Annotated in this window: 227 protein-coding genes, 1 tRNA gene, 3 rRNA genes, 1 pseudogene and 1 riboswitch (1 of these 233 only partly in view); of the genes and pseudogenes, 175 read left to right on the plus strand and 57 right to left on the minus strand. The window is 73.3% G+C overall.

The genetic code is table 11. The features are described from left to right. Positions 1–132: integrase core domain-containing protein (locus AC1UE5_RS15500; RefSeq protein ID WP_482925746.1), on the plus strand; the 132-nt coding region annotated here is incomplete at its 5' end. Here AC1UE5_RS15500 and AC1UE5_RS15505 read toward each other — a convergent pair. Then, positions 129–2435: a transglycosylase domain-containing protein gene (locus AC1UE5_RS15505; protein ID WP_482925064.1), complete on the minus strand. Its 2307-nt coding sequence runs from the start codon at positions 2433–2435 to the stop codon at positions 129–131. The two genes, AC1UE5_RS15500 and AC1UE5_RS15505, sit on opposite strands and share 4 nt — an antisense overlap. 31 nt (positions 2436–2466) lie before the next feature. Here AC1UE5_RS15505 and tyrS point away from each other — a divergent pair, with 31 nt between their 5' ends. The 5 genes from tyrS to pepT all read left to right on the plus strand — a co-directional run bounded on the left by tyrS (position 2467) and on the right by pepT (position 10855). Continuing rightward, positions 2467–3648, plus strand: a complete 1182-nt coding sequence (gene tyrS / locus AC1UE5_RS15510) for a tyrosine--tRNA ligase (protein WP_482925066.1) — start codon at positions 2467–2469, stop codon at positions 3646–3648. 718 nt (positions 3649–4366) lie between these two features. Beyond that, positions 4367–5899: ribosomal RNA gene (locus AC1UE5_RS15515) — 16S ribosomal RNA — on the plus strand. A gap of 375 nt (positions 5900–6274) precedes the next feature. Beyond that, positions 6275–9260 (plus strand): 23S ribosomal RNA (locus AC1UE5_RS15520). Positions 9261–9329: 69 nt separating this feature from the next. After that, positions 9330–9446, plus strand: a 5S ribosomal RNA gene (gene rrf, locus AC1UE5_RS15525). The 16S, 23S and 5S rRNA genes sit together here, the layout of an rRNA operon. Positions 9447–9571: 125 nt before the next feature. After that, the gene (gene pepT / locus AC1UE5_RS15530) at positions 9572–10855 is read left to right on the plus strand and encodes a peptidase T (protein WP_482925068.1); all 1284 of its coding nucleotides are present in this window, start codon (positions 9572–9574) and stop codon (positions 10853–10855) included. Positions 10856–10925: 70 nt separating this feature from the next. Here pepT and AC1UE5_RS15535 read toward each other — a convergent pair whose 3' ends face one another. Continuing rightward, complete coding sequence (locus AC1UE5_RS15535; protein ID WP_482925070.1) at positions 10926–11249, minus strand: hypothetical protein; 324 nt, start codon at positions 11247–11249, stop codon at positions 10926–10928. A gap of 892 nt (positions 11250–12141) precedes the next feature. Between AC1UE5_RS15535 and AC1UE5_RS15540 the strand changes: the two genes are divergently transcribed. After that, a complete protein-coding gene (locus AC1UE5_RS15540) occupies positions 12142–13119 on the plus strand; it encodes a DUF389 domain-containing protein (protein WP_482925072.1) in 978 nt (325 codons plus the stop codon). On the opposite strand, the gene AC1UE5_RS15545 is transcribed toward AC1UE5_RS15540, so the two are convergent. Next, positions 13116–14225 (minus strand): isocitrate/isopropylmalate family dehydrogenase, encoded by a 1110-nt coding sequence (locus AC1UE5_RS15545; RefSeq protein ID WP_482925074.1) that lies wholly within the window; start codon positions 14223–14225, stop codon positions 13116–13118. The two genes, AC1UE5_RS15540 and AC1UE5_RS15545, sit on opposite strands and share 4 nt — an antisense overlap. Before the next feature lie 47 nt (positions 14226–14272). Here AC1UE5_RS15545 and AC1UE5_RS15550 point away from each other — a divergent pair, with 47 nt between their 5' ends. Beyond that, on the plus strand, positions 14273–14614 hold the full coding sequence (locus AC1UE5_RS15550) for a hypothetical protein (protein ID WP_482925076.1): 342 nt from the start codon (positions 14273–14275) through the stop codon (positions 14612–14614). On the opposite strand, the gene AC1UE5_RS15555 is transcribed toward AC1UE5_RS15550, so the two are convergent. Further along, positions 14611–15258, minus strand: coding sequence for an HDIG domain-containing metalloprotein (locus AC1UE5_RS15555; protein WP_482925079.1), 648 nt, complete (start codon positions 15256–15258; stop codon positions 14611–14613). The two genes, AC1UE5_RS15550 and AC1UE5_RS15555, sit on opposite strands and share 4 nt — an antisense overlap. On the opposite strand from AC1UE5_RS15555, the gene murA reads away from it, so the two are divergent. The 10 genes from murA to AC1UE5_RS15605 are packed head-to-tail and all read left to right on the plus strand — an operon-like array spanning position 15242 to position 24181. Beyond that, positions 15242–16534 (plus strand): UDP-N-acetylglucosamine 1-carboxyvinyltransferase, encoded by a 1293-nt coding sequence (gene murA / locus AC1UE5_RS15560; RefSeq protein ID WP_482925081.1) that lies wholly within the window; start codon positions 15242–15244, stop codon positions 16532–16534. The two genes, AC1UE5_RS15555 and murA, sit on opposite strands and share 17 nt — an antisense overlap. Then, the gene (gene hisZ, locus AC1UE5_RS15565; RefSeq protein ID WP_482925083.1) at positions 16531–17493 is read left to right on the plus strand and encodes an ATP phosphoribosyltransferase regulatory subunit; all 963 of its coding nucleotides are present in this window, start codon (positions 16531–16533) and stop codon (positions 17491–17493) included. Before murA ends, hisZ begins: the two co-directional genes overlap by 4 nt. Continuing rightward, on the plus strand, positions 17490–18125 hold the full coding sequence (gene hisG / locus AC1UE5_RS15570) for an ATP phosphoribosyltransferase (protein WP_482925085.1): 636 nt from the start codon (positions 17490–17492) through the stop codon (positions 18123–18125). The genes hisZ and hisG overlap by 4 nt, the downstream gene beginning before the upstream one ends. Beyond that, the gene (gene hisD / locus AC1UE5_RS15575; RefSeq protein ID WP_482925087.1) at positions 18115–19362 is read left to right on the plus strand and encodes a histidinol dehydrogenase; all 1248 of its coding nucleotides are present in this window, start codon (positions 18115–18117) and stop codon (positions 19360–19362) included. The genes hisG and hisD overlap by 11 nt, the downstream gene beginning before the upstream one ends. After that, a complete protein-coding gene (gene hisB / locus AC1UE5_RS15580; protein WP_482925089.1) occupies positions 19359–19952 on the plus strand; it encodes an imidazoleglycerol-phosphate dehydratase HisB in 594 nt (197 codons plus the stop codon). The genes hisD and hisB overlap by 4 nt, the downstream gene beginning before the upstream one ends. Continuing rightward, positions 19949–20593 (plus strand): imidazole glycerol phosphate synthase subunit HisH, encoded by a 645-nt coding sequence (gene hisH, locus AC1UE5_RS15585; protein WP_482925091.1) that lies wholly within the window; start codon positions 19949–19951, stop codon positions 20591–20593. The genes hisB and hisH overlap by 4 nt, the downstream gene beginning before the upstream one ends. Continuing rightward, positions 20590–21333 (plus strand): 1-(5-phosphoribosyl)-5-[(5-phosphoribosylamino)methylideneamino]imidazole-4-carboxamide isomerase, encoded by a 744-nt coding sequence (hisA, locus tag AC1UE5_RS15590; RefSeq protein WP_482925093.1) that lies wholly within the window; start codon positions 20590–20592, stop codon positions 21331–21333. Before hisH ends, hisA begins: the two co-directional genes overlap by 4 nt. Continuing rightward, entirely contained in the window at positions 21334–22095 is a 762-nt protein-coding gene (gene hisF, locus AC1UE5_RS15595; protein ID WP_482925095.1) for an imidazole glycerol phosphate synthase subunit HisF, read from the plus strand. A gap of 30 nt (positions 22096–22125) precedes the next feature. Next, positions 22126–23001, plus strand: coding sequence for a hypothetical protein (locus AC1UE5_RS15600; protein ID WP_482925097.1), 876 nt, complete (start codon positions 22126–22128; stop codon positions 22999–23001). A 1-nt stretch (position 23002) separates the two neighbouring features. Beyond that, the gene (locus tag AC1UE5_RS15605) at positions 23003–24181 is read left to right on the plus strand and encodes a zinc-dependent alcohol dehydrogenase (RefSeq protein WP_482925099.1); all 1179 of its coding nucleotides are present in this window, start codon (positions 23003–23005) and stop codon (positions 24179–24181) included. A gap of 11 nt (positions 24182–24192) precedes the next feature. On the opposite strand, the gene AC1UE5_RS15610 is transcribed toward AC1UE5_RS15605, so the two are convergent. Next, positions 24193–25479 (minus strand): glycosyltransferase family 4 protein, encoded by a 1287-nt coding sequence (locus AC1UE5_RS15610; protein WP_482925101.1) that lies wholly within the window; start codon positions 25477–25479, stop codon positions 24193–24195. An 83-nt stretch (positions 25480–25562) separates the two neighbouring features. On the opposite strand from AC1UE5_RS15610, the gene AC1UE5_RS15615 reads away from it, so the two are divergent. The 3 genes from AC1UE5_RS15615 (at position 25563) to AC1UE5_RS15625 (ending at position 27550) form a co-directional block, all read left to right on the plus strand. Beyond that, a complete protein-coding gene (locus AC1UE5_RS15615; RefSeq protein ID WP_482925103.1) occupies positions 25563–26243 on the plus strand; it encodes a hypothetical protein in 681 nt (226 codons plus the stop codon). Between the two features lie 102 nt (positions 26244–26345). Continuing rightward, the gene (locus AC1UE5_RS15620; RefSeq protein ID WP_482925105.1) at positions 26346–26879 is read left to right on the plus strand and encodes an RNA polymerase sigma factor; all 534 of its coding nucleotides are present in this window, start codon (positions 26346–26348) and stop codon (positions 26877–26879) included. Further along, positions 26876–27550, plus strand: coding sequence for an anti-sigma factor (locus AC1UE5_RS15625; RefSeq protein WP_482925107.1), 675 nt, complete (start codon positions 26876–26878; stop codon positions 27548–27550). The genes AC1UE5_RS15620 and AC1UE5_RS15625 overlap by 4 nt, the downstream gene beginning before the upstream one ends. Here AC1UE5_RS15625 and AC1UE5_RS15630 read toward each other — a convergent pair. Then, complete coding sequence (locus AC1UE5_RS15630; RefSeq protein WP_482925109.1) at positions 27547–28308, minus strand: phosphodiester glycosidase family protein; 762 nt, start codon at positions 28306–28308, stop codon at positions 27547–27549. The two genes, AC1UE5_RS15625 and AC1UE5_RS15630, sit on opposite strands and share 4 nt — an antisense overlap. Further along, positions 28295–29791 carry an outer membrane protein assembly factor BamB family protein gene (locus AC1UE5_RS15635; RefSeq protein WP_482925111.1) on the minus strand — a complete coding sequence of 499 codons (1497 nt, stop codon included), beginning with the start codon at positions 29789–29791 and terminating at the stop codon, positions 28295–28297. The genes AC1UE5_RS15630 and AC1UE5_RS15635 overlap by 14 nt, the downstream gene beginning before the upstream one ends. Positions 29792–29799: 8 nt before the next feature. On the opposite strand from AC1UE5_RS15635, the gene AC1UE5_RS15640 reads away from it, so the two are divergent. The 18 genes from AC1UE5_RS15640 to AC1UE5_RS15725 all read left to right on the plus strand — a co-directional run bounded on the left by AC1UE5_RS15640 (position 29800) and on the right by AC1UE5_RS15725 (position 45697). Next, positions 29800–31020 carry a tRNA nucleotidyltransferase/poly(A) polymerase family protein gene (locus AC1UE5_RS15640; RefSeq protein ID WP_482925113.1) on the plus strand — a complete coding sequence of 407 codons (1221 nt, stop codon included), beginning with the start codon at positions 29800–29802 and terminating at the stop codon, positions 31018–31020. 112 nt (positions 31021–31132) lie between these two features. Further along, a complete protein-coding gene (locus tag AC1UE5_RS15645) occupies positions 31133–31954 on the plus strand; it encodes a GGDEF domain-containing protein (RefSeq protein WP_482925115.1) in 822 nt (273 codons plus the stop codon). 36 nt (positions 31955–31990) lie between these two features. Then, positions 31991–32725 carry a peptidoglycan editing factor PgeF gene (gene pgeF / locus AC1UE5_RS15650; protein ID WP_482925118.1) on the plus strand — a complete coding sequence of 245 codons (735 nt, stop codon included), beginning with the start codon at positions 31991–31993 and terminating at the stop codon, positions 32723–32725. Next, positions 32707–33393 carry a YggS family pyridoxal phosphate-dependent enzyme gene (locus AC1UE5_RS15655; RefSeq protein WP_482925120.1) on the plus strand — a complete coding sequence of 229 codons (687 nt, stop codon included), beginning with the start codon at positions 32707–32709 and terminating at the stop codon, positions 33391–33393. The genes pgeF and AC1UE5_RS15655 overlap by 19 nt, the downstream gene beginning before the upstream one ends. A gap of 59 nt (positions 33394–33452) precedes the next feature. Continuing rightward, positions 33453–34007 carry a cell division protein SepF gene (locus AC1UE5_RS15660; RefSeq protein WP_482925122.1) on the plus strand — a complete coding sequence of 185 codons (555 nt, stop codon included), beginning with the start codon at positions 33453–33455 and terminating at the stop codon, positions 34005–34007. Between the two features lie 38 nt (positions 34008–34045). Next, complete coding sequence (gene proC, locus AC1UE5_RS15665; RefSeq protein WP_482925124.1) at positions 34046–34804, plus strand: pyrroline-5-carboxylate reductase; 759 nt, start codon at positions 34046–34048, stop codon at positions 34802–34804. Then, the gene (locus AC1UE5_RS15670; protein ID WP_482925126.1) at positions 34801–35112 is read left to right on the plus strand and encodes a YggT family protein; all 312 of its coding nucleotides are present in this window, start codon (positions 34801–34803) and stop codon (positions 35110–35112) included. Before proC ends, AC1UE5_RS15670 begins: the two co-directional genes overlap by 4 nt. Positions 35113–35114: 2 nt before the next feature. Continuing rightward, the gene (gene lspA / locus AC1UE5_RS15675; RefSeq protein ID WP_482925128.1) at positions 35115–35579 is read left to right on the plus strand and encodes a signal peptidase II; all 465 of its coding nucleotides are present in this window, start codon (positions 35115–35117) and stop codon (positions 35577–35579) included. Next, positions 35554–36459, plus strand: coding sequence for an RluA family pseudouridine synthase (locus tag AC1UE5_RS15680; protein WP_482925130.1), 906 nt, complete (start codon positions 35554–35556; stop codon positions 36457–36459). The genes lspA and AC1UE5_RS15680 overlap by 26 nt, the downstream gene beginning before the upstream one ends. 269 nt (positions 36460–36728) lie before the next feature. Then, positions 36729–37901 carry a 30S ribosomal protein S2 gene (gene rpsB, locus AC1UE5_RS15685; protein ID WP_482925132.1) on the plus strand — a complete coding sequence of 391 codons (1173 nt, stop codon included), beginning with the start codon at positions 36729–36731 and terminating at the stop codon, positions 37899–37901. A gap of 65 nt (positions 37902–37966) precedes the next feature. After that, positions 37967–38509 (plus strand): elongation factor Ts, encoded by a 543-nt coding sequence (gene tsf, locus AC1UE5_RS15690; RefSeq protein ID WP_482925748.1) that lies wholly within the window; start codon positions 37967–37969, stop codon positions 38507–38509. A gap of 10 nt (positions 38510–38519) precedes the next feature. Next, positions 38520–39239 carry a UMP kinase gene (gene pyrH, locus AC1UE5_RS15695; protein WP_482925134.1) on the plus strand — a complete coding sequence of 240 codons (720 nt, stop codon included), beginning with the start codon at positions 38520–38522 and terminating at the stop codon, positions 39237–39239. Between the two features lie 5 nt (positions 39240–39244). Continuing rightward, positions 39245–39802 (plus strand): ribosome recycling factor, encoded by a 558-nt coding sequence (frr, locus tag AC1UE5_RS15700; protein WP_482925750.1) that lies wholly within the window; start codon positions 39245–39247, stop codon positions 39800–39802. Continuing rightward, on the plus strand, positions 39799–40461 hold the full coding sequence (uppS, locus tag AC1UE5_RS15705) for a polyprenyl diphosphate synthase (protein WP_482925136.1): 663 nt from the start codon (positions 39799–39801) through the stop codon (positions 40459–40461). Before frr ends, uppS begins: the two co-directional genes overlap by 4 nt. A 3-nt stretch (positions 40462–40464) precedes the next feature. Next, positions 40465–41259 carry a phosphatidate cytidylyltransferase gene (locus tag AC1UE5_RS15710; protein WP_482925138.1) on the plus strand — a complete coding sequence of 265 codons (795 nt, stop codon included), beginning with the start codon at positions 40465–40467 and terminating at the stop codon, positions 41257–41259. A gap of 95 nt (positions 41260–41354) precedes the next feature. Further along, positions 41355–43223, plus strand: coding sequence for an EAL domain-containing protein (locus tag AC1UE5_RS15715; RefSeq protein WP_482925140.1), 1869 nt, complete (start codon positions 41355–41357; stop codon positions 43221–43223). A gap of 231 nt (positions 43224–43454) precedes the next feature. Then, complete coding sequence (gene dxr / locus AC1UE5_RS15720; protein ID WP_482925142.1) at positions 43455–44618, plus strand: 1-deoxy-D-xylulose-5-phosphate reductoisomerase; 1164 nt, start codon at positions 43455–43457, stop codon at positions 44616–44618. Next, a complete protein-coding gene (locus AC1UE5_RS15725; RefSeq protein ID WP_482925144.1) occupies positions 44615–45697 on the plus strand; it encodes a M50 family metallopeptidase in 1083 nt (360 codons plus the stop codon). The genes dxr and AC1UE5_RS15725 overlap by 4 nt, the downstream gene beginning before the upstream one ends. A gap of 7 nt (positions 45698–45704) precedes the next feature. On the opposite strand, the gene AC1UE5_RS15730 is transcribed toward AC1UE5_RS15725, so the two are convergent. Next, positions 45705–46460, minus strand: a complete 756-nt coding sequence (locus AC1UE5_RS15730) for an SDR family oxidoreductase (RefSeq protein ID WP_482925146.1) — start codon at positions 46458–46460, stop codon at positions 45705–45707. Positions 46461–46508: 48 nt separating this feature from the next. Here AC1UE5_RS15730 and AC1UE5_RS15735 point away from each other — a divergent pair, with 48 nt between their 5' ends. From AC1UE5_RS15735 to AC1UE5_RS15745, 3 genes are read left to right on the plus strand one after another with little or no spacing between them, the layout of a single operon-like run. Then, positions 46509–47111 carry a TetR/AcrR family transcriptional regulator gene (locus tag AC1UE5_RS15735; RefSeq protein WP_482925148.1) on the plus strand — a complete coding sequence of 201 codons (603 nt, stop codon included), beginning with the start codon at positions 46509–46511 and terminating at the stop codon, positions 47109–47111. 60 nt (positions 47112–47171) lie between these two features. Continuing rightward, entirely contained in the window at positions 47172–48995 is a 1824-nt protein-coding gene (locus AC1UE5_RS15740; RefSeq protein WP_482925150.1) for an AMP-dependent synthetase/ligase, read from the plus strand. A gap of 39 nt (positions 48996–49034) precedes the next feature. Then, entirely contained in the window at positions 49035–50393 is a 1359-nt protein-coding gene (locus tag AC1UE5_RS15745) for an APC family permease (RefSeq protein ID WP_482925152.1), read from the plus strand. Here AC1UE5_RS15745 and AC1UE5_RS15750 read toward each other — a convergent pair. Next, positions 50377–51465: an alpha-hydroxy acid oxidase gene (locus AC1UE5_RS15750; RefSeq protein WP_482925154.1), complete on the minus strand. Its 1089-nt coding sequence runs from the start codon at positions 51463–51465 to the stop codon at positions 50377–50379. The genes AC1UE5_RS15745 and AC1UE5_RS15750 overlap by 17 nt on opposite strands. A gap of 20 nt (positions 51466–51485) precedes the next feature. Here AC1UE5_RS15750 and AC1UE5_RS15755 point away from each other — a divergent pair, with 20 nt between their 5' ends. Next, entirely contained in the window at positions 51486–52376 is an 891-nt protein-coding gene (locus AC1UE5_RS15755) for an NAD(P)-dependent oxidoreductase (RefSeq protein WP_482925156.1), read from the plus strand. On the opposite strand, the gene AC1UE5_RS15760 is transcribed toward AC1UE5_RS15755, so the two are convergent. Genes AC1UE5_RS15760 through AC1UE5_RS15775 form a run of 4 tightly spaced genes read right to left on the minus strand, consistent with a single transcriptional unit; the run spans position 52348 to position 56109 of the window. Continuing rightward, positions 52348–52962 carry a class I SAM-dependent methyltransferase gene (locus AC1UE5_RS15760; protein WP_482925158.1) on the minus strand — a complete coding sequence of 205 codons (615 nt, stop codon included), beginning with the start codon at positions 52960–52962 and terminating at the stop codon, positions 52348–52350. The genes AC1UE5_RS15755 and AC1UE5_RS15760 overlap by 29 nt on opposite strands. Continuing rightward, a complete protein-coding gene (locus AC1UE5_RS15765; RefSeq protein ID WP_482925160.1) occupies positions 52959–53606 on the minus strand; it encodes a Bax inhibitor-1/YccA family protein in 648 nt (215 codons plus the stop codon). Before AC1UE5_RS15765 ends, AC1UE5_RS15760 begins: the two co-directional genes overlap by 4 nt. 56 nt (positions 53607–53662) lie before the next feature. Beyond that, complete coding sequence (locus tag AC1UE5_RS15770; RefSeq protein WP_482925162.1) at positions 53663–54295, minus strand: response regulator; 633 nt, start codon at positions 54293–54295, stop codon at positions 53663–53665. Further along, a complete protein-coding gene (locus tag AC1UE5_RS15775) occupies positions 54292–56109 on the minus strand; it encodes a PAS domain-containing sensor histidine kinase (protein WP_482925164.1) in 1818 nt (605 codons plus the stop codon). The genes AC1UE5_RS15770 and AC1UE5_RS15775 overlap by 4 nt, the downstream gene beginning before the upstream one ends. A gap of 72 nt (positions 56110–56181) precedes the next feature. On the opposite strand from AC1UE5_RS15775, the pseudogene ispG reads away from it, so the two are divergent. From ispG to AC1UE5_RS15790, 3 genes and pseudogenes are all read left to right on the plus strand, one after another. After that, positions 56182–57237, plus strand: a pseudogene (ispG, locus tag AC1UE5_RS15780) (flavodoxin-dependent (E)-4-hydroxy-3-methylbut-2-enyl-diphosphate synthase); the annotation flags it as partial. 219 nt (positions 57238–57456) lie between these two features. Beyond that, a complete protein-coding gene (locus tag AC1UE5_RS15785; RefSeq protein ID WP_482925166.1) occupies positions 57457–58005 on the plus strand; it encodes an ASCH domain-containing protein in 549 nt (182 codons plus the stop codon). Then, a complete protein-coding gene (locus AC1UE5_RS15790; RefSeq protein WP_482925168.1) occupies positions 58002–59165 on the plus strand; it encodes an epoxide hydrolase family protein in 1164 nt (387 codons plus the stop codon). Before AC1UE5_RS15785 ends, AC1UE5_RS15790 begins: the two co-directional genes overlap by 4 nt. Here the strand turns inward: AC1UE5_RS15790 and AC1UE5_RS15795 are convergent. After that, entirely contained in the window at positions 59162–59536 is a 375-nt protein-coding gene (locus AC1UE5_RS15795; RefSeq protein ID WP_482925170.1) for a CBS domain-containing protein, read from the minus strand. The genes AC1UE5_RS15790 and AC1UE5_RS15795 overlap by 4 nt on opposite strands. A gap of 89 nt (positions 59537–59625) precedes the next feature. On the opposite strand from AC1UE5_RS15795, the gene AC1UE5_RS15800 reads away from it, so the two are divergent. The 7 genes from AC1UE5_RS15800 to AC1UE5_RS15830 are packed head-to-tail and all read left to right on the plus strand — an operon-like array spanning position 59626 to position 64418. Continuing rightward, positions 59626–61284, plus strand: coding sequence for a proline--tRNA ligase (locus tag AC1UE5_RS15800; protein WP_482925172.1), 1659 nt, complete (start codon positions 59626–59628; stop codon positions 61282–61284). Then, positions 61266–61880, plus strand: a complete 615-nt coding sequence (locus AC1UE5_RS15805; RefSeq protein ID WP_482925173.1) for a CDP-alcohol phosphatidyltransferase family protein — start codon at positions 61266–61268, stop codon at positions 61878–61880. Before AC1UE5_RS15800 ends, AC1UE5_RS15805 begins: the two co-directional genes overlap by 19 nt. A gap of 27 nt (positions 61881–61907) precedes the next feature. After that, entirely contained in the window at positions 61908–62168 is a 261-nt protein-coding gene (locus AC1UE5_RS15810; protein WP_482925174.1) for an RsiG family protein, read from the plus strand. A gap of 17 nt (positions 62169–62185) precedes the next feature. After that, positions 62186–62662 (plus strand): double zinc ribbon and FHA domain-containing protein, encoded by a 477-nt coding sequence (locus AC1UE5_RS15815; protein ID WP_482925176.1) that lies wholly within the window; start codon positions 62186–62188, stop codon positions 62660–62662. Between the two features lie 2 nt (positions 62663–62664). Next, positions 62665–63447, plus strand: a complete 783-nt coding sequence (ftsR, locus tag AC1UE5_RS15820) for a transcriptional regulator FtsR (protein WP_482925752.1) — start codon at positions 62665–62667, stop codon at positions 63445–63447. Next, on the plus strand, positions 63444–63974 hold the full coding sequence (locus AC1UE5_RS15825; protein ID WP_482925178.1) for an adenine phosphoribosyltransferase: 531 nt from the start codon (positions 63444–63446) through the stop codon (positions 63972–63974). The genes ftsR and AC1UE5_RS15825 overlap by 4 nt, the downstream gene beginning before the upstream one ends. Next, positions 63975–64418 carry an SRPBCC family protein gene (locus tag AC1UE5_RS15830; protein WP_482925180.1) on the plus strand — a complete coding sequence of 148 codons (444 nt, stop codon included), beginning with the start codon at positions 63975–63977 and terminating at the stop codon, positions 64416–64418. It begins immediately after the preceding gene. 21 nt (positions 64419–64439) lie between these two features. Here the strand turns inward: AC1UE5_RS15830 and AC1UE5_RS15835 are convergent, their stop codons facing one another. Next, a complete protein-coding gene (locus tag AC1UE5_RS15835; protein WP_482925182.1) occupies positions 64440–65426 on the minus strand; it encodes an anti-sigma factor domain-containing protein in 987 nt (328 codons plus the stop codon). Between the two features lie 81 nt (positions 65427–65507). On the opposite strand from AC1UE5_RS15835, the gene AC1UE5_RS15840 reads away from it, so the two are divergent. After that, complete coding sequence (locus AC1UE5_RS15840; RefSeq protein ID WP_482925184.1) at positions 65508–65888, plus strand: PaaI family thioesterase; 381 nt, start codon at positions 65508–65510, stop codon at positions 65886–65888. Here the strand turns inward: AC1UE5_RS15840 and AC1UE5_RS15845 are convergent. Genes AC1UE5_RS15845 through AC1UE5_RS15855 form a run of 3 tightly spaced genes read right to left on the minus strand, consistent with a single transcriptional unit; the run spans position 65885 to position 69145 of the window. Next, positions 65885–67282, minus strand: a complete 1398-nt coding sequence (locus AC1UE5_RS15845; protein ID WP_482925186.1) for a TolB family protein — start codon at positions 67280–67282, stop codon at positions 65885–65887. The genes AC1UE5_RS15840 and AC1UE5_RS15845 overlap by 4 nt on opposite strands. After that, complete coding sequence (locus tag AC1UE5_RS15850; protein WP_482925188.1) at positions 67224–67661, minus strand: DUF3105 domain-containing protein; 438 nt, start codon at positions 67659–67661, stop codon at positions 67224–67226. The genes AC1UE5_RS15845 and AC1UE5_RS15850 overlap by 59 nt, the downstream gene beginning before the upstream one ends. Continuing rightward, positions 67658–69145 (minus strand): WS/DGAT/MGAT family O-acyltransferase, encoded by a 1488-nt coding sequence (locus AC1UE5_RS15855; RefSeq protein ID WP_482925190.1) that lies wholly within the window; start codon positions 69143–69145, stop codon positions 67658–67660. The genes AC1UE5_RS15850 and AC1UE5_RS15855 overlap by 4 nt, the downstream gene beginning before the upstream one ends. A gap of 136 nt (positions 69146–69281) precedes the next feature. Between AC1UE5_RS15855 and AC1UE5_RS15860 the strand changes: the two genes are divergently transcribed. From AC1UE5_RS15860 to AC1UE5_RS15870, 3 genes are all read left to right on the plus strand, one after another. Further along, positions 69282–69866 (plus strand): sigma-70 family RNA polymerase sigma factor, encoded by a 585-nt coding sequence (locus tag AC1UE5_RS15860; protein WP_482925192.1) that lies wholly within the window; start codon positions 69282–69284, stop codon positions 69864–69866. A gap of 20 nt (positions 69867–69886) precedes the next feature. Beyond that, complete coding sequence (locus AC1UE5_RS15865) at positions 69887–71017, plus strand: amidohydrolase family protein (RefSeq protein ID WP_482925194.1); 1131 nt, start codon at positions 69887–69889, stop codon at positions 71015–71017. 454 nt (positions 71018–71471) lie between these two features. Then, positions 71472–72125, plus strand: coding sequence for a septal ring lytic transglycosylase RlpA family protein (locus AC1UE5_RS15870; RefSeq protein ID WP_482925196.1), 654 nt, complete (start codon positions 71472–71474; stop codon positions 72123–72125). Here the strand turns inward: AC1UE5_RS15870 and AC1UE5_RS15875 are convergent. Then, on the minus strand, positions 72061–72708 hold the full coding sequence (locus tag AC1UE5_RS15875; protein ID WP_482925198.1) for a DedA family protein: 648 nt from the start codon (positions 72706–72708) through the stop codon (positions 72061–72063). The two genes, AC1UE5_RS15870 and AC1UE5_RS15875, sit on opposite strands and share 65 nt — an antisense overlap. Before the next feature lie 86 nt (positions 72709–72794). Between AC1UE5_RS15875 and dinB the strand changes: the two genes are divergently transcribed. Next, entirely contained in the window at positions 72795–73856 is a 1062-nt protein-coding gene (dinB, locus tag AC1UE5_RS15880; protein WP_482925200.1) for a DNA polymerase IV, read from the plus strand. A 30-nt stretch (positions 73857–73886) separates the two neighbouring features. Further along, positions 73887–74699, plus strand: a complete 813-nt coding sequence (locus AC1UE5_RS15885; protein WP_482925202.1) for an alpha/beta fold hydrolase — start codon at positions 73887–73889, stop codon at positions 74697–74699. Between the two features lies 1 nt (position 74700). On the opposite strand, the gene trxA is transcribed toward AC1UE5_RS15885, so the two are convergent. Both trxA and AC1UE5_RS15895 read right to left on the minus strand, forming a co-directional pair. Further along, entirely contained in the window at positions 74701–75441 is a 741-nt protein-coding gene (gene trxA, locus AC1UE5_RS15890) for a thioredoxin (protein ID WP_482925204.1), read from the minus strand. 32 nt (positions 75442–75473) lie between these two features. After that, positions 75474–75848 (minus strand): nuclear transport factor 2 family protein, encoded by a 375-nt coding sequence (locus tag AC1UE5_RS15895; protein WP_482925206.1) that lies wholly within the window; start codon positions 75846–75848, stop codon positions 75474–75476. 67 nt (positions 75849–75915) lie between these two features. Here AC1UE5_RS15895 and AC1UE5_RS15900 point away from each other — a divergent pair, with 67 nt between their 5' ends. Genes AC1UE5_RS15900 through AC1UE5_RS15925 form a run of 6 tightly spaced genes read left to right on the plus strand, consistent with a single transcriptional unit; the run spans position 75916 to position 79767 of the window. Further along, the gene (locus tag AC1UE5_RS15900; RefSeq protein ID WP_482925208.1) at positions 75916–76713 is read left to right on the plus strand and encodes an alpha/beta fold hydrolase; all 798 of its coding nucleotides are present in this window, start codon (positions 75916–75918) and stop codon (positions 76711–76713) included. Between the two features lie 22 nt (positions 76714–76735). Beyond that, entirely contained in the window at positions 76736–77152 is a 417-nt protein-coding gene (locus AC1UE5_RS15905) for a DUF3052 domain-containing protein (RefSeq protein ID WP_482925210.1), read from the plus strand. Beyond that, on the plus strand, positions 77149–77922 hold the full coding sequence (locus AC1UE5_RS15910) for a thioesterase family protein (RefSeq protein ID WP_482925212.1): 774 nt from the start codon (positions 77149–77151) through the stop codon (positions 77920–77922). Before AC1UE5_RS15905 ends, AC1UE5_RS15910 begins: the two co-directional genes overlap by 4 nt. Before the next feature lie 12 nt (positions 77923–77934). Next, the gene (locus AC1UE5_RS15915; RefSeq protein ID WP_482925214.1) at positions 77935–78513 is read left to right on the plus strand and encodes a pyridoxamine 5'-phosphate oxidase family protein; all 579 of its coding nucleotides are present in this window, start codon (positions 77935–77937) and stop codon (positions 78511–78513) included. Continuing rightward, positions 78510–78866 (plus strand): hypothetical protein, encoded by a 357-nt coding sequence (locus AC1UE5_RS15920; protein ID WP_482925216.1) that lies wholly within the window; start codon positions 78510–78512, stop codon positions 78864–78866. Before AC1UE5_RS15915 ends, AC1UE5_RS15920 begins: the two co-directional genes overlap by 4 nt. A gap of 34 nt (positions 78867–78900) precedes the next feature. After that, positions 78901–79767, plus strand: a complete 867-nt coding sequence (locus AC1UE5_RS15925) for a YhjD/YihY/BrkB family envelope integrity protein (protein WP_482925218.1) — start codon at positions 78901–78903, stop codon at positions 79765–79767. Here AC1UE5_RS15925 and AC1UE5_RS15930 read toward each other — a convergent pair. After that, the gene (locus tag AC1UE5_RS15930; protein WP_482925220.1) at positions 79739–81403 is read right to left on the minus strand and encodes a SpoIIE family protein phosphatase; all 1665 of its coding nucleotides are present in this window, start codon (positions 81401–81403) and stop codon (positions 79739–79741) included. The genes AC1UE5_RS15925 and AC1UE5_RS15930 overlap by 29 nt on opposite strands. A gap of 10 nt (positions 81404–81413) precedes the next feature. Continuing rightward, the gene (locus tag AC1UE5_RS15935) at positions 81414–81746 is read right to left on the minus strand and encodes an STAS domain-containing protein (protein ID WP_482925222.1); all 333 of its coding nucleotides are present in this window, start codon (positions 81744–81746) and stop codon (positions 81414–81416) included. 63 nt (positions 81747–81809) lie between these two features. Here AC1UE5_RS15935 and AC1UE5_RS15940 point away from each other — a divergent pair, with 63 nt between their 5' ends. Beyond that, positions 81810–82199: an ATP-binding protein gene (locus tag AC1UE5_RS15940; protein ID WP_482925224.1), complete on the plus strand. Its 390-nt coding sequence runs from the start codon at positions 81810–81812 to the stop codon at positions 82197–82199. Here the strand turns inward: AC1UE5_RS15940 and AC1UE5_RS15945 are convergent. Beyond that, entirely contained in the window at positions 82180–82638 is a 459-nt protein-coding gene (locus AC1UE5_RS15945) for a hypothetical protein (RefSeq protein ID WP_482925226.1), read from the minus strand. The two genes, AC1UE5_RS15940 and AC1UE5_RS15945, sit on opposite strands and share 20 nt — an antisense overlap. 20 nt (positions 82639–82658) lie before the next feature. Between AC1UE5_RS15945 and AC1UE5_RS15950 the strand changes: the two genes are divergently transcribed. The 5 genes from AC1UE5_RS15950 to AC1UE5_RS15970 all read left to right on the plus strand — a co-directional run bounded on the left by AC1UE5_RS15950 (position 82659) and on the right by AC1UE5_RS15970 (position 87187). Next, positions 82659–83279 (plus strand): class I SAM-dependent methyltransferase, encoded by a 621-nt coding sequence (locus AC1UE5_RS15950; protein WP_482925228.1) that lies wholly within the window; start codon positions 82659–82661, stop codon positions 83277–83279. A gap of 58 nt (positions 83280–83337) precedes the next feature. Continuing rightward, the gene (locus AC1UE5_RS15955; RefSeq protein WP_482925230.1) at positions 83338–84231 is read left to right on the plus strand and encodes a DMT family transporter; all 894 of its coding nucleotides are present in this window, start codon (positions 83338–83340) and stop codon (positions 84229–84231) included. After that, positions 84228–84875, plus strand: coding sequence for a GntR family transcriptional regulator (locus tag AC1UE5_RS15960; RefSeq protein WP_482925232.1), 648 nt, complete (start codon positions 84228–84230; stop codon positions 84873–84875). Before AC1UE5_RS15955 ends, AC1UE5_RS15960 begins: the two co-directional genes overlap by 4 nt. 100 nt (positions 84876–84975) lie before the next feature. After that, entirely contained in the window at positions 84976–86361 is a 1386-nt protein-coding gene (locus AC1UE5_RS15965) for an alpha/beta fold hydrolase (protein ID WP_482925234.1), read from the plus strand. 34 nt (positions 86362–86395) lie between these two features. Continuing rightward, on the plus strand, positions 86396–87187 hold the full coding sequence (locus tag AC1UE5_RS15970; protein WP_482925236.1) for an SDR family NAD(P)-dependent oxidoreductase: 792 nt from the start codon (positions 86396–86398) through the stop codon (positions 87185–87187). Here the strand turns inward: AC1UE5_RS15970 and AC1UE5_RS15975 are convergent. Next, on the minus strand, positions 87184–87369 hold the full coding sequence (locus tag AC1UE5_RS15975; RefSeq protein WP_482925238.1) for a hypothetical protein: 186 nt from the start codon (positions 87367–87369) through the stop codon (positions 87184–87186). The genes AC1UE5_RS15970 and AC1UE5_RS15975 overlap by 4 nt on opposite strands. 40 nt (positions 87370–87409) lie before the next feature. On the opposite strand from AC1UE5_RS15975, the gene AC1UE5_RS15980 reads away from it, so the two are divergent. The 7 genes from AC1UE5_RS15980 (at position 87410) to AC1UE5_RS16010 (ending at position 91795) form a co-directional block, all read left to right on the plus strand. After that, positions 87410–87877 (plus strand): cupin domain-containing protein, encoded by a 468-nt coding sequence (locus AC1UE5_RS15980; RefSeq protein WP_482925240.1) that lies wholly within the window; start codon positions 87410–87412, stop codon positions 87875–87877. Then, the gene (locus AC1UE5_RS15985) at positions 87874–88308 is read left to right on the plus strand and encodes a YbaK/EbsC family protein (RefSeq protein ID WP_482925242.1); all 435 of its coding nucleotides are present in this window, start codon (positions 87874–87876) and stop codon (positions 88306–88308) included. The genes AC1UE5_RS15980 and AC1UE5_RS15985 overlap by 4 nt, the downstream gene beginning before the upstream one ends. Before the next feature lie 21 nt (positions 88309–88329). Further along, entirely contained in the window at positions 88330–89235 is a 906-nt protein-coding gene (gene rarD / locus AC1UE5_RS15990) for an EamA family transporter RarD (RefSeq protein WP_482925244.1), read from the plus strand. A gap of 33 nt (positions 89236–89268) precedes the next feature. Continuing rightward, the gene (locus tag AC1UE5_RS15995; RefSeq protein WP_482925246.1) at positions 89269–89583 is read left to right on the plus strand and encodes a co-chaperone GroES; all 315 of its coding nucleotides are present in this window, start codon (positions 89269–89271) and stop codon (positions 89581–89583) included. Position 89584: 1 nt separating this feature from the next. Next, entirely contained in the window at positions 89585–90337 is a 753-nt protein-coding gene (locus AC1UE5_RS16000) for a YaaA family protein (protein ID WP_482925248.1), read from the plus strand. A gap of 82 nt (positions 90338–90419) precedes the next feature. Then, positions 90420–91010, plus strand: coding sequence for an ArsR/SmtB family transcription factor (locus tag AC1UE5_RS16005; protein WP_482925250.1), 591 nt, complete (start codon positions 90420–90422; stop codon positions 91008–91010). Then, positions 91007–91795: an SRPBCC family protein gene (locus tag AC1UE5_RS16010; protein WP_482925252.1), complete on the plus strand. Its 789-nt coding sequence runs from the start codon at positions 91007–91009 to the stop codon at positions 91793–91795. The genes AC1UE5_RS16005 and AC1UE5_RS16010 overlap by 4 nt, the downstream gene beginning before the upstream one ends. Before the next feature lies 1 nt (position 91796). On the opposite strand, the gene AC1UE5_RS16015 is transcribed toward AC1UE5_RS16010, so the two are convergent. Further along, positions 91797–93683, minus strand: coding sequence for an LVIVD repeat-containing protein (locus AC1UE5_RS16015; protein ID WP_482925254.1), 1887 nt, complete (start codon positions 93681–93683; stop codon positions 91797–91799). A 102-nt stretch (positions 93684–93785) separates the two neighbouring features. Between AC1UE5_RS16015 and AC1UE5_RS16020 the strand changes: the two genes are divergently transcribed. Continuing rightward, positions 93786–94343 (plus strand): ribonuclease H family protein, encoded by a 558-nt coding sequence (locus tag AC1UE5_RS16020; protein WP_482925256.1) that lies wholly within the window; start codon positions 93786–93788, stop codon positions 94341–94343. On the opposite strand, the gene AC1UE5_RS16025 is transcribed toward AC1UE5_RS16020, so the two are convergent. After that, the gene (locus tag AC1UE5_RS16025) at positions 94344–95213 is read right to left on the minus strand and encodes a DUF559 domain-containing protein (RefSeq protein WP_482925258.1); all 870 of its coding nucleotides are present in this window, start codon (positions 95211–95213) and stop codon (positions 94344–94346) included. 367 nt (positions 95214–95580) lie between these two features. On the opposite strand from AC1UE5_RS16025, the gene AC1UE5_RS16030 reads away from it, so the two are divergent. The 6 genes from AC1UE5_RS16030 (at position 95581) to AC1UE5_RS16055 (ending at position 101848) form a co-directional block, all read left to right on the plus strand. Continuing rightward, on the plus strand, positions 95581–96144 hold the full coding sequence (locus AC1UE5_RS16030; RefSeq protein WP_482925260.1) for a hypothetical protein: 564 nt from the start codon (positions 95581–95583) through the stop codon (positions 96142–96144). A 96-nt stretch (positions 96145–96240) separates the two neighbouring features. After that, a complete protein-coding gene (locus AC1UE5_RS16035) occupies positions 96241–99090 on the plus strand; it encodes a bifunctional diguanylate cyclase/phosphohydrolase (protein ID WP_482925262.1) in 2850 nt (949 codons plus the stop codon). 52 nt (positions 99091–99142) lie between these two features. Further along, positions 99143–99310, plus strand: a complete 168-nt coding sequence (locus tag AC1UE5_RS16040; protein WP_482925264.1) for a hypothetical protein — start codon at positions 99143–99145, stop codon at positions 99308–99310. A 70-nt stretch (positions 99311–99380) separates the two neighbouring features. Next, a complete protein-coding gene (locus tag AC1UE5_RS16045) occupies positions 99381–99734 on the plus strand; it encodes a hypothetical protein (protein WP_482925266.1) in 354 nt (117 codons plus the stop codon). 134 nt (positions 99735–99868) lie between these two features. Further along, positions 99869–100618 (plus strand): PadR family transcriptional regulator, encoded by a 750-nt coding sequence (locus AC1UE5_RS16050; protein ID WP_482925268.1) that lies wholly within the window; start codon positions 99869–99871, stop codon positions 100616–100618. Positions 100619–100732: 114 nt separating this feature from the next. Further along, positions 100733–101848, plus strand: coding sequence for a GGDEF domain-containing protein (locus AC1UE5_RS16055; protein WP_482925270.1), 1116 nt, complete (start codon positions 100733–100735; stop codon positions 101846–101848). On the opposite strand, the gene AC1UE5_RS16060 is transcribed toward AC1UE5_RS16055, so the two are convergent. The 5 genes from AC1UE5_RS16060 to AC1UE5_RS16080 all read right to left on the minus strand — a co-directional run bounded on the left by AC1UE5_RS16060 (position 101738) and on the right by AC1UE5_RS16080 (position 108964). Next, complete coding sequence (locus AC1UE5_RS16060) at positions 101738–103012, minus strand: alpha/beta fold hydrolase (RefSeq protein WP_482925272.1); 1275 nt, start codon at positions 103010–103012, stop codon at positions 101738–101740. The genes AC1UE5_RS16055 and AC1UE5_RS16060 overlap by 111 nt on opposite strands. A gap of 65 nt (positions 103013–103077) precedes the next feature. Beyond that, the gene (locus tag AC1UE5_RS16065; RefSeq protein ID WP_482925274.1) at positions 103078–103263 is read right to left on the minus strand and encodes a hypothetical protein; all 186 of its coding nucleotides are present in this window, start codon (positions 103261–103263) and stop codon (positions 103078–103080) included. A gap of 265 nt (positions 103264–103528) precedes the next feature. Then, positions 103529–105379: a putative bifunctional diguanylate cyclase/phosphodiesterase gene (locus AC1UE5_RS16070; RefSeq protein ID WP_482925276.1), complete on the minus strand. Its 1851-nt coding sequence runs from the start codon at positions 105377–105379 to the stop codon at positions 103529–103531. Positions 105380–105484: 105 nt separating this feature from the next. Then, positions 105485–108325 carry a M14 family zinc carboxypeptidase gene (locus AC1UE5_RS16075; RefSeq protein ID WP_482925278.1) on the minus strand — a complete coding sequence of 947 codons (2841 nt, stop codon included), beginning with the start codon at positions 108323–108325 and terminating at the stop codon, positions 105485–105487. A gap of 99 nt (positions 108326–108424) precedes the next feature. After that, positions 108425–108964, minus strand: coding sequence for a GNAT family N-acetyltransferase (locus AC1UE5_RS16080; protein WP_482925280.1), 540 nt, complete (start codon positions 108962–108964; stop codon positions 108425–108427). A gap of 89 nt (positions 108965–109053) precedes the next feature. Here AC1UE5_RS16080 and AC1UE5_RS16085 point away from each other — a divergent pair, with 89 nt between their 5' ends. Then, entirely contained in the window at positions 109054–109245 is a 192-nt protein-coding gene (locus AC1UE5_RS16085; RefSeq protein WP_482925282.1) for a hypothetical protein, read from the plus strand. A gap of 12 nt (positions 109246–109257) precedes the next feature. Here AC1UE5_RS16085 and AC1UE5_RS16090 read toward each other — a convergent pair whose 3' ends face one another. Next, complete coding sequence (locus AC1UE5_RS16090; RefSeq protein ID WP_482925284.1) at positions 109258–109668, minus strand: 5'/3'-nucleotidase SurE; 411 nt, start codon at positions 109666–109668, stop codon at positions 109258–109260. A 54-nt stretch (positions 109669–109722) separates the two neighbouring features. Here AC1UE5_RS16090 and AC1UE5_RS16095 point away from each other — a divergent pair, with 54 nt between their 5' ends. Next, positions 109723–109986 (plus strand): hypothetical protein, encoded by a 264-nt coding sequence (locus AC1UE5_RS16095; protein ID WP_482925286.1) that lies wholly within the window; start codon positions 109723–109725, stop codon positions 109984–109986. Positions 109987–110255: 269 nt separating this feature from the next. Then, a complete protein-coding gene (locus AC1UE5_RS16100) occupies positions 110256–111050 on the plus strand; it encodes a hypothetical protein (RefSeq protein ID WP_482925288.1) in 795 nt (264 codons plus the stop codon). On the opposite strand, the gene AC1UE5_RS16105 is transcribed toward AC1UE5_RS16100, so the two are convergent. Next, positions 111047–112378 carry an acetamidase/formamidase family protein gene (locus AC1UE5_RS16105; protein ID WP_482925290.1) on the minus strand — a complete coding sequence of 444 codons (1332 nt, stop codon included), beginning with the start codon at positions 112376–112378 and terminating at the stop codon, positions 111047–111049. The genes AC1UE5_RS16100 and AC1UE5_RS16105 overlap by 4 nt on opposite strands. Positions 112379–112486: 108 nt before the next feature. Between AC1UE5_RS16105 and AC1UE5_RS16110 the strand changes: the two genes are divergently transcribed. From AC1UE5_RS16110 to AC1UE5_RS16125, 4 genes are all read left to right on the plus strand, one after another. After that, positions 112487–113020, plus strand: a complete 534-nt coding sequence (locus AC1UE5_RS16110; RefSeq protein WP_482925292.1) for an RNA polymerase sigma factor — start codon at positions 112487–112489, stop codon at positions 113018–113020. Further along, positions 113013–114242 (plus strand): serine/threonine-protein kinase, encoded by a 1230-nt coding sequence (locus tag AC1UE5_RS16115; RefSeq protein WP_482925294.1) that lies wholly within the window; start codon positions 113013–113015, stop codon positions 114240–114242. Before AC1UE5_RS16110 ends, AC1UE5_RS16115 begins: the two co-directional genes overlap by 8 nt. Further along, a complete protein-coding gene (locus AC1UE5_RS16120) occupies positions 114239–115561 on the plus strand; it encodes a hypothetical protein (RefSeq protein WP_482925296.1) in 1323 nt (440 codons plus the stop codon). The genes AC1UE5_RS16115 and AC1UE5_RS16120 overlap by 4 nt, the downstream gene beginning before the upstream one ends. Positions 115562–115629: 68 nt before the next feature. Beyond that, on the plus strand, positions 115630–116487 hold the full coding sequence (locus AC1UE5_RS16125; protein WP_482925298.1) for a hypothetical protein: 858 nt from the start codon (positions 115630–115632) through the stop codon (positions 116485–116487). Here AC1UE5_RS16125 and AC1UE5_RS16130 read toward each other — a convergent pair. Further along, positions 116484–118256 carry a YhgE/Pip family protein gene (locus AC1UE5_RS16130; protein ID WP_482925300.1) on the minus strand — a complete coding sequence of 591 codons (1773 nt, stop codon included), beginning with the start codon at positions 118254–118256 and terminating at the stop codon, positions 116484–116486. The genes AC1UE5_RS16125 and AC1UE5_RS16130 overlap by 4 nt on opposite strands. Next, positions 118253–118888 carry an ATP-binding cassette domain-containing protein gene (locus AC1UE5_RS16135; protein WP_482925302.1) on the minus strand — a complete coding sequence of 212 codons (636 nt, stop codon included), beginning with the start codon at positions 118886–118888 and terminating at the stop codon, positions 118253–118255. The genes AC1UE5_RS16130 and AC1UE5_RS16135 overlap by 4 nt, the downstream gene beginning before the upstream one ends. A 32-nt stretch (positions 118889–118920) precedes the next feature. Between AC1UE5_RS16135 and AC1UE5_RS16140 the strand changes: the two genes are divergently transcribed. After that, positions 118921–119880, plus strand: coding sequence for a patatin-like phospholipase family protein (locus AC1UE5_RS16140; RefSeq protein ID WP_482925304.1), 960 nt, complete (start codon positions 118921–118923; stop codon positions 119878–119880). Here AC1UE5_RS16140 and AC1UE5_RS16145 read toward each other — a convergent pair. From AC1UE5_RS16145 to AC1UE5_RS16160, 4 genes are read right to left on the minus strand one after another with little or no spacing between them, the layout of a single operon-like run. Next, positions 119855–120166 carry an AzlD domain-containing protein gene (locus AC1UE5_RS16145; protein WP_482925306.1) on the minus strand — a complete coding sequence of 104 codons (312 nt, stop codon included), beginning with the start codon at positions 120164–120166 and terminating at the stop codon, positions 119855–119857. The two genes, AC1UE5_RS16140 and AC1UE5_RS16145, sit on opposite strands and share 26 nt — an antisense overlap. Continuing rightward, positions 120163–120840: an AzlC family ABC transporter permease gene (locus AC1UE5_RS16150; RefSeq protein WP_482925308.1), complete on the minus strand. Its 678-nt coding sequence runs from the start codon at positions 120838–120840 to the stop codon at positions 120163–120165. The genes AC1UE5_RS16145 and AC1UE5_RS16150 overlap by 4 nt, the downstream gene beginning before the upstream one ends. Before the next feature lie 21 nt (positions 120841–120861). Next, positions 120862–121839: an adenylate/guanylate cyclase domain-containing protein gene (locus AC1UE5_RS16155; protein WP_482925310.1), complete on the minus strand. Its 978-nt coding sequence runs from the start codon at positions 121837–121839 to the stop codon at positions 120862–120864. Next, positions 121836–122147 (minus strand): DUF3817 domain-containing protein, encoded by a 312-nt coding sequence (locus AC1UE5_RS16160; protein ID WP_482925312.1) that lies wholly within the window; start codon positions 122145–122147, stop codon positions 121836–121838. Before AC1UE5_RS16160 ends, AC1UE5_RS16155 begins: the two co-directional genes overlap by 4 nt. 57 nt (positions 122148–122204) lie before the next feature. Here AC1UE5_RS16160 and ruvC point away from each other — a divergent pair, with 57 nt between their 5' ends. The 9 genes from ruvC (at position 122205) to AC1UE5_RS16205 (ending at position 133709) form a co-directional block, all read left to right on the plus strand. Continuing rightward, positions 122205–122696: a crossover junction endodeoxyribonuclease RuvC gene (gene ruvC, locus AC1UE5_RS16165; RefSeq protein ID WP_482925314.1), complete on the plus strand. Its 492-nt coding sequence runs from the start codon at positions 122205–122207 to the stop codon at positions 122694–122696. Then, entirely contained in the window at positions 122693–123268 is a 576-nt protein-coding gene (ruvA, locus tag AC1UE5_RS16170; protein WP_482925316.1) for a Holliday junction branch migration protein RuvA, read from the plus strand. Before ruvC ends, ruvA begins: the two co-directional genes overlap by 4 nt. Then, positions 123265–124272: a Holliday junction branch migration DNA helicase RuvB gene (gene ruvB / locus AC1UE5_RS16175; RefSeq protein ID WP_482925318.1), complete on the plus strand. Its 1008-nt coding sequence runs from the start codon at positions 123265–123267 to the stop codon at positions 124270–124272. The genes ruvA and ruvB overlap by 4 nt, the downstream gene beginning before the upstream one ends. 34 nt (positions 124273–124306) lie before the next feature. After that, on the plus strand, positions 124307–124756 hold the full coding sequence (locus AC1UE5_RS16180; protein WP_482925320.1) for a hypothetical protein: 450 nt from the start codon (positions 124307–124309) through the stop codon (positions 124754–124756). 58 nt (positions 124757–124814) lie between these two features. Next, positions 124815–127703: a protein translocase subunit SecD gene (gene secD / locus AC1UE5_RS16185; protein WP_482925322.1), complete on the plus strand. Its 2889-nt coding sequence runs from the start codon at positions 124815–124817 to the stop codon at positions 127701–127703. A 2-nt stretch (positions 127704–127705) separates the two neighbouring features. Beyond that, positions 127706–127984: a hypothetical protein gene (locus tag AC1UE5_RS16190; protein WP_482925324.1), complete on the plus strand. Its 279-nt coding sequence runs from the start codon at positions 127706–127708 to the stop codon at positions 127982–127984. Between the two features lie 138 nt (positions 127985–128122). Continuing rightward, positions 128123–130834 (plus strand): single-stranded-DNA-specific exonuclease RecJ, encoded by a 2712-nt coding sequence (gene recJ, locus AC1UE5_RS16195; protein WP_482925326.1) that lies wholly within the window; start codon positions 128123–128125, stop codon positions 130832–130834. Then, positions 130753–133140: a RelA/SpoT family protein gene (locus tag AC1UE5_RS16200; RefSeq protein WP_482925328.1), complete on the plus strand. Its 2388-nt coding sequence runs from the start codon at positions 130753–130755 to the stop codon at positions 133138–133140. The genes recJ and AC1UE5_RS16200 overlap by 82 nt, the downstream gene beginning before the upstream one ends. A 50-nt stretch (positions 133141–133190) precedes the next feature. Beyond that, on the plus strand, positions 133191–133709 hold the full coding sequence (locus tag AC1UE5_RS16205) for a phosphatase PAP2 family protein (RefSeq protein WP_482925330.1): 519 nt from the start codon (positions 133191–133193) through the stop codon (positions 133707–133709). Here AC1UE5_RS16205 and AC1UE5_RS16210 read toward each other — a convergent pair. Continuing rightward, entirely contained in the window at positions 133672–134661 is a 990-nt protein-coding gene (locus tag AC1UE5_RS16210) for a diacylglycerol/lipid kinase family protein (RefSeq protein WP_482925332.1), read from the minus strand. The two genes, AC1UE5_RS16205 and AC1UE5_RS16210, sit on opposite strands and share 38 nt — an antisense overlap. Positions 134662–134717: 56 nt before the next feature. Between AC1UE5_RS16210 and AC1UE5_RS16215 the strand changes: the two genes are divergently transcribed. Continuing rightward, on the plus strand, positions 134718–135452 hold the full coding sequence (locus AC1UE5_RS16215) for a class I SAM-dependent methyltransferase (RefSeq protein WP_482925334.1): 735 nt from the start codon (positions 134718–134720) through the stop codon (positions 135450–135452). On the opposite strand, the gene AC1UE5_RS16220 is transcribed toward AC1UE5_RS16215, so the two are convergent. Beyond that, entirely contained in the window at positions 135453–136400 is a 948-nt protein-coding gene (locus AC1UE5_RS16220; protein WP_482925336.1) for a magnesium transporter CorA family protein, read from the minus strand. Between the two features lie 234 nt (positions 136401–136634). Beyond that, a riboswitch (SAM riboswitch) is annotated at positions 136635–136735 on the plus strand. A gap of 52 nt (positions 136736–136787) precedes the next feature. Between AC1UE5_RS16220 and thrC the strand changes: the two genes are divergently transcribed. The 12 genes from thrC to AC1UE5_RS16280 all read left to right on the plus strand — a co-directional run bounded on the left by thrC (position 136788) and on the right by AC1UE5_RS16280 (position 150864). Next, on the plus strand, positions 136788–138038 hold the full coding sequence (gene thrC, locus AC1UE5_RS16225; protein WP_482925338.1) for a threonine synthase: 1251 nt from the start codon (positions 136788–136790) through the stop codon (positions 138036–138038). Positions 138039–138040: 2 nt separating this feature from the next. Continuing rightward, on the plus strand, positions 138041–138319 hold the full coding sequence (locus AC1UE5_RS16230; protein ID WP_482925340.1) for a ubiquitin-like small modifier protein 1: 279 nt from the start codon (positions 138041–138043) through the stop codon (positions 138317–138319). A 30-nt stretch (positions 138320–138349) separates the two neighbouring features. Then, positions 138350–138700, plus strand: a complete 351-nt coding sequence (locus AC1UE5_RS16235) for a response regulator (RefSeq protein ID WP_482925342.1) — start codon at positions 138350–138352, stop codon at positions 138698–138700. Further along, positions 138693–141038 (plus strand): DNA ligase D, encoded by a 2346-nt coding sequence (ligD, locus tag AC1UE5_RS16240; protein ID WP_482925344.1) that lies wholly within the window; start codon positions 138693–138695, stop codon positions 141036–141038. The genes AC1UE5_RS16235 and ligD overlap by 8 nt, the downstream gene beginning before the upstream one ends. Positions 141039–141077: 39 nt before the next feature. Further along, the gene (locus AC1UE5_RS16245; protein WP_482925346.1) at positions 141078–142268 is read left to right on the plus strand and encodes a 1-acyl-sn-glycerol-3-phosphate acyltransferase; all 1191 of its coding nucleotides are present in this window, start codon (positions 141078–141080) and stop codon (positions 142266–142268) included. 390 nt (positions 142269–142658) lie between these two features. Next, positions 142659–143687, plus strand: a complete 1029-nt coding sequence (locus AC1UE5_RS16250; RefSeq protein WP_482925348.1) for a hypothetical protein — start codon at positions 142659–142661, stop codon at positions 143685–143687. A 23-nt stretch (positions 143688–143710) separates the two neighbouring features. After that, the gene (locus tag AC1UE5_RS16255) at positions 143711–144256 is read left to right on the plus strand and encodes a nicotinamidase (RefSeq protein ID WP_482925350.1); all 546 of its coding nucleotides are present in this window, start codon (positions 143711–143713) and stop codon (positions 144254–144256) included. Further along, the gene (locus AC1UE5_RS16260; protein WP_482925352.1) at positions 144253–145113 is read left to right on the plus strand and encodes an LLM class flavin-dependent oxidoreductase; all 861 of its coding nucleotides are present in this window, start codon (positions 144253–144255) and stop codon (positions 145111–145113) included. The genes AC1UE5_RS16255 and AC1UE5_RS16260 overlap by 4 nt, the downstream gene beginning before the upstream one ends. Further along, positions 145110–146069 (plus strand): ring-cleaving dioxygenase, encoded by a 960-nt coding sequence (locus AC1UE5_RS16265; RefSeq protein WP_482925354.1) that lies wholly within the window; start codon positions 145110–145112, stop codon positions 146067–146069. Before AC1UE5_RS16260 ends, AC1UE5_RS16265 begins: the two co-directional genes overlap by 4 nt. A gap of 146 nt (positions 146070–146215) precedes the next feature. Then, positions 146216–147805, plus strand: a complete 1590-nt coding sequence (locus AC1UE5_RS16270) for an alkaline phosphatase D family protein (RefSeq protein ID WP_482925356.1) — start codon at positions 146216–146218, stop codon at positions 147803–147805. Next, complete coding sequence (locus AC1UE5_RS16275; RefSeq protein WP_482925358.1) at positions 147805–149136, plus strand: Ig-like domain-containing protein; 1332 nt, start codon at positions 147805–147807, stop codon at positions 149134–149136. Before AC1UE5_RS16270 ends, AC1UE5_RS16275 begins: the two co-directional genes overlap by 1 nt. Before the next feature lie 30 nt (positions 149137–149166). After that, entirely contained in the window at positions 149167–150864 is a 1698-nt protein-coding gene (locus AC1UE5_RS16280) for an alkaline phosphatase PhoX (protein WP_482925360.1), read from the plus strand. Here AC1UE5_RS16280 and AC1UE5_RS16285 read toward each other — a convergent pair. Next, positions 150806–151510 (minus strand): HAD family hydrolase, encoded by a 705-nt coding sequence (locus AC1UE5_RS16285; protein ID WP_482925362.1) that lies wholly within the window; start codon positions 151508–151510, stop codon positions 150806–150808. The genes AC1UE5_RS16280 and AC1UE5_RS16285 overlap by 59 nt on opposite strands. A gap of 10 nt (positions 151511–151520) precedes the next feature. Continuing rightward, positions 151521–152387, minus strand: coding sequence for a coiled-coil domain-containing protein (locus tag AC1UE5_RS16290; protein WP_482925364.1), 867 nt, complete (start codon positions 152385–152387; stop codon positions 151521–151523). A 90-nt stretch (positions 152388–152477) separates the two neighbouring features. Between AC1UE5_RS16290 and AC1UE5_RS16295 the strand changes: the two genes are divergently transcribed. Genes AC1UE5_RS16295 through AC1UE5_RS16315 form a run of 5 tightly spaced genes read left to right on the plus strand, consistent with a single transcriptional unit; the run spans position 152478 to position 156777 of the window. Beyond that, complete coding sequence (locus AC1UE5_RS16295; RefSeq protein WP_482925366.1) at positions 152478–153560, plus strand: sensor histidine kinase; 1083 nt, start codon at positions 152478–152480, stop codon at positions 153558–153560. Beyond that, positions 153560–154138, plus strand: coding sequence for a response regulator (locus tag AC1UE5_RS16300; protein ID WP_482925368.1), 579 nt, complete (start codon positions 153560–153562; stop codon positions 154136–154138). Before AC1UE5_RS16295 ends, AC1UE5_RS16300 begins: the two co-directional genes overlap by 1 nt. 40 nt (positions 154139–154178) lie before the next feature. Beyond that, a complete protein-coding gene (locus AC1UE5_RS16305) occupies positions 154179–155276 on the plus strand; it encodes a hypothetical protein (RefSeq protein WP_482925370.1) in 1098 nt (365 codons plus the stop codon). Beyond that, positions 155174–156493, plus strand: a complete 1320-nt coding sequence (locus AC1UE5_RS16310) for a cytochrome P450 (RefSeq protein WP_482925372.1) — start codon at positions 155174–155176, stop codon at positions 156491–156493. Before AC1UE5_RS16305 ends, AC1UE5_RS16310 begins: the two co-directional genes overlap by 103 nt. A 47-nt stretch (positions 156494–156540) precedes the next feature. Beyond that, on the plus strand, positions 156541–156777 hold the full coding sequence (locus AC1UE5_RS16315) for a hypothetical protein (RefSeq protein WP_482925374.1): 237 nt from the start codon (positions 156541–156543) through the stop codon (positions 156775–156777). Positions 156778–156821: 44 nt separating this feature from the next. On the opposite strand, the gene AC1UE5_RS16320 is transcribed toward AC1UE5_RS16315, so the two are convergent. Continuing rightward, complete coding sequence (locus AC1UE5_RS16320) at positions 156822–157184, minus strand: hypothetical protein (protein ID WP_482925376.1); 363 nt, start codon at positions 157182–157184, stop codon at positions 156822–156824. Between the two features lie 59 nt (positions 157185–157243). Between AC1UE5_RS16320 and AC1UE5_RS16325 the strand changes: the two genes are divergently transcribed. The 4 genes from AC1UE5_RS16325 (at position 157244) to rnz (ending at position 159668) form a co-directional block, all read left to right on the plus strand. Beyond that, positions 157244–157316: transfer RNA gene (locus AC1UE5_RS16325), tRNA-Arg, on the plus strand. Positions 157317–157400: 84 nt separating this feature from the next. Next, positions 157401–157835, plus strand: coding sequence for a group I intron-associated PD-(D/E)XK endonuclease (locus AC1UE5_RS16330; protein ID WP_482925378.1), 435 nt, complete (start codon positions 157401–157403; stop codon positions 157833–157835). Then, positions 157832–158695: a VOC family protein gene (locus AC1UE5_RS16335; protein WP_482925380.1), complete on the plus strand. Its 864-nt coding sequence runs from the start codon at positions 157832–157834 to the stop codon at positions 158693–158695. Before AC1UE5_RS16330 ends, AC1UE5_RS16335 begins: the two co-directional genes overlap by 4 nt. Positions 158696–158726: 31 nt before the next feature. Then, a complete protein-coding gene (rnz, locus tag AC1UE5_RS16340) occupies positions 158727–159668 on the plus strand; it encodes a ribonuclease Z (protein ID WP_482925382.1) in 942 nt (313 codons plus the stop codon). Here the strand turns inward: rnz and AC1UE5_RS16345 are convergent. Beyond that, a complete protein-coding gene (locus AC1UE5_RS16345; RefSeq protein WP_482925384.1) occupies positions 159665–160663 on the minus strand; it encodes a hypothetical protein in 999 nt (332 codons plus the stop codon). The genes rnz and AC1UE5_RS16345 overlap by 4 nt on opposite strands. A gap of 61 nt (positions 160664–160724) precedes the next feature. Further along, positions 160725–161726, minus strand: coding sequence for a hypothetical protein (locus AC1UE5_RS16350; protein WP_482925386.1), 1002 nt, complete (start codon positions 161724–161726; stop codon positions 160725–160727). Positions 161727–161889: 163 nt separating this feature from the next. On the opposite strand from AC1UE5_RS16350, the gene pyrR reads away from it, so the two are divergent. From pyrR to AC1UE5_RS16430, 16 genes are all read left to right on the plus strand, one after another. Continuing rightward, positions 161890–162441: a bifunctional pyr operon transcriptional regulator/uracil phosphoribosyltransferase PyrR gene (gene pyrR / locus AC1UE5_RS16355; protein WP_482925388.1), complete on the plus strand. Its 552-nt coding sequence runs from the start codon at positions 161890–161892 to the stop codon at positions 162439–162441. Continuing rightward, complete coding sequence (locus AC1UE5_RS16360) at positions 162438–163379, plus strand: aspartate carbamoyltransferase catalytic subunit (protein ID WP_482925390.1); 942 nt, start codon at positions 162438–162440, stop codon at positions 163377–163379. The genes pyrR and AC1UE5_RS16360 overlap by 4 nt, the downstream gene beginning before the upstream one ends. Continuing rightward, positions 163376–164719 carry a dihydroorotase gene (locus AC1UE5_RS16365; RefSeq protein ID WP_482925392.1) on the plus strand — a complete coding sequence of 448 codons (1344 nt, stop codon included), beginning with the start codon at positions 163376–163378 and terminating at the stop codon, positions 164717–164719. The genes AC1UE5_RS16360 and AC1UE5_RS16365 overlap by 4 nt, the downstream gene beginning before the upstream one ends. Further along, a complete protein-coding gene (gene carA, locus AC1UE5_RS16370) occupies positions 164716–165840 on the plus strand; it encodes a glutamine-hydrolyzing carbamoyl-phosphate synthase small subunit (protein WP_482925394.1) in 1125 nt (374 codons plus the stop codon). The genes AC1UE5_RS16365 and carA overlap by 4 nt, the downstream gene beginning before the upstream one ends. Beyond that, positions 165833–168919 (plus strand): carbamoyl-phosphate synthase large subunit, encoded by a 3087-nt coding sequence (carB, locus tag AC1UE5_RS16375; RefSeq protein WP_482925396.1) that lies wholly within the window; start codon positions 165833–165835, stop codon positions 168917–168919. The genes carA and carB overlap by 8 nt, the downstream gene beginning before the upstream one ends. After that, a complete protein-coding gene (locus AC1UE5_RS16380) occupies positions 168916–170016 on the plus strand; it encodes a quinone-dependent dihydroorotate dehydrogenase (RefSeq protein WP_482925398.1) in 1101 nt (366 codons plus the stop codon). The genes carB and AC1UE5_RS16380 overlap by 4 nt, the downstream gene beginning before the upstream one ends. Positions 170017–170216: 200 nt before the next feature. Continuing rightward, positions 170217–170492 carry an integration host factor, actinobacterial type gene (gene mihF / locus AC1UE5_RS16385; RefSeq protein WP_482925400.1) on the plus strand — a complete coding sequence of 92 codons (276 nt, stop codon included), beginning with the start codon at positions 170217–170219 and terminating at the stop codon, positions 170490–170492. A 22-nt stretch (positions 170493–170514) separates the two neighbouring features. Next, positions 170515–171072, plus strand: a complete 558-nt coding sequence (gene gmk, locus AC1UE5_RS16390) for a guanylate kinase (RefSeq protein ID WP_482925402.1) — start codon at positions 170515–170517, stop codon at positions 171070–171072. A 5-nt stretch (positions 171073–171077) separates the two neighbouring features. After that, the gene (gene rpoZ / locus AC1UE5_RS16395) at positions 171078–171305 is read left to right on the plus strand and encodes a DNA-directed RNA polymerase subunit omega (RefSeq protein ID WP_482925404.1); all 228 of its coding nucleotides are present in this window, start codon (positions 171078–171080) and stop codon (positions 171303–171305) included. 15 nt (positions 171306–171320) lie between these two features. Beyond that, entirely contained in the window at positions 171321–172595 is a 1275-nt protein-coding gene (coaBC, locus tag AC1UE5_RS16400) for a bifunctional phosphopantothenoylcysteine decarboxylase/phosphopantothenate--cysteine ligase CoaBC (RefSeq protein WP_482925406.1), read from the plus strand. After that, positions 172592–173560 (plus strand): AAA family ATPase, encoded by a 969-nt coding sequence (locus AC1UE5_RS16405; RefSeq protein ID WP_482925408.1) that lies wholly within the window; start codon positions 172592–172594, stop codon positions 173558–173560. Before coaBC ends, AC1UE5_RS16405 begins: the two co-directional genes overlap by 4 nt. Before the next feature lie 29 nt (positions 173561–173589). Beyond that, positions 173590–174780, plus strand: coding sequence for a DUF58 domain-containing protein (locus tag AC1UE5_RS16410; RefSeq protein ID WP_482925410.1), 1191 nt, complete (start codon positions 173590–173592; stop codon positions 174778–174780). Continuing rightward, complete coding sequence (locus AC1UE5_RS16415; protein WP_482925412.1) at positions 174777–177143, plus strand: transglutaminase TgpA family protein; 2367 nt, start codon at positions 174777–174779, stop codon at positions 177141–177143. Before AC1UE5_RS16410 ends, AC1UE5_RS16415 begins: the two co-directional genes overlap by 4 nt. 295 nt (positions 177144–177438) lie before the next feature. Further along, positions 177439–177822, plus strand: a complete 384-nt coding sequence (locus tag AC1UE5_RS16420) for a helix-turn-helix domain-containing protein (RefSeq protein ID WP_482925414.1) — start codon at positions 177439–177441, stop codon at positions 177820–177822. 63 nt (positions 177823–177885) lie between these two features. Further along, on the plus strand, positions 177886–178335 hold the full coding sequence (locus AC1UE5_RS16425; RefSeq protein ID WP_482925416.1) for a hypothetical protein: 450 nt from the start codon (positions 177886–177888) through the stop codon (positions 178333–178335). After that, positions 178332–179057, plus strand: coding sequence for an Ntn hydrolase family protein (locus tag AC1UE5_RS16430; protein ID WP_482925418.1), 726 nt, complete (start codon positions 178332–178334; stop codon positions 179055–179057). Before AC1UE5_RS16425 ends, AC1UE5_RS16430 begins: the two co-directional genes overlap by 4 nt. Before the next feature lie 45 nt (positions 179058–179102). Here the strand turns inward: AC1UE5_RS16430 and AC1UE5_RS16435 are convergent, their stop codons facing one another. From AC1UE5_RS16435 to AC1UE5_RS16445, 3 genes are all read right to left on the minus strand, one after another. After that, the gene (locus AC1UE5_RS16435; RefSeq protein WP_482925420.1) at positions 179103–179465 is read right to left on the minus strand and encodes a tetratricopeptide repeat protein; all 363 of its coding nucleotides are present in this window, start codon (positions 179463–179465) and stop codon (positions 179103–179105) included. A gap of 72 nt (positions 179466–179537) precedes the next feature. Next, entirely contained in the window at positions 179538–179777 is a 240-nt protein-coding gene (locus tag AC1UE5_RS16440; protein ID WP_482925422.1) for a helix-turn-helix domain-containing protein, read from the minus strand. A 144-nt stretch (positions 179778–179921) separates the two neighbouring features. Then, entirely contained in the window at positions 179922–180293 is a 372-nt protein-coding gene (locus tag AC1UE5_RS16445; RefSeq protein ID WP_482925424.1) for a hypothetical protein, read from the minus strand. A 113-nt stretch (positions 180294–180406) separates the two neighbouring features. On the opposite strand from AC1UE5_RS16445, the gene rimP reads away from it, so the two are divergent. From rimP to AC1UE5_RS16505, 12 genes are read left to right on the plus strand one after another with little or no spacing between them, the layout of a single operon-like run. Beyond that, entirely contained in the window at positions 180407–180826 is a 420-nt protein-coding gene (gene rimP / locus AC1UE5_RS16450; RefSeq protein ID WP_482925426.1) for a ribosome maturation factor RimP, read from the plus strand. Positions 180827–180828: 2 nt separating this feature from the next. After that, positions 180829–182139, plus strand: coding sequence for a transcription termination factor NusA (nusA, locus tag AC1UE5_RS16455; RefSeq protein ID WP_482925429.1), 1311 nt, complete (start codon positions 180829–180831; stop codon positions 182137–182139). Between the two features lie 20 nt (positions 182140–182159). Next, a complete protein-coding gene (locus AC1UE5_RS16460) occupies positions 182160–182360 on the plus strand; it encodes a YlxR family protein (protein WP_482925754.1) in 201 nt (66 codons plus the stop codon). 12 nt (positions 182361–182372) lie between these two features. Continuing rightward, positions 182373–184922, plus strand: coding sequence for a translation initiation factor IF-2 (gene infB, locus AC1UE5_RS16465; protein ID WP_482925430.1), 2550 nt, complete (start codon positions 182373–182375; stop codon positions 184920–184922). A 54-nt stretch (positions 184923–184976) separates the two neighbouring features. Continuing rightward, a complete protein-coding gene (locus tag AC1UE5_RS16470) occupies positions 184977–185258 on the plus strand; it encodes a DUF503 domain-containing protein (protein ID WP_482925432.1) in 282 nt (93 codons plus the stop codon). After that, positions 185255–185593 carry a 30S ribosome-binding factor RbfA gene (gene rbfA, locus AC1UE5_RS16475; protein ID WP_482925434.1) on the plus strand — a complete coding sequence of 113 codons (339 nt, stop codon included), beginning with the start codon at positions 185255–185257 and terminating at the stop codon, positions 185591–185593. The genes AC1UE5_RS16470 and rbfA overlap by 4 nt, the downstream gene beginning before the upstream one ends. Then, positions 185583–186578 (plus strand): DHH family phosphoesterase, encoded by a 996-nt coding sequence (locus tag AC1UE5_RS16480; RefSeq protein WP_482925436.1) that lies wholly within the window; start codon positions 185583–185585, stop codon positions 186576–186578. Before rbfA ends, AC1UE5_RS16480 begins: the two co-directional genes overlap by 11 nt. Positions 186579–186599: 21 nt before the next feature. Beyond that, the gene (gene truB / locus AC1UE5_RS16485; protein ID WP_482925438.1) at positions 186600–187427 is read left to right on the plus strand and encodes a tRNA pseudouridine(55) synthase TruB; all 828 of its coding nucleotides are present in this window, start codon (positions 186600–186602) and stop codon (positions 187425–187427) included. After that, entirely contained in the window at positions 187424–188326 is a 903-nt protein-coding gene (locus AC1UE5_RS16490) for a bifunctional riboflavin kinase/FAD synthetase (protein ID WP_482925440.1), read from the plus strand. The genes truB and AC1UE5_RS16490 overlap by 4 nt, the downstream gene beginning before the upstream one ends. Before the next feature lie 55 nt (positions 188327–188381). After that, positions 188382–188645 (plus strand): 30S ribosomal protein S15, encoded by a 264-nt coding sequence (gene rpsO / locus AC1UE5_RS16495; protein WP_482925756.1) that lies wholly within the window; start codon positions 188382–188384, stop codon positions 188643–188645. Positions 188646–188650: 5 nt separating this feature from the next. Then, positions 188651–189130, plus strand: coding sequence for a redoxin domain-containing protein (locus tag AC1UE5_RS16500; RefSeq protein ID WP_482925442.1), 480 nt, complete (start codon positions 188651–188653; stop codon positions 189128–189130). 10 nt (positions 189131–189140) lie between these two features. Continuing rightward, on the plus strand, positions 189141–189599 hold the full coding sequence (locus tag AC1UE5_RS16505; RefSeq protein ID WP_482925444.1) for a Fur family transcriptional regulator: 459 nt from the start codon (positions 189141–189143) through the stop codon (positions 189597–189599). On the opposite strand, the gene AC1UE5_RS16510 is transcribed toward AC1UE5_RS16505, so the two are convergent. Further along, complete coding sequence (locus AC1UE5_RS16510; protein WP_482925446.1) at positions 189523–190017, minus strand: SRPBCC family protein; 495 nt, start codon at positions 190015–190017, stop codon at positions 189523–189525. The genes AC1UE5_RS16505 and AC1UE5_RS16510 overlap by 77 nt on opposite strands. Before the next feature lie 16 nt (positions 190018–190033). Here AC1UE5_RS16510 and AC1UE5_RS16515 point away from each other — a divergent pair, with 16 nt between their 5' ends. From AC1UE5_RS16515 to AC1UE5_RS16560, 10 genes are read left to right on the plus strand one after another with little or no spacing between them, the layout of a single operon-like run. Continuing rightward, positions 190034–190534, plus strand: coding sequence for a DsbA family protein (locus AC1UE5_RS16515; protein ID WP_482925448.1), 501 nt, complete (start codon positions 190034–190036; stop codon positions 190532–190534). A gap of 60 nt (positions 190535–190594) precedes the next feature. Then, the gene (locus tag AC1UE5_RS16520; RefSeq protein ID WP_482925450.1) at positions 190595–192892 is read left to right on the plus strand and encodes a polyribonucleotide nucleotidyltransferase; all 2298 of its coding nucleotides are present in this window, start codon (positions 190595–190597) and stop codon (positions 192890–192892) included. Between the two features lie 52 nt (positions 192893–192944). Further along, entirely contained in the window at positions 192945–194180 is a 1236-nt protein-coding gene (locus AC1UE5_RS16525; protein ID WP_482925452.1) for a M16 family metallopeptidase, read from the plus strand. Continuing rightward, positions 194177–194824 carry a 4-hydroxy-tetrahydrodipicolinate reductase gene (locus tag AC1UE5_RS16530; RefSeq protein WP_482925454.1) on the plus strand — a complete coding sequence of 216 codons (648 nt, stop codon included), beginning with the start codon at positions 194177–194179 and terminating at the stop codon, positions 194822–194824. The genes AC1UE5_RS16525 and AC1UE5_RS16530 overlap by 4 nt, the downstream gene beginning before the upstream one ends. Then, a complete protein-coding gene (locus AC1UE5_RS16535) occupies positions 194821–195321 on the plus strand; it encodes a GNAT family N-acetyltransferase (protein WP_482925456.1) in 501 nt (166 codons plus the stop codon). Before AC1UE5_RS16530 ends, AC1UE5_RS16535 begins: the two co-directional genes overlap by 4 nt. Further along, positions 195318–195632 (plus strand): hypothetical protein, encoded by a 315-nt coding sequence (locus tag AC1UE5_RS16540; RefSeq protein ID WP_482925458.1) that lies wholly within the window; start codon positions 195318–195320, stop codon positions 195630–195632. The genes AC1UE5_RS16535 and AC1UE5_RS16540 overlap by 4 nt, the downstream gene beginning before the upstream one ends. Before the next feature lie 10 nt (positions 195633–195642). Then, positions 195643–196098 (plus strand): hypothetical protein, encoded by a 456-nt coding sequence (locus tag AC1UE5_RS16545; protein WP_482925460.1) that lies wholly within the window; start codon positions 195643–195645, stop codon positions 196096–196098. Positions 196099–196124: 26 nt separating this feature from the next. After that, positions 196125–196481: a hypothetical protein gene (locus tag AC1UE5_RS16550; RefSeq protein ID WP_482925462.1), complete on the plus strand. Its 357-nt coding sequence runs from the start codon at positions 196125–196127 to the stop codon at positions 196479–196481. A gap of 12 nt (positions 196482–196493) precedes the next feature. Further along, a complete protein-coding gene (gene dapA / locus AC1UE5_RS16555) occupies positions 196494–197354 on the plus strand; it encodes a 4-hydroxy-tetrahydrodipicolinate synthase (protein ID WP_482925464.1) in 861 nt (286 codons plus the stop codon). After that, positions 197351–199027, plus strand: a complete 1677-nt coding sequence (locus AC1UE5_RS16560; RefSeq protein ID WP_482925466.1) for a ribonuclease J — start codon at positions 197351–197353, stop codon at positions 199025–199027. The genes dapA and AC1UE5_RS16560 overlap by 4 nt, the downstream gene beginning before the upstream one ends. Here the strand turns inward: AC1UE5_RS16560 and AC1UE5_RS16565 are convergent. The 3 genes from AC1UE5_RS16565 to AC1UE5_RS16575 form a co-directional block, all read right to left on the minus strand. Next, a complete protein-coding gene (locus AC1UE5_RS16565; protein WP_482925468.1) occupies positions 199024–200079 on the minus strand; it encodes a GGDEF domain-containing protein in 1056 nt (351 codons plus the stop codon). The two genes, AC1UE5_RS16560 and AC1UE5_RS16565, sit on opposite strands and share 4 nt — an antisense overlap. A gap of 89 nt (positions 200080–200168) precedes the next feature. Continuing rightward, entirely contained in the window at positions 200169–201629 is a 1461-nt protein-coding gene (locus AC1UE5_RS16570) for a sensor histidine kinase (RefSeq protein ID WP_482925470.1), read from the minus strand. Beyond that, positions 201574–202260 (minus strand): response regulator transcription factor, encoded by a 687-nt coding sequence (locus tag AC1UE5_RS16575; protein WP_482925472.1) that lies wholly within the window; start codon positions 202258–202260, stop codon positions 201574–201576. The genes AC1UE5_RS16570 and AC1UE5_RS16575 overlap by 56 nt, the downstream gene beginning before the upstream one ends. A 70-nt stretch (positions 202261–202330) precedes the next feature. Between AC1UE5_RS16575 and AC1UE5_RS16580 the strand changes: the two genes are divergently transcribed. From AC1UE5_RS16580 to AC1UE5_RS16600, 5 genes are read left to right on the plus strand one after another with little or no spacing between them, the layout of a single operon-like run. After that, positions 202331–204856 carry an FtsK/SpoIIIE family DNA translocase gene (locus tag AC1UE5_RS16580; protein WP_482925474.1) on the plus strand — a complete coding sequence of 842 codons (2526 nt, stop codon included), beginning with the start codon at positions 202331–202333 and terminating at the stop codon, positions 204854–204856. A 15-nt stretch (positions 204857–204871) separates the two neighbouring features. Beyond that, the gene (locus AC1UE5_RS16585; RefSeq protein WP_482925476.1) at positions 204872–205696 is read left to right on the plus strand and encodes a helix-turn-helix domain-containing protein; all 825 of its coding nucleotides are present in this window, start codon (positions 204872–204874) and stop codon (positions 205694–205696) included. Continuing rightward, positions 205693–206979 (plus strand): competence/damage-inducible protein A, encoded by a 1287-nt coding sequence (locus tag AC1UE5_RS16590; protein ID WP_482925478.1) that lies wholly within the window; start codon positions 205693–205695, stop codon positions 206977–206979. The genes AC1UE5_RS16585 and AC1UE5_RS16590 overlap by 4 nt, the downstream gene beginning before the upstream one ends. Before the next feature lie 21 nt (positions 206980–207000). Continuing rightward, positions 207001–207543: an RNA 2',3'-cyclic phosphodiesterase gene (gene thpR, locus AC1UE5_RS16595; RefSeq protein WP_482925480.1), complete on the plus strand. Its 543-nt coding sequence runs from the start codon at positions 207001–207003 to the stop codon at positions 207541–207543. Between the two features lie 3 nt (positions 207544–207546). After that, positions 207547–209571, plus strand: a complete 2025-nt coding sequence (locus AC1UE5_RS16600) for a M14 family zinc carboxypeptidase (RefSeq protein ID WP_482925482.1) — start codon at positions 207547–207549, stop codon at positions 209569–209571. Here the strand turns inward: AC1UE5_RS16600 and AC1UE5_RS16605 are convergent. Next, the gene (locus tag AC1UE5_RS16605) at positions 209500–211026 is read right to left on the minus strand and encodes a putative bifunctional diguanylate cyclase/phosphodiesterase (RefSeq protein WP_482925484.1); all 1527 of its coding nucleotides are present in this window, start codon (positions 211024–211026) and stop codon (positions 209500–209502) included. The two genes, AC1UE5_RS16600 and AC1UE5_RS16605, sit on opposite strands and share 72 nt — an antisense overlap. Positions 211027–211204: 178 nt before the next feature. On the opposite strand from AC1UE5_RS16605, the gene recA reads away from it, so the two are divergent. The 7 genes from recA (at position 211205) to AC1UE5_RS16640 (ending at position 217777) form a co-directional block, all read left to right on the plus strand. After that, complete coding sequence (gene recA / locus AC1UE5_RS16610) at positions 211205–212293, plus strand: recombinase RecA (protein ID WP_482925486.1); 1089 nt, start codon at positions 211205–211207, stop codon at positions 212291–212293. Between the two features lie 41 nt (positions 212294–212334). Further along, complete coding sequence (locus AC1UE5_RS16615) at positions 212335–212817, plus strand: regulatory protein RecX (protein WP_482925488.1); 483 nt, start codon at positions 212335–212337, stop codon at positions 212815–212817. 443 nt (positions 212818–213260) lie between these two features. Then, complete coding sequence (gene rny, locus AC1UE5_RS16620) at positions 213261–214718, plus strand: ribonuclease Y (RefSeq protein ID WP_482925490.1); 1458 nt, start codon at positions 213261–213263, stop codon at positions 214716–214718. A gap of 82 nt (positions 214719–214800) precedes the next feature. Beyond that, positions 214801–215763, plus strand: a complete 963-nt coding sequence (locus tag AC1UE5_RS16625) for an alkaline phosphatase D family protein (RefSeq protein WP_482925492.1) — start codon at positions 214801–214803, stop codon at positions 215761–215763. Between the two features lie 11 nt (positions 215764–215774). Beyond that, entirely contained in the window at positions 215775–215972 is a 198-nt protein-coding gene (locus AC1UE5_RS16630) for a hypothetical protein (RefSeq protein ID WP_482925494.1), read from the plus strand. 12 nt (positions 215973–215984) lie between these two features. Further along, positions 215985–217307, plus strand: a complete 1323-nt coding sequence (gene miaB, locus AC1UE5_RS16635) for a tRNA (N6-isopentenyl adenosine(37)-C2)-methylthiotransferase MiaB (protein WP_482925496.1) — start codon at positions 215985–215987, stop codon at positions 217305–217307. Next, on the plus strand, positions 217304–217777 hold the full coding sequence (locus AC1UE5_RS16640) for a GNAT family N-acetyltransferase (RefSeq protein ID WP_482925498.1): 474 nt from the start codon (positions 217304–217306) through the stop codon (positions 217775–217777). The genes miaB and AC1UE5_RS16640 overlap by 4 nt, the downstream gene beginning before the upstream one ends. A 107-nt stretch (positions 217778–217884) precedes the next feature. On the opposite strand, the gene AC1UE5_RS16645 is transcribed toward AC1UE5_RS16640, so the two are convergent. Then, positions 217885–218337, minus strand: a complete 453-nt coding sequence (locus AC1UE5_RS16645; RefSeq protein WP_482925500.1) for a GNAT family N-acetyltransferase — start codon at positions 218335–218337, stop codon at positions 217885–217887. Positions 218338–218398: 61 nt separating this feature from the next. Between AC1UE5_RS16645 and AC1UE5_RS16650 the strand changes: the two genes are divergently transcribed. Beyond that, complete coding sequence (locus AC1UE5_RS16650; RefSeq protein WP_482925502.1) at positions 218399–220504, plus strand: intein-containing Rv2578c family radical SAM protein; 2106 nt, start codon at positions 218399–218401, stop codon at positions 220502–220504. Between the two features lie 57 nt (positions 220505–220561). On the opposite strand, the gene AC1UE5_RS16655 is transcribed toward AC1UE5_RS16650, so the two are convergent. Then, positions 220562–222504: the 3' portion of an RCC1 domain-containing protein gene (locus tag AC1UE5_RS16655; RefSeq protein WP_482925504.1), read on the minus strand. The gene runs 1057 nt beyond the window's last position; the window shows 1943 of its 3000 coding nt (coding positions 1058–3000); its start codon lies beyond the right edge, outside the window; the stop codon is at positions 220562–220564.

The following is a 222504-nucleotide window of genomic DNA, read 5'->3' on the forward strand; positions in this document are numbered from 1 at the left end:
CGCTCAAGCGCAGAACGCACCGCAGCCCTTGACGGATGGCTCTGGCACTACAACCATCGCCGCCAACACAGCGCCCTCAGCCGGCAAACCCCGGCCCAGCGACTGAACAACCTGCTCGGGACTTACAGCTAGGGCGCCGGGGCCACGGCCGCGCCGCCCGCCTCGGCGCCACCGGCCCCGGCGTCTGGCGTCGGCTGCACGGGTGTGACGGGCGTCTCGGGCGCGGGGGTCGGCGTGGGCGTCTCGGGCGGAGCCTCGTCCGCGGCGTCCGGCGTCTCCTGCGCGTCCGGCGTCGCCGCCCCGCCGCCGCCCGTGTCGCCCTCGCCGGTCGTCCCGCCGGTGTCGTCGGCGGTCGGCGCGGGCGCCTCGAGCTGCGCGCCGCTGGGATCGCCCGGCGTCGTCGGGGTGCCCGGTGCCGGCGGCTCCTCGCCCTCCTTGTCCTCCTTGGGCGGGAGGCCCTTCTTCTCGCGCTCGTCGTTCGCGTACGCGTCCTGCACCTCGTCGTACGCGTTCATGAAGTCGCGCCAGATCTCGGCCGGGTACGTGCCGCCGGCCACCGGCTCGCCCTTGTACTCGGTCTCCATCGGCTTGAACTGGTTCGGGTAGCCGACCCACACCGCGACGGTCATCCGCTTCGTGAAGCCGACGAACCAGGCGTCGCCGTAGTTCTCGGTCGTGCCGGTCTTGCCGGCGGCGAACTCGTCGAGCCGCGCGCGCACCGCGGTGCCCTTGCCGATGACGGTGGAGAGGATCTCGTTGGTCTGCTTGGCGACGTCGGCGCGCAGGACGCGGTCGACCTTCTTCTTGTTCTTGTCGACCGTCTCGCAGTCGTCGTCGCCCTTCATCCGGCAGACCTCGCGGATCCCGACGGGGCCGCGTGGCGGCGACATCGAGCCGGTCACGAAGAGCCCGCCGGTCGCGAACGTCTGGTAGGCGTGGGCCATGTCGAGCGGCGTCACGCCCTCGCGCAGGCCGCCGAGCGTCATCGCGCAGTTGCGCGAGATCGGCGTCCGGATGCCCATCCGCTTGGCGGTGTTGGCGACCTTCCGCAGCCCGACCTTCAGGCCGACCTGCGCGTAGACCGCGTTGTCGGAGAACGTCGTCGCGCTCGCCAGCGTCGTCTGGCCCGCGTACGCGTCCTCGTAGTTGTTGACCGTGAAGTCGCAGCCGTACGCCTTGCTGCGGATCTCCTGCTTCTTGGAGCTCCACACCGACGATGGCGAGACGCCCTCGCGCAGCGCGGTCGCGAGGATGAACGGCTTGAAGGCCGAGCCCGGCTGGCGCTGACCCTGCGTGGCGAGGTTGAACGGCGCCTCGTCGTAGTTGCGCCCACCGACCATCGCGCGGACCTCGCCGGTGTCGTTGTCGACCGCGACCAGCGAGGCCTGCGGGCCGTCGGGGTTCGGCAGCCACTGGTTGACGATCCGCTCAGCCGCGCGCTGCAGGCGCAGGTCGATCGTCGTCTTGATCCGCAGGCCGCCGGTGAACGCGCGCCGCGCGCCGTAGCGGTCGACGACCTGCTGCTTGACCCAGGTCGTGAAGTAGGGGACCTTCGCGCGCTCGCGCGGCGGCTGGATCGTGTTCGCGCCGGGCAGCGCCTGCTGCACGCCGTCGCGGTACTCGCCGGGCGTGATGTAGCCCTGCTCCATCATGCGCTGCAGCACGAGGTTGCGCCGCTTCTCGGCCGACGCCGGGTGGCTGACCGGATCCCACCGGTAGGGCGACGAGATGATGCCCGCGATCAGCGCGGCCTCGACCGGCTTGAGCTCCTTCGCGCACGGCCGGCCCTTCTGGATGCCGCAGCCCTTGTGCTCGGGCGTGTTGCCGAAGTACGTCCGCGCGGCCGACTCGATCCCGTACGCGCCGTTGCCGAAGTAGATCGCGTTCAGGTACTCGGTGAGGATCTTCTCCTTCGACCACTTGCGGGAGAGGTGGAACGCCAGCGCCGCCTCGCGCAGCTTGTTGAAGACCGTCCGGTCCTCCTGCGCCTGCATCGCGATCTTCACGAACTGCTGCGGGATCGTCGAGGCGCCCTGGACGGCCTTGCGCTCGACCACGTCCTGGACCACGGCGCGGGCGATGCCGCGCGGGTCGACGCCGTCGTGCTCGTAGAAGCGCCGGTCCTCGATCGCGATCACCGCGTGCTTCATCGCCGGCGCGATGTCCTTCGACTCGACGAGGATGCGGTTCTCGTTGGAGGTGAGCACGCCGAGCTCGCGCCCGCGCACGTCGACGAGCACCGAGTTGCGCGCCTCGCGGAACTCCGCGCGGTTCTCCAGGCTCGGCAGGTCGGAGGCGACCGCCATCATCATCCCGAACACGGTGGAGACGCCCGCGAGGAGCGTCAGACCCATCAGCACCAGGATGAGGCGGAGCTTCTTGACCCGGGTCCGCGTGCTGGGGAACGGGTGGATGTCGGCGTCGTGGTCCGCCATGTGACCGACACAGCATTAGCATCCGGACCCCTTGGACTCAGCCGCCTTCCTCACAAGAAACGCCGTCGACGCCCTCCCTGCGGGGCAGCTCGAGAAGAAGCTGGCGCTCGATCGACCGCTCCGCGTCAAGCTCGGCGTCGACCCCACCAGCGCCGACATCCACCTGGGCCACGCGGTGGTCCTGACCAAGCTCCGCGAGTTCCAGGACCTGGGCCACAAGGTCGTCCTGATCATCGGCGACTACACCGCCCGGGTGGGCGATCCGTCGGGCCGCTCGAAGACCCGGCCCGTCGTGTCGGGAGAGCAGATCGACGAGAACGCCCGCACCTACCAGGAGCAGGCGATGTCGATCCTCCGCTCTGACCCGGAGCTGCTCGAGGTGCGCCGCAACTCCGAGTGGCTGGACATGCCCATGGAGGATCTGTTCAGGTTGGCGCGCGTCGCGACGGCCGCGCAGATCCTCGAGCGCGACGACTTCGCCAAGCGCTTTGCCGCGCGGGAGCCGATCTCGATCCTCGAGCTGCTGTACCCGCTGCTGCAGGGCTACGACTCGGTGGCGATCAAGGCCGACGTCGAGCTGGGGGGAACCGACCAGAAGTTCAACCTGCTGCTCGGTCGCGACGTCCAGCGCGCGTACGGGGTGGCGGAGCAGGCGATCCTGACGATGCCGCTCCTGGTCGGGACCGACGGCGTGGAGAAGATGTCGAAGTCGCTGGGCAACTACGTCGGGGTCACCGATGCGCCGGCGGACCAGTACGGCAAGACGCTGTCGATCCCCGACGACGCGATCGAGACGTGGGCCCGGCTGCTGGACTTCGAGGACGACCTCGCGGCGCTCGGCTCTGACGCGGGCCCGCGCGAGCGCAAGCGCGCCCTCGCGCGCGCGATCGTGCGCAGGTTCCACGGCGACGACGCCGCGCGTGCGGCCGAGGAGCACTTCGACACGGTCTTCGTCCGCAAGGACGTCCCGAAGGAGATCGAGGACTTCGTCGTGCCGCCCGACCTCGTGTCCGTGGAGGACCAGGTGCACGTGCCCGCGCTGGTCGCCGCCGCGTTCGGCGGCTCGCGCTCGGAAGCCCGCCGGCTCGTGCAGGGGGGAGGGGTCAAGCTCGACGGCACGGCCCTCGCGGAGATGGACGTCGCCGCCGGCCGGCTCGACGGTGTCGTGCTCCAGGCGGGCAAGCGGCGCTTCCGCCGCCTGCGTCGAGCCTGAGCTGCCGCGGGCGCGCCTCGTGCGCGCCCGCAGCGGGGCCTCCGAACCCGCATTCGCCCCGCGACGACCGCCTCCCGGTTCGATCTCGGACCAGATGTGGTCAGCCGAGGCTTACGTCGTGTGCGCCCGCGCACGCAACGGGCGGGTTCTACGGGGCGTTCGTGGCCCGGCGGTCCTGCCGCAATGGGCCCGATTCGCCCACCTGTCGAGTGGCAACGCGCCAACCGGAGCAGATTCGTCGCGCCGGATCGCCCGTGTTCACGGGGGTTTCACGACTTCTCAAGTCGGATGACAGGGTGTCGATCACCCTGAAGGCTTGTGAGCCCGGGAGGCCCCGCTATATTTCCCGCCGCAAGTGAGTGCCGGCCGACGCCGAGGGACACCGAAAGGGTCCTCAAGGCAGAGGCAGACAGCCTCATCGGTTCGGCGCTATACTGCCCAATCCGCTCTCGGGTCCGCCCGGGGCGCGCCAACAAGAAGGAATCCCCTTCTCAGGAGGCGCGGCGGTCTTTGAAAACTCAACAGCATGCGCACATCGCAGAAGTCTGGCCATCCGGCCGGACGGAACGATGTGCCCAGGTCCGACCTGCTCCATTGGGAGCAGGCTTAATTGAACCTCGTCAAGACGGAGGGTTGCCACTGTGTACGGCGCCCTCCATTGTCATGACAACCTCTTTGTGAAGTGGTTGGGCTTCGGCCCGGCCAACTCATGTAGTTCTTCACGGAGAGTTTGATCCTGGCTCAGGACGAACGCTGGCGGCGTGCTTAACACATGCAAGTGGAGCGACGAATCGGGCTTCGGCCCGAGGCAGAGCCGCGAACGGGTGAGTAACACGTGGGTCATCTGCCCCGTAGACAGGGACAACCCCGGGAAACCGGGGCTAATACCTGATGTGCCCCTTGGGGGAAAGGAAGCTTCGGCCTCCGCTACGGGATGAGCCCGCGGCGCATTAGCTTGTTGGTGGGGTAACGGCCTACCAAGGCGACGATGCGTAGCTGGTCTGAGAGGACGATCAGCCACACTGGGACTGAGACACGGCCCAGACTCCTACGGGAGGCAGCAGTGGGGAATCTTGCGCAATGCGCGAAAGCGTGACGCAGCAACGCCGCGTGAGGGAAGACGGCCTTCGGGTTGTAAACCTCTTTCAGTTGGGACGAAGCTTCACTGGTTAAGAGCTGGTTGGAGTGACGGTACCTTCAGAAGAAGCCCCGGCTAACTACGTGCCAGCAGCCGCGGTAATACGTAGGGGGCAAGCGTTGTCCGGAATCATTGGGCGTAAAGCGCGTGTAGGCGGCTTGGTAAGTCCGTTCTGAAAGCCTGGGGCTCAACCCCAGGAGGCGGATGGATACTGTCAAGCTCGAGTACGGAAGAGGCGAGTGGAATTCCCGGTGTAGCGGTGAAATGCGCAGATATCGGGAGGAACACCAATGGCGAAGGCAGCTCGCTGGGACGTTACTGACGCTGAGACGCGAAAGCGTGGGGAGCAAACAGGATTAGATACCCTGGTAGTCCACGCCGTAAACGATGGATACTAGGTGTGGGAGGTGTCGACTCCTCCCGTGCCGAAGCTAACGCATTAAGTATCCCGCCTGGGGAGTACGGCCGCAAGGCTAAAACTCAAAGGAATTGACGGGGGCCCGCACAAGCAGCGGAGCATGTGGTTTAATTGGACGCAACGCCAAGAACCTTACCTGGGCTTGACATGTTCCTGACCCCCCTGGAAACAGGGGTTCTCTTCGGAGCAGGATCACAGGTGGTGCATGGCTGTCGTCAGCTCGTGTCGTGAGATGTTGGGTTAAGTCCCGCAACGAGCGCAACCCTCGTCGTATGTTGCCAGCATTTAGTTGGGGACTCATGCGAGACTGCCGGTGACAAACCGGAGGAAGGCGGGGATGACGTCAAGTCATCATGCCCCTTATGTCCAGGGCTACACACGTGCTACATTGGCGCGTACAGAGGGCTGCGATACCGCGAGGTGGAGCGAATCCCTTAAAGCGCGTCTCGGTTCGGATTGGAGGCTGAAACTCGCCTCCATGAAGGTGGAGTTGCTAGTAATCGCGGATCAGCATTGCCGCGGTGAATACGTTCCCGGGCCTTGTACACACCGCCCGTCACACCACGGGAGTGAGCAACACCCGAAGCCGGTGGGCTAACCCTTTTGGGAGGCAGCCGTCGAAGGTGGGGCTCGTGACTGGGGTGAAGTCGTAACAAGGTAGCCGTAGCGGAAGCTGCGGCTGGATCACCTCCTTTCTAGGGAAGCTCCTCTTCGAGAGGAGCCGGTACGGAAACGCGTCGGTCGACGCTCGCGAGACTTCGTCTCTCGTGAGTGGGACGGCTGACCACGCCCGTATCGCCTGGAACGTCGACCGGACCTGGCCGGCCACCTCAAACCAAACGGAGCTCGAGTCCTCGCCAGCGGGGACGCGGGATCCGGGCCGGTCGCATGCTGTTGAGTTTTGAGAGACCGTCGTGTGAATCCCACGCGACAGCCTCCTCAGCGTTCTTTGAAAACTGCACAGTAGTCACGACACATCGCCGATCGATAAGCCGGCGGTGTGTTTTCCAACGACATCTCGCGATCGACGCTTTGGCGTCGTGAGCGAACGTGGAAATAGGCGATTTCACCGTCAAGATAGTAAGGGCACATGGTGGATGCCTAGGCACCTAGAGCTGATGAAGGGCGTGAACGGCTGCGATAAGCCGCGGGTAGGCGCTGAATAGCCTGTGATCCGTGGATTCCCGAATGGGGAAACCCAGCGCTGGTAATGCGGCGTTACTCCTCGCTGAACACATAGGCGAGGTAGAAGCAAGCGGGGGAAGTGAAACATCTCAGTACCCCGAGGAAAGTAAATCAACCGAGACTCCCTGAGTAGTGGCGAGCGAAAAGGGATCAGCCCAAACCGAGCATGTGTAAGCGGCCACGCGTTGCATGTTCGGTGTTGTAGGGCGTCTGATCCGGGCTGTGGCTGGCCCGGCAGGAGTTACCAAGCTGCGCTGTTAGCGGAAGCGTGTGGAACCACGCACCATAGAGGGCAATCGTCCCGTACGCGAAAACGGCAGCCTCCTGCAGGCGTTCCTGAGTAGGACCGCACACGTGAAACGCGGTCTGAATCTGGGGGGACCACCCTCCAAGGCTAAGTACTCCTAGGTGACCGATAGCGGACTAGTACCGTGAGGGAAAGGTGAAAAGTACCCCGGAAGGGGAGTGAAATAGTACCTGAAACCGTGTGCCTACAAGCGGTCGGAGCATCTTCGGATGTGACGGCGTGCTTTTTGCATAACGAGCCAGCGAGTTAGTCGTATGCGGCAAGGTTAAGCGATGAGCGGAGCCGAAGCGAAAGCGAGTCCGAACAGGGCGATTCAGTCGTATGCGCTAGACCCGAAACTGAGCGAGCTACCCATGGGCAGGTTGAAGCGGGGGTAAGACCTCGTGGAGGACCGAACCGACCTAGGTTGAAAACTGGGCGGATGACCTGTGGGTCGGAGTGAAAGGCTAATCAAGCTCAGTGATATCTGGTTCTCTCCGAAATATATTTAGGTATAGCGTCTGGTCAATTGCGTGACGGCCGTAGAGCACTGTTTGGACTAGGGGGCCCACCAGCTTACCGAATTCAGGCAAACTCCGAAGACCGTTACGTGTACCCAGGCAGTCAGTTGCTGGGGGATAAACTTCAGCGTCAAGAGGGAAACAGCCCAGACCGCCAGCTAAGGTCCCTAAGTAATAGCTAAGTGGAAAACGATGTCCGAATGCACAGACAACCAGGAGGTTGGCTTAGAGGCAGCCACCCTTGAAAGAGTGCGTAACAGCTCACTGGTCAAGTGTTCGGGCGCGGAAAATTCAACGGGGCTCAAGCTATTCACCGAAGCTGCGGGTGTGCACTTTGTGCACGCGGTAGGAGAGCGTTCCGATGACCAGTGAAGCGGCGGGGGAACCCAGCCGTGGAGGCTTCGGAAGTGAGAATGCTGGCATGAGTAACGAAAGAGGAGTGAGAATCTCCTCCGCCGATTACCTAAGGATTCCTGAGTAAAGTTCGTCTGCTCAGGGTTAGTCGGGACCTAAGGCGAGGCCGAAAGGCGTAGTCGATGGCCAACAGGTTGATATTCCTGTACCACGTTGTTTCCGTTGACCCGAGGGGGGACGAGGAAGGCTACGAGAACCCAGGCGATGGTTGTCCTGGGGTAAGCATGTAGGGGTGGCTCCGTAAATGCGGAGCTGCATAACCTGAGGTGCGATGCCAGCTGGCCATAGGCCGGCGAGTCTCTGACGCCATGCCTCCTAGAAAAGCCTCGCGGCGAGGAGCAGCGTGCCCGTACCAAAACCGACACAGGTGGGTAAGTAGAGAATACTAAGGCGAGCGAGCTAACCATCGTTAAGGAACTCGGCAAAATTGTCCCGTAACTTCGGGAGAAGGGACGCCCTAGTAGGTTGAAGCGCTTGCGCGTGGAGGCCGAGGGGGCCGCAGTGAATAGGTCCAAGCGACTGTTTACCAAAAACACAGGTCTCTGCTAAGTCGAAAGACGACGTATAGGGGCTGACGCCTGCCCGGTGCCGGAAGGTTACGTGGAGGTGTTAGGGGCAACTCGAAGCACCGAAGCTAAGCCCCGGTAAACGGCGGCCGTAACTATAACGGTCCTAAGGTAGCGAAATTCCTTGTCGGGTAAGTTCCGACCTGCACGAATGGCGTAACGACTTGGACGCTGTCTCAACGATGGGCTCGGTGAAATTGCAGTCTCGGTGAAGATGCCGAGTACCCGCGGCTAGACGGAAAGACCCCGTGAACCTTTACTACAACTTGGTATTGGGGTTCGATGCACCTCGTTCAGGATAGGTGGGAGGCTGTGAAGCACCGGCTGCGGCTGGTGTGGAGCCAACCTTGAGATACCACCCTTGGTGTATTGGACTTCTAACACCGCTCCGTGAATCCGGGCGGTGAACAGTGCCAGGCGGGTAGTTTGACTGGGGCGGTCGCCTCCTAAAATGTAACGGAGGCGCGCAAAGGTTCCCTCAGTACGGTTGGAAATCGTACGTAGAGTGTAAAGGCAGCAAGGGAGCTTGACTGCGAGACTGACAGGTCGAGCAGGTACGAAAGTAGGCCTTAGTGATCCGGCGGTTGCAAGTGGAAGTGCCGTCGCTCAACGGATAAAAGGTACTCCGGGGATAACAGGCTTATCGGGCCCAAGAGTCCACATCGACGGCCCGGTTTGGCACCTCGATGTCGGCTCGTCGCATCCTGGGGCTGAAGTAGGTCCCAAGGGTTGGGCTGTTCGCCCATTAAAGCGGTACGCGAGCTGGGTTCAGAACGTCGTGAGACAGTTCGGTCCCTATCTGCCGTGGGCGTTGGAGAATTGAGAGGATTTGCCCCTAGTACGAGAGGACCGGGGTGAACAGACCTCTGGTGTATCTGTTGTCCTGCCAAGGGCACCGCAGGTTAGCTACGTCCGGATCGGATAACCGCTGAAGGCATCTAAGCGGGAAGCCGGCCTCAAGATGAATTCTCCCATCTCTTCGAGAGAGTAAGACCCCTGGTAGACCACCAGGTTGATAGGCCGGATCTGGAAGGGCGGTAACGTCCGAAGGAGACCGGTACTAATGGGTCGAGGGCTTGACGGTTTTTTACCTCGTCTTCGTGACTACGCGTGCAGTTTTCAAAGGGCACTGAGTAGGTGTGCTCTCAAGGTTTCCGGTGGTAATGGCGTGAGGGAAACACCTCTTCCCATTCCGAACAGAGCAGTTAAGCCTCACAGCGCCGATGGTACTTGGCTCGCAAGGGCCCGGGAGAGTAGGACGCCGCCGGTTTAATGTCAGAAGGGCCCGCCTCGTGCGGGCCCTTCGTCGTTCTGCGCCCGGGAGCGTCGCCGCCACGGGCCGTCGCGCCGTCTCGCGTCCGGCCGGCGCGTTGTCGAGCGCGTCATGATGGGGTGATGGCAGGTTCTCCGACCACTGCACCGTTCACTTCCTCGCTCGCCGAGGAGCTCGCTCCCGGCGTCGTCGAGCGTCTGATCCGCTACGCCCGTATCGACACGCAGGCCGTCCGTGACCGGACGCAGTGCCCGAGCTCACCGGGCCAGCTCGAGCTGCAGCGGCTGCTCGAGGCGGAGCTGCGGGAGATCGGGCTGGAGGACGTCACGCTCGACGAGAACGGGTACCTCTTCGCGACCCTGCCGGCGAACGTGGAAGATGCGCCCGTCGTCGGGCTTCTCGCGCACGTCGACGTGTCGCCCGACGCGCCGGCGGCCGGGATCGAACCGCTCGTGCACCGCGGCTACGACGGCGGCGCGATCACCCTGCCCAAGGGTGGGACGGTGCTCGACCCGGCGGTGATGCCAGAGCTGATCAGCGCGGTGGGGCACGATCTCGTCACGTCCAGCGGCGACACGCTCCTCGGCGCCGACGACAAGGCGGGCGTGGCGGAGATCGTCAGCGCGGTCGCCTACCTCGCCGCGCACCCCGAGCTCCCGCGCCCGACGATCCGCGTCGGGTTCCTGCCCGACGAGGAGATCGGTGAGGGGGCGACGTTGTTCGACATCGAGCGGTTCGGCGCGCGGTGCGCGTACACGTTCGACGGCTCCGAGCTCGGCGAGCTGCAGGACGAGACGTTCACCGGGTGGGAGGTCACCATCACCGTGCGCGGGGTTGAGGTGCATCCCGGCTGGGCGAAGGGGCGCATGGTGAACGCCACGCGCCTGGCGGGCCGCATCCTCGCCGAGCTGCCGCCGGCGTTGTCGCCGGAGCAGACCGAGGGGCGGCAGGGCTTCGTGCACCCGACCGACGTCACCGGCACGGCGACCGAGGTCGTGATCAAGGCGATCGTGCGCGACTTCGAGGAGGACCTCATCCAGCAGCACATCGCGGTGGTGCGCGAGGTCGCCGAGCGCGTCGCGGCGAGCGAGCCGCGCGCGACGGTCGAGGTCACCGCGCGTCAGCAGTACCCGAACATGCGCGACCACCTCAAGCCGTTCCCCGAGGTGATCGAGCACGCCGACGCGGCGCTGCGCCGCGAAGGGCTGACGCCGGTGCGCACGCCCATCCGCGGCGGCACCGACGGCTCGCAGCTCAGCGCGAAGGGGCTCCCGACCCCCAACGTCTTCACCGGCGGCCACGAGTACCACTCGGTGCGCGAGTGGGCCTCCGTGCAGGAGATGGCGGCGGCGTCTGCGGTCGCGGTGCGGCTCGCCGGCGTGTGGGCGGAGGCCGCCGGCAGGTAGACGCGACCGCGCCGGCGCGTGGTGCGTGCCCCGGGTTCTGGGGGCGCGCGCCCGCGGGCGCACGCGAACGTCAGTGGTGGTCGTGCTCGTGGTCGCCGGTCGTGTAGACCTGCCACGCGAGCGGCGCGAGGAGGAGCACGACCGCCGCGACGATCAGCGGCGGCGAGCCGGCCGCGAAGACGGCGATCCCCAGGAGCACGAGCACCGGGACGTACCAGAGGACCCAGCCGATGCCGGTGTCGAAGTCGACGCGGAGCTTCGCGCGCTCCGGCGGGTCCTTCACCGCGCCGCAGCCCTCGCACAGCGCCCCGAGCGTGCGCGTGCTCGCGCCGCACTCGCCGCAGCGGGTGAGCCGCTCGTCGATCGGCACCGCGTGCACGTGGCCGTGGGACACGCGATGAGGGTACCCGTCCCGCGCCGCGTCATGACACCTCGCAGGGAGGCGCCGGACTCGCGCACTGGCGTGACGGCGGACGCGGTGGTGGTGGCGCGGGGGAGACGGCGGTGGCGGCGGCGCGCGGTGGCGTGGTGCGCGCTCGGCGGCCCGGCGCCGCGTCGCTTTCGCGACCCGGCGCCGCGCCGTCGGGCGCGCGCGGGTGGTGCGGCCGCGGACCACACGCCGCGGCGTCGGGGCGGCGGGGGGTGGCGCGGACGGCCGGGTGGTCAGACCGCGCGGGTGCGGCGGCGCGGGGGCGCCGGGGTCTCGCGAACGGGCGAGATGCAGATCTGGGGGCGTGACATGGCCGCACCGGGCCGCCGCGACCGGGGCAACGGTCGCAGCGGCTGCCGGTGGGCATGCACGGCGTCGACGGCCGCGCGCGAGAGGCGCACGGGAGCGGGGCGGCCGGGCAAGGCCTCCTCGCGCGCACGCTCCGGACCGCTCGCGTCCGCCGGGGGCACGGCGTCCTCGAGCAGCATGAAGGCGACGGTCAGGTCGACGGCGTGCCGGACCTTGTCGCGCCACGAACGAGCAGGACGCGGGCGACCGGTCGGCTTCCCAGCATCCGGCGCCGGCATCGCGGCGACGGAACGCTCAGTGCGCGGGCCGCCTCCCATCCGCGAAGGCGCCGGGCTGGATGTGGGGTAGGGGGAGAACATGTGTTCGGGAGAGTGACGGATGGGTCGGACAGAACACATGTTCTGCACGAGAACTTGCAGCTCCGCCGCGAAGACGCCGCAAACACGGGGTGTTTCGTCACGCGGTTGGCGCGGTGACGGCGGCGCCCGGCCCCGCCGGCGGCTGCACGGGACGGGTCCGGGGGACCTCGTAGCCTCCCCGAGCGCACATGGTCCACCTCCGCGTGATCGCCCCGCACGACCAGGCCCAGGCCGCGCTCGAGCTGCTCCAGGCGAGCGACGCCGCGTGTCACCTGGTCCACCTGGAAGGCGTCGCCCACAACCCGCGCGGGGACATGCTCCTCGTCGACGTCCCGCGCGAGCAGGCGAGCGTCATCGTCAGCGACCTCAAGCAGCTGGGCATTCAGGAGACCGGCTCGATCTCGATCGAGCCGATCGAGGTGCAGCTGTCGCGGCTGGCCGAGGAGGCCGAGCGGCGCGCGCCGGGCGCGCCCGCGGACGCGGTCGTCTGGGAGGAGGTCGAGGCCCGCACGAGCGACCAGACGCGCCTCTCCGGCGTCTTCCTCACCTTCATGGTGCTCGCCGCGATCATCGCCTCGATCGGCATCTACCTCGATCAGGCGATCCTCATCGTCGGCGCGATGGTCGTCGGCCCGGAGTTCGGCCCGATCGCCGCGTTCTGCGTCGCCGTGGTCGAGCTGCGCGGCCGGCTCGCGCTGCAGTCGCTCGGGGCGCTCGCGCTCGGCTTCCCGCTCGCGATCACCTCCGTCTACCTCGCGAGCCTGCTCTTCCGCGCGACCGGCCTCACCCCCGACACGTTCACGTCGCAGGACCACGGCCTGTCCGAGTCGATCTCCAACCCGGACTGGTTCGCGTTCATCGTCGCGTTCTGCGCCGGCGTCGCCGGGATGCTGAGCCTCAGCACCGCGAAGTCGGGCGCGCTGATCGGCGTCCTGATCAGCGTCACGACGATCCCCGCAGCGGCGAACGTCGCGATCGCGTTCACCTACGAGGAGTGGGCCGACTGGCGCGGCTCGATGTTCCAGCTCCTCCTCAACGTCGGCGGCATCCTGGCCGCCGGCACGCTGACGCTGTGGGTGCAGCGACTGCTCTACCGCTCGCGCCGGATCGCGCACCTCAAGGCGCGGCGGGCGGCGCGAGCGGGAAGGAGAGCGCGACCGAGCTAGCGGGCGGAGCCCAGCGAGGACCAGACCTCGCGCTTGGTGCGCACGCGGCGGATGACGTCGTCGGTGAACTCCGTCGTGCCGGCGTGGCCGCCGAGGTCGGGGGTGCGGACACCGTCCGCGGTGGCCTCCAGGACGCTCTCGTAGATCGCGCGCGAGGCGGAGTCGGCGCCCTCGGCGCCGCGGATCGCCGCGTACTGCAGGACGGCGCCGCAGGCGAGGATCATCGCCATCGGGTTCGCCACGTCCTTGCCCTGGAGCGCGGGCGCGGTGCCGTGCGGCGCCTCGGCCATCGCGACGTCGACGTCGTAGTCCTCGTCGAACGCCAGGAGCACGGACTCGGCGCCCGCGATCGAGCCGAACATCGGCATGACGAGGTCGGAGAGGCAGTCGCCGTCGCGGTTCAGCGCCGGGATCACCAGCGGCATGTCGGCGACGCCGGAGATCAGGCCCGCGTAGGTCGCGTCGATCAGCGTCGGCTGGTACTGGACCTCGGGATGGCGCTCGGCGGCGGCGTCGAGCTCCTCCTTCAGCATCCCCTCGTAGACGGGGGAGACGGTCCACTTCGGCCCGCCGTAGACCTTGGCCTTCATCTGCGCGGCCGTGCGGAACGCGTACTCGGCGGTCGCGTGGCAGACCGACCGGGAGATGCGCTCGGTGCGCAGGGCGATCTCGTCGCCCGTGGACTCCTCGACCTCCCGCCACTGCTTGGCGCCGTAGGCGTCGCCCACGGCCATGCGCACGACCGAGATCGGGTAGCCGACGCCGCCCAGCGGAGGCACGACGCCCGGGATGCGGCGCCCGGTGCGGATGATGACCTTGCCGTCGATGCCCTCGCGCAGCAGGCGGTTGGGCGAGCCGACGTCGTCCTTGCCCTCCGGCGTCACGGTGGCGGCCTTGATGCCGAGGCCGGAGCGGCACATCGCCTGGGCGGCCTCCTCGACGACGCCGTTGCTCGTGGAGCGGCGGTTCTCGAGGGAGAGGTCGAAGCGTTCGAGGTTCAGGGGCAGCCCGACCACGTCGCTGTCGAGGACGCGCAGCGCCTGCTCGAGCAGCTCCTGGCCGGTCTCGTCCCCTTCGAGCACGGTGATCGTGACGGGGTCGGGCATGGTCATCGAATCTACCCCGTCCACCTGCGGAGGTACCTTTCCGGCGCATGAGCGAGGCCTGCAGCTGGTGCGGGGTGGACGTCGACGCGACGGAGGGCTTCCGCGCCGCGGAGCCCGCGGGCGACCGGGTCGCGGTCTTCTGCCGCCTGGAGCACGTCGTCCCGTGGGCGATCCAGGGCCCGCACTGGGACGCCGGGAAGTACCCGGGGCTCGACAAGGACAACGGCCACGGGCTCGGCCGCTGCGCGCACTGCACGGCGGCCCTCGACGAGACGTACGTCCTGCTCGTGCGCCACCGCGGCGACCACCGCATCGCCGACGCCTTCTGCAACAGCGACCACCTGCTGGAGTGGGCGAAGGCGGGCGGGAGGTGGCGCGGCGTCGCTTAGGCGGCGGCCTCGGTGCCGTTGAGCTCCAGCTCGTCGGCCTTCGCCTCGATGGCGGCGATGACCGTGCGCAGGTGCTCGTCGAAGTCCACCCCGAGCGCCTCGGCGTTCGCCGCGATCTCCTCGCGCGACACCGCGGCCGCGAAGGCCGGCGTCTTGAGCTTCTTCTTCACCGACTTGGGGGTGAGGCCGTGCACGCCGGTGGGGCGGATCGCGGCGACCGCGACGACGAAGCCCGACAGCTCGTCGACGGCAGCGAGCGTCTTCTCCATGTCGGAGTCGCGCGACACACCGAGGTAGTCGGCGTGCGAGGCGATGGCCCGGACGAGCGCCGGGTCGGCGTCCATCTCGGTCAGCACGCGCATCGCCGTGCGCGGGTGCCCGGCCTCGGCGTCGTCCATGTCCGGGTGCTTCTCGTAGTCCATGTCGTGCAGCAGACCGGTGACCTCCCACAGCTCGGCCTCGTCCGGCGCCAGCCCGCGCTGCTGCGCGTACGCCGCCATGGACGCCGACACCGACAGGCAGTGACGACGCAGCGAGGCCGACTCGACCCACTCACACAGGAGGTCCCAAGCCTCCGCACGCGAAACCCGACGCGACATGCTCGGTACCCTAGCCGCGCCCTCGCTCATGGAGAAATTCGTCATCGACGGCGGCGTGCCGCTCTCCGGCACCGTCGTGCCCGCCGGAAACAAGAACGGCGCGCTCCCGATCCTCGCCGCTTCGGTGCTCACCGACGAGGAAGTGGTGCTGCGCAACGTCCCCCGCATCAGGGACGTCCAGACCATGCTCGACATCCTCGAGCAGCTCGGCGTGTCCGTGGAGTGGAGGGGGCCGAACGAGGTCGCCCTCTGCGCCAAGGACATGGATCGCGAGAGCGGTGAGGTCGACAAGGACCTCGCCGAGCAGATCCGCGCCTCCTTCCTCCTCGCTGGCCCGCTGCTCGCGCGCACTGGCCGCGCCATCATGCCGCCTCCCGGTGGCGACGTCATCGGACGCCGCCGGTTGGACCCGCACCTCGACGCGCTCCGCGCGCTGGGTGCGCAGCACGAGCTCAACGGCACCATCAAGCTGACCGCCCCGAACGGCCTCAAGGCCGGCGAGGTGTTCATGGACGAGCCCTCGGTCATGGCGACCGAGAACGCGCTCCTGGCCGCCGCGCTCACGCCCGGCACCACGGTCATGGGGAACGTGGCCTGCGAGCCGCACGTCCAGGACCTCGCCCGCATGCTCACCAAGATGGGCGCGCGGATCGACGGCATCGGCTCGAACGTGCTCACCGTCCACGGCGTCGCCGAGCTCGGCGGCTGCACGCACGACATCAGCCCCGACCACATCGAGATCGGCTCCTTCATGGCGCTGGCGGGTGTGACCGGCGGCGAGCTGCGCATCAAGGACACGATCCCCGGCGACCTGCGGATGATCCGCCTGGTCTTCGAGCGGCTCGGCCTGCGGTCGGAGCTCGACGGCAACGACGTGATCGTCCCGGGCGACCAGACGCTGGTCGTGTCCCGTGACCTCGGCGAGTACAAGTCGAAGGTCCAGGACGGCCCGTGGCCCGCGTTCCCCGCCGACCTGACGTCGATCGCGGTCGCCCTGGCGACGCAGTGCGCCGGCTCGATCCTCATCCACGAGTGGATGTTCGAGAACCGCCTGATCTTCACCGACAAGCTCGTCGTGATGGGCGCGGACGTCGTCATGTGCGACCCGCACCGCGCGATCATCACGGGCCCGTCGCGGCTGCGGCCGATCTCGGCGACGTCGCCGGACATCCGCGCCGGCATGGCGATGCTGATCGCCGCGCTGGCCGCCGACGGCCGGTCGGAGATCATGAACATCTGGATGATCGACCGCGGCTACGAGCGGATCGACGAGCGCCTCCGGGACCTGGGTGCCCGCATCGAGCGGGTGTCGGCCGAGTGACGATCCTTCCCACGCCGTCCGGCACGCGCGACGTCCTGCCGGACGAGGCGCGGGAGCTGAACGCGATCACCAACGCCATCCGGGGCGTCTTCGAGGCGCACGGGTACGGCGAGGTGCGCACGCCGGCGCTGGAGTACGAGGACGTGCTCCAGCAGTCCGGCCTGGCGCAGGATCGCGGCGCGTACCGGATGTTCGACGAGCGCGGCCAGGTGCTGACGCTCCGCTGGGACATGACGGTGCCGATCGCCCGCGTCGTCGCGACGCGGTACCCGACGGCCGAGCCGCCGCTGCGGTTCTGCTACTTCGCCCACGCCTACCGCGACGTCCGGCACGGCCGCGCGCAGCCGCGCGAGTTCCTCCAGGCGGGGATCGAGCTGGTCGGCTCGCCCGCGCCGGACGGCACCGCGGAGGCGCTGACGGTGCTGTGCCGCGCGCTCGACGCGGCCGGGCTGCGCGACTACCGCATCGGCCTGGGCGACGCGGCGCTGTACCCGGCGCTGATGGACCAGGCCGGCGTGCCGGAGGCCGCGCGCGACACGCTCATGGGCGAGCTGGTCACGCGCGATCACGTGGGGCTGGAGAACGCGGTCGCCGAGCTCGCCCTGGGCGCTGAGGCGGCCGAGACGCTCGTGCGCGTGCCGCAGCTGCGCGGCGGCGTCGAGGTGCTCGACGACGCGCGCCTGGGCGGCAGCGGCGAGCTGCTGCGCCGCCTGCACGACCTGCTCGAGCCGGACGTGCAGCGGCGCGTGATCTTCGACCTCGGGCTCGTGCGCCAGCTCGGCTACTACACGGGCGCCGTCTTCGAGATCTACGACCCCGCGCTCGGCACGCCGATCGGGCGCGGCGGGCGCTACGACGACCTGCTCGGCCGGTTCGGCCGCCCGCTGCCCGCGGTGGGCTTCGCGCTCGGCATCGAGCGGCTGCACGAGGCGGTCACCGGCGAGGAGCGTGCGCGATGAGCCCGCTCCAGGGCCTGCGGATCGCGGTGCCGCGCGGGGCGCTCATGAAGGGGACGCTCGACGCGCTCGACGGCCTCGGCGTCGACACCTCCGAGGTGCGCGACAACGACCGCAAGCTGCTGTTCGAGGACGTCGGCATCATCACGATGCGGCCGTCCGACGTCCCGACGTACGTCGAGGCCGGCGCCGCGGACATCGGGATCACCGGCAAGGACGTCCTGATGGAGCAGTCCGAGCGCGACGTCTACGAGCTGCTCGACCTCGGCTTCGGCGAGTGCCGGATGGTGCTCGCGAGCGAGGCCGGCGAGGACAAGGGCGCCGAGGCGCTGCGCCGGCTCGGCGTCATGCGCGTGGCGACCAAGTACGTGAAGATCGCCGCCGACTACTTCGAGCGGACCGGCCGCCAGGTGGAGATCATCGAGGTCAAGGGGTCGGTCGAGCTCGCGCCGCTGACGGGGCTATCCGACACGATCGTCGACCTCACCGCGACCGGCACCACGCTGCGCGAGAACGGGCTGATCGTGCGCGAGGAGATCGCCGTCGCGACCGCGCGGCTGATCGCCAACCCGGTCTCGCACAAGCTCAAGGCGGCGGCGATCGACGACGTGGTGGAGCGCCTGCGTGCGCGTTGAGCGGTTCGCGCTGGCGGGCGAGCGCTCGCCGGAGAGCGCGGTCGCGCGCATCCGGGCCCTCGTGCCCGCGGGCCGCGACGTGCGCGCCGGCGTCGAGGAGATCGTCGAGGCCGTCCGCGCCGGCGGCGACGCCGAGCTGCAGGTCCACGCCGAGCGCTTCGACGGCGTCAAGGAGGGCACGCCCGTGCGCGTCCCGACGCAGGAGCTCGACGCCGCCGCCGCGTCCCTGCGCAGCGACCTGCGCTACGGCCTCGAGCTGGCGATGGTGAACATCGCGGCGGTGGCCGGCGCGTCGCTGGGCGACGAGAGCGAGATCCGCCTCAACCAGGGCCAGCGCGTGCTCGTGCGCGAGCTGCCGGTCGAGCGCGCCGCGATCTACGCCCCCGGTGGCCGCAACCCGTACCCGAGCACCGTCCTGATGGGGGTCGTGACCGCGCGCGTCGCGGGCGTCGACGACATCGCCGTCCTGTCGCCCGACGCGCACCCCGTCGTGCTCGCCGCGTGCGCGCTGTGCGGGGTCGACGAGGTCTACCGCGTCGGCGGCGCGCACGGGATCGCGGCGCTCGCCTACGGCACCGAGTCGATCCGGCGCGCGGACGTCATCGCGGGGCCGGGCGGGCTGTACGTGCAGGAGGCCAAGCGGCTCGTGTCCGGGGACGTCGGGATCGACGGGTTCCTCGGGCCGAGCGACGTGTTCGTCGTCGCGGCGCAGGACGCCGACCCGGCGCTCGTGGTCGCCGACCTGCTGGCCCAGGCCGAGCACGGCGCGGGCACGATCGTCGGCCTGGCGACGCCGTCGGAGGCGCTGCTCGACGCGGCCGCCGCCGCGCTCGACGCGCTCGACAGCGAGGCCGTCGGCGGGCTCGTCTCCGTCGCCTCGGTGGAGGAGGGGCTCGCGATCTCCGAGGCGTTCGCACCCGAGCACCTGCAGCTGATGGGCCGCGAGGCCGAGGCGCTGGCGCCGGCGGTCCGCCGTGCGGGCGCGGTGTTCGTCGGCGGCGGGACCGCGTTCGGCGACTACGTCGCGGGTTCGAACCACTCGCTGCCCACCGGCGGGAGCGCCCGGTTCGGCTCCGCGCTGTCGGTCCGCCACTTCCGCCGCCGCATGGCCGAGGTCCACATCGGGGCGGCCGCGGCGGCCAAGCTGGCCAAGGCCGGCGCGCCGCTCGCGCGGGCCGAGGGCTTCGAGCACCACGCGCGCTCGATGGAGGCTCGCCAGAATGGGGGCCAGCCATGACGCGTACCGCCGAGATCGCCCGCGCCACCAAGGAGACCGACATCAAGCTCGCGCTGACCCTGGACGGGTCGGGCGCGGGGAGCCGGGTGACCGGCGTCGGCTTCTTCGACCACATGCTCGACGCGCTCGCGCGGCACGGGCGGCTGGACCTGGACGCGCACGTCACAGGCGACCTGGAGACGGGCGCCCACCACACCGTCGAGGACACCGGGATCGTGCTCGGGCAGGCGCTCGACCGCGCGCTGGGCGACCGCGCCGGCATCGTCCGCTACGGCCACGCCGTGGTGCCGATGGACGAGGCGCGCGCGTCGTGCGCGATCGACGTCTCGGGCCGCCCGTTCCTCGTGTGGGACGGGTCGCTGCTGCCGCGCGGCGGCGTCGTCGGGACGTTCGACATCGACCTCGCCGAGGAGTTCTTCCGCGCGGTGTCGTCGGCCGCCAGGCTCACGCTCCACCTGCAGATCGAGGCGGGCACGAACGCGCACCACATGATCGAGGCGGCGTTCAAGGCGTTCGCGCGGGCGCTGCGGCAGGCGGTCTCGATCGACCCGACCGAGAGCGGCGTGCCGTCGACCAAGGGCGTGCTGTGACCGACGCCGCGACGATCGGCATCGTCGACTACGGGATGGGCAACCGCCGCTCGGTCGAGAAGGCGCTGCAGAAGGTGGGCGCGCGCCCGGTGCTGACGGCCGATCCGGACACGCTCCGCGCGGCCGACGGGCTCGTCGTCCCCGGCGTCGGCGCGTTCCCCGAGGCGATGCGGCGGCTCAGCGCGGCCGGGCTCGACGAGCTCGTGCGCGAGCGCGCCGGCGCGGGCGTGCCGGTGATCGGCCTGTGCCTCGGGATGCAGCTGCTCTTCGAGTCGTCGACCGAGCACGAGGGCGCGCGCGGCCTGGGCCTGCTGCCCGGCACGGTCGACAAGCTCGACGCGCCGGGCCTGAAGATCCCGCACATCGGGTGGAACACGATCTCGTGGAAGCGGTCGTCGCCGCTCACCGAGGGGCTGCCCGAGGGCGCCGCGTTCTACCACGTGCACTCGCTCGCGCCCGTCCTGGCGCCGGCCGACGCCGACGTCGCGCTCGGCCTCGGCGAGTACGGCTCGCCCTTCATCTCCTTCGTCGAGCGCGGCCGGGTCTTCGGGGCGCAGTGCCACCCCGAGAAGTCCTCGACCTACGGCCTGCGCCTGCTCGGCAACTTCGTCCGTGTGTGCAGTGGAGTGACCGCCCAGTGATCCTGTATCCCGCCGTCGACATCCGTGGGGGCAAGGCCGTGCGCCTGGCCCAGGGGAACTTCGACCAGCAGACCACCTACCAGGACGACCCGTTCGAGGCCGCGAAGGCCTGGGTCGAGGCCGGCGCGCGGTTCCTGCACGTCGTCGACCTCGACGGCGCGAAGACGGGCAAGCCGGCGAACCTCCACCACGTGGAGCGCATCGCGGGCGAGCTGGGCGTGCCCGTGCAGGTCGGGGGCGGCCTGCGCTCGCTTCCTGCCGTGCGCGACGCGCTGCGCGCCGGCGCCGCGCGGGTGATCCTCGGCACGGCCGCGTTCACCGACGTGGACTTCCTCGACGAGACCGTCGCCGCGTACGGCGAGCGGGTCGTCGTGTCGGTCGACGCGCGCGACGGGTTCGTGACCACCGCGGGGTGGACGCAGACGACGCAGATGCCGGCCGCGGACGTGATCGAGCGGCTGCGGGCGCGCGGCGTCAAGCAGTTCGTCTACTCCAACGTGGAGCGGGACGGGATGCTCGGCGGCGTCGACCTCGACGAGGTCAAGCGCATCGCGGAGGTCATCCGCGGGCGGTTCATCTACTCGGGCGGCGTGGGCTCGCTCGAGGACCTCGCGGGCATCCGCGACCTGCGCCAGGTCAACCTCGCGGGCGTGATCGTCGGGACGGCGCTGTTCGAGGGCCGCTTCACGATCGCCGACGGGCAGGCCGTGCTCGACGGCAAGCTCGACCCCGTGGCGTAGATGCACCTCAAGCGCGTCATCCCGTGCCTCGACGTCGACGCGGGCCGCGTCGTCAAGGGCACGAACTTCGTCGACATCCGCGACGCTGGCGACCCGGTCGAGCTGGCCGAGCGCTACGACCGCGAGGGCGCCGACGAGCTGATCTTCCTCGACATCACCGCGACGTCGGACAAGCGCGAGACGATGGTGGAGCTCGCGCGGCGCACGGCGGACAACGTCTTCGTGCCGTTCACGATCGGCGGCGGCATCCGCTCCGTGCGCGACGCGCAGGGCGTCCTGGACGCGGGCGCGGACAAGGTGTCGGTGAACAGCGCGGCCGTCGCGCGGCCGGAGCTGATCGACGAGATGGCCGACGTCTTCGGCGTCCAGTGCGTGGTGCTGGCGATCGACGCCAAGCGCGTCGGGGACTCCTGGGAGGTCTTCGTCGCCGGCGGCCGCAAGGGCACCGGCATCGACGCGGTCCAGTGGGCGCGCGAGGCGACCGAGCGCGGCGCGGGGGAGATCATGCTCACCTCGATGGACCGCGACGGCACGAACGCCGGCTACGACCTCGAGCTGACGCGCGCGGTGGCGGGGGCGACGAACGTCCCGATCATCGCGTCCGGCGGCGCGGGGACGCTCGACGACCTGGCCGACGCGCTGGAGGCCGGCGCGGACGCGGCGCTCGTCGCGTCGCTCTTCCACTTCGGCAAGTACACGGTCGGCGAGGCAAAGGCGCACCTGCGCGAGCGCGGCCAGCCGGTCCGCGAAGCACCGGTTTGACGGAGCGAAGGGGCCGGGCAGCCCCTTCGCATGGGAGCTTCGCAGCAGAAGAGCAAGCTGGCGCAGGGGCTCGGGGCGTTCAGCCTCGCCCTCGGCGCGCCGGCGCTGGCGGCGCCAGGGCGGTTCGTCGAGGGAATCGGGCTGAAGGACACGCCGCGGGCGCGGGCGATCGCGCGCGGGGTCGGCGTGCAGGAGCTGCTCGTGGGGGCGGGCATCCTCGCGCGGCCGCGGCCGTACGGGCTGCTGTGGTCGCGCGTCGCGGGCGACGTGCTCCACCTCGGCCTGCTCGGAACCAGCTACGCGCGCGGGCCGAAGGACAAGGCTCGGCTCGGCGCGGCGATCGGCAACGTCGCCGCGATCATGGTGCTCGACGCGATCGCCGCGCGCACGCACGATCCCTCGCCGCCGTCCGCGGCCGAGCAGGGGCGCGGCACCGGCGACACCGGCGAGACCGTGCTCGTGCGCTCGGAGGACAGCGGGCGCGTGCACGCGACCGTCACGATGCGCGGCTCGCGCGACGAGGTCCGCCATCTGTTCCTCGAGGGCGACCACCTGCCCGACGCGCTGCACAGCCTGCAGGTCGAGGAGGCCGGCGACGACCGCTTCTTCTGGCGCGCGGCGAGCGGCGCGAGCGGCACGACGTGGTTCCGCCAGGCGCCGGGCAACCGCGGCACCGAGATCCACGTCGAAGCGGAGATCCCCGGCGGGCTGCCCGGCCGGCTCGGGGGCAAGACCGCGTCCGAGCAGGTGATGGAGAGCCTGCGCCGCATCAAGCAGGTCGTCGAGACGGGCGAGGTCGTCCGCTCGGAGGGCGCCCCCGACGGCGCCTCGCTCAAGCGCTTCAGCAAGCAGCGGCGGGCCCAGCCCGTGACCGCGGCGACGTCGTCTTCGGGAGAGGAGTCCTAGCGTGCGCGCAACCGTCTGGTCGGGCCGCAACACGGTCCAGGTCGAGAACGTCCCCGACCCGCAGATCCTCAACCAGCGGGACGCGATCGTGAAGATCACGTCGACCTCGATCTGCGGCTCGGACCTGCACCTCTACGACGGCTACATGCCGACGATGAAGCGCGGCGACATCCTCGGCCACGAGTTCATGGGCGAGGTCGTCGAGGTCGGCAAGGGCGTCTCGAACCTCGCCGTCGGCGACCGGGTCGTCGTCCCGTTCCCCATCGCCTGCGGCAACTGCGCGCAGTGCGCGGCCGGCAACTTCTCGGTGTGCGAGAACTCGAACCCGAACGCCGACATGGCCGCCGGTGTCTTCGGCCACGCCACCGCGGGCATCTTCGGCTACTCGCACCTGACCGGCGGCTACGCGGGCGGGCAGGCCGAGTACGCGCGGGTGCCGTTCGCCGACGTCGGGCCGCTGAAGATCGAGAACGGCGACCTCACCGACGAGCAGGTCCTGTTCCTGTCCGACGTCTTCCCGACCGGGTGGATGGGCGCGGAGATGTGCGACATCCAGCCGGGCGACACCGTCGCGGTGTGGGGCGCCGGCCCGGTCGGGCAGTTCGCGATCGCGTCCGCGTACCTGCTCGGCGCCGAGCGCGTCATCGCGATCGACCGGTTCCCCTACCGGCTGAAGATGGCCCACGAGAAGGCCGGCGCGGAGACGCTCAACTACGAGGAGCACCCGAACGTCGTCGAGACGCTGAAGGAGCTGACCGGCGGGCGCGGCCCGGACAAGTGCATCGACGCGGTCGGCCTCGAGGCGCACCACGCCCACGGCCACGTGTACGCGTACGACCGGGTCAAGCAGGCGGCGCGGATGGAGACCGAGCGCGGCTACGCGCTGCGCGAGGCGATCCTGGCGTGCCGCAGCGGCGGCGTCGTGTCGATCGTCGGCGTGTACGGCGGGTTCATGGACAAGTTCCCCATCGGCTCGGTGATGAACAGGTCGCTGACGATCCGCGCGGGGCAGTGCCACGTGCAGCGGTACATGCGGCCGCTGCTGGAGCGGATCGAGCGGGGCGAGATCGACCCGTCCTTCATCCACACGCACACGATGTCGCTGGACGAGGCGCCGAACGGCTACGAGACGTTCAAGCACAAGGTCGACAACTGCATGAAGGTCGTCCTCAAGCCGTAGGCCGCGGCGGGTCAGCGCGCGGTCGGTGCGGCGGCGGCGACCTCGTCGAGCGTCTCGGCGAGGCGCCCCGCCAGCGCCGGCCAGGAGTAGCGCGAGCGGGCCTCGCGGCGGGCGGCCTCGCCGCGGCGCGCGCGCTCGCGCGGGTCGGCGAGCGCGGCGGTCAGGGCGCCCGTGAGCGCGGCCCGGTCGTCGGGCGGGACGAGCCAGCCGGTGCGGCCGTCGTCGACGATCTCACCCGGCCCGAAGCGGTCGACCGCGATCGGCGGGACCGCGCAGGCCATCGCCTCGACGAGCACCTGGCCGAACTGCTCGCGCACCGACGCGAGCGCGAAGACGTCCGAGGCGGAGAGGAACGCGGCCAGCTCGTCGTGCTCGCGCCAGCCCGCCAGGTGGACGTTCGCGGCGCCGAGCCGGGCGATCGTGTCGCGCGGGTGCTCGCCCTCGTGCTCGCCGGGATGGCCGCCGACGACCACGAGCGACGCGTCGAGCCGCGCGGCGTGGAACGCCTCGATCAGCAGCGGGATGCGCTTGACCTTCGTGTAGCGGCTGACGCTCAGCGCGACCGGCCGCGTGGCCAGCCGGTGCAGCTCCTCGGGCGTGGCCTGCGGGAGCTGCGCGCGCCAGTGCGCCGCGCGGTCGACGTCGATGCGGTGGAACAGCTCGGGATCGAAGCCGTTGGGGAGCACGGCGCAGCGCGCCGGGTCGATGCCCAGCATCCGCTCGGCGCGGTCGATCTGCGTCGGCGACAGCACGATCAGCCGCGCGCACCCCTGCGCCCACCGCCGCAGCCGCTCGGCCCACGCGTCCGCGTGCCGCCACGACGCCGGCGCGCCCGCCGCGATCCGCTCCAGCATCAGCAGCTCGGTGCCGTGCAGGTGGCCGACGACCGGCACGTTCGGCGCGACGCGCGCGGCCGCCTCGTGCAGCGGCGTCAGGTGGTGGAGGTGGAGCACGTCGGCGTCCGCGGCGCCTGCCCGTCGCAGCGCCCGCTCCCACACCGCGACGTGGCGCTCGAACTGCTCGTCGTCCACGCGCGCGAAGACCGGGTCCGGCGCGCCCGGGCGATCCTCGTACGACGGGTGCATCGGCACGCCGGGCGTCCCGAAGTCGACGACGTGCAGGTCGTCCAGGCCCCGGTAGAACCGCCACGCGTCGCCCGGCCCGTCGCCCGCCGAGCCGGTCAGCAGCGTCACGTCCCAGCCGTGCGACGGCAGCTCCCGCGCGAGCGCCCGCGCGACGTGCGACGACCCCCCGCGGGGGAAGAACATCAGCGCGCTGAGGACCCGGTGCGTCTCCATGACGTGCATCCAGTGTTGCCGGGAAGTGAACGTCTTCAAGCGTGCGATGCATCCGATCGGCGCGAGGCTGCGAAGGACCCGGCATGACCCGCCACAAGACCCCCGCCATCCTCCTGACGTCCGTCGCGCTGGCCCTCGGCGCTGCGGCGTGCGGCGACGACGACGAGCCCGCGGCCGTCGCCGGCTCGGCCGCGTCCAAGCAGGAGCAGCAGGACGTGAAGCCCGTGGCGCAGATCGACGAGCTCACCGGTCAGTCGACGTCGGTGAAGCTCGACGCCGGCTTCGTCGAGGCGCTCGGGACCCTGAAGCTGACGCCCGCGCCGGTCGGCGACGGCCAGATCACCGAGAGCGGCACCGCGAAGTTCCCGATCACCGGCGGCAACGTCACGTACTACGAGCCGGGCACCGTCTCGCCGTTCGTGCAGGGGCGGATCGACCACGACGGCAGCGGGCTGAGCCTGACCGGCGGCGGCAAGACCGTCGAGCTGACGGACTTCGTCGTCGACCCCGGCAAGTCGGTCCTCACGGGCACGGTCACGGTCGACGGCGAGGAGGCCGCGGCGAGCGCCCCGCTGTTCTTCCTCGACGGCCGCACGCTCCAGCCGCTGCGCACCACCGACGACGGGCGCGCGGTGCTCGAGGGCACGACCGTGAAGCTCAAGGCCGAGGCCGCCGACCTGCTCAACCGGACCTTCGCCGTGGACGCGCTGCAGGAGGCGCTGGTGATCGGCGTCGCGAAGATCGTCGTGCCCACCGGCGCGTAGCCGGTCGGCGGGTAAGGTCCGACCGAAACGAAGATGCCGCCGTTCCGCCGGAAGCCACGCCGCAGGCTGGAAGGCCTAGCGGATGAGGAGCTGGTCGAGCTGGTGCGCGACGGCGAGACCGAGCCGTTCAGCGTGATCTACGACCGCCATAGCACCGCCGCCTTCTCGCTCGCCTACCGCGTCGTCGGCCAGCGCGGCGCCGCCGAGCACGTCGTGCAGGAGGCGTTCCTGGACCTGTGGCGCTCGATCGATCGGTTCGACGCGGCGCGCGGTTCGCTGCGGACGTTCCTCTTCGGCATCGTCCGCAACCGGGCGATCGACGGGCTGCGCCGCGCGAGCGTCCACGAGGGGCGCGACACCGCCGACGACGGGCTGGTCGAGCGGCTGGAGGCGCCGGACCGCGTCGAGCGCGACGTCGAGCGGGCCGAGGGCGCCGCGGCGGTGCGGCGCGCGCTGCACGCGCTCCCCGACGACCAGCAGCGCGTGATCCAGCTCGCGTACTTCGGCGGCTTCTCGCAGAGCGAGATCGCGGCGATGCTCGAGGCGCCGCTCGGCACCGTGAAGGGCCGGATGCGGCTCGGCCTGGAGAAGCTGCGCGCGCAGCTGGGCGACGACCCGGTGGAGGCGTGGCGATGAGCAGCCGGCACACGTGGAGCGACGACGTCGCGCCGTACCTGCTGGGCGCGCTGGCGCCGGACGAGCGGGCGCGCTTCGAGACGCACCTGGCCACCTGCACGATCTGCCAGACGGAGGTCGACGAGCTGCGGCCGGTCGTCGAGGCGCTCCCGCAGACCGTCGACGAGGTCGAACCGCCCGCCGCGCTGAAGCGGCGCGTGATGGCCGAGGTCGAACGGAACGTCGCCGCGCGCGCCACCCCGCGCCCGGCGCGCGCCCCGCTCTGGCGTCGCCCGCTCCCCGCGCTGGCGCTCGCCTGCGTGCTGGTCGTGGTCGGCATCGGCGTCGGCGTCGTGGCGACGAGCGAGGAGACCCGGACGTACGCGGGCGCCTGCCCGTCGGGCTGCGAGGCGTCGCTGGAGCTGCGCGGCGGCGACGGCACGCTCCACGTCAGCGGGATGGACACCGCGCCCGACGGCCGCGTCTACCAGGTGTGGATCCTGCGCGAAGGCCAGACCGCGCCCGAGCCGACCGACGCGCTGTTCAACACGAGCAGCCACGGCGGCACGGCGACGGTCGACGTCCCCGGCGACCTGGACGACGTCGTCGAGGTCATGGTGAGCGAGGAGCCGCACGGAGGCTCGGACGCCCCGACGAGCGCGCCCGGCATCGACGTGAAGCTCGCGAGCTAGAAGCGCGGCACGAACGCGATCGCGGTGGGGAGGGGGCGGCCGCCCGGGACGGCCTCCTCCCAATCTGAGCGCGGGATGTTCTGCAGGCGGCCGTCGCAGATGAGCGAGGTGGAGCCGCCGCCGTCGAGGTTGAGCGCCTCCTCCGCGCCGAGGTCGACCAGCGCCGCCGCCAGCTCGGGCAGCGTCAGGCCGGCCTCGTCGTGGGCGCGGCCGTCGCACGCGACCGCCAGCGCGAACCGGTCGCGCGTGACCGCCAGCGCCGCGCGGGGATGCCGGCCGGCGGTGATGTCGGAGTCGAACTGGCGCGCGCCGGCGCTGAAGCCCTCCGGATCCTCCCCGGCGATGGTGGCGACGCGCCCCTCGTGGACGAGCAGCGGCCCGGCCTGCAGCAGGTCGCCGGCGGGGTGGTCGGGGAGGTCGGGCCGGCGGGCGATCCGGACCGTGCCGTTGTCGGCGTGCACACACGCGCGGACGTCGTGCCACGGGTCGTCGAACGGGACCGTCTTGCGCGCGAGCCCGTCGACGCGCAGCTGCCCTAGCGGCCATTCGTCCCGCGGCCCGCCGCGCACGAAGAAGCCGCCGGCGATCGCCTCGGCGATCCCGTTCTCCAGGCACCAGGCCTCGAGCGGCTGCGCGCGGGGCAGGTGGACGACCCGCACGCGCACGTCGGCCAGGGCGTACGCGGCGACGTAGAGGGTCGTCCGGGCGCCGTCCGCCAGCGTCAGGCGGCGGCGCAGCGCGACGTCAGTCGCCGACATGGCTGTGGCAGTGGCTGTGCTCGACCACGACCGTCCGGCCGCCGATCCTGCTGACGTGCTCGTGGCGGTGGCAGTGCCGTCCGACGCGGCCGTTGGAGTGTCTGTGCCCGTGCAGGCCGTAGCGGTTCTGCTCGTACCGCTCGTGCCGGGCGGCGGCGCGGTCGGCCGCGCGCTTGGTCGCACGCTCGCGGCGGGCGCGCACCGAGCTCTCCTTCGGCTTCATCGCGAACAGCGACGCGTAGCCGACGAGGTAGATCCGCTCGCCGTCCGCGATCGCCGCGTTGTACGCGCCCTTGTTCGTCCGCCACAGCGTCCGGCCCGTCCGGGCGCCGAACGCGAACGTGCGCTTCTCCAGGTTCGAGACGAAGACCATGTCGCCGAGGATCACGGGGCCGCCCGAGATCCGCCCGCCAGTGTCGCGGCTCCACCGGACGCGACCGCTCTGCGCATCGAGCGCGTAGAGCTTGCGGTCGTACGAGCCGATGTACACCGTGGAGTACCCGACGGCGGGGGAGGAGTAGACGAAGCCGCCCGTCTTCTTGCGCCAGGCGAGCTTCCCGTTGCGCGCCGCGAACGAGTAGACGTTGCCGTCGGTGTTGCCGATGTAGACGCGGCCGTAGGCGACGGCGGGGGTGGAGTAGAAGTTGCCCGAGCCGAGCCCGAAGCGCGAGCCGGACGTCGAGGCGCTCCACAGCCTGCCGCCGTTGGAGGCGCGGATGGCGTGGAGCTTGCCGTCGTAGTCGCCGAAGAACAGCCGGCCGCGGTCGAGCGCCGGGGCGCCCTTGATCGAGCCGCCCGCCCGGTAGCGCCAGCGGACGAAGCCGTCGCTCGCGCGCAGGGCGTACATCGTCCCGTCCTCGGCGCCGAAGTACAGGCTGCCCTTGTCGTAGAGCGGCGACGACTCGCTGCGGCTGGCGAGCTTGCGGCTCCACTTCGTCCGGCCGGTGGCGGCGGAGACGGCGACGATGCGCCCGCCCCGGATGCCCTTGCCGCGCTGGAGGATCGTCGCGTACACCGTGCCGTCGTGGTAGGCGGGCGACGCGGCCGCGAGGTACCCGAGCTTGCGCTTCCACCGCACCTCGCCGGTCCGGCGGCTGATGCCGTACAGCGCGGCGTTGTTCTTGAGCAGGAAGAGCTGGCGCCCGCCCGCGACCGGCGGGAACTCGAGCAGGATCGAGCCGCGCACCGCCCAGACGAACGTGTACGGCGGCCGGAGCGGCTCGTTCATCTGCAGGAACTTGGTCCGCTGCGGGGTGAGGCCGTAGTCCGGCCACTCGAACTTGGTGTTGGGGCGGCCCGAGCGCGCCTGCGGCGCCGTGGCGGTCCCCGGGGCCTCCTCGGCCTGGAACTCCACGTCCGGGTTCGACACGTCGCCGGGCTGCTCGGTGAGGACGGCGACCGCCGCTCCGGCGACGACGGAGACGATCGCCACGAACGCCAGCGCGAGAAGCAGCCGCCCCCGGCTGCGCAGTCGCGCGAACATGTGTCGCCATGGTACCGGTCGGCTCCGACCCCTCCTCCGTCGTGCTCGAGCGCCTGCGGGCGCTCGACGCCGGCGCGCGGCTGCTGGACGCCCTCGACGGCGTGGACGGCGTCTGGCTCGTCGGCGGCGCCGTGCGCGACCTGCTGGGCGGCCGCACGCCGCACGAGCTGGACCTCGTCACGGTGGCGCCGCCCACGCCGATCGCGCGGCTGCTCGCGGCCCGGCTCGGCGGGGAGGCGCGCCACCACGACGCGTTCGGGACGGCCACCGTCGCCGGCCCGGACGGGCTCAGCCTCGACCTGGCGCAGGCCCGCACGGAGACCTACGCGCGGCCGGGGGCACTGCCGGACGTGGCGCCGGCGGCCTCGGTGGAGGAGGACCTCGTGCGGCGCGACTTCACGGTGAACGCGATCGCGGTGGGGCTCAGCGGCGACGTCGCAGGGCGCGTGGAGACTGCGGAGATGGCGCTAGAGGATCTCTCTCGGGAGGTTCTCCGGGTGCTGCACGCGCGGTCGTTCGAGGACGACCCGACGCGGCTGCTCCGGATGGTCCGGTACGCGGCGCGGCTCGGGTACGCGATCGCGCCGGAGACCGAGGCGCTGGCGCGCGCGGCGTTCGCGTCCGGCGCGCCGGCGACGGCGGGGCCGGCGCGGATGGGGCGGGAGCTGCTCCTGCTCCTGCGCGAGCCCGACCCGGTCGCCGCGCTCGTCCTGCTGCGAGAGCTCGGCGGCGCCGCCGAGCTCGACGTCGACGTGCCGGTGCTGCGCCGCGTGCTCGCCCTCCTGCCTGCCGAGCACGACCCGGTGCCCGCGCTGCTCGCCGCGCTGACGCAGGGCATGGCGCCGCGTACGCGCCGGGCGTGGCTGGAGGCGATCCACGTCCCGGCGCCCGGCCTCGTGCTCGACGCCGCCGCGGACCCCGCCGGCCTTGCCCGCGCGCTCGCCGACGCGTCGCGCTACGACCTGCACCGTCTCCTGCGCCGGCGTCCGGTCGAGGCGCCCGCGCTCGCCGCGGCGGTCGACCCGCGCGCGGAGGCGGCAGCGCGCCGGTGGCTCGACGACGTTCGGCACGTGCAGCTCGCGATCACCGGCGCGGACCTGCTGGCGCGCGGCGTGGCGCCGGGGCCGGAGGTCGGCGCGCGGCTCGACGCGGCGCTGCGCGCGGCGCTGGAGGACGGCGCGGACACCGCGGCGGCGCAGCTCGCCGTCGCGCTCGGCGCGCCCGTCTGACCGCGGTCTGGAGGGTTCGCGGGAGGTTCGCCCTCGTCGATCCGACGTAACCGCGCCGGATTTCCCCAGGGGCGCCCCGGGATGCGTCAGAAGTGCACCAGGTATGGACGCCGTGCGGTCGCTTGTGGGGGCGGATCGGGTCGACGACGCGTTCGAGCACGCGCCGATCGCGACCGGCATCCTGCGCGCCGACGGGCGGGTGGAGCGGGCGAACCTCGCGCTCGTCGCGCTGCTCGCCGGGCCGGCGGGTGCGGGCGTGGCGGAGCTGATCGACCGGCACGCGCCGCGGGTCCTCCAGCGTGGGCGCCGGAGGTGGCACGCCGAGCGGCGCGTGCGCGACGGGGCGGGCGGCTGGGCGTGGTTCCAGCTCCACGTCGCGCGGCTCGGCACGGAGCGGACAGCGGTCGTGCAGGTGATCGACGTGACCGCCGCGCACGAGCGCGTCGCCGAGCTGCAGAAGCTCGCCGACCACGAGCCGCTGACCGGGCTGTGGAACCGGCGGCGCTTCGACCAGGAGCTCGTGCGCCAGCTCTCGCGCTGCCACCGCCACGGCGAATGCGCGGTCCTCGCGATCCTCGACGTGGACGGCCTGAAGGCGGTGAACGACCGGCTCGGCCACAAGGGCGGCGACGCGGTGATCGTCCACGTCGCGCGGGCGCTCGCGGGGCGCCTGCGCGCGAGCGACGGCCTGGCGCGCATCGGCGGCGACGAGTTCGCGGCCCTGCTGGTGAGCGCGCGGGCGTCCGACGCGGAGCCCGCCGTGCGGGCGCTGTGCGCGGCGGTCGCGGCGACCCCGGCGGTGACGGGCGGGGTCGAGGTGCCGGTGCGGGTCAGCGCGGGGTTCGCGGTCCTCGACATGGACACCCCGAGCCCGGACGCCGCGTTCGTCGAAGCCGACGCGTCGCTGTACGCCGCGAAGGAGCGCGGCCGCTGACGTCGCGGCCGGGGCGCGGGCTAGCCTCTGGCGGCGATGGCCGCCGTCGCCGATCCCGTCGCCCTCCCCGCGCCCTTCGCGTGGCGCGACGGCCAGATCCACGTCGACCTCGGCGGGGGTGCGGAGGCGCTCTTCACCACGCGCCGCGGCGGCGTCTCGCGCGCGCCGTTCGCCTCGCTCAACCTCGGGCCGTTCACCGCCGACGACCCCGCGGCAGTCGACGAGAACCGCGCGCGCGTGGCGGCGGCCGCCGGGGTCGAGGAGGTCGCGTGGGCGCGGCAGGTGCACGGCACGCGCGTCGTCCGGGCGGGCGAGGACGGCGACGCCGACGGGCAGGTCACGGACCGGCCCGGCGTCGGCTGCCTCGTGCTGACCGCAGACTGCCTGCCGGTCGCGCTCGCGGCCGATGGGGCGGTCGCGATGGTCCACGCGGGCTGGAAGGGCCTGGCCGGCGGCATCCTCGCGCGCGGCGTCGCGGCGCTCGGCGGGTCGGATGGCATCGTCGCCGCGATCGGGCCGTGCGCCCGCGGCTGCTGCTACGAGGTCCAGGACGACGTGCGCGAGGCGTTCGGGCTCCCGCCGGTCGGTCGCCCGGCGCCGATCGACCTCCCCGCGCTGGCGCGCGAGCAGCTGCGCGCCGCGGGCGTGGAGACCATCCTCGACGTGGGGCTGTGCACGATGTGCACGGATCCGTCGCTCTTCTTCTCGCACCGCCGCGACGGCCCGGTCACCGGGCGCCAGGGAGGGATCGCGTGGCGCCGCCCCCGCTAGTCACCGGGCTCACCGTCGAGCGCGTGCGCTCCAACCTCGCCGAGGTCGCCGACGAGATCGCCGCGGCCGCGCGGGTCTCCGGTCGCACCGCGGACGACGTCGAGCTGCTCGCGGCCGTCAAGTACGTCGCGGTCGAGGAGCTGGCCACGCTGGTCGAGGCCGGCGTCACGCTGCTCGGCGAGAACCGCGCGCAGCAGCTCGAGGAGAAGGTCGCGGCCCTCGGGCCGGACGCGCCGGTCACCTGGGACTTCATCGGCCAGCTGCAGTCGCGCAAGGTCAAGGTCGTCGCGCCGCTCGTCCGCCGCATCCACTCGCTCGCCAGCGAGTCCGCCGCGCGCCAGATCGGCAGGCACGCCCGCGACGGCCTCGAGGTGTACGTCGAGGTGAACATCGCGGGGGAGGAGGGCAAGGCCGGCATCCACCCCGGCGACCTCGCGCGCTTCCGCGAGGAGGTCTGCGCGCCCGAGGGGTTCGACGTGTCCGGCCTCATGACGATGCCGCCGCGCGCGGAGACCCCCGAGGACTCGCGCCGCTGGTTCGCCGCCGCCCGCGAGCTCGCCGCCGAGCACGGCCTCGCCGGCCTGTCGATGGGCACGACGCAGGACTTCGCGGTCGCGGTCGAGGAGGGCGCCACGTGCGTCCGGGTCGGTTCGCGGCTGTTCCGCTAGGCACGAATCGACCCGCGACTTGCAGGAGATTCGCCTCCGAGGGCTAACCTTCGGCTGGAATGGCTTTCAGCGACTCCTGGCACAAGGCGCTCGTCTACTTCGGTCTGGCCGAGGAGCGGCACTACGAGGACGACGAGCCGGAGCCCGAGCGCGACCGGCGTCCTGCGGAGGCCGAGCTCGAGGACCGCTACAGCGAGCGGCCCAACGTCCGGCGCCTGTCCACGCGCCGCCGCCGCGACGACTTCGACGACATCTTCGCCGACGACGACGAGGTCGGCGCGCGGCCGACGACGGTCCTGCGGCCGGTGCCGGGCGGTCGCTCCCGCAACGGAGGTGACGTCCGCGTGCACCTGGTGCTCCCCAAGTCGTTCAACGACGCCCAGCAGGTCGCGGACAAGTTCAAGGACTCGGTCCCGGTGATCCTGAACCTCCAGGGCGTCGACACCGATCTCTCCAAGCGCCTCATCGACTTCGCCAGCGGCCTGACGTACGCGCTGGACGGCGGGATGCAGCGGATCGCCGACAAGGTGTTCATGCTCACCCCGCGCAACGTCCAGATCTCCGCGGAGGAGCGCGCGCGGCTGATCGAGAAGGGCTTCTTCAACCAGTCGTAGACGGGGCCGCCTCGGCGGTCCCTAGACTCCTCGGCCGAATGATCGGCCTCATCGGATCGGGCAACATGGCGCGCGCCATCGCGCGTGGATGGGGCGACCCGATCCTCTGCACGGACGCCTTCCCGGATCGCGCACGCGCGCTGGCGGAGGAGCTTGGCGGCGAGGCGGTGGAGGGCAACGGCGCCCTCGCCGACCGCGCCGAGATCGTGGTGCTCTGCCACAAGCCAGCGCAGCTCGAGGAGGTCGCCGCGCAGGTCGGCGGTCGCGCCAAGGCGATCGTCTCGATCCTCGGCGGCGTGCCGCTCGAGAAGATCCGCGCCGCCTACGCGCCGTACGGCGACGCGCCGATCGTGCGCGTGCTGCCGTCGACGCCGGTCGAGGTGCGCGCGGGCGTGACGGTCCACGCGCTCGACCCCGACGGCGACGCGGAGCTCACCGCGCGCGTGAAGGAGCTGTTCGGCCGGCTCGGGCCGGTCGTCTCGCTCCCCGAGTCGCAGGTCGACACCGCGACCGGTCTGATGTCGTCGGCGCCGGCCTACGTCGCGCTGGTGGCCGAGGCCCAGATCGACGCCGGCGTCCGGTACGGCGTGCCCGCCGACGTGGCGGCGCAGCTCGTGGTCGCGACGCTGGCCGGCACGGCCGCGCTGCTCGAGCACCGCGGCTACGACACGCTCGCGGTGCGCCGCGAGGTCACCAGCCCCGGCGGGATGACCGCGCGCGGGCTCGAGGCGCTGGAAGCCGGTGGCGTGCGCAGCGCGTTCCTGGAGGCGATGACGAAGATGGTGGCTGCACGATGACGTACCTGCTCCCGCTCGCCGCGGCCCGCGACAGCATCGCGGACTTCCTCGCGTCGCTGCTGTGGGTCTACACGATCCTGATCTTCGCCTACATCGTGGTGAACCTGTTCTTCGCGTTCGGGGCGCGCCCCGCCTACTCGCGGACGCTCGACGCGGTCATGACGTTCCTGCGCGACGTGTGCGAGCCGTACCTGAGCATCTTCCGCCGGTTCATCCCCCCGATCGGGCCGCTCGACATCAGCCCCATGGTCGGCATCCTCGTGCTGCAGATCGTCGGCGGGCTCATCGTCGGCGCCGTCCGCGGGTGAACGTGCGGGCCTGGGCCCGCGCCGGCGTCGTGCTGGCGCTGGTCCTGGCCGTCGACCAGATCACGAAGGCGCTCGTCCGCGGCGGCCTCGACTACGGCGAGCAGGACCCGATCCTGCCCGGGCTGAAGCTCGTCCACCACCGCAACGAGGGCGTCGCGTTCGGCATCGACGTCGGCGGCGCGGGGCTGCTGATCGGCGTGATCGCGCTCGCGCTGTGCGGGCTGCTCGTCTACTTCTGGCGGCACCAGTCCGAGCCGTGGCTGTGGCTCCCCGTCGGGCTGCTGCTCGGCGGCGCGCTGGGGAACGTGATCGACCGGATCCACCAGGGCCACGTGACCGACTTCCTCAAGCTGCCGAAGTGGCCGGCGTTCAACGTCGCCGACATGGCGATCACCTGCGGCGTGATCGCGCTCCTGCTGGTCATCGAGCTGGGGGAGCGGCGTGCGCGAGCTGCGCGTTCCGGCTGAGGCCGACGGCGAACGGCTCGACGTGCTGCTGGCCGAGCCGCTCGGCTCTCGCAGCGCGGCCGCGCGGGCGATCGACGCGGGCGAGGTGCTCGTGGACGGCGAGCCGCGGGCGAAGCGCTTCAAGGTCGCGGCCGGCTCGGTCGTCGCGTTCCCCGAGGTCGACGCCGCGCCGCCGCCTGCGCCGGTCGATGCGGACGCGCTCGGCTTCACGGTGCCCTACCAGGACGAGCACCTGCTGGTCGTCGACAAGCCCGCGGGCGTGGTGGTGCATCCGGCCCGGGGTCATGCGTCCGGGACGCTCGCGCAGGCGCTGGAGGCGCACGGCGCGGCGGGCGGCGAGACGGGCCGGGCGGGGATCGTCCACCGGCTCGACCGCGACACGTCCGGTCTGCTCGTGGTCGCGCGCTCCGAGGAGGCGCACCGGCGGCTGAAGGCGGCGCTGCAGGCCCGCGAGATCACGCGCGAGTACATCGCGCTGGTGCACGGCCTGCCGCCCGCGCGGACGGGCACGATCGACGCGCCCATCGGCCGCGACCGCCGCATCCGCACGCGGATGTCGACCGACACCGACGAGCCCCGCGCCGCCCGCACCCACTTCGAGATCGACCGCGCGTGGACCGACCCGCCGGTGACGCTCCTGCGCGTGCGCCTGGAGACCGGCCGCACCCACCAGATCCGCGTCCACCTCGAGGCCATCGGCCACCCCGTCGTCGGCGACCCCGAGTACGACGGCGGTCCACCGCCGAAGCCGACGCTCGGCCTGCAGCGCCAGTTCCTCCACGCGGCCCGCCTCGCGTTCCCGCACCCCTTCACCGGCGCGCCGGTCGAGGTCACCTCGCCGCTCCCGCCCGACCTCACGCGCGCCCTCCCGCCGGGCTGACCGCGCGCGGGCGAGCAACAGGGCGGACATCCGTGGCCGCCCCATCACCTGCTCCGGGTGCGGGCCGGCCACCGGAGGTAGGGGAAAGGGGACCGACCCGCGTTCAGCACCAACGCAGGCGCCGCGCAACACTTGCGTACACTGGGACGCACATCTGTCGTCGACCCCGTTCGGGTGACGCGCCGTGGTCCTGTCTCAGCCCCAAGCGCTGAGATCCCACGACGTCCGGGCGGGCTGCAGCACCAACCACAACCAAAGGACCTCTCACCATGCCCGACGTCGGCATTCGCGAGCTGCTGGAGTCCGGTGTCCACTTCGGTCACCAGACGCGCCGTTGGAACCCGAAGATGCGCCGCTTCATCCACGGCGAGCGCGACGGGATCTACCTGATCGACCTCCTCAAGACGGAGAAGCTCCTGCGGGACGCGCAGAGCTTCGCGTCCGAGGTCGCCGGCCGCGGCGGCACCGTGCTCTTCGTCGGCACGAAGAAGCAGGCGCGCGACGCGATCAAGGAGGCCGCCGAGGCCTCCGGCCAGCCGTACGTGCACAACCGCTGGCTCGGCGGTCTGCTCACGAACTTCCAGACGATCTCGCTGCGGATCAAGCGCCTGCACGACCTCGAGCGCTACGAGCGCGAGGGCCAGCTGGAGCTGCTCCCGACCCGTGAGCGTCTCAACGCGCAGGCGGACCTCGAGAAGCTGCGCAACAACCTCGGCGGCGTCAAGAACATGCAGCGGATCCCGCAGGCGATGTTCGTGGTCGACCTCAAGACCGAGGTCATCGCCGTCCGCGAGGCCCAGCGCCTGCGCATCCCGATCATCGGCCTGGTCGACACGAACTGCGACCCGGACGGCATCGACTACGTCATCCCGGGCAACGACGACGCGATCCGCTCGTGCGCGCTCATCGCCCGCGCGATCGGTGACACGGTCGCCGAGGGCAACCAGCAGTTCCGCCAGGCCGAGGAGGAGCGCAAGGCGCGCGAGGCCGAGGAGCAGGCGCGCCGCGAGGCCGAGGCCCAGGCCGCCCGCGAGGCGGAGGAGCAGGCCAAGCGCGAAGCCGAGGCGCAGGCCGAGGCCGCCCGCCAGGAGAAGCTGACGCAGGCCGAGGGCGGCGGCGACCGCCAGGTCGCCGAGGCCGAGGTCGCCGAGGCCGTCGCCGAGGGTGGCCGCCCGCAGCCGGACCCGGCCGTCAAGCAGTCCGCCAACACCGAGGTCGCGACCCCGGACAAGGCCAACCAGGAGCCGTCGCCGACGCAGGCGACCCCGGCCGAGGCCGACGAGCCGATCACCAACGCCGACATCCCCGCCGCCGAGGCGACGACGCAGGTCCCGGGCTCGGACGCCGAGCCGCAGGAGCCCGTCCCCGCCGGGTCCGACGCCACGAACGACCCGCAGTCCCCCAAGACCAGCGACAACATCGATCAGGAGACCAAGTCGTGAGCACCGACGCCTACAGCCCCAGCGCCGCCGATGTGAAGGCTCTGCGCGAGCGGACCGGCGCGGGCATGATGGACTGCAAGAAGGCCCTCGTCGAGGCTGGCGGCGACGTCGACCAGGCGATCGAGATCCTGCGCAAGAAGCAGGGCAAGCGGATCGAGGACCGCGGTGAGCGCGTCGCGTCCGAGGGCACCATCCAGACCTACATCCACTCCAACGCCAAGGTCGGCGTGCTGGTGGAGGTCGACTGCGAGACCGACTTCGTCGCGCGCAACGAGGACTTCATCGCGTTCGCGAAGGACATCGCGCTGCACATCGCGGCGGCCAACCCGCTCTACGTGAGCGAGGCCGACGTCGACCCGGCCGCCCGCGACAAGGAGGCCAAGGTCTTCGAGGAGCAGGCCGCCGACAAGCCGGAGAACATCCGCCCGAAGATCGTCGAGGGTCAGCTGCGCAAGTGGTACGAGGAGATCGTCCTCCTCAACCAGCAGCACGTGAACCAGGACAAGTACGAGGGCAAGACGATCCAGCAGATCCTGAACGACACCGCCGCGAAGACCGGCGAGAACGTCCAGATCCGCCGGTTCGCCCGCTTCGCGGTCGGTCAGTAGCCCGCCGCGAGTGCCCGCGTTCCAGCGGATCCTGCTGAAGCTGTCGGGGGAGGCCCTCATGGGCTCCCTCGACTACGGCACCGATCCCGACCGCGTGCGCGCCATCGCCACCCAGATCGCCGAGGTCCAGCGCCAGGGCGTCGAGGTGGCGGTGGTCGTCGGGGCCGGGAACATCTACCGCGGCCTCCAGGGCGCCGCCACCGGCATGGACCGGGCGACCGCGGACTACATGGGCATGCTGGCGACGGTGCTGAACGCGCTGCAGCTCCAGGACGCGCTGGAGAAGCAGGACGTCCACACCCGCGTCCAGTCGGCGATCCAGATCCAGGAGGTCGCCGAGTCGTACATCCGGCGCCGCGCGATGCGCCACCTGGAGAAGAAGCGCGTCGTGATCTTCGCGGCCGGCACGGGCAACCCGTTCTTCACCACCGACACCGCCGCGGCGCTGCGCGCGGTCGAGGTGCGGGCCGAGGCGATCCTCATGGCCAAGAACGGCGTCGAGGGCGTCTACTCGGGCGACCCGAAGACCGACCCGGACGCCGAGTTCATCCCGCAGATCTCGCACATGGACGCGCTCCAGCGCGGGCTGCGCGTGATGGACTCCACGGCGCTGACGCTGTGCATGGAGAACCGGCTCCCGATCCACGTGTTCAACATGGACGACGAGCGGAACATCGAGCGGATAGTGTCCGGCGAGCGTGTGGGCACCCTGGTGACGAGCGAGACATGACCGAGATGACCGACGAGCTCCTGGCGGACGCCGGCGAGCGCATGACGAAGGCCGTGGAGTCGACGGCCAACCAGTTCGGGACGGTCCGGACCGGCCGGGCGAACCCGCACCTGCTCGACCGCATCATGGTCGACTACTACGGCGCGGTGACGCCGCTCAAGCAGCTCGCGACGCTGTCCGCGCCCGAGCCGCGCCTGCTCACCGTGACGCCGTACGACAAGACGGCGATGAAGGCGATCGAGAAGGCGATCCGCGACTCGGACCTGGGGCTCAACCCGTCGAACGACGGCAACGTGATGCGCCTGTCGGTGCCGGAGCTGACCGAGGAGCGCCGCAAGGACCTCGTCAAGATGGCCCGCCACATCGCCGAGGAGGGCCGCGTCGGCATCCGCAACGTCCGCCGTGACGTGATGCAGGACCTGCGCGAGCTCAAGAACGAGGGCGAGCTGGGCGCCGACGAGGAGAAGCGCGCGGAGGGCGAGCTGCAGAAGCTCACCGACGAGCGCATCGCCGAGCTCGACGGCCTGCTCAAGACCAAGGAAGCCGAGATCCTCGAGGTTTGAGCCCCCGGTACGTCGCCATCATCACCGATGGCAACGGACGCTGGGCGCAGCAGCGCGGGCTCCCGGTGCTCGAGGGTCATCGCGCGGGAGCCGACGTCGTCAAGGCGCGGCTCCGCGATGCCGTCGAGCTGGGCGTCCGCGAGCTCACCGTCTACTCGTTCTCCACGGAGAACTGGAACCGCTCCCCCGAGGAGGTCTCGGGGCTCATGTCGATGTTCGCGGAGAAGATCGTCGACGAGACCCCGGAGCTGCACGAGGAGGGCGTCCGCATGCGCTTCCTCGGCCGCCGCGAGGGCGTCGAGCCCGAGCTGGTCGAGCAGATGGAGTGGGCCGAGGCGAAGACCGCGGCCAACGACCGCATCACGTTCTTCATCGCGTTCAACTACGGCGGACGCGCGGAGATCGTCGACGCGGCCGCGCGGTACACGGGCGGGGGCGAGGAGGCGTTCGCCAAGCTCCTGTACGCGCCCGAGATGCACGAGCCGGACATCGTGATCCGGACGTCCGGCGAGGAGCGGCTGTCGAACTTCCTGCTGTGGCAGGCGGCGTACTCGGAGCTCGTCTTCGCGCCGGAGCTGTGGCCCGACTTCGACCGCGCGGCGTTCGAGCGCTGCCTGGGCGAGTTCGGCACGCGCCAGCGCCGGTTCGGGGGGCGGTAGGGCGTGGGCGACCTCGGCGGCCGCATCGCCGCGGCGATCCCCGCCGGGGTCTTCGCGATCTTCATCGTCGTGCAGGGCGGCTGGTGGTTCGCCGCCGGCGCCGGCGTGCTCGGGCTGATCTGCCTGCACGAGCTCTACGGGATGCTCGCGCAGGTCAAGCCCGCGCGGATCGCCGGGTTCGCGGCGCTGATCGGGCTCGTCGTCGCGGCGATGCTGGGCGAGCCGTCGACCGTGCTCCTCGTCGCCGTCGCCGCGATCCCCGTCACGTTCGTGCTCACCATCGCCGGGCCGTCGTCGCAGGGCGGCATCTTCGGCATCGCCGCGGTCCTGCTCGGCGTCTTCTGGGTCGGGCTCGCGATCGCGCACGCGATCATGCTGCGCGAGCTGCCGCACGGCGACGGGGTGCTGGCGAGCGTGCTCGTCGGGACGTTCGCCGCCGACACCGGCGCGTACTTCGGCGGGCGGGCGATGGGGCGGCGCAAGCTCGCGCCGTCGATCTCGCCGAACAAGACCGTCGAGGGCCTGGGGTTCGGCATCTTCACCGGTGTCCTGGCCGTGTGGATCGCCGGCTGGTACCAGGACTGGATGTCGGGCACGGACGCGCTGATCCTCGGCGCCGCGGTCGCGGTGATGGCGCCGCTCGGGGACCTGTTCGAGTCGTTCATCAAGCGCGACGTGGGGACCAAGGACACCGGCAAGCTGTTCGGTGCGCACGGCGGTGCGCTGGACCGGCTGGACGCCGTGCTGTTCACGCTCGTCGTCGGCTACTACGTCTGGAAGGCGCTGCTGCCGACATAAGTGACATCGACCGAAGGCCGAGCTTGCGAGGCCGGAGGTGCGAAACACGATGTCACCGAAGGCCGAGCGTTGCGAGGCCGGAGGTGCGAAACACGATGTCACCCGTCCACCGACCACGTACCGGCGCGCTCGAGGCGCTGTCCCGGGAGATCCTCGACACCGCGCACGACGCGTTCGTGTCGGTCGACGCCAGCGCGCGGATCGTGGAGTGGAACGCCGCGGCGGAGCGGATGTTCGGGTGGACGCGCGAGGAGGCGGTCGGCCACGACGGGATCGAGCTGCTCGTCCCCGAACGGCACCGGTCCGCGACCCGCGCGAGGATGTTCGCGCGGCTGTCGGAGGCGGAGGCGTACCGCGGCGGCGGCCGGCAGCTGCGTGCGCTGCGCCGGGACGGCAGCGAGCTCGAGGTGCAGGTCTCGGTCGCTCCGCTGCGCACGCGGACGGCGCTCTACTTCAACGCGTTCGTCCGCGACGTCACCGAGCAGCGCCGCGCCGAGGTGCACCGGCACGAGCTGGAGGCCGTCCGCGCGGTGGCGACGGACGCGATCATCACGCTCGACGGGGCGGGGATCGTCACCGGCTACAACCAGGCCGCCGGGCGCCTCTACCGGCGCGCTGCGGCGGACCTGATCGGGCGCCCGTCGAGCGAGCTGGGCCCGGCGCTGCACAGCGAGGAGCACCGCCAGCTCATCGGCGAGGTGCTCGCCTCCGGCCGCTCGTGGGTCGGCCGCTCGCTGCAGATCCCGCGCGACGACGGGACGACGTTCCTCGCCGACCTGCACATCACGCCGGTGGTCGACGACGAGGGCGTGATGGGCGGCTGCGCGATCGCGGTGCGGGCGCTGAGTGAGGACCACGCCGGCGGCGAGGCCGCGGCGCTGAGCGAGGAGTGGCGGCTGGCGGTCGAGCGCGCGGCGCTGCGGGGCGACGGCATCCAGATCGTCTTCCAGCCGATCGTCGACCTCGCGCGCGGCGTGGTCGCGGGGTACGAGGCGCTGTCGCGGTTCACCGGGCCGCCTACCGCGCCGCCCGACCAGTGGTTCGCAGTCGCCAGCGCGCTGGGGCTCGCGGGGGCGCTGGAGGCGCGGGCGATCGAGGCGGCGCTGGCGCGGCGAGCCGACCTGCCGGCGAACTGCTTCCTGACCGTGAACGTGTCGCCGCACGCGCTGGGGACGCCGGAGGTGCAGGAGGTCCTGGCCGCTGCGCACCCGCTCGGCGGCGTCGTGGTGGAGATCACCGAGCAGAGCCACGTGTCCGACTACGACGAGCTGGGCGTGCGGCTGGACGAGCTGCGCGCGGCGGGCGCGCTGATCGCGGTCGACGACGCCGGCGCGGGGTACGCGTCGCTGCGGCACGTGGTCGCGATCCGCCCCGACCTCGTGAAGCTCGACCGCTCGCTGGCCGACGGGGTGGACCGGGACCCGGCCAAGGCCGCCGCGGTCGAGATGCTCGGCGGGCTCGCAGGTCGGCTCGACGCGTGGCTGCTCGCGGAGGGGATCGAGCGTGAGGCCGAGCTCGACACGCTGATCGCACTGGGCGTGCCGCTGGCGCAGGGCTACTTCCTCGCGCGCCCGGACGAGGCGTTCACGGCGCCGGCGCCCGAGCTGGCCGCCCGGCTCGCCGCGCGGGCGCGGGTGGTCAGCGGCGCGGTCGAGGAGCTGATGGAGGCGGTCACGACCGTCGGGCCGTCGCGCGACGGCGTCTGCGCGCTGTCCGACGGACAGGAGTTCGCCGTGGTGGTCAACGCGGTCGGCCAGGTCCGGGCGGTGCTGCACCGCGACGGCTGCGAGCGGCCGGCGATGGTGGTGCTGCCGCAGACGACGGCGAAGGACGCGGCCCTGCGCGCGCTCGCGCGGCCCGCCGCCACCCGCTTCGACCCGATCGTCGTGCACGACGAGCTGGGCCGCGTCATCGGCGCGATCCGCTTCGAGCGGCTCGTCGCCCGTCTCGCCGCCGACGCCTGATCGGCGAGCGTCTGCGCGCCAACGATCACGTGCGGTTTGCCACGCGCGCGATGGGGTACACGTCGCCACGGCGACATGGGGTGGTCGCCAGGCGCATCCGCCGAACGCCGGCAGGGCGGCCGGCGCACGGCACCGACACGGCGCGGCTGGCTCCGGGGGGACGCCAGCCGCGCTCTCGCGAGCCGTGTGGAGATTCAGCTCGCGTGAAGGTGGCGGCCTACCCTGTCGGACGTGTCTCGCCGCCGTCTTCTGATCCTCGGCTCGACCGGGTCGATCGGCACCCAGGCGCTCGACGTGCTCGAGCGCAGCGAAGCCTTCGAGCTGGTCGGCCTGTCGGCCGAGCGGTCCGCCGAGCAGCTCGTCGAGCAGGCGGTCAAGCACGGCGTCGGGCGCATCGCGCTGGTGGACCCGGAGGCCGCCGCGCGGGCGCAGGAGCTGTGGACCGACGGGGAGGTGCTCGTCGGGGCGGAGGGGCTCGTCCGGCTCGTGCTCGAGTCGCAGGCCGACCTCGTGCTCAACGCGCTGGTCGGCAGCGCGGGGCTCGGGCCGACCGTCGCGACGCTGGGCGAGGGGATCGATCTCGCGCTCGCCAACAAGGAGTCGCTGGTCGTCGGCGGCGAGCTCGTCATGGCCCTCGCCGAGGCGACCGGGGCGCGGGTCATCCCGGTGGACTCCGAGCACTCCGCCCTCCACCAGCTCCTCGACAGCGAGCCGGCCGGCTCCGTCACGAAGCTCGTGCTCACCGCGAGCGGCGGGCCGTTCCGCGGGCGCACCCGCGCCGAGCTCGAGGGCGTGACGGTCCAGGAGGCGCTCAACCACCCCACGTGGGCGATGGGCGGCAAGATCACCATCGACTCCGCCACGCTGATGAACAAGGGCCTGGAGGTCATCGAGGCCCACCACCTCTTCGGCACCCCGTACGACCAGATCGACGTCGTCGTGCACCCGCAGTCGATCGTCCACTCGTACGTCCTGCTGTGCGACGGCGCGTCGCTCGCGCACCTCGGCTACCCCGACATGCGCGTCCCGATCGCGTACGCGCTGCACCACCCCGAGCGTGTCGACCTGCCCCTCAAGCCGCTCGACCTCGCCGAGATCGGACAGCTCACCTTCGAGCCCGTCGACACCGACGCGTTCCCGGCGCTCCGGCTCGCGCGCGAGGCGGCGATCGAGGGCGGCACCGCGCCCTGCATCCTCAACGCCGCCAACGAGGTCGCCGTCCACGCGTTCCTCAACGGCCGGCTGCCCTTCCTCGGCATCGCCGACGTCATCGAGGAGACGCTGAACGAGCTGCCGGCCGAGCCGGTGCGCGCGTTCGAGACGCTCTACGGCGCCGACCGCGAGGCGCGCCAGGTCGCCGCCGACGTCATCACGGAGATCGCCGCACGCGCATGAGCTGGGTCCTCGCCTTCGTCGGCTTCAGCCTGCTGATCGTCTTCCACGAGCTCGGCCACTTCGCCGCCGCGAAGAAGGTCGGGATGCGGGTGGAGCGGTTCAGCCTCTTCTTCGGCCGCCCGCTGTGGTCCGTCCGCCGCGGCGAGACCGAGTACGGCATCGGCTGGATCCCCGCCGGGGGCTTCGTGAAGATCAGCGGGATGAACCCGCACGAGGAGCTGCCCGAGGAGGTGCAGCCGCGGGCCTACTACCGCCAGCCGGTGTGGAAGCGCCTCGTCGTCATCGGCGCCGGCCCGCTGGTCAACCTCGTGCTCGCGTTCCTCATCTTCTTCGTCTTCTACTGGGCCAACGGCGTCGTCGACCGCTCCGACACGACGGTGGCCGAGGTCCAGGCCGGCTCGCCCGCCGCGGGCGTCCTGCAAGAGGGCGACAAGATCGTCGCCGTCGACGGCAAGGAGGGCGACTTCCCCGTCCTCGCCGCGCAGATCGGCACGCACAAGTGCGAGGGCGACCAGGTCGACGGCTGCGTCGCGGAGGAGCCGGCGGAGCTGACGATCGTCCGCGACGGGCAGCGCCGGACCGTCGAGATCTCCCCGCGCTACTCCGAGGAGCAGCGGCGGAGCCTCGTCGGGTTCGCCGCCGGGCCGGGCGAGCAGATCGCCCTCGGGCCGGGCGGCGCGGCGGAGCAGAGCCTGGACACGATGTGGACCGTCACGTCCGAGACGGTGAAGGTGATCGGCCGCCTCTTCTACAGCCCCGAGGCGCGCGACGAGGTCTCCGGCATCGTCGGCTCCTACGAGACGACCCGCCAGTCGTTCGAGGTCGACATCGAGCAGGCCGTGCTCATCCTCGGGCTGATCTCGCTCTCGCTCGCGGTCATCAACCTGCTGCCGCTGCTGCCGCTCGACGGCGGCCACATCTTCTGGGCGCTGGCCGAGAAGGTGCGCGGGCGCGCCATCCCGTTCGGCCTCATGGAGCGCGCCAGCGTCGTCGGGTTCGTGCTCATCCTGCTGCTGTTCTTCATCGGCCTGGAGAACGACGTCGACCGCCTGCGCAACGGCGGGTTCGACGTCCGGTAGCGCGCGGTCAGGCGGGAACCTCGATCGACGCGACCCCGCCGTCGACGTGCAGCTCGGTCCCCGTCGTGAAGGTCGCCTCCAGCGCGAGGAAGATCGCGGCGCGCGCCACCTCGTCCGGCGTCCCGAGCCGCCGCATCGGCGTGGCGGCGACGCCGGCCTCCCGCAGCTCGCGGCGCTCGGCGTCCGCGATGCCGGCGATGCCGAACGTCGGCGTGTCGATGTAGCCCGGCGCAACGGTGTTGACGCGGACGCCGTCGCTGACGAGCTCGGCGGCGAGCGAGCGGGCGAAGGCGCGGACGGCGGCCTTCGACGCGAACGGGACCGCGCCGCCGGGGAACGCCAGCGCGTCCATCAGCGTCGTGAACACGATGCCGCCGCCGGAGCGGACCTGCGGGACGAGGGCCTGCGCAGCGAAGAACGCCCCCTTGGCGTTGACGTCGAACTGGCGGTCCCACGACGCCTCGGTCACGTCGGCCAGCGGCTCGTCGCGTGCGACGCCGACGTTGACGAAGAGCGCGTCGACCTCGCCGACCTGCGACGCCAGCGCGGCACGGTCCTCCGCGCGGGTGACGTCGCTGACGAGCACGGTCGCTGCCGTCCCCAGCGTCGCCTCCGCGGCGCCGGCGTTCGCTGCGCTGCGGCCGGTCACCACGACGTGCGCACCGTCGCGCAGGAGCTGCTCGGCGATCGCGAGGCCGATCCCGTGCGTGCCGCCGACCACGACGGCGCGGCGCTCGGCGTACCGCTGCTGATCCGTTCCCATCGTTCGTACCTACCTTTCGTAACTTACGATGGGTAACCTATAGCACCGATGGCACAGCGACTGACCAAGGAGGCTCGGAGGGCGCAGCTGCTCGACGTCGCCTACGCGATCGTCAAGCGTGAGGGCACCGACGCGCTGACCCTTGCCCACCTGGCCGAGCGCGCCGGCGTCAGCAAGCCGATCGCCTACAACCACTTCGGCACCCGCGCCGGTCTGCTGGCGGCGCTGTTCGAGTGGTTCGACACCCAGCAGATCGCGCGGATGCGGGCGGCGATGGCGAGCGGTGGCGACACGCTGGATGCCGCAGCCGGCATCGCGGCCGCCGGCTACCTGGACTGCCTGGTCGGCGACGGCCCGGAGTTCGAGGAGATGAGCGCGGCGCTGCTGGCCTACGACGAGACGAAGGACGTCCTGCGCGAGTCGCGCGAAGCGTTCGCCGACGCCTACCGCGAGGTCTTCGCGCCGTACGTCGCGCTGGACGACGCCCAGGGGCGCGCGGTGCTCAGCGGACTCGTGGGCGCTGCCGAGGCGCTCGCACGCGACATGCACGACGGCACGGTCGCGCGCGATGTCGCGATCGCGACGCTCGCGGAGATGATGCGCGCGACGCTCGAGCGCCATGCCGCCGCTGCCACGGCGGACCAAACCTGACGGTGCCGTCACTCCTGTAGCTTGCCGCCTCAGGGTTCTGGTTCCTGAGGGGAGAGCTACATGGAGAGCAGCACCGCGGAGCGCGTCACCACCTCGTCGCCGCAGGACGGCGTCGTGGGCGAGACGGTGATCGCCGCGTTCCACAAGACGGTCGAGCGGGCCGGTGACGAGGTCGCCTTCCGCACGGTCGACGACAGCCAGACGGTGACGTGGGCGCAGCTGCGCGCGCGGGTCGACGCGCTCGCCGCCGGGCTGGCGAAGCTGGGGCTGCGGCACGGCGACACCGTGGCGCTGATGTTCCCCAACCGCATCGAGTTCCACCTCGCCGACCTGGCGGTGCTGACGGCGGGGGGCACGCCGGTCTCGCTCTACGCCACGTCGTCGCCGGAGCAGATCGCGTACGTCGTCGGCGACGCCGCGTCGAAGATCGCGATCATCGACGAGCAGTTCGCCGGCCACTTCGCCGCCATCCGCGGCGACCTGCCGGCGCTCGAGCACGTCGTCGTCGTCGGCGGCGAGCCCGCGCCCGACGGCTTCGTGAAGCTGGAGGACGTCGAGGCCGACCCGGACCCGTCGTTCGACGCGCAGGCGTCGGTCGCGCAGATCACGCCCGACGACCTGGTCACGCTGATCTACACGTCCGGCACGACGGGCCCGCCGAAGGGCGTGGAGCTGTCGCACCGCAACGTCGTGCGGTCGGTCGAGGGCCTGCTGGAGGTCATGGACCTGCGCGGCGGCCGCGTCATCTCGTGGCTGCCCAACGCGCACATCGCCGAGCGCCAGGCGCACCACTACGTGCCGGTCTGCCTCGGCATCCAGGTGACGATCTGCCCGGATCCGCGGAAGATCGGCGAGGTGCTCCCGCAGGTGCACCCGACGTGGTTCTTCGCGGTCCCGCGCATCTGGGAGAAGATGAAGGCGGGCCTGGAGGCCAAGCTCGGCGCGGCGCCGCCCGAGCAGGCCGAGGGCGTGCGCAAGGCCCTGGACGCGGCGATCCAGAAGGTGCGGCTCGAGCAGGCGGGCGAGCCCGTCCCGGCCGAGCTGGCAGCGGCGGTCGAGCAGGCCGACGCGAACCTCTTCGTCCACCTCCGCGGCGCGCTCGGGCTCGACCAGCTCGTCGCCTGCAACGTCGGCGCGGCGCCCACGCCGGCGGAGGTGCTCGTGTTCTTCCACGCGATCGGCATCCCGATCGCCGAGCTGTGGGGGATGAGCGAGACCTGCGGCTACGGCACCACCAACCCGCCGAACGGCCGCATCAAGATCGGCACCGTCGGCCCGCCGTCGCCCAACAGCGAGATCAAGCTCGCCGAGGACGGCGAGGTGCTCGTGCGCGGCGCGTTCGTCACGCGCGGCTACCGCAACCTGCCGGACAAGACGGCCGAGGCGCTCGACGCCGACGGCTGGCTGCACACCGGCGACATCGGGCAGCTCGACGAGGACGGCTACCTGAAGATCGTCGACCGCAAGAAGGAGCTGATCATCAACGCGGCCGGCAAGAACATGTCGCCCGCGAACATCGAGGCCGAGGTCAAGTCCGCGGGGCCGCTGATCGGCCAGGCGGTCGTGATCGGCGACGCGCGCCCGTACAACACCGCGCTGATCGTGCTCGACGCCGACGGCGCGCCGGCCTACGCGGCGAAGGCCGGCATCGGCGAGGGCCTGTCGCTGGAGGAGCTCGCCGAGCGCGAGGAGATCCGCGCGGCGGTCGAGGCGGAGATCGAGAAGGCCAACGCCAAGCTCTCGCGGGTCGAGCAGGTCAAGCGGTTCCACATCGTCCCCGGCGACTGGATGCCGGGCGGCGACGAGCTGACGCCGAGCATGAAGCTCAAGCGCAAGCCGATCGGCGAGAAGTACGCGAGCGAGATCGAGGACCTCTACTCGTAGTCGAGGGTGTGAGCGGGCACGGGCGGGTAGTCAGCGTCCGTGCCTGACACCACGACGGAAGGATCCGGCGAGCTCCGCCGCGCGATCAGCGGGCGGATGCTCCTGTTCTTCATCATCGGCGACGTCCTCGGCGCCGGCATCTACGCGCTCGTCGGCGAGGTCGGCGGGCGTGTCGGCGGCGCGATCTGGACGGCGTTCGCGGTCGCGCTCATCCTCGCGATCTTCACCGCGTTCGCGTACGCCGAGCTCGTCACGAAGTACCCGCAGGCGGCCGGCGCCGCGCTGTACGTCAACAAGGCGTTCCGGCGGCCGTTCTTCACGTTCATGGTCGCGTTCGCGGTCATGTGCTCGGGTCTGGCGTCCGCGGCGACGCTGGCGACGGCGTTCGGCGGCGACTACCTGTCGGAGTTCGTGTCGCTGCCGACCGTGCTCGTCGGCCTGGTGTTCATCGCGGTGATGTCGCTCATCAACTTCCGCGGCATCAAGGAGTCGGTCGGGCTCAACGTCGGGCTGACGGTGATCGAGATGGCCGGCCTGCTGCTCGTCGTGCTGATCGGCGCGGCGGCGCTGTTCTCCGGGGACGGCGAGCCGTCGCGCGCGCTGGAGTTCAAGGACGGCGAGTCGGTGCCGCTGGCGATCATGGCCGGCGCCGGGCTCGCGTTCTTCGCGCTGATCGGCTTCGAGGACTCGGTGAACGTCGCCGAGGAGGCCCGGAACCCCCGCCGCGACTACCCGCGCGCGCTGTTCGGCGGCCTGCTCGTGGCGGGCACGATCTACCTGCTCGTGACGGTGATCGCCTCGATGGTCGTCCCGACCGGCACGCTCGCCGACTCCGACGGGCCGCTGCTGGAGGTCGTGCAGGTCGGGCCGCTGGCGATGGACACGAAGGTCTTCAGCGCGATCGCCCTGTTCGCGCTGGCCAACGGCGCGCTGATCAACCTCATCATGGCCTCGCGGCTGGTCTACGGCATGTCGCGCGAGGGCATCCTGCCCGCGGTCTTCGGCCGCGTGCACCCCGGACGCAAGACGCCGTACGCGGCGATCGTCTTCACGGCGGCGATCGCGGCGGCGCTCGTCATCACCGGCAACCTGTCCGACCTGGCGGACACGACGGTGCTGCTGCTCCTGCTCGTGTTCGCGGTGGTGAACGTCAGCGTGCTCGTGCTGCGCCGCGACGAGGTGCGCCGCGACCACTTCCGCGCGCCGACGATCCTGCCGGTGATCGGCGCGATCGTGTCGGTGGCGATGATGACCACCAAGGACGCGGAGATCTTCGCGCGCGCCGGCGTGCTGCTGCTCGTCGGGGCGGCGCTGTGGGTCCTGACCTGGTACGCCCACGGGCGCCACCAGTCGTCGATGGACACCGGCGTGCTGCAGACGGTCAGCCGGCCGGACTGACGTGCGCGCGCGTCACCGCGCCGGGTGACGGGGCGCCGAGGAGCGTGAGCGCGAGGCGCAGCTCGTCCTGGACGAGGCCGAGGACCCGCCGTGCGCCCTCCTCGCCGCCGCACGCCAGGCCCCAGAGGATCGGGCGGCCGAGGAGCACGGCCCTGGCGCCGAGCGCGAGCGCGACCGCCACGTCGGTGCCGCGCCGCACGCCGCCGTCCATGTAGACCTCGACCTCGTCGCCGACCTCCTCGACCACCGGCGGGAGGAGGTCGAGCGAGGCGGGCACGCCGTCCAGCTGGCGGCCGCCGTGGTTGGAGACGATCACCGCGCCGGCGCCGTGGTCGACCGCGCGGCGCGCGTCGTCGGGCGCGTGGACGCCCTTGACGATCACCGGCACCGGCGACTCCTCCACCAGCAGCTCGAGGTCGCGCCACGTGAGGCTGCGGTCGACGAGCCCGAAGAACTCCTGCGGCGTGGGGCAGCGGTTGCCGCCCAGCGCGGCGCGGATGCCGGGCATGTCGATCTCGGGCGGGACGGCGAAGCCGGTCCTGAGGTCGCGCTCGCGCCGGCCCGCGCGGGGCGCGTCGACGGTGAGGACGATCGCCTCGAAGCCGTGCTCCACCGCCTCCTCGACGAGGGAGCGGGACACCGCGCGGTCCTCGAGGATGTAGAGCTGGAACCAGCGGCGGGCCGCGGGATCCGGCGGGATGTCGGCCGGGCGCGAGGTCGCCAGCGTCGAGAGCGTGTAGATCGTCCCCGCGTCCGCGGCGGCGCGCGCGGTCGCCGGCTCGCCGTCTGGGTGCGCGAGGCGGTGCAGCGCGGTCGGGGCGACGAGGACGGGCATGGAGATCTCGCGGCCGAGGACCGTCGTCGCGGTCGTGACGGCGCTGACGTCGACCAGCGCGCGGGGGAGGAGGCGGTGGCGCGCGAACGCGGCGACGTTGTCGCGCAGCGTGCGCTCGTCGCCCGCGCCGCCGGCGAAGTAGCCGAGCACGCCGGGGTCGAGCAGCTCCGCGGCGCGCGCCTCGTAGTCGGCGACGTTGACGAGCTGCTCCAGCTCCGACCGGGACCCGACGGCCATGCGAGGCACACTACGGAGCCGTGACCGCCGCCGCCACCGAGAACGTCTTCCCCGCCGTGCGGGCCGCGCTGCCGGCCGAGATCGAGCTGCGCTCCGTCCCTCGCGACGGCACCGGGCTCGAGGGCGTCGAGCTGCTCGTCGGCGGCTGGATCACGCGCGCGATGATGCAGGCGCTCCCGGACGCGCCGCAGCTGCGCGTCCTGCAGACGATGTCGGCGGGGACCGACCACATCGAGCCGCTCCTGCCGCCGCACGTGACGCTGTGCAACATGCGCGGCGCCCGCGACGTCCCGGTGGCCGAGTGGGTCGTCGGCGCGCTGCTCGGCGCCGCGAGCGGGCTGCTGGAGGCGACGCGCTACGCGGTCTGGCGCGACGGGGTGCGGCCGTACGAGGTCGCGGGCTCCACCGTCGTGATCCTCGGGCACGGATCGATCGGCCGGGCGGTGGAGGAGCGGCTGGCGCCGTTCGGCGCGCGCGTCGTCGGCGTGACGTCGCGCACCGCCGGCGACCTCGACGCGCTGCTCCCGCAGGCCGACGCGCTCGTGATCCTCACCCCGCTGACCGACGCGACGCGCGGGATGGTCGACGCCCGCCGGCTGGCGCTGCTGCGCGACGGCGCGCTGGTGGTCAACGCGGGCCGCGGCGCGGTCGTGGACACCGCCGCGCTGGTCGCGGAGACGTCCGGCGCGTCCGGCCCGCGCCTGCGCGCGGTCCTCGACGTCGTCGACCCCGAGCCGCTCCCGCCCGGCCACCCGCTCTGGTCCGCCCCCGGCGTCCTCGCGCTCACCCCGCACCACGCGGGCGACAGCGAGGCGGCCGAAACCCGTGCCGCGGCGTTCGCGGCGGACCAGATCGTCCGCCACGCCCGCGGCGAGCCGCTCCTCAACGTGGTGCGGGCCGGCGGACGCTGATCCAGGACTTGGTCAGCGGGCCGAGCCGCTCGGGCACGGCGGGGCCGAAGAGCGACTCGAGCTCGCGGCGGCGCAGCAGGGAGATGTCCTCCCAGTCGCCCGCGACGCCGTAGCGCCAGTACGGGCGGCGCACGCGCGGCGGGAGCCAGTGCGCGAACGGGAGGAGCGCGTGCGGCTCGACCGGGAAGGAGAACGCCGGCGTCTGCACCCACCAGCCGCGCGCGACACGGCGCACCTCGGCCGCGAAGGCCGCCCGCTTCGCCGGCGGCACGTGCTCGATCACCGACGACGAGTACGCCAGGTCGAACGCGCCGTCGTCGAACGGCAGGCGCACGGTCGCGTCCGCCTGCACGAACGGCCCCGGGTAGTCGGGCCGGTCGGCGAGGTCGGTGCCGGTGATGTCCAGCTCCGGCTCCAGCGCGCGCAGCCCGAGCGCGCCGCAGCCCACGTCGAGGATGCGGAACGACGCGTCGGCGCCCGTCAGGCGCCGGAACTGCTCGTGGCGCCGCGCCCGCGCCCGGGCAGCCAGCCGCGACCCGAGCGTGCTGCGCAGCCCGGGCCGGGCGGTGCCGTAGACGTCGGTCAATCGCTGAGGAAGAGGTTCAGCAGCGAGATGAAGATGTTGAGGACCGAGACGAAGATCCCCGTCGCCAGCCAGACGACGTCGTCCTCGGTCGCGTGCCGGCGCGTGTAGTTGAAGTCGACCATGATCAGCAGCGCCGACGCGGCGAGGATGATGATCGAGATGAACGGCGAGAGCGTCCCGAGCCCGCCGAAGATCAGCGCGCCGAGCGACACGACGACCGCGCCGAGGACGATGAAGCTCAGCGGCTTCATCCAGCCCGACAGGTCCTTGTCCAGGACGAACCCGATCGCCGCCATGCCCAGCACCGTGAGGGCGGTGATGCCGATGGCGCTCGTCAGCGCGCCCGGCTCGACGTCGGCGGCGTAGCCGATGACCGGGCCGAGCCCGAGGCCGATCAGCAGCGCCAGGCCGCACAGCCAGCCGATCCCCAGCGGGCCGCGCCGGACGGCGTCGACGAACCACGTGACGATCAGCATGCCGAGGCCCGCGAAGGAGCAGATGCGGGCGGTGCCTTCCTCGAGATCCCGGCCGATGACCGAGCCGAGCGCCGCGAAGCCGATCGCGACCGACACCAGGAAGAGGACCTGCCCGAGCACGCGTGACGTGCTCCGTGCAGCGGTTGCCTCGTACGGATACGTGCTCATGGCGCAAGGGTACCTGCGCGGGCGGCGGCCGCGCATCACACGGACGTGCGATTCCGTCAGTGCAGGAGGTCGCGGCGCATCGCCTCGGCGACCGCCGCGGCGCGCTCGGACACGCCGAGCTTGCCGTAGAGCGACTGGAGGTGCGTCTTGACCGTCGCGGGGGAGAGGTGCAGCCGCCCGCCGATGTCGGCCACCGACAGCCCTTCGGCGACCAGCCGCACGACCTGCAGCTCGCGCTCGCTCAGCGGCGGCTCCTCCGCCCGGCTCAGCGCGCGCAGCTGGTCCGACAGCGCCGTCCCCGCCTCCGCGCCGAGCATCAGCTGCCCGCGCGCGACGCCCTCGATCGCGCGGATGATCTCCTCGCCGCCGGCGTCCTTGGAGAGGAACCCGCTCCCGCCGGCGCCGAGCGCCTTGTGCACCAGGTGGCCGTCCGAGTAGGCGGAGATGAACAGCACGCGCGTGTCGGACCCCTCGCGCGCGAGGTGCTTGGCGACCTGCGGCCCGTCGAGCCCGGGCATGCGGATGTCGAGCACCGCGACGTCGGGCGCGCGCTCGAGGATCTCCTGCAGCGCCGTGCGGCCGTCCTGGGCCTGGCCGACCAGCTCCAGGCCGTCGGCGTGGCGGACCGTGTCGGCCAGCGCGGCCCGGAAGAGCGGGTGGTCGTCGGCCACGAAGACCGTGGTGCTCATGCGGCGCGCTCCGTCCGTTCGGGCTCGGCCGGGAGCCAGGCCTCGACGCGCGTCCCGGTGCCGGGCGTCGAGGTGATCGTGCACCAGCCGCCGGCGAGCTCGGCGCGGTAGCGCATCGTCGCGACGCCCAGGTGGCCGTCGGGGAGCCGGTCGAACCGCTCGGCCTCCGCGCCCACGCCGTCGTCCTCGACGCACAGCATCACCCCGCCGCCCGACCAGCGGACGACCGTCGTGACCGTGCTCGCGCGCGCGTGCTTGTACGCGTTCGTCAGCGCCTCCTGCGCAATCCGGTAGACGAGCGTGCGCATCTCGATCGCCGGCTGGGGGACGAGCCGGTCCTCCAGCCGGTGCTCGAACCCGGCCTCCTGCGCGAGCGGCGCGACCGTCCGCTCCAGCGCGGCGCCGACGCCGCTCTCCAGCTCGGGCGGCGCGACGCTGAACAGCAGGCGGCGCAGGCGCGCGGTCGCCTCGCGCACGTCGCGGCGCAGCGCGTCGAGCGCCACCGGCGAGCCCTCGCGGGCCTGCGCCGCCGCGCGCTCCAGCCGCAGCCCGACGGCGCTCATGACCTGCACCGAGTCGTCGTGGATGTCCGCGGCGATGCGCTGGCGCTCGAGCTCCTGCGACTCGACGATGCCGGCGAGCAGCCGGTCGCGGTGGGCGTTCGCCTGCTCGAGCGCGTCGAGGCTCTCGCGCAGCGCCTGCTCGTACTGCTCCTCGCCGGTGCGGTCGACCATCGTCACGACCACGCCGTCGGGGCCCGCCTCGTCGCGCAGCGGCGCGACGGTCATCTCGATCACCAGCCCGTGGCGCAGCTCCAGCCGGTCGACGCGGCGGGTGACGCCGTCCGCCAGCGTCGCGCGCACCGCCTCGGCGCCGCGCGGCGTGGTCAGGGGCGAGCCGGTGAGCGGGTTGCGGCCGAGCAGCTCGTCGATCTCCACACCGACCAGGCGGGCGGCGGACTCGTTGGCCGACGTCACGGTCCCGTCCGCGGCGAGGCTGATGATGCCCTCCTCGATCGACTCCAGGATCAGCTCGGTCTGGCGGAGCACGCGGCGCAGCTCCGCCTCGGCGGTCTGGCGCTCGGTGACGTCGTGGACCGTCCCGACGAGCGTCACCGGCTGGTCCTCCTCGTCGCAGACCACGTGACCGTGCGCCTGGACGACGCGCTGCGCGCCGTCGGAGCGCTCGATGCGGTAGACGGTCGCGAACGGGCGCAGCTCCGCGATCGACCGGCTCAGCTGGCCCCGCACCTCCGCGCGGTCCTCGGGCGGGATGAGCTCGAGCGCCTCGTCGAGCTCGATCCACTCGCGCGCCGGCAGGCCGAAGATGCGGTACATCTCGTCGCTCCAGCGGGCGCGGCCCGAGCGCAGGTCGTACTCGAAGCTGCCGGTCTTGCCGGTGCGCTCGACGGTCGCGAGCCGGTCGTGGAGCGACGGGACGTGCGGGTGGACGCTGTCGCGCTCGCCGGCGCGGCGCACGACGACGCCGAGCCGTCCGTCGGTGTCGAGCGGGACGACCTCGCCCGCCAGCGCGGTGATGCGGCCCTCCAGCGCGTCGGTGATCGTCTCCTGGAACTGGAGCGGCTCTCCGCGCTCGCGCACCAGCGCGTCGCGCGCGGCGCGGCCGGCGGCCGCGAACGGGTCGACCAGCTGCTCGTCGGTCGCGCCCGCGATGGCCGACCTGCCGACCCGGTGCATCGCCGCGAACGCGTCGTTGGCCCAGCGGTATCGGCCCTCTTCGTCCTTCCAGGCGACGCCCGTCGCCACGCGTTCGAGCAGCGCTCGAAGCGGCTCGCTCTCGTTGAGCTCCCCCACAACACCTCCAACGTCGAGGTGCCCCGTTCACTGCGCGTCTACACGCGCCAATGTGCGCTCGTACACTGCCCTCTGATGGCTTCCGAGCGGCAGATCGACGTGGGCGGCGTCAAGATCGGTGGCGGGGCGCCCGTCGCGGTCCAGACGATGACCAAGACCGAGACGGCGAACCTCGACGCCACGATGCGGCAGATCCGCACCGTCGCGGAGGCCGGCGCCGACCTGGTGCGCTGCGCGGTGCCGCGCGAGCAGGACGTCGAGGCGCTGAAGACGATCGTGCGCGAGTCGCCGATCCCGATCATCGCCGACATCCACTTCAACCACACGCTGGCGCTGAAGGCGCTGGACGCGGGCGCGCACTGCATCCGGATCAACCCGGGCAACATCGGCGGGCCCGAGAAGGTCGCCGAGGTCGTCGCGAAGGCCAAGCAGCTCGGCACGCCGATCCGCATCGGCGTCAACTCCGGCTCGCTGCCCAAGCACCTGCGCGACCTGGAGTTCACCGACCCGGTCGAGGCGCTCGTCACCGCCGCGATCGAGACGGTGGAGCTGATGGAGTCGTTCGACTTCGACAACTTCAAGATCTCGATGAAGTCGACGTCGGTGCCGAACACGATCGCGTCGAACCGGCTGCTGTCCCAGCGCATCCCGTACCCGCTGCACCTCGGCGTGACCGAGGCGGGCACGAAGTGGTCGGGCTCGCTGAAGAGCGCGGTCGGCCTCGGGACGCTGCTCGCCGACGGCATCGGCGACACGATCCGCATCTCGCTCTCCACCTTCCATGCGGAGGAGGAGGTCAAGGTCGCCTGGGAGATCCTGAAGGCTTTGAAGCTCCGGGAGAAGGGACCGGTGCTGATCGCCTGCCCGACGTGCGGCCGGCTGCAGTTCGACATGGACTCGGTCGTCAGCGAGGTCGAGCGGCGCCTGGCGCAGTACGAGGACCCGATCGAGGTCTCCGTGCTCGGCTGCGCGGTCAACGGCATCGGCGAGGCGCGCCACGCGGACTTCGGCATCACCGGCGCCAAGGACGCGGGGATGATCTTCTCCAAGGGCGAGCCGCTCAAGAAGGTCCCCACCGAGCACCTGGTCGACGAGCTGTTCGCCGAGATCGACAAGTTCTACGCGCAGGGCAAGAAGCTCGTCGTCGACTCCGCCGCGGCGGCCGAGGCGGTCGAGTGGCTGGCGGAGAACGAGGACATGGACGCGATGACCCCGGAGCGCCTGGCCGCGCTCGAGAAGGAGAAGGCCGCGGCGGAAGCCGAGGCCGCGGCGGCCCGCGAGGCCGCGTCGCCGGTCGCCGGCCGGCGCTTCTCGCGCGCGTAGGCCCGCCCGCGTAGGGTTCGCGGCGTGCTGCTGTCGCGCGCCGTGCTGCAGGGGATCGTCGCGGGGGAGATCGATCTCGCCTTCCGCCGCTGGACGCGTCCGACGGTGAAGGCCGGCGGGCGGCTGCGGACGGCCGTGGGCGAGCTGGCGATCGACGCCGTCGACGTCGTGGATCCCGCGACGCTGACCGAGGACGACGCGCGGCGGGCCGGCGAGCCGTCGCTGGAGGCGCTGCTCGCGCGCCAGCCGAAGAAGCACGACCGGCCGCTCTACCGCGTCGCCGTCCGGTACGCGGGGGAGGACCCGCGCGTGGCGCTGCGCGGCTCCCTCGACGGGGTGCGGGACGAGGCGCGCGCGCTCGGCGAGCGCGACGTCGCGGTGCTGCGCCTGATCGCGGCCCACCCGGCCCGCCTGGCGGCGGAGCTCGCGGAGATCGACGGCCGCGAGCGCCTGACCTTCAAGCGCCACGTCCGCCGTCTGAAGGAGCGCGGCCTGACGGAGTCGCTCGCGGTGGGCTACCGCCTGTCCGCGCGCGGCGAGGCCGTGCTGGCGGCGGTGGACGGCAGCGCGTGACGGACGCCGTCGAGCCGTTCCGCCTCGCGGTGCCCGAGGCCGAGCTGGACGACCTGCGCGCCCGCCTGCGCGCGACCCGCTGGCCGGAGCGCGAGACCGTCGGCGACTGGTCGCAGGGCGTGCCGCTGGCCGAGCTGCAGGAGATCTGCCGGGTGTGGGCGGAGGAGTACGACTGGCGCGTGGTGGAGACGGAGCTGAACGGGCTCGGCCAGGCGCGCACGGTGATCGACGGCCTCGGGATCCACTTCCTGCACGTCCGGTCGCCGGAGCCGGGAGCGCTGCCGCTCGTGCTCACCCACGGCTGGCCCGGCTCGGTGGTGGAGTTGCTCGACGTCGTCCGGCCGCTCGCCGATCCGCGCGCGCACGGCGGCGACCCGGCGGAGGCGTTCCACGTCGTCGTGCCGTCCCTGCCGGGCTACGGCTTCAGCGACCGGCCCACGGCGCCCGGGTGGGGCGTCGAGCGGATCGCCGACGCGTGGGCGCAGCTGATGGGGCGGCTCGGCTACGACCGGTTCGGCGCGGGCGGGACCGACTGGGGGACCACGGTCAGCACGCTGCTCGGCCAGCGGCACCGCGAGCGCGTCGTCGGCCTGCACCTCGTCCCGCCGCTCGCGCCGCCCGACCCGGCGACGTTCGACGACCTGACGGCGTCCGAGCGCGGCGCGCTGGCCGCGCTCGAGCACGCCGCGGAGTGGGAGTCGGGCTACTCGCGCGAGCACGCCACGCGCCCGCAGACGATCGGCTACGCGCTGACCGACTCGCCCGCCGCGCTGGCCGCGTGGGTGCTGGAGAAGCTCTGGGCGTGGACCGACGGCGACGGCCTGGCGCCGACCGTGCCGCGCCGCCGGCTGCTCGACAACCTGATGCTCTACTGGCTGCCGCGCACGGGCGCGTCCTCCGCGCGCCTGTACTGGGAGAGCATCCGCCAGGTGAACGCGTGGATCGCCGGGGACGGGCCGCCCGAGCCGGTGGACGTCCCGGTGGCGTGCACGGTCTTCCCGGCGGAGCTGCAGCGCCCGTCGCGGCGCTGGGCCGCGCGGCGCTTCCCGGACATCCGCTCCTGGAGCGAGCCCGAGCGCGGCGGGCACTTCCCCGCGCTGGAGGTGCCGGACGTGCTCGTCGCGGAGGTCCGCGCCGCGTTCCGCGCGCTGCGCCCCTAGGCCGGGCGCCAGACGTGGATGATGTCGCGCATCGAGATGATGCCCGCGACCTCACCGGCCTCGAGCACGACGAGGTGGCGGAAGCCGCCGTCGGCCATCGCATCCGCGGCGGTCGGCAGGTCCCAGTCGGCCTCGGCGTAGATCGCGGTCGTCGTCAGGTGGTCGCGGACGCAGTCGGTGTCGGGATCGCTCCCGGACCCCAGCGCCCGCACGAGGTCGCGCTCGGTGATGATCCCCGGCCCCGGCTGCTCAGGATCCAGGACCACCGCGGCGCCCACCTTGTTGGTGGTGAGGAACTCGGCGGCCTCGCGCAGCGTGCGCCCGGGGGTGATCGTGAGGACCTTCTCGGTCATGGCGTCGCGGACGTTCATCGCGACACACGATGCCCCATCGTGCGGATCGCTACACGCGTTCGAACCGGCGGAGTGCGCCGCCGCACGACGACATAGGCTTGGGCGCGATGCGCCAGTCCCACCTCTTCCTGCCCACCGAGCGTCAGCCTCCCGCCGACGCCGAGGCGCTCTCGCACAAGCTCATGGTCCGCGCGGGCCTCATCCGCCAGGTCGGCGCCGGCCTCTGGTCCTGGCTGCCGGCCGGGTGGCGGGTCCACCAGAAGGTCGTCCAGATCGTTCGCGAGGAGATCGACGCGATCGGCGGCCAGGAGCTGCTGATGCCGGTGATGCACCCGGCCGAGCTGTGGAAGAAGAGCGGGCGCTACGGCTTCTCCGAGCAGTTCCGCCTCGACGACCGCAAGGGCGCGCCGCACGTGCTCGCGATGACGCACGAGGAGGTCGTGACCTTCCACGTCGCCAACGCCGTGCGCTCGTACCGGCAGCTGCCGATGATCCTCTACCACTTCCAGGTCAAGGAGCGCGACGAGCCCCGGCCCCGCGCCGGCGTCCTGCGCACGCGCGAGTTCATCATGAAGGACTCGTACTCGTTCGACACGGACTTCGAGGGGCTGCAGGCGAGCTACGACAAGCACGCCGAGGCGTACACGAAGATCCTCGACCGCTCCGGCATCGAGTGGTACGCGGTCGAGTCGGACGTCGGGATGATGGGCGGCTCGGGCGCGCACGAGTACATGGCGCCCTGCGCCGCGGGCGAGAACGACGTCGCGCTCGCGCCCGGCTACGCGGCGAACGTCGAGGTGGCCAGCGCCGACGCCAAGCCCGTCGAGCACACGCAGCTGACGGGCGAGCTGGAGACCCCCGGCCTGACCACGATCGAGGACGTCGCCCGGCACGTCGGCGCGCAGCCCGGCCAGCTGCTCAAGGCGTTCCCCATCGTCACCGAGTCGCGCGGTCTGGTGATGGTCTTCGTCCGCGGCGACCACCGCATCAACGAGATCAAGCTCCAGAACGCGCTGGGGGAGGAGCTCCGTCAGGCGCGCGAGGACGAGCTGGAGGGCCGGGGGCTGCATCCCGGGTTCCTCGGCCCCACCGACGACCTGCCCTCCGTCTACGACGAGGCGATCGTGCCCGGCCGCTACATCGCGGGCGCCAACCGGCCTGATCTGCACGTCGTCGTCGACGTCCCCGCCGGCGAGCGGCTCGACGTCCGCACGGTCGAGGCCGGCGACACGGTCAACGGCCAGCCGATCACGATCGAGCCCGCCATCGAGGTGGGGAACATCTTCAAGCTCGGCACCCGCTACTCCGAGCCGCTCGGCGCGACGTACCTCGACCCGAACGGCAAGGAGCAGCACATCTGGATGGGCTCCTACGGCATCGGCCCCGCGCGCATCGCGGCGGCCGCGGTCGAGCAGTTCGCCGACGACAAGGGCATCTCCTGGCCCAAGGCGATCGCGCCGTGGGACGTGCACATCATCGCCGCCGGCAAGCAGGGCTCGGACGAGCTGCGCGCGGCGACCGACGTGTACGACCAGCTGCGCACGGTCGGGCTGGACGTCCTGCTCGACGACCGGGCCGAGTCGCCCGGCGCGAAGTTCGCCGACAGCGAGCTGCTCGGCGTCCCGATCCGGCTCACCGTGGGCAAGCGCGGCCTCGCCGAGGGCAAGGCCGAGTCGCTGCAGCGCCGCGGGCTCGAGCAGCTCGAGGGCGTGTCGCTGGAGGACCCGATCGAGGCGGTCAAGCAGCAGTGGCTCGCAGCCCCCTGACGTTCCGGCGCCTGAGCGGCCTCGACCGCTCGGGCCCGCCGCCCCAGGGGACGCTCCGCGACGCCCCGTGGAACCCGTGGACGATCCCGAACGCGATCGGGTTCGTCCGCGCGGCGCTGCTGCCGGTCTTCCTGATCCTCGCGCTCGGCAGCGAGGACGGGACGGACGCGCTGCCCGCGATCATCTACGCCGTCATCGGCTGGGGCGACTACGCCGACGGCATCGCCGCGCGCGTGACCGGCCAGTACTCCAAGCTCGGCGCGCTGATGGACCCGGTGATCGACCGGGCGCTCGTCATCTGCGGCGTCATCGTCGTTTGGCACTTCGAGCTGCTGCCGCGGTGGGCGCTCGCGATCCTCCTCGCGCGCGAGGTCATCCAGCTGCTGTACGGCCAGTGGGCGCTGCGCCACGACGTCGACCTGCGGGTCAACTGGCCGGGGCGGATCGGCGTCTGGCCGGCGATGGGCGCGATCTTCTTCGCGATGGTCGGGCTCGAGACGCTGGCCGAGGTGATGCTGTACCTCGGCATCGCGTTCCTGCTCTGGGCCACAGCGCTCTACATCCGTGACGGTCTGCAAGGCTCAAGCTCGCGTTGAGCTTCCGGGCCAGCTAAGCTCGCGCGCATGGACACCTTCCCCGATCTCGGCTCTCTCTCGGACCAGGAGCTCAAGGATCTCATCCAGCAGCTCACCGAGGAGGAGGTCGACATCTCGTACAAGCGACGCATCCTCCACGGGAAGATCGACATCCTGCGCGCCGAGCTGGTCAACCGCCTGCGCAAGAAGCACGAGACCGGCGAGGACGTGATCACCGGCGCCGACGTGCAGCGGCTCACCGACATCCTGGCCGGCCGGGCCGGCTCGGAGGGCGAGCCCGAGGCCTAGCGGCTTCGCGCGACGTCGTGGCGGTCCACTGCCCTGAGTGCGGCTCCCTCAACGGTGAGGGAGCGAACTACTGCCAGCGCTGCGGGTCGTTCCTGGGCGACCAGACGCAGGTCCAGCAGCCCGAGTCCACGACGGCGACCTACCGGGTCGGCGAGACCGGCGAGCTCATCCCGGTCGACGTCGAGCAGATCACGACGCACGGCCACGCCGCGCTGGTCATCCGCTCGGGCGGCAACCGGGTCGGGGAGTCCTTCCCGCTCGAGGGTGACCGGATGACGGTGGGCCGGCGGCCCGACTCGGACGTGTTCCTGGACGACGTCACCGTCTCCCGCGACCATGCGCTCGTGGTCAAGCGCGGCGGCGACTTCTACCTCGACGACCTCGGCTCGCTGAACGGCACGTACGTGAACCGGCGGCGGATCGAGTCGCACAAGCTCGCCGACGGCGACGAGCTGCAGATCGGCAAGTACAAGCTCTCGTTCCTCCAGCGGTGACGATGCTCGACGACCTCCCGTCGGAGGAGACCGTGCTGGAGCCGGCGTCCGACGGGCGGCGCGAGAAGGCGATGACGATCGGCGCCGTCACGAAGGCGCTCAAGCAGGAGTTCCCGGACATCTCGATCTCGAAGATCCGGTACCTGGAGGACCAGAAGCTCCTGTCGCCGCGGCGGACGCCCGGCGGGTACCGGCTCTACTCGCAGACCGATGTCGCGCGCCTGCGGACGATCCTGCGGCTGCAGCGCGACGAGTTCCTCCCGCTGCGCGTGATCCGGCAGGAGCTGGCGGCCGGGCGGCTCGACGATCCCGAGGCGCCCAGCGGCGCGGCCAGCGCGGCCGCGGCCGGTGCGGCGGACCGGGCGTCCGGTCGCGCGCGGCGCCCGAGCGTCTCCGTGAAGGAGGGCGGCTCGTGGTACTCGCTCGAGGACGTCATCGAGGACACGCGCGCCGACGCGAGCCTCGTGCGCGAGCTGGAGGAGTACGGCGTCATCAAGGGCGTCAACCGCTCCGGCACGAAGTTCTACGACGAGACCGAGCGCGAGATCGTGCGCGCGGTGACGGAGCTGGCGCGCTATGGCGTGGGGGGCAGGAACCTGCGCGTCTTCCGCACGTCGGCCGACCGCGAGGCGCAGCTGCTGCAGACGATCCTCGCCCCGGCGCTGCGGTCGCGCAACCCGGAGCGGCGCAAGGAGGCGATCGAGGCGCTGGAGAACCTGGCCGCCGTCGCGTCGCACCTCAAGCACCTGCTGCTCATCCGGGATCTGCGCAAGGTCGTCGGGTGAGCTTCGACCCCGCCGCGTTCATCCGCGACATCCCGGGCTTCCCCAAGCCGGGGATCCTCTTCAAGGACATCACGCCGCTCATGGCCGACGCGCGCGCGTTGGACGGGACGGTGCGGGCGCTCGCCGAGCAGGCGCGCGGGCTCGACGTGGACGTCGTGGTCGGCGCGGAGGCGCGCGGCTTCCTGCTCGGGCCGGCGCTCGCGCGGGAGCTGGGCGCCGGGTTCGTGCTCGCGCGCAAGCCGGGCAAGCTGCCGCACGAGACGGTGTCCGCCGAGTACGAGCTCGAGTACGGGACCGACCGCCTGGAGCTGCACTCGGACGCGGTCGCCGGCGGCGCGCGCGTGCTCGTGCACGACGACCTGCTCGCGACCGGTGGGACGGCGCGCGCCCTGTGCGAGCTGGTCGAGCAGCTCGACGGCGTCGTGGTCGGCTGCCACTTCCTCATCGAGCTGGCGTTCCTCAGCGGCCGGGCGCGGCTCGACGGCTACGACGTGCGGACGCTCATCTCGTACGACAGCGAGGACTAGGTGCCCACCGCGCGCCGCACGCGGGTCGTGCGCGCCACGCCCGACGCGGTGTGGCGGATCGTCGGCGACCCCAACCACCTGTCGCGGTACTGGCCGAAGGTCGAGCGCGTCGAGGGCTCGGACGGGCGCGGGTTCACCAAGGTCTTCCTGACGAAGAACGGCCGCGCGGTGCGGGCGGACTTCGCGGTGGCGGAGACGGACGGCGCCGCGCGCTCGCGCCGGTGGTCGCAGGTCGTGGAGGACACGCCGTTCGAGCGGTTCCTCTCCTCGATGGACGAGATCGCGCACGTCGTGCCCGCCGCCGACGGCGCCGGGGGCGCCGAGGTCACGCTGGAGACGCGGCAGAAGCTGCGCGGCATCGGGAAGCTCGGCGGCTTCCTGGCCAAGCGCGGCGCGCTGCAGCAGCTCGACGAGGCGCTCGACGGGCTCGAGCGCCTCCTCTGAGCTGCGGCTTGCGGCCGGCGGCTAGTTGCCGCTGGTCGACGTGCCGGTCGACGTCCCGGCCGGCTGCTGCGAGCCCGCGAGCGGCCCGCTCAGCTCGATGCGGCTGGGCTTGCTGGGCTCGGTCGTGGTCTCGCGCGAGACGACGAGGTTCTTGTACGCCTTGGCGTCCGCGTCGGTGAGCTCGAAGATCGCCTCGAACGCGCCGTCGTTCTCGTCGGGCTGCGGGTTCGGGAAGCCGAGCCGCTTGGCCTTGCCCGAGCTGGGCGCGTACAGCCACACGGCGTAGAACCGGTCCTTGCCGATCTTCGGCAGCTTCTGGACGCCGAGCTGCACCGCGCGCTGGTTGCCCTGGCGCGCGACGAGCGCGACGCCGCGGGCGTCCGACTCGCGGCCCTGCGGTGGCACGAGGTTGATCTGCGCCTCGAGGTCGACCGGCGTCGTGGACGTCTGCGTCGTCTGCGTGGTCTCCGCCGCGCTGTTGCCGCCGTCGTCGTCATCGCCGCCGATCGCGCCTGTGGCGAGCAGGATCACCGCCACGAGGACGATCGCGAGCGCGCCCAGCAGGAGCGCGCCGCCGATGCGGCTGGACTGCGCGGTCTTCTCGCGGTGCGCGGCGCGCGCGTCGAGGGCGCCGAACGCCTCCTCGACCTCCGCCGCGTCGGACGGGATCTCCGGCAGGTCGTCGCCGGCGAGCGGCCGCAGCTCACCCGCGACAGCGCGCGCCCAGGCGCGGCCGGGCGCGGACGTGGTGAGGAGCTCGCGCGTGGCGGCGCGGCGCGAGGCCGACTGCTGCCCGAGCAGGTAGTCCGCGATGTCGTCCTGGTCGTCCAGCTCCAGGTCGGGGACGTCCTCGGGGCCGAGCGCGTCGAGCGCGGCCCGGGCGCGCTCGCGTACGGCGCGCGGCTCGATCCGCAACATCGTCGCGATCTCGTCGTAGCTGCGCCCCTGCTTCAGCAGGAGCTGCAGGGTGGCGCGCTGGTCGGGCGGGAGCTCGTCGAGGCTGGCCATCGGCCGGTGCAGACTAGTACTTGCGGCGGCGGGACCTCGTAGCTCCACAGAACGTTAAGGTGCGCGAGCGTGGAACTCGAGATGGCTGTCCCCTTCGAGCGGACGTTCGACGCGCTGTACGGACTGCAGATCCATGACATCGGCGAGGAGGAGGCCACGGCCTCGGTTCCCGTCCGCGACGAGGTCAAGCAGCCGATGGGCCTGGTGCACGGCGGGCTCTACGCGGCGATCGCCGAGTCGCTCGCCTCGATGGCCACCGCGATGGCGGTCGCCAAGGACGGCGAGCAGGCGATGGGCCTGTCCAACGCCACGTCGTTCCTGCGCCCGATCACCGAGGGCACCGTCCACGCGACCGCGCGCCGGCTGCACCGCGGCCGGACGACGTGGGTGTGGGACGTGGAGATCACGGACGACGCGGGGCGCCGGTGCGCGCTCACGCGGATGACGATCGCGGTCCGCTAGCGCGGGCGGGCAGCACCCAGCCGGCGGCGAGGATCGGACTCGCCGGCGTCGAGGCGGCCGTCGCGGTCGGTGTCCTCGCGGCCGTCACGGAGGCCGTCGCGGTCGGTGTCGCGCCGGAGGGGGTTCGTGCGCGTGCGGGGATCGCGGTCTGGGCGGAAGCGGCGACGGTCGGTGCCGCGCACGGGCCCGGGCGGGTCGGCGACCGGGCGGCGGACGCCCTGCTCGACGCCGTCGGAGAGGCCGTCGCGGTCGGTGTCGAAGCGGCGCGGGCTGGTCGTGCGCTCGCGGCCGTCGGCCAGGCCGTCGTCGTCCGAGTCGCGGTCGAGGTCGGAGGTGCGGCGGCGGGCCTCCTGCGTGCGCGTGAGGCCGTCGGCGTCGCGGTCCGCGTTGACGCTCGACGACGACGGTGCGGCGACGGGCGGACTCGCGGGCGGTGAGGAGGAGACGACGGGCGTGGGCGCCGGTGCGGCCGGCAGCGGCTGCCACTCCGGCGACTCCTGGGTCCCCGGCAGCGGCCCGCTCACCCGCACCGGGCCCGACCCGTCCGCGCCCATCCGCCAGATGTCGGACGTCCCGTCGCGCGCGGACGTGAACGCGATCTGCGTTCCGTCCGGCGACCACGCCGGGCCCTCGTCCAGCGTCGCGTCGAACGTCAGCCGTCGCTGGTCCGAGCCGTCCGCGGCCATCGTCCAGATCTCGTTCCCCGCGCCGTTCTCCGCCGGCCCGCGCTCGAAGGCGATCCGCCCGCCGTCCGGCGACCACGACGGCGCGGAGTCGCGCTCCGGGCCGCTCGTGACCCGCACCGGAGCGCTCCCGTCCGCGCCCGCGACCCAGATGTCCGTGTTCCCGCCGCTGTTGCGTGTGAAGGCCAGGCGCGTCCCGTCGGGGGAGAGGACCGGGTAGCGCTCGTCCTCGGGCGAGGCGACCAGCGCGTGCGCGTCGGTGCCGTCCGCGTCCATGATCCAGACGTCGCCGCTCAGGGCCTCGCCGGGCACCGAGCGGCGGAACACGATCCGCGTCCCCTCGGCCGACCAGCCCGGCTGCGTCTCGTGGAACGCGCTCCCACCCACCGTCGTGCGCCCGCCGCCGTCCGCGCGGAGCACGTCGACGTGCCACGGCGGCGCCGCCGTGCTGCCCGACCGCAGCACGAGCCGCGTGCCGTCCGGTGACCACGACGCCTGCGCCTCCTCCAGCCCGGGCGTCGCGGTGAGGCGCCCGGCGTCGGTCCACAGGTCCTGCTCGCTCGACCACACCAGGCGGCCGTTCGCACCGGGGAACGCCGCGCCGGCGGGAGCGGGGAGCAGCGCTGCGCAGGCGAGCGCGAGGAGCGCCGCGCTACTCGACCGCCGCGCGGCCGAGGAAGTACTCCACGAAGGTGCGCACCTGCGGGTCATCTGCCGATTCGACTACCAGCCTGCGCTCCTTCGCATGCGCGACGACCTGCCCCGCGGACTGGTTCGGGCGCCGCAGCACGATCACCGACTGGCCGACGTCCTCGAGCGCCGCGTCGGGCGGGCCGGCGATGTCCTCGGCCAGCGCCCGCAGCTTCACGCCGTCGGCCTGGCGGCGGTAGGTGAGGATCACGTTCCCCTTGGCGAGCCGCTCGTCCGTCTCGTCGGGCGCGTTCACGCCGGGGGCGGACTCCGGGGCGGCGGCCGCATCGCCCTCCGAGCCGATGCCCGCGTCGTCGCGCGACTGGAAGAAGGCGATCAGGCCGATCGTCCCCGCGAGCGCGACCACGACCGTGGCCAGCGCGACACCCGCGCGCTTCACGCGCGCACGCTCGTCGTCCGGCGCGAGCGGTCGCGGCCGCGGCGCAGCCCGCGCGCGTCCCGCAGCTGGACGCCGGCCGCAGTCGCCAGGGCCCGGATGGAGCGGCGGACGTCGCCGGCGAGATCGTCGAGATCCGCCATCGCGTCGTAGTCGCCGAGGAGGCCGAAGCCGAGGGTGCCGTCGTAGCTCATGATCGCGATGCCGAGCGCCTGGTTCTGCGCCAGCGGCACGACAGGGTAGAGGTGCAGCATCCGGCGGCCAAGGATGTAGAGCGGGAACTGCGGGCCCGGGACGTTCGTCACGACGACGTTGAACCAGCGCTGGCGCCGCTGCAGGCGGGCGGCCTGGCTGAGGATCGTCGGCGGCGCGAAGTCGCCGAGCTGGGTGATCGTCTGCGCGCCGACGGCCTGGCCGGACTCCTTCAGCCCCGCCATCGCCTCGTGGACGCGCCGGTGGGCGGTCTCGGGGTCCTCCTCGCCGACCGGCAGCGGCGCGAACATCGCGCTCACGCGGTTCCCCAGCGCGCCCCGCTCGACGTCCGCCCGCACCGACACCGGCACGAGCGCGCGGAGCACGAGCCCCCCGGTCGGGTGGTCGTGGCGGCGCAGCCAGCGGCCGAGCGCGAGCGTCACGACGGTCAGCACGACGTCGTTGAGCGTGCCGCCCAGCTCGTCCTTGATCGCCTTGAACTCCGGGACGCTCGCGTCGACCCACGTGTACCGGCGGTGCGGGCCGATCGGGACGTTGAGCGGGGTGGAGGGCGCGGGCCGGATCGCCGTCCACAGCGTCTCGCCCAGCGCGGCCGAGCCGCTCGCGACGGAGCGCAGGGTCCGCAGCGGGCCGCGCGTGGCGGCGCGGAGCGCGCGGGCGCCCTCGCTCGGGACGGTCGTGCGCTCCAGCAGCGCGTCGGCGAGCAGCTGTGCGCGGGTCGGCGGCGGCTTGGGCGTCCACGGGCGCGGCGTGCGTGGGCGCGCGCCGTCGGGCGTCTGCGGCTCGGGCTCGAGGTCGAACAGGACGGTCGCGATGTCGACCCCCGACACGCCGTCGACCAGCGCGTGGTGGGTCTTGGCGATGATCGCGAACCGGCCGTCGTCCAGGCCGTCGACGAGCCACAGCTCCCACAGCGGACGGTTGCGGTCCAGGCGCTGGGAGAACACGCGGCCGGCCAGCCGCATGAGCTGCTCGTCGGTCCCTGGCGCCGGCAGCCCGCTGTGGCGCAGGTGGTAGCGGAGGTTGAAGTGCGGGTCGTCGGCCCACACCGGCCGGCCCTGCCCGAACGGGATCGCGGTCAGCCGCTGGCGGTAGCGGGGGACGAGGTGCAGGCGCGCCTCGATCGCCTCCCGCAGCTCGTCGTACTCGGGCGCGGGGCCGTCGAACGTCATCACCGACGCGACGTGCATGTGCGCCGGCTGGCCCGTCCCGGAGTCCTCGATGTGGAGGAACGCGGTGTCGAGGGCGGTCAGCCGATCGGGGTTGCGCGGCACGCGCTGATCGTCGCCGGTCCGACCCCCGCGCGCAACCTTCAACAGAAACGCGCACAACTTTCAACACGACGTGTAGAGTTCGGGATCAACGGGCATCACCGACGCAGCCCATCCCTCGCCCCGAAGGACCCGCCCCATGGACCTCACCGACCCCGTCGCGTTCACCCGCATGTACGACGACCACGCGCGCGGCGTGTACGGCGCGGCGCTGCGGATCCTCGGCGATCCCGCCCGGGCGCAGGACGTCACGCAGGACGTGTTCCTGCGCGTGTGGCGCAACCCCGGCAAGTACGACGCGCGGCGGGGCGAGCTCGCCTCGTACCTGCGGTTGATGGCGCGCTCGCGGGCGCTCGACCTGTGGCGCGAGACGCAGGCGGCGGGGCGGGCGCGCGACCGGCTGTCGGTGGTGGTGGAGCAGGGCGACCGCGCGCGCTCGGACGACGACCGGCCGGCCGTGCTGGCCGAGCGCCACGAGGACCGCGACCGGCTGCAGGCCGCGCTGCGCGAGCTGCCGGAGCTGCAGCGGGAGGCGATCGTGCTCGCGTACTGGGGCGGGCTGACCGCGAGCCAGATCGCGCGGGCGGCGGGCGTGCCGCTGGGGACGGCGAAGAGCCGGCTGCGGCTCGGGCTCGCGCGGCTTCGGGCGGTGCTGGACGCCGAGCCGGTCACCGCGCTGCCGTCCACCCGGTTCGTCGGCGACCAGGCTCCGATCGCCGCCTGACGGGGTAGGTTGCCCGCCGGATGCGGGCACCCGGAGAGCCGTACGACGACATCATCAGGCCGCACTACGACGCCGCGCGGGCGCTGTTGCCGGCGGACGTCGAGTGGTCCGACGCGCACACGCACATCGGGCACCACGATCCGGACGGCTTCGAGGCCGATCCGGAGGAGATCCTCGCGGGGCTCGACCGCGGCGGCCACGCGCGGGCGCTCGTGTTCCCCATGCACGAGCCGGACGGCTACCGGGCGGCGAACGACTGGGTGACGCGCGTGTCGGCGGACTCGGGCGGGCGCTTCGACGCCTTGGCACGGGTCGCGCCGGGGCACGAGGACGCGGTCGCGGAGGCCGCTCGCGCGCTGGATGCGGGGGCCGTGGGGCTGAAGCTGCACCCGCGGTCGGACGAGTTCGGGCTGCCGCATCCGGTGATCGACGCGCTCGCGGAGCTGCTGGCGGAGCGGGGCGGTGGCCCGATGCTCTTCCACGCCGGCCGGGGGATCCCGAACCTCGGCGAGGAGGTCGTGCACCTGTGCCGCGCGTTCCCGTCGGTGCGCGTGATCCTCGCGCACGCGGGGATCAGCGAGCTGGGCTGGATCGCGCCCGCGTCGGCGGAGCTCGACAACCTCTACTTCGACACCGCGTGGTGGCAGGTCGCGGATCTGCTGGCGCTGTTCAGCAGCGTGCGGCCGGGGCAGATCCTCTACGCGAGCGACCTGCCGTACGGGAGCGCGCTCTTCCACGGGTTCGCGATGCTGCGGTGCGGCGGCGCCGTGGGGCTGCCCGCGGCGACGCTGGCGGCGATCGCGGGGGAGAACCTGGTGGGGCTCCTCGCCGGCCGGCCGCCGCTCGACCTCGGGCCCGCGCCGGGTGCGGGCGAGCTCGGCCCGCGCGACCTCGGCTTCGAGCGCGCGACGACCTACCTCGGCATCGCCTGCAACCTCGGCTTCCGCGGCGCGGACCCGGCCGAGGCGCTGTCGCTCGCGCGGCTCGCGCTGCAGCGGCTCGACGCGCACCCGGTCGCCGCGGCAGCGGACGAGCTGGCGGCCGCGTCCCAGTCCCAGCTCTCCCAGCCCTCCGACCGTCCGGGCGTCGCGCTCTACGGCGCGATGGCGGCGCAGATCCTGACGGGCACCCCCGCGCTTCCGCTCCCCTGACGCGCGCGCCGGCGTCGCCGGCCGACGACGAAGAAGTGCGGCGTGCAAGGGCGACGACCCCCGCCCGCACGCCGCAGCCGAGCGCGTTACCCAGAACCCGCCGCGCGCACGCCTTGACCGTTCCCGCACAACAGGCGGGACGAGACTGTGCCTTGACGCACAGTTTCGACAAGGGTCGTGGGTAGCCTGACCGAACGTTGGTTCGTATCAGCCGAGCCGGTCTCCCGATGCACGGAGGCCGGACGGGGGACCCACCGCCGCACCACGGTCATCGAGGCCGGGCGCGGCATGGGGCGAATCGCCGGGTGATCCCGGCGTAGCGGCGCGCACGGCGTCGCGAGCCCGTCAGCTCACCCCGTAGGCGCACCGCTACCCCACAAGGAGGTGCCTCATCCTGAGGCAGAAGTCTCCGCGTGCTCGTGCCCTGGTCGGGCTCGGCGCGCTCAGCACAGCCATGCTCGCGGCCGGGCACACCGCCGCGAGCGCCCAGGCTCCGGCCCCCGCGCCGGCACAGCAGCAGATCCCCGCGGCATCCGCCGCAGCGGCCCCGAAGTCGCAGGTGCGGCTGACGGTCACCCGCAAGCAGCTCAACGTCCGCGCCGGGCGGCGTGCGCGCGTCGCCGGCCGCCTGTCCCAGGCCGGCGGCGGACGCACCGTCACGCTCGAGCGCCAGGGCGGGAACGGGTGGAAGACGATCGACCGCGCGAAGACGACCAAGTCCGGGCGCTTCACGGTCTCGTACCGCGCCAAGAGCGTCGACACCGCCCGCGTGCGGGTCCGCTTCGGCGGCGACAAGCTCCTGCGCCCCGCGCGCCGCACCCTCGGGCGCCTCAACGTCTACCGCCCGGCGCTCGCGTCCTGGTACGGCCCCGGCCTGTACGGGAACTCGCTGAGCTGCGGCGGCACGCTCACCCCGGGCACCGTCGGCGTCGCGCACAAGACGCTCCCGTGCGGCACGAAGCTCGTGCTGCGCAAGGGCAGCCGCATCGTGCGCGCGTCCGTGATCGACCGCGGGCCGTACGTCGGCGCGCGCGAGTTCGACCTCACCGCGGCGACGAAGGCCCGACTGGGCTTCGGGTCGACGGGGACGGTCCTGGTCGCGCACTAGCGCGACGCCTGACGACGCGCCGGCGGGCCCACCCGCCGGCCGTCGCGACCAGCAGGAGGGCGAGCAGCACCGCGGCGATCGCCAGCGGTGCGCTCGTCCCCAGCGTCGCCCCGCCCAGGTAGCCGGCGCCGCCCGCGACGACGCTCCACAGCGTCACGGCCAGCAGGTCGGCGGGGAGGAACCGGCGCCACGGCATCCCGAGCGCGCCGCACGCGAACGTCGTCGCGGTCCGCCCGTTCGGGACGAACCGGCCGACGACCACGACCGTCCGGCCGCGCCGCTCGATCAGCACCGCCGCGTCCGCGAGCTTCGTGCGCGCCCGCGCGGAACGGAACAGCCGCCCGCTCGCCCGGCGTCCGAGCGTCCGGCCGAGCCAGTACGCGAGGTTGTCGCCGAGCAGGCCCCCGATCGCCGTCGCGATCAGCACCCCGGCCAGCGAGGCCTCCCCGCGCGCGGCGAGCACCGACCCGCCGATCAGCACCGTCTCGCCGGGGACGATGGGGAACAGCCCCTCCGCGGCGACGATCAGCGCCCCGAGCACGTAGCTCCAGACGGAGTCGAGCTCGAGGCCGGTCGCGTCCATCCGGCGCAGGGTCGCTGCCCGCGCGCGCGATGATGTGAACGGTTCGCGCGATCCGTCCGCGCGCGAACTAGTGTTCGTGTCCCGCGATGGCCCGGATCGCCCACATCGACGTCGACGCCTTCTACGCGAGCGTGGAGCTGCTGCGCCGGCCGGAGCTGCGCGGCAAGCCCGTGATCGTGTCCGGCGACGGGCCGCGGGCGGTGGTGACGACCGCGTCGTACGAGGCGCGTCAGTACGGCGTGGGGAGCGCGATGCCGACGTCGCGCGCGCTGCGCCTGTGCCCGCACGCGGTGCTCATCCCGCCCGACTTCAAGGCGTACCGCGAGAAGTCCCAGCAGGTGATGGACATCGTGCGCGCGCAGGTCGAGCGCGTGGAGATCGTGGGCCTCGACGAGGCGTACCTGGATCTCGACGGGCTGCTCGCGCCGCGCGCGGCGATGCGGCGGATGGTGGAGGAGATCAAGGCCGCGACCGGGCTGACCGTGTCGGTCGGGATCGGGCCGAACAAGCTCGTCGCGAAGGTGTCGTCGGACGCCGAGAAGCCCGCGGGGTTCGTGGTGCTCTCGCGTGAGCAGGCGTGCGAGCGGTTCGCGGACGCGCCGCCCAAGCTCGTGCCGGGCATCGGGCCCAAGACGGTCGCGCGGCTGGAGAAGCTCGGCATCACGACGCTGGGGCAGCTCGCGGCGACGGACGAGAGCGTGCTGAGCGAGCACTTCGGCGGCAACCACGGCCCCGACCTCATCCGCCGGGCGCAGTTCTACGGCTCCGAGACGATCACGACGCACCGGCTCGCGGTGAGCGAGTCGTGCGAGCGCACCTTCGACCACGACATCGCCGACGCCGCCGAGATCGAGGAGCGGCTGGGCAAGCTCGCCGAGGAGCTGTGCCGCCGCCTCGGCCGGCAGGAGCGCCGCGGTCGCACGATCGCGATCAAGGTCCGCCTCGACGACTGGACGACGGTCACCCGCGCGCGCACGATCGCCGCGCCGACGAACGAGGTCGGCATCGTCGGCAACGTCGCGCTCGAGCTGCTGCGCGAGTACGCCCCCGCCCGCCCGGTCCGCCTCCTCGGCGTGCGGGTCGCGTCGCTCGACCACGGCGAGCAGCGCCCGGAGGAGGCGGCGGGCCAGCTCGCGCTGCCGGTGTGAGCAACACGAAGCCGATACGTTGCACGGCCTATGCCGAGCGTGAGCGTCAACGGACACGACCTGCACTACGAGCAGCGCGGGGAGGGCGAGCCGCTCCTCCTGATCATGGGGATGAGCGGGACGCACCTGACGTGGGGGGAGCGGTTCCTGGAGCTGCTCGCGCGCGACTTCACCGTGACCGTGTACGACCACCGCGGCGTCGGGAGGTCGAGCGCGACCGGGGCCGGGTACTCGATCGCCGACCTGGCCGACGACGCCGCCGGCCTACTGCAGGCGCTCGAGCTCGAGTCCACGCACGTGCTCGGCATCTCGATGGGCGGGATGGTCGCGCAGGAGCTCGCGCTGCGGCACCCCGAGCGCGTCCGCACGCTGACGATCGGGTGCAGCTACAGCGGCGGCGAGGGGAGCGCGCTCGCGCCCCAGTCGACGCTCGAGCGCATCCAGGCCGGCTGGGCGAGCGGCGACCGCGAGCAGGCGATGCGCGCGATGTGGGCGGTCAACGTGTCGGAGACCTCCGCCGCCGACGACGACGCGTACGCGACGTTCCGCGAGCCGGCGGTCCAGCTGCCGGTCCCGATCGCCGTGATCATGGGCCAGATGCAGGCCATCGGCGGCCACGACACGCTCGCGCGCCTCGCCGAGATCACCGCGCCGACGCTCGTCCTCCACGGCACCGACGACGCGATGCTGCCCGTGCAGAACGGCCGCCTCATCGCCGGTGCGATCCCGAGCGCGCGGCTCGAGATCTTCGAGGGCGTCGGCCACCTGTTCTGGCTCGAGCGCCCCGACGAGAGCGCGCGGCTCGTCCGCGACCACGCCCGCGCGGGCGCGGCCGCGACCTAGATCAGTAGAGCGCCGCGGCCAGGCGGCGGCGCGCGTCGCGCGCCAGCGGGTGCTCGACTCCGAGCTCGTCGAGGATCGCCACGACCGCCTGGCGGATGTCGTCCTTCGCGCCGTCGGAATCGGGCAGCGCGGCGATCAGCGCGTCGACCGCCTTCTCGTGGTCCCCCGCGTCGAGCGCCGACCAGGCGGCGGAGAGGTCGGGCTCGCCGCGGTCCTCGAGCCGGATGCGGGCCGCGAGGCCCTCGGCCTGGAAGCCGGCGACGTTGGAGACCAGGCGCTGCGCCTCCTCGCGCTCCCCACGGCCCAGCAGCAGCCGCGCGAGCGGCACGGCGGCAGCGGCGCGGGACGGCTCGAGCTCGACCGCGCGGCGCAGCGACGCCTCGTCGCCCGCGGCGACCAGCCGGTCGACCTCGCTCGGCACGATGCTGTCGAAGAACGCCTCGACGTTGGCGGGCGGCTGCGCGCCGACGAACTCGGCGACGACCTTGCCGTCCTTGAACGCCTTCACGGCGGGGATGCTCTGGATGCGGTACTCGGCCGCGGTGCGCTGGTTGGCGTCCGTGTCGAGCTTCGCGAGCACGACGTCGCCCTCGCGCGCGTTGGCGCTGCGCTCGATCAGCGGCCCGAGCTGCTTGCACGGCCCGCACCAGTCGGCCCAGAAGTCGACGACGACCGGCAGCTGCTTGGAACGCTCGATGACCTCGGCCTGGAAGGTCGCGTCCGTGACGTCGATGACCGTCATGGACCGCAGGTTACGACGCGCCCGCAGGCGTCCTACGCGACGCGTTCCAGCGACGTCGCAGCGGTCAGCGGCTCGATCCGCGTGACCACCCCGTCGCGCACCGTGAACGCCCAGGCGGCCGGGGAGTCCGACAGCGCGCCGCGCTCGAACACGCGCCGGCGGCCGGTGACGTGCACGCGGTCGCCGTCGACCACGATCCGGTGCGCCTCGGCCTCCACGCGGATGCCCGCCGCGAGCTGGCGCTGGAGGTGGAGCTGGACCGCGTCGGCGCCCAGCAGGCCCGGTTCGCCCTCCCGCCCGACGAGCACCACGCCCGGGTCGAGCAGGGACATGATGCGCACGAGATCGCTCGCGCTCCGCGCCTCGAAGAGGAGGCGGATGGTCTCGTCGGGACGGAGCGAGGTCACGTCCAGCACCCTCGCAGTCGCCGGGGACGAGGTCAATGCGCGGGAGGTACGGACTACGCTCCGAGCGATGTCCCGGCTCGCGATCGACGACGCGGGCGACGGCACGCCCGTCGTCCTGCTGCACGGCCTGACGGCGACCCGCAGGTACGTGGTGATGGGCTCGCGCGCCCTCGAGCGCTCCGGCCACCGCGTCATCGCGTACGACGCGCGCGGGCACGGGGAGTCCGAGCCGGCGCCGACGCCCGACGCGTACGAGTACGCCGACCTCGCCGACGACCTGATCGCGGTGCTCGACGCGAAGGGCATCGACCGCGCGGTGCTCGCCGGCGCGTCGATGGGCGCCCACACGGCGCTGAAGGTCGCGCTCGACCACCCCGACCGCGTCGCGGGCCTGGTCGTCATCACGCCCGCGTACGTGCCGGAGGAGCTGACGCACGCCAAGCGCCTCGCCCGCTGGGACCGCCTGTCCGAGGGTCTGCGCACCGGCGGCGTCGAGGGCTTCGTGGAGGCGTACGGCGACGACGGCGCGCCCCCGCAGTGGCGCGACACGATCGTGAAGGTCGTCCGGCAGCGCCTCTCCGCCCACGCGCACCCCGAGGCGGTCGCGGACGCCCTCCGCGTCGTCCCGCGCAGCGCGCCGTTCGCCGCCCTGGAGGACCTGCGCGAGGTCGCCGCCCCGACGGTCGTCGTCGCCGATCGCGACGAGGCCGACCCCGGCCACCCGCTCGCCGTCGGTCAGGAGTACGCGCGCCTCATCCCCGGCGCCACGCTCGTGGTGGAGGAGGAGGGCAAGTCGCCGCTCGCCTGGCAGGGCGGTCAGCTGTCGCGCGTGATCGCCGAGCTGGCGGACCGGACGACGGTCTGAGCCGTCCCTTAGGCTGCCGCGCATGGTCGCGACCGCCGGGTACTCGGGGACGCCGCTGGCGAGGAAGCTGGGGCTGAAGGAGGGCACGCGCGTCGCCTGGCTCGGCGCGCCGGACGACTTCGACGCGCTCGTCGGCGAGCTGCCGCCGGGCGTCACGGTGCTCCGCGCGCTGCGACCGCCGCTCGACCTGCTCGTCCAGTTCCTGACCGAGCGCAGCACGCTCGAGGAACGCACGCCGAAGCTGCGCGCGGCGATCTTCCCCGCCGGCGCCGCGTGGATCGCGTGGCCCAAGAAGGCGTCGAAGGTCCCGACCGACGTGACGGAGGACGTGATCCGCGACGTGGTCCTCGACCGCGGCCTGGTCGACGTGAAGGTCTGCGCGATCGACGCGACCTGGTCGGGCCTCAAGCTCGTCGTCCCGAAGGCCCAGCGGCCGTGATCTTCCAGAGCGGCGACGAGCCGGGGCGCTACGTCCCGACCGGGCACGCGCGCGGCCCGTGGGACCCGAACGCCCTCCACGGCGGCGCGCCCGCCGGGCTGCTGGCGCGCGAGGCCGAGCGGCTCGCGCCCGGCATGCGGCTCGCCCGCCTGACGCTCGAGTTCCTCGGGCCGATCCCGCTGGCGCCGCTGGCGGTCGAGGGCGCGGTGGTCAAGCCGGGGCGTCGGTTCCAGCTGCTCGAGCTGGAGATCCACGCCGGCGGGCGCGCGGCGGCCAAGGCGCGCGCGATGATGCTTCGCCGCGGCGACGTCCCGGACGTCCCGGAGGGCGATCCGCCCGCGCCGCTGACGAGCGAGCCGCAGAGCGTCGAGCGGCTCCAGATGCCGGGCGGCGAGTCGTTCGGCGGCACCGGGATGGACATCCGCTTCACCGGCGGGCACCTGTACGAGAACGGGCCGGCGTCTGGGTGGTTCCGCCTCGCCGAGCCGCTCGTCGACGCCGAGGCCCCGAGTCCCGCCCAGCGCGCCTGCGCGGCCGCCGACTTCGGCAACGGCGCGAGCCGCGTCGTCGACTGGGACGAGTGGCTCTTCGTCAACACCGACCTCACGGTCCACCTGCATCGCGACCCGGAAGGCGAGTGGGTCGGTCTCGACGCGCGCACCGTGCTCCAGCCCGACGGCAGCGGACTGGCCGTCTCGACGCTCCACGACCGGCGCGGCGCGATCGGCACCGCCCTGCAGACGCTCTACGTGGATCGGCGCAACGCGTAGGCTCGGACCGCGATGGCCACCGTCACCGACCACATCGACGACCACCTCGCGGGCTGGATCGCGGAGCAGCCGATGTTCTTCGTCGGCTCCGCGCCGCTCAGCGCCGACGGCCACGTCAACGTCTCCCCGAAGGGCCCGCGCGGAACGCTGCGCGTGCTCGGCCCGAACGAGGTCGCCTACCTCGACTACTACGGGAGCGGCACCGAGACGGTCGCCCACCTGCGCGAGAACGGCCGCATCGTCGTGATGCTGTGCGCCTTCACCGGGCCCCCGCGCATCATCCGCCTGCACGGGACGGGCAGCGCGGTCTTCGCCGCCGACCCGGCGTTCGCGGAGCTGGAGGCACGGTGCGCGTTCCCCGGCAGCCTCACCGGCGTCGAGGAGGCCAAGCGCGCGATCGTCCGCGTCGACGTCGCGCGGGTCGCCAAGTCGTGCGGCTACGGCGTGCCGCTGATGGAGCAGACCGGCGAGCGTGAGCACTTCGACCTCGCCAAGCGCAAGCGGCTGCGGACGATGGGCTCGGAGGCGGTCACGGCGTTCGAGCTGGAGCGCAGCGCGCGCTCCATCGACGGCCTGCCCGCCGTGCCGTGAACCTCCTCGGGACCGTGCTGGCCTTCGCGGCGACCGCGACCCCGGCGAGCGCGCCCGCGCCGAGCTTCACGCCCGTGCGGTGTCCCGAGGGCGTGGCCGACTGCGAGGCCGTGACCGGCCGGATCGTCTTCGTCGAGCGCGTCGACCCCGACGGCGACGGCGACCTGCACGTCGTCGTCACCGGCGGCGGCATCAGCCTCCCGGGCCTGACCGCGATCGACGTGCGCCCGGGCCTGCGGCCCAAGCGCGACCCCCGGATCGGCGACCGCGCCAGCGCCGCCGGCCCCGTCCAGACCGGCTCCTACGGCCAGCAGCAGATCCACGCACTGCGCTTCCGCGTGCAGCGCCGCTGAATGAAACCGGCCCGCGACCGGGAACATCGAAGCAATGCGCCGCCTCGGAAGACGGATCTTCCAGTTCTGGTGGGGGCAGGGGATCGCCGACGACGTCCCCGCGCTCGCCTACTACCTGCTGCTCTCGCTCGGGCCGTTCGCGCTCGGCGTGGCAGCGATCCAGGCGCTCCTGCTGGAGGACCTCGTCTCGGCGCTGCAGCTCGCCGCGCAGGTCAACCGGTTCCTCCCCGACGCGGTCCACAGCGACGTGCAGGAGCTCATCATCGGCACGCGCGACAACTCGCCGCTGCTGCTGGCGCTCGCGGTCGGCTCGATGCTGTGGACCAGCAGCGGCGCGATCGGGGTGATCGAGCGGTGCGAGTCGCGCCTGCTCGACTGCCCGCGCCACGACGTCTTCACCGGCCGCCTGCGGAACATCGGCCTGGGGGCGCTGGTCGCCGCGGCGTTCGTGGTCGGCACGGGCAGCGCGCCGGTCATCGGGGAGGTCGCGACGTGGATGAACTGGCAGGGCTCGCTGCCGGACGAGCTGACGCTGCTGTTCAACGCCCTCGGCTCGGTGGTCCTGTTCGCCGTCGTCTACCGCTACGCGCCGCGGTCGGTGCTCGCGTGGCGCCACGCGTTCGTCGGCGCGATCCCCGCCGGCGCGGCGATCCAGGCGATCCCGTGGCTCGTCGGCCTGTACTTCGGGGCGGCGGCGGGCATCGCGGCGGTGCGCGTGTTCCTGCTCCTCGCGGTGCTGCTCGGCGGCCTGTACGTCATGGCGACCGTGATGCTCGCGGGCGCGGGGCTGGCGACGCGCGCCGAGGTGCGCCAGCGGCGGCGCGCCGACGCGACGCGGTTCGCGCGCGGGGTCGGCGGGACCGGGGTCGAGCTCAGTCCCGAACCCGCGCCACAGCGATAGCGACGTCGTCGCGCGGCGTGCCCTGCTGGGAGGCGATCGCCGCGTGCTCGAGCCGCGCCGCGATCGCGCTGGCGCCCATCCCCGCGCACTCGCGCACCAAGGCCGCGAGCCGCTCGTCGCCGAGGAGCCCGGTCGGCGTGCGCGCCTCGGTGATGCCGTCGGTGTAGAGGACGAGCGCGTCGCCGGGCGCGAGCGTGACCGGCGTGTCGCGCACGTTCGGGTCGGCCACGTAGCCGAGCACCGTGCCGGGCTGGCCGACCGCCTCGACCTCGCCACCGGCGCGCAGCACGAGCGGGAGCGGATGGCCACCGCACGCGACGACCGCCTCGACGCGGTCCTCGCGGGGCAGGAGGCGGGCGAGCGCCACCGTGCAGTACTTGCCGCGACGGCTGCGCTGGCTGAGCAGCGCGGCGTTGAGCGTGCCGAGGATGCGGCTCGGCGCGCCCTCGTACATCGCGGCCGTCCGCAGCGTGTGGCGGGTCAACCCGGTGAGCGAGGCGGCGCCCGCGCCCTTGCCGGTCACGTCCCCGATCGCCAGCACGATGCCGCCGCCGGCGGCCGGGAAGGCATCATAGAAGTCGCCGCCGATCTCGTTGCCGTCGCCGGCCGGGCGGTAGGCGGCGGCCAGGTCGATCCCCTCGACGCGCGGGAGCCGCTCGGGCAGCAGCGACTCCTGCAGCACGCGGGCGACGGCGCTCTGCTGCTCGAACAGCCGCGCGTTGTCGACGGCCAGGGCGGCGCGGCGGGCGAGGTCGGTGGCGAGCGCGAGCTCCTCGGCGCCGAACCCGCGGTCCTCGTCGAGCATCGCCAGCGCGAGCACGCCGAGCGTCCGGCCGCGGGTCGTCAGGGGCACGAGCATCGCGCGGCGCGGCATCCGGTCGGCGAGCGCCTGCTTCCAGCCGCCGAACACCGCCGCCGACTCGCCGTCGAGCATCTCGGGCCTCGCGGTGCTCATCACGCGCGCGACCGGGTCGTCGTCCTCCTCGACCACGTAGGCGCGGGGGAGCGCGCGGACGAGCTGCTCGACCTCCGCGTCGCCGGCGGCGCATGCGACGCGCCGGACCTCGCCTGCTTCGAGCACGTCGACGAGGCACAGGTCCGCCAGCTCGGGGACGATCACCTGGGCGAGCGACTCGAGCGTCGCGGCCAGATCCAGGCTCGCGTCGAGCAGCGGCGAGGCCTCCGCCAGGAAGGCGCTGCGCCGCCGCGCGGGCCCGCCGTCGCGGACGCCGCGCCGCTCGCGGGCCGACGCCTCCTCGGCCACCTGCGCGGCGTCGCGGCGGGCGTGGTGGACGGCGGTCGTCAGCCGGGCGGCGACGGCGGCGGCGTCGGTCGGCGGCGGGAGCCAGACGTCGGTGGCGCCGGCGGCCAGCGCCGCGGCGGGGTCGAGCGGCTCGTCGGCGTCGGCCACCATCACGATCACGCGGTCCGCGCCGCCCGCCGCATCGCGCAGCGCCCGGCAGGCGTCGAGCGCGCCCTCCTCGGTGACGAGCACGAAGACCGCGCCGTGGTCGTCGGCATGGTCGAGCGCGGCGGCGGCCGTCCTGGTGCGCACGACCTCGTGGCCCAGCGCGCCGAGCGCCTCGGCGAGCGAGCGGGTCCACGGGGCGGCGGCGTCGGCGATCACGGCGCGCACCGTCGGCCTCCTACTCGTCGACCGCCACGTTCAGCCGGTCGGCCACCTGCGTCAGCGTGAGCACGCGCGCGGCCTCGCCGGACCCGGGCACCACGATGACCTGCCGGCCCGCCTCGCTCGCGCGGACGTCCGCGTCGAGGAGGATCTGCAGGCCGGTGGAGTCGAAGAAGTCGACCTCGCTGAGGTCGAGGGTGAGCGTCGGCGGCGCGTCCGTCTCGGCGCGGAGGACCTCCTGCTCCAGGCGGCCGCCGGTCGTCATGTCGACGTCGCCGCGGACGATGATGCGGACGCCGTGCTCCTCGTCGTGTCGCTCGACCTGGATCGCCATGACAGCTCTGTGCACGAGACCGGACCCATCGGGCGCGTGCGTCAGGGAGAATACGGGAACGTCCTGGACCTACCGCCGATGCAGTTCACGATCAAACTGCCGCACGAGGCGAGCTCCATCCCGCTCGCACGCCGGGAGCTGGAGCGGCTCGCCGGGCACGTCGACGACTTGACGCTCCGCAACACCCGCCTGCTCGTGTCGGAGCTGGTGACCAACGCGGTGCGTCACGTGCCGGCCGGCGAGCACGACACGATCCGCCTCAGCGTGGAGGAGACGGACGGGCACGTGCGGGTCGAGGTGTGCGACCAGGGCCCGGGCTTCGAGCCGGCACCACGCGGCGAGCGGCAGGACGAGGCGTCCGGCTGGGGCCTGCACATCCTCGCCCGGCTCGCGGAGCGGTGGGGCGTGGAGAACGACGACGGCGCGACCGTGTGGTTCGAGCTGTCGTCTACAGCGAGGCCCGTCTGACCTGGCGGCCGCCGTCGTTGGCGGCGCAGACGAGGAACTCGGGCGCGGGGCCGAGGACCATCTGGCGCTGCCACACGGCGGCGCGCGTGTCGTCGCCCGGGCGGGCGGTCAGCCACGTGACGGTCGGGTCGTCCTCGCCCCGACGCAGCAGCCGGTAGACGCCGCCGGCGCCCGTGCCGGAGAGGCGGGCGGCGGCGTCGTGGGGGCCGCGGCGGGCGCCGCTCATCGCCCGCTCGTTCAGCGCGCCGAGCTGGGCCCAGTCGGCGACGGGGTACCAGTCCTCGTACGCGGGGCCGTCGTGGTGGGGCGCGCGGTCGAGCCGGTAGGTGCGGCTGCCGGGGAGCGCGAGCGCCTGGTGGAAGGCGCGCATCGCGTGCTCGTACGCGCCGATGTCCGTGCCCGGGGCGGGCGTGTGCCAGAAGACGTAGGCGAGGGTCACGCCAGGTACACGCACGAGCGGTGCGTATCGTGACCGGCGTGGACCTGGTCGAGGAGGTCGTGCCGCTGCGCGACAGGGAGCTGGCGGTGCTGCGGCCACGTGACGCGGAGGCCCTGATCGACGAGGAGGCGTTCGCGCGCGACGAGCGCATGCCCTACTGGGCCGAGCTGTGGCCGGCTGGCGTGGCGCTCGCGCGCGCGGTGAGCGCCTCGGCGCTGGGCGGCCGGCGGGTGCTGGAGCTCGGGTGCGGCGGGCTCGCCCTGCCGTCGATCGCGGCGGCGCTGGCGGGCGCGCGGGTGACGGCGACCGACTGGGCGCCCGAGGCGCTCGAGCTGGCGGTGGAGAACGCGGAGCGCAACGGCGCGAGGATCGCGGTGGAGGCGGTCGCGTGGGAGACGCCGGACGTGCTGCTCGAGCGCGAGTGGGACCTCGTGCTCGCCGCGGACGTCCTGTACGAGCGCCGCAACCTCGACGTCCTGCTCGACCTCCTGCCGCGGCTGGGCCCGCGCACCTGGCTCGCCGACCCCGGCCGCACGTTCACCGAGGGCTTCCTGGCCCGCGCGCAGGAGCGCTTCGCGGTCGACACCAAGCGCGACCCGATGCGCCCCGCCGTCGCGGTGCACCGCCTCACGCGCCGCTGACCCGAGGGCGCGCCGCCGCGCTTGCAGCCTCTGACGAGATTGTGGAACAATTCCACACGTGCCACGCGTCCTCGTCCTCTCCGCCGCCGTCCTGTTCGGCACGACCGGCAGCGCGCAGGCGCTCGCCGACCTCGACGGCTCGCCGCTCGCCGTGGGGTCCGCGCGGCTCCTCGTGGGGGCCGCGCTCCTGCTGCTGGCCGCGCGGCTGGTCGGCTCCGCCGGCGCGGGGCGATGGTCGCCGCGCGCGCTCGCGGTCGTGGCGCTCGGGGTGGCGGGCTACCAGCTCGCGTTCTTCGCTGCGGTCGCCGACACCGGCGTCGCGGTGGGGACGGTCGTCGCGCTCGGCTCCGCGCCCGCGCTCGCGGGGCTGCTCGGGCGGGTGGCCGACGGGACGCCGCTCGACCGGCGCTGGGCCGCGTGCACCGCGCTCGCCACCGCCGGCGTCCTGCTGCTCGTGCTGAGCGGCGGCGACGCGGAGGTCTCGCCGCTCGGCGTGCTGCTCGCGCTCGGCGCGGGCGCGTCGTACGCGGCGTACACCGTCGCGTCGAAGCGCCTGCTCGCCGACGGCCACGCGCCGGAGGAGGTGATGGCGCGCGGGTTCGGCCTGGCCGCCGTCCTGCTGCTCCCCGTCCTCGCGGTCACCGCGCCCGACATCGCGAACGCCGACGGCGTCGCGCTCGCGCTCTACCTGGGCGCGATCCCGACCGCGCTGGCCTACGTGCTCTTCGCCCGCGGCCTGTCCAAGCTCGGCGCGGGGGAGACCGCGACGCTGACGCTCGCCGAGCCGCTCACCGCCGCGCTCCTCGGCGTCCTGATCCTCGACGAGCGCCCCGGCGGCGTCGCCGTGCTCGGCGCGGCGCTCGTGCTCGCCGGCCTGATCGCCCTCGCCGCGCCCCGCCGCCGCGCCGCCGACGCGCCCCCGCTCACCGCCGCCGAGGCCGCCCGCGCATGACCGCGATCGCCCCGCTGCCGCGCCGCTCCGCCGTCGACGAGCTCGCGGCCGCGCTCCGCGCGCGCATCCTCGACGGCGACTTGGGCGGCGGCGAGCGCCTGCGCGAGCAGGAGCTGACGACGGCCTACGACGTCGCCCGCCACACCGTCCGCGCCGCGCTGCGCGCGCTGGCGGCGGAGGGCCTCGTGGTCGTCGAGCCGCACCGCGGCGCGCACGTCGCGCGGCTCGGCGCGCCCGAGGTCGAGGGGCTGTACGAGCTGAGGACGGCGCTGGAGGTCGAGGCCGTCCGCCTCGCGCTCGCGCGCCACGACGGGACGCTCCCGCCCGCGACCCGCGAGGCCGCCGCGCGGCTCACCCGCGTCTGCTCGCGCAAGGCGCCGCGCTGGGGCGACGTCGTGACGGCCCACGACGCGGTCCACAGCGCGCTCGTCGCCGCCTCCGGCTCGGCCCGCATCGCCGCCGCCCACGCGGCGCTCGCGGGCGAGACGCGCCTCTTCATGGTCCAGCTCAAGCCCTCGTGGACGCTCGCGCGGATGGCCGAGGACCACGAGCGCCTGCTCGACCGGCTCGAAGCCGACGGCCCCGACGCGCTGCGGCCGCACCTGCGCGAGTCGGCCGACGCGGTCATCGCGCTGCTGACCTGACCCGCGAGTGGCACGCCGCCGTTCCGCGTGCAACACTTCCCGCCGCTGTTGCGCCGGCACCACCCCGCCGGCGCTCGTGGAGGAGAGGAGAACGGTGTCCATGAAGGGTCGACGCGCGCTGCTCGCGGCAGCCGCCGCTGCCGCCGCGCTGTCCGGTGGGGCGGTCGCGCAGGCCGCGCCGGCGGAGAAGACGGTCACGCTGCCCGGGTTCGACGCGGCGGGGCCGGCGAAGTACGACAAGGTCAAGGTCGTCAAGACCGGGCCCGACAGCGCGAAGAACGTGTTCGTGCTCGTCCCCGGCACGTCCGCCGGCGCCGGCTACCTGCTCCCGCTCGCGCGCACGCTCGCGGAGCAGCTGCCCGGCTGGCAGATCTGGTCGGTCGAGCGGCGCGAGAACCTGCTCGAGGACCACACGGTGCTCGACCGCTACAAGCGCGGCCAGGCCACCGCGCAGCAGTTCTTCGACTACTACCTCGGCTGGCTCGGCAGCCCCACGCCGCCGGCGCAGCACTTCACCCCGCCGGCCGACGACAGCGTCGCGTTCGCCCGCGAGTGGGGCATGAACGTCGCGATCGAGGACCTCAAGCGGGTCATCGCGAACGCCCGCAAGGGCGGCCGGAAGGTCGTGCTCGGCGGCCACTCGCTCGGCGGCAACATCGTGGCCGCGTACGCGACGTGGGACTTCAAGGGCCGCGCGGGCGCCAAGGACCTCGACGGGCTGGTGCTGATCGACGGCGGCAGCGGCCCGGGCACGAAGGAGCGCCCGACCTACACGCCGGCGATGGCGAAGGAGGCACTCGCCACGATCGGCAAGGAGAGCCCGTTCCTCGACCTCACCGGCCTCAAGCTCCCGTGGAGCGCCGGCGTGTTCAACGCGCTCGGCTCGACGCTGGCGCTCAAGGCGCCGGACGAGCCCGCGATGCTCGGCAGCTGGCCGCTCCTCCCGGGCAACCTCAAGCCGCCGGTGCCGGCGACGAACCGCGGCGGCTACGGCTACGCGCTCGACACCGAGACCGGCCCGGACAGCCTCGCGCTCGTCCAGATGCACCTCGGCAGGCTCGCCGCCGCCGGAGAGCCGCGCGGGTGGGAGGACGGCGGCCTGGTGACGCTCGAGCGGGCCGCCACCGCGTTCTCCGGCCCGGTCGGGATCGACGGCACCGCGTGGTACCACCCGCGCCGCCTGACGCTCGACGGCAGCGTCACCAACGGCGGCGTCGCGAACCCCGGCCAGAAGACGCTCGGCGTCAAGTCGACCCGCGCGAAGGACCTCGACGTGCCGATCTACGCGATCGAGACGTCGCTCGGCGCCGGCCGCGTGCTCAAGGGCGCGAAGCTCCTCTCCAAGAACGGCAAGGGGCGGGCCAAGCAGGTGACGCTCGTCGACCGCCACGCGACCGAGGCGCACCTGGACCCGATCGTCGCGGACCCGGACAAGAGCACGTTCATCCGCACGATCAAGCCGTTCCTGCGCAAGGCGACGAAGTAGGCGCGCCGCGGCCGCGGGCTTAGGATCCGCGGCCATGGCGCTCCCTGAACCGTCACCGTCCACCGCCGCCCTGATCACCGGCGCCTCGTCGGGGATCGGGGCGGCGCTCGCGCGCCGCCTCGCCGCCCGCGGCCACGGCGTCCTGCTCGTCGCGCGCGGCGCGGAGAAGCTCGAGGCGCTGGCCGAGGAGCTGCGGAGCGCGCACGGCGTCGCGGCCCACGCGCTCCCGTGCGACCTGGCCGACGCCGCCGCCCGCGACGACCTCGCGGCGCGCGTCGAGGCGCTCGGCCTGGACGTGTCGGTGCTCGTCAACAACGCCGGGTTCGGGACGTACGGGGCGTTCGCCGACAGCGACCGCGCGCGCGAGCTGGAGGAGGTCCGGCTCAACGTCGAGGCCGTCGTCGACCTCACCTCGCGCTACCTGCGCGGGATGGTCGCGCGGGGCAGCGGCGCGGTCCTCATCACGGCGTCGACCGCCGCGTTCCAGCCGATGCCCGGCTGCGCGACGTACGCGGCGACGAAGGGGTTCGACCTCATGTTCGCCGAGGCGCTGCACCGCGAGAACCGCGCGACCGGCGTGACGGTGACCGCGCTCTGCTCCGGCCCGGTGCGGACGGGCTTCCAGGAGGCGTCCGGCTCCGAGGAGCACGCCAAGTCGCTGCCCGGCCCGCTGTGGCGGTCGGCCGACCAGGTCGCCGACGCGGCCATCCGCGGGCTGGAGCGGGGCAAGCGCGTCGTCGTGCCGGGGGCGCCGAACCGGGTGCTCGCCGCCGCCGGCCGCCACGCGCCGCGGCCGGCGGTGCTCGCGGTGACCGACGTCGGTTAGCCGGCGCGCTTGACGAAGAGGAGCAGGATCCCGACGAGGTCGCCGTTGTGCGTGTCGGGGACGGACGAGACGAGCGCGTAGCCCTCCTCCTCCCGGCGGCGCAGCGCGGCGTCGACCTCCGGCGCGTTGGTCTGGAGGGTGCCGGCGGCGTTGCGGACGCGGACGTAGTCGGTGGCGTGCATGGCGGTGGAGTGTGACGGGCGGCGTCCATACTCCTGCGCCATGGCCAACGTCTTCGAGCCCCACTTCGACCGCGACCGCGACGAGCCGCCGTACCGCTGGCGGCGTGCGCAGATCGGCAAGCAGGCGGGAATGGAGCAGCTCGGCGCGTCGCTGTACGAGGTGCCGCCCGGCGCGACGACGTTCCCGCTCCACGTCCACTACAACAACGAAGAGGCGATCGTGGTGCTGAGCGGTCGGCCCACCGTGACGGCGATGGACGGCAGCGAGCGCGTGCTCGCGCCGGGCGACGTCGTCGCCTGCCCGGTGGGGCGCCGCGGCGGGCACCGGCTCGACAACCGCAGCGACGAGCCGGTGCGCGTGCTGATCTTCTCGACGATGAACGCGCCGGAGATCAACGAGCTGCCCGAGACCGGCCAGTTCTGGGTGCGGTCGTACGTCCCGGGCACCGCCCCGAGCGGCGCGGACGACGAGCTGGACGTCTTCCTGCGGCCCGACCCCGGCGCATGACCTTCCTCGGCTTCGAGACGCGCACCTTCCCCGAGGGGACGCACACGGTCGCCGACGCGGCGGCCGCGGTGGGCGTCGCGCCGGGGCAGATCGTCAAGTCGCTGGTCGTCCGGCGGGTGCCGTCGGGCACCGGCGTCCTGTGCGCGGTGTCGGGTCCGAACCGGCTGTCGCTGGCCGCGGTCGGCGCGCTGGTGGGGGAGCCGGTCGAGATGGCGAAGGCGAAGTGGGTCCGCGAGGTGACCGGGTTCCCCATCGGCGGCGTGGCTCCGGCCGGGCACGCGACCCCGCTGGAGACGCTGATCGACGAGGACCTGCTCGCGTTCGACGAGGTGTGGGCCGCGGCGGGGTCGCCGTACGAGGTGTTCCCGCTGTCGCCGGCGCAGCTGGTGGAGCTGACCGGCGGGCGCGTCGTGGCGCTGCGGGAGCCGTAGCGCGTCCTACCGTTGGGCGGCGTGACCCCGCTGCGTTCCGGGCTCGCCGCGGGCGTCGGTGCGTACGTCCTGTGGGGGCTCCTCCCGCTCTACTGGCCGCTCCTCGAGCCGGCCGCGCCTGTCGAGATCCTCGCGCACCGCGTGGCCTGGTCGCTCGTCCTGCTCGTCGTCGTCATGGCGGTCGCCGGTGGCTTCCGCTGGGTCCGCGGGCTGTCGCGCCGGTCGGTCGGCCTGCTCGCGGTCGCCGCGGTGCTGATCGCGGTCAACTGGGGGACGTACATCTACGGCGTCAACGCCGAGCACGTGGTCGAGACGTCGCTGGGCTACTTCATCAACCCGCTCGTGACCGTCGCCCTGGCGGTCGCGGTGCTGGGGGAGCGGCTCTCGCGCGCGCAGGTCGTCGCGGTGGCGATCGCGTTCGTGGCGGTGGTCGTGCTGACCGTCGACTACGGCCGGCCGCCGTGGATCGCGTTCACGCTCGCCATCACGTTCGCGCTGTACGGGCTGGTCAAGAAGCGCGCGGGCGTCGGCGGGCTGCAGAGCGTCGCGGTCGAGTCGGCGGTGCTCGTCGTGCCGGCCGTCGCGTACCTCGTGTGGCTGGAGGCGGCCGGGCGGGGGACCGTGGGCAGCGAGGGGGCTGGCCACGCGGCGCTGCTGTCGCTGAGCGGCGTGGCGACCGCGGTCCCCCTGATCCTCTTCGGCGCGGCGGCGGTGCGCATCCCGCTCTCGACGGTCGGGCTGCTGCAGTACCTCGCGCCGACGATGGCGTTCCTCATCGGCGTGCTCGTGTACGGCGAGCCGATGCCCGCGTCGCGGCTGGCCGGGTTCGCGCTGGTGTGGCTGGCGCTCGTCGTCTTCACGGTCGACGCCGTGCGGACGGTGCGGCGGGCGCGCGCCGAGGCGGTCGCGGTGCCGGCGCCGGCGTGAGCGCGGGGCCGCGCGTCGTAGTCTGCGCTGCCGATGCCTGACGTCCTCCGCCCCATCTTCGACCAGGTCGTGATCAAGGAGCTCGAGCCGGACCGCATGCGCAAGTCCGGGCTGCTCGTCCCGCAGGGGACGCACGACCTGCCGCCCAACGAGGGCATCGTGCTCGCGATCGGCGACGGCCCGCCGGACCTGCCGGACTTCAAGATGCCCGTGCGGGTGGGGGACCACGTGGTCTTCCCGCGCTCGGCCGGGGTGTGGGTGGAGATCGAGGACGAGCGCCTGCTCGTCTGCCGCGTCCGCGAGATCCTGGGCGTGATCGAGGCCGGGCCCGCGCCGACCGACTCGTAGCTTGCTCGTCCTCCTGCCGCCGTCCGAGGGGAAGACGGCCCCGACGGCCGGCGACCCGGTGTCGCTCTCGTCGCTCGCGTTCGCCGACGCCCTCGCCAAGTCGCGCGAGCGCGTGCTGCGGACGCTCGTGAGGACCTCCTCCGGCCGCCCCGCGACCGCGCTGGCCGCGCTCGGGCTCTCGCCCGGGCAGGTGTCGCATCTCGCGGAGAACGCCGCGCTGCTGGACGCGCCCGCCGGGCCGGCGCACGGCGTGTACACGGGCGTCCTGTACGAGCACCTGCAGCTGCCGTCGCTGCCGGCCGCGGCGCGGGAGCGGGTGCTCATCGCGTCCGCGCTGTGGGGCGTCGTGCGGCCGGACGACGAGATCCCGGCCTACAAGCTCTCGATGGGTGCCAAGCTCCCGCGCTTCGCGACCGGCCTGGCGGCGTTCTGGAAGCCCGCGCTGACGAAGGCGCTGCCCGACGACGGCCTCGTGCTCGACCTCCGCAGCGGCAGCTACGCCGCCGCCTGGAACCCGCGTGCCGCGACGGTCGTCTCCGTGCGCGGCTTCACCGAGCGGCCCGACGGGTCGCGCGCGGTCGTCTCCCACATGGTCAAGGCGACCCGCGGCGACGTCGCGCGCCTCGCCCTCGCCGCTCCCACGCCGCCCGCCTCGCCGGAGGACGTCGCGGAGCTCGTCCGCGCCGCCGGCCACACCGTCGAGCTGAGCCCGTCCAAGACGGGCGTCTTCCTCGACGTCATCGCGCCCGCGTAGCCCCGCCCGGCGATCGCCTCCCGGCCGAGATCGGTTCCGCGGACGCCTTGACAAAGAAAGTTGTCAATGGTTCGATGGGGGTGTGCTCGACGTCGAGGTGATCGAAGATCCCGGGGCCGCCGTGGTGGCGCTCGACCCCATCCGTGCGCGGCTGCTCGCGGAGCTGGGGGAGCCGGCGTCGGCCGCCGCGCTCGCGCAGCGGGTCGGGTTGACGCGGCAGAAGGTCAACTACCACCTGCGCGCGCTGGAGGCGCACGGGCTCGTCGGGGTCGCGGAGGAGCGGCAGTGGGGCGGGCTGACCGAGCGGTTGCTGCAGGCGACCGCCGCGTCGTACGTCGTGTCGCCCTCGGCGCTCGGGGCCGCACAGGCCGACCCCGCGCGCGCCGCCGACAAGCTCTCCGCGCGCTACCTGATCGCGGTCGCCGCACGGGCGGTGCGCGAGGTGGGGGAGCTGGCGCGCCGGGCCGACCGCGACTCGGGGCGCGTCGCCACGCTCGCGATCGACACCGAGATCCGCTTCGCGTCCGCGCAGGCGCGTGCCGACTTCGCGGAGGAACTCACCGCGGCGGTCACGCGACTCGCGCAGAAGTACCACGCGCCCGAGGGCCGCGACCACCGGCTCGTCGTCGCCGCGCATCCGATCCCACAACCGGAGCAGGAGGACCAGGCATGACCGATGGACGCCGCATCGAGACCGAGGTGGAGGTCGCCGGCACCCCCGAGGAGGTGTGGGAGACGATCGCGACCGGGCCGGGCGTCACCGCCTGGTTCGTCCCGACCGAGATCGAGCCGCGCGTCGGCGGCGCCTACCGGCAGGATCACGGCGCGGGCTTCGAGGAGACGGGCACGATCACCGCCTACGACCCGCCGCACCGCCTCCGCTACGAGGAGCCGTTCCACCCCGACGGGGACACGGCGCGCCAGCGGCTGCTCGCCACCGAGTACCTCGTCGAGGCGCGCAGCGGCGGAACGTGCGTCGTGCGCGTCGTCTCCAGCGGCCTCGGCGACGGGGACGAGTGGGACGCCGCGGTGGAGAGCTTCACGACCGGGTGGCGCCGCGCGCTCGACGACCTGCGGCTCTACCGCGAGCGCTTCCCCGGCCAGCGCGCCGCGACGATCCTCGCCGGCGGGGAGACGCCGCCCGGCACCAGCGCCGAGCGCGCGTGGGAGCAGCTCGCCGCCGCGATCGGGCTCCCCGCGCGGCCCGCGGTCGGCGAGCGCGTCCGCTCCCGCGACGGCGCGCCCGCGCTGGCGGGTGAGGTCGCGGGCGGCGACGCGGGGGCGCTGACGCTCGTGCTCGACGCGCCCGCCCCGGGCATCGCCTACCTCGGCACCGGCGGCCCGGGCGCGCAGGTCTACACGTTCGCCCGCTTCCGCCTCTACGGCGACGGCGCGGCGGACGTCGCGGCGCGCGAGCAGCCGGCGTGGACGGAGCTGCTCGCCGGAGCGCGCCCCTGACTCACCGGACGGTCACGCGGCGCGTCGCGGCGGTGCGCGTGGCCGCGCCGCTCGTGTCGACCGCGCGGGCGCTGACGACGTAGCGGCCGCGGGCCGGCAGCGTCACCGACCAGCGCGTCGTGCCGCGCGCGGTCAGCTCGACCGGCTTGCGGCACGAGCGCACGGCGGTGAGCGTGCCGCGCGCCGTCAGGAAGCGGCAGCGCGCGCTCACACGGCGGGCGACGGTGACGCGGACGAGCGCGACGCGGCACCCGCCGCGGCCGGCCCGCGCGGTGCCGCGGACCGTGCGACCGGTGGTGCGGGTGACCGTCGCGCGCGGCGGCGTGCACGCGGCCGCGCCGGCGAGGGTGGAGGCGGCGGTGGACCTCGTCGCGGCCGTCGAGCGTGCGGACGGCGCGGCCGGCGCGGCCGGTGTGCTGGATCCGGCGGGTGCCGCGCCCGGCGCCGCCGGGAACGTCCCGCGCGCCCCGTCGTCGCCCGCGACCGGCAGGTCCGGCGGCAGGTCGCTCACCTCGAAGACGTCCACGCCGCGGACCGCGTCGACGGTGTAGACGAGGTTCGTCTTGCGCCCCGGCACGACCACGCCCGCCGCGTCGCGCTCGGGCGCCCAGTACGCGTCCCACACCTCGGTCACGCCGCCGGTGAAGTACCCGAACTGCTTGAGGTCCCGCGCGTCGCGCACGTCCACGAGCCGCAGCCCCTGCTGGTAGTAGCCCTGCGCGACCACGCCGCTCTGGTGGTAGTCGAACCAGTGCGCCGAGCAGAACGCCCCGACCGGGGAGGACAGCCCGCCGCCCGACTCGGCCGGCGGGTTGATCGTGTCGAGCGGCGTCATCGTGCCGCGGTCCGGCGCCGCGTCCGGGTTGCCCGCGCGGTACGCCGCGCCGTCGAGCGACGGCAGCGCCCACGTCTGCAGCGTCCCCGCACGCGAGCACACGACCTCGTCGCCCTCGTTCGCGTAGTCCTCCTCCGTCACCAGCACGACGTTGCCGTTGGCGACGCTGTAGTCGCTCGACGACCCGAACGCCCGCGCGTTCGGCCGCTGCGAGTTGTGGTGGATGAAGTCGTTGTACGGCGACGCGGTGCCGTGCTCGTCGGTGCCGTTCAGCAGCTGCGGGTGGAGCGGATCGGCGATATCGAACGCCGCGGTGCCGCCCGAGCCGGTGTGCCACGCCACGCCCGCGCCGTCGACGTTCCAGTGGTGGCCGGCCTGCCCGATCGGACCCTCGCCCGCCGCCGGCGAGCGCACCGTCGCGACCTGGCGCGGCGCCGTGATGTCGGACAGGTCGAAGATCGAGAACTCCCCGTCCTCGTCGCCCGCGCTGTACGCGACGGTGCACGCCGCGTTGACGCACGCGACGGTGTGCGTCGAGGTCGTTGCGGCGTCCGGCCCGGTCGACGGCGTGCGCCCGGCGATCCGCGGCCGCGCCGGGTCGGTGACGTCGACGATGATGAGCTCGCGCCCGCCGATGCGGCCGATCGCGTACCCGTCCGGGCCGACGCTGGCCTGCCCGAGGTCGTTGCCGACCAGGAGGAACCGCTGGACGGTCCCGTCCGCCAGCGTCCGCTCACCGAGCGTCATCGCCTCGTTCTCGAAGATGGCGTTCGCGAGCTTGCCGACGGGCCGTGGCGCGCGCGGGTCGGACACGTCGAGCACGCTCACCGAGTCCAGCCCGGAGACGTAGAAGTACGGCGCCGAGCGGGAGAAGACGCCCGAGATCGCGGCCGTGCCCGGAACGCTCGCGATCAGGTCGACGTTCGTGCTGCCCAGCACGGGCGTGGCACGCGCCGGGGTCGTCCGCGGCCCGCCGAGCAGCGCGGCGAACAGGAAGCCGGAGAGCGCGGTGAGCGCGACGAGGACGGCGATGGCACGTGCGGAAAGGCCCATGCCGCCCACAACGCCCGCGAAGCGCGGAGCTTGCGGGCCGTCCCGCGACGTGGCGGGTTCGCGTGGGGTTGCCGTCGGCCGGGCCGCCTAGGATCGGCCCCGATGTCTCCCACGAAGCCGCCGTACCGCCGCCGCCGACCCGCCGCCGCCAAGGTCCCCGAGAAGCCCGTCGAGGCCCGCCCGGGCGAGGCGCTGGTCTGGACCGACGGCGCGTGCAGCGGCAACCCGGGCCCCGGCGGCTGGGCGGCGATCGTGGTCCCGCCGGACGACGCGGGCGCGCCGGTCGAGCTGAGCGGCGGCGAGGCCCACACGACGAACAACCGGATGGAGTACACGGCGGCGCTCGAAGGGCTCCGCTCGCTCCCCGCCGGCAGCGCCGTGTGCATCGTCACCGACTCGCGGCTGATGCTCGACTCGATGACGAAGTGGATCCACGGCTGGAAGAAGAAGGGCTGGAAGACGGCCTCTGGGGATCCGGTCAAGAACCAGGACCTCGTCCAGGGCCTGGAGGCCGAGATCGCCCGCCACGCCGAGGTGCGCTGGCACTGGGTCAAGGGCCACGAGACGGGCGCCGAGCACGCGCACAAGGTGCTCAACGACCGCGCCGACCAGCTCGCGGTCGCGGCCGCGAAGGTCGCCGCGGGGCGCGCGGCGGCCTGACTAGGCGGCGCGGGCTCGCGCCCGCGCGAGCGCGCCGGCGATCAGCGCGACGACGACGTGCGGCTCGCGCGTGAGCTGCTCCCACCCGATCCGCAGGACGTCGAACCCGGCGGCGCGCAGCTTCGCCTCGTTCCGCCGGTCCCGCGCGAGCCGGTGCGCGTGGGTCGCCGCGCCGTCGACCTCGACCACGAGCCGCTCGCGGGCCCACACCGCGTCGACGCGCACGCCGGCGACGCTCACGTTCGTCTTCGGCGTCGGCAGCCGCGCCTGCCTGAGCAGCGCGCGCAGGACCTGCTCGGCCTTCGACGCGGTGTAGCCGTCCGCCCCGCTGCGACTCGCCGCCCGCAGCCGCTCCACCCCGGCGCGCCCCGGCACCATCTCCAGCGCTCCTGGCGGGATCAGCCGCAGCGCGTGCGCCTCGTTGACGGCGCGGGTCAGCTCGTCGAGCGTCGCGACCGCCGCCAGGTCGTGCAGCGTCCGGCGCGGGTTCGTGATCGGCAGGCCCTCGCGGATCCACACCTCGTCGCGGCGGAGGGTGGTGGAGCGGTGGACGACGATCCCCACCCGCTCGACCCGCCGCGTGTGCGGGATGGTGATCTCGGGCAGCGCCGGCGGCGGCAGCAGCCGCAGGACCGCAGCGGCGGACCGGTGGGTGGCGACCGCCCCCGCGCCGCACGCGAGCAGCGCGGCCGTCTCGCTGGCGAACGGGACACCCGCCACGTGCCCGACGGCATATGCGCCGCGGTGCACCGGGTGGAGCCGGGCGGTGTGGACGCGGTGACGGATCGCGTCGGGGCTGAGCCCAGCGGCGACGAGCTGGGCGTGGGCGACGACGCCGCGCTGGCGCGCGGCGACCTCCGCCACCTCCACGTCAGGCCCGGTGACCCTCCCATCGTCGCTTGCGCGACGGCGCTGGGAGGGTTGTTCGGCTCTGGTGCCGGTAACGCTCCCACCGTCGCGCTTCGGCTGACGTTGGGAGGATCGGCGGGGCTCGCGAGGGGACATGGGGACCACGGAACCTGCCCACCCGTGCTCCGGCAACCCCGCTCCGCACTTCCGGCACGATCCCTCCGCGCCTCCGCCGCACGCCGCCGCACTTCCGACGCAGGGACCCGCCCGCTGGAGCGCCGGCGCGGCCGGCGAGCACGGCGGCGTAAGCCCGCGCGGCGCAACTCGCTGTCCGTCGGAGGGGAGCGCGGCCGCGACGGAGCGCGCAGCCGCGCGTACCGTCGGGCGCATGGGCATCCTCGACAAGGCCGTGAAGGCGGCCGCCACCGCGAAGGTGCAGTTCGACGACCTCCGCGAGGCGCGCGCCGCGACGCAGACCAAGCCGGTGGAGGCCGGGACGCTGAGCGACCACGACGAGGACGTCGTCCGGCGCGCGCGGCAGCACGGCGCGCCCGACCCGTACCTGCTGCTCACCCAGCACGAGGCGATGGACGTCGCCGGGCTGCCGCTCGGCGGGCCGCACCTGATCTACGGCGACGACACGATCGGCGTGAAGTTCGAGGCGCAGGGTCCCAGGCACCAGCTGCACCGCGCCGAGGTGAGCGCGTTCCACGGCATCGACGACGAGTTCGACGCCGGCGTGCACTGGTTCGGCTACCTGCGCGACGCGGTGGCCGACGACGCGGTGCCGGTGGAGGGCCTCGGGCAGGCCGCGCTCCAGCGCAGCGACGACCTGTTCGTCCTCGCCGATCCGCTCCTGCTCATGGTCGCCGTCACCACACCGGACCGCGCGGGCGACCCCGAGCGCGCACGAGCGGTCGCGCGCCACGTCGTGGGCCGGCTGCTCGGCTGACGGTCGAGCTGGGCGCGGCGGCGCTCAAGTCCGGCGCCCCGATGCTCCGACAACCATCGGGTGACGGGGCGCGTGGAGCTGCGGGAGACGTCCGGGATGACCTCCCGGCTGGTCCTCGCGTACGCCGAGCGCGCCGGCGGGCGGCCCGCGGTGGACGAGGTGCTGCGCCGCTCGGGCTGCGCCGATCGCGAGGAGGAGCTGCTCGACGAGCGCAGCTGGATCTCGTTCGCGACGAAGATCCGCCTGTTCGAGGCGCTGGCCGAGACGCTCGACGACCCGGCCGTGATGCGGCATGCGGGCGCCGCGGTCCTCGACCTCAGCGTCGGCGACGGGCTGAAGGTCGCGCTGCGCGCGCTCGGCTCGCCGCGCCTGGTCTACCAGCACATCGTCCGCGCGAACGGCAAGTTCTCCGCGATCCACAACCTCGAGCTGCTGCGGCTCGAGCGCGACCGCGCGACGGTCGCGTTCTCCGAGCGTGACACCACCTACGGCATCCATCCGCACGACTGCGACTACACGCTCGGCCTCCTGTCGGTCGTGCCGGCGCTGTTCGGGATGGGGCACGCGCACGTCAGCCACGCGCTGTGCGCGGCGCACGGCGCCGATCGCTGCGTCTACGAGCTGACCTGGCAGCACACGCGGCTGTCGACGCGCACGACGGTCGCCGCCACCGCGGGCGCCGCCGCCGCGCTGGCCACCACCGCGCTCGCCGCGCCCGCGCTCGTCCCGGCCGCCGCCGCGGCCGCCGCGCTGGGAGGCGCGAGCCTGGCCGCCGCGACCGTCCGGGCGCGCCGCGCCCGCTGGCGCCAGATGGAGGACGAGCTGCAGGACCGCGAGCTCGTCTCCACCCGCCTGGCCGCCTCGCTGCAGGACCTCGTCGCCGAGCTCGACCTCCACGAGCTGCTGGGCAAGATCGTCGAGCACGCCCACGCCGCGGTCGGCTCGAAGGCGTTCCTGCTCCTCGTCGCCGAGTCCGACGGCGCCCCGCGCGCCCAGGCGTCGACCGGCGTCCCCGCGCTGCCGACCGCGATCATCGAGCGGTGGGTCGAGCAGCGCCACGCGGGCGCCACGGAGCCGGTGCTCGTGGAGGACGTGAGCCTCGACCCGCTGCTCGCGCCGCTGGCGCACGACGCGGAGATGCCGATCGGCTCGGTCTGCCTGACGCCGCTGACCTACCGTGGCCACCCGGTCGGGCACCTGCTCGCGCTCGCGCCGCAGCCGCGCACGTTCCTCCCGCGCGACGTCGACCTCGTCTCCGCCTACGCCGTCCAGGCCGCGATCGCGCTGGCCAACGCGCGGATGTTCGCCACCCAGCGGGCGCTGGCGACGCGCGATCCGCTCACGCAGCTGCTCAACCACCGCGAGTTCCACGAGTCGATCGACCGCGAGCTGGACCGCGCGCGGCGGTACGGCGGGGAGGCGGCGGTCGCGCTGTTCGACCTCGACGGCTTCAAGCTCGTCAACGACGGCGCCGGCCACGCCGAGGGCGACCGCGTCCTGCGGGCCGTCGCCGCCGCGCTGGCGAGCACGTGCCGCGGCTCGGATCTCGCGTTCCGCATCGGCGGCGACGAGTTCGCGCTGCTGCTCCCCGAGACCGGCCGCGCCGAGGCGCGCGTCGTCGCCAACCGCGTGCGCGACGCGATCGCCGGCGTGGACGCGCGGGTCGGCGCGTCGTTCGGGATGGCGGCGTGGCCGGAGGACGGCGGCTCGAAGGACGTGCTGCTGGCCGCCGCCGACGCCGCGCTGTACGCGATGAAGGGCGGGAGCGAACGGCGCCGGCGCGTCCCCGGCCGCGCGGCGGCCACGGCCGTGACCCCGGCCGCGCCGGCCGCGAGCAGCGGCGCGCTGATGCGCGAGCGCCTCGCCGTCGCCAGCCGGCTCTCCTCCCGCCTGGCGCCGGTGCTGACGCCGGAGCGGATCGTCGAGGCGGCGGTCGCCGAGCTCCACCACGCCTTCGACTACGGCGTCGCCTACGTCCAGCGCGTCGACCACGACGCGGCCGAGCTGCGGACGCTCGTCGTCGGCGGCACGCTCACCGAGACGCGCGACATCCCGCGCTGGACGCAGCCGATCGGGGTCGGCGTCGCCGGCCGCGTCGCCCGCACCGGCCGCGTCGCGCTCGTCCACGACACCGCGCTCGACCCCGACCACCGCGGGCCGCAGTACGTGCGGCCGAGCTCCGACCTCGTCCTGCGCTCCCAGCTGACCGTGCCGCTGCACGTCGCCGGCCGCGTGTGGGGCGTGCTGTCGCTGCTCGACGAGGAGCCGAGCGCGTTCACGTCCGACGACGTGCTGCTGCTGGAGACGATCGGCGCGCAGGTCGCCGCCGCGCTGCACCGCTCCGAGCTGTTCGCCGAGCTGGACGGCGCCTTCGCCACGACGCTCGCCGTGCTGTGCGACGCGCTGGAGGCCAAGGACGCCGACACCGCCTCGCACGCGCACGACGTGGGGGAGCTGGCCTACGCCGTCGGCGTCCGGCTCGGCCTGGACGAGGACGAGCTGCGCGACGTCCGCTACGGCGCGCTGCTGCACGACGTCGGCAAGATCGCGGTGCCGACCGAGATCCTGCGCAAGGCCGGGCCGCTCACGCCCGCCGAGCGGACGGAGATCGAGCGCCACACGATCGTCGGCGCCGACATGCTCGCGCGCATCCCGTTCTTCGCCCGGACCGTGCCGCTCGTGCGCTCCTCGCACGAGCGGTGGGACGGCACCGGCTACCCGGACCGGCTGGCGGGGGAGGAGATCCCGCTCGGCGCGCGGATCGTCTGCGCCTGCGACGCGTTCGACGCGATGACGACCGACCGGCCCTACCGCGCGGCGCGCTCGGAGGCCGAGGCGGTGGAGGAGCTGCGCGCCTGCGCGGGCTCCCACTTCGACCCCGCGGTGGTCGAGGCGCTGGCCGCGCTGGTCGAGGCGCGCAACGTGGCACGCGCGCCCTCCGCCTGAACGTCCAAGCCGTCTTCATCGGGCCTTCATCGCGTCCGATGAAGTGAGCGTCATGCTCGAGATGCTCTTCGTGCTCCTCGCGTTCGCCGCCACGATCGTCCTCGTCCCGGCCGTCCTCATCGTGGGCGGCTGCGCCCTCGCGGGTCTGCTGGACGACGAGCGCCCCGAGCGCTACCTGGACGACCCGAGCGCGCGTCGCCGCGCCATCATCGGGCGCTAGCTCCGCGCTTTACCGAAGCTTTGCCCGGGCTTGCCGGGCACTTCGCCGGCGGGCGGGGACCATGGTCGCCATGAAGCGCATCACGGTCATCACCGCCATCGCGGCCCTGACGCTCACGCCGACCGCCCTCGCCGCGCCGGCCTCCGCCCAGACGACCCGCGAGTTCGAGGGCAGGGTCGTGTCGGTCGACACCGACGCGCGCAGCTTCCGCCTTCGCGACGAGGGCCGCACGGTCACGATCCACGTCAGCTCGCGCACGCGCTACGAGCGCCTGTCGGGCTTCGGCGCCGTCCGCGTCGGCCGCACCGACATCGAGGCGACCGTCCGCCGCTCCAACGGCCGCTGGGTCGCCCTGGAGGTCGAGCGCTCCGGCCGCGACGACCGCGGCGACGACGACCGCGGGCGTGACCACGACGAGGACTGACCCCTCGCTCCCAACCCGGCACACCTTCGACTCCGCATCGGAGTCGAAGGTGTGCTGCGGCGCGCTCGGATCTTGACGAACGACGGGTTGCGATATATCGTTGACGTATCAAGAGTCAACGATGGAGGAATCACATGCGTCACGGATACGCATTCGCACACGCCGGCCCCGCCCACGGGTGCGGCCGGAGCTGGAAGGCCGACGTCCTGCGCGCGATGCGCGGCGGCGAGGGCTGGGAGGGCGGCGAAGGTCGTGAGCGGCGTGGCGGCGAGGGCCGCGGCGGCCACCGCGGCTTCGGCCACCACGGCGGCCGGCCGGGCGGGCCCGGCTTCGGGCCAGGCTGGGGCGGACCGCCCTGGGGCCCGTGGGGCCGCGGCGGCCTCGGGCCGGGCGGCCCGGGCGGCCGTGGCGGGCGGCGCCGCAAGCGCGGTGACGTCCGCGCGGCGCTCCTGCTCCTGCTCGCCGAGGAGGCGCGCAACGGCTACGGCCTGATGCAGGAGATCGAGCGGCGCAGCGAGGGCCTCTGGCGGCCGAGCCCCGGCTCGGTCTACCCGGCGCTCCAGCAGCTCGAGGACGAGGGGCTCGTCCGCGCGGAGGAGCAGGAGGGCGGCAGCAAGCTGTTCCACCTGACCGACGCGGGGCGCGAGCACGTCGACGCCAACCGCGAGAAGCTCGGGGAGCCCTGGGCCGACCTCAGCGGCGGCGAGGACGACCCGCGGCGCGAGCTGCAGGGCCTGGTCGCGCAGGTCGGCATGGCCGTCATGCAGGTCGGCACCGCCGGCGACGAGGCGCAGGTCCAGCGCGCGAAGGAGCTCCTGACGGAGACCCGCCGCTCGCTCTACCGCATCCTCGCCGAGGACGAAGAGGGCGGCGCGGAGGCCTAGCCGCCGCCCCGCAGACCCGCGCGCGGCCGCCAGGCCGCGCGCGGCTGTCGTATGTGCAACGAGACTTTCACGCGTTCCTCAAGTCGCTGAGCGGCCCCGTCGAGGACTCCGTGCATGGACGGCACGTGGCTCTGTCCCGACCGCGAAGACCGTGAGCGGCTGCTCGACATGGAGCCGCGCCTGAAGGCAGTCCGCACCTGGACGATGGGCGGCCTCGGCGTCGCGCTGCTCGTCTCGGGGCCCTGGCTCGGGTTCTGGACGCTCATCCCGCTCGTCGTCGCGGCCGTCGCGTTCCTCGCGGTCGACCGCCAGCTCGCCCAGCGCGCGCAGCCGGAGCTGTGGATCGGCGGCGCGTGGATCTGCTCGCAGCTCGCGATCGCCGCGTCCGTCTGGCTCACCGGCGGTCCCGAGAGCCCGGCCGTCGCGTGGCTCGCCATCCCCGTCGTCACGCTCAGCGCCCGCTTCACCACGCGCGGCGTCGGCGTCGGCGTCGCCCTCACGGCGCTGCTGATGGTCGCCGTCACGCTCGGCGCGGACGCGCAGGCGGTCGTCGACGAGCCGCCCACGCTGCTCTTCCCGCTCGCCCTCCTGGCGGGCGTCGCGCTGCTCTCCACCGCGCTGATGCGGTCGGATCTCGAGCACCGCACCGAGTCGGTCCTCGACGGCCTCACCGGCATGCTCAACCGCCGCGCGCTCGCGGCGCGGATGGCCGAGCTGGACGAGCAGGCGCGGCTCACCCACGAGCCGGTCGGCGTCGTCGTCGGCGACATCGACCACTTCAAGCGCATCAACGACGAGCACGGCCACGCCCGCGGCGACGCGGTGCTCATCGACGTCGCGTACGCGCTGCGCAAGCAGCTGCGCGCCTTCGACCTCGCGTACCGCGTCGGCGGCGAGGAGTTCCTCGTCCTGCTCCCGGGCGCGACGCTGGAGGAGACCGCGGCGCTGGCCGAGCGGCTGCGCGAGGCGGTCGAGATCCGGCCCTACGCCGGCATCACCGTGACGATGTCGTTCGGCGTCGCCAACACGCAGGGGACGACGATCCTCGCCGACGCGATGCTCCGCGCGGACACCGCGCTGTACACCGCCAAGCGCGGCGGCCGCAACTGCGTGCGCTCGTCAGCGCTCGCCGCGGAGGATGGCGATGAGGCGGTCGAGCAGATCGCTGCGGTGCAGCCCGTCGTGCTGGAGCTCGTTGGTGATGAGCGAGCGCAGCCCGGCGATCGCTGAGCACGTCTCGCGCGACAGGTCCGCGTCGACGTACATGTCGTCGAGGTAGATCGCCGCGACCGCCGGCACCTCGTTGCGCCCGAGCTGCGCGGGGTCGTAGAGCGCGGGCCAGTCCTCGGCCTGCGCCAGCAGCTCCGCGACCTCCGCGAACGGCCGCAAGGACGGCTCCTCCTCGAACAGCCACGGGAAGATCATCTCGCCCAGGAAGAGCGGGGTGGAGGTGTGCGCGTCGAGCACGCGCTGCGCCGCCCAGCGCGTCGCGGCGCCCTGCGCGTAGATCGCCTCGTGCAGCAGCGCGTAGAGCGGGGAGCGGGTGAACGACAGCCGCTGCTCGACCTCCTCGAGGAACAGCGCGGACAGCTCGGCGCCGTCGAACGCGCCCTCGACCAGGTGGTGGAGCTGCTCGAACGCGGGCTGCATCCCGAGCCCGAGCCCGACGGTCCGCAGGCGCAGCGCGCTGAGCGTGCCGCCGCGGGGGAGCGTGACGCCGCCCGCCGCGTCGAGGTGCGCGAGGACCCGCTCCCACGCGTCCCGGTCGTCGGGGTAGCGCGCGAGGTAACCGGCGATGCGCGTGTCGAGCCGTGAGAACGTCGCGCGGTAGACGTCCTCTGCGGGGCGCGCGAGCGGCGGCAGCCCGCCGGTGATGAACGCCTCGCGCAGGCCCTCGGGCGCGAACGACAGGTACGTGAGGGTGCAGAAGCCGCCGAACGACTGGCCGAGCACCGACCAGGGCGCGCCGCCGGTGAACGTCGGGCGGATCGCCTCGGCGTCGCGGACGATCGCGTCGGCGCGGAAGTGGCGCAGGTACGCGGCCTGCTCGGCGGCCGACGGGCCGGCCGCCGCGGGGAGCGAGCGCGCCGTGACGGGGGAGGAGAGCCCGGTGCCGCGCTGGTCGAGCAGCACGACGTGGAAGTCCTCCAGCGCGCGGCCGAGCCACGAGTCGGCCGCCTCGGGCCGCCGGGCGGGCTGGCCGGGGCCGCCGTTGAGCATGAGCAGGAACGGCCGCTCCTCGTCGGCGTGCCGCGGGGCGCGGACCTCGCGGGCGAACAGCTCGATCGTGCGATCGTCGCCCGGCGCGAGCGGCACCCGGAAGCGGTGCTCGACGAGGCGCAGCCCGGGGACGTGGCGGACGGGCGAGGCACGGTGCGGGATGGCGGCGGGCACGCCGCAGGAGGCTACGCGCCCCGGCGCCGCGAACGTGTCGCGGCGCCGGGGGCGGGGTGCGCCGGCTAGGGCGCGAACGCGCGCCAGGCCGCCCGGTCGTCGATGCGCCGGGCGAGGCGGGCGAGGGAGAGGGCGGCGCGGCGGCGGACCCGCCTGGGTCCGGGCGGGCCGGGCGGCCGGTGCGGCGGCCAGCCCTCGATGTACGGCCGGTTGGGCCGATGCTCGTGGCGGATGGCCTCGAGGTGCAGCATGGAGTTCACGACGGTCGTCCTTTGAGGATCGGTTCTGCAATGCGGTTCGGGTCGTGAACCGCGCCGGGGGCGACGCCGGCGGCCGTGGAGCAGCGGGGTCGGTCGGGCGGTTCGGGCGCCCGTGACCCAGCGATGCGGCCTAGGTCAAGAGCGCGTCAGAGCACGCGTGGTCGCCATCGCCGGGCGGCGAGACGGAAGAACGGGCGTGCTGTGCATTCGGACGAGCTGCATGTGCGACCTCCCTCGGACTGAGGGCCCGACGAACTTACAGGTGCGGGCCGTCGGATACAAGCGGCGGATTCGAACCCGCCACCGGCGGGACGTCCTCGGGCGGCATCGGGCGCGCGTAGAGGAAGCCCTGCACGGCGTCGCAGCCGATCGCGGCGACCGCCTCCGCCTGCGCCACCGTCTCGACGCCCTCGGCGACGACGATCAGCCCGAGGCTGTGGGCGAGCTGCGTGATCCCGCGCGTCAGCTCCAGCGCCGCGGTGCCCCCGTCCGGGGTCCCCAGCGGGGCGACGAACTCACGCGCGATCTTCAGGAAGTCGAGCGGCAGGCGCCGCAGGTACGCCAGCGAGGAGTAGCCGGTGCCGAAGTCGTCGACCGCCACCCGGACGCCGAGCGCCCGGACGCACGCGAGCTTGGACGCCGCGAGGTCGAGGTCGTCCATCATCGCGCTCTCCGTCAGCTCCAGCACGAGCCGCGACGGTGCCAGGCCGCTCTCGGCCAGCGCCGCCTCGACGTCGTCGCAGAAGCCCGGGTCCGCGAGGTGCGCGGCGGCGACGTTGACGCCGACGCCGAACACGACGTCGTCCGGGAGGCCGGCCGTCCACACGGCGGTGTCGGCGCAGGCCGCGCGCAGCATCTGCCGGCCGATCGGGACGATGAGCCCGGTGCGCACCGCCGCGTCGAGGAACGCGCCCGGGGCGAGCAGTCCGCGGGTCGGGTGCTCCCACCGCACGAGCGCCTCGACCCCGACCGGCGCGCCGCCGGGGCGGACGACCGGCTGGTAATGGGGGACCAGCTCGCCGCGCTCGACCGCCGCGCGCAGGTCGTCCTCGAGCCGCAGCTGCGCGAGCGCCTCCGCGTGCATCTCGGGGCGGAAGAGCACGGCCGTCCCGCGCGCGCACGCCTTGCTGCGGCTGAGCGCGAGGTCGGCGCCGTGGAGCGCCTCGGCCGGGCCGGCGCCCGTGCCGTGCGGGGTCACCCACACGCCCGCGCTCGCGCCGATGCGCAGGGTGCGCCCGTCGAGCACGAGCGGCTCGGCCAGCGCGGCGAGCAGCGCGTCGGCGCGCGCGAGCGCCTCCGGCTCGCCCTCGCCCACCCGCAGGAGCACCGCGAACTCGTCGCCACCGAGCCGCGCGAGCAGCTCGCCGTCCCGCGCCGCCGCGCGCAGCCGGTGCGTGGCGGCGCCGAGCAGCCGGTCGCCGGTCGCGTGGACGAGCGAGTCGTTGACCTGCTTGAAGTCGTCGAGGTCGACGAGGACGAGCGCGACCGGGCTCAGCGCCGCGGCCGCATCGCCCAGCGCCGCGGCCAGCCGCTGCTCGAGCCGCGCGCGGTTGGGCAGGCCGGTCAGCCGGTCGTGGTAGGCGAGGTGCTCGACGCTGGCGGCCGCGCGCTCCTCCTGCAGCGCGTCGTAGCGGAGCATCGACTGCGCGAACGCGTGCATGACGCCGCCGGCGACCGCGAGCGAGGGGAGGAGCTGCACGGCGTCGCTCACGCTCGCGTCGCCCGGTCCGACGAGCACCGCGCCGAGGTGCGCCGCGCCGTAGCCGAGGACGCCGATCGCGGTCCGCAGGGTGCCGGTGAAGAGGGAGCGGAAGAGGACGCCGACGAGGACGAGGGCGATCGTCTCGTGTGCGCCCGCCAGCGCCCCGGCGAGGAACACGAGCGCGAACTCGGCGGGGTCGCCCCACCAGGGCATCCGCTGGCGACGGCAGCACTGCTGCCACCACACCCACAGGGCGAGCAGCACGAAGACCGGCGCCACCGAGGGCGCGCCGGCGAGCACGACGACCGCGCACGGGAGCGCGAGGACGAGGAACAGCCTGCGGGTGCGCTTGATCGGGCGCGGGCCGAGCAGCCCGGCCGCGCGGCGGGTCGTGTTCGGTACCACGCACGACAGGTCCACCTGCCTTGCGTCGGCGGGTGTTACGGAAAGCTTGAACCGCCTCGGCGCTGTTGGCACGGGGCCGCGCCGAGGCGGATCAGCGACGTTCCGCTACTTGCGCAGGGTGAGGTTGCGCGCGCCGGTGAGGCCGGCGCCGGACACCGTCGCGCGGACCTTCACCCGCGCGCCCCGCCGCACCGCCCGCAGGCCGGCGCGGGTGAGCTTCACCCGCACCACGCCCGACCGGCCGGAGGCCAGCGCGAGCCGGCCGCTGCCGAGCCGAGCGGCGCCCCGCTTCAGCGTCACCGTGCCCTTGCACACGCCCGGCAGGCCCGCGGGGCACGCGACGGGGAGCCGGACGATGCCGCGCACGACGCGCACGGTCGACGCACCGCGCAGCTTCACCGCGGCGCGCCGCTTGGCGGCCCGGCGCGGCGCGACCGCGAGGCGGCTGGGTGCGCTCCCCGCCACGATCGCGGCGGGGGCGGGGGAGCCGTCGCCCAGCGTGGTCGGAGCGGCCCCGCACCCGAGCGCGAGCGCGATCTGCTGGCCGCGGTCGATCGTCAGCGAGCGCCGCTCGAGCACGGTGCCGTCGGGCTCCTCGCAGGTCAGCTCGTAGGCCTCCTTGCCGCCCGGCTCGGTCGTCGTCCTCGTGACGACCCGGGTCGCCTTCACCGTGTACTGGCCGGTGAGCGCCGCGTAGTAGTGGACCTTCACGGTGTACGTGCCGGCGCCCGCGTTCTCGATCAGCACCGTCTCCTCGGCGCCGGGCAGGTTGCCCGACTCGCCGACCTTGACGCCGTCCTTGTGGACCTCGATGTCGTAGTCCTCGGGCAGCGTCGAGGTGAGCGTGATGCGCAGCGCGTCACCGCCGCCGTACGCGATGTCGTGCGACGCCGTGCCGTTCGGGACGTTCGGGGCGCCGCCGACCGACGCGACCTCCTCGGCGTCGGTCGTCTCGGTGGTGACCTTCCCGCGGCCCACGAACGGCCGCGTCGACGGGCCGACGTGCCAGGCGAACGAGCCGCTCGCCGGGATCGTCGTCGTGGTGTCCTGCGTGTCGGTCAGCGTGATCGCGGGCTGCGTGCCGGTGAGGCAGACGCCGCCCTCCAGCGCCGCGAGGTTGACGACCGGCTCGATGCCGCGCGCGCAGTACTCGCTCGTCGTGGTCGGGAAGGACTTCTTCAGCCGCAGCACCTTGCCGGCCGGCGCGGTGCCGGTGACGACGGCGTGGTCGCGCGGCTCGGCCGCGGCCTCGGCGGCGATCAGCAGCGCTTCCTGCAGGCCGCCCGCGCCCTTGGCGTGGTCGTTCTGCCCGGTCCACTCGGCGACGACCGCGCGCTCGTACGGCTCGTGGAACTGGCCGTCAGGCGGGCCCATCTCGATCGTGTAGCCGAACCCGCCGGTGGCCGCGTACGTGTCGTCCTCGGTCGTGCCCGCGGTGTCGTACAGCTCCCACGAGTACTGCGACGTGTAGCCGGCCGCGCGGCCCATCGCGTCGCCGACCTCCTTCATCCGCGCCTCGTCGGGCGCCAGGCCGGACCCGCTCAGGCCGGGCGGGCGCAGCACGAGCGCCGCGACGGTGTGGACGGAGACGAGCGTCGTGACGTGGTGCGTGCGGGCGTAGTTCCACACCGCCTGCGTCTCCGGCTCCGAGCGCGGGCCGGGGCCGTGGTAGCTCTGCGAGGTGACGTCGGCGCTCGAGCCCGGGCCGCCCCAGAGGTTGCCGTAGTTGCGGTTGTTGTCGACGCCCCACGTCAGCTCGCACGGGGTCGTCGGCGGGACGATCTCGCCGTCGCAGTTCTTGCGGCGGTAGGCGAAGATGCCGCCGGGCGGGGCGATCGCGTTGACGACCGTCGCGGGCGAGTCGGACCCCGGGAACGTGTCGATCGGGTCGAACGCGCCGCGGCTCGTGATGTAGCCGTCGACGTTGACGACGGGCAGGATCACCACGCGCTCGCGCTCCAGCAGGGCGCGGACGCGCGGGCTGTCGCTCTTCACCAGCAGGTGCGCCAGCTCCATCGGCGCCTCGGCCGACGGCCACTCGCGCGCGTGGTGGTTGCCCATCAGGAAGAAGACCGGGCGGCCGTCCGCGGCGCCGACGTCCTGCGCGATCTCGATGCCGGAGATCTCGCGGCCCTGGTGCGTCGTGCCGAACACGACCTTCCGGACGCGGTCTGGGTGCTGGGCGGCGAGCTCCTTCATCTCGGCCTGGATCTCGTCGTACGTGCGGTACGTCGTGCGGCCGGACGGGAGCGGCGAGCCGCCCTCGCCCACGCGCTGGGCGTACCGCGCGTCGGCGGCGCGGGCGCTCGCGAACGACCGCGTCAGGTCGGCGACGCGGGTCGTCGTCTTCAGCTTCGTGGCGGCGAGCTGCGCGGCCTGCGCGGCGCCCGCGACGACGACGTCGGCCCAGCCGCGGCCCATGTTGTGGGTGACGTCGAAGCCCATCCGCTCGAGCCCGTGGAGCTGGTCGGCGGTGCCCTCGACGCGCACGAGCGACGGGGCGCCCTGCGGCAGCGCGGGCCGCTGGACGTCGGCGAGCGTGAAGCGGACCTTCGCGCCCTCCGCCGCCCCGGCGCGGCGGCAGCCCTGGGCGACGACCTGCTGGCCGGCGGTGACCCACGTCTGCGCGGTCTCGGCGCCGCCGAAGCCCTGCGACGCGGCGAGCCCCTGGCCGCTGCGGGCGTCGCGCAGCACGAGGTCCCAGTCGCCCTTGCCGCTCAGCCGCGCGGTGAGGAACCCGGACATCGGCGCGCGGTACGTCGCGCCGTCGAGCCCGCGCCCGGCGGCCGTCTCGGTGCACGTCTTGGCGGTCGTGCGCGCGGCGTCGAGCGCCTTGGTGACGGCCGGCAGCAGCGTCGGCGCCTTCGGCGTGTCGGCCTGCGCACCGGCCGCGGGGACGAGCGCGAGCGCCATCCCGGCGGCGAGGGAGGGGAGTCGTCGGTCCATGATGCGGACCGGAACGACGCCGCTCGTCACAACTTGCGCGAACTCCGTGCGGCGGGAGGGAGGTGGCGCGCCGAGGTGCGGCGGGCGGGCGGTGGCGCGCTACGCCGCGGCGGCGAGGGCCGGCGCCGGCTCGGCAGACCGATCGGGCCCGACCGCGCTGCGCGTCGCGAGGATCGACGGCGCCGGGAGGCGGAACGTGATCACGCCGTCGCCCGCGGCGACCGCGCGCCCGCCGAGCTCGTCACGGAAGAGGCGCAGCGCCGCGCGGTTGTCGCCCTGGACGATCGCCTGGACCGCGTCGCAGGGGCGGTGGAAGCCGTACTCCAGCAGCGCTGCGCGGACGACGCGCGCGCCCAGGCCCCGCCCGCGGCAGTCGTCGGCGACCACGACCGCGACCTCCGCCTGCCGCTCGCCGTCGTGGACGACGCGCGCGACCGCGGCCAGCTCGCCATCGGGCCGCTCGGCGACGACCGCGACGTGGCGGCGGCCGTCGACGTCGGTCAGGTACGACAGCTCGCGCGTGGTCAGGTCGCCCTTGGCGCCGTGGAAGCGGCGGTACCGGGTCTCCGCGGACAGGCGGCCGTGGAACCGCGCGAGGCGGTCACGGTCGGCTTCGGTGATGTGGCGGAGCACGGTCACGTCCCAAGAGTCGGACGATGGTGTCCCGTTCTCCGTGTCGTGCATCACCTTCCGTGTGGGCGTCCTGTCAAGTGGGCACGCCGGAACCCATGAGCTTCGACGCAGACCATCCCGGCACCGCGTCGCCCGGCGCGGAGGAGACCGAGCGGCTCAACGCCGTCCCGGAGCCCGAGCGCCAGGAGGAGGGCAAGGCGCGCGAGGGCGGCGCGCCCGCCCCGGAGCCCGACCAGGGCTCCGATCCGCCGCCGGACACCGAGGTGCCGGGCGAGCGGTACGCCTAGCGGGCCGCGCCTCTACCGCGCGCCGGCGGGCTTCAGCGGGATCTTCGCCACGGCCGCGTAGCCGGCGAAGAACGACGCGACGTCCGTGCCGTCGGCCGGCGCCGCGCCGGCCGCGCAGTTCACCGACGCGAGCAGGTCGTTCCCGAGCCAGTCGGTCCCGCTCGTCGTGGTCCTGACGCCGCGCACCGTGCCCGCGTTGCAGGTCGGCGTGTTGAGGTTGAACACCGTCCCGCGCGTCAGCTTGCCGCGGTGCGCGTCGAACCACGCGATCGTCTGCTTCACGCCCGACGCGAAGTCGACGGGCGGCCCGAAGCCCTGCGAGGTCGCAAGCGCCGGCAGGCCGAGCTGGGCCGCCGCGCGCGCCGCGCCGACGGACAGCGGTGCGGTTGGACACGGCGGGCCAGGATGTCCAGGTCGTGTCATCGCGGTGTGACCAACTGGTGAGCGCGTTCGCGCCGGAGTGGGCACACTGAGGACATGAGCCGCACCCAGTTCGTCATACGCTACGTCCTGCCGGTCGTCGTGGTGGTCGGCGGCGTGATCGTGTTCGTCATCGATCCGTCGCTCACCGGCGCGGAGGGCGCGGCCGGGATCATCGGCGCCGGGCTGGCGATCTACCTCTTCAACTGGCTCTTCCGGATCGGGCTGGCGGGCGAGAAGGACCGCGACGACGAGGAGCGCGCCCGCGAGTACTTCGACCGTCACGGCCACTGGCCCGACGAGGCGCCGCGGCCGCGGTGAGCGTCGACTTCGAGCGCTCGGCCCGCAGGACGGGCCGGTCGTCGTGCTGGCCCACTCGATCGGGACCTCGCGGCTCGGATGGAAGGACGTCGCCCGGCGCCCGCGTGGAGGTCGTCGCCGACGCCGGCCGCCTCGCGCCCTACGAGCGCCCGGACGAGGTGGCCGCGCTGCTGCGCGACCACCTGCTGCGCTGAGGTGTCGACCTGCGGCCGACGGGCTGCTGACGTTCGACGGTCGCGGGCCCGGCACCCGCGCCGTAGCGTCGCGGCATGCGCCTCACCCGCCTCGGCGGCGCGGCTCTTTCCGCGCTCGCCTGCCTGACGCTGCTCGCTCCCACGACGGCCGGCGCCCAGCGCGCCGGCACGCCACGCGAGATCCCGGTCGACGTGACGTTCGGCTTCGAGTACACGACGACGTGGAACGCCCCCGCGTTCATGCGGCTGAAGGACAGCTACCACGAGTTCTGGACCGAAGGGAAGGGCAGCGAGACGTACAAGCTGAAGGAGCGTCGCCCCTGGCGGATGGCGTTCCGCTGGGACCGCGTCAACGGCTGGGGGATCTACGACGTCCCGACCAAGCAGCGCAGCCGGGGCGGCTTCCCGCTGTCCGGGCCGCACACGCGCAGCCGCGAGTGGCGCAGCTGGGCGACCGGTCCGGACGGGTTCGACGAGCGCCACGAGGGCGACTGCGGCACACGGCTGCCGTCGCTGGAGGTCCACGTCATGAAGGGGACCAACGGCTTCTACCCGTCGATGGGCCGGGACTTCTCCGTCTCGGACGGCACGGGCGAGGGGTTCCAGGACTGCGAGGTCGTCTACCCGAAGGGCGGCCCCGGGTCGGCGTGGAACCTGCGCGGGAAGGAGATCGCCGACCGGACGATCGCGTCGCGCCGGTCGTTCTCGATCCAGGACGCGCAGACGTGGAAGTGGTCGGCACCCGCAGGCGAGCGGCCGATGACGAGCGAGTCCACGCTGCGCTGGAAGCTCACGTTCACCCGCGCGAAGAAGGGCGCCGAGCGGCCGCGCGCGCCGAAGCGGGGGCGCGGCCGCTCGCGCCGCGGCTAGGGCGTGCCGTACTGGTCGACGGCGTAGTCGAGGAGCCGGGCGGCCTCGAGCTTCTCGGCCGGCGCGCGGAGGGTGATCTGCACGACGCCGGGGTGGCGGCCGATCTCGATGCCGCCCGCGATCGTCGCGCGGTTCATCACCTCGGGCACCGTCATCCCGAGCAGCGCCGCCGCCCGGGCGAGGCCGTTGTCGGTCGCGGCGTTGAGGTCGGCGCCGGTGCCGATGAACGCGATGGGAAGCGACTCCTCCAGCGCGTCGAGCCCGTGCTTGCGGCCGAGCGCCAGCGCCCGCCGGCGCTCCTCGGCGGTCAGCGGCTTGGCGAGGTGGGGGAGGTCGTCGACGACCGGAAAGAGGATCGGGCCGTCGTTCCCCAGGCCCTTCAGGACCTCGACCTGCAGCGTCACCGTGCCCGCGACGTCCGCGGTGTGGCCCGCGATCTCGCCGTCGCCCTGGAAGGCGTGCATGTCGCCGAGGTAGACGCCCGCGCCCGGGATCTTCACCGGGCAGACGAGGATCGCGCCCGCGCGGACGCGGTTGACGTCCAGGTGGCCGTCGGTCTTGTGCCGATCGAGCTCCTCCTGCGTCAGCGCGTAGCGGTGCGGCGCGCCGACGAGAAACGCCCCGAAGTCGCCCGCGTTGTGGGAGTCGGGGATCGTCGTGGACGGCGACGTGCCGCACTGGCCGAGGAACGGCCGCAGCCGGGTCGCGAGCGCGACGAGGTCGTGCGGTGCGAACCCGAGGATCGGGTGCTGCTTGGACGCGTCCGGCAGCGCCGCGTACCGGGCCGCGTCGCGCGCGAAGCCCTCGGCAGCCGCCTGCGGGACGGTCACGCCGACCGAGCGCAGGTCGTCGTAGGCGATCGTGTAGCCGTTGGTGAACGTGAACGGGGTGGCGTCCGCGCCGCAGTTCACGCACCGGATCGACTCCGGCCCGATGCCCTCGACGCGCGTCTCCGGCCACTCGGTCCCGCACGACGCGCACACCGGCGCGCAGTACGGATCGCCGTTGAAGCGGCCGTCCATCGGCTGGTCGTTGCCCGACGAGGAGGCCAGCGACGTGATCTCGACGTCCTTGATGCGCAGCGCGACGGCGTCGCCGACCTCGGCGCCGTCCACGAGCACCGGCGTGCAGACCTCGTGCCCGCCGCGGATCGACGGCGTGATCATCGGCCCCCAGCACCCGGGCGTCGAGTTCCACACGATGTGCCCGCCGTCGGCGACCGTCCCCGCCGTCGGCGCGTCCGGGCCGAGCAGCCCGTCCGTGTAGGTGTCGACGAACACGGTCCGCCGGACGTCGGTGGCGACGGCCGGAGCCTCGTCGATGGCCATGGGTGAACCTCCTGGTGCGCTGGTGGGTTGGAGACCCTGCGCCGCATCGTACGCGCCGTCACAGCGAACGGCACTCGCGCTACTAGGAGGTGACACCCCGCCGATCCCTTGCCGCTCGATGGTCCCGACATCTCCAGGCTGTACCGCCTGCACGCCGAAGCGCTCGTGAGGTTCCTCGCGCGCCGCACCTACGACCCCGAGGCCGCGATCGACCTCGTCGCGGAGACCTTCGCCGCCGCCTTCGAAGGGCGCGCACGGTTCCGGGGGGACAGCGACGAGGAGGCGGTGGCCTGGCTCTACGGGATCGCCCGCAACCAGCTGGGCGGCTGGTACCGGCGCGGTGAGGTGGAGCGACGCGCCGTGCGCCGGCTCGGGGTGGACGTGCGGCCGCTGACCGACGCCGAGCAGGAGCGGATCGAGGATCTCGCCGAGCTGGCGGACCTGCGGGCACGGGTGGCGGAGCTGCTCGACGAACTGCCCGCCGAGGGACGGGTGGCGGTGCGGCTGCGGATCGTGGAGGAACGCTCGTACGGCGAAGCGGCCGTGGCGCTCGGGGTGACCGAGCAGGTCGTGCGGGCGCGGGTCTCACGTGCGCTCCGGGCGCTGGCCGCCCGGCTGGAGGAGGTGCGCTCCGGTGGCTGACCGGCTGCCCATCCTGGACGAGCTGGGCGAGGCGCTCGACGACGCGTTCGCGCGCGCCGAGACGCGTGCGACACGGAAGCGGCTCGCTCGCGCGCCGGCCCCGCTGCGGGCGCTGCCGCGGCGGTCGCTCGCACTCGCGTCGCTGGCCCTCGTGCTGCTCGGAGCCACGGCGGCCGGCGGCACGGTCGTCGTCCTGCGTGGCGCGGTCGTTCCCGCGCCCGATCCCTCGGTGGCAGGGCCGGCGCAGACGCCCGCGCCGGGCACCTCGCGCCTCGCAGACGCCCGCGCGGCGGACCCGGCGGGCGAGCCGAGGTGGGCGCTCCGGGTCGCACGCAGCCGCACTGGGCTGGTTTGCGGGACGGTCGGCGAGGTCCGCGGCGACCGGTTCGGGCTGACCGGGCTCGACGGCCGGTTCCGGCTGCTGCCCGAGCGGCTGGTCGACGCCTGCAGCGCGCCGCGTGCGCGCGCGGCGACCCTGCTCGGGGTGCGCGTCCTCGACGCGCGCGCCGAGCGCGACGTGCGCACCGTCCTGTACGGGCTGTCCGAGGATCTGGAGGCGGTCGACGTCTCCGCCCGCGGCCGGAGGGAGCGTGTGCCGGTCGCCGCCGACGGCAGCTTCGTCGCGGCGTACGCCGGCTACCCCGAGGACGTCGTCCTGGTCGCCACGCTGCGGTTCCACGACGGGCGGACCGAGGAGCATCGGCTCGGGACGAGCGCCGACGTCGTCCCCGATCCGGACGGCGGCCGCGCCTGGCGGGTGGAGGCGCTCATGTTCGGCGCCGGGCCCGGCGCTCCTCGGGACCCCCGGACGTGCATCTCGTTCCGTCCCGCGCGCGCGGTCGTCGGGACTCCGGTGATCAGCCCGGCAGCGTGCGGCATCCTACGCGGGACCCGAGTGCGCCGAGGCCTGTTCTTCGCGGTGCGGCGGATCACGCCCGGGACGGGTGGCATCCCGCTCCAGCTCGACGGCGACGGCAACTGGGGCGACCATCCGAGCCGGACGGCGGTGTGGGGCGCCGCGGGGACCGACGTGCGGCGGATCGAGGTGGTCGGGCCGGGCGGGGACGCGAGGCCCGCCCAGCGCGCGCCCGGCGGCGCCTTCCTCGTGGTGCTCCCCGGCAGCGTCGACCCGGCCGGCCTGCGCGTGCGGGCCACGTCCACCAGCGGCCGAACGGCCACGTACCGCGGCAGCACGAACCTCGTCCCAGGGAGAACGCGATGATCGGCCGGCTGCTCACCCGCACGTCGGTGCTCGCCGCGCTCGCCCTCGGGCTGGCGGTCGGGACCGTCCTCGCGGTCGCCGTCGGGCGCGGGGAGGGGGAGCGGCGCGTCGGGCCGCCGCAGCCGGCGCTCGCCGCCCAGGACGACCCCGGCGCGCCGCGCCCCGCGCCGGCGGGCGACCCGCGTCGCCCCCGCATCGCGGCGGCGCGCCCGCCCGTCCGCGGGTGGGGGATGCTCGAGCTGCAACCGGTCGGCCCGGTCCGGGTCGAGCTGCGCGTAGCCGACTCGCGCGGCGGCCCGGACTGGGCGGTGCGGACGTTCGTCGCCAAGCGCGTCGTGCCGGCCGAGGCGCGCCGGCGCGGGGTGGATCCGGTGGTCGGCCGGCCGCGGTGCGCGCAGCTCGGCCGCATCGTCGGTGGTCGGTTCGGCTGGATCGACGCGACGAACACGTTCCGCCCCGTCCGGATCGCCTACCGCGAGGCGCCACTGTGGTGCGGCACACGGCGTCCCGCCCTCGGCGGCCGCAGCCCGCACCTCGACGTCCGCACGCGCATCACCGACCCCCGCGCGGGCGCCGCGAGGGAGCTTCAGACCGTCGCGTGGGGCCTGTCGGGCCCGGGCACGCGGCCGGTCGTGCGCGTGCGGGGAGCCGTCGTCCCGGTCCCGCGCACGCCGTCCGGGGTCTTCGTGGCGGTCAGCCGGCCGGACCTGCGGGCTGCGGACGTCGAGGTCGTCGCGGGCGGCAGGCGCGCGTCGGCGGGAGCCGGCGGCGCGCGAGCCGGGCGCGTGTCCGTCGTCGACGCGCGGACGCCCGACCCCCACGGCGGCCTCCCGTACGGCATCGCGGTCGCCCGTGATCCCCAGGCCCCTCACGACCCTGCCGAGCTCTGCGTCACCGGCCCGGGCCGCGTCGTCGGGGACCGCGTCGGCCAGGTCGACTACACGCTCGGGACGGTCGAGACGGCGACGATCAGCCGCCTCTCGTGCGTGGGGCGTGGGCCGCGGCTGACGCGGAAGAACCCGTTCACCTACGGCACGCAGTCGGGCTCGGTCAGTGACGAGCCGGGCAGCGACCCGCTCGCCGGCCGCGTCGCGCGGCGCACGCTGCGCGGGCTGACGATCATCCACGGGCGCGCGCTGCCGGAGGTCACGCGGATCACGATCGCGACCCCTCGCGACCTTCGCACGCTCATTCCGTCGCGGCGGTACGGGACGTTCCTCGCCGCCTACGACGGCACGTTCCCGACCGGGGAGGCGCTCGTGACCGCGACCCTGCGTGACGGCACGACCCGCACGCAGCGCATCCCGCTCGGCTTCTGACCTTCGGCCGACGCGGTGCTCACCTTCGACGGTCGCGGGCGGCGGCGCCCCGCGCGTAGCGTCGCGCCATGCCTCGCTCCCGCCTCGTCCTGGCGGCGCTCCTCGGCGCCTGCGCGCTCGCCGCGACCGCCGCGCCCGCCGCCTCCGCCGCGCCGAAGGCGCCGGTGCCCAAGGAGGTCGCGGTCGACGCCACGTTCACCTTCGACTACACGACGACGTGGAAGGAGGAAGCCGCGCCGGGCGGCAGCAACTGCGCCCGCGAGCAGTGGTCCGAGGGCGAGGGCTCGGAGACGTACGAGCTCAAGTCGCGCAGGCCCGTGCGGATGATCTTCCGCCTCCTTGGCGACGCCGGCTCGATCTCCGCGCCGCTCGTCGACGGCAAGCTCGCCCGCTACCTCGTCAGCCTGTCGGGCCCGCACACGCGGCGGCGCACCGGGCGCGTCTGGCACACGCCGACGGGGCCGTGCGAGTTCACGCCGTACGAGGAGCGCTTCAAGGGCGACTGCGGCACGCGCCTGCCCGCGTTCGAGGTGCTGTTCGCGTGGGACGGCGACGAGCTCGACGCGCGCATGGGCGGCGACCAGACGGTGCCCCGGCACGACCGCGACCAGCAGGTCTTCCGGCGCTGCGACATGCTCTATCCGCAGGGCTCGCCGGGCGTCTCGTGGTGGCTGCGGACGCAGAAGCTGCTGCCGGCGACGGTGCTCGGGAAGCCGTCCTTCTCGGTCGGCGATTCGCAGACCTGGTCGCACACCGCGCCCGCCGGCGCGCGGCCCTACACCGGCACGTCGACGCTCACGTGGAAGGCGACGTTCACGCGCGTCGGGAAGGTGAAGACGACCGGCGAGACGCTCCCGCAGGCGACGAAGAAGCGCGCGAAGAAGCGCCAGCGGGGCGGCAAGCGCAAGCCGCGCCGGCGGGGCTAGAGCTCGAGCTGCGGCTTGAGGCGCGCCATCGTCCACGTGCGCTGGCGGCGGACGACGAGCGTCGTCAGCGCGAGCAGGACGAGCAGCAGGCCGCCGAGGACTGCGACGTCGACCGCCAGGTGGCTGCCCTGGCCGCCGCTGATCGTGATGCGGAACGCGTCGATCAGGTACGTCATCGGCAGCACCGGGTGGAGCCACTGGAGCGGGGCGGGCGCGGTCTCGATCGGGTAGATGCCGCCGGCCGCGGCGAGCTGGAGGACGAGCAGCAGGAGCGCGATCGCGTCGCCGACCGCCCCGAACGCGAGCCGCAGCAGGTGCAGCAGCGCGGTGAACGCGCCGACCGCGAGGAACGCGAGGCCGAGCGTCCCAGGCACCGACTCGGGGTCGAGGCCGAGGCCGACGTCCACGACGAGGTAGAGCACGGTCGCGCCGACGAGCCCGAGCCCGAACGCGGGCAGCCACGCGCCGAGCGCGACGACGTGCGCGGGCAGCCGGCTGGCGAGCGCGGTGCCGGAGACCGGGCGGAGCATCAGGTAGGCGACGAGGCCGAACACCCACAGCGCGATCGAGAGGAAGAACGGGGCGAGGCCGCGGCCGTACTCGACCGCCGGGTGCGCGTTCGTCGTGTCGAGCGCGACCGGGTTGGCGAGCACCTCGGCCTGGCGCGAGCGCTCGTCGGCGTCGGTCGACGGGATCTGCTTGACGGCGCCTGAGAGCTTGCTCGCCAGCTCGTCCGCGCCGTCGGCCAGTTGCTTCGTCCCGTCGGACAGCTCGAGCGCGCCCGCGCGGGCCTGGCCGGTGCCGTCGTGGAGCTCCGCGGCGCCGTCGGCGACCTGTGCCGCACCGTCGGCCAGCTCGTCGACCTTGGCGACGCCCTCGCGGACCCGCGCCGCGCCGCGCTCCGCCACGTCCTCGAGCTCGTCCACCTTCGCGTCGAGCGCGCGGTAGGCCGCCGTGCCGGCGACGTCGGGGGAGGCGGTGCGGAGCGCGTCGAGCTGCTCGCGCGCGTCCGCGGCCACGTCGGTGAGCGTGTCGTCCACCACGTCGCCGGCCGCGTCGACCACGCCCTGCAGCTCCCGCACGCCGTCGCGGACCTGCGCGCTCCCGCCCTCCAGCCGCCGCGCGCCGTCGTTGAGCTGCTTGGCCCCGGTGGCGAGCTGCCGGGCGCCGTCGTGCGCGTCGGACGCGCCGTCCGCGAGCCGCCGGGCGCCGCGTGCCGCGTCGGCGAACCCCTTGCGCGCGTCGGCCAGCCCGCCCAGCGCGGCGTTGGCGTAGGCGCTGTACGCGGCGGCGTTGATCTCGCGCTGGATCTCCGCCTCGGCGGTGCTCGCGATGACGCCGATGATGTAGCCGTTCGCGTCGTCGAGCCGGATGTCGAGGCGCGCGCGCTCGGGGTCGCCGGTGCGCGGGCTCGCGAGCTTGGCGGAGAAGTCGGGTGGGACGCGCATCGTGAACGCGTAGCGGCCGTCCCGCAGGCCGTCGGCGGCGTCGGCCGCGTCCGTGAAGCGCCAGTCGAACTGCGGCCGCGCCTTCAGCTGCTGGACGAACTGCTCCCCGGCCGCGACCCGCTCGCCGTCGACGGTCACCGGCCGGTCCTCGTTCACCACCGCGACGGGGAGGTCGTGCAGGCGCCCGTACGGATCCCAGTTCGACCACAGGTAGAGCGAGCCGTAGAGCGTCGGCACGATCACGAGGAACGCGAGCCCGAGCAGCGGCATCCGGCCGCGGAACCGGCGCAGCTCGTACGCGGCGAGGCGCAGCGACCTCACCGCGTCAGCTCCACGACGTCCGCGGCCACGGCGCGGGCGGGGGCCGGGTCGGTCGTGCTGGCGACGACGGTCGTGCCGCCCGCCGCGACGCGCGCGAGCGCGGCCCAGACCTGCTCCTCGCCGGCCCGGTCCAGCCCGCGGCCGGCGTCGTCGAGCACCAGCGCGGCCGGGCCCTCCAGCGTCGCCAGCGCGAGCTCCAGCAGCGTCCGGTCGCGCGGGTGCAGGTGGCCGATCCGCGTGTCCGGCGGCGGCGCCACGCCGGCCAGCTCCAGCGCCGCGGCGGCCTCGTCGGGCGCGATCGCGCTCCCGCGCAGCACGCCCCGCAGCGCGAGCGCCTCGTCCACGCGCCAGCGCTCCTCCAGCTCCACCGCACCGCCGATCCGCGCGACGCCCACGAGCCGCCGCACCGCCGCGGCCTCGTCCGGCAGCGCGTGCCCGCCGACCGCCACGCGCCCCGCCGCGGGCCGCATCCGCCCGGCCAGCGCGAGCAGCACCGACGAGCGCCCCGAGCCGCCCGGTCCGGCGACCGCGACGAGGTCCCCGGGCGCGGCGTCGACCGACACCCCGCGGACGATCGCGCCCTCGGGCCCGTGCAGCGCGAGATCGGCGGCGACGATCGCGGCTCCCTGCACGCCGACGACACTACGTCACCCTTCAACCCGCCATGCATCCCGTTCTCGACCTCCTCGCGCAGCGCGCCGCCGACCCCGCCAGTCAGCCCGGCGCCCGCACCGACGACGCCCGTCTCGCCCTCGTCCTGGAGGGCGGCGGCATGCGCGGCGTCGTCTCGTGCGCGATGGCGGCGGCGGTCGAGCGGCTCGGCCTGACGCGCTGCTTCGACCTCGTCGTCGGGACGTCGGCCGGCGCGCTCAACGGCGCGGCGCTCCTCGCGGGCTCGGCCGACACGTGCCTGCGCGCGTACAGCGGCGCGTTCGCCGGCCGGATGTTCATCAACCCGTGGCGGCTGATCGCGGGCCGCGCCGCGGTCGATGTCAACCGCACGCTCGAGTTCCACGAGGAAGGCGGGCTCGACGCTGAGCGCCACGCGCGCACGCTCGCCAGCCCGATCGAGCTGCACTGCGTCGCGGTCGACGTCGAGACGGCCGCCGTCGCCGACCTGCACGGCTTCACGACGCTGGACGAGCAGCGTGGGGCGCTGCTGGCGTCCAGCCGCCTGCCGTGGATCGGCGGCCCGCCCGTGCGGCTGGCCGACGGCCGCCGCTACCTCGACGGCGGTCTCGCCGACCCGATCCCCGTCGACACCGCCGAGCGGGCCGGCGCGACGCACGTCCTCGCGCTCCAGACCCGCCCCGAGGGCGTCCCGCGCACCAGCCCCGGCAGCGCGGTCGACCGGCTGATCGAGCGCCGCCTGCGCGCGCTCAACCCCGACCTCATCGGCCTCTACCGTCAGCGGACGCCGCAGTACGAGGTCATCACCGAGGCGCTCGAGGCGCGGACGGCGCGGCTCGACGGCGGGGCGCCCTACGCGTACGGCATCCGCCCGCCCGCGGGCACGCCGGTCGTCGGCCAGCTCGAGCGCAAGCCCGCGCCGCTTGCCGCCGCGGGTCAGGCGGCGCTGACCCACGCCGAGGCGCTGCTCAGACCGCTCGCAGCAGCGCGGTGACCGCGGCCGCGATCACGACCCCGCCGATCACCGAGACGCCGCGCCACAGCGCCACGCCGGCCACCGCGACACCCGCGGTGTCGGCGCCGACCGCCAGCTCGTCGCCGTCGGCCAGCGCGCTCACGCAGACGAGCGCGGCCAGCAGCGCCGGCGCCATGTAGCGCACGACGCTCGCGAACCAGGACGGCAGCGCCCGGCCGCCCAGCGCGATCGGCCCCGCCCCCTTGATCACGGCGGTGACGAGCGCCAGGACCGCGATGAGCGCCCAGGTCTCGCCGCCGCTCACGCCGCCGCCCCCGGGGCGTCGCGCAGCCCGACGAGCGCGCCGAGCGAGGCGACGAGCACCGGCACCCCGGCGGGGGTGAACGGCACGAGGACGAGCGCGAGCGCCGCCCCGATCGCCGCCGCCTGCCGGCCGCGCTCCTTGCGCAGCTCGGCGATCAGCAGCGCCAGGAAGAACGTGGGGTAGACCGCGTCGAGCCCGAGCGCGTCGGTGTCCCCGAGCACGTCGCCGCCGAGCGCGCCCGCGGTCGTCCCCGCGAGCCACGTCACGTACGGCACGGCGGTCGAGCCGAACAGGAAGCCGCGGTCGAACGTGCCGTCGCCGCGCGCCGCCAGCGCCCACGACGAGTCGACCACCGTCTGCCCCTGCGCCGCCCGCCACAGCGGCCCGCCCGGCAGGGACGGCGCGAGCGCGATCCCCATCGGCAGGAAGCGCGAGTTCATCATCGCGCCCGCGGCGACCGCCGGCCCGAGCCCGCCGCCCGCCGCGACGATCGCCACCGCCGCGAACTGCGCCGAGCCCGCGAAGACGATCGCCGACATCACGATCGCGGCGAGCGCCGGCATCCCGGCCTCCCGCGCGAGCACGCCGAACGAGAGCGACAGGAGGAACCCGGCCGCCGCGTAGGGGACGCCGGCGCGCAGGCCGGTGCGGAACGAGGCGGGGGAGGCGGGCACGGCCCGCCAGAGTAGGACGCGCTACCCGGCGCGCCGGACGCGGTGCAGGGGGACCTCGCCGACGCCGCGCAGCTTGCGCTCGCGCGCGAACGACCACGCCCAGTCGCCCTCGGCGCGGTCGCGCACCGCCTGCGTCACGAGGACGCTCCCGGGGCGCGCGATCGCCGTCACCCGCGACGCCTGGTTGACCGGCGAGCCGTACCAGTCGCCCGCGCGCTCCAGCGCCGCGCCGAAGCCGACGCCGACGCGCAGGCGCAGCTCGCGGCGCTCGGCCTCCTCGGTCAGCCGCAGCGCCAGGTCGAGCAGCGGATCGACCGACGGCGCGACGAGCATCACCGCGTCGCCGAGCGTCTTGACGAACGTGACCGGCGGCTTGACGAGCCCCGCCGCGAGGTCCTCCAGCCGCCGCACGACCTCGCCGACCTCCTCGGCCGGGACCTGCTCGCCGAGCCTCGTGAAGCCCACGAGGTCGGCGAAGGCGACCGCGATGTCGCGCGCCCCCGGCGTCCGGCCCGCCGCGATGTCGGCGGCGCTGATGACGTCCGAGCGCACCATCTCGGCCAGGTGCGCGTGGTAGGCGTACGACCAGGTCGGCGTCAGCAGCGGGAGCAGGTCGCGGACGAACCCCTCGGCCGCCCGGACGATCTCCTCCTCGGACGCCCCGCCGCCGGTCTCGACGAGCAGCTCGGCGAAGATCTCCCGCGACGCCGCAGCGACCTGCAGCGCGGCGCGGCCGATCACGCGGTTGAGCTCGAGCAGCCGCTCGACCGGGATGCCGCTGTCCAGCGCCCGCTTGAGGCCCGCCGCGACCTCGACGTCGTGGTCGTCCCAGCGGCGCTCGTCGTCCTCCACGCGCGGGAGGCCGAACGACGCCCGCGCCGCGCGCAGGACCTCGACGTCGACGCCCGCGCGCGCGGCCAGCTCGGGGTAGGTGTACTGCGGCGCGGGCGCGAGGACGCGGTCGAGCAGCCCGCCCAGGTCCCCGCGCTCGACGCTCACGTCGCCGGCAGCCGCTTGCGCAGGACGACGTCCCCGACGATCGAGCCGAGCGGCCCGCCGGTCACGACGATGATCGCCGGGTACCACCAGCCCCACCAGCCCTTGCCGATGCCCTGCAGGCTCATGCCGACGAGGATCAGGAACCCGATGCCGTGGATCGGGCCGATGACGCTCACGGCGGAGTCGTCGTCGGCGACGAACGCGAAGTACATGAGCACGACGAGCAGCAGGGCGTCGGCGATGCCGACGAAGAGCAGGCGGTTCAGCGCGGTGCGGTAGTCCGCGGTGGGCGCAGCGGTGGTGGACACGGCGGGAAGGGTCCCAGATCGGAGGCATCCGGTCTGTGACGCAGAATCACGAGCCGGATGATCGTCCTAGGCATCGACCCCGGCACCGCCAACACGGGCTACGGCGTCGTCGCGCGCCGCAACGGCAGGCTCGTGGCGCTCGACGGCGGCTGCGTCGAGACCCCCGTCGGCCAGCCGCTCGAACGCCGGCTCGCCACCATCTTCACGCGCATGGAGGAGCTGATCGAGGAGCACGCGCCCGACGCGATGGCCCTCGAGGAGCTGTACTTCGGCGCCAACACGAAGTCAGCGCTCGCCGTCGGCCAGGCCCGCGGCGTCGTGATGCTGTCCGCCGGCCGGCGGGGCATCCCGTGCAGCGGCTACACGCCGCAGCAGGTCAAGGGCGCCGTCTGCGGCACCGGGCGGGCGGCGAAGGACCAGGTCCAGCGCATGGTCCAGTCGCTCCTCTCGCTCCCCGAGCCGCCGCGGCCCGACCACGCCGCCGACGCGCTCGCGGTCGCCATCTGCCACGTCAACCGGGCGCCGCTCGCCGCGGCGATGGCCTCGTGATCGCGCTCGTCCGCGGCGAGGTCGCCGTGCGCCGCCCCGGGTTCGTCGTCGTCGACGTCGGCGGGGTCGGCTACCGCCTGGCGGTCTCCAACGAGACGCTCGCCAAGACGCCGGCGGTCGGCAAGGAGGTCACCCTCCACAGCCACCTGATCGTGCGCGACGACGCGCTCCAGCTCTACGGCTTCGCCACGGAGGAGGAGCGCGAGCTGTTCCTGCTCCTGCTCGGCGTCCAGTCGGTCGGCCCGAAGATGGCGCTGGGCGTCCTCTCCGGCGGGCCGGTGCGGGAGCTGACCGCCGCGCTGGCGGCCGGCGACACCGCGCGCTTCCAGGCCGTCCCCGGCATCGGCAAGCGCACCGCCGAGCGCATCGTGGTCGAGCTGAAGACGAAGGTCGAGGCGCCCGACGTCGCGATCGGCGGCGGGAGCGCGGGCGGCGGCCCGCGGGGCGAGGCGCGCGACGGCCTGGTCGACCTCGGCTACCCGCTCGCCGAGGCCGAGTCGCTGCTCGCGGCGGCCGAGGGCGACACGGTCGAGGAGCTCATCGCCAGCGCGCTTAAGCTGGCCCGGCGATGACCTCAGGGCGCATCCAGACCCCGGAGCACCTGGCCGTCGAGGACGACCTCGAGCGCTCGCTGCGCCCGCAGGGCCTCTCCGAGTACGTCGGCCAGGACGCGGTGAAGGCCCAGATGCGCGTGTCGCTGGAGGCCGCCAAGCAGCGCGGCGAGGCGCTCGACCACGTGCTGCTCGCCGGCCCGCCCGGCCTCGGCAAGACGTCGCTGGCGCAGATCCTCGCGACCGAGCTCGACGTCCCGTTCGTCATGACCGCGGGGCCGGCACTGGAGCGCAAGGGCGACATCGCGTCGTTCCTCACCGCGCTGGAGCCGCGGACGGTCTTCTTCGTCGACGAGCTGCACCGCCTCTCGCGCGCGCTGGAGGAGACGTTCTATCCCGCGATGGAGGACCGCAAGCTGCCAATCACGGTCGGCCAGGGCGCGGGCGCGCGGGTGGTGACGCTCGACCTGCCGCCGTTCACGCTCGTCGGCGCGACGACGCGCGCGGGGCTGCTCTCGACGCCGCTGCGCGACCGGTTCGGCATCCAGCACCGGCTCGAGCCGTACGCGCTGGACGACCTGTCCGCGATCGTCACCCGCTCGGCGGGCATCCTCGGCGTGCAGCTCGATCCCGCGGGCGCGCGGGCGATCGCGTCGCGCTCGCGCGGGACCCCGCGCGTGGCCAACCGGCTGCTCAAGCGCGTGCGCGACTACGCGGAGGTGCGGATGGGCGGCGTCGTCACCGCCGAGGCCGCCGACCGCGCGCTCTCGCTCATGGAGGTCGACGAGATGGGCCTCGACCGGCTCGACCGCGAGATCCTCGATGCGATCTGCGTGAAGTTCGACGGCGGCCCGGTGGGCCTGTCGACGCTCGCGGTCGCGGTGGGGGAGGAGCAGGACACGATCGAGGACGTCTACGAGCCGTACCTGCTCCAGCAGGGCCTGCTCAAGCGCACGCCGCGCGGCCGGGTCGCCACCGCCGCCGCCTTCCGCCACCTCGGGATCGAGCCGACCACGCTCCTTTAGGGTTCGCTCACCTCGTCCGTCCCACACTGGTTCCGTGGCTCATCTGTTCATCTGCCCCAACTGCGGTCGCCGCTCGACGGAGACCGAGCGCAACGCCGGCTTCCGCCGGCAGGCCAAGGGGTGCTCGAACTGCGGCTTCGGCTTCCTCTTCGAGCTGCTCGACGACTACTACCCGGCGCCCAACGCTGCGTTCTTCGTCACCGACCAGGCCGGGCGCGTCATCGCGTGCGGCAGGGGCTCGTTCGAGCTGACCGGGCTCGCCGACGAGCAGGTCATCGGCCGCCCCGCCGGGGACGTCCTCGGGCTGCGGTTCGGCGACGGGCAGGACTACGTCGCGACGGTCCTGGAATGGGGCGTCCGGCAGCTCGACAAGCCGGTCGAGGTCAACGCCGAGGGCGACCTGCCCGCGAAGGCCAAGGCCGACATCTTCCCCGCGTACGACGACGACGGGGGCATGCTCCTCGTCCTCACGCCGCAGTCGTAGGCGTCACTCTCGAACGTAACTTCGGTTCCGCGGTAGACCGTCTACTCTCCGGACACACGTGACCGACCGTCGCCGCAACCTCTTCATCCTGCTCGTGGTCGCGGGGCTCCTCGCAGCCTCGCTGTTCGTCATCTTCACGAAGCCGACCAAGCTCGGCCTCGACCTCCAGGGCGGGGTCGAGCTCGTGTACGAGGCGCGCCCCACGCAGCAGCAGCCGGTGGTCGACCAGGAAGCGCTCGATCGTGCGATCGACGTCATGCGCGACCGGGTCGATGCCCTCGGCGTCTCCGAGCCGGAGATCCAGCGCTCCGGCAGCGATCAGATCCTCGTCGGCCTGCCCGACGTCGAGAACGCCGACGAAGCGCAGGAGCGCGTCGGCCGGGTGGCCCAGCTCTTCTTCTACGACTGGGAGCCGAACGTCATCGGCCCGAACGGGAAGCCCGCGCCGCGGGACCCGCAGGTCACCGGTGGCCAGTCCGCGGGGCAGGTCGGGTCGCTCTCGCTGTACGACGCGGTCCAGCGCGCGGCCAAGCGGCCGGCCGTCAACGACGGCAACAACTCGCACGACGGCCTGTTCTACGCGGTCGACGAGAAGGACAAGGAGGTCGTCGCCGGCCCCGAGGAGCGCCGCGAGGACCTCGAGGAGGACATCGCCCAGCTCCCGGCCGACGAGCGCGACGCCAAGATCGTCGAGGTCAAGCCGGGCACGGTCATCGTCCGCGCCGAGCAGCGCGACGGCCTGGACGAGGACCAGAAGAGCGACCGCTGGTTCGTGCTCGCCGACAACGTCGCGCTCCGCGGCACCGAGCTGAAGAACCCGGAGCAGAACTACGACAACGGCCCCGGCGGCACCGGGCAGCCGATCGTCACGTTCGACTTCACCGACAAGGGCCGCGAGACGTGGAAGAACGTCACGCGCGAGATCGCGCGGCGCGGCGCCTCGCAGTCGTTCGGCACGAACGCGCTGGCCAACGCCCAGCACTTCGCGATCGTCCTCGACAACGAGATCATCTCGGCGCCGTACATCGACTTCGTCCAGAACCCGAACGGCATCGACGCCTCGAACGGCTCGTCGATCGAGGGCGGGTTCACGATCGACACCGCGCAGGCGCTGGCCGAGGACATCAAGACCGGCGCGCTGCCGGTCAAGCTCGAGCTGATCTCGCAGTCGCAGGTCTCCGCGACGCTCGGCAAGCAGTCGCTCAACCAGGGTCTGATCGCGGGCGCGGCGGGCCTCGGCATCGTCGCGATCTTCCTGCTGATCTTCTACCGGATCCTGGGCCTGATCGCGGTCACCGCGCTGGCGGTCTTCTCGATCTACTTCTTCGCGCTGATCAAGCTGATCCCGATCACGCTGACGCTCCCGGGCATCGCGGGTCTGATCCTGACGATCGGCGTCGCGGCAGACGCGAACATCGTCATCTTCGAACGCGTCAAAGAGGAGATCCGCGCCGGCAGATCGGTCACGGCCGGCCTGGCCGCGGGCTACAAGAAGGGCGTCGGCGCGATCATCGACGCGAACGTGGTCACGATCATGGTCGCGTTCATCCTCTTCGTCCTCGCGACCGCGGGCGTCAAGGGCTTCGCCTTCACGCTGGGCGTCGGCACCATCGTGTCGCTGTTCACAGCGGTCCTCTTCACGCAGGCGATCGTCGGCACGCTCGGCCACTCGAAGCTGCTGGCGCGGCCGTCCGCGCTGGGCGCCGAGAAGCCCCGCAAGCCGATCACGTTCGACTTCATGGGCTACTCGAAGTGGTTCTTCTCCGCTTCGGGCCTGATCCTGCTCATCTGCGCGCTGGCGATCGGCTCCAAGGGCCTGGATCTCGGCATCGACTTCGAGTCGGGCACGCGCATCAAGACCGCCCTGTCGCAGCCGGCCAACGAGGAGCAGGTGCGCGACGTGCTCGCCACCGTCGGCCAGGGCGAGGCGGAGATCCAGCGGGTCGAGGAGCCCGAGCTGGGGCGCAACGTCTTCCAGGTCTCCACCGAGAACCTGCGGCCGGCCGAGGTCACGCGCGTGACGTCGGCGCTCGACGATCGGTTCGGGCTGCAGGGCCAGCCGAACACGCAGTCGATCGGGCCGACCTTCGGTGAGACGATCGCGAAGAACGCGATCATCGCGATCATCGCGTCGCTGATCGTCGTCGCGGTCTACCTGTCGCTGCGGTTCGAGTGGAAGTACGCCGTGCCGGTGCTCATCGCGCTGTCGCACGACCTCCTCATCACCGCAGGCATCTACGCGCTGATCGGCCAGGAGGTGACGGCAGGAACGGTCGCTGCCCTCCTGACCATCCTCGGCTTCTCCCTGTACGACACGATCATCGTGTTCGACCGCATCCGGGAGAACGTGCCGCGCATGCCGTCGGCGACGTTCTCGCAGGTGGTCAACCGCTCGATGTCCGAGGTGATCGTCCGCTCGCTGGCGACGAGCTTCACCGCCGCGCTGCCGGTGCTGATGCTCTTCCTCTTCGGCGGCGAGACGCTGCAGGACTTCGCGATCGCGCTGCTCATCGGCACGCTGTCGGGCACCTACTCGTCGGTCTTCATCGCGTCCCAGGTGCTCACCGCCTGGAAGGAGCGCGAGCCGCTCTACCGCCGCCGGCGCCTGCGCGTCGCCGCGGAGAACGGCGGCGTCGTCCCGGCCTACGCGGTCGCGAGCGCCGGCAGGCCCGTCGACGTCGAGCCGACCCGCCGGCGCCGCCGCGGGAGCCTGACCGCGCCGGACGATCCCGCGCAGGGCGTGTCGAAGGAGGAGTTCGACGAGATGGTCCGCGACCTGCACGCCGACACGCCGCGCGCGCAGACCGCGGTCGAGGAGCCCGAGCCCGCCCCGGCGCCCGACACGTCCGCGGACGCGTCGCCGGACGAGCTTTACCTCAAGGACGACAAGCGGCGCGCGCCGGGCGCGAAGAAGCCGCGCAACAAGCGTCACGGGAGGAACCGCTAGCCATGGCGCTCTTCGGCTGGATCATGATGGGCATCGCCATCTGGCACTTCACGGTGTTCCTCCCGGATCGCTTCTGGGCCGGCATCGTGGGCGCCTTCGTGGGCGCGGTCATCGGTGCGGTGCTGTTCGCGCTCGCGGTGTCGGGGTTCTCGCTCCCGTCGCAGGACGACACGAACGTCCTCACGGTCCTCTACGCCGTGCCGGGCACGCTCCTCGGCCTCGGCGCCGTGTGGCTGATCGGCGTGCGGCAGGAGCAGAAGGCCGCCGCCGCACCCGCGTAGCGGCGACCGCCACGTCCGCCGTCTGACCTTCGCGCGCGCCGGCTCCCCGGCGCGCGCGGTCGTTCTGCGCGGTGGTTGCGGGATCTCTCCGCACGCCCGTCGCAGTCCGTCCGCACTCCCGCCTAGTTTGAGGCGCCGATGTCCGCCGGCGCCCTGACCCTCTTCGACCTGCCCGAGCCCGAGGCGGTCGCGGAGGCCCCGGCCCCGGCTCCGCCCCGTCGCCGCCCATCCGAGCCCGACCCCGCACCCGCGCCGCTGGAGATCCCCGTCGCGCCCGAGCCGCTCGCGCTCGTGCCGGCGGACGACGCGCCGGTGGAGGACGAGGCGCGCGACGAACCCGCCGCGGAGGGTCCGGCGGCCCTTCCCGCGACGCCCGCGCGCCGGCCCGAGGCCCGCGTCGACATCGCCCCCGTCGCGATGCGGGACGTGCTGCGGCTCGAGCGCGAGCTGCAGGTCAGCCATCCGGTCGCGCAGATCCTCGCGCGGCGCGGGTTCGCCGACCCGGACGCGGCGCGCCGGTGGCTCGCGGCCGACGTCGCGCACCCGCTCGACGCGTTCGCCGGGCTGGCCGATGGCGCCGCGGCGATCCTGCGGCACGTCAACGCGGGCAGCCGCATCACGATCCACGGCGACTACGACGTCGACGGCGTGTGCTCCACCGCGATCCTCGTGCGCGCGCTGCGGCGGCTCGGCGCGGACGTCGACTTCCACCTTCCGTCGCGGCTCGAGGACGGCTACGGCCTCGCCGCGCACACCGTCGACAGGCTCGCCGAGCGCGGCACCAGGCTGCTGGTCACCGCCGACTGCGCGATCACGGCGGTCGACGAGGTCGCCCGCGCTCGCGCGCTCGGGATGGACGTCGTGGTCACCGACCACCACAGCCCGCGCGCGGACGGCGCGCTGCCCGACGCCACCGCGATCGTCCACCCGGGCGACGGCCTCGGCGGCTACCCGTGCCCGCACCTGTGCGCCGCCGGCGTCGCGTACCTGCTCGTCCGCGCGATGGACGCCGAGCGGGGCCACGACGAGGCGGCCGCCGACGAGGACCTCGACCTCGTCGCGCTCGCCACGATCGCCGACGTCGTCCCGCTCACCGACGAGAACCGCCGCCTCGTCCGCCAGGGCCTCCGGGCGTTCGCCTCCACGCGCAAGCCCGGCCTGCGCGCGCTCCTGCGGGTCGCCCGCTGCGATCCGAGCCGCGTCGACGCCCAGACCCTCGCCTTCAACATCGCGCCCCGCATCAACGCCGCCGGCCGCCTGTACCGCGCCGACGCCGGCCTGGAGCTGATCCTCACCGAGGACGCCGACCGCGCGAAGGAGGTCGCCGAGGAGCTCGACCGCGTCAACGGCGAGCGCCGCCACACGCAGGAGCGCATCCTGTGGGAGGCCGAGGCGCAGGTCGCCGAGCAGGGCGAGCGCGCCGCGTACGTCCTCGCGGGCGACGACTGGCACCCCGGGGTCGTCGGCATCGTCGCCAGCAAGATCGCCGAGCGCTACTGCCGCCCCGCCGTCCTCATCGCGTTCGACCCCGCGACGAACACCGGCACCGGCAGCGGCCGGAGCGTCGCCGGCTTCGACCTGCTCGGCGCGCTCGACGCGAGCGCGCAGCACCTCACCCGTCACGGCGGCCACCGCGCCGCGGCCGGCCTGGAGATCGAGCGCGCGAGCCTCGACGCCTTCCGCGCCGCCTTCGAGGAGCACGCGGCGCAGCACCTCACCGAGGACATGAAGCACCCGGTCGAGCGGGTCGACGCCGTCGTCGCCGGAGACGAGCTCGGCGTCGAGCTGGCCGAGGAGCTCCAGCAGCTCGCCCCGTTCGGCCACCGGAACCCGAGCGTCAAGCTCCTCGTCCCCGCCGCCCACCTCACCGACCCGATCCCGATGGGCGAGGCCGAGCAGCACGTCCGCTTCACCGTCGAGGCCGGCGGCATCCGCGCCCGCGCGGTCGCGTTCAGCTGCGCCGGCAAGCTCCCCTGCGAGACCGACACGCCGGTCGACGCCACCTTCACGCTCGAGCTCAACGAGTTCCGCGGCGTCGTCGAGCCACGGCTGGTCCTGCGCTCCGCCGCCCCCGCCGCGCCGGCGCCCATCACGGTCGTCGGCGAGGAGCCGTTCCTCGACGCGGCGCTGCGGGAGCTCGACGCGCCGCTGCCCGCGACCGGCCCGGAGCGCGAGCCCGAGGGCCGCGACCGCCGCGACGGTGGTCTGGCCGGCACGATCGGCGCCCTCGTCCACGCGGGCGAGCGGGTCCTCGTCGTCGCCGCCCACGCGCACGTCCGCGCCCGCAACCTCGCGGGCATCCTGGGCGGCTTCGCGCTCACGTCCCACGCCGCGCTCCACCGCGACCCTGCGCTGGCGCACGGCTACGACCACCTCGTCCTCCTCGACCCGCCGCCGCCCGGGTGGCGCGCACCGGAGGGCGCCGGCGCCGATGGACCCTTCGTCCACCTGGCGTGGGGGAGGCCGGAGGTAGACTTCTCCGTGTCGATCCATGAGCGAGAGCGCGACCTTCGCGCCCCGCTCACCGCGATCTACCGGACCCTCAGGGCGAAGGGGAGCGCGGCGGGCGAGGAGCTCGAGGCAGCGCTCCGTGAGGACGACCCGCAACGCACCGCCGCCACCGCGGGCCGGGCGCTCCGGGTGCTCACGGAGCTCGGCCTGGTGCACCTCGATCGGGAGCGGCGGTCCGTGACCGTCCCGGCGGCCGAGCGCACCGAGCTCGAACGTTCTGAGGCGTACCGGGCATACTCGGCAAGAGGCGAGATCGCATGGCCAGCACCGAACAGCAGCTCGACGACACCACAGGCGCCCCCGGCACCGCCGGCGACGGCGACCGCAACGGCGGCCTGACCACCAAGCGCACGCCGGTCGACCAGCTCGAGCACCCCGAGCAGCACGCCGCGCGCATCACGCGCGACGACCTGACGCCGCTCGAGCAGCGGCTGCTCGGCGACCTGTTCGCGATCGTCGAGGAGCACGCAGCCGACTCCGTCGTCGAGATCCAGCGCGAGCCCGTCGAGCGCGCGTTCGTCTTCGCCTGCGAGCACCACGCCGACCAGCGCCGCAAGTCGGGCGAGGAGTTCATCGTCCACCCGACGTCGGTGGCCAAGATCTGCGCCGGCCTGCGGCTGGACACCGAGACCCTGGTCGCCGCGCTCCTGCACGACACCGTCGAGGACACCACCGCGACGCTCGACGAGGTCCGCGCCGAGTTCGGCGAGGAAGTCGCGTCGCTGGTCGACGGCGTCACCAAGCTCACCGGCATCACGTTCCAGTCGCGCGACGAGGCGCAGGCCGAGAACTACCGCAAGATGGTCGTGGCGATGGCCTCGGACATCCGGGTCATCCTCATCAAGCTCGCCGACCGCCTGCACAACATGCGGACGATCGGCGCGATGCCGAAGCAGAAGCAGATCGAGAAGGCGAAGGAGACCCTCGAGATCTTCGCCCCGATCGCGCACCGCCTCGGCATCCACGCGATCAAGTGGGAGCTGGAGGACCTCGCGTTCGCAGCCCTGCACCCGCGCAAGTACCAGGAGATCAAGGGCCTGGTCAACCAGCAGCGCGACGAGCGCGAGCGGTACGTCAACAAGGCCGGCGAGTACCTGCGGCGGGAGCTGGAGGCGCTGGGGATCGCCGCCGAGATCTCCGGGCGCGCGAAGCACTTCTACTCCATCTACTCGAAGATGACGAAGAAGGGCCGCGAGTTCAACGAGATCTACGACCTCACGGCCATGCGGGTCATCGTCGGCTCGGTGAAGGACTGCTACGGCGCGGTCGGCGTCATCCACTCGCTGTGGAAGCCGCTGCCCGGGCGCTTCAAGGACTTCATCGCGATGCCGAAGTTCAACATGTACCAGTCGCTGCACACGACGGTGATCGGGCCCGAGGGGCTGCCCCTCGAGATCCAGATCCGCACGCGTGAGATGCACGACATGGCCGAGTACGGCGTCGCCGCGCACTGGATCTACAAGGCGGGGCAGGGCGGCGGCGCGCCCAAGCCGCAGCCGCCGACGCAGGACTCCGAGCAGAAGCTCAAGTGGCTGCGCCAGATGATGGACTACCAGCAGGATCTCGACGATCCCAAGGAGTTCATGGAGACGCTGAAGGTCGACCTCTTCGACGAGGAGGTCTTCGTCTTCACGCCCAAGGGCGAGGTCAAGTCGCTGGCTGCCGGCGCGACCCCGCTCGACTTCGCCTACGAGGTCCACACGGAGATCGGTCACCGCTGCGTCGGCGCGAGGGTCAACGGCAAGATCGTCCCGCTGCACTACGAGCTCAAGTCCGGCGACATCGTCGAGGTCCTCACCTCCAAGAAGGAGCGCGGCCCGTCGCGCGACTGGCTCGCCGTGGTGAAGACCACGCGCGCCCGCAACAAGATCAAGGCCTGGTTCAAGGCCGAGTCGCGCGAGGACACCGAGCACACCGGCCGCGTCCTGCTGCAGGAGCACCTCTCCAAGCGCGGGCTGCCGGCGCAGAAGATCTCGGGCTCGCCGCTGCTGGCGGACGTGATCCGCGAGATGGGCTTCAAGAAGGCCGACGACTTCTACATCGCGCTGGGCGGCGCGAAGATCTCGCCGAAGGTCGTCGTCAACAAGGTCCTCCAGCGCCTCAAGCAGGGCGAGGCGGCCGAGGGCGAGGGGACGACGGTCGAGGACCTGGTCTCGACGCGGCGCGAGCGGCGCCAGCCGACGCGCTCCTCCAACCAGTACGGCATCCGCGTGGAGGGCGTCGACGACGTCATGCTCCGGATGGCCAAGTGCTGCCACCCGGTCCCGGGCGACCCGATCGAGGGCTACATCTCGCTCGGCCGCGGCATCACGATCCACCGCGAGGACTGCCCGAACGTCGCGGTCCTGCGCAAGGACCCCGAGCGGTTCGTGCGCGTCTCCTGGGAGGGCGAGCACGAGACCGCCTTCAAGGTCGAGATCGAGGTCGACGCGTACGACCGCACGCGGCTGCTCGAGGAGCTGTCGCGGACGTTCGCCGAGTCCGGGATGAACATCATCGAGGCGCGCTGCGTCGTCTCCCCGCCGATGGTCAAGAACCGGTTCATCGTCGAGGTCGGCGACACGTCGGTGCTCAAGGGCTGCATCACGCGCCTGCGCAACATCGACTCGGTCTTCGACGCGTACCGCGTCACGCCGACCGCGTGAGCGGCCGCACGTAGCGCCGGCGCGCGCGTCTGCCACGCTGGGGGCACCGCGTGCTCGCCTCCCTGCTCGACCTCGACCGCACCCTCGCCGACGGCGCGCGCGAGCTGCGGTGGGAGCCGCTGGTCGCGGTCTTCACCGCGCTGTCGTGGTGGTGGGTGAAGGTGATCCCGTTCGCGCTCGCGGCCGCGCTGGTGCGCGACCTGCGGGCTGTGGCGGCGGTCGTCGTTGCGTACACGGTCGCCAACCTGCTCACGAGCGAGGCCAAGGACGCGGTGGCGCGGGTGCGACCCGAGGCCGCCGAGGCCGCGGTGGAGCTGCCGACCTCGCCGTCGTTCCCGTCGGGCCACGCGGCGGGCGCGTTCGCGAGCGCGGTCGCGCTGAGCCTGCTCGTCCCGCGGCTCCGCGTCCCCGCGCTCGTGCTCGCCGCGCTGATCGCGCTCTCCCGCGTCTACCTCGGCGTCCACTACCCGCTCGACGTCCTCGCCGGCGCGCTGCTCGGCGCCGTGGTGGCCGCCGCGTGCGTGTGGGTCGTCAGGCGACGACCGTCAGCGCGCCCGGCGCCACGCTGAACTCGACCTCGGTCGCGTCGCCGACCCAGTCGCCGTCGCACTGCAGCGCCACCGGCCGCCCGTCGGCGGACCGCGCGCGCAGGGTGGTGACGCCGCGCAGGTCGTCGACCTGGCGGTAGTCGACGACCTTGTGCTTGGCCGAGAAGAGGCGCCAGACGACCGGCGGGAGGTCGATCGGCGTCGCGCGCCGCAGGTTCACCGCGCTGAGCGTCGCGCTGTCGAGCGCCACGTCCTCGGCGACGTGCAGCGGATGGGTGCCGAAGTACGTGAACGGGTCGCCGTTCTGCACGAGCAGGTTGATGCCGCGCACGTGGCCGCCGGTGGGGACGTCGGTCTCGACCAGCGGCGGGTGGACGACGTAGTGGCGCAGGAACGTCCGGACCGCCGACCACGCGAAGTACGCGGGGCCGAACTGGTGCTTGCGGCCGGGGCGCAGGTCGACGGCCTTGACGACCGACGCGTCGAGCCCGAAGCCCGCGGTGAACGTGAAGTAGCGGCCGTTCATCACGCCGAGGTCGACCTTGCGCGGGTGCCAGTCGTCGGCGATGCGGAGCAGGTGTTCGGTCGCGTCGACGATCTCGCCGGGGATGCCGAGCATCTTCGCGAAGACGTTGGTCGCGCCGCCGGGGAGGTGGGTGAGCGGCACGTCGGTGCCGGCCAGCCCGTTCGCGGCCTCGTTGAGCGTCCCGTCGCCGCCGAACGCGACGACCACGTCGTAGCCCTCCTGCGCGGCCTCGCGGACCAGCTCCGTCGCGTGCCCCTGACGCTGGGTGTCGAAGGCCGTGACGTCGTAGCGGCTCTCCAGCGCGTGGACGACCAGGTTGCGCAAACGATCCGAGACCGTCGTCGCGTACGGGTTGACGATGACCAGCATCTTCCGGCGCTCGGTCGCGTCGGCCAGGGCGAACTCCTCGCTCAAGCGCTTGAGCGGATCCAGGGAGGGGGCGGGCACGCTGCCTTGCTACACCGCGCGCCGGACGGAGTTACCCGCCGTATCCTCCTCGCGCGATGGACGAGACCGCCGCGCGGATGCGCGAGTTCTGGGACGACCGCGCCCGCGAGGACGCCTTCCACTTCGTGGACCCGCGCGAGCAGTACGGCCACGCAGACGAGGCGCGGTTCTGGCGCCGCGGCGAGCAGGAGGTCGACGCGCTCCTGCGCATCCTCGACCTCACGCTGGCGCCGGACGCGCGCGTGCTCGAGCTGGGCTGCGGCGTCGGGCGCCTGACCCGCGTGCTGGCTGCGCGCGTCGCGCACGTCACGGCGGTCGACGTGTCGCCGGAGATGCTCACACGCGCCCAGGAGCACCACGACGCGCTGGACAACGTCGAGTGGGTGCTCGGCGACGGCGAGACGCTCGACGGGGTGGAGGACGCCTCCTGCGACGCCGTGATCTCACACGCGGTGCTCCAGCACATCCCCGACCCGCAGGTGCAGCTCGGCTACGTCCGCGAGTTCGCCCGCGTCCTGCGGCCGGGCGGCTGGGCGGCGTTCGGCGTCTCCACCGACCCCGGCGCACACGCCGCCAAGCCTCCCGCCTCGCCCGCGGCCGGCTCCAGCCGCCGCGGCTTCCTGAAGGCCATCGTCGGCCAGGCACCGTCGGGCAAGGACGAGCCCGAGTGGCTCGGCAGCTGGATCCCGCTCGACGCCCTCGGCGCCACGGCGATGAACGCCGGCCTCCTCATCGAGCGCATCGAGGGCTCCGGGACCAAGTCCTCCCTGGTGCGCGCGATCCGGGAGTAGCTACAGGAAGCCGCGCTTGCGGAACCAGTAGGCCATGGCGCCGATCGCGCCGACCATCGCGACGAGCACGATCCAGAACGCCTCGTGCGTGCCCTCGCCGGGGTACTTGACGTTCATCCCGAAGACGGACGCCAGGAGCGTGAGCGGGAGGAGCATCACGCTGAACGCGGTGAGGACGCGCAGGACGTCGTTGGTGCGGTGCGAGAGCACGGACTCGTTGGTCGACTCCAGGCCCTCGACGACCTCCTTGAAGTTCTCGAGCATGTCCCAGATGCGCTCCGACGCGTCGTTGATGTCGTCGAAGTAGATCTCGAGGTCCTCGGGGACGTAGCGCTTGTGGCGCTCGAGGTCCTTCAGCGCCGCGCGCTGCGGCCGCACGATCTTGCGGAAGTTGATGATCTCCTGCTTGACGTCGGAGATGTCGCGCACGATCTCCGCCGAGCGGCCCTCGAAGATGTCGTCCTCGATGCGCTCGAGCTTGTTGCCCATCTTCGCGAGCATCGGGAACGCGGAGTCCACGCCGTCGTCGACGATCTTGTAGAGCAGGTAGCCGGCGCCCTTGCCGAGCAGGTTGTCGCGGAAGCTCTCGCTGCTGCGCGCGCGCTCGAACAGGTAGTCGAGCGACTGCAGCGGCTGGTTGGGGAGCGTGATGACGAAGTCCGGCCCGACGAACACGTCGAGCTCGGCCGCGTTCAGCCGCCCGATCGTCTTGTCGTACCGGGGGAAGTGGAGGACGACGAACAGGTAGTCGTCGTACTCGTCGACCTTCGGCCGCTGGTTGCGCGAGAAGACGTCCTCGTAGTCGAGGGCGTGGAAGTCGTAGTGCTCCTCCAGCCACGCGCGATCGACCCCGCGGGGCTTCTCGATGTTGATCCAGCGCAGGCCGGCAGCTTCGAGCTGCTCGACGTTGGGGGTCTCAGGCTCGGGAGCCGGGGCGACGCCGTCCACGCGTGCCCTGGCCCCGCGGCGCAGTGGCCGGGGAAGTGAGGGCATCGGGACTTCGCGGGTCGTCGGTCGGCATCGCGGTGTCCCATTCTACCCGGAGGTCCAGGGAGAACGTGTCCGTGGTGTTGCGGGCGCCAGGAGCCGGACGGATGTCCGCGGATCGCTCAAGTTCAGGTTCTGTGGTGTCGAGGACGGTCCTGAGGGGCAGTGTGTACTCTGTCCGTCACGACATAGCTGGACGCATCCAGAGGGGTGGAGGGACTGGCCCGTTGAAACCCCCGCAACCATCGTCGTCGCGCAGTGCGACGGGGAACGGTGCGAATTCCTGAAGATGCGAGGCCTCTCCCAGGGATCCTCGCAAGTGCCCACCAATCGCGAGGAACCGTTTCAATGGCCGCCAGCCACCTGCAGTGCAAGGAGTGCAAGACCGAGTACCCGCTCGACGCGCGGTACGTCTGCGAGCGGTGCTTCGGCCCGCTCGAGGTCGCGTACTCCCACCCGACCGACCGCGATCCGGCCGAGTGGCGCCGCCGCATCCAGGCCGGGCCGCAGAACATCTGGCGCTACAGCGACTTCCTGCCGCTGACCGCCCAGCCGGGTCCGTCGGCGCGCAACTCCTCCCGCGCGGGCCTGCCCGCCGGCTGCACGCCGCTCATCCGCGCCGACCGCCTCGCCGAGCGCCTCGGCCTGCGCGAGGTGTGGATCAAGAACGACGCCGCGAACCCCACGCACTCGTTCAAGGACCGCGTCGTCTCCGTCGCCGTCGCTCGTGCACGCGAGCTCGGGTTCGAGACGATCGCCTGTGCCTCCACCGGCAACCTGGCCAACTCGGTCGCCGCCCACGGCGCCGCGCTCGGCCTCGAGTCCTACGTCTTCATCCCGGCCGACCTCGAGGAGCAGAAGATCCTCGCGACCGGCGTCTACGGGACCAACCTCGTCGCCGTCCGGGGCAACTACGACGACGTCAACCGCCTCTGCACCGAGCTGTCGGGCGAGCACGAGTGGGCGTTCGTCAACGTCAACATGCGCCCGTACTACGCCGAGGGCTCCAAGACGATCGCCTACGAGATCGCCGAGCAGCTCGGGTGGGAGCAGCCGGACCGCATCGTCGCGCCGATCGCGTCGGGCTCGCTCTTCACGAAGATCGCGCGCGGCTTCGAGGAGTGGCGCGAGGTCGGGCTCGTCGCCGGCGAGGCGCCGAAGATGAACGGCGCCCAGGCCGACGGCTGCTCGCCGGTCGCCACCGCCTACCGCGAGGGCACCGACATCGTGCGCCCGGTCAAGCCGGACACGATCGCCAAGTCGCTCGCCATCGGCAACCCGGCGGACGGCCCGTACGCCGTCGAGCTGGCGCGCAAGACGGGCGGCGGCGTCGACTCGGTCTCCGACGACGAGATCAAGGCCGGCATCCGCCTGCTCGCCGAGACGACCGGCATCTTCACCGAGACCGCCGGCGGCGTCACCACCGCGACGCTCGCCAAGCTGGCCGAGCGCGGCGACATCGGCAAGGACGAGCGCGTCGTCGCGGTCATCACCGGCGAGGGCCTCAAGACCCTCGACGCGGTCCGCGACACGTTCGAGACGCACACGATCGACGCGAACCTCAAGTCGTTCGAGGCCGCCGTCTCGGTGAGCGCGTAGCCATGGCCGTCACGGTGAAGATCCCGCCGCAGCTCGCGTCCTCGACGGGCGGCGAGCGCGCCCCGAAGGGCGAGGGCTCGACGGTCGGCGAGGTGCTCGACGCGGTGTACGCGCAGCACGGCGAGCTCAAGGAGCGCGTCGCGGGTGAGGACGGCGAGCTGCGCCGCTTCGTCAACGTCTTCCTCGACGGCGAGGACATCCGGTTCCTCGACGGCCTGAAGACCGCCGTCCCCGACGGCGCCGAGCTGACCATCCTGCCCGCCGTGGCCGGCGGCTGCTAGACGGAGCGCCGCGCGGGGAGCGTCGTCGCCGTGGCGCTGAAGGTCTTCCACGGCGACGACTCGGACACGTTCCGCTTCCTCGTCTCGGAGCTGCTGCCCGACGACGACATCGCCGTCGTCGGGGGTGGCGCCACGCCGGAGGAGGTGCTGGAGGGTGTGGCGCGCGAGCAGCCGGACGTCGTGCTGCTCGACCAGCTCGGCACGCCGGAGCTGATCGACGGCGTGCGCGAGCGCGTACCGGGCGTGCGGGTCGTGATCCTCTCCGGCCACCACCCGGGGCACGGCGACCCGGAGTTCCTCGCGCGCGCGGACGCCTACCTCGTCAAGAGCGCCGACGTCGAGGCCATGCGCACCGCCGTGCGAGGCTTCGCGGGTGGCTGACAAGCTCGACGAGTACCGGCGCAAGCGTTCCGGCGCGCCGACGACGGAGCCGATGCCGGACGGCGCGCCGGGCGCGGCCTCCGAGCAGCAGCGGTTCGTCGTCCAGGAGCACCACGCGACCCGCCTGCACTGGGACCTGCGCTTCGAGCGCGACGGCGTGCTGGTGAGCTTCGCGGTCCCGAACGGGCTGCCGGTCGCGCCCGGGGTCAACAGGATGGCGGTGCACACCGAGGACCACCCGCTCGAGTACCTGGACTTCCACGGCGAGATCCCGGAGGGCCAGTACGGCGCGGGCTCGATGACGATCTGGGACCAGGGCACGTACGAGGTCCTCAAGTGGGAGCCGAAGAAGATCGAGGTCGCCCTGCACGGGGAGAAGGGGCTCGCCGAGGGGCGCTATGCGCTCTTCCCCTTGGTCAAGTCCGGCGAGGAGCCCGGCAAGGACTGGATGATCCACCGGATGGACCCGCCCGCCGACCCCGAGCGGGAGCCGATGCCGGAGCGGATCGTCCCGCAGCTCGCGGTGTCGGGGAAACTGCCGCGTGGGGACGACAGCGGGTGGGCGTACGAGATCAAGTGGGACGGCGTGCGCGCGATCGCCTACTCGGAGCCGGGGACGATCCGGTTCGAGTCGCGCAACCTGCGCGACATCACGGTCTCGTATCCCGAGCTGCACCGGCTCAACCGCGCGCTGTCGCACCACCACGCGGTGCTCGACGGCGAGATCGTCGCGTTCGGGCCCGACGGCAAGCCGTCGTTCGGGCTGCTCCAGCGGCGGATGCACGTCTCGTCGGAGAGCGCGGCGCGGCGGCTGGTGTCGTCGGTGCCGGTCGTGTACGTGATCTTCGACCTGCTGTGGCTCGACGGTCACTCGCTGATGGAGCTGCCGTACAGCGAGCGGCGGGAGCGGTTGGTGGCGCTCGGCTTGAAGGGCGAGCGCTGGCAGACCCCCGACCACGTGGTGGGGAACGGCGCGGGCGTGCTGGCGGCGAGCGCCGCGCAGGGGCTCGAGGGCGTGATGGCCAAGCGGCTCTCGTCGACCTACGAGCCGGGCCGCCGCTGCCGGGACTGGATCAAGGTCAAGAACAAGCAGCGCGAGGACGTGACGATCGTCGGCTGGCTGCCCGGGGAGGGCCGTCGGCGCGAGCGGATCGGCGCGCTGCTCGTGGCGAAGGACGGCCGGTACGCGGGGCGCGTGGGGACAGGGTTCGATGAGGCCGAGCTCGACCGGCTGGCCGGGCTGCTCGCGCCGATCGAGCGGGAGACGCCGGCGGTCGCGGACGTCGACGCCGTGCCCAAGAACCGCGTGTGGACCGAGCCCCGCTACGTCGCCGAGGTCGAGTTCGGGGAGTGGACGGCCGACGGCATCCTGCGCCACCCGTCGTACAAGGGCCTCAAGGAGGCCGGGCGGGACGAGGCGCTGGCGCCGCTCGAGAACCTCATGACGGTCGAGGGGCGCGAGCTCAAGCTCTCCAACCTCGACAAGGTCCTGTACCCGAAGGCCGGCTTCACGAAGGGCGACGTCATCGACTACTACCGGCGCATCGCGCCCGTCGTGCTGCCGCACCTGGAGGGACGGCCGCTGACGCTCAAGCGCTACCCGAACGGCGTCGACGGCCAGTTCTTCTACGAGAAGAACTGCCCCGCGCACGCACCCGACTGGGTGAGGAAGGCGAAGGTGCAGATGTCGAGCAAGAGCATCGAGTTCTGCATCTGCGAGGACCTGCCGACGCTGATGTGGTTGGGGAACCTCGCGGACCTCGAGCTGCACACGTCGCTGTCGCGCGTGCCCGAGGTGGAGCGCCCGACCGTGCTCGCGTTCGACCTCGACCCGGGGGAGCCCGCGACGATCGTCGAGTGCTGCCAGGTCGCGCTGTGGATCGAGGGCATGTTCTCGCGCCTGGGCCTGCAGGCGTTCGCGAAGACGAGCGGCTCCAAGGGCCTGCAGGTCTACGTTCCGCTCAACAACCCGGACGCGACGTACGACGGCCCGCGCGGGACGAAGACGTTCGCCAAGACGGTGGCCGAGCTGCTCGAGCAGTCCTCGCCCGAGCTGGTGGTGTCGCGGATGACGAAGGCCATCCGGAAGGGCAAGGTGCTGGTCGACTGGTCCCAGAACGACGACGCAAAGACCACCGTCAACGTCTACTCGCTCCGCGCGCGCGACCGCCCGACGGTCTCGACCCCGGTGTCGTGGGACGAGGTCCGCGCCTGCCACGAGTCGGGCGACCCCTCGACGCTCGTCTTCGACTCCGGCCAGGTCCTCGAGCGGGTCGAGCGCGACGGCGACCTGTTCGCGCCGGTTCTCTCGCTGGTGCAGGAGATCCCGAAGCTCTGACCGCGCTGCTCCGCGAGAGAGCGCTACCTTGCCGCGCACATGGGTCCACTCCTCCCCGACCCCGGATCCCGCGCGGACCGGTGGCGGCGGCGCCTGAAGGGCGTCGCGATCGAGGTGGTCGCGTTCGTCGCGGTCACCCTGCTCCTGCCGGTGCTGGTCGTCGCGGCGGCGTGCGTCGACGTGGCGCTCAAGCTCTTCACGCGCAAGCGGCACGCGATGGGGGTGCGGCTCGTGCTGATGGGGTGGTGGTTCCTGCTCGGGGAGCTGCGCGGGATCGCGACGCTGGCGTTGATCAACGCCGCGTCGCTGGGCCGCGACACGCGCACCCGCCGGCGGCGCGTGTACCACCTCCGTCAGCGGTGGACCGGCGGGCACCTCGCGGGCGTGAACCGGATCTTCGACCTGAAGTACGACATCCAGGGCCTCGACGAGGTCGCGCCCGGGCCGGTGCTCGTCTTCATGCGGCACGCGTCGATCATCGACAACGCGCTCCCCGACGCGCTGCTCGGCAGGCCGCACGACCTCGGGTTCCGGTTCGTCATCAAGCGGGAGCTGGAGGTGCTGCCGACGATCGACGTCGGCGGGCGCTGGGTCCCCACCGTCTTCGCGAACCGCGGCAGCGGCGACACCGCGAAGGAGCTCGAGGCGGTGCGCAAGCTCGCGCTCGACCTGCAGCCGGACGAGGGCATCGCCGTCTATCCCGAGGGCACGCGCCACACGCCGAAGAAGGCCGCCCGCGCGCAGGAGGTCATCGCCGAGCGCCAGCCGCACCTCGCGCCGCTCGCGCAGCGCCTCGTGCACCTGCTCCCGCCGCGGCTCGGCGGGCCGCTCGCGCTGCTCGACGCCACCGACTGCGACGTCGTCTTCTGCGCCCACACCGGCTTCGACGGCTTCACATCCGTCAAGCACATCTGGGCCGGTGGCCTGGTGGGGGAGACGATCCGCCTCAGGCTCTGGCGCGTCCCGCGTGCGGAGATCCCGCAGGGCGACGAGGAGCGGACGCGCTGGCTGTACGAGCAGTGGCAGCGCGTCGACGACTGGGTCGACGCGCAGCTCGGCGGCTCAGGTGGCAGCGACCGGGGGCGTTCCCGCGGGAACGCCGCGCGCCTCCCGGATGGCGGCCATGATCTCCTCGGGAGTCGCGCTGAGGTGCTCGAGGTCGATCATGAGACGGCGGTCGTCACGGGCGTCGACGACGGCGACGTCCCCACGCAGGACCGCCCGCAGTAGCGCGCCGCGCGGCTGATCGAACGCGGTCTTTGGGACGAGCTCGAGCAGCGGGGTCGTCCCGAGCGGACGGCGGCGGTCGACCGTGCGGAGCGAGGCGATCTCGTCCCACCGGACCGACACGTCGCGGCGGTGCTCGACGAGGCCGTCGGGGCCGATCGAGAGCACGGGGTGTTTCCGGGAGGCCCGTACCATGGCGCCCGCCGCCAACCACCCCATCACCAGGAAGACCAACCAGCCGACCGCCACGCCGGCAGCCAGCGCGGCCAGCAGACCGAGGAGAGCGAGCACGATCTCTCCGCAGATCTGCGGCAGATACGCGCGTGAGTTGACACGAACGGTGCGTTGCATCTGCGCTCAACCGTAGGCGAGGATCGGCCGATCACCTAGACCATGCGCTCGTTCCCCCGCCTCATCGTCCTGGCGCTCCTCGCCCTCGCGGTCGCCGCTGCACCCGCCGCCGCCGCGAAGAAGAAGCCGAAGCTCAAGCCGCTCAAGCCCGTCGCCGGCGCCCTGCAGGCGAAGATCGGCATCGCGGACCAGAAGCCGGACATGTTCACCGACGCGCGCTTCACCAAGCTGCAGCTCAAGTACGCGCGGCGCTCGGTGGCGTGGGACACGATGCACTACGACTGGCAGGTCGAGGACGTCGACCAGTGGCTCCAGGCCGCCCGCGCCGCTGGCGTCACGCCGGTCCTCACCTTCGCGCGCTCGCGCATCGAGTCGCGCCGGCACATGAAGCCGACGGCGGCGCAGATCAAGCGTGAGTTCAAGGCGTTCCGCACCAAGTGGCCGTGGGTCACGCAGTACGTAGCGTCGAACGAGTCCAACCACTACGGCGAGCCGACCGGCCGCTCGCCCCGCCTCGCGGCGCAGTGGTACAAGGCGATGCGCCAGGTCTGCCCGACGCAGTGCAAGATCGCGGGCGCGACGCTGCTCGACTACCCGAACCTGGTCAAGTGGACGACCGAGTTCCTCAAGCACGCCAAGGAGCAGCCCAAGTACTGGGCGCTGCACAACTACATCAGCGCGAACCGCTTCGACCAGACGCGCACCGTGCAGCTGCTGCAGGTCACGACGGGCGAGGTGTGGCTGACGGAGGTCGGCGGCGCCGTCAAGCGCCCGAAGGCCCAGGCGCAGTTCGCCGCGGGCACCAAGCACGCCGCCCAGGTGACGCGCTACATCCTCGACGACCTCGCGCGCATCAGCGGCCGCATCTCGCGGATCTACCTCTACCACTGGAACGCGGCCCCGGGCGCGACGACGTGGGACTCCGGCCTGATCGGCGCCGACGGCAAGGCCCGCCCGGCGTACACCGTGTTCGCGAACTGGATGAAGGGCAGCCGCACCGGCGGCGGCATCGAGAAGCTCTCGACGACGTCGAAGAAGACCAAGGCGCCGAAGAAGTCGAAGGGCCGCTAGCGCGGCGGAGTAGCGTCGGGTGCATGCCCGACGCTCTCGTCATCGTCGACTTCCAGAACGACTTCACCCCGGGCGGCGCGCTGGCCGTGCCGCACGGGGACGAGATCGCCGGCCGGATCGGCGAGCTGCTCGACTCCGGCCGGTTCGATCTCGTCGTGGCGACCCGCGACTGGCATCCGGTCGACCACGGGTCCTTCGCCGAGCACGGTGGACCGTGGCCGCCGCACTGCGTCGCGGGCACGCCGGGCGCCGAGCTGCATGAGGGGCTCGACCGCGCGCGGGTCGACGTGGTGGTCGACAAGGGGCAGGACCCAACGACCGAGGGGTACAGCGGGTTCGACGGGACGACGCTGGAGGAGACGCTCAAGGCGAAGGGCATCACCGGCGTGACGATCGTCGGGCTCGCCACCGACTACTGCGTGCGCGCGACCGCGCTGCACGCGCTCGAGCGCGGGTTCGCCGTCGAGGTCGACCGCGCCGGCGTGCGCGGCATCGACGCGCAGCCCGGCGACGTCGAGCGGGCGCTGGCGGAGATCGAGGAGCACGGCGGCACGGTGACCGCCGGATGACCGCCCCGCGGCCGCTGCGTGTCGGGCTCTCGCTGGTGCCGACGGCGGCCGACCTGCACCAGACCGTCGCCCTCGCCCAGCGCGCCGACGCGCTCGGCCTGGACGTGATCGGCATCCAGGACCACCCGTACCAGCGGCGGTTCGTCGACACGTTCGCGCTCCTCGGCCACATCCTCGCGACGACGACGCGCATCGTCGCGTTCCCCGACGTCGCGAACCTCCCGCTCCGCCCGCCCGCGGTCCTCGGCAAGCACGCCGCGACGCTCGACCTGCTCAGCGGCGGGCGCTTCGAGCTGGGGCTCGGCGCCGGCGGCTTCCCCGACGCCGTCCACGCGATGGGCGGCCCGCGCCGCACCCCGCGCGAGGGCGTCGACGCGCTCACGGAGGCGATCGACGTCCTCCGGCACGTCTGGTCCGGGGAGCGCTCGATCCGCTACGCCGGCGAGCACTACCAGCTCGACGGCTTCCAGTCCGGCTCGGTGCCGCCCCACCCGATCGGCATCTGGCTCGGCGCCTACAAGCCGCGCATGCTCGGCCTGACCGGCGCGAAGGCCGACGGCTGGGTCCCGTCGTTGCGCGAAGGCCTCTCCCCGCACGACCTGGGCGAGCTCGACAAGCGGGTGAGCGAGGCGGCGGCGGCCGCGGGGAGGGAGCCGGAAGCGGTGCGGCGCATCTGGAACGTCATGCGCGGCGTCGGGCCGGGCGAGGAGGCGCAGCTCGCCGACACGTTCGCCACCTGGGCGTCGGAGCACGGACCGGACACGTTCGTCGTCTGGCCGAGTGGGGAGGACGTGGAGGCGCAGGTCGAGCGCCTCGCCGCCGTCCGCGAGACACTGCAGAAGGGAACGACCCCGTGACCAAGCTCGAAGGCCTTCACCACGTCACCTGCATCACCGGCGACGCGCGCCGCAACGTCGACTTCTACACGCGGGTCATGGGCCAGCGGCTCGTGAAGAAGACGGTCAACCAGGACGACCCGAGCGTCTACCACCTCTTCTACGGCGACGACGTCGGCGCGCCCGGCCACGACCTCACGTTCTTCGAGTACCCCGGCGCCGCGCCCGGGCAGGCGGGCGACGGGATGGTCCACACCGTCGCGTTCCGCGTCGCCTCGCCGCAGGCGCTCGACTTCTGGGAGGAGCGGCTGCGCGGCGAGGGCGTGACGACGACCCGCGCGACCGACGCCGGCGACGTCCCCACGCTCACCTTCACCGACCCGGAGGGCCTCGGGCTGGAGCTGCGCGCCGAGGACGTCCCTGACCTCCCGCTCGTGCCGGCCGCGCCCGACATCCCGGCTGACGTCGCGCTCCAGGGTTTCGCCGGCGTCCGCGCGTACGCGTCGCGGCCCGAGGCCAGCGCCGCGCTGCTCCAGCGCGTGCTCGGCTTCGGCGAGCGCAGCGACGGCGCCGGTGGCGCGAGCGCGGCCGCGCTGGAGTCGCGCGGCGACCAGCGCGGCGGGTGGATCGCGTACGAGCCGCCGCCCGCCGGCGTCGAGGCGCAGCCCGGCGCGGGCACCGTCCACCACGTCGCGTGGGCGATCCCGCTCGGCGACGAGGGCGAGTGGAACGAGCGGGTGCGCGGCGCCGGCGCGCAGACGAGCGGCGTCGTCGACCGGTTCTACTTCCGCAGCGTCTACTTCCACGAGCCGTCCGGCGTGCTGTTCGAGCTCGCCACGATGGGCCCGGGCTTCGCGGTCGACGAGGATCCCGAGCATCTCGGGGAGACGGTCGCGCTCCCGCCGTTCCTCGAGCCGCTGCGCGCGCGGATCGAGGAGGCGCTGACGCCGCTGGAGGGTGTCGGCCGCACGGCGTGAACCCGGTGTGAAGCTACCGGCGCGGCGGCGCGCGGGACGCGGGACCATCCGCGGGAGCCGGGGTTCTCGGACAGCCGTTTGGTTTCGATCCTGTGAAGGCAGGTTCGGCCGGCGCCTGTCCGTGGGAGGGACCCCAGCGCCCGACCATGGCACGCACCGTTCGACTCACCCGCCGCGAGCTCGCGCTCGCCGCCACGATCGCCGGCGCGCACGCTCTCGTGCCGCCCGCCTTCGCGCGCATCATCGAGCCCCGGGGCGAGGAGGGCCCCGGGCGCTTCCTCGACGGGGTCGCCTCCGGCGAGCCGTCGCACGACGCCGTGACCTTCTGGTCGCGGCTCTCCACCGACCGGCCGGTCAGCGGCGCCACGCTCGTCGTCGCGGAGGACGAGGGCCTGACGCGCACCGTCGCCACCGCGGTCGTCCCGACGAGCCGCAGCGTCGATGGCACGCTCAAGACGCGGATCGACGGCCTCCAGCCCGGCCGCCACTACTGGTACGTGTGGCAGAGCGCCGACGACACGTCGCCGGTCGGCCGCACGAAGACCGCGCCGCACCCGACGTCGGGCGACCCGGTCAACGTCGGCTTCAGCAGCTGCCAGAACTTCCCGGTCGGGTTCTTCAACGCGCACGCCGACGCCGCGCGCAGCGACCTCGACCTCTACGCGTTCCTCGGCGACTACACGTACGAGTACGACTCCTCGCAGGACGCCGACATCCCGGGCCGCGGCGACGTCGCGTCGGTCGACCTGCGCACGTACCGCAGCAAGCTGCGCTTCTACCGGCAGGATCCGGACCTGCGCGAGCTGCACCGCCTCCACCCGGTCGTCCACATCTGGGACGACCACGAGGTCGCCGACAACTACTCCGACAACGACCCGCGCCCGTCGCAGCTGCAGCGCAGCGCCGGCTACCGCGCGTCGTTCGAGTGGCTGCCGCGGATGGCGATGCCGCAGGAGCGGTTCCGCATCTACAAGCCGATCCGGCTGGGGAGGACCGCCGAGCTGTTCCTGCTCGACCAGCGCCAGTACCGCACCGGCGACGGCGACGGGCAGCCGCGGTCGATCCTCGGCCGGGCGCAGATGGAGTGGTTCAAGCGGTCGCTGGCGCAGACCGACGCGCAGTGGAAGCTCGTCGGCAACCAGGCGATGTACACGCCGCTGTCGATCCTCAACGCGGGCGAGCTCATCCCGCTCAACACCGACCAGTGGGACGGCTACCCGGCCGAGCGCACGGAGGTCGACGACCTCATCCGCACGGCGGGCATCCAGAACGTCGCGTTCCTCACCGGCGACATCCACCTGTTCATCGCCGCCGACCGCCGGCCGCTGGGCGCGCTGAGCTCGATCGCCACCGAGTACGTCGGCGGCTCCGTGACCTCGACCGGCGTGCCGGAGGCGCTGGCGCCGCTCGCCGGGCCGGTGATCATCGCCAACAACCTGCACATGAAGTACTTCAACGGGCACCAGCACGGCTGGTCGCGCGCGCGGCTGACGAGCGAGGAGATGCGCGTCGAGTACCGCGCGTCGGACATCGCCAAGCAGGGCGATGCGTGCACGACGATCGCGAGGTTCTGCCAGCAGGCGGGGGCGAACACCGTCGAGCGCGTGACCGGGGAGGAGCCGGACGACACGCCGGTCGGCCACCGCATCGCCGCCGCGCCCGGCTCGAAGCTGGCGGCGCGGAGGGCGGCGTACCGGAAGGTGTCGTTGCGCGACCTCGATCGGAGGGCGCGGTGATGCGCGGCATCCGCGTGACGGTGGCGGCGCTGACGCTGCTGGCGGCGGCGCCCGCGGCGCAGGCCGCGCCGCCCAACGACACGCCGCAGGGCGCGCTCGCGTTCCAGGCGGTGACGGCGGAGAACGGCACGCCGGGCGAGCGGGAGGCGACCGCCCTCGTGGCAGACGCGACGCCCGACGCCGGCGTGCCGCGATGCCTCGGCGGCGGGAGCTTCGAGCGGACCGTGTGGTTCCGCGTCGAGTCCGGCGCGACGCCGCGCCGCATCAAGGTCGAGGCGAGCGGGCAGACGACCGCGGCGCCGGACCTCGCGGCGTTCGTCCAGCCGCCGGGCGCGACCGACACCGCGCCCGCGACCGCCGAGCCGCAGGCGTGCGACGGGCCGGGCGCGCTGGCGATCGACGGCTCGTCGGTCGTCGAGCTCCACGTCCCGGCCGGCCACCAGGTGCTGATCCAGGCCGGCCGCAGCGCGGCGCAGGCGCCGGATGCCGTGCTCCTCGACCTCGAGACGGTGGCGCTCGCCGCGCGTGAGGCGCCTGCGGGCGACGTCCGCGACCGCGCGCCGGCCGTGGCGCTGGGCGACACCGCGGAGGTGGAGCTGGCGGGCGCGACGCTCACCGCCGAGGATCCCGCCCAGCCGGCGTGCCCGGCGGCCGGGACGGTGTGGCGGCGTGTCGACGTGCCGGGCGGCGGCCCCGTGCGGGCGGTCGCCGAGGGGCCGGGCGTCGGCACGCTCACGCTCTTCGCCGGCGGCGACGCGATCGACTGCGCCAACCGCGGTCGCGGCGGGCGCGCCGCGGTGCGGGGGACCGTCCGCGCCGGCGACCCGGTGTGGCTGCGCGTCGGCGCGGACGCCGCCGACGCGGCCCCGGCACGCGTGCGCGTCGAGCGTGTGCCCGCGGACGCGAACCCGGGCGGCGCCGGCGGGAGTGGGGGCGGGGCGAGCAGCGCCTGCGCCGACCGGACGCGCCCGACCCTCCGCGTCGTCGGCGGCACCGCCGGCCTGCGGGGCGCGACGCGCGCGAAGGGCCGCACGCTCCGCGGCACCGCGGCCGACCGCGGCTGCGGCGGCACGGTCCGCCGCGTGGAGGTCGCGCTCCAGCGCCGCAGCGGCACCAAGTGCCAGCCTGTCGGCAGCAGCGGCAGGCCCGCCAAACGCCGCTCGTGCGCGCGCCTGACGTGGCTCCGCGCGAGCGGCACCACGCGCTGGAGCCTCACCACGAAGCGGGCGTTGACGCCTGGCCGCTATGTCCTGCGCGTCCGCGCGCGCGACGCCGCCGGCAACACCTCGACGACCACCCGCACGACCTTCCGGGTCGCGCGCAAGAGCTAGACCGCGATGACGTTGGAGCGATCAAGGACGATGGACACGCACATCTCGCTGACCCGCCGCCGCCTCCTGCAGACCGGCCTCGCCGCGGCCACGGCCGTCTCGTTCGGCCCGGCCTTCTGGCGCAAGGCGCTCGCCGCCACGACGACCGCCACGCCGGGCCCCGGCCCGTACGGCCCGCTGCTCCCCGCCGACAAGAACGGGATCATGCTGCCCGAGGGGTTCACCTCGCGCGTCATCGCGCGGGCGGGCTCGTTCGTGGACGGCACCGGCTACCTGTTCCCCGCGTTCCCCGACGGTCAGGCGACCTACCCGACGCCCGACGGCGGGTGGATTCTCGTGACGAACTCCGAGCTGCCGCTCGTGGGTGGTGTCTCGGCGATCCGGTTCGACCGGGCCGGCGAGATCGTCGACGCGTACCGCATCCTCGGCGGGACGAACGTCAACTGCGCCGGCGGCCCGACCCCGTGGGGCACGTGGCTGTCGTGCGAGGAGGTCGACAAGGGCGCGGTCTTCGAGTGCGACCCGACCGGGGAGCGCGACGCCGTCAAGCACCCGGCGATGGGGATCTTCAAGCACGAGGCCGCCTGCGTGGACCCGATCGGCCAGCACGTCTACCTGTCCGAGGACATCGGGGGCGGCGGGCTCTACCGGTACGTGCCCGACGACTACCCGGATCTGTCGAGTGGCGTACTGGAGATCGCCTGCGACGGCGGGGGCGGGAGCGTCGTGTGGAAGCCGGTCCCGGATCCCGAGCTCACCGGTTCGACGCCGACGCGCGAGCAGGTGCCGGACAGCCTGAGGTTCGGGCGCGGCGAGGGCATCTGGTACGACGCGGGGATCGTCTACCTCGCCACCACGAGCGACGAGACGATCCACGCCTACGACACGCGCAGCGCGACGATTGGGATCCTCTACAAGGCCGACGACGCGGGAACCGACACGCCGCTGCGCGGCGTCGACAACGTCCACGTCAGCCGCAGCGGCGACCTGTTCGTCGCCGAGGACTCGTACGACAACGACCCGGACGCGATGGACATCTGCCTCATCACGCCCGACCGCGTCGTCTCGCGCTTCCTCAAGCTCACCGGCGACGGGCACTTCCTGCCGGGCGAGCTGGCGTCCGAGACGGTCGGCATCACGTTCGACCCGTCCGGCACCCGGATGTACCTCGGCTCCCAGCGCTACAACGGCAGCGGCATCGTCTACGAGGTGCGAGGCCCGTTCCGGCAGGAGCGTCCCGCCGGCGCGCTGCCCGGCGGCGGCGTGCCCGGCGCGGCCGCCCCGGCGGCACCGTCCGCGGCGGTGTCGGGCCTGGCCAGCGCCCGCGCCGGGGCGCCCGGCGTCCCGATCGGCGTCGAGGTCGCGCGCCGCATCTCGCTCGACGCCCTGACGCGCAAGGGCATGGCCGTCGGCCTCACGCTCGACGAGCCCGCGACCGTCCGGGTGAAGCTCACCGCGCGGTTCAAGCTGCCCGGCAAGCCGCGCCGGACGGTGACGCTGGCGACGGCGACGCGTGAGGTCCCGCGCGGCCACTCGACGCTGCGTGTCAAGGCGCTGGCGTCGCTGGCCAAGCTCCTGCGTGCCCGCCGCCAGCCGCTCGCGGCGCAGCTGGCGATCACGATCGCCACGCCCGGCGCGCCCGAGCGCACGGTCGCACGCGACGTCAGCCTCAGGCCGAAGGCGCAGGCGGCGGCGAAGCGGCGGCCTGCCGCACGGCGCCGGGGGTGAGCTCCTCCAGCCCGCCGACGACCGCCGCGGCCAACGCGAGCGCGTCGTCGGCGGGCGGGAAGTGCGGGTTCGGGTAGGCGATCGTCCGCATCCCCGCCGCCACCGCGGCCTTCACGCCGTTCTCGGAGTCCTCGACCGCCACGCACGCCGCCGGGTCCACGCCGAGCTGGCGCGCCGCCTCCAGGTAGACGTCGGGCGCGGGCTTGCCGCGCGCGACCTCCTCGGACGAGACCGTGACCGCGAACCGCTCGGCGACGCCCATCGCCGCCAGCACCTCGTCGATGACGATGCGGTTGGAGGAGGAGGCGAGCGCGATCGGCCACACGTCGGCGATGCGGGCGACGGCCGCGGCCGCACCGGGGAGGAGCGGGAGGTCGTCGCGGTAGCGCGCGAGCACCCGCGCGACGACGTCCTCGTTGATCTGCTCGGCGGTGAGCGGGACGCGCAGCGCGTCGCGCACGTAGACCGGCCACTCGCGCGAGGACATGCCCATCATCGCGCGCGTCGCCTCCGGCAGCCACGGCAGGCCGTGCTCGGCGACCAGCCCCTGACGCGCGTCGTCCCACGCCTGCTCGGAGTCGAGCAGCACGCCGTCCAGGTCGAAGACCACCGCGGCGGGGGAGTCCCCGTCGGACCTCACGCCCACGTCAGCCACCTCACGTGCCCTTGACCTCGCCGAGCGCGGCGTCGAGCGCCTCCTCGGCCCGCTCCAGCTCAGCATGAGCGCCGGACAGCGTCTCCTCGGCGCTCGCCAGCTCGGCCTCGGCGTCCTCGAGCTCCGCCCGCGCCCGCTCGACCGTCGCGCGCGCCTCGTCCCGCGCCGCCACCGCGGTCGCGATCCGCCCGCGCGCCGCGTCGCGCGCCCGCTCGGCCCGCACCAGCGCCTGCTGCGCCGCCTGCTTGCGCGCCCGCTGCTCGCGCGCCGTGCGCCGTCGCTCGACCTCGTCCTCGCTGTCGGCGCGGTCGCGCTCGACGAGCCGCTCGCGCTCGCGCTGCGCCGCCGCCTCCGCCTGCGGCCGCTCGCTCACCGCCGCGCCCAGCCCGGTCAGCGCCAGCGGCCGCGCCAGCCGCCCGGCCGCGACGTCCGCGCGCACCGACGGGTCGACCGCCGCCGCGTGCAGCGTCTCGACCAGCACCTGCACGTTCTGCTCGCCGAGGAACTTGCCCGAGCCGGTCACGAGCCCGCGCGCCGCCTCGGCCAGCGGGGACAGCGCGCGCCGCTCGGCCGCCACCGCCTCGCGCAGCACCGCGCCCGAGCCCTCGCCCGCGACGACCTGGTGCTGGGCCTCGAGCACCGCGTCGCCGGCGGCCCACAGCGCCGCCGCCTCGTCGGCCCGCGAGCGCACGACCTGGTTGACCGCCCACGCCACGATCGACGGCTTGGCCAGCGCGGCGACGCGCGTGGCGTCCTCGCGCCGCTTGTCGGCGCGCAGCTGCTTGGCGAGCAGATCACGCTCGGCGACGAAGCGCTCCAGGGGGAGCGCGTACAGCTCGTCCACCAGCACGTCGAGGTCCTCGGGCATCGTCCGCAACAGCATCGCGCAACCGCGTGTCGCGCGTACGCCACACTGGGCGTGATGGTCAGGCGGAGCAGGTGGCTCGATCTCCTCGCGATGACCCGGATGCTCGGGGCGGTCGTCGCGGTGCTCCTGCTCACGGCGCACGAGGTGTCGGCGTACGACGGCTGGCTCGTCGTCGCCACCGTCGCGTGGACGACGATCTCGCTCACCGCCTACGCCGCCGAGCGGTGGCAGATGTCGCCCATCGCGTGGGCGGTCGACAGCGCGGTCGTGCTGCTCCTCGTCTACCTCTCGACCGACTGGCGCAGCCCGTTCTACATCTACGCCGTCACCGCGGTGATCATGCCCGCGACCGGGCTGCGCTTCCGTCAGGCGGTCGGGTGGTCGATCGGCTTCGTCGTCGCGTACCTGGCGGTCGCGATCGCCACGCAGCGGTTCGGCAACCCGTTCGACCGCGCGACCCGGCTCGAGGTCGCCGCGACGCACCTGCTCATCCCGATCATCGTCGCGATCTCGCTGGCCTACGCGGCCGAGCTGCTGCGCCAGCTGCGCGAGGAGCGACGGCGCGCGGAGCAGATGGCGGTGCAGGCCGAGCGCCAGCGCATCGCGTGGGAGCTGCACGACTCCGCCAAGCAGCGCGTCCACGCAGCGCACCTCGTGCTCAGCGCGCTGGACGGCCGCGGCGGCGAGATCGTCGAGCACGCGCTCAAGGAGCTGCGCGCCGCGACCGCCGACATGGACACGAGCGTCGCCGAGCTGCGCGCGCCGCTCGACGGGCGGCCGGTCGACCTGCTGCTGCGCGAGCGCGCGCGGGAGCTCAACGTCGCCTCGCCGGCCGAGATCGTCGTGCGCGGCGGCCTGCCCGACCTGCCGCCGCTCGTCGCCAACCACGCCTACCGGATCGCTGCCGAGGCGCTCACCAACGCGGTCCGCCACGCGGGCGCGGAGCACATCGACGTCGACCTGCACGCCGACCGCGAGCTGGCCTCGATCGTCATCCGCGACGACGGCAGCGGGCTGCCGGCGGTGCAGCGCCCCGGCTCGCACGGGATGACCTCCATGCACAACCGCGCGGCGACGATCGGCGCGACGCTCGACCTCCAGCCCGGCCCGGAGGGGCGCGGCACGGTGGTCACCCTCGACCTTCCCCTGACCCCCACCAGCGAGGCTGCCTGATGATCCGCATCCTGCTCGTCGACGACCACCCCGCGCTGCGCGCCGGCCTCACCGCGGTGCTCCGCGCCGAGCCGGGCCTCGTGCCGCTGGGCGCCGCCTCCTCGGAGGAGGAGCTGTGGCCCGCGCTGCACCGGACCAAGCCCGATGTGGTGGTGCTCGACTACCACGTGCCGCCGGCCGACGGGCTGCAGCTGTGCCGCCGCATCAAGCGCACGATCCCGGCGCCGAAGGTGCTGCTCTACAGCGCGTACGCGGACGCCAAGCTCGTGATCCCGAGCATCCTCGCGGGCGCCGACGGTGTGGTGAACAAGAGCGCGCCGGCGGGGGAGCTGTACGACGCCATCCGCACCGTCGCGCGCGGGGAGCAGGTGCGGCCGCCGGTCACGCGCGAGCTGCTGGAGGACGCGAACGGGCGCCTCGATCCCGAGGACCTGCCGGTGCTCGGCATGGCGCTCGACGGGACGCCGGAGGGGGAGATCGCGCGGACGCTGGGCGTGCCGGCGGACGAGATGACGCACCGGCTGGAGCGGATGATCTCGCGCCTGAAGGTCGAGGTCCCGGTCCCGCGCGCGGTCTGACATCAAGCCGGGGCGCGCTCGTGCCGATCTCTGGCTGGTGATGCGCCGCCGTCTCGCTCCCGTCCTCGCCCTCGCCGTGCTCAGCTGCGCCGCCGCGCCCGCCGCGGCGCAGACCCCGGTGCCCACACCGCCCCCGGTGCCCGCACCCGCGCCCGTGCCCGCGCTCGGCGACCTCACGTACGCCGAGCCGGCCGCGAACGTCGCCGTCAAGCGCGGCGGGCTGCCGTGGTTCGCGGTCACCGCGCCCGGCGCCGTCTCGGTGCGGTTCCTCATCGGCGTGGAGGGCGAGGCGGACGAGGACGGCCTGCTCCGCGCGCCGATCGCCGGGGATGAGGTGCTCGCGGCGGAGGCCGACGGGGCGTTCGGCTGGCGGCTCGCGGCCGACGCGCTCCCCGCGATCCGCCCCGGCGTCTACTGGTGGCAGGCGGTCGCGGTCGGCGCGGACGGCACGCGCAAGCCCGGCCCGCTGCGGCCGTACCGCGTGACGCTCCCGGCCGCCGGCCTCGTGAAGGGCAGGATCCCGGCGAAGTACGGCAAGCAAGGCCGCGGCGGGTTCGCGCTGACCACGCGCGGCAAGCCGTCGGAGGTCTCGAAGTCGCGGTTCTGGTCGGTCGCCGCGGTGAGCGCGCGCCGGTGGGGCCTGCGCGCCGAGGGCTGGACGACGCGCCGGACGGTGACCGGCGACGGGTACTCGGTGATGGGCTTCGGACGGCTGCCGATGAGCGTGATGGGGCTGACGCGCGCGCGGATCCGCACCGACACGGGCGCGATCGTCGAGGCCGACGTCATCCTCAACGACCGCCTCAAGTGGGAGGACGGCCCGGACTACCCGTGGTTCGACGAGGCGGACCTCGAGTCGGTCGTGCTCCACGAGCTCGGCCACTTCGCTGGGAACACCGGGCACGTCGGCGGCTGCACGTCGTCGCCGCTCAACGAGTACGGCTCGCTGGGCGAGTGGTGGCGCGCGCCTGGCGACCGGTTCCGCCTGGACTGCACGCGGGTGACCCAGCCCGCCGCCACGGGTAGCGCCAGCGGATGGCGCCTCTCGTCACCGCCGCGCGCCCGTCGCGCGCTCCCTCCGGCCATCGAGCTGGTCTCGACCCGGACCTTCCTGCGGGCCCCGCGCTCGGCGCGCTGACGCAGGGCACCTGGCTCCACCGCGATCCCGGCGGGATGGTGGAGCGCCTTCAGGCCCGGTACGGCGACGTCTTCACGCTGCGGCTGCCGGTCGAGGGCGTGGTCGTCGCGGTGTGCGCGCCGGAGGCCGTCACGCAGCTGCTCGAGGCGGGCGGTGCGGCCGCGCACGCGGGGGAGGGGCGCCAGCGGCTGCTCGGGATGGTGGCCAAGCGATCGGTGCTCGGGTCGGACGAGGAGATGCACCGCGAGGCGCGCGGACGGGTGGCGTCGGTGTTCACCCGGGAGTCGATCTACGCGCGCGTGGACGAGGTGTCCGCGATCGCGGCGCAGCACGTCGCCGCGTGGCCGCGCGGGCGGCCGTTCCGGCTGCTGCCCGCGGTGCGGGCGCTGGTCGACGAGGTCTTCGCGCGGTGCGTCGTGGGCGTCCGCGACGCCGAGCGGGCGCGGGAGCTGGGGGCGCTGGTGCAGCGGATGCTGTGGACGCCGGGCAACCCGCCGCTCTCGCCGCCGGGGCCGGACGACGGGCTCCTCGGCGCGGCGGGCAAGGCCGTGTTCGCGCGGCGCGCCGCGCCGGTACGGGAGCTGCTGGGAGAGGAGCTGCGCCGCCGCCGCCGGATCGACCTGCCGGGCCCGCCCGATCTGCTCGGGATCTTCGCGGCGTCGGGCCTGGGCGACGACGAGGCGCTCGACGAGCTCCTCCCGCTGCTCATGGCCGGGCAGGAGCCGCCGGCCGCCGGCCTCACGTGGGTGCTGGACCGGCTGGCGCGTACGCCCGACGCGGCCGCCGTGGTCGCCGACGACCCGACGGGGGAGGAGGCGGACGCGATCCGCCGCGAGGCGCTGCGGCTCACGCCCGCGGTCGCGGCGATCATGCGGCGCGTGATGGCGCCGACGCGCGTGGCGGGCGTCGACCTGCCGGGCGGGACGATGACGATGCTCCCGATCGCGTTCCACCACCGCGACCCGCGCGTGTGGGGCGACGACGCGGCGGAGTTCCGCCCGGGCCGGCCCGAGCGGGCGCAGCTGTTCCCGTTCGGCGGTGGCGAGCGCCGCTGCCTGGGCGAGCACCTCGCGCACCTGGAGATGGACGTCGTGCTCCCGACCGTCCTGCGCACGCTGCGCCTGCGCCCGCTGTGGCCGCGCGCCGAGCGCCCGGTGATCCGCGGAACCGTCCTCGTTCCGCACCGCTCGACACCGGTGGTGGCTTCCCCGCGCTGATCGGGTACGGCAGTCACGTACCGAACCCCGACCAGAGGGAGGAGCAGATGGCCACCTCGACCGAGACCGGACAGGTCACCGGGACGAAGGACAAGGACTACAACCTGCTCTGGTTCACGGAGCAGTGCCTCAGCAACACCCTGCGCATGGAGCAGTACGCGCAGGACGCCGACCGCGACGGCGACAAGGAGCTCGCCGAGTTCTTCCGCCGCGCGCAGGGCGAGAGCAAGAAGGGCGCCGAGCAGGGCAAGGACCTGCTGCGCAAGCGCTTCACGCGCAGCTGACCGACGCCGCGGATCCGGGCCTCGCGCACCGCGGGGCCCGGCAGCTACCCGAGCGCGCTCAGCTCGAGCGCCAGCGCGACGACCCCGAGCACCGCGTACGTCGCGAGCAGCCCGCGCCGCCCCTCATAGAACCCGTGCATCACGCCGAGCACGGCGCACAGGATCCCGAGCGCGGGGACGAACAGCACGAAGAACACCGTGACGGCGAGCAGGATCGCGTCGATCGCGCTCAGCCCGACGTCGATGCGCGGCACCGCGAGCCGCGGCCCCCGCCGCGCCGGCGCTGCCTCCGCGGCCAACCGCCGTTGCCGCGCGTACGCCTCCAGATCGGCCCCGCACACCGCACACCCCGCGGCGTACGCGCTCACGCGCGTCCCGCATTCAGGACAGGTCTGCGCAACGGCCATGCCGCCAACGGTACCGTCGCCTGGCGCCCGCGCGCGGCACCGCTAAGCTGTTCCGGCTCGCGCGAGTAGCTCAGTGGATAGAGCGCCGCCCTCCGGAGGCGGAAGTCGGGGGTTCGAATCCCTCCTCGCGCGTCACATCGAGGCCCCGCTCCGGCGGGGCCTCGCTCGTTCGGGCGAACACGTGTTCTGTCCGCGGGGATGCGTAGGGTCGCCTGCGTGCCCACACGTGGAGAGGTGACCGAGGCCGCGGTGCTGAAGGACTTGACGGCGCTCGGGCTGCTCGTGTCGGTGCCGTTCGCGGGCGACGCGCCGTACGACCTCCTCGTCGACCTGCGGGACGGACGGTTCGTCCGCGTGCAGTGCAAGTCCGGGCGGCTGAAGGAGGGGTGCGTGATCTTCAACAGCGCGAGCACCGATCACGGCCGCGGACATCTCGACTACCGCGGTCGGGCGGACGTGCTGGCGGTGTACTGCCCGCCGATCGATCGCGTCTTCGTCGTCCCGGTCGAGCAGGCGGCGACGCGCGCGACGCGGCTGCGGCTCGAGCCCTGCCGCAACAACCAGCAGGCCGGGGTGCGGCTGGCGGCCGACCACACCGCGGCGCGGTGGCTTGCGCGCGCCCGCGGCGACTCGGGGACAATCGCGGCATGAGCGCGTCGATCCCCCCGACCACCCGCCCCGGCGCGGTGCACTTGTCCGTCGCGAACTGCGCGGTGTCGGTGCCGTACTACGAGCGGGCGCTGGGGCTCAGCGTGCACGCGCGGGAGGGCGGGGTCGTGCGGATGGGGGCCGGTGGGGAGGACCTGCTCGTGCTCACCGAGGAGCCCGGTGCGCAGCCGGCGGACGGGTACAGCGGGCTGTTCCACTTCGCGCTGCTCGTGCCGACCCGCGACGACCTCGCGCGGTGGCTCGCGCACGTCGCGCGCGAGCGGGTGCCGCTCACCGGCGCGTCGGACCACGCGGTCTCCGAGGCGCTCTACCTGCGCGACCCCGACCACCACGGCATCGAGGTCTACGCCGACCGGCCGCGGGCGGAGTGGGAGGGGCGCGTCGCCGAGACGATGACCACGGAGCCGCTCGACACCGACGACCTCCTGCTCTCGCTCGGCGAGGACCCGCTGCACGCGGACTTCGACGGGCTCGCACGCGGCACCACCATCGGCCACGTCCACCTGCGCGTCGCGGACATCCCGCGCACCACCGCCTTCTACCGCGATGCGCTTGGGTTCGACGTCACCGCCGAGCTGGCCGGCAGCGCCACGTTCCTCTCCGCCGGCGGCTACCACCACCACGTCGGCGCCAACACGTGGGAGAGCGCCGGCGCGCCCGCCGCCCCGCCCGGCACGGCCCGCCTGCTCCAGGCCACGCTCCGCCTGCCCACCGCGCAGGACCGCGACGCGGCCGCACGCAGGGTGGAGGAGCAGACCGGCCAGGCGACCGAGCCGGGCGACGACGGCGCCGTCCTCGTGCGCGACCCGTCGGGCAACGCGATCGCGCTCGCGGTCGGGTGACGGGCGGCGCGCGAACTACCATCGCCAGGCCGTGGATCTCTCCGTCGTCTTCGTCGGCACCGCCGGCTCCGTCCCCACGGCCCGCCGCGGCCTGCCCGCCACGCTCGTCCGCCGCGGCAGCGACCGCATCCTCGTCGACTGCGGCGAGGGCACCCAGCGGCAGCTGATCCGCAGCGTCGGGCTGGCCGAGCTCGACGAGATCTACATCACCCACCTGCACGTCGATCACTGGCTCGGCCTGCCGGGGATGATCAAGTCGTTCGAGCTGCGCGACCGCGACCGGCCGCTGACGATCTACGGGCCGAAGGGCATCAGGGCCGCGATCGAGGGCCTGCGGTTCATCCTCGGCCGCGTGAAGTTCGGCCTCACGGTGACCGAGCTGGAGCCGTGGGAGGACGTCCGCAAGGACGGCTACACGATCTCCGCCGTCCCGGTCCGCCACCGCATCCCGGCGTTCGGCTACGCGCTGGTCGAGGACGAGCGCCCGGGCCGCTTCGACGCGGAGCTCGCGCAGCAGCGCGGCGTCCCGTTCGGGCCAGACTTCGGCCGCCTGCAGCGCGGCGAGACGGTCAACGGCGTCACGCCCGAGGAGGTCATCGGGCCGCCGCGCCCCGGCCGCAAGATCGTCCTCTCCGGCGACACCGCCCCGACCGAGACGCTCCAGGTCGCCGCACACCACGCCGACCTGCTCGTGCACGAGGCGACGTTCACCGAGGAGGAGCGCGAGCGCGCCCGCGAGACCGCCCACTCCACCGCCCGGCAGGCCGCCCAGCTGGCGGACGAGGCGGACGTCAAGCTCCTCGCGCTCACCCACCTCTCCACCCGCTACGGCGGCCGCGAGATCCAGGACGAGGCGCGCGGGGTGTTCCCGAGCGCGGTCGTCCCGCGCGACTTCGACGTCGTCGAGCTGCCGTTCGCGGAGAAGGGCGAGCCGACCCTCCACCGCCTCGACGGCGAGCTCGTCCCGCGCTAGCGGGTCGTCGTCCGGTCGACGGTCTGCGTCGTCCCGTCGACGAACGTGAACGCGACCCTCAGCGCCGCAGCCGGCACGTCGGGCGGGTAGATCGCGAGGAACCCGCGGCCGGTGGTCGTCAGCTCCAGTCGCTGCCGCCGGCCGTCAGGGAGCAGCACGTCGACCGCCGCGACGCGCTCACCGGCCACGCCGACCACGACGGTGCGGCGCGTGATCCCGGTCTCGCCGCGCACGCTGCGTTGGCCCGCGAAGTCGATGAGCCTGACTGCGAACGGCGCGGCGCGCAGGTCGCCGCAGACGAGATCGTGCGTCGCGCCGAGCGGTGGGCTCCAGGAGCCGTCGTGGGGGAAGAAGTACGCGCACGTCTTCCCGGCGAGCGGGCCGCGGTCGCGCGGCCCGTAGGCCGTCAGCTCCCATCGCTGCTGGCTCACCGGGTCGAGGGACTCGAGCCGGCCGGCCGCGCCGAAGTCGAACCGCTCGACCGTGCCGTCGCGGAGCGTCACCTTCACCGGCAGCTCCGCGGGGGAGAGCGTCCCGGCGAGCACGCCCAGGATCCCGCGTCCCCGCCGGGTCAGCCGCAGCTCCTGCGCGTGGATGCCGACGATCTCCACGCGCGCGACGCGCCTGCCTGCGAGCCCGTGGACGATGGTGCGATCCCCGACGTTGGCGAACGAGACGTAGGGGGCGGGCCGGCGCGCGTCCGGGACGTAGCACGAGCGCCGCACCGCCGTCGGCGCCGGCCGGCCGCGCTGCCAGATGCGCGAGCAGACCAGCCCACGCGACGTCTTGCCGACCCGGATCGACCACGGCCGCCCGCCTTCCGGGTCGCGCACGGTCAGCGACCCGCCACGGAGCGGGGCGAGCCGCGGCTGCGGGGTGCCGCGGTCGCCGCCGGCCGCGCTCCTCGCGTCCGCCCCACCGACCGCTTCCGCGGGCGAGCAGAAGACCAGCAGGGCGAACGCGAGCAACGCGACCGGGACGTGGGACCGAGCCATGGCCTGGGAACTGGACGATGCCGGAAAGGTGACGCGGTTGCTCCGCATGTGGTCCTCTTCCTTACCCGCGCGGCAGCGTCGACACGTGCGTCGAGCGGTCGACCGTCTGCGTCGTCCCGTCCGCGAACGTGAAGACGACCCGCAGTGCCGACGCCGGCAGCTCGGGCGGGAAGATCGCGAGGAACCCGCGCCCGGTGGTCGTCAGCTCCAGCCGCTGCGTGCCGGTCGGCGTGACGACCACGACCGACGTGACGCGCTCGCTCGCGACGCCGACGACGACCGTGCGGCGCGTCCTGACGGGCGAGCCGGGCGGCCCGATCCGCCCCGCGTAGTCGAGCAGCTTCACCGCGAACGGCGCGGTCCGCAGGTCGCCGCACGCGATGTCGCCGATGAGGTTGTGCTCGCCGGTGACGGAGTCGTCGGTGGGGAGGAACTGCGCGCACGTCTGCCCGGCGCGCGGCCCCGCGGAGCGGGGCCCGTCCGCCGTGAGCCCCCAGCGCTCGCCGCTGACCGGGTCGAGCGCCTCGAGCCGGCCGCCCGCGCCCCAGTCGACCACCTCCGACGTCCCGTCGCGCAGCGTCACCTTCACCGGCACCTGCTGAATGGGCACGTGCCCGGCCAGCACGGCGAGGAACCCACGCCCGCGGCGCGTGACCGCGACCTTGCGCGAGTGGATGCCCAGCAGCTCGACCCGGAGCACCTCCGGGCGCAGCAGCCCGTAGACCGCCGTGTGCTCGGTCGTGGACGAGCCGCTGACGGTGTACGGCCGGCGCTCGGTCAGGCGGACGCAATGGCGTTGGCCGGCCGCGCGCCGCTGCGCGACGAGCGCGCACACCTTCCCACCCGCCGACCGCGCCACCCGCAGCGTCCACGGCCGCCCGCCCTCGGGGTCGGGCACGGTCACCGACCCGCCGCGCACCATCGTGAGCTTGGGCTGCGGCATCGGCTCGCGCCCGCCCGCCGCCGCGCTCCTCGCGTCCGCCCCACCGACCGCTTCCGCGGGCGAGCAGAAGACCAGCAGGGCGAACGCGAGCAGCGCGAGGGTGGCACGGACACGAGCCATCTGCCCCTTAACCGGGCGATCTGGGAAAGGTGGCGCACTTTGCGCGGACGTGCGCTCCGGTGGTCTGCTGCGGCTCACGCCGCCGGACCCGCTGCTAGGTTCCGGAACCGACCCTTCGACCTTTAACCCGGTCCCGCGAGGCCAGGAAGGACGAGACACGAAGATGGACCCTGAGAAGGTCGTCCTGGACCGGGACGACATCCGCCGCACGCTCGTACGCATCGCGCACGAGATCGTCGAGAAGAACGCCGACCCCGGCGGCGTCGCGATCGTCGGCATCCACCGGCGCGGCGCGCTCCTCGCGCAGCGGCTCCACCGCCTCGTCGAGGACCTCCTCGACACCCAGGTCCCGCTCGGCGACCTCGACATCTCCTTCTACCGCGACGACGTCAACACGCGGCTCGACCAGCCCGAGGTCCACGCCAGCCACGTCGACTTCGAGGTGGAGGAGCGCACCGTCGTCATCGTCGACGACGTCCTCTACACGGGCCGCACCGTCCGCGCCGCTATCGAGTCGCTGTTCTCCTACGGTCGCCCCGGCCGGGTGCAGCTCGCCGTGCTGGCCGACCGCGGCCACCGCGAGCTGCCGATCCGCCCCGACTACGTGGGCAAGAACCTCCCGACCTCCAGGGCCGAGCGCGTCAACGTCCGCCTGGACGAGCTCGACGGCGTCGACGAGGTCACCATCACGACCAAGCAGGAGGCGATCGCGTGAGGCACCTGCTCTCCGTCGAGCACGACCTCGACCGCGCGCGCATCGAGCGCATCGTCGACCTCGCGCGCTCGTTCGAGGAGGTCGCGCACCGGCCGATCAAGAAGGTCCCGGCGCTCCGCGGCCGCACGGTCCTCAACCTCTTCTACGAGTCCTCCACCCGCACGCGCAGCAGCTTCGAGCTGGCGGCCAAGCGCCTCAGCGCCGACGTCGTCAACTTCAGCGCGAGCGGGAGCGCGGTCGAGAAGGGCGAGTCGCTCAAGGACACCGTCCTGACGCTCAACGCCCACAAGCCTGACGCGATCGTCGTCCGCACGCCCTGGGCCGGCAGCAGCGAGCTCGTCGCCCGCTGGTCCGGCGCCGCGGTCGTCAACGCCGGCGACGGCAAGCACGAGCACCCGACCCAGGCGCTGCTCGACGTCTACACGCTCATCAAGAAGCTCGGCTCCCTGGAGGGGCTGAACATCTGGATCGTCGGCGACGTCCTCCACAGCCGGGTCGCGCGCTCCAACATCCTCGCCTTCCAGCTCATGGGCGCGAAGGTGACGGTGGCCGGCCCGCCGACGCTCATCCCGCGCCACATCGACACGCTCGGCTGCGACGTGCGCTACGACCTCGACGGCCTGAAGGAGGCCGACGTCGTCTACGCGCTGCGGATGCAGAACGAGCGGATCGAGCAGCCGTACCTGCCGTCGCTGCGCGAGTACGCGCACGAGTTCCAGGTCAACGGCCGCCGCCTCGGCCCGCGCCAGGTGCTGATGCACCCCGGTCCGGTCAACCGCGGCGTCGAGCTGTCCGGCGAGGTCGTCGACTCGCCGCAGGCGGTCATCGCCACCCAGGTCGAGAGCGGCATCGTCGTCCGCATGGCCGTCCTCTACGAGATCCTCGAAGGCGCCGCCGGCCCGCGCGGCGCCGCGCAGCGCGAAAGGCAGCTGGCGTGAACGCACCGCTCATCCACCGCGAAGGCCCGCAGGCCGACATCCTCATCACGCGCGCGCACGTGCTCGACCCGCGCACGGGGCTCGACGCGCCGCACGACGTCCTGATCCGCGACGGCCACATCGCCGAGATCGGGGAGCCGGGCGGGCTCACCGCGCCGGGCCCGGACACGGAGACGGTCGACGGCGAGGGCAAGCACCTGCTGCCGGCGTTCGTCGACCCGCACGTCCACCTGCGCACGCCCGGCCAGGAGCACAAGGAGGACCTCGACACCGGCACCCGCGCCGCGGCCGCCGGCGGCTACTGCGCCGTCGTCGCGATGCCGAACACGACGCCGGTCGTCGACTCCGGCCCCATCCTGCGGGCGCTGCGCGACGCCGCCGCACGCGAGGCCCGCATCCCCGTCGGCTTCATGCCGTGCATCACGCAGGGGATGGAGGGCAACCAGCTCACCGAGATGGCGGAGCTGCGCGAGCTGGGCGCGCTCGGCTTCACCGACGACGGCAAGCCCGTCCGCTCCGCCCAGGTGCTGCGGCTCGCGCTCCAGTACCAGAAGATGGTCGGCGGCGTGCTCGCGCTCCACGAGGAGGACCCGGCCCTGTCCGGCTCCGGCGCGATGCACGAGGGCACGGTCAGCGCGATGCTCGGCATCGCCGGCATCCCGAGCATCTCGGAGTCCACGATGGTCGCGCGCGACGCGCTGATCGCCGAGTACGAGGGCGGCCACATCCACATCCAGCACGTCAGCGCCAAGGAGACGGTGCAGGCGATCGCCGACGCGAAGGCGCGCGGCGTCCGCATCACCGGCGAGGCCAGCCCGCACCACCTGACGCTCACCCACGACGGCGTCCGCAGCCTCGACACGCGCCTGAAGATGAACCCGCCGCTGCGCGCCGAGGAGGACCGCCAGGCGGTCATCGCCGGCCTGCGCGACGGCACGCTCGACTGCATCGCAACGGACCACGCTCCGCACGCGCGGGACGAGAAGGAGGTCCCGTTCGAGCAGGCGCCGATGGGCACGACCGGGCTGGAGACCGCGTTCGCGTCCGTCTACACCGACCTCGTCCTCGAAGGCGTGCTCGCGCTCCCCCTGGTGGTGGAGCGGATGAGCAGCGGCGCCGCGATCCTCGGCCTCGACACGCCGAAGGTCGAGAAGGGCCGCCGCGCCGACCTCACGCTGATCGACCTCGCCGCCGACTGGACGGTCGGGGAGGACGGCTACGAGAGCCGCAGCGAGAACTGCTGCTTCGCCGGCCGCACGTTCAAGGGCCGGGTGCTTCTGACCATCGCGGCGGGCTCCGTCGCCTACCGGCAGCGTTCGTTCGCTGTAGTGAGTGCATGACCGCTAGCGCTTACGTCCTGTTGGAGGACGGCACGAAGTTCGAAGGTGAGGCCGTCGGGGCCGACGCGCACGCCGTCGGCGAGGTCGTCTTCACGACCGGCATGGCGGGCTACCAGGAGTCGGTCACCGACCCGAGCTTCGCCGGCCAGCTGATCACGTTCGCCTACCCGCACATCGGCAACTACGGCGTGTCCGACGCCGCGATGGAGTCGAGCGGCATCCACGCGCGCGCGGTCATCATGCGCGAGGGCGTCAACCACACCGAGACGCCCGGCTCGACCGGCGGCTGGCTCGACTGGCTGACCTCCAACGGCATCCCGGCGATCACCGGCGTCGACACGCGCGCGCTCGTCCGCCACATCCGCAGCGCGGGCTCGATGCGCGGCGCCGTGTTCCCCGCCCGCGTGAGCGAGCGCGAGGCGCGGGAGCTGATCGACGCCGAGCCGAGCATGGTCGGCGCCGACTTCGCCAAGACGGTCACGCCGTCGAGCGTGATCCGCGTCGGCGAGGGCGACGGGCCGCTGATCGCGGCGATCGACACCGGCATCAAGTCGTCGATCGTCAACCACCTCGTCGCGCGCGGCGCGGTCGTCGACCTGCACCCGTGCACGGTCAGCAGCGCCGACGTCCTCGCCACGAACCCCGACGCGGTGTTCATGGCGAACGGCCCGGGCGACCCGGCCGCGCTCGACTACGTCGTCCAGACGCTGCGCGAGCTCGTCGGCAAGAAGCCGGTGTGGGGCATCTGCCTCGGCCACCAGCTGCTCAGCCGCGCGGTCGGGCTGGAGACGTTCAAGCTCCCGTTCGGCCACCGCGGCGTCAACCACCCGGTCAAGGACGTCGAGACCGGGCGGATCGAGATCACGTCGCAGAACCACGGCTTCGCGGTCTACGGCCCCGGCCGCGCGGAGACGATCTCGGTCGACGAGCCGGTCCGGTTCGACACCGACTTCGGCGCCGCGCAGCTCTCGCGCGTGAACCTCTACGACCGCACGGTCGAGGGCCTCAAGCTCCTCGACGTGCCGGCGGGCACCATCCAGTACCACCCCGAGGCCGGCCCCGGCCCGCACGACGCCCACCACCTGTTCGACGACTTCCTGAAGGACCTCCAGGTTGCCTAGGCGCGACGACCTCCACCGCATCCTCATCCTCGGCTCCGGCCCCATCGTCATCGGCCAGGCCGCCGAGTTCGACTACTCCGGCGTGCAGGCCTGCAAGGTCCTCAAGGAGGAGGGCTACGAGGTCGTGCTGGTCAACTCCAACCCGGCGACGATCATGACCGACCCGGAGTTCGCGGACGCGACGTACGTCGAGCCGCTGCTGCCCGGCCCGGTCGCGCAGATCATCGAGAAGGAGCGCCCGGACGCGCTGCTGCCGACGCTCGGCGGGCAGACGGCGCTCAACCTCGCGCGCACGCTGCACGAGGACGGCACGCTCGAGAAGTTCGGCGTCGAGCTGATCGGCGCGAACTACGACGCGATCGGCCGCGCGGAGGACCGCGACCTGTTCGCGCAGACGATGGCCAAGGCGGGGCTGGAGATGCCGCGCAGCGGGATCGCGCACACGGTCGACGAGGCGCTCGGCCTGCTCGACCACGTCGGCCTGCCCGCGATCATCCGCCCGGCGTTCACGCTCGGCGGGCGCGGCGGCGGCGTCGCGTACACCGAGGAGGAGTACCGCAAGGTCGTCGCGCGCGGCCTGGACGCCTCCCCGATCACGCAGGTGCTCGTCGACCAGTCGGTGATCGGCTGGGGCGAGTTCGAGCTCGAGGTCATGCGCGACCGCAACGACAACTGCGTCATCGTCGCCTCGATCGAGAACATCGACCCGATGGGCGTCCACACCGGCGACTCGGTCACGGTCGCGCCGCAGCAGACGCTCACCGACCGGCTCTACCAGAAGCTCCGCGACCAGGCCTTCCAGGTCATCCGTGCCGTCGGCGTGGAGACGGGCGGCTCGAACGTGCAGTTCGCGGTCAACCCGGAGACCGAGGAGATCCTCGTCATCGAGATGAACCCGCGCGTGTCGCGGTCGTCGGCGCTCGCGTCGAAGGCCACCGGGTTCCCGATCGCGAAGATCGCCGCGCGGCTGGCCGTCGGCTACGCCCTGGAGGAGATCGACAACGACATCACGCAGGCGACGCCGGCGGCGTTCGAGCCGACGATCGACTACGTGGTCGTCAAGTGGCCGCGGTTCGCGTTCGAGAAGTTCGCGGGCGCCGACGCGCAGCTCACCACGCACATGAAGAGCGTGGGGGAGGCGATGGCGATCGGCCGCACCTTCCAGCAGGCGTTCGGCAAGGCGATGCGCTCCCGTGAGCTGGACCGCGCGCCCGACCTCTCCGACGACACGGACGCGTTGCTCGAGCGGCTCGCGACGCCGTCGGCCGACCGGTACGACGTGCTGTTCGAGGTCTTCCGGCGCGGCGTCGACACGAAGACGGTGCGGGAGATCACGAAGATCGACCCGTGGTTCCTCAACGAGCTGCGGGCGCTGGCGACGGAGCCCGACGCGGCCTTCGCCGGGGAGCGGTCGTTCAAGGCCGTCGACACCTGCGCGGCCGAGTTCGAGGCCAGCACCCCGTACTTCTACTCCGGCTGGGAGCGGACGAAGGACGACGAGGTCCAGCGCGGCTCCAACAGGTCGGTGATGATCCTCGGCTCCGGCCCGAACCGCATCGGCCAGGGCATCGAGTTCGACTACTGCTGCGTCCACGCCGCGATGACCGTCCGCGCGAGCGGCCGCGACGCGGTGATGGTCAACTGCAACCCCGAGACGGTCTCGACCGACTACGACACGTCCGATCGGCTGTACTTCGAGCCGCTCACGCTCGAGGACGTCCTCGGGGTGGTGGAGGTCGAGCAGCCCGAGGGCGTCATCGTCCAGTTCGGCGGCCAGACACCGCTCAAGCTCGCCAAGGGCCTCGAGCAGGCGGGCGTGAAGATCCTCGGCACCAGCGTCGACGCCATCGACCTCGCGGAGGAGCGCGGCCGGTTCAGCGCGCTGCTCGACGAGCTCGGCCTGCAGGCGCCGCCGTACGCGACCGCGCACTCGGTCGACGAGGCGCTGAACGCGGCCGAAGGCGTCGGGTTCCCGCTCCTCGTCCGCCCGTCGTACGTCCTCGGCGGGCGCGCGATGGAGATCGTCTACTCGCGCGACGGCCTGGCCGACTACCTGCGCCGCGAGGCGCCGCAGTCGGGCGCCGCGATCTTCCTCGACCGCTTCCTCGAGAACGCGGTGGAGGTCGACGTCGACGCGCTGTGCGACGGCGAGGACGTGTGGATCGGCGGCATGCTCCAGCACGTCGAGGAGGCCGGCATCCACTCGGGCGACTCGGCCCAGGTGCTGCCGCCGCACTCGCTCGGCCCGGACATGCTGGCCGAGCTGGAGCGCCAGACGCGGGGCATCGCGCTGAAGCTCGGCGTCGTCGGCCTCATCAACGTCCAGTACGCGATCTACGACGGCCGCGTCTACGTCATCGAGGCGAACCCGCGCGCGTCGCGGACCGTGCCGTTCATCTCCAAGGCGGTCGGCGTGCCGCTGGCGAAGATGGCCTGCCGGCTGATGCTCGGCGAGAAGCTCGCCGACCTCGACCTGCCCGAGGATCCGATGGCCGGCGCGCACGTGAGCGTGAAGGAGGCCGTGCTGCCGTTCGACCGCTTCAAGGAGGCGGACGCGGTGCTCGGGCCGGAGATGCGCTCGACCGGAGAGGTGATGGGCGTCGCGCGCGACTTCCCGACCGCGTTCGCCAAGGCGCAGGCCGCGGCCGGCAGCGCGCTGCCGATCGGCGGGACCGTGTTCCTCACCGTGACCGACACCGACAAGACCGCCGCGCAGGGCATCGCCGCGATGCTCTACGACGCGGGCTTCCGGATCGTCGCCACGAAGGGGACCGCCCAGGCCATCCGCGGCATCGGCGTCGCCTGCGAGACGCTCAACAAGGTCGCCGAGGGCTCGCCGCACGTCGTCGAGGCGATCGAGAACGGCGAGATCGACCTCGTCATCAACACCCCGACCGGCTCGGGCGCCCGCAGCGACGGCGCGGAGATCCGCCGCGCCGCGGTCGCCGCCGGCGTCCCCTGCATCACGACCATGTCCTCCGGCATGGCCGCCGCCCGCGCGATCCTCGCGGCCCAGCGCGGCGGTCCGGCGGAGGTCCTCTCGCTGCAGGAGATCCACGCGACGACGACCCCCGCGTGAGCCCGTCCTCGCGCGCGTCCGGAGGCTTCCTCTGGACGCGCGTTCTGAGGCCGCTCATGTTCCGCCTGCCGGCCGAGACGGCGCACCACGTCGGATCGGTCGGCCTCCGCTTCGCGCTCGGCTGGCGGCCTCTGCGCGCGCTCTGCGCACGCGCGTGTGTCCCGTCCGACCCCGCGCTGCGCGTGTCCGTCTTCGGTCGCGACCTGCCGTCGCCGGTCGGGCTCGCCGCGGGGTTCGACAAGGACGCGCAGGCCTACCGCCAGCTGGCCGCGCTCGGGTTCGGGTTCGTCGAGGTCGGCACGGTCACGCCGCGCGCGCAGCCCGGCAACCCCAAGCCGCGCCTCTTCCGCCTCCCGCGCGACCGCGCGCTCGTCAACCGGATGGGCTTCAACGGCCGGGGGACGGACGTCGCCGCGGCCGGCCTGCAGCACCGCCGCGGCGAGGTCGTCGGCGCGAACGTCGGCAAGAACAAGGACACGCCAGAGGAGCGGGCGGTCGAGGACTACGTGGCGGCGACGCGGGTGCTCGCGCCGCTGGCCGACTACGTCGCGGTCAACGTGTCGTCGCCCAACACGCCGGGCCTGCGGGACCTGCAGGCGGTGGAGCGGCTGGAGCCGATCCTCGTCGCCGTGCAAGAGGCGGCAGGCGGCAAGCCGGTGCTGCTCAAGATCGCGCCGGACCTCTCGGACGAGGACGTCGACGCCGTCGCCGAGCTGGCGTTGAAGCTGTCACTGGCCGGGATCATCGCGACGAACACGACCATAGCCCGGACCGGCCTCGACTCGCCTCGACCCGAGGTCGAGGCCATCGGCGCGGGCGGCCTCTCCGGCGCGCCGCTGGCCGCTCGTTCGCTGACCGTGCTCCGCCGTCTACGCGCCAAGGTGGGCGACCGCCTCGTCCTGGTCGCCGCCGGCGGCGTCTTCACGGCCGACGACGCGTGGGACCGCGTAGCGGCTGGGGCGACGCTCGTCCAGCTCTACACGAGCTTCGTCTACGGCGGCCCGTGCACCGCGTCACAGCTCGCCGCCGGCCTCGCCGCGCGAGCTCGTGCGGAAGGGTTCGAACGGGTCGTCGACGCGGTCGGGACGTCGGTGTAGCACCTGCAAAAAGTGCTGCAAATGGGGGATCGTCCGTCAACCAGCCTGCATCGATCTGAAGCTCGACTTCAGGTCGAGGGATCTTTCGGTGCGGCGGCTTGCCTGCGACCCGAAGCCGGGTATAGTCGCCGCCCATGCCGCCGGCAACGAACTCGCCTTCCAAGCACTCGGCGGCCCCCGAACGATCACTGGTACAGCGCATGGACGCGCTGCAGCGAGCGAACGAGATTCGCACGAAGCGCGCGCAGCTCAAGCGCGATCTCAAGGCGGGCCGCACATCGATCCACGACCTCCTGCTCGATCCCCCCGAGTACCTCGAGACGGCCAAGGTGTTCGACATGCTGCTGGCCGTGCCGAAGTACGGTCGGGTGAAGGTGAACAAGATCCTGGTCCAGTGCCGGATCTCGCCGAGCAAGACCATCGGCGGGCTCTCCGAGCGGCAGCGCACGGAGCTCGTCTCCATGCTGCGCCGCTAGGCCGCGCCGCAGCGTCGCGCGCTTGGCCGCGAAGGTCTTCGTCATCACCGGGCCGTCAGGCGTCGGCAAGGGCACGCTGATCCGCGCGCTGCGCGAGCGCGTGCCCGAGCTGGACCTGTCGGTCTCGGCGACGACACGCCGTCCCCGCCCGGGGGAGACCCAGGGCGAGCACTACCACTTCCTCTCCGACGAGGAGTTCGCCCGCCACGTCGAGGCGGGCGACTTCGTCGAGTGGGCCGAGTACTCCGGTCGCCGGTACGGCACGCTGCGCTCCGAGCTGGAGAGCCGCGTGACGTCCGGTCGCCCGGTCGTGCTCGAGATCGAGCTGCAGGGCGCGCGCCAGGTGCGCGCGACGATGCCCGACGCCGTCCAGATCTTCATCGAGCCGCCGTCCGAGGACGCCCTCCGCGCGCGCCTGGTCGGGCGCGGGACCGACGACCCCGAGCAGGTCGAGCGGCGCCTCGCGGTCGCGCGCGACGAGCTGGCCGCGAAGGCGGAGTTCCCGCATACGGTGCGAAACGACCGGCTCGAGGACGCGGTGGACGAGCTGGAACGCGTCGTCCGCACCGCTCTACACTGAGACGCATGATCTCCCCGCGCCTCGACAAGCTCCTCGAGCACGTCGACTCCAACTACGCGTCCGTGCTCGTCGCTGCCAAGCGCGCGCGTCAGATCAACTCGTACTACCACAACCTCGGCGAGGGGACGTTCGACGAGTTCCCGCCGCCGATGGTCGAGTCCGGCTCCAAGAACTACCTCACGATCGCGCTCGAGGAAGTCGCCGCCGGCAAGATCAAGTACCAGTACCGCTAGGCGGGAGCCTTCCCGATGTCGCGCATCCTGCTCGGCGTCAGCGGGGGGATCGCGGCCTACAAGGCGGTCGAGCTCGTGCGCCTGGCCATCAAGGCCGGGCACGCGGTGCGTGTCGTGCAGACCCCGGCGAGCGAGCGGTTCGTCGGGCGCGCGACGTTCGAGGGCATCACCGGCGCCCCGGTCCTCACGTCCGAGTTCGACGCCGACCCGGCGCGCGGGGCCTTCCCGGGCGACCCGCCGCCGGCGCACGACCCGATCGGCCACCTCGCGCTGGTCGCCAGCGCAGACGTCTACGTCATCGCGCCCGCCACGGCGAACACGATCGCCAAGCTCGCGGGCGGGTACGCCGACGCGATGGTGACCACCGCCGCGCTCGCCGCCACCTGCCCCGTGGTCGTCGCGCCCGCGATGAACCACCACATGTGGCACCACGCTGCGACGCAGGCCAACGTCGCCACCCTCCGCGCGCGCGGGGTGACGGTGCTCGAGCCCGACAGCGGCTCGCTCGCCTCCAAGGGGGAGCACGGCGACGGCCGGCTGCCCGAGCCCGCGGCGATCCTCGCCGCGGTCGACGCCGTCCTCGCCCGGAATCCGTCCCCACCCACCCCGCAGCCGCTCGACGGCCTGCAGGTGCTCGTCACCGCCGGCGGCACGCGCGAGCCGATCGATGCCGTCCGCTACATCGGCAACCGCTCGTCGGGCCGGATGGGCCTGGCGCTCGCGGAGGTCGCGGCCGACCTCGGCGCGGACGTCACGGTGGTCGCCGCCAACGTCGAGCTGCCGCGCGACCCGCGCGTGAGCTACGTCGACGTGCAGACCGCGCAGGAGCTGCGGGACGCCACGGTCGCCGCGTTCGGGCGCACCGACGTCCTCCTGATGGCAGCGGCGGTGGTGGACTTCAGGCCGTCTTTAGCTGCGGATCACAAGATCAAGAAGACCGCAGGCCAGGACACCATGCGCGTGGAGCTCGAGCTCACGCCGGACATCCTCAGCGAGCTCGCCTCGGCGCGGCGCGCGGGGCAGACCGTCGTGGGGTTCGCGGCCGAGCACGGCGAGGGGGCCCTGGCGTACGGTCGGGACAAGCTCAAGCGCAAGGGGTTGGACGCGATCGTGGTGAACGACATCTCGCGAACGGACATCGGGTTCGACGCGACCGACAACGAGGTCACGATCGTGACCGCCGCGCACGAGACGCCGGTGCCCCGCGCGCCCAAGCGGGACGTCGCACGGGCGATCCTCGACGAGGTCGTCGCGCTGCGCGGCCAGGCCCTGGACCCGGCGGCGCGATGAGCCTCGACGCCGCTCCGGATCGGGTCGGCGAGGAGGAGCTCGCCGCAGCCACCGCGGTCGCCAAGCGGATCGCGGCCAACGTCCGCGGCGGGGTCGAGGTCAAGCCCGAGCTGCTCGACTTCGCGCTCGTCGCGCTGGTCGCCGAGGGCCACGTGCTGATCGAGGACCTGCCGGGCGTCGGCAAGACGACGCTCGCCCGCGCGCTCGCACGCTCGATCGACCTGCAGTTCGCGCGCATCCAGTGCACCGCCGACCTGCTCCCGGCCGACGTGGTCGGGACGAACATCTACAACCAGCGCGAGGACCGGTTCGAGTTCCGTCCCGGGCCGATCTTCGCGAACATCGTCATCGTCGACGAGGTCAACCGCGCGTCGCCCAAGACGCAGTCGGGCCTGCTCGAGTGCATGCAGGAGCGGCGCGTGACGGTCGACGTCCACACGCACGAGCTGGCGCGCCCGTTCCTCGTGCTCGCGACGCAGAACCCGGTCGAGTACGAGGGCACGTACCCGCTGCCCGAGGCGCAGGTCGACCGCTTCATGATGCGGCTGTCGATGGGCTACCCGAGCGCCGCCGCCGAGGCGTCGATGCTCGCCGCGCACGAGATGGGCGACCGCGTCGCGCAGATCGAGCCCGTCGCGTCCGCCGCGGACGTGCTGAGCGCGCAGAAGGCCGCCGACCGCGTGCTGGCGTCCGAGGCGCTGCGGCGCTACGTCGTCGCGCTCCTGCAGCGCACGCGCGAGGACCCGCGGCTGGAGCTGGGCGCGTCGCCGCGCTCGGGGCTCATGCTGCTGCGCGCCGCGAAGGCGCGCGCGCTGCTGCAGGGCCGCGACCACGCGCTGCCCGACGACGTGCAGGCCCTCGCGCAGCCCGTGCTCGCGCACCGGCTCGTGCTCGCGCCCGAGGCGGTGGACGCGACAGCCGCCGACGTCGTCGCCGACGCGCTCGCGCACACGCCCGCGCTCTGACCACCCGGGACCGCCCGCAGGCCGCTCCGATGCCCGCCGAGCCCGCCACCACCGTCCGCCACACCGGCGGTCGTCCCGCGGCCGGGACCGCGGCGCTCGGTGTCCTGCTCGTGCTGGTCGGGGGCATGTTCGATGCCGAGCCGCTCTACGTCCCGGGCGTCGCGTTCGTCGCGCTCGCGGTCGGCGCCGTCGTGTGGGTGCGGCTCGCGGCGCGCGGCATCGTCGTCACGCGCGTGCTCGGCGCGCGGCGGGTCGTCGAGGACGAGCCGCTCGACGCGATCCTCTCCGCGCGTACCGGCACGATCGGGGTGCCCGGCGGCGCGCTGCTCGACCCGCTGCTGGCCGCGCGCGAGCGACCCGCCGACGAGCACGCCGTCGCCGACGAGCTCGAGGCCGGGCTCGCGCTGCCCTTCTGGCGGACGGGCCGGCGCGTGCGGGTCAAGGCGCGGTTCGCCCGCCGCGGCCGCCGCGAGCTGGAGCCGCCGTCGGTGATCGTCCGCGACCCGCTCGGTCTCGCCTCGGTGCTCGTCCGCGGCGCGGGGACGGACGAGGTGCTCGTGCTCCCGCGCGTGGAGCAGGTCCGCTCGCTGCGCGGCCCGCACGACGACGGGCGCGCGCGGCGGCGGGGGCGCCCGGCGATGGCGGCGGAGGTCGAGCTGGACGGCGTGCGCGAGCACCGGCCCGGCACGCCCGCCTCGCGGATCTACTGGCCGGCGCTGGCGCGCGGCGCGGGGATGATGGAGCGGCGGCTGCGCGCGGAGTCCGACACGACGCCGCTGATCGTGCTCGACACCCGCGGGGCGTCCGACACCGAGCTCCGCGACGAGCTGGACGCCGCCGTGCGCGCGGTGGCGTCGCTGAGCGTCTCGCTCGCGCGCGCGGGCGGGGTCGCGGTGCTCCTGCCCGGCGACCGCCGGCCGACGCCGCTCGACGAGTCGCTCGGCGGCTGGACGCACCTGCACGCGCGGCTGGCGCTGGTGCAGGGCGGCGGCCGCCCGGGGCTCGCGAACATCGCCTCGCGGATGGGCGCGGTCCTGTACGTCGCCGCGCGTCCACCGGCGCGCACGCCGCGCGGGCTCGAGCACGCGCCCGCCGCGGGACGCATCCTCGTCGTGCCGGGCACGCTGCCCAACCGCCGCCCCGCGTTCTCCGTCGCGGGCTGCCACGGCTACGAGCTGGAGGCCAACCGGATGGCGCGGGGGAGGGGAGCGGCCGCGTGAGCACCGTCGCGCCTCCGCCGCCGTCGGCGCCGCCCCCGCCGCCGGCGCCCTCGGCCGGCGCCCCGCGTCCGCCCGCGCCGGCCGGCGGCGGCCTCGCGCTCCCGCGTCGCCCGATGGCCGTGCGGCTCGTCGCGTGCCTCGCGCTGGCGATGTTCGGCGCGCAGATGTGGGGCGACACCGTGCGGCCCGAGGCGGACGGCCGCGTGGTGGGTGCCGCGGCGGTCGGCGCGCTGCTCGGCCTGCTCGCCCTGCTGTCGTCCGAGCTGCGCCGGCCGGTCCGCGCGCTCGTGCTCGCCGCGCTGACGGTCGCGGGCGCGGTCGCCGCGCTGCTGCTGGCCGGCGTGCCCGCCGCGCTCTTCGACCCCGACGACTGGGACTCGCTCGCCAGCGGCCTGGCCGACGGCATCAGCGCGCTGCCCGGGCTGAGCGTCCCGTACCGCGGGGTCGACGAGTGGAACCGCATCGCGGTGCTGCTCGGCGGCACGGCGCTGGCGGTCGCGGGCCCGCTCCTGGCGTGCTGGCCGCGCCGGCCCGAGCGCGGCCGCGGGACGGCGCCGGCGCGGTTCAGCGGCCCGGGCGTCGCGGCGGTGCTGCTGACCGTCCTCTACGCGGTGCCGGCCGTCCAGCTGCGGCCCGAGCACCCGTTCGTCGACGGGACGATCTTCGCGCTGCTGCTGGCGGCGGTGCTGCTGGGGGAGCGGCTCGCCCCGCGCGACGCGCCCGTGGCCGTGCCCGCGCTGCTCGTGGCGGCGCTGGTCGGGCTCGCGCTCGCCCCGCGCCTGGACGCGACGGACCCGTGGGTCGACTACGAGGGCATCGCGCAGTCGCTCGGCGAGCGGGGCACGACGAACTTCTCGTGGGACCACAGCTACGGCCCGCTCGACTGGGCGCGCGACGGGCGCGAGGTGCTGCGCATCCGCTCCGACACCTCCTCGTACTGGAAGGCGACGACGCTCGCGGACTTCGACGGCGTGCGGTGGCGGGAGATCCGGCCGCGCGGCCTCGACAGCGACCCGGCCGCCGACACGCCCGACCCGGAGTGGGTGCGGACGATCCGCGTCTCGGTGCGCAACCTGCGCACGCCGCAGTTCATCGCGGCGGGCACGACGCTGCGGATCGACCGCTCGCCGCGCACGGTCGTGGAGGGCGCGCCCGGCTCGTACGTGACGGCCGACCGCGAGCTGCGCCGCGGCCACGCGTACCTCGCGCGCGTGTACGACCCGCGGCCGCGCGCCGCGCAGCTCGCCGCCGCCGGCTCCTCCTATCCGTCCGAGCTGTGGCCGTACCTCTCGGTGCAGGTCCCGCGGTCGATCGGCGGCCCCGACAACGTCGATCCGTCGACCGGTCAGCCGACGCCGGGCGGGCAGACGCCGTTCGTCGTGTTCCCCGCCTGGGGCGACGGGCGTGAGCCGCTCGGGTTCCAGGGCCGCGGGTACGGGCAGCGGGTCGGCGGCGACTGGATCGACGGCAGCCGGCTCGCGCGGACCTACCGGCTCGCGCAGCGGCTGGGGCGCGAGGCGACGACGCCGTACGACTACGTGCGGCGGGTCCAGGCGTACCTCAACGAGGGCTTCACGTACACCGAGACGCCGCCGGCCGCGCGGCTCCCGCTCGACGCGTTCCTGTTCCGCGACAAGGCCGGCTACTGCCAGCAGTTCTCCGGCGCCATGGCGCTGCTGCTGCGGATGGGCGGCGTGCCGGCGCGCGTCGCGAGCGGGTTCAGCCCCGGGACGTTCGACGGCACGCGCCGCGAATACGTCGTGCGCGACCTCGACGCGCACTCGTGGGTCGAGGCGTACTTCCCGGGCTTCGGCTGGATGACGTTCGACCCGACCCCGGCGATCGCCCCGGCGCGCGCGCAGGCGTCCGGCATCGAGGAGGAGGCGGCGGCCGAGGAGGAAGAGGCCGAGGAGGAGGCCGAGGCGGCGGCGAGCGAGCGCGGCAACGACCCGGCCGCGCCGGGCGCCGAGGCGGCCGCCGCGGAGGACGGCGGCGCCCCGGTCGGGCTGCTCGTCGCGGCGGGCCTGCTGGTGCTGGCCGCCGTCGGGTCGGCGGGCTTCGCGGTGATCGTCCACCGCCGCCACGCGCGGATGACGGTGGAGGACCGCGTCCGCGAGCTCGACCGCGCGCTGCGCCGCAGCGGCCGCGTCCACCGCGACGCGCTCACGCTCCAGCAGCTCGAGCACCGCCTCCGCGGCGCTCCCGAGGCCGAGGCCTACGTCCGCATGCTCCGCCTCGGCCGCTACGGCTTCGCGTCCGACCTCCCGACCCCGCGCCAGCGCGCCGCCGTCCGCCGCCAGCTCGGGGCCGGGCTCGGCTGGAAGGGCAGGCTCCGCGCGCTCTGGGCGCTCCCGCCCTGGTGAGCTGACCCGCCGCCGGCCCGTCGCCGCCGCCCGATCTCTCGCGCCGCCCCGCCTCCTCGTCGCGCCGCTTCGCACCCTCGCGGCGCCGTCCCGAGTGGTCCCTCTTCACTGACCACGCGACCGGCGGCCCATCGGGTACGGCCACGTTCCAGGCCGGGTGCAGGCGCAACGCTTTCTCCGCACTCTTTGGGGAGTTCTTCCGCAATTCGCGTGAGAGTTGTTACACGTTTGGAGCTACTCATGAGTATCATGCCGGCTCATGGCGCCCCGCCCGAAGCCTGATGCGCACCGCGCGATGTCGCATCCCATCCGCGCCCTGATCCTCGCCTCGATGGGGGATCGGGTGGTCAGCCCGACGCAGCTCGCCAGCGAGCTCCAGCGACCGCTCGGTACGGTCGCCTACCACGTCCGTGTCCTCCTCGACGCCGGCTTCATCGAAGAGGTCGGGACGAGCCAGAGGCGCGGTGCGATCCAGCACCACTACCGCGTGCGCGGCGACGGCGGCAACACGTCGCTGCGCGTCGAGCTGACGCAGTCCGAGATCGACGCGCTCACCGAGGGCATCCGTGCGCTCGTGGACGAGGCGGCCGAGAGCGCCGCGCGGCGCACGCCGATCGACGAGCCGCCGGAGGAGATCATCGTGGCGGTCCTGCGGACCGCGGGCGTGTCGGTGGAGTAGCTCCGCGAAGTCGGCACGATCCGCGCGTGTCACGGCACACCTCCACGCCTAGCGTGCGCCCTCGTGACCCGCCGCGACTGGCTCCTGCTCCTCCTCGCGCACGACGCGTCCCCGCGTGGTCTCGAACCCGTGCGCGTGCAGAAGGCGCTGTTCCTCCTCGCGCGTGAAGGGGACATCCCGCGCGAGGAGCAGTACCGCTTCGTCCCGTACAACTACGGCCCGATGAGCGTCGGCGTGTACCGCGACGTCGCGGCGCTCGTCGCCGCCGGCCTCGTCGAGCCCGTCACGGTGTCGGGCTACACCTGGCAGCCGGTCCGTGCCACGGCAGCCGGCCGCGCGCAGGCCGCCGCGATCGAACGGGCGGCCTCCGCGGTCGACCGGCTCGCGATCGCCCGCCTGCACGCGATCCACCACCTCGTCACCCGGCTCGGCTTCGCGGAGCTGCTGGAGACCGTCTACCGGCGCTACCCGGAGTTCGCGGCGCGCTCGGTCTTCCGGGGGAGGCGGCGATGACGCTCGTGCTCGCCGTCCGGTGCCGTGGGGGCGTGGTGCTCGCGTCCGACGGCCAGGCCACCAGCGACGCGGCGGGCCAGCCGACGCGCCAACCGGTGCGCAAGCTCTTCACGCTCGGCGACCGCATCTCGTGGGGCTCGGCCGGCAGTCTCGGCCTGCAGCAGGCGGTGCACGAGGCGCTCGACGGGCACTCGGCGGCGATCCTCGCGGCCGCCGACCCACGCAGCGCGCTCACCGACGCGGTCATCCCGATCCAGCAGCGCGCGCTGAGCCAGTGGGTCCCGCACTCCGGCGCCCAGCCGCCCGAGCTGTCGTGCATCTTCTGCTGGTGGTCGCCGGCGGGGCCGCGCATCTTCTCGATCCCGCGCACGGGGAGCGACCACCAGCTGCACGAGCGCCACGCGGCGGTCGGGACGGGCGACATCTTCGCGGACTTCGCGATGGCGTCGGTCGCGCACCTCGGCACGCCGGACCTCTCCGTCGAGCAGGCCAAGATGGTCGCGCTCAAGGCGGTGTCCGACGCGATCGACGTCGCCGCCGTCTACCTCGGCCCGCCGATCCAGATGCACGTCGTCACCCGCGGCGGCGCCAGGGCGGTTCCGCGCGCGGAGATCGAGGGCGGTCTCGCCGACTCGGTCGACGCCTGGAAGGCCCGCCAGCGCGAGACCCTCGGGCCCCTCGGCCCGCCACCCCCGACCCGCGCGTCCCGTCGCGCCGCCTGACCCGCGCGTCGCCCGCGCCTGCGGGGTCGCGGCGGTCGCGGGGGTTCAGGCCGCGCGGAGGCGGGCCTGGTCGCGGTACTTGCGGTAGTCCGCGCGCTCGGGCCGGAGGTTGGAGGCGAGCGCGAGCGGGTGCCGCGCCTCCTTGTGGCGGCCGAGCAGCATCAGCGAGCGGCCGAGGCAGAAGAGCGCGAAGTCGTTGGTCGGCGCGCGGTCGACGACGGCCTCGAACTCCTCGGCCGCCTGCTCGTACCGGCGCGCGTGGAACAGGGCACGGCCGAGCGCCTCGCGGACCGAGGTCTTGTCCGGCTCGAGGTCGCGGGCCCGCTCGAGCGGCACCGTCGCCGCGTGGTAGTCCCCGTCCTGCAGGAGGCGGCTGCCACGCGTGTAGAGGTCGTAGGCGCTCTCCATGCCTTTCAGTCTAGGCACGGACCGGACGGGGTCGCGCGGATCGGCACGAGCCGCCCGCGCGCGGCGCGCGCGTCAGGTGTCGGCGGGGTCCTCGGCGCGCTGCACGAGCTCCGACGCGGGCACGTCGAGCGCCTGCGCGAGGCGGAGGATGTTCGCGTAGCTGAGGTTGCGCTCGCCGCGCTCGATGCCGCCGATGTACGTCCGGTGCAGGCCGCTGTGCGCCGCGAGGGCCTCCTGCGAGAGGCCACGCTCCACCCTGACCGCGCGGACGGCGCGGCCGAACGCGGCATGGGCTTCCGAGCGCTGCGGCATGAGCGCCGCAGCCTGACTCAGCAGATACCCATAGGTCTACAGACGATGAGTAGCGTCGGAGCGCCTGCGGGCCGCCAGGGCGGGGCCGATGGTGGGAGGGGTGGGTGGTGTGGAGGGTGGAGCCGGCGGCAGGGGAAGCTGGGGTCAGGCCGCGGCCTTCGCGCGCTCCCGCGCGACGTTGCTCGCATCGACGAGCGCGCCCAGCAGGCGGTCGAGCCACGCGGGCGAGACGAGCTCCTCCGGCAGCTCGCCGTGCACCCACACGACGCCCGCGCCGGTGTGCGCGTAGCGAACCAACACGAGGCCGCGGTTGCGGTACAGCAGCTCGTGATCGGAGACCTGATCGGCGGGCAGCACCTCGGCCTGCGCGCGCAGCATCCCCTTGCGCCACGCCATGCCGATGTGCAGGGGCCAACCGGCCGACTCGACCGTCAGGCCCCACTCGCCGACCGCCACCTGACGCCAGTCCGCGTCGAGGCCTTGCAGGTACCGTTCCACCGTCTCGACAGGGGTCATTCCGCTGCTAGCATGGCAAACACAGCTTCTGTCCCGGCGGGCAACCGCCGGAATGCGATGGGGAGCGGGCGCGAGCCCGCTTCTGTCGTTTCAGGGGAAGGAACATGATCGAGATGAGCACCACACTGCAGCAGGACATCGAGGCCCGGCTCGCCACGGCGGAGCCGGATGTCGAGGTGCTCTCGGCCGACGTCGTCGGCGGCGACAAGGTCCGCCTCTTCATCGACCACCCGGAGGGCGTGTCGCTCGACCTGTGCGAGCGCGTCACCCACCACCTCGCCGAGATCCGCGAGCACTACGCGCTCGAGGTCTCGTCCCCCGGCCCGAAGCGTCCCCTGACCAAGCCGCAGCACTTCCGCCGGTTCCTCGGCCGGAAGGCGCGGGTGCGCACGCGTGAGGAGCACGACGGCCACCGGACGTTCACCGGTGAGCTCGTCGGTGCGTCGGACGACGCGGTGACGATCGCCGCCGACACCGGCGTCATCGCCATCCCGTACGCCGACATCACGCGATCGAACCTCGTGGAGGAGTAGGAATGTCACGCGAGATCCTGGAGGCCATGGGCGCGCTCGCGCGCGAGAAGGGCATCTCCCCGGACAAGCTCCGCACCGCGCTCGAGGACGCCCTGCTCTCGGCGTACAAGAAGCAGCCGGGCGCCGCGAAGTACGCGCGGGTCTCCCTCGACCCCGACACGGCGGACTACCGCGTGATCGAGCTCAACGTGCCCGAGGAGCTCGAGGAGCAGCTGCTCATCGAGACCATCGAGCAGGAGACGACCGTCGACCCCGAGACGGGGGAGAAGGTCGAGCCCGCCGAGCCCGAGATCGACCCGGCCAAGTTCGCCGAGTACCGCGACCAGATCGGCGAGTACGACGTCACCCCGGACGACTTCGGCCGCATCGCCGCGCAGACCGCCAAGCAGGTCATCCTGCAGCGCATCCGCGAGGCGGAGCGGGACATGATGTACGAGGAGTACCGCGACCGCGTGGGCGAGCTGATCACCGGCATCGTCCAGCAGTCCGACAACCGCTACACGCTCGTGCAGCTGCGCGAGCGCGTCGAGGCGCTCCTCCCGCGGTCCGAGCAGGTCGACGGCGAGCGCTACGACCATGGCCAGCGGATCAAGGCGGTCATCAAGGAGGTCTCGCCCTCCACGAAGGGGCCGAGCATCATCGTCTCCCGCCGCGATCCCGAGCTGATCAAGTCGCTCTTCGAGCTCGAGGTGCCGGAGATCGCCGACGGCCTGGTCGAGATCGAGAACGTCGCGCGCGAGCCCGGCTACCGCTCCAAGATCGCCGTCGTCTCGCACCAGCAGGGCGTCGACCCGGTCGGCGCGTGCGTCGGCCCCCGCGGCTCGCGCGTGCGCATGGTCGTCTCCGAGCTGCGCGGCGAGAAGATCGACATCATCCCCTACAACGACGAGCCCGCCCGGTTCGTCGCCAAGGCCCTGTCTCCCGCGCGCGTGCGCGAGGTGCTCGTCGACGACGACGGCCGCCAGGCGACGGTGATCGTGCCCGACGACCAGCTCAGCCTGGCCATCGGCCGCGAGGGTCAGAACGCGCGCCTCGCCGCGCGGCTGACCGGCTGGCGCATCGACATCAAGTCCGAGACCGAGTTCGCGACGACCGGCTCGGACGAGGAGTACGACGAGGAGCAGGAGCTCGACGGGCGCTGCCACGCCGTGCTCACGAAGGGCCGCCGGTGCCCGAACGCGGCGCTGCCCGGCTCCCGGTACTGCGGCCTCGACGCCCACCAGGCGCTGGCCCAGATCGACTCCGACAACGTCGCGGACCTGGCGGGTGTCGCGCCCCAGGCCGACGGCGCCGAGGCGGCGGGGGAGGCCTGACGGCCCCGCACCGGCGCTGCATCGGCTGCGGCCTGGTCACCGACCAGGCCGCACTGCGTCGGTACGTGAACGAAGGCGGGCACGCCGTGCCCGATCCAGAGCGCCGCAAGTCAGGTCGCGGCGCCTACGTCTGCAGCGACGCGTGCGTGGAGCGCGCGACGAAGAGGCGCGCCTGGGGAAGGGCGTTCCGAGCCGCTGTAGCCCCACCATCTGACGGATAGACTGAGACATTCATGGCCAAGAAGCGCGTACACGAGCTCGCCAAGGAGCGCGACATGTCCCCCCGGGACATGCTCGCCAAGCTGCAGGCAGCCGGCCTCCCGGTGAAGGCCGTCGCGTCCGCGGTCGACGAGCAGCAGGCGCTCGACGCGCTCGCGGGCAAGAAGATCACCCCCCAGAAGTCCAACGGCGGTGGCCCCAAGGTCACCCAGCGCCCCGACGCGGTGCGCCCGTTCGGCTCCGGCGAGACCAAGGGTCGCGTCGTCCGCCCGAGCCAGGAGAAGCGGCTGGAGGAGGAGCGCAAGCGCGCCCGCCAGCAGCGCCAGGAGGGCGGCCAGGGCGGCCAGGGCCAGCGCGGTCCCGGCGGTCCGGGCGGTCGCGGTCCCGGCGGTCCGGGCGGTCGCGGTCCCGGCGGCCCGGGCGGTCGCGGTCCCGGCGGTCCGGGTGGCCGCGGTCCCGGCGGTCCGGGTGGCCAGCGCGGTCAGGGCGGCCCCGCGGGCGCCGGTGGCGGTCGCGGTCCGGGCGGTCCCGGCGGCGGCTCCGGCCAGACGCGTGACTCCCGCATGGGCGAGCGCTCCGGCGCCGGCCCCGGTGGGCGCCGTCGCGTCGTCATCGACTCGCAGGCCGCGCGCCGCGGTCCCGGCGGCCCGGGTGGCCCCGGCGGCCCCGGGCGTCCCGGTCCGTTCCCGCAGCGCGGCCCGCGCCGCGGCGGTGGCGGCGGTCGCCGGCGCCGGCGCGACTTCGAGGCCGAGACGCTTCCCGCGATCGACCGCAGCGCCCAGCAGCGCACCGATCTCGTCCGCATCAACTCCGGCTCGACCGTCAAGGACGTCGCGGAGTACCTCGGCGTGCCCGTGCCGGAGATCATCAAGAAGCTGATGGGTCTCGGCGAGATGGCGACGCTCACCCAGACGCTGACCGACGACGCGATCCAGCTGCTGGCCGACGAGTTCGACAAGAAGATCGAGATCGTCACGGCGTCCGACGAGGACGACCAGGAGCCGGTCTACGAGGACAGCGACGAGGATCTGGTCACGCGCGCCCCGGTCGTCACGATCATGGGCCACGTCGACCACGGCAAGACGTCGCTGCTCGACGCCATCCGCGAGGCGGAGGTCGCCGCGGGCGAGGCGGGCGGCATCACCCAGCACATCGGCGCGTACCAGGTGCACGTCAAGGGCGAGGACGGCGAGGACAAGCCGATCACGTTCCTCGACACCCCCGGCCACCAGGCGTTCACCGCCATGCGTGCCCGCGGCGCCCGCGTCACCGACATCGCGATCATCGTGGTCGCCGCCGACGACGGCGTGCGCCCGCAGACGCGTGAGGCGGTCGACCACGCCAAGGCCGCCGACGTCCCGATGCTCATCGCGGTCAACAAGATCGACCGCGAGGGCGCGGACCCGACGCGCGTGCGCACGGAGATGACGCAGCTCGGCCTCCAGCCGGTCGAGTGGGGCGGCGACACCGAGTTCGTCGACGTCTCCGCGAAGAACCGCACGGGCCTCGACGACCTCCTCGAGACGATCAACGTCATGGCCGAGGTCGAGGACCTCAAGGCCAACCCGGACGCCGACGCGTCCGGCGTGGTCATCGAGTCCAAGCTCGACCCGGGCCGCGGCCCCGTCGTCACGCTGCTCGTGCAGCGCGGCACGCTGGAGGTCGGCGACGCGGTCGTCTCCGGTCAGAACTGGGGCAAGGTCCGCGCGATCCAGGACTACACCGGCAAGCGCATCGACGAGGTCTACCCCGGCGAGCCGGCCGAGGTGCTCGGCTTCGACGGCGTGCCCGACGCGGGTGAGCCGTTCCGGGTCGTCGAGAACGAGCGCACCGCCCGCACGCAGGCCGCCGAGCGCGCCACGCGCCTGAAGGCGGAGGGCCTCGCCCGCCGCTCCGGCCGCAAGGTGTCCCTGGAGGACATCTTCAAGAAGGCCAAGCAGGGCGAGACCGCCGAGCTCAACCTGGTGCTCAAGGCGGACGTCGCGGGCTCGGCCGAGGCGCTCGAGGACGAGATCGCCAAGCTGCCGCAGGAGGAGGTCGCCGTCAACGTCCTCCACAACGCGGTCGGCGGCATCAACGAGTCCGACGTCATGCTCGCCGCGGCGTCCGAGGCGATCATCATCGGCTTCAACGTCCGCCCGGTCGGCGACGCGCGGGCCGTGGCCGATCGCGAGGGCGTGGAGATCCGGACCTACTCGGTGATCTACAAGGCGCTCGACGAGCTGCGCGCCGCGATGCAGGGGCTGCTCGCGCCGGAGGAGGTCGAGGAGACGATGGGCGAGATCGAGGTGCGCCAGACGTTCCGCGCGTCCAAGATCGGCACCATCGCCGGCTCGTACGTCCGCGAGGGCAAGGTCACGCGCGGGGCGAAGGTCCGCATCGTGCGCGACGGCACCGTCGTGTACGACGGCAAGATCGCCTCGCTGCGGCGCATCAACGAGGACGTCCGCGAGGTCCTGCAGGGCTTCGAGTGCGGCATCGTGCTCGAGAACTTCCAGGACGTCAAGGAGGGCGACATCCTGGAGGCCTACGAGACGAAGCTCGTCCAGCGCGAGCTCGCCTAGGCAGGTCCCGGCCACGACCAGTCACGCCCACCGGTGCCAGGCTTCGCGGGGCTCTTGCTGATCCACCTGCACTTCCCCGAAGCCGGGTCGCTCAAGGGCAAGCGCAAGGAGCTCAAGTCGGTGAAGGAGCAGCTCCGCGGGCGGCTGGGCGTGGCCGTGTCCGAGGTCGATCACCACGACCTCTGGCAACGCTCCACGCTCGCCGCCGCGGTCACCGGCGGGTCTGTCACGGCGGTCCAGGACGCCGCCGATCGGGTAGAGCGGTTCCTCGAGAGCCGCGTTCCCGATGGCTGCCGCGTGGAGCGCGCGGTGGTGTCCTTCGAGGAGGTACTGTGAGCGGCGACCGCATGCGGCGTGTCGACGAGGCCATCCGCGAGGTGCTGAGCGACGCGCTGAACGGGTCCGATCTCAAGGACCCACGCATCGGCTTCGTGACCGTGACCGATGTGAAGACCTCAGCCGACTTGCGCCACGCGCGGGTGTACGTCACCGTCCTGGGTGACGAGCGTCAGCGTGAGCAGTCGCTGGCGGGGCTCCAGTCGGCACACGGGCTCCTCCAGCGGCGGGTCGGGTCCCAGTTGCGCATGAAGCGCACGCCGACGCTCGCCTTCCAGTACGACGACACGACGGACCGTGCCATGCGGATGGAGCAGCTGCTTGATGACCACTGACACGTTCGCGACGACGCGCGAGCAGGCGCTCTCCGCGTTGCGCGCGGCCGACAAGCTGCTCCTCGTCACGCACGAGAACCCGGACGGGGACGCGCTCGGGTCGCTGGTGGCGATGCAGGGGGTGCTGCAGCAGCTCGGCAAGGACTCGGTGATGTTCATCGCGCCCGACGAGTTCCCGCTCCCGTACGAGTACCGCTTCTTCGACTTCACCGGCATGGTCACGACGCCGCCCGTCGACGTCGCCGACCGGCTCGTCGTGTTCCTGGACTGCGGGAACATCGACCGCAACCCGGCGGTGCTCGACCACGGCGCGCCGCTGCGCATCGTCAACATCGACCACCACCACGACAACACCCGGTTCGGGGAGATCGACCACGTGGTCGACGCCGCCTCGTGCACCGCGGAGATCGTGTGGGACCTGATGCGCGGCCTCGGGGTCGAGGCGACGTCGGAGATCGCGGACGCGCTGTACGTCGGGCTCGTCACGGACACCGGCAAGTTCATGTACGAGAACACCGGCACGCGCGCGCACGTCATGGCGGCGGAGCTGATCGCGGCCGGCGTCGACGTGCACGGGATCTACCGGCGGCTCTACGAGGGCGTCCCGTTCGCCAAGCTCCAGCTCACCGCGCGCGCCCTGTCGAAGGTCGACCGCTACGACTCCGAGGGGCTGACGCTGTCGCGCATCCGCGTCGCCGACTACGCGGAGACCGGGGCGGAGGAGAGCTACTCCGAGGGCATCGTCGACCACCTGCGCGCGGTCGCGGGGACGAAGGTCGCGGCGCTCGTCAAGGAGCTGACCGACCCCGCGAAGGCCGGCAAGGCGAAGGTCTCGCTGCGCGCCGCGGACGAGACGGTCGACGTCAGCGCGATCGCCCGCGCGGGCGGCGGCGGCGGCCACCGGATGGCCGCGGGCTTCACCACGTCGCTGACCGAGGACGAGCTGGTGGCGTTCCTGCGTGCGGAAGTCGCGCGCCAGCTCTAGGTGGCGGTAGCGTCGGGCGCCGTGGACGGCGTCCTGCTGATCGACAAGCCCGCCGGGGTCACCTCGCACGACGTGGTCAACCGCGTGCGGCGCGAGCTCGGCGACCGCGTGCCCGCGACCCGCAAGCTCGGGCCGCGTGTCGGGCACGCCGGGACGCTCGACCCGTTCGCGACCGGGGTGCTGCTCGTGCTGCTCGGCCGGGCGACGCGCGCGCAGCGGTTCTTCATGGGGCTGGGCAAGGCGTACGAGACCGTCGCGCGGTTCGGCGCCGTCTCCACCACCGGCGACCGCGACGGCGAGATCACCGAGACCGGCACGCCGATCCCCGACCCGCTGCATCTGCCCACCGGCACCGTCGTGCAGCGGCCGCCGGCGTACAGCGCGATCAAGATCGGTGGCAAGCGCGCGTACGACCTCGCGCGCAAGGGCGTCGACGTGGAGATCCCCGAGCGCGAGGTGCACGTGGAGCGCTTCGACGAGCTGTGGCGCGAGCCGCCGCGGGTCGCGTTCCGCATCGCGTGCTCGTCGGGCACGTACGTGCGGTCGCTGATCGCCGACCTGGGCGACGCGTACTGCGAGGAGCTGCGCCGCACGGCGATCGGGCCGTTCCGGGTGGCGGACGCGGGGGAGGGGATCGACGACGCGATCCCGCTCGGGGACGCGCTGGAGCGGGTCCTGCCGGTGCTCGAGGTCGACGCCGACACCGGCCGCCGCGTGGGGTGGGGGCAGACGTTCGCGGCGGACCGCGAGGGCACCGTCCTCGTGCGCGATCCGGACGGTCCGGTGGCCATCGCGGAGCCACGTGAAGACGGCTGGCTCAAGCCGATCGTAGGCTTCCGGTCCGCATGAAGGTCACCCACCTCCCCGATGTCGAGCCGCGCGAGCGGCGCGTGGCCGTCGGCACGTTCGACGGCGTCCACCTCGGGCACCGCGAGGTCATCCGCGGCGCCGACACCGTGCTGACCTTCGACCCGCACCCCCAGTCGGTGGTGGCGCCGGGCGGCGGACCGCGGCTGCTCACGACGTTCGAGCGCAAGAAGCAGCTCATCGCCGGCCTCGGCGTGGAGGAGCTCGTCGTGATCCCGTTCGACGGCGCGTTCGCGTCCCAGGCGCCGGAGGAGTTCGTCGACCACGTGCTGGTCGAGAAGCTCCGGGCGACGCACGTCAGCGTGGGCGAGAACTTCCGCTTCGGCCACAAGGCGCGCGGCGACGTGGCGATGCTGCAGGCCGACGGCCGGTTCGCCACGCGCGTGCAGACGCTGCAGGAGTTCCACGGCGAGGTCGTCTCCTCGAGCCACATCCGCGGCCTGATCGCGGCCGGCGACGTCGGCGAGGGCGGCAAGCTGCTCGGCGAGCCGTTCCAGGTGTGGGGCGAGGTCGTCCACGGCGACAAGCGCGGGCGCACGCTCGGCTTCCCGACCGCCAACCTCGTGCCCGACCAGCGGTACGTCACGCCGGGCCACGGCGTCTACGCGTGCCGTGCGGGGATCGTCGGGGTGGGTGGGGATCGGATCGAGGCGTGGTTCGCCGCGGCGGTCAACGTCGGGGTCCGGCCGCAGTTCGTCACCGGCCGCGGCGAGCTGATCGAGGCGTACCTGCTCGACTTCGAGGGCGACATCTACGGCCAGCAGCTGCGGATCGAGTTCCTCGAGCGGCTGCGGGGCGAGAAGCGGTTCGACTCCGTGGACGCGCTGGTGGAGCAGATGGGCGCCGACGTCGATCGCGCGCGCGACATCGCGGCGATGTAGTTCGCGCCATGTCGTTCTCGCAACTCGCTGCTACCCTCGTCGGCTGCACATGACGCTGACCCAGGACCGCAAGAACGAGATCATCGCCCGGTGGGGCACGGATGAGAAGGACACGGGCAACACCCGCGTCCAGATCGCGCTGCTGACCGCGCGCATCAACGAGCTGACGGATCATCTCCGCACCCACCGCAAGGACCACCACTCGCGTCGTGGCCTGCTGATGCTCGTCGGCAAGCGGCGCCGGCTTCTGAACTACCTCCAGAAGCACGAGCTCGACGCCTACCGCGAGCTCATCAAGGAGCTCGGCCTCCGCCGCTAACGGCGTTGGCCGACTCGAGCGAGATCATCAAGCCCGGGACGCCGGCACCGGCGTTCCGGCTCGTCGACGAGCTCGGCGAGGAGTTCACGAACGCGAACATCGCGGGGCAGACGACGATCTTCGTCTTCTACCCCAACGCGTTCAGCCCCGTCTGCACCGACCAGTTCCAGGTGTACGAGGAGGTCCTGGACGAGATCCAGGCCGACGGGGCCAAGCTGTACGGCGTCTCCTGCGACTCCATGTGGTCGCAGAAGGCGTTCAAGGAGAAGCTGGGGATCACGATCCCGCAGCTGTCGGACTTCGAGCCCAAGGGCGCGACCTCGAAGGCGTTCGGCGCGTACTTCGAGAAGGGCGGCTTCTCCGACCGGGCGATCGTCATCATCGGCCCGGACGGCGTCGTGACGTGGAGCTACGTCGCCGAGAACCCCGGCGTGCTCCCTGGCGCGAACCTGATCTTCGACGGACTGGCTGCCGGTCGCTCGTAGAATCAGTGAGGTGAGCGGCACGACCGAGCACCTCCTGCGCGAGCACGGCCTCCGGGTGACCGGGCCGCGCGTCGCCGTGCTCGACACCGTCCACGAGCTGGGCGGCCACCAGGACGCGACCGCGATCGCGGCGGCCGTCCGGGTCCGGCTCGGCAGCGTCTCCACGCAGGCCGTCTACGACGTGCTCGACGCGCTCACCAAGGCCGGCCTGCTGCGGCGCATCGAGCCTGCGGGCAGCCCCGCGCGCTACGAGGTGCACGTCCACGACAACCACCACCACCTCGTCTGCCGCACCTGCGGGACGATGTGGGACGTCGACTGCGCGCACGGCTCGGCGCCGTGCATGGAGCCGCCCTCGTCGCCCGCCGGCTTCGTCCTCGACGAGGCCGAGGTCATCTACTGGGGCCAGTGCGCGGCCTGCCGCGCTCAGGCGCCCGCGCCAGCAGCCGCGGCAGCTCCCGCCGCCTGAAGTCGAAGATCGAGTCCAGGTCGCGGCGCACGAACGCGCGGTGCGCCAGCTCCCCGAGCGGCCCGAAGCCGATCGCGTAGCGGACCGTGTCGGTCATGCGCGTGCCGTCCGCGTGCGGCGCGAACGCGTGCGTGTGGTGCCACAGCGCGAACGGCCCGCGGACCTGCACGTCGACGAACCGGTGCGGCGGCTCCCACGCCTGGATCGACGTGTGCCACGTCACCGGGACGCGGTGGAACCCGAGCCGGTACTGGATGAACGTGCCGACGCGCATGTCGATCGGCTCGGGCGTGACGACCGAGAACCGCAGCAGCGGCGGGGTGATCGCCTCCAGGTTGCGGGCGTCGGCGAAGAACGGGAAGACCTCCTCCGGGGTGCCGGGGAGGACCTGCGTGCGCTCGAGGACGAAAGCCTTCACGATGGGAGTACGAACGATGGAGCTGACGAGCGCACCTGTCCCGCCGCTCGCCCCCGACGACCACGTCCGCGGTGACCCGGACGCGCCGGAGGTGGTCATGTACGCCGACTTCGCGTGCCCGCACTGCGCGGTCGCGCACCTGCGGCTGCGGGAGGCCGGCGCGCGGGTCGTGTTCCGCCACTTCGCGCTGAAGGCCAAGCACCCGCGCGCGCCGGTTCTCGCCGCGGCGGCGGAGGCGGCGGGGCTGCAGGGCGCGTTCTGGCCGTTCCACGACGCGCTGTACGCCGACCAGGGACACCAGGACGATCCGCACCTGTGGGCGCGCGCGACCGATCTCGGGCTCGACCTGGACCGCTTCGAGGAGGACCGCCGCTCCGAGGCCGTCCACGCCCGCGTCAAGCGCGACGTGCACGCCGCGCTGCGGGCCGGCGCGGCGACCACGCCGACGCTCTGGATCGCGGGACGGATGCACGGCGGAGCGCCGTCCGCCGCTATCCTGAACGACGTTCGGAAGTGAGAGAAGACGAAAGCTTGGACGCCCGATCCGAAGGGGCGTCCTCAGGAAGGACAACTTCATATGTCTGACGCCGTGAAGACCGTCTCGGTCGAGATCGCAGGTACTGAGATCTCCTTCGAGACCGGCAAGATGGCCAAGCAGGCCTCCGGCGCCGTCGTCGTGCGACAGGGCGACACCGTGGTGCTCAGCACCGCGACGATGGGCAACCTCCGCGACGCGGACTTCCTGCCCCTGACTGTCGACATCGAGGAGCGGATGTACGCCGCGGGCAAGATCCCCGGCTCGTTCTTCAAGCGCGAGGGCCGTTCCGGCACCGAGGCGACGCTCACGGCGCGTCTCATCGACCGCCCGCTGCGCCCGCTGTTCCCCAAGAACTGGCGCTACGAGACGCAGCTCGTCGGCATCCCGCTGTCGGTGGACCACGTCCACCCGTACGACATCCTCGCGATGAACGGCGCCTCCGCGGCGCTGATGATCTCGCCGGTCCCGCTGCCCACGCCCGTCGGCGCGGTGCGCATCGGCAAGATCGAGGGCAACTTCGTGGTGAACCCGTCCGAGGCCGACCTGGCCGAGGGCAAGAGCGACCTGGACCTGGTCGTCGCCGGCACCGAGGAGGCCATCCTCATGGTCGAGGCCGGGGCCAACCAGATCCCCGAGGCCGAGATCCTCGACGCGCTCGACATCGCGCACGGCGAGATCAAGAAGCTCTGCGCCGTCCAGCACGAGCTGCGCGAGCTCGCCGGCAAGCCGAAGGTCGAGATCGAGGCGCCGAAGGTCAACGAGGACCTCGTCAACCAGATCGTCGCCGAGTTCGGCCAGCGCATCGAGGAGGCCACGGCGGTCGAGGACAAGCTCGAGCGCCAGGACGCCACCAACGCGCTGGGCGCGGAGGTCGTCGACCGGTTCACCCCGGACGAGACCGCCGAGAACTACGCCGAGGCCAAGAAGGAGGCCGAGAAGGCCTTCGCCTACCTCGAGAAGAAGACCGTGCGCGAGCGCATCGCGGTCCGCAAGCTGCGTCCGGACGGCCGCAACACGACCGAGATCCGCAACATCACGATCGAGGCCGGCCTGCTGCCGCGCACGCACGGCTCCGCCCTCTTCACCCGCGGCCAGACGCAGGCGCTCTCCGTCGCCGCGCTCGGCACGCTGAAGGAGGAGATGCGGCTGGACACCCTCGGGCTCCAGACGCAGAAGTTCTACTTCCACCACTACAACTTCCCGCCCTTCTCGGTCGGCGAGGCCGGCTTCATGCGCGGCCCGAAGCGCCGTGACATCGGCCACGGCGCGCTCGCCGAGCGGGCGCTGGTCCCGGTCGTCCCGACCACCGAGGAGTTCCCGTACACGATCCGCGTCGTGTCCGACATCCTCGAGTCCAACGGCTCGTCCTCGATGGCCTCGGTCTGCGGATCGACCCTGTCGCTGATGGACGCCGGCGTGCCGATCAAGGCGCCGGTGGCCGGCATCGCGATGGGCCTGATCAAGGAGGGCGACGACTACGTCGTGCTCACCGACATCGCGGGCATCGAGGACCACCTCGGCGACATGGACTTCAAGGTCGCCGGCACCGAGGAGGGCATCACCGCCCTCCAGATGGACATCAAGATCACCGGCGTGACCTTCGAGATCATGCGTGACGCGCTCACGCAGGCGAAGGAGGCGCGGTCGTTCATCCTCGGCAAGATGGCCGAGGTCATCGCCGAGCCGCGCACCGAGATGTCGGCCTACGCGCCGCGCATCATCTCGCTGAAGATCGACCCGGACAAGATCGGCCTGCTGATCGGCAAGGGCGGCGAGACCATCCGCGGCCTGCAGGACGAGTTCGAGTCGCAGATCGACGTCAACGACGAGGGCCAGGTCAACGTCTACTCCGCCAGCGGCGAGCTGGGCGAGGCGCTGGCCGAGCGCATCCGCTCGATGACCAAGGAGGTCGCCGTCGGCGACTCCTACAAGGGCAAGGTCGTCAAGACGACCACGTTCGGCGCGTTCGTCGAGCTCGCCAAGGGCACCGACGGCCTGCTGCACATCTCCAACATCGCCCCCGGCCAGCGCGCCGAGACGGTCGAGGAGCACCTCAACAAGGGCGACGAGATCGAGGTCCGCGTCGTCGAGGTCGACCGCGAGCGCGGGCGCATCGGCCTGCGCCTCGCCGACGACCCGGCGATCGAGGGCAAGTCGGTCGAGGAGCTCGCCCAGGTCGGCGCCGGCGGCGGCGGTGGCGGCGGCGGCGACCGGGGCCCGCGGCGTGACCGCGGCGACCGTGGCCCGCGCCGGGACCGCGACGGCGGCGACCGCGGCGACCGCGGCGGCAACGGCCGCGGCTCGGGCCGCCCGCGCCGCAACCGCGACGGCGAGTAGCACCGAAGTGGACCAGCCCCGCATCACGGAGCTCGACTCCGGCGTTCGAGTCGTGACCGAGTCCATGGACTCGGTCCGCTCCGTGACGCTGGGCTTCTGGATCGGCACCGGCTCGTCCGCCGAGGACGAGCCGCACGCCGGTCTCTCGCACCTGATCGAGCACATGCTGTTCAGGGGCACCGAGAAGTACGCGTCGCTCCAGATCGATCAGACGTTCGACGCCATGGGCGCGGAGCTGAACGCGGGCACGGGCAAGGAGACCACCTCGGTCTACGCCCGCGTGCTCGACGTCCACCTCCCCGAGGCGCTCGACGTCATCGCGGACATGGTCTGGCGCCCGCGCTTCTCCGAGGACGACCTGCGCAACGAGCGCGAGATCGTGCTGGAGGAGATCGCGATGTACGAGGACGACCCGCAGGACAAGGTGTTCGACGTCCTGGGGGAGGCGGTCTTCGCCGGGCACCCGCTCGGCCGCGCGATCATCGGCCACGCCGATGTCGTCGCCGGCACGCCGGCGGAGGGCCTGCGCGCCTTCCACGCCGAGAAGTACGTCCCGCGCAACGTCGTCGTCGCGGCGGCCGGGTCGGTCGACCACGACGCGCTCGTCGCGATGGTCGAGAAGGCGCAGGTGGAGCGCGTCGGCGCCCCGCTGCCCGCGCTGATCACGCCGCCGGCCCCGACGCCCGCGCAGGTCCGGTTCCTCACCAAGGAGACCGAGCAGACGCACGTCTGCCTCGGCGGCCCGGGCATCCCGCGCGACGACGAGCGCCGCTTCGCGCTGCGCGTGCTCGACACGCTGCTCGGCGGCACGTCGTCCTCGCGGCTGTTCCAGGAGGTGCGCGAGCAGCGCGGCCTGGCCTACAGCGTCTACTCGTTCCAGTCGCTGTTCGCGCAGACCGGCCAGGTCGGCCTGTACCTCGGCACGCGCCCGGACAACGTCGCGGCCGCGCTGCGCGTCGTCGGCGACGAGCTCGATCGCGTCCGCACCGATCGCGTCCCGACGGACGAGCTGGAGCGCGCGAAGGAGAACGTCAAGGGCCGCATGGTGCTGTCGCTGGAGTCGACGGCGGCGCGGATGAACCGGCTGGGCGCCTCGGTGCTCGCCGGCCTGCCGCTGCTGTCGCTCGACGAGGTGATCGCCAAGATCGACGCCGTCACCGCCGACGACGTCATCGAGCTGGCGGCCGCGCTGTACGCGCCTGAGCGGCTGTCGGCCGCGGGCGTGGGCGGCGACGAGACGGCGTTCCGCGCCGCGCTGGAGCCCGTGACCCCGGCGCTCGCCGCATGATCCGCGTCGCGGTCGCCGGCGCCGCCGGCCGGATGGGGGAGACGACGTGCCGCGCGATCGAGGGCGCCGACGACCTGCAGCTGACCGGCAAGGCCGACCCCGCGCTCGGCACGACGGTCGCCGACGTGCTGGGCGACGCCGACGTGCTCGTCGACTTCACGCGGCCGGACACGGCGCTGGAGAACGTGCGGGCGGCGGTCGCCGCGGGCGTGCACGCGGTGGTCGGGACGAGCGGCTGGGCGGTGGAGGAGACGCGCGGGCTGACCGGCGCGAACGTCCTGTTCTGCCCGAACTTCGCGATCGGCGCGGTGCTGATGATGACGTTCGCCGCGCAGGCGTCGAAGGTCATGCAGCGCGCCGAGATCGTCGAGCTGCACCACGACAAGAAGCTCGACAAGCCGAGCGGGACGGCGGACCGCACGGCGGAGCTGATGGAGGGCGACGTGCCAATCCACTCGGTGCGGCTGCCGGGCCTCGTCGCGCACCAGGAGGTCATCCTGGGCGACGTCGGCCAGACGCTCACCATCCGCCACGATTCGATCGATCGCGAGTCGTTCATGCCGGGGGTCCTGCTGGCGGTGCGCAAGGTGGGTGAGCTCACCGAGACGCCGGTCGTCGGCCTGGAGCACGTCCTCTTCCCGTGAGCGTCCGACCCGCCCGCGAGAGCGACGCCGAGGCGCTCGCCCGCGTCCACGAGCGCTGTTGGACCTCCTCGTACGCGGGGATCGCCGACGCCACCTGGCTGACGCGCCGCCCGCTGGCCGAGCGCGTCGCGGACTGGGTCGGGCTGACCCGCGGCGACGTGGCCGAGCTGTGGGTCGCCGAGAACGGCGACGGCCGCGCGGTCGGGTTCGTCGCGGCGGGCCCGTCGCGTGACGCGGACGCGCCGGAGGGCACCGGCGAGATCATCGCGCTCTACGTCGACCCGGCCCGGCAGGGCGAGGGGCACGGCAGCGCGCTGCTCGCGCGCGCCGTGGAGGAGCTGCGCGAGGAGGGCTTCACGCGCGCGACGCTCTGGACGCTGGAGGGCAACGGGCCGGCGCGCCGGTTCTACGCCGCGCACGGCTGGAAGCCCGGCGGCGGCCGCAAGGAGCACCGCTCGCTCGGCGCGCACGAGATCCGGTACGCGCGCGACCTGTGAGCGGCGCACCCGTCCTCGTCGCGGTGACCGACCACGCCGCGGAGCGGTTCCGCCAGCGCGTGCGCGGGACGCTCGACGCGAAGGGCGAGATCGTCGCGCGCGTGGGGAAGGCGTGGGCCGCGGGCAGCACCCGGCCGGGCCAGCGCGGGACGGTCGACGTGCTCGACCTGCGCGACAAGGCGGTCATCTACGTCTGCCGCCACGACGTGCCGCGCGGCGAGCTGGTCGTCGTGACGCTGTGGGAGGAGGGCGAGGACGCCCGCGTGCCCCGGCGCTTCACCGACGCGCTGCGGCGCGACCAGGCCCGCTAGCTTCCCGCCCGTGCGCGCGCTCCCGACTGCCCTGACCGTCCTCGCCGTCGCCGGCACCCTCGCCGCGTGCGGCGGCCACGATCGCCTCTCCGCCGAGGACTACCGCGCGGAGGCGAAGGAGATCTGCGAGGCGGCCGACCGGGCGGGCGAGAAGGTCACCGAGCCGACGAAGGCCACGCCCAAGGCGATCAGCACGTACTTCCGCGCGCTCGTCGCGCCGAACGAGAAGGCGACCGAGCAGTTCAGCGAGCTGTCGCCGCCCGAGGACCTCCAGGCGGCGCACGACGAGGTGCTCGCGGTCAACCGCGAGGGCGCGAAGGTCGTCCGCGGCGTCATCACGGACATCGACCGCGGCGAGGACCCGGCGACCGTGCTGCAGGGCGCCACGACCGAGCTCGCCGAGCTGCGCGAACGTGCGCGAAAGGCAGCATCGAACCTCGGCGTGCCCGCCTGTGCCGACGAGTAGCCGCCCGTCGGAGTAGCCTCGCGTCCATGGGCTTCATGGACAAGGCGAAGAAGTACGCGGAGCAGGCGCAGTCGAAGCTGGACGAGGTCCAGAAGCAGTTCAACGAGCAGCAGTCCGCGCAGCGGCAGCAGCAGGGCGGCGCTCCTGCGGTCGAGTACGACCAGCACGGCCGGCCGATCCGCCAGGACACCGAGCCGCCGCACGGCGACCCGCTCGCGCAGCCGTCGCCCGCCAGCACGCCGGCGACCGCGGCCGAGCCGGTCGCGCCCACGCCTGACCCCGAGCGCCCGCACGGCGACCCGCTCGCCGACGCGTCGCCCAAGCCGTCCCAGCCGCCGAGCGGGGGCGCCGGACTGACGAGCGGCGACCCGCTCGCTGGATAGCCTGAGGCGGCAGTGCCAGAGCTCGGCTCCATCCTCACCGCGATCGTCACGCCCTTCGACGACGCCGGCAACGTCGACGAAGACGCCTTCGTCGCGCTCCACAACCACGTTCTGCAGAACGGATCGGACGGCATCGTCGCCTGCGGGTCGACGGGAGAGGCCGCCACGCTCGACGACGCCGAGCACCTGCGCGTCATCGAGCTCGCGTGTTCGAACCGCCCGGCGGGCACCACCGTCATCGCGGGCACCGGCTCCAACGACACGCGGCACGCGGTCAAGCTGACCGAGCGCGCGACGGAGCTGGGCGCCGACGCGATCCTGTCGGTGACGCCGTACTACAACAAGCCGAACCGGCGTGGCCTGATCGCGCACTACGAGGCGATCGCGCAGTCCACCGACAAGCCGATCCTCCTCTACAACATCCCCGGCCGCAGCGTCATCGACATCCCGAACGAGCTGCTCGCCGAGCTGGCGCAGATCGACGGCGTCGTCGGGGTCAAGCAGGCCAACGACGACAACCTCGCGCCGATCGAGGGGCTCGACCTCTACGCGGGCAACGACGACAGCTTCGCGCGGGCCCTCGACGTCGGGGCGAAGGGCGGCATCCTCGTCGCCAGCCACATCGTCGGCAACGAGATGCGCCGGATGGTCACCGAGCCCGACAAGCGCGCCGAGGTCGACGCCGGCTTGCGGGACCTGTACGCCGCGCTGTCGGTCACGACGAACCCGATCGGCATCAAGGCCGCGCTCAACCTCCTCGGCCATCACGTCGGCGGGCTGCGCCTGCCGCTGATCGAGGCCGACGAGCGCGAGCTGTCCGTCATCCGCGCCGCGCTCGAGAAGCACGGCCTGCTGGAGCCGGTCCACTCTTGAGCGGCACGCTGCGCGTCCTCCCCCTCGGCGGTCTGGGGGAGATCGGCAAGAACATGACCGTCTTCGAGTACGACGGCGCCATCGTCATCGTCGACTGCGGTCTGCGCTTCCCGACCGCCGAGATGCCGGGCGTCGACCTCGTGCTGCCGGACTTCTCCTACGTCCGCGAGCGCCGCGACGACGTCGAGGCGATCATCATCACCCACGCGCACGAGGACCACGTCGGCGCGCTGCCCTGGATCCTGCGCGACGTGTGGGGCGACGACCCCGCCGACGCGCCGCCGGTCTACGGCCGCCGCCTGACGATGGCCATGGCGCGTTCGCGGCTCGACGAGCACAAGCTCCGCGAGGTGGAGCTCGAGGACGTCGATCCTGGCGAGCTCGTCGACGCCGGCCCGTTCACGTTCGAGCTGCTGCACATGACGCACTCGATCCCCGACGCGTCGGGCGTGGCGCTCACGACCGAGCTGGGGACCGTGGTCGTCACGGGCGACTACAAGTTCGACCAGACGCCGGTCTCCTCCAAGGGGCCCGACTTCCAGCGGCTGGCCAAGCTCGGCGACGACGGCGTGCTGCTGCTGTGCGGTGACTCGACGAACGCCGACCGCGCGGGCTGGTCGATCAGCGAGGCCGCCGTCGGCCCGCAGCTCGAGAAGGTCATCGAGCAGGCGGACGGGCGCGTCGTCGTGACGTCGTTCGCGTCCAACGTCCACCGCGTCCAGCAGGTGATCCGGGCCGCGCACGCGCTCGACCGCCGGGTCGCGCTGGTGGGCCGCTCGATGCGCAAGTACGTGAACATCGCGCGCTCGCTCGGCCACATCGAGGTGCCGGACGGGATGCTCGTGCAGCCGCGCGAGATGGACAACTTCCCGGACGAGAAGCTCGTGATCATGTCGACCGGCTCCCAGGGCGAGCCGGGCAGCGCGCTGCGCCGCATGGCGCACAACGACCACCCGGCGGTCGAGCTGAAGAAGGGCGACACGGTCGTCTTCTCCGCGACGCCGATCCCGGGCAACGAGCGCGCGATCAACGAGACCATCGACCGCCTGTTCCGCATCGGCTGCAAGGTCGTGACGGCGCAGGACGCGCCGATCCACGCGTCCGGCCACGGGTACGCGGAGGAGATCAAGCTGATGGTCGGGCTGACGCGGCCCAAGTACCTGATGCCGTTCCACGGGGACCACAAGCGGCTGCGCCTGCACGGCGAGCTGGCGGTCGCGACCGGGATGGATCCCGACGCGATCTTCCGCGGCGAGAACGGCCTGCCGCTCGAGATCACCGCGAAGGGCGCGAAGTTCGGCAAGCCCGAGCAGTCCGGCGTGATCTTCGTCGACGGGCTGGAGATCGGCGACGTCAATGACGTCGCGCTGCGCGACCGCCGCATGCTGTCGGCCGACGGCATCTTCGTCGTCGTCGCGACGATCTCCGAGCAGACCGGCAAGCCGGTCGCGGACTCGGAGATCATCTTCCGCGGCGTGCCGTTCACCGACGAGGCCGAGGAGCTGCTCGACGACCTGCGCGACGCGGTCGACAGCTGCCTCGAGGAGGCGGCGAAGGAGTCGATCCGCGAGGTCGACCTGCTCGAGAAGAAGCTCCACGACGACCTCGGGCAGTTCGTCTACGGGCGCCTCAAGCGGCGTCCGATGGTGCTCCCCGTGGTGGTGGAGGTCTAGGCCAGCCGGAGGGCCTTGCGCCGGGTCTTCGCCGCGTACAGCGCGGCGTCGGCCCGCTCGCGCAGGTCGGTCGCGCTGCCGCCGATGGGCAGCTCGGCGACGCCGATGCTCGCCATCAGGTCCTCGGCCTCGAGCGCGGCCTCGATGCGCGCCGCGATCTCGCGGGCGCCGCGGATGTCGAGCCCGGGGCAGAGGACGACGAACTCGTCGCCGCCGACGCGGGCCAGCAGGTCGCCGGCCCGGACCGCGCCGCGGGTCGCCATCGCGACGTCGATGATCAGGCGGTCGCCGGCGAGGTGACCCTGCGCGTCGTTGACGAGCTTGAGGCCGTCGACGTCGATCGCGATGAGCGAGAGCGGGGCGCCCTGCTCGCGCGCGGCGTGCATCTCGGCGCCGATCGCCTCGGTGAACGCGCGCTGGTTCGCGACGCCGGTGAGCGGGTCGGTCTCGGCCAGCCGCTCCACCGGTCGGGTGACGAAGCGGCCGATGACGATCACCAGCAGCGCGGTCAGCACGAGCGCGCCGAGCGCGAGCCCGGCGATCGTCACGAAGGCGACCGTGTGCAGCTCCTCCAGCGCCCACGCGACCTGCGCGACCGTGGCGACCGCGCCGCCGCCCGCCGGCACGACCGTCACGAGCAGCGTGTCCGCGCCGTCGCGAACGTGCAGCCCCTGCCACCGGTGCCCGTCGGCGCCCCGGAAGTGCTGAACCGGCACGCCCGTCGCGACGGCTTGCCGCACGTCTGCCGCGAGCGCCGCCATCAGGTGCGTGTCGTCGCCGGTCGCGGACGTCATCGTCCCGTCCGGGTCGAACACCGCCGCGCCGGTGATCCCGTCCGGCACCGACTCGAGGTCCTTGTGGTTGGCCGGCGCGAGCAGCTGCGCGATCGCCGGCGCGGCCTGAACGGCGAACGCGCGCGCCTGCTCGTTCGCCGCACGCGTGAACGCGTCCTCGGCGTTGCAGACGTACCACCACCCGAGCAGCCCGAGCGTCGTCGCGCTGACCAGCAGGCTGAGAACCGCGACCCGCGCGCGGAGGGAGAGACGGCTCAAGAACGACACTCATGATCTGCATCGGGTGTCCCGCCCGACCCCGCACGGTGCCTGGACGGATCGCCGATCGAGCCTGGCGCGCTCGCCGCTCAGGAGGAGGTGCCCGAGTCCGCGCCGGCGGGGACCGCGGTGCGCTCGGACTCCGCGGCCGGGAGGGTCACCGTGAAGCGCGTTCCGGCGCCCTCGGAGGAGTCCAGCTCCACCCGCCCGCCGTGCGAGACGGCCACCGCGCGGACGATCGAGAGCCCCAGGCCGAAGGAGCCGCCGCGGTCGCCGGCGCCGCGGACGAAGCGCTCGAAGACCTTGTCGCGCAGGTCGGCGGGGATGCCGGGGCCGTCGTCCTCGACGATCACCCGCACGTCGTCGCCGTCGCGGAGGACCCGCGCGCGGATCTCTGTGCCCTCGGGCGTGTGCTTGATCGCGTTCTCCATCAGGTTGAGCACGAGCCGGTGGAGCTCGTCGCGGGCGCCGTCGACGATCGCGTGGGAGGAGTCGACGCTGAGGTGGTGGCCGGCGGTCACCGGCTCCAGCTCGGAGGCGGCTTCGACGAGGACCTTGCCGAGGTCGAGCGGCTCGTGCGGCGCGCGGCGGCTGGCGTCCGCGCGGGCGAGCAGCAGCAGGTCCTGCACGAGGCGCCGCATCCGCCGCGACGACCGCAGCGCCGAGGCGGCCGCGTCGCGCTGGTCCTCGTTGTCGAGCGTCTCGGTGAGGAAGTCGAGGTTCGCGAGCACGCTCGTGAGCGGCGTGCGCAGCTCGTGCGACGCGTCGGCGACGAACTCGCGCTGCCGCCGCAGCATCGCGTCCTGCTCCTCCCGTGACGCGGCAAGCGCCTGGAGCATCCCGTCGAGCGTCGTCGCCAGCTCGGTGATCTCGTCGTCGGCGGCCGGCGGGGTGATGCGGCGCGCGGGATCGCGCGTGCGCTCGATCTCCCGGGCAGTCCCGGTCAGGTCGATGATCGGCTTCATCGCGCGGCGGGCGATCATCAGGCCGGCGAGCAGCGCCAGGCCGGCGCCGCCGACGACGCCGCCGACGAGGAAGAGCCGCACACGACGGACGGTCGCCTGCACGTCGGCCAGCGGCCGCGCGTACTGCACGAAGATCGTGCCGAGCTGCAGCGACGACCGCGGCCGCGTCTCGATCCGCCAGCCCTTGTACTCGGCCGTCTCGCCGATGACCTTCCCGAGGTACGGCGCCTTCTGGCTCTGCGCGAGCAGCGTGCCGTTCGCGGCGATGATCCGCACCGCCGCGTCGTCGGAGGAGACGTACGTGTCGAGGTTCGTGCCTGCGGCGAACTTCACGCGCCCGTCGCTGTAGGGGATCAGCCGCGGGTTGAGCTGCGCGGTGAGCTCGTCTGCGGCGTCCTCGACGTCCTGCTCGAAGTCGTCGCGGATCTTCTGCGCGGTCAGCGCGCCGACCGCGACGGCGAAGCCGCAGAGGATGACGAGCGTGAGGAGCGCGGATCCGCCGGCCAGGCGCCAGCGGATCGGGACTCGGTCAAGCGCGGAGGACGTAGCCTGCGCCGCGGATCGTGTGGAGGAGCCGAGGCTCACCGCCGCTCTCCAGCTTCCTTCTCAGGTTCGACACGAACACCTCGATGGTGTTGGTCGTGGCGAACGGGTCGTAGCCCCACACCTCCTCGAGCAGCCGCTGGCGCGGCACGACGATCCGCTCGTTGCGCATCAGGTACTCGAGCAGCTCGAACTCGCGCTGCGTCAGCTCGACGTCGCGCTCGCCGCGCTTGACCTCGTGGGTGTCGGGGTTGAGCGACAGATCGCCCACCACGTACGAGCGCGAGCCGCGCGGCGGCCGGCGCCGCAGCAGGGCGCGCAGCCGGGCCAGCAGCTCCTGCCGCTCGAACGGCTTGACGAGGTAGTCGTCGGCGCCCGAGTCCAGCCCCTCGACGCGTGAGTCCAGCGCGTCGCGCGCCGTGAGCATGAGGATCGGCACGTCGCCGTCGGCCCGCAGCCGCTTGGCGACCTCGATCCCGTCGAGCTTGGGCAGGCCGAGGTCGAGGATGACCATGTCCGGCATGAACGCGACCGCCTCGTCCAGCGCCGCCTCGCCGTCGCCGGCGATGCGCACCTCGTACCCCTCCATCCGCAGCGACCGCTGGACGGCCAGGGCGATGTCCTCGTCGTCCTCGACGACCAAGACGCGGGGGTCACGGGTGTAGCCGCTCACGGACGGCAGCCTAGTGCGGATCCTTTGCGCAGGATCAAGGCGTCCCGTGTCGAAGGAGAGCGGGCCGCCCATGCCCACTGCTGCCAAGCCCCGCAAGAAGACCACGAGCTCGCGCGCGAAGGCCAAGCCCAAGCCCCGCTCGCGCGCCCGCCGTTCCAGCCGGAGCGGCCCGCAGATCGAGCAGCGCCACCTGGACCTGACGGGCCTCGCGTTCGTCGCCGTGGCGGTGTTCACCGGCTTCGTCCTCTACCGCGACCGCGACGGCGGCGAGGCGGGACGCTGGATCACCGACCAGCTGCAGTCGCTGCTGGGGGAGATGGCGTACGCCGTTCCGCCCGCGCTCGCGGCCGTCGGCGTCCTGCTCGTGCTGCGCCCGGTCCTGCCCGCGGTCCGCCCGTTCCGCAGCGGCGGCATCTGCCTCTTCCTGGCCGCGACGCTCTGGTTCGGCGCGGTCGACGGCGGCGCGGTCGGCGAGCTGGCGGAGGACACGGTCGGCACGTTCGTCGGCACGTTCGGCATGGACGTGCTCGCGATCTTCCTCTTCCTCGCCGCGGTCCTGCTCCTCACGGGCGCGTCGATCGCGAGCGTCGTCAAGGCGACCACGGACACGGTGAGCGACACCACGCGCGCGCTGCGCACCGTCGCTCCCGCCCGCGAGGCCGCGCCCCGCACGCGCGCGCCGAAGACGACCGCCCGCAAGCGCCCCGAGCGCATCGAGGTCCCCGAGCCCGACGGCGAGGAGCCGGTCGTCATCCCGACCAGCCCCGGCCTGTTCGAGCCGATCGACGGCCTCGATCTCGACGACGAGGTGCCCGAGGAGCGCTTCACGCGCGGGCGCGCGAAGAAGCCGGCCGCGAAGGACCCGGTCCCGCTCGACACCGAGGAGCGCGAGGTCGACGAGCCCGAGCCCGAGGACGCCGCCGACGCGATCTTCGCCGAGGCCGAGGCCGCCGCGCTGGAGCAGGCCGCCGCCGAGGCCGAGGCCGCAGAGGCGGTCGAGGAGGAAACCGAGGACGAGCTGGACGCCGAGGTCGAGGACGCCACGCGCCACGTCGATCCCGGTCCGAACGGCCTGACGCCGCAGGGCCGCTACCGCCAGTCGGTCCTCGACGACCCCGCGTTCCAATGGCGCATGCCGGTCCCGAAGAAGGTCCTCAGCCGCTCCAGCGCCGCCGACGCGCGCCCGGACACCGCCGGCCAGGCCGAGACCGCGCGCAACCTCGTCGACGCGCTGAGCCACTTCAACGTCGACGCGAAGGTCATCGGCACGGTCTCCGGCCCGCACATCACGCGCTACGAGATCAAGCTCGCGCCCGGCATCAAGATGTCGAAGGTCGCCCAGCTCAAGGACGACCTCGCGTACGCGCTGGCCGCGGTCGACATCCGCATCCTCGCGCCGATCCCCGGCAAGACCGCGGTCGGCATCGAGGTCCCGAACTCGAACCGCAAGATCGTCCAGCTCGGCGACGTGTTCACGCAGCGCCCGGCCGACTGGTCGCCGATCACCGTGTGGCTCGGCAAGGACGTCGCGGGCAAGGCGGTCGGCGCCGACCTGGCGAAGATGCCGCACCTGCTCGTCGCCGGCACGACCGGCGCGGGCAAGTCCGCGTGCATCAACGGGATGCTCTCCAGCGTCCTGCTCAACGCGTCGCCGCACGAGCTCAAGCTCGTCCTCGTCGACCCCAAGCAGGTCGAGCTCAACCACTACGAGGGCATCCCGCACCTGCTCACGCCGGTGATCACGAACCCGCGGGTGGCCGCGAACGCGCTCCAGAACCTGGTCAAGGAGATGGAGGAGCGCTACTCGATCATGGCGCTCGCCAAGACCCGCAACCTGCCGGAGCTCAACCGCTACCGCGCCGAGCGGGGCGACCAGCCGCTCCCGTACGTCCTCTGCATCATCGACGAGCTCGCCGACCTGATGATGGTCGCCCCGGCCGACGTCGAGGACTCGATCATCCGCATCGCCCAGAAGGCGCGCGCGGTCGGCATCCACCTCGTGCTCGCCACGCAGTCCCCGCGCGTGGACGTCATCACCGGCATGATCAAGGCGAACGTGCCGTCGCGCATCGCGTTCGCGGTCTCCTCGCAGACCGACTCGCGCGTGATCCTCGACCAGAACGGCGCCGAGTCGCTACTCGGCAAGGGCGACATGCTCTTCTCGCCGGTCGGCTCGTCCAAGCTCCAGCGCATCCAGGGCGCGTACATCGACGAGGCGCAGATCCTCGCCATCACCGAGCACTGGCGCAAGCAGGGCGAGCCGGAGCTGCGCGACGACCTGCTGGAGGAGGTCGAGGACGCCGACGACGGCGGGAAGGGCGCCGGCAAGGACGAGGACGACTTCGACCCGGACGAGGATCCCCTGCTGGAGGAGGCGATCCACCTCGTGGCGGAGATGGGCACGGCGTCGACGTCGATGCTCCAGCGCCGCCTGCGGCTGGGCTACACGCGCGCCGGGCGGCTGATCGACATGCTCGAGCGGCGCGGCGTCATCTCCGGCTACGAGGGCTCCAAGCCGCGTCAGGTGCTGGTCCCGCCGGGCGACGTGCAGCGCTTCATCGAGCAGCTGCGCGAGAAGCAGAGCGGAACCGACTAGCTTTCAGGCCTGCTCATGGCCGACATCGGGGCCACACTCCGCGAGGCGCGCATGCGCCAGCGCATCGACATCACCGACATGGAGGCGCGGACGAAGATCCGCGCCAAGTACCTCCGTGCGCTCGAGAACGAGGAGTGGGACCTCCTGCCGGGGCCGACGTACGTGCGCTCCTTCCTGCGGACGTACGCAGAGGCGCTCGGGCTCGACGCGAAGATGCTCGTGGAGGACTTCAAGCTCCGCCACGACCCGCTGGAGACCGGCGAGCTGCACCCGATCCGGCGCCCCAACCAGCGCGAGCGCGACCGCCAGCGGCGCCGGCAGGGCCGGCCGGGTGCGCCGCGGGCGGTGCTGATCGGGCTCGTCCTGGCCGGCATCGTCGTCGCGCTGTACTTCGTCGGCCGCGATCCGTCCGGCGACGACGACCCCGAGGGGCTCGCGAACCCGCCGGCGCAGACGTCCACCGAGGAGAGCGAGGGCTCCGGCGAGGGCGGCGGCTCGGGCGACGGCGAGGGCACGAAGTCGTCCTCGGACAAGGACAAGGCGTCCTCGGCGCCCAAGACGGTGCGGCTCCAGCTCGTCGCGACGGGCGAGGTGTACGCGTGCCTGGTCGACCGGCGCGGGCGCGTGCTGCTGCGCAACCAGCTGCTGTCCGCGGGCGACAAGACGGAGACGTTCCGCTCGCAGCGCTTCCGCCTCGTGCTGGGCAACAACCAGGTGTCGCTGCGGATCAACGGGCGCAGCCGGACGGTGCCGGCGTCCAGCGGGCCGATCGGCTACACGATCACGCCGAACGGGCGCACCGACCTGGCCGAGTCCCGGCGGCCGACCTGCGGCGCGTGAGCGCACGCGCGGGCATCGTCGTCACGGGGACGGAGGTCCTCACCGGCCGGGTCGCCGACGCCAACGGCCCGTGGCTGTCCGAGCGGCTGGCGGAGGTCGGGCTCGACCACGCGCACACCGTCGTCGTGGGGGACCGGCCGGAGGACCTTCTGGCGGCGCTGGAGTTCCTCGCGTCCGAGAAGGTCGACCTGATCGTCACCAGCGGCGGCCTCGGGCCGACCGAGGACGACCTGACGGCCGAGATCGTCGCCCAGTTCAGCGGGCGCGACTTCGAGCTGGACGAGGCGCTCGAAGGCCGCATCGCGAAGATCCTCGAGAAGCTGACGGCGCGCTGGCCGGACCTCGACCTGGAGGCCGTGCGCAAGGGCAACCGCAAGCAGGCGCTGGTGCCCGACCAGGCCGCGATCCTCGAGCCGGTCGGCACCGCGCCGGGCTTCGTGGTCACGCCCGCCGAGCGCGGCCGGCCGACGGTCGTCGTGCTGCCCGGGCCGCCGCGCGAGCTGCAACCGATGTGGAGCGCGGCCGTCGCGACGCCGGAGTTCCGCGCGGCGCTGGGGGACGCGACGGAGTACCGCTCGCAGGAGCTGCGGATGTTCGGCATCCCGGAGTCGGAGATCGCGGAGACGCTACGCGTGGCGCGCGGGCGCGGCATCGACATCGACGCGCTGGAGATCACGACGTGCCTGCGCCGCGGGGAGGTCGAGGTCGTCACGCGGTGGGAGCCGCCGCTGCAGCCGGTCTACGACGCGTTCGCCGCCGTGGTCCGCGAGCGGCACGCGGACACGCTCTTCAGCGACGACGGGACGACGGTCGACGAGCAGGTCGCCGGGCTGCTGCTCGAGCGCTCGCTGACCATCGCGACCGCCGAGTCCTGCACGGGCGGGCTGCTCGCGGGGCGGCTGACCGACCGGGCGGGCTCGTCCGCGTACGTGCTCGGCGGGCTCGTCGTGTACGCGAACGAGGCGAAGACCGCGCTCGCCGGCGTGCCGGCGGACCTGATCGAGGCGCACGGCGCGGTGTCGACCGAGGTCGCGGTCGCGCTGGCGCGGGGTGCCGCTTCGGCGCTGGGCGCAGACGTCGGCGTGGGCATCACGGGCATCGCGGGGCCGGGCGGCGGGACGCCGGAGAAGCCGGTCGGGACCGTGTGCTTCTCGGTCTGCCACGGCGACCGCTCGCTGACGCGCCGCGCGAACCTGCCGGGCTCGCGGTTCGACGTGCGCGACCGCTCGACGACGGTGGCGATGCACATGATCCGCCGCCTGCTGCTCGGCGAGAGCGACTGACGCGCGGGCGGGCTGGCCGGCGTGCGCCTGTTCGTCGCGCTCGACCTGCCGGAGGACGTCGTCGCCGCGCTCGAGGAGGTGGGGCAGGCGGCGGAGCGGCCGGGCCTGCGCGTGCTGCCGGCGTCCTCGTACCACGTCACGCTCGCGTTCCTCGGGGAGCGCGACGAGGCGGTCGTCCCGGCGCTCGCGGCGGCCGTGCACGACGCCGTCGCCTCCGGGCCCGGGCCCGTCGCCGGCCTCGCCCTCCGCGCGCCGGCGTGGCTCGGGCGGCGGTCGGTCCTCGCCGTCGATCTCGCCGATCCATCCGGCGCGGCGGCGGCGCTGCACGCGCGGCTGACGGCGGGGCTGGTCGCGGCGGCCGACTTCACGCCCGACGAGCGCCCGTTCCGCCCACACGTGACCATCGCCCGGGCCCGGCGCGGCGCCCGGGTCGCGGGCGCCCTGCCCGACGTGCCGCCGCGCCCGCCGTTCGCGGCCACCGCGGTGACGCTCTACGAATCGCGGCTGGGCCCGGGTGGGGCGAGGTACGCTCCGCTCGCGCGGGCCGACCTCCCGCGCGCCTGAGCCATGCGCCGCCTCGCCGCCGTCCTCACCGCTCTCGCCGGCGTCGCGCTGGGCGTCGTGCCGGCCGTCGCGCCCGGCACCGCGGTTGCGGCCGAGTCGGTCGTCGAGGTGCACGTCAGCGGGCCGCTCGCCGCGGAGACGCTCCAGCGACAGGGGTTCGACCTGATCGGCCGGACGGATACGACGGCGCGCATCCTGCTCCCCGACGACACCGCGCGCCGGCGCCTCACGGCCGCCGGGTACCGCGGCCGGACGCTCGTCGCCGACACCCGCGCGCGCACGCTGCGGACGCTCCGGGCGAACCGGCGCGCGAAGCGCTCCGCGCTCCCGAGCGGCCGCACGCAGTACCGCGTCCCCGCCGACTACGCGAGCGAGCTGCAGGCGCTTGCGACCGCGCATCCCGGCCTCGTGCGGCGGCTCGACCTCCCGCGCGCGTCGGTCCAGGGCCGGCCGATCCAGGGCGTCGAGATCGCCAGCGGCGCCGGTTCGCCCTCCGACGGGCGGCCGGTCTTCATGGTGATCGGCCTGCACCACGCGCGCGAGTGGCCGTCGGGGGAGGTCGCGATGGAGCTGGCGCGCGACCTGGCCGGCGGCTACGGCGGCGACGCGCGGATCACGCGGCTGCTCGACGCCGTGCGGGTCCTGATCTTCCCCGTCACGAACCCCGACGGGTTCCTCGAATCGCGCGGGACCGCGGTGGCCGGCACCGGCCCGAACCACAACCAGCGCAAGAACTGCGCAGGCGGCTGCGCGAGCGGCGTCGACCTCAACCGCAACTACGGCGCGTTCTGGGGCGGCAACGGCGCATCGACGCTGCCGCTGACCGAGACCTACCGCGGGCCGGGGCCGTGGTCGGAGCCCGAGAGCGCCGCGATCCACGAGCTCAGCCAGCGGCTGCACATCACGAACTTCACCTCGATCCACAACATCGCGGCGCTGGTGCTGCGGCCGCCGGGCTTCGAGGAGCTCGGCCTGGCGCCGGACGAGGCGCGGCTGAAGGCGCTCGGTGACGCGATGGCCGCCGCGGCGGGCCCGGACTACGCGTCGGAGTACGGCTACGAGCTGTACGAGGTCACCGGCGCGACCGAGGACTGGAACTACGTCGCGCAGAACGCGTTCGGGTACACGATCGAGCTCGGGCCGTCGAGCAGCTCGGACTTCCACGGCAGCTACGCGACGCACGTGATCGACCAGTACCTCGGCCCGGACGGCGAGCGCGACGACGGCGACGGCATCCGCGAGGCGCTCCTCCTGGCGGGGGAGCAGGCGGGCGACGTGCGCGACCACAGCGTGCTGGAGGGGAGCGCGCCGGCCGGCGCGACGCTGCGGCTGCACCGGGCGTTCAAGACCGCCACGAGCCGCGTCTGCCCGCTCGGCTACGCGGGCGGCAGCACCGACTGCCCGCTGCCCGGCGAGGCGATGCTGCTCGACGACGGGCTCGACACGTCGCTGGTCGTCCCGCCGTCGGGGCAGTTCACCTGGCACGTCACGCCGTCGACGCGGCCGTTCGAGCGCAAGGCGGGGCGGACCGAGGCGTGGACGCTGACGTGCACGGGCGCCGACGGGGCCGTGCTCGCGGAGAACCGCGTGGTCGTCGGGATCGGGGAGCGGCGGGCGCTGACGCCGTGCACGCCGGCCGCGGGCGGTGGGGACCTCGTGCCGCCGCCGACCGCGCCCGCGCCGCAGACCGTGCCCGACCCGCCGGCGTTCGCCGTTCGTTCCACCACCGCGCGCCGCCAGCGCCGCGCGACGGTCCTGTCCCGCGGGGTGCTCGTGTCGGCGACGTGCGCGCGAGCGTGCGAGCTGACCACGACCGTCCGCCGCTCGACCTCGCGCGGGACGGTGATCGGGCGCGCGATGCGGCGGCTCTCCGGCGGCAGGCGGGAGCTGTTCCGGGTGAAGCTGTCGGCGGCCGCGCGGCGCGCGGTGCGGCGCGGGACGCTGCGGCGCGTCGTCCTACGGCTCGAGGCGCGGGGCGGCGGGGTGCAGCGCGTCGAGACGCTCGGCGTCCAGCTCGTCGCCCGCTGACGCCAGCTCCCACGCGAGCTGCGAGGCGTCCATCGGGCCGGCGAACAGGAAGCCCTGGCCGATGTCGCAGCCCAGCCGGCGCAGCTCGTCGAGCTGCTCGGGCCGCTCGATGCCCTCCGCGACGGTCGCCAGCTCCAGCTCCCGCCCGAGGCCGAGCAGCGCGCGCGTGAGGCGGGCGTCGGCGCCGTCGGCGGAGGCGATCAGCTCGCGGTCGAGCTTGAGGATGTCGACCGGGAAGCTGCGGAGGTAGCTCCAGCGGCTGTAGCCCGTGCCGATGTCGTCGAGCGCCAGCCGGATCCCGAGCCGCTTGAGGCGGAAGAGGAGCGGCGCGGCGGCGGCGAGGTCGGCGGTCAGCTCGCTCTCGGTCAGCTCCAGCACGAGCGTCGCCGGGTCGATGCCGGACTCGCGCAGCGCGCCCGCGACGTCGTCGACGAGGCCAGGGTCCTCGAGCTGGCGGGGGGAGAGGTTGACCGCGACGGTGAGGTCCTGTGCAGTGCCGGGCAGGCGCTGGAGCGCGGCGGCCTCGCGGCACGCCTCCTGGATGACCCAGCGGCCGATGGGGACGATCAGGCCGGACTCCTCGGCGGCGGGGATGAAGTCGCCGGGCGCGACCACGCCGCGCTCGGGATGGTCCCAGCGCAGGAGCGCCTCGACCGCGACGACCCGGCCCGTCGTGAGGTCGTGCATCGGCTGGTAGGCGAGCCGGAAGTCGCCGCGACGGAGCGCCTCGCGCAGCTCCTCGACGAGCGTCATGCGGCTGAAGGCCTTCTCGTGCATGCCCTCCTCGAAGAGGCGGTGGCAGCCGCGGCCGGCGGCCTTCGCGGCGTACATCGCGACGTCGGCGTTGCGCAGGATGCGGCCGGCGGTCTCGTCGGCGCCCGCCATCGCGATGCCGATCGACGCGCCCACCGTCGCCTGCCGGCCGCCGAGCTTCACCGGCAGCGAGAGGGCGTCGGAGAGCCGCGTCGCGGTCGTCTCGGCCTGCGCGACGTCGGTGACGTGCTCGAGCAGCACGGCGAACTCGTCGCCGCCCAGGCGCGCGATCGTGTCGCCGGCGCGGAGGGCCTCGTGCAGGCGCGCGCTGACCGTGCGCAGCAGCTCGTCGCCCGCGTCGTGGCCCAGGCCGTCGTTGACGGCCTTGAAGTCGTCGAGGTCGAGGAAGAGGACCGCGACGCCGGTCCTGCTCCGGGTCGCGCGCGCGAGCGCGTGGCGCGTGCGGTCGTGGAAGAGCGCGCGGTTGGGGAGGCCGGTGAGCGCGTCGTGGAACGCCTGGTGGACGAGCTCGCTGCGGCTCGCGGTGAGCCGCTCCATCATCGCGTTGAAGGCGGCGGCGACCTGGCTCAGCTCGCCGTCGCCACGCACCGGGACCGGGGTGGAGAGGTCGTCGGCGCCGACCCTGCGGGCTGCCGCGATGAGGTCGTCGATGGTGGTCGCTGCGCGGTCGTCCGTGAGCATCTGCGTCGGACGTTCGGCGAAGTTGGCGCAGTTCCCTTGCGACCTGTCGCAGTTGCGCAACTTCGTGGGTCGTAAGTTGCCGTCCCGTGACGTCGGGCGAACGGGTGTTCGTGGCGGTTCCGTCCGACGGCCGTTTCATAGTTCCCGTCGTCCGCGTGAGAAGAGAGCGAGAAGAACCATGGCCGTGAGCGAACAGGAGAAGGCCGCCAAGGCGCGCGACGCCGCCCTGCAGGGCGCGCTGTCCCAGATCGAGCGTCAGTTCGGCAAGGGCACCGTCATGCGCATGGGCGACGAAGGTGCCCAGGTGAAGGTGCAGGCGATCCCGACGGGAGCGCTGTCGCTCGACCTCGCGCTGGGCATCGGCGGCGTGCCGCGCGGCCGCATCGTCGAGGTGTTCGGCCCGGAGTCGTCCGGTAAGACGACGCTGATGTACCACATCATCGCGGAGGCCCAGCGCCTCGGCGGCGTGTGCGCGTTCATCGACGCCGAGCACGCGATGGACCCGCTGTACGCGCGGGAGATCGGCGTCGACATCGACGAGCTGCTCGTGTCGCAGCCCGACTACGGCGAGCAGGCGCTCGAGATCGCCGACATGCTCGTCCGCTCGAGCGCCGTCGACATCGTCTGCGTCGACTCGGTCGCCGCGCTGACGCCGCGCGCCGAGCTCGAGGGCCAGATGGGCGACACGACCGTCGGCCTGCAGGCGCGGATGATGTCGCAGGCGATGCGCAAGCTCGCCGGCAACCTGAACCGCACCGGCACGCTCTGCCTCTTCACGAACCAGATCCGCGAGAAGGTCGGCGTGATGTTCGGCTCGCCGGAGACGCAGCCGGGCGGTCGCGCGCTGAAGTTCTACTCGTCGCAGCGCCTCGACATCCGCCGCATCGAGACCCTCAAGGAGGGCACCGAGGCGGTCGGCAACCGCGTGCGCGTGAAGGTCGTCAAGAACAAGGTCGCGCCGCCGTTCCGGCAGGCCGAGTTCGACATCGAGTTCGGCAAGGGCATCTCGACCGCCGGCTGCATCCTCGACCTGGGGATCGAGCACGGCATCGTCACGAAGTCCGGCTCGTTCTTCTCGTACGGCGACGAGCGGCTCGGCCAGGGGCGCAACAACGTCAAGAACTACCTCAACGAGCACCGTGAGGTCATGGCCGAGATCGAGGCCAAGATCTACGAGGCGCTGGGGATCGACCGCGACGCGGTCCAGGAGATCGGCGAGGACAAGGATCTCGCCGCCGTGCCGGAGATCGCGGGCTCCGCGGCTTGAGCGCCCTCCCGGCGTCGTTCGGTGGAGGAGCCGCCGATCACGTGACGGAAGTCGATGCCGATCCTGACGCCCGCCTCCGGCGGGCGCTGGACTTCGCGTACCGCTACCTGAGCCACCGCGACCGCTCGGTCGCGGAGGTGCGGCGCCACCTGGAGGCCAAGCGTTGCGAGCCGGCGTCGATCGACGCCGCGGTGGCCGAGCTGTCCGAGCTCGGCTACCTCGACGACGCCCGCTACGCCCAGCGCTTCGCGGAGGATCGGCGGACGCTCGACGGGTGGGGGGCCGAGCGCATCGCGCGCAAGCTCACGACGCTCGGCATCGACGCGGCCGACATCGACGCGGCCGTCTCGGAGCAGGACCACGCGGCAGAGCTCGACGCCGCCGTCGAGCTCCTGCGCCGCAAGCTCCGCGGCCTGGTCCCCGAGACCGACCGTGACCGTGAGCGCGCCCTCGGCTTCCTGGTCCGCAAGGGCTACGACCTCGACCTCGCCTACGACGCCATCCGCGCCCTCGGGCGCGGCTGACGCCGCTGCGTTGCTGCCCCGCCGCCCCGGCGGACACGATCGACGTCTTGGTCCCGCATGCCGGGACCAACGCGTCATTCGCCGGGCGGCCGACGCCGCCGGCATCCACCGTCGTCCTCGGGAGGTCAGCGCGCAGGCCCGCTCCTGCAACGGGGCGGCACCGCATTGCAGGGTGTCGCGCCGAGCACTAGCATCCGCCCATCGACGAACCGGGCCCGCGAGGGCGCGAAAGGGCAGCAAACCACCGCTTTTGAACCGCTTCGGCCACCACGACGCTCTGACCACGACCACCAGCAACCAGTCGTAGCCGCAAGCGCGGCGCCTCGCGCCGCACCACAGATGTCCCAGCCCCGGACGTGCATCGCACGCTCGGTCCGTCGCTCCAACTTCAGATGACAGGACTTGGAGCGCGCTCCGGCGCGCTCTCGGGGGAGAGACACACGATGGAACTGGTGATCGCGGCGGTGGTGGTGGCGGTGGGACTCGTCGCCGCTGCGGCCGTGTTCCGGCGGCCGGCCGTCGCCACCGCGGGGTTCGTCCCCGCCGCGGGCAACGGCAGCGCCGCGACGGACGAGGCTCGCGCCGCGCTCCGCGCCCGGGAGGGTGAGCTGGAGCAGCGCGCGAGCGAGCTGCGCCAGCGCGCGACCGAGCTGGAGGTCCGTGCCGCCGAGCTCGAGCAGCGCGCCGCCGAGATGGCGACGCGCTCCGAGGCGCTCGAGGAGGAGCGCCTCAGGCTCGAGCAGGCGCGCACAGAACACGAGCGCGCGCTCGAGCGGGTCTCCGGCATGACCGCCTCGGAGGCCAAGCAGCACCTGGCCAAGGAGGTCGAGGACCAGGCGCGCCACCAGGCCGTCAAGACGCTCCGCCAGGTCGAGGAGCAGACCAAGCGCGACGCCGAGCGCCGCGTCCGCAGCATCCTCGCCGTCGCGATGCAGCGGCTGGCGGCGAGCCACGCCGCCGAGACCACCGTCTCCGTCGTCCAGCTCCAGAGCGACGACATGAAGGGCCGCATCATCGGCCGTGAGGGGCGCAACATCCGCGCGCTGGAGAACCTCACCGGGATCGACTTCATCATCGACGACACGCCCAACGCGGTCGTCCTCAGCGGCTTCGACGGGGTCAGGAGAGAGCTCGCGCGGATGACGCTCGAGAAGCTCCTCCAAGACGGGCGCATCCACCCGGCGCGCATCGAGGAGGCCTACTACCAGGCCAAGTCCGAGCTCGACGCCCACATCGTCGAGGTTGGCGAGACCGCCGCGTTCGACGCGAACGTCCAGGGCCTCGACGCCGAGCTGATCAAGCTCCTCGGCCGCCTGAAGTTCCGCACGAGCTACGGGCAGAACGTCCTCGCGCACTCCGTCGAGTGCGCGCACCTGGCGGCGATCATGGCCGACGAGCTCGGCGCCTCCGCCAAGACCGCGCGCCGCGCCGCGCTGCTGCACGACATCGGCAAGGCGGTCTCCCACGAGGTCGAGGGCCCGCACGCGCTGGTCGGCGGCGAGCTGGTCCGCCGCCACGGCGAGGAGGAGTCGGTCGCGCACGCGATGGAGGCGCACCACAACGAGGTCGAGCCGCAGACCGTCGAAGCCGTGATCGTCCAGGCCGCCGACGCGCTGTCAGGCGCCCGCCCCGGCGCACGCGGCGAGTCGCTCGAGTCGTACGTCAAGCGCCTGCGGGAGCTGGAGCAGATCGCCCAGCGCCACCCCGGCGTCGACAAGGTCTACGCGATGCAGGCCGGGCGCGAGATCCGGATCATGGTCGCCCCGGGAACGATCGACGACGACGGCATGGCCCTGCTTTCTCATGAAATTGCCAGGGAAATCGAGAAGGAGCTGGAATACCCCGGCCAGATCAAGGTCACGGTGATCCGCGAGTCCCGCGCCGTCGAGTACGCACGCTGATCTCCGCTGCACCGAGCGGTAGTTTCACGCCGCGCTCGGGGTTGAATCCGGGCGGAACCGAACCTGTGGCAGGGGGAACCAGATGAAGAAGATCGTGCTGGCGGCGCTCGCCGTCCTCGTGGGGTCGACGGCGTCGGCCGCGCCCGCGCTCGCGGATCCGCCCGGGGTGTCGACCGGCGGCGCGGCGAAGGTCACGTCGAACACCGCGCAGGTCTCGGGCAAGGTCGATCCCAACGGCGTCGCCACGACCTACTACTTCGAGTACGGGACGTCCCGCTCGTACGGCTCGCGGACGGCCGACCAGCCGGCCGGCAAGGGCACCAGCGCGAGGACGTTCCGCGCCGACCTGAGCGGCCTGCCGGCGAACACGACGATCCACTACCGCCTCGTCGCCTCGAACGCGAGCGGCGTGCGCTCCGGCTCGGCCCGCTCGTTCAAGACCAAGCCGCAGCCGCTCGGCCTGCAGATCTCCGCGACGCCCAACCCGGTCGAGATCGGCCAGGCGACGACGATCAGCGGCACGCTCACCGGCACGGGGAACGGCGGCAAGGCCGTCGCGCTGCAGCAGCGCCCGTTCCCCTTCACCGCGCCGTGGGCGCAGGTCGGCAACGCGGTCGTCACCGACGCGAATGGCGTGTTCGGGTTCGCGCTGCTCACCGGCATCGGCGCGACGACCCAGTTCCGCGTCGTCACCGTCGACAAGCCGAACGTCGCGAGCGGCGTCCTGACGCTGCCGCTGGCGGTGCGCGTGAAGACGAACGTGAGCAAGACGAAGAACGTCAAGCGCGGCTCGCTCGTCCGGTTCTCCGGAACGATCCGGCCCGCGCGCGCCGGCGCGCAGTTCGCGGTGCAGAAGCGCACGAAGGACGGGCAGTGGGCGACGCTCGCGGGCTCGATCACCCGTGGCGGCGGCGCGACGTACTCGGGCTTCACGAAGCGCGTGCGCATCCGCAGCGGCGGCACGTACCGCGTGTTCGTGCTCATCAACGACGGCAACCTCGCGTCCGGCATCGGCCGTGAGGTGAAGATCACGACGGTGCGCTAGAACCTGGACCCATGGATCCGGACGACCAGCGGCTGTGGTGGTTCATCGTCCCGCTGCTGCTGGTCGCCCTCGGGTTCGGCGTCCTGCTCGCGGTCAACGGCGCGTGGATCGCGATCGGCGTGAGCGTGCTCGGCGCGGCGTACGCGCTGTGGGCGACCTGGCACGCGGGCAGGCCGCTGTGGCCCGGCGGCCCCCGCAAGCAGTCCTAGACTCCTTCGGCGATGAGCCGCCGCTACCACGTCACCACCTTCGGGTGCCAGATGAACGAGCACGACAGCGAGCGCATGAAGGGCATGCTCGAGTCGCTCGGGTACGCGGAGGCGGGCTCGGCGGAGGACGCCGAGCTGATCCTCTTCAACACCTGCTCGATCCGCGAGAAGGCCGACGAGCGCTTCATCGCGCACCTCAACAAGGCGGCGGCCCTGAAGCGCGCCGATCCGGAGCGCGTGATCGGCGTGGGCGGCTGCTGGGCGCAGTCGGTCAAGGAGGAGGTGTTCCGCCAGTTCCCGTTCGTCGACGTCGCGTTCGGGCCCGGGCAGGTGCACAAGCTCGCGGAGTTCCTCACGTCCGACTCGCTGACGGCGCAGGGCTTCTTCGAGTTCGAGGGCTTCACCGGCCACCTGCCGATGCGCCGCGCGCGCGACTTCCAGGCGTGGATGCAGATCAGCGTCGGCTGCAACTGCCGGTGCTCGTACTGCATCGTCCCGTCGACCCGCGGCGTCGAGGTCTCGCGGCCGTTCGACGAGCTGGTCGCCGAGGCCGAGCGGCTGGTGGCGGACGGCGTCCAGGAGGTCACGCTCCTGGGCCAGAACGTCAACTCCTACGGGCGTGATCTGCGTCCCGATCGCCGCACTTTCGCCGAGCTGCTGCGCGCGATCGACGCGACCGGCATCGGCCGCGTGCGCTACACGTCGCCGCACCCGAAGGACATGCGCGAGGACGTCATCACCGCGCACGCCGAGCTGCGGTCGCTGTGCGAGCACATCCACCTGCCGCTGCAGTCGGGCTCGACGCCGATCCTCAAGGCGATGCGCCGGACGTACTCCAAGGAGCGCTACCTGGATCGCGTCGCGCTGATCCGCGAGCACGTGCCGGACGTCGCGCTGACGACCGACATCATCGTCGGCTTCCCCGGCGAGACCGAGGAGGACTTCGAGCACACGCTCGACGTGGTCGAGCAGGTCGGGTACGACAGCGCGTTCACGTTCATCTACTCGCCGCGGCGGGGGACCGAGGCGGCCGAGCTCTCGGACCGGTTCGTCCCGCACGAGGTGTCCGTCGCGCGGATGGAGCGGCTCGTCGAGGCCGTGCAGAAGGGCGCCCGCGAGCGCGCGCAGCGGTTCGTGGGCCGGACGCTCGAGGTGCTCGTCGAGGGCACGTCGCGCAACGACCCGACCAAGCTCCGCGGGCGCTGCCGGCACGGCAAGGTCGTCAACTTCACGGGCTTCGCGTCGCCCGGCGACATCGCGCACGTCGAGATCACCTCGGCGACCTCGCAGACGCTGGCAGGCGAGGAGTCGCTGCTCGCCCGCGCCGGGGGATGATCCGCGCCGCGGCCGACGCCGACGCGGAGGCGATCGCGCGGATCCACCGCGAGGCCTTCGGGCGGGAGGCCGAGGCCGAGCTCGTGGCGGCGCTGGAGCCCGTGATCTCGCTGGTCGACGAGGAGCTCCGCGGCCACGTCCTGCTGTCGGAGGCGGTCGTCGGGGAGCACGCGGTGCTGGCGTTGGGGCCGCTCGGCGTGCTGCCGGAGGCGCAGCGACAGGGCATCGGCCGCGCGCTGACCCGCGAGGCGGTGCGCCGCGCGCGCGAGGAGACGGCGTACCCGCTGATCGTCGTGCTCGGCCACCCGGCGTTCTACGCGAAGCTCGGGTTCGAGCCGGCGCGGCGCCTCGGCGTGCGCGCGCCGTTCAAGCTCGAGCAGCCGGAGGCGTGGCGGGCGCTGCGGCTCCCGGGGTGGAGCGAGGACGTGCGCGGGACGATGCGCTACCCGGCGCCCTGGCTCGAGGTCTGAGCCGCGGGGCAGGCGACCGGCACGCTGGCCGATCGCCGTTTCCCGCATCAGCACGGCTGATCGTACCGGGACGAGGGTGTCCCGCTGGACGGGTGGACGATTGCGCGTCAGGTGTCCAGCGCGTACTCGAACCAGGCGCTGCGGTCGGCGCCGGTCTGCTCGTACAGCCGCTGCGCGCGGCGGTTGTCCAGCGCGGTCACCCAGCTGAGGCTCGGGATGCCGCGCTCCCGCGCGGCGGCGGCGCTCGCCTCGATCAGCGCGCGCCCGACGCCCTTGCCGCGCGCGGCATCGACGACGAACAGGTCGTTCATGATCGCGTGCTCGGTCGCGGCGACCGACTCGAACGTCCAGTAGACGTTCGCGAACCCGAGCAGCTGCGCGTCGTCGTGCGCGAGCAGCAGCAGGCCGCGGTCGCTCGGGGCGATGAAGCTGCCGCTGAGGAACGCGCGGTTGCGGTCGTCGTCCGGCGTGGCGACGCCGTAGAAGCGCTGGTAGCCGGCGAAGAGGGGGAGGACGGCATCGAGGTCGTCCTGCGTGGCGGGGCGGATGGCGAGGGGCATGGTCGGCGCGGATCGTAGGGCCGGGCGCGGTCGCGTCCGCGGGGTGTGCGAACATACGTTCGTGCGCTGGAGCAACCTCACCATCGCCGCCGACGAGCAGGCCCGCCTCCCCGGCTACCGCGACGAGGCGGTCGTCCGCCGCTTCGACGCGCCCGAGGCCCTCGAGACCCGCTTCTACGAGGTCCGCGCGAAGTCGGCCCTCAACCGCGTCCCGGAAGCGTCGCAGGTCCCGTTCCGGTGGACCATCAACCCGTACCGCGGCTGCTCGCACGCGTGCACGTACTGCCTCGCCGGCGAGACGCCGATCCTGCTCGCGGACGGGCGCACGAAGCCGATGGCGCAGCTGCGCGTGGGGGACCGGATCGTGGGGACGCAGGTCGACGAGGGCTCACGGCGCTACGTCGAGACGGAGGTCCTCGACGTGTGGTCGTCGATCAAGCCGGCGTACCGGACGACGCTCGCGGATGCGACGGAGCTGATCTCGAGCGGCGACCATCGGTTCCTCACCAACCGCGGGTGGAAGCACGTCGTCGGCGCGCAGCAGGGGCCGGATCGGCGGCCGCACCTGACGACGGCGAACCGGTTGCTGGGAACGGGCCGCTTCCCGGTTGCGCCCGAGCACGACACGGACTACCGGCTCGGGTACCTGTGCGGGGTCGCGCGCGGCGACGCGGAGCTGGCGTTCGCGGACGGCGAGGCGGTGGAGCGCACGCGGGCCTTCCTCGAGCAGGCGGGACTGGCGACCGACCGGCTCCGGTACGCCGGCGAGATCGGGCCTGGGGTGGCGCCGCGGCGCGCCGCGGTCGCGCGCGTGCGCGAGTTCGTCCGGCTGCCGATGTGGCCCAACGACCAGTGGCGCAAGGGGTTCCTCGCTGGCGTGTTCGACACGCGCGGGCGCGCGCGGACGCAGGCGCTCCAGGTGACGACGAACGACCGGCAGCTCGTGCGGCTCACGCTCGCCTGCCTGCGCCACTTCGGCTTCACGGTCGACGAGGAGGCCGCGCCTCACCGGCCCGGCGTCGCGTTCCTGCACCTGCGCGGCGGGCTCCGCGAGTCGATGCGGTTCCTGCACCTGTGCGACCCCGCGATCACCCGTAAGCGGCGCGTGCAGGGAGCGGAGGTCACCGCGGGCAAGCACACGCAGGTCATCTCCGTGGAGGCGCTCGGCGTCGCGATGCGGCTGTACGACATCACAACCGGCACGGGCGACTTCATCGCGGACGGGGTCGTGAGCCACAACTGCTTCGCCCGCCCGACGCACACCTACCTCGACTTCGACGCGGGGCGGGACTTCGAGAAGGAGATCGTCGTCAAGGTCAACGTGCCCGAGGTGCTGCGCGTCGAGCTGGCGCGCAAGTCGTGGAAGGGCGAGCACGTCGCGCTGGGCACGAACACCGACCCGTACCAGTGGGTCGAGGGGCGCTACAAGCTCATGCGGGGGATCTGGGAGGCGATGCGGGACTTCGCGAACCCGTGCTCGATCCTCACCAAGTCGCCGCTGCTGCTGCGCGACCTCGACCTGATGAAGGAGATCGCGGCGGTCACCACGATCAGCGCGAACCTGTCGATCCCGACGATGGAGGAGAAGGCGTGGCGGGCGACCGAGCCGCACACGCCGAACCCCAAGGCGCGGATGGAGGCGGTCGCCGAGCTGAACCGGCAGGGCATCCCGTGCGGCATCCTCGTCGCGCCGCTGATGCCGGGGATCAACGACTCGCCCAAGCAGGTCGAGCGCATCCTGGCGATGGCGGCCGAGGCGGGCGCGACGGGCGTAGGCGGCATCGCGCTGCACCTGCGGCCGGGGGTGAAGGAGGTCTTCATGGACTGGCTGCGCTCCTACCGGCCCGAGCTCGTGCCGCGGTACGAGGAGCTGTACGGCGGGCGCCGGTCGTACGCGCCGAAGGACGAGCGCGAGCGGCTCGCGCGCGTGCTGCGCCGCGGCAAGGACGCGGTCGAGCGCGAGACGGGCGTGCGGCCGGGGCGCCGGCACGCGACCTGGCCGGCGGACCTGCGCAACGCCGCGAAGGACACGGAGAGCGTCGGGCCGGTCGTGCGGCAGCGGCCGGCGGGTCAGCCGGTCCGGCGCGCGGTGACGCGCAAGCCCGGCCCGTCGGGGCGGCCGGGCGGGACGCCGGCGGTGAACCCCGAGCAGGGCGCCCTGTTCTGACCCGGTCGCTCGCCGCCGCCCGATGGGTGCGGGAGGCGGCGAGCGCCGTGCGACAGCTCAGCGACGCGCGAGCCTCGCCGTGGTCTGCACCCAGTCGGAGACGTTGCCGGCCCGGTCGGTGGTCCGGACCCGGATGGTCCACGTGCCGGGGCGGAGCTTGGGGAGCTGCGCCGTCCACGTCGTGCCGCGGACCGTCGCGCGGACGGTGGTGGCGAGCGCCGCAGCGCGCGACGGGCGCGTGACGAGCTTGCCGCCGGACACCGCGTACCAGCGCTTGCCGACCCGGCCGGCGACGTTGATCTCGACGCGCGCGATGCCGGAGGGGTCGAGCGCCGTTCCGCGCAGCGTGCGCCACGCGGCGACGGTCCGGCGGTAGGCGCGGCAGGCGGCCTTCGTCCGCCCCGCGCACGCGGGCTGGGTCAGCGCGGCCCGGGGAGCGCTCCGGTCGGCCGGCGGCGAGACCGGCGTGCCGGGGCCGGGCGCGGGCGGGGTGGGGGTGCCCGGGCCGGGCGGCGTCGGTCCACCGCCGCCACCGCCGCCACCGCCGTTGTCGCCGCCGTTGTCGCCGCCACCGCCGTTGTCGCCGCCGTTGTCGCCGCCGCCGTCGTCCCCGCCGCCGTTGTCGCCGCCGTCGCCGTCGTCCTTGCCGGGCGGGTCGAGCGGGCCGAGATCCGGCTCTGCCGGGTCGGCCGGCGCGACGCCCTCGGAGGCCGCGGTCGGCACGAGCGCCGGGACCGCGAACCCGAGCGCGCCGGTCGCGGCGTCGCCCCACGCGTGCACCTTGCCGTCGGTCGTCGTCGCGAGCGAGTGCGTCGGCCCGGCGGACACGCCGCTCGCCGGCGCGCTGCCCGGCAGCGGCACGTCGGTCGGCGCGTCGGCGGTGTAGACCGTGCCGTGCCCGAGCTGGTGCTGCTCGTTCGAGCCCCAGCCGAGGACCGCACCGCCGCTGGTCACGGCGAGCGAGTGCACCAGGCCAGAGGACAGGCGCGTCACCTGCCGGCCGTCCAGCGCCGTCAGCCGCAGCGGCGTCCGCTCGATGATGCGCGTTTCCCCCGTGATGGGGTCCGCGGGCGCCATGTACAGCTGCCTCATGTTGTTCCAGCCCCAGCCCCAGACGCTCTGCCCGGCGCCGGACACGAGCACGTGGTCGCCGCCGGCCGCGATGGTCGCGGCGACACCCAGCCCAGCGGGGAGCGGCACGTCGAACGGCGTGTCCGTGCTCGAGACGGGCGTCGGGCCGGCGCCGAGCTGCCCGCGCCCGTTCCGGCCCCAGGTGAGGACGCCGCCGGCCGCGGTCCGGGCGGCCGAGCTCGACACGCCGGCGGCGATCTGCACGACCGGCGGCAGTTCGAGCACCTTGCGCGGCCGCAGCGCGTTCTCGCCCGCCGGGCCTGCGCCGCTCTGACCGTCCTCGTTGTCGCCCCAGGCGTAGACGTCACCTGCGTCGGTCAGGGCGAGCGAGTGCGTGCCGCCCGCGGCGACCGCGGTCACCCTGCCGGGCACGGAGACCCAGACCGGCCGCAGGCGGTCGGTGGTCGTCCCGTCGCCGAGCTGGCCGTGTGCGTTGCTGCCCCACGCCCACACCTCGCCATCGCCGTCGACGGCGAGCACGTGGTGCTGCGCGGCCTTGGCCGGCGCAATGGTGTTCGGTTGGCCGGTCGCAAGCGCGACGATGCCGGTGAGCCCCACGACCGGGCGCGCGGCGGCCCGGGACGTCCGCGTGCCGTTGCCCAGCAGGCCCGCCGCGTTGCGGCCCCAAGCCATCACCGTGCCGTCGGCCATGCGCGCGAGCGACACGTCTGCGCCGGCGACCGCCTCGCTCGCGCCGTTGACGCCGGGGACCGTGCCGGCGAACGGCACGTAGCGGATCTTGCCGTTGCCGACCTGCCCGTACTCGATGCTGCCCCACCCGCGCAACGTCCCGCCGGCGTCGACCGCGAACGCGTGCGCGCCGCCGCCGGCGAGCTGAGCGGAGCCGGCGAGCCCGGGCACGTCGACGG

The organism is Parviterribacter multiflagellatus, assembly GCF_056863265.1.

Bases quoted from the DNA above. Each gene is read 5' to 3' on its own strand.
- hisF (WP_482925095.1), top strand. From the start codon at position 21,334: ATGCACCTCAAGCGCGTCATCCCGTGCCTCGACGTCGACGCGGGCCGC.
- AC1UE5_RS15915 (WP_482925214.1), top strand. From the start codon at position 77,935: ATGGCCACCGTCACCGACCACATCGACGACCACCTCGCGGGCTGGATC.
- AC1UE5_RS15730 (WP_482925146.1), bottom strand. From the start codon at position 46,460: ATGGGAACGGATCAGCAGCGGTACGCCGAGCGCCGCGCCGTCGTGGTC.
- pgeF (WP_482925118.1), top strand. From the start codon at position 31,991: ATGGCCGCCGTCGCCGATCCCGTCGCCCTCCCCGCGCCCTTCGCGTGG.
- AC1UE5_RS16035 (WP_482925262.1), top strand. From the start codon at position 96,241: ATGACCTCCCGGCTGGTCCTCGCGTACGCCGAGCGCGCCGGCGGGCGG.
- rpsB (WP_482925132.1), top strand. From the start codon at position 36,729: ATGCCCGACGTCGGCATTCGCGAGCTGCTGGAGTCCGGTGTCCACTTC.
- AC1UE5_RS15905 (WP_482925210.1), top strand. From the start codon at position 76,736: ATGGTCGCGACCGCCGGGTACTCGGGGACGCCGCTGGCGAGGAAGCTG.
- AC1UE5_RS16435 (WP_482925420.1), bottom strand. From the start codon at position 179,465: ATGGAGAGCGCCTACGACCTCTACACGCGTGGCAGCCGCCTCCTGCAG.
- carA (WP_482925394.1), top strand. From the start codon at position 164,716: ATGACCGCTAGCGCTTACGTCCTGTTGGAGGACGGCACGAAGTTCGAA.
- AC1UE5_RS15875 (WP_482925198.1), bottom strand. From the start codon at position 72,708: ATGGACGCGACCGGCCTCGAGCTCGACTCCGTCTGGAGCTACGTGCTC.
- rpoZ (WP_482925404.1), top strand. From the start codon at position 171,078: ATGATCTCCCCGCGCCTCGACAAGCTCCTCGAGCACGTCGACTCCAAC.
- proC (WP_482925124.1), top strand. From the start codon at position 34,046: ATGATCGGCCTCATCGGATCGGGCAACATGGCGCGCGCCATCGCGCGT.
- AC1UE5_RS16550 (WP_482925462.1), top strand. From the start codon at position 196,125: ATGGGCTTCATGGACAAGGCGAAGAAGTACGCGGAGCAGGCGCAGTCG.
- AC1UE5_RS16645 (WP_482925500.1), bottom strand. From the start codon at position 218,337: ATGCCCCTCGCCATCCGCCCCGCCACGCAGGACGACCTCGATGCCGTC.
- nusA (WP_482925429.1), top strand. From the start codon at position 180,829: ATGTCACGCGAGATCCTGGAGGCCATGGGCGCGCTCGCGCGCGAGAAG.
- trxA (WP_482925204.1), bottom strand. From the start codon at position 75,441: ATGACGGTCATCGACGTCACGGACGCGACCTTCCAGGCCGAGGTCATC.
- AC1UE5_RS15970 (WP_482925236.1), top strand. From the start codon at position 86,396: ATGGCGCTCCCTGAACCGTCACCGTCCACCGCCGCCCTGATCACCGGC.
- AC1UE5_RS15625 (WP_482925107.1), top strand. From the start codon at position 26,876: ATGAGCAGCCGGCACACGTGGAGCGACGACGTCGCGCCGTACCTGCTG.
- AC1UE5_RS16120 (WP_482925296.1), top strand. From the start codon at position 114,239: ATGATCGGCCGGCTGCTCACCCGCACGTCGGTGCTCGCCGCGCTCGCC.
- AC1UE5_RS16055 (WP_482925270.1), top strand. From the start codon at position 100,733: ATGGACGGCACGTGGCTCTGTCCCGACCGCGAAGACCGTGAGCGGCTG.
- AC1UE5_RS15900 (WP_482925208.1), top strand. From the start codon at position 75,916: ATGTCCCGGCTCGCGATCGACGACGCGGGCGACGGCACGCCCGTCGTC.
- AC1UE5_RS15725 (WP_482925144.1), top strand. From the start codon at position 44,615: ATGAGCTGGGTCCTCGCCTTCGTCGGCTTCAGCCTGCTGATCGTCTTC.
- AC1UE5_RS15810 (WP_482925174.1), top strand. From the start codon at position 61,908: ATGGACACCTTCCCCGATCTCGGCTCTCTCTCGGACCAGGAGCTCAAG.
- AC1UE5_RS16100 (WP_482925288.1), top strand. From the start codon at position 110,256: ATGCGCCTCACCCGCCTCGGCGGCGCGGCTCTTTCCGCGCTCGCCTGC.
- AC1UE5_RS15660 (WP_482925122.1), top strand. From the start codon at position 33,453: ATGGCTTTCAGCGACTCCTGGCACAAGGCGCTCGTCTACTTCGGTCTG.
- AC1UE5_RS16440 (WP_482925422.1), bottom strand. From the start codon at position 179,777: ATGCCGCAGCGCTCGGAAGCCCATGCCGCGTTCGGCCGCGCCGTCCGC.
- AC1UE5_RS16030 (WP_482925260.1), top strand. From the start codon at position 95,581: ATGGGCATCCTCGACAAGGCCGTGAAGGCGGCCGCCACCGCGAAGGTG.
- AC1UE5_RS16305 (WP_482925370.1), top strand. From the start codon at position 154,179: ATGCGCCGCCGTCTCGCTCCCGTCCTCGCCCTCGCCGTGCTCAGCTGC.
- AC1UE5_RS16050 (WP_482925268.1), top strand. From the start codon at position 99,869: ATGCGTCACGGATACGCATTCGCACACGCCGGCCCCGCCCACGGGTGC.
- AC1UE5_RS16640 (WP_482925498.1), top strand. From the start codon at position 217,304: ATGATCCGCGCCGCGGCCGACGCCGACGCGGAGGCGATCGCGCGGATC.
- AC1UE5_RS16200 (WP_482925328.1), top strand. From the start codon at position 130,753: ATGGCCAGCACCGAACAGCAGCTCGACGACACCACAGGCGCCCCCGGC.
- AC1UE5_RS16095 (WP_482925286.1), top strand. From the start codon at position 109,723: ATGAGCCGCACCCAGTTCGTCATACGCTACGTCCTGCCGGTCGTCGTG.
- AC1UE5_RS15545 (WP_482925074.1), bottom strand. From the start codon at position 14,225: ATGCCCGACCCCGTCACGATCACCGTGCTCGAAGGGGACGAGACCGGC.
- AC1UE5_RS15995 (WP_482925246.1), top strand. From the start codon at position 89,269: ATGCCTGACGTCCTCCGCCCCATCTTCGACCAGGTCGTGATCAAGGAG.
- AC1UE5_RS16420 (WP_482925414.1), top strand. From the start codon at position 177,439: ATGTCGCATCCCATCCGCGCCCTGATCCTCGCCTCGATGGGGGATCGG.
- AC1UE5_RS16280 (WP_482925360.1), top strand. From the start codon at position 149,167: ATGGACACGCACATCTCGCTGACCCGCCGCCGCCTCCTGCAGACCGGC.
- AC1UE5_RS15980 (WP_482925240.1), top strand. From the start codon at position 87,410: ATGGCCAACGTCTTCGAGCCCCACTTCGACCGCGACCGCGACGAGCCG.
- AC1UE5_RS15845 (WP_482925186.1), bottom strand. From the start codon at position 67,282: ATGACCCGCAGGTGCGCACCTTCGTGGAGTACTTCCTCGGCCGCGCGG.
- dinB (WP_482925200.1), top strand. From the start codon at position 72,795: ATGGCCCGGATCGCCCACATCGACGTCGACGCCTTCTACGCGAGCGTG.
- AC1UE5_RS16405 (WP_482925408.1), top strand. From the start codon at position 172,592: ATGAGCCTCGACGCCGCTCCGGATCGGGTCGGCGAGGAGGAGCTCGCC.
- AC1UE5_RS15555 (WP_482925079.1), bottom strand. From the start codon at position 15,258: ATGACGAATTTCTCCATGAGCGAGGGCGCGGCTAGGGTACCGAGCATG.
- AC1UE5_RS16105 (WP_482925290.1), bottom strand. From the start codon at position 112,378: ATGGCCATCGACGAGGCTCCGGCCGTCGCCACCGACGTCCGGCGGACC.
- AC1UE5_RS15740 (WP_482925150.1), top strand. From the start codon at position 47,172: ATGGAGAGCAGCACCGCGGAGCGCGTCACCACCTCGTCGCCGCAGGAC.
- AC1UE5_RS16020 (WP_482925256.1), top strand. From the start codon at position 93,786: ATGTCTCCCACGAAGCCGCCGTACCGCCGCCGCCGACCCGCCGCCGCC.
- AC1UE5_RS16290 (WP_482925364.1), bottom strand. From the start codon at position 152,387: ATGCCCGAGGACCTCGACGTGCTGGTGGACGAGCTGTACGCGCTCCCC.
- rny (WP_482925490.1), top strand. From the start codon at position 213,261: ATGGAACTGGTGATCGCGGCGGTGGTGGTGGCGGTGGGACTCGTCGCC.
- AC1UE5_RS16345 (WP_482925384.1), bottom strand. From the start codon at position 160,663: ATGGCTCGGTCCCACGTCCCGGTCGCGTTGCTCGCGTTCGCCCTGCTG.
- AC1UE5_RS15840 (WP_482925184.1), top strand. From the start codon at position 65,508: ATGGCTGTCCCCTTCGAGCGGACGTTCGACGCGCTGTACGGACTGCAG.
- AC1UE5_RS15610 (WP_482925101.1), bottom strand. From the start codon at position 25,479: ATGGAGACGCACCGGGTCCTCAGCGCGCTGATGTTCTTCCCCCGCGGG.
- AC1UE5_RS16140 (WP_482925304.1), top strand. From the start codon at position 118,921: ATGCATCCCGTTCTCGACCTCCTCGCGCAGCGCGCCGCCGACCCCGCC.
- AC1UE5_RS15715 (WP_482925140.1), top strand. From the start codon at position 41,355: ATGTCACCCGTCCACCGACCACGTACCGGCGCGCTCGAGGCGCTGTCC.
- rimP (WP_482925426.1), top strand. From the start codon at position 180,407: ATGAGCACCACACTGCAGCAGGACATCGAGGCCCGGCTCGCCACGGCG.
- pyrR (WP_482925388.1), top strand. From the start codon at position 161,890: ATGGACCCTGAGAAGGTCGTCCTGGACCGGGACGACATCCGCCGCACG.
- AC1UE5_RS16085 (WP_482925282.1), top strand. From the start codon at position 109,054: ATGAGCTTCGACGCAGACCATCCCGGCACCGCGTCGCCCGGCGCGGAG.
- AC1UE5_RS16250 (WP_482925348.1), top strand. From the start codon at position 142,659: ATGCGCTCGTTCCCCCGCCTCATCGTCCTGGCGCTCCTCGCCCTCGCG.
- AC1UE5_RS16270 (WP_482925356.1), top strand. From the start codon at position 146,216: ATGGCACGCACCGTTCGACTCACCCGCCGCGAGCTCGCGCTCGCCGCC.
- AC1UE5_RS16245 (WP_482925346.1), top strand. From the start codon at position 141,078: ATGGGTCCACTCCTCCCCGACCCCGGATCCCGCGCGGACCGGTGGCGG.
- frr (WP_482925750.1), top strand. From the start codon at position 39,245: ATGACCGACGAGCTCCTGGCGGACGCCGGCGAGCGCATGACGAAGGCC.
- AC1UE5_RS16600 (WP_482925482.1), top strand. From the start codon at position 207,547: ATGCGCCGCCTCGCCGCCGTCCTCACCGCTCTCGCCGGCGTCGCGCTG.
- AC1UE5_RS16125 (WP_482925298.1), top strand. From the start codon at position 115,630: ATGCCTCGCTCCCGCCTCGTCCTGGCGGCGCTCCTCGGCGCCTGCGCG.
- AC1UE5_RS16480 (WP_482925436.1), top strand. From the start codon at position 185,583: ATGACCACTGACACGTTCGCGACGACGCGCGAGCAGGCGCTCTCCGCG.
- AC1UE5_RS15540 (WP_482925072.1), top strand. From the start codon at position 12,142: ATGGTCCACCTCCGCGTGATCGCCCCGCACGACCAGGCCCAGGCCGCG.
- recJ (WP_482925326.1), top strand. From the start codon at position 128,123: ATGTCCGCCGGCGCCCTGACCCTCTTCGACCTGCCCGAGCCCGAGGCG.
- AC1UE5_RS15835 (WP_482925182.1), bottom strand. From the start codon at position 65,426: ATGGCCAGCCTCGACGAGCTCCCGCCCGACCAGCGCGCCACCCTGCAG.
- hisB (WP_482925089.1), top strand. From the start codon at position 19,359: ATGACGCGTACCGCCGAGATCGCCCGCGCCACCAAGGAGACCGACATC.
- AC1UE5_RS16260 (WP_482925352.1), top strand. From the start codon at position 144,253: ATGACCGCCCCGCGGCCGCTGCGTGTCGGGCTCTCGCTGGTGCCGACG.
- recA (WP_482925486.1), top strand. From the start codon at position 211,205: ATGGCCGTGAGCGAACAGGAGAAGGCCGCCAAGGCGCGCGACGCCGCC.
- infB (WP_482925430.1), top strand. From the start codon at position 182,373: ATGGCCAAGAAGCGCGTACACGAGCTCGCCAAGGAGCGCGACATGTCC.
- ruvC (WP_482925314.1), top strand. From the start codon at position 122,205: ATGATCGTCCTAGGCATCGACCCCGGCACCGCCAACACGGGCTACGGC.
- AC1UE5_RS16530 (WP_482925454.1), top strand. From the start codon at position 194,177: ATGATCCGCGTCGCGGTCGCCGGCGCCGCCGGCCGGATGGGGGAGACG.
- AC1UE5_RS15925 (WP_482925218.1), top strand. From the start codon at position 78,901: ATGCGCCGCCTCGGAAGACGGATCTTCCAGTTCTGGTGGGGGCAGGGG.
- thrC (WP_482925338.1), top strand. From the start codon at position 136,788: ATGGCCGCCAGCCACCTGCAGTGCAAGGAGTGCAAGACCGAGTACCCG.
- AC1UE5_RS15765 (WP_482925160.1), bottom strand. From the start codon at position 53,606: ATGAGCACGTATCCGTACGAGGCAACCGCTGCACGGAGCACGTCACGC.
- AC1UE5_RS16275 (WP_482925358.1), top strand. From the start codon at position 147,805: ATGCGCGGCATCCGCGTGACGGTGGCGGCGCTGACGCTGCTGGCGGCG.
- murA (WP_482925081.1), top strand. From the start codon at position 15,242: ATGGAGAAATTCGTCATCGACGGCGGCGTGCCGCTCTCCGGCACCGTC.
- AC1UE5_RS15940 (WP_482925224.1), top strand. From the start codon at position 81,810: ATGCAGTTCACGATCAAACTGCCGCACGAGGCGAGCTCCATCCCGCTC.
- AC1UE5_RS16335 (WP_482925380.1), top strand. From the start codon at position 157,832: ATGAGCGCGTCGATCCCCCCGACCACCCGCCCCGGCGCGGTGCACTTG.
- AC1UE5_RS15975 (WP_482925238.1), bottom strand. From the start codon at position 87,369: ATGCACGCCACCGACTACGTCCGCGTCCGCAACGCCGCCGGCACCCTC.
- AC1UE5_RS15735 (WP_482925148.1), top strand. From the start codon at position 46,509: ATGGCACAGCGACTGACCAAGGAGGCTCGGAGGGCGCAGCTGCTCGAC.
- tsf (WP_482925748.1), top strand. From the start codon at position 37,967: ATGATGGACTGCAAGAAGGCCCTCGTCGAGGCTGGCGGCGACGTCGAC.
- AC1UE5_RS16630 (WP_482925494.1), top strand. From the start codon at position 215,775: ATGGATCCGGACGACCAGCGGCTGTGGTGGTTCATCGTCCCGCTGCTG.
- AC1UE5_RS16215 (WP_482925334.1), top strand. From the start codon at position 134,718: ATGGACGAGACCGCCGCGCGGATGCGCGAGTTCTGGGACGACCGCGCC.
- AC1UE5_RS16310 (WP_482925372.1), top strand. From the start codon at position 155,174: ATGGCGCCTCTCGTCACCGCCGCGCGCCCGTCGCGCGCTCCCTCCGGC.
- AC1UE5_RS16625 (WP_482925492.1), top strand. From the start codon at position 214,801: ATGAAGAAGATCGTGCTGGCGGCGCTCGCCGTCCTCGTGGGGTCGACG.
- AC1UE5_RS15885 (WP_482925202.1), top strand. From the start codon at position 73,887: ATGCCGAGCGTGAGCGTCAACGGACACGACCTGCACTACGAGCAGCGC.
- AC1UE5_RS15600 (WP_482925097.1), top strand. From the start codon at position 22,126: ATGGGAGCTTCGCAGCAGAAGAGCAAGCTGGCGCAGGGGCTCGGGGCG.
- AC1UE5_RS16090 (WP_482925284.1), bottom strand. From the start codon at position 109,668: ATGACACGACCTGGACATCCTGGCCCGCCGTGTCCAACCGCACCGCTG.
- AC1UE5_RS15640 (WP_482925113.1), top strand. From the start codon at position 29,800: ATGGTACCGGTCGGCTCCGACCCCTCCTCCGTCGTGCTCGAGCGCCTG.
- AC1UE5_RS16580 (WP_482925474.1), top strand. From the start codon at position 202,331: ATGCCCACTGCTGCCAAGCCCCGCAAGAAGACCACGAGCTCGCGCGCG.
- hisG (WP_482925085.1), top strand. From the start codon at position 17,490: ATGAGCCCGCTCCAGGGCCTGCGGATCGCGGTGCCGCGCGGGGCGCTC.
- AC1UE5_RS16515 (WP_482925448.1), top strand. From the start codon at position 190,034: ATGGAGCTGACGAGCGCACCTGTCCCGCCGCTCGCCCCCGACGACCAC.
- AC1UE5_RS15960 (WP_482925232.1), top strand. From the start codon at position 84,228: ATGACCGCGATCGCCCCGCTGCCGCGCCGCTCCGCCGTCGACGAGCTC.
- AC1UE5_RS15870 (WP_482925196.1), top strand. From the start codon at position 71,472: ATGCTCGCGGCCGGGCACACCGCCGCGAGCGCCCAGGCTCCGGCCCCC.
- miaB (WP_482925496.1), top strand. From the start codon at position 215,985: ATGAGCCGCCGCTACCACGTCACCACCTTCGGGTGCCAGATGAACGAG.
- AC1UE5_RS16585 (WP_482925476.1), top strand. From the start codon at position 204,872: ATGGCCGACATCGGGGCCACACTCCGCGAGGCGCGCATGCGCCAGCGC.
- AC1UE5_RS16430 (WP_482925418.1), top strand. From the start codon at position 178,332: ATGACGCTCGTGCTCGCCGTCCGGTGCCGTGGGGGCGTGGTGCTCGCG.
- mihF (WP_482925400.1), top strand. From the start codon at position 170,217: ATGGACGCGCTGCAGCGAGCGAACGAGATTCGCACGAAGCGCGCGCAG.
- AC1UE5_RS15800 (WP_482925172.1), top strand. From the start codon at position 59,626: ATGCGCCAGTCCCACCTCTTCCTGCCCACCGAGCGTCAGCCTCCCGCC.
- AC1UE5_RS15860 (WP_482925192.1), top strand. From the start codon at position 69,282: ATGGACCTCACCGACCCCGTCGCGTTCACCCGCATGTACGACGACCAC.
- AC1UE5_RS16230 (WP_482925340.1), top strand. From the start codon at position 138,041: ATGGCCGTCACGGTGAAGATCCCGCCGCAGCTCGCGTCCTCGACGGGC.
- AC1UE5_RS16295 (WP_482925366.1), top strand. From the start codon at position 152,478: ATGACCCGGATGCTCGGGGCGGTCGTCGCGGTGCTCCTGCTCACGGCG.
- coaBC (WP_482925406.1), top strand. From the start codon at position 171,321: ATGTCGCGCATCCTGCTCGGCGTCAGCGGGGGGATCGCGGCCTACAAG.
- AC1UE5_RS16490 (WP_482925440.1), top strand. From the start codon at position 187,424: ATGAAGGTCACCCACCTCCCCGATGTCGAGCCGCGCGAGCGGCGCGTG.
- AC1UE5_RS15635 (WP_482925111.1), bottom strand. From the start codon at position 29,791: ATGTTCGCGCGACTGCGCAGCCGGGGGCGGCTGCTTCTCGCGCTGGCG.
- AC1UE5_RS15670 (WP_482925126.1), top strand. From the start codon at position 34,801: ATGACGTACCTGCTCCCGCTCGCCGCGGCCCGCGACAGCATCGCGGAC.
- AC1UE5_RS16320 (WP_482925376.1), bottom strand. From the start codon at position 157,184: ATGGCCGTTGCGCAGACCTGTCCTGAATGCGGGACGCGCGTGAGCGCG.
- AC1UE5_RS15865 (WP_482925194.1), top strand. From the start codon at position 69,887: ATGCGGGCACCCGGAGAGCCGTACGACGACATCATCAGGCCGCACTAC.
- AC1UE5_RS15615 (WP_482925103.1), top strand. From the start codon at position 25,563: ATGACCCGCCACAAGACCCCCGCCATCCTCCTGACGTCCGTCGCGCTG.
- AC1UE5_RS15770 (WP_482925162.1), bottom strand. From the start codon at position 54,295: ATGAGCACCACGGTCTTCGTGGCCGACGACCACCCGCTCTTCCGGGCC.
- AC1UE5_RS16075 (WP_482925278.1), bottom strand. From the start codon at position 108,325: ATGGACCGACGACTCCCCTCCCTCGCCGCCGGGATGGCGCTCGCGCTC.
- AC1UE5_RS16520 (WP_482925450.1), top strand. From the start codon at position 190,595: ATGTCTGACGCCGTGAAGACCGTCTCGGTCGAGATCGCAGGTACTGAG.
- AC1UE5_RS16300 (WP_482925368.1), top strand. From the start codon at position 153,560: ATGATCCGCATCCTGCTCGTCGACGACCACCCCGCGCTGCGCGCCGGC.
- AC1UE5_RS15965 (WP_482925234.1), top strand. From the start codon at position 84,976: ATGAAGGGTCGACGCGCGCTGCTCGCGGCAGCCGCCGCTGCCGCCGCG.
- AC1UE5_RS16040 (WP_482925264.1), top strand. From the start codon at position 99,143: ATGCTCGAGATGCTCTTCGTGCTCCTCGCGTTCGCCGCCACGATCGTC.
- AC1UE5_RS16315 (WP_482925374.1), top strand. From the start codon at position 156,541: ATGGCCACCTCGACCGAGACCGGACAGGTCACCGGGACGAAGGACAAG.
- AC1UE5_RS16190 (WP_482925324.1), top strand. From the start codon at position 127,706: ATGGCGCTCTTCGGCTGGATCATGATGGGCATCGCCATCTGGCACTTC.
- AC1UE5_RS16410 (WP_482925410.1), top strand. From the start codon at position 173,590: ATGCCCGCCGAGCCCGCCACCACCGTCCGCCACACCGGCGGTCGTCCC.
- ftsR (WP_482925752.1), top strand. From the start codon at position 62,665: ATGCTCGACGACCTCCCGTCGGAGGAGACCGTGCTGGAGCCGGCGTCC.
- AC1UE5_RS15630 (WP_482925109.1), bottom strand. From the start codon at position 28,308: ATGTCGGCGACTGACGTCGCGCTGCGCCGCCGCCTGACGCTGGCGGAC.
- AC1UE5_RS16350 (WP_482925386.1), bottom strand. From the start codon at position 161,726: ATGGCTCGTGTCCGTGCCACCCTCGCGCTGCTCGCGTTCGCCCTGCTG.
- ruvB (WP_482925318.1), top strand. From the start codon at position 123,265: ATGACCTCAGGGCGCATCCAGACCCCGGAGCACCTGGCCGTCGAGGAC.
- AC1UE5_RS15985 (WP_482925242.1), top strand. From the start codon at position 87,874: ATGACCTTCCTCGGCTTCGAGACGCGCACCTTCCCCGAGGGGACGCAC.
- AC1UE5_RS16255 (WP_482925350.1), top strand. From the start codon at position 143,711: ATGCCCGACGCTCTCGTCATCGTCGACTTCCAGAACGACTTCACCCCG.
- AC1UE5_RS16065 (WP_482925274.1), bottom strand. From the start codon at position 103,263: ATGCTGCACCTCGAGGCCATCCGCCACGAGCATCGGCCCAACCGGCCG.
- pepT (WP_482925068.1), top strand. From the start codon at position 9,572: ATGGCAGGTTCTCCGACCACTGCACCGTTCACTTCCTCGCTCGCCGAG.
- AC1UE5_RS15750 (WP_482925154.1), bottom strand. From the start codon at position 51,465: ATGGCCGTCGGGTCCCGGTCGGAGCTGGAGCAGCTCGTCAACGTCGCC.
- AC1UE5_RS16045 (WP_482925266.1), top strand. From the start codon at position 99,381: ATGAAGCGCATCACGGTCATCACCGCCATCGCGGCCCTGACGCTCACG.
- AC1UE5_RS15550 (WP_482925076.1), top strand. From the start codon at position 14,273: ATGAGCGAGGCCTGCAGCTGGTGCGGGGTGGACGTCGACGCGACGGAG.
- AC1UE5_RS16605 (WP_482925484.1), bottom strand. From the start codon at position 211,026: ATGCTCACGGACGACCGCGCAGCGACCACCATCGACGACCTCATCGCG.
- AC1UE5_RS16010 (WP_482925252.1), top strand. From the start codon at position 91,007: ATGACCGATGGACGCCGCATCGAGACCGAGGTGGAGGTCGCCGGCACC.
- AC1UE5_RS16445 (WP_482925424.1), bottom strand. From the start codon at position 180,293: ATGACCCCTGTCGAGACGGTGGAACGGTACCTGCAAGGCCTCGACGCG.
- AC1UE5_RS16015 (WP_482925254.1), bottom strand. From the start codon at position 93,683: ATGGGCCTTTCCGCACGTGCCATCGCCGTCCTCGTCGCGCTCACCGCG.
- AC1UE5_RS15505 (WP_482925064.1), bottom strand. From the start codon at position 2,435: ATGGCGGACCACGACGCCGACATCCACCCGTTCCCCAGCACGCGGACC.
- AC1UE5_RS15795 (WP_482925170.1), bottom strand. From the start codon at position 59,536: ATGAACGTCCGCGACGCCATGACCGAGAAGGTCCTCACGATCACCCCC.